The organism is Stenotrophomonas sp. YJH_SMC_4 (assembly GCF_059371575.1).
This window is the reverse complement of record NZ_JCAFUR010000003.1, coordinates 115343-333610: the sequence shown is the minus strand read 5'-3', so window position 1 is coordinate 333610 and position 218268 is coordinate 115343. Positions and strand designations below refer to the sequence as shown.

219 protein-coding genes, 2 tRNA genes, 1 other RNA gene and 1 pseudogene (2 of these 223 only partly in view) are annotated in these 218268 nt (G+C 65.6%); 144 read left to right on the top strand and 79 right to left on the bottom strand.

Annotated elements, in window-relative coordinates; translation table 11 throughout:
* The 29 genes from AC5P9F_RS07680 to AC5P9F_RS07540 form a co-directional block, all read left to right on the top strand.
* Positions 1-206, top strand: partial view of a Lar family restriction alleviation protein gene (locus tag AC5P9F_RS07680; protein ID WP_495231918.1) — the 3' portion only. It extends 151 nt beyond the left edge of the window; 206 of the gene's 357 nt are visible here — the last part of the coding sequence; the start codon falls outside the window, past its left edge; its stop codon occupies positions 204-206.
* A gap of 109 nt (positions 207-315) precedes the next feature.
* Positions 316-1014 (top strand): hypothetical protein, encoded by a 699-nt coding sequence (locus AC5P9F_RS07675; protein WP_495231917.1) that lies wholly within the window; start codon positions 316-318, stop codon positions 1012-1014.
* Positions 1015-1204: 190 nt separating this feature from the next.
* The gene (locus tag AC5P9F_RS07670; protein WP_032954460.1) at positions 1205-1402 is read left to right on the top strand and encodes a hypothetical protein; all 198 of its coding nucleotides are present in this window, start codon (positions 1205-1207) and stop codon (positions 1400-1402) included.
* Positions 1399-1863, top strand: a complete 465-nt coding sequence (locus AC5P9F_RS07665) for a lysozyme (RefSeq protein ID WP_414486324.1) — start codon at positions 1399-1401, stop codon at positions 1861-1863. The genes AC5P9F_RS07670 and AC5P9F_RS07665 overlap by 4 nt, the downstream gene beginning before the upstream one ends.
* Positions 1860-2336: a lysis system i-spanin subunit Rz gene (locus tag AC5P9F_RS07660; protein ID WP_495231916.1), complete on the top strand. Its 477-nt coding sequence runs from the start codon at positions 1860-1862 to the stop codon at positions 2334-2336. Before AC5P9F_RS07665 ends, AC5P9F_RS07660 begins: the two co-directional genes overlap by 4 nt.
* Complete coding sequence (locus tag AC5P9F_RS07655; RefSeq protein WP_495231915.1) at positions 2333-2677, top strand: DUF1064 domain-containing protein; 345 nt, start codon at positions 2333-2335, stop codon at positions 2675-2677. The genes AC5P9F_RS07660 and AC5P9F_RS07655 overlap by 4 nt, the downstream gene beginning before the upstream one ends.
* Before the next feature lie 162 nt (positions 2678-2839).
* Complete coding sequence (locus AC5P9F_RS07650; RefSeq protein ID WP_251103532.1) at positions 2840-3103, top strand: hypothetical protein; 264 nt, start codon at positions 2840-2842, stop codon at positions 3101-3103.
* A complete protein-coding gene (locus tag AC5P9F_RS07645) occupies positions 3103-3501 on the top strand; it encodes an HNH endonuclease signature motif containing protein (protein ID WP_495231914.1) in 399 nt (132 codons plus the stop codon). The genes AC5P9F_RS07650 and AC5P9F_RS07645 overlap by 1 nt, the downstream gene beginning before the upstream one ends.
* A 78-nt stretch (positions 3502-3579) precedes the next feature.
* Positions 3580-3960, top strand: a complete 381-nt coding sequence (locus AC5P9F_RS07640; protein WP_053497194.1) for a hypothetical protein — start codon at positions 3580-3582, stop codon at positions 3958-3960.
* Positions 3961-3963: 3 nt separating this feature from the next.
* A complete protein-coding gene (locus AC5P9F_RS07635; protein WP_495231913.1) occupies positions 3964-5634 on the top strand; it encodes a terminase large subunit in 1671 nt (556 codons plus the stop codon).
* A complete protein-coding gene (locus AC5P9F_RS07630; RefSeq protein ID WP_111176615.1) occupies positions 5634-6938 on the top strand; it encodes a phage portal protein in 1305 nt (434 codons plus the stop codon). The genes AC5P9F_RS07635 and AC5P9F_RS07630 overlap by 1 nt, the downstream gene beginning before the upstream one ends.
* Positions 6925-7662, top strand: coding sequence for a head maturation protease, ClpP-related (locus AC5P9F_RS07625; RefSeq protein WP_495231912.1), 738 nt, complete (start codon positions 6925-6927; stop codon positions 7660-7662). The genes AC5P9F_RS07630 and AC5P9F_RS07625 overlap by 14 nt, the downstream gene beginning before the upstream one ends.
* A gap of 68 nt (positions 7663-7730) precedes the next feature.
* Entirely contained in the window at positions 7731-8975 is a 1245-nt protein-coding gene (locus AC5P9F_RS07620) for a phage major capsid protein (RefSeq protein ID WP_099529557.1), read from the top strand.
* A gap of 57 nt (positions 8976-9032) precedes the next feature.
* Positions 9033-9437: a hypothetical protein gene (locus AC5P9F_RS07615; RefSeq protein ID WP_346469640.1), complete on the top strand. Its 405-nt coding sequence runs from the start codon at positions 9033-9035 to the stop codon at positions 9435-9437.
* Between the two features lie 3 nt (positions 9438-9440).
* Positions 9441-9863: a head-tail connector protein gene (locus AC5P9F_RS07610; protein WP_099529559.1), complete on the top strand. Its 423-nt coding sequence runs from the start codon at positions 9441-9443 to the stop codon at positions 9861-9863.
* Complete coding sequence (locus AC5P9F_RS07605) at positions 9860-10192, top strand: phage head closure protein (RefSeq protein ID WP_495231911.1); 333 nt, start codon at positions 9860-9862, stop codon at positions 10190-10192. Before AC5P9F_RS07610 ends, AC5P9F_RS07605 begins: the two co-directional genes overlap by 4 nt.
* Complete coding sequence (locus AC5P9F_RS07600; RefSeq protein ID WP_495231910.1) at positions 10185-10688, top strand: HK97-gp10 family putative phage morphogenesis protein; 504 nt, start codon at positions 10185-10187, stop codon at positions 10686-10688. Before AC5P9F_RS07605 ends, AC5P9F_RS07600 begins: the two co-directional genes overlap by 8 nt.
* On the top strand, positions 10685-11047 hold the full coding sequence (gene gp17 / locus AC5P9F_RS07595) for a tail completion protein gp17 (protein WP_049450661.1): 363 nt from the start codon (positions 10685-10687) through the stop codon (positions 11045-11047). Before AC5P9F_RS07600 ends, gp17 begins: the two co-directional genes overlap by 4 nt.
* A gap of 76 nt (positions 11048-11123) precedes the next feature.
* Entirely contained in the window at positions 11124-11597 is a 474-nt protein-coding gene (locus AC5P9F_RS07590) for a phage tail tube protein (RefSeq protein ID WP_099529562.1), read from the top strand.
* A gap of 125 nt (positions 11598-11722) precedes the next feature.
* Positions 11723-12097, top strand: coding sequence for a hypothetical protein (locus AC5P9F_RS07585; protein WP_024956477.1), 375 nt, complete (start codon positions 11723-11725; stop codon positions 12095-12097).
* A 295-nt stretch (positions 12098-12392) separates the two neighbouring features.
* Entirely contained in the window at positions 12393-14360 is a 1968-nt protein-coding gene (locus AC5P9F_RS07580) for a hypothetical protein (RefSeq protein WP_495231909.1), read from the top strand.
* Positions 14361-14382: 22 nt separating this feature from the next.
* Positions 14383-15126 carry a hypothetical protein gene (locus tag AC5P9F_RS07575; protein WP_111687196.1) on the top strand — a complete coding sequence of 248 codons (744 nt, stop codon included), beginning with the start codon at positions 14383-14385 and terminating at the stop codon, positions 15124-15126.
* Positions 15127-15225: 99 nt separating this feature from the next.
* Complete coding sequence (locus AC5P9F_RS07570; RefSeq protein WP_495231908.1) at positions 15226-19011, top strand: phage tail protein; 3786 nt, start codon at positions 15226-15228, stop codon at positions 19009-19011.
* Between the two features lie 6 nt (positions 19012-19017).
* Positions 19018-21909 carry a hypothetical protein gene (locus AC5P9F_RS07565; protein WP_495231907.1) on the top strand — a complete coding sequence of 964 codons (2892 nt, stop codon included), beginning with the start codon at positions 19018-19020 and terminating at the stop codon, positions 21907-21909.
* Between the two features lie 51 nt (positions 21910-21960).
* A complete protein-coding gene (locus tag AC5P9F_RS07560) occupies positions 21961-22257 on the top strand; it encodes a hypothetical protein (protein WP_005408972.1) in 297 nt (98 codons plus the stop codon).
* A complete protein-coding gene (locus tag AC5P9F_RS07555; protein ID WP_099529568.1) occupies positions 22257-22928 on the top strand; it encodes a hypothetical protein in 672 nt (223 codons plus the stop codon). Before AC5P9F_RS07560 ends, AC5P9F_RS07555 begins: the two co-directional genes overlap by 1 nt.
* A 182-nt stretch (positions 22929-23110) precedes the next feature.
* Complete coding sequence (locus AC5P9F_RS07550) at positions 23111-23482, top strand: hypothetical protein (RefSeq protein WP_231914713.1); 372 nt, start codon at positions 23111-23113, stop codon at positions 23480-23482.
* Between the two features lie 427 nt (positions 23483-23909).
* Complete coding sequence (locus AC5P9F_RS07545) at positions 23910-24128, top strand: hypothetical protein (RefSeq protein ID WP_138969640.1); 219 nt, start codon at positions 23910-23912, stop codon at positions 24126-24128.
* A 590-nt stretch (positions 24129-24718) separates the two neighbouring features.
* Complete coding sequence (locus tag AC5P9F_RS07540) at positions 24719-25018, top strand: hypothetical protein (RefSeq protein WP_099529570.1); 300 nt, start codon at positions 24719-24721, stop codon at positions 25016-25018.
* Between the two features lie 138 nt (positions 25019-25156).
* On the opposite strand, the gene AC5P9F_RS07535 is transcribed toward AC5P9F_RS07540, so the two are convergent.
* Positions 25157-25432 carry a hypothetical protein gene (locus AC5P9F_RS07535; RefSeq protein ID WP_495231906.1) on the bottom strand — a complete coding sequence of 92 codons (276 nt, stop codon included), beginning with the start codon at positions 25430-25432 and terminating at the stop codon, positions 25157-25159.
* Positions 25433-25946: 514 nt separating this feature from the next.
* On the opposite strand from AC5P9F_RS07535, the gene AC5P9F_RS07530 reads away from it, so the two are divergent.
* The 4 genes from AC5P9F_RS07530 to AC5P9F_RS07515 all read left to right on the top strand — a co-directional run bounded on the left by AC5P9F_RS07530 (position 25947) and on the right by AC5P9F_RS07515 (position 29551).
* Complete coding sequence (locus AC5P9F_RS07530) at positions 25947-26561, top strand: hypothetical protein (protein ID WP_495231905.1); 615 nt, start codon at positions 25947-25949, stop codon at positions 26559-26561.
* 638 nt (positions 26562-27199) lie between these two features.
* Positions 27200-27700, top strand: a complete 501-nt coding sequence (locus AC5P9F_RS07525) for a hypothetical protein (protein ID WP_495231904.1) — start codon at positions 27200-27202, stop codon at positions 27698-27700.
* Positions 27701-27995: 295 nt separating this feature from the next.
* A complete protein-coding gene (locus AC5P9F_RS07520) occupies positions 27996-28943 on the top strand; it encodes a hypothetical protein (RefSeq protein ID WP_495231903.1) in 948 nt (315 codons plus the stop codon).
* The gene (locus AC5P9F_RS07515; protein ID WP_495231902.1) at positions 28940-29551 is read left to right on the top strand and encodes a hypothetical protein; all 612 of its coding nucleotides are present in this window, start codon (positions 28940-28942) and stop codon (positions 29549-29551) included. Before AC5P9F_RS07520 ends, AC5P9F_RS07515 begins: the two co-directional genes overlap by 4 nt.
* 163 nt (positions 29552-29714) lie before the next feature.
* Here the strand turns inward: AC5P9F_RS07515 and AC5P9F_RS07510 are convergent, their stop codons facing one another.
* Positions 29715-30920 (bottom strand): tyrosine-type recombinase/integrase, encoded by a 1206-nt coding sequence (locus AC5P9F_RS07510; RefSeq protein ID WP_495231901.1) that lies wholly within the window; start codon positions 30918-30920, stop codon positions 29715-29717.
* A 165-nt stretch (positions 30921-31085) separates the two neighbouring features.
* Positions 31086-31439, bottom strand: a transfer-messenger RNA (tmRNA) gene (ssrA, locus tag AC5P9F_RS07505).
* Positions 31440-31658: 219 nt separating this feature from the next.
* Here ssrA and AC5P9F_RS07500 point away from each other — a divergent pair.
* Positions 31659-32231: a hypothetical protein gene (locus AC5P9F_RS07500; protein ID WP_099497836.1), complete on the top strand. Its 573-nt coding sequence runs from the start codon at positions 31659-31661 to the stop codon at positions 32229-32231.
* A gap of 89 nt (positions 32232-32320) precedes the next feature.
* On the opposite strand, the gene smpB is transcribed toward AC5P9F_RS07500, so the two are convergent.
* Complete coding sequence (smpB, locus tag AC5P9F_RS07495) at positions 32321-32824, bottom strand: SsrA-binding protein SmpB (RefSeq protein WP_049460537.1); 504 nt, start codon at positions 32822-32824, stop codon at positions 32321-32323.
* A 57-nt stretch (positions 32825-32881) separates the two neighbouring features.
* Here smpB and AC5P9F_RS07490 point away from each other — a divergent pair, with 57 nt between their 5' ends.
* Both AC5P9F_RS07490 and AC5P9F_RS07485 read left to right on the top strand, forming a co-directional pair.
* Positions 32882-33307, top strand: a complete 426-nt coding sequence (locus AC5P9F_RS07490) for a type II toxin-antitoxin system RatA family toxin (RefSeq protein ID WP_005409232.1) — start codon at positions 32882-32884, stop codon at positions 33305-33307.
* Positions 33308-33310: 3 nt separating this feature from the next.
* Positions 33311-33568, top strand: a complete 258-nt coding sequence (locus AC5P9F_RS07485) for an RnfH family protein (RefSeq protein WP_099497838.1) — start codon at positions 33311-33313, stop codon at positions 33566-33568.
* A 36-nt stretch (positions 33569-33604) separates the two neighbouring features.
* On the opposite strand, the gene AC5P9F_RS07480 is transcribed toward AC5P9F_RS07485, so the two are convergent.
* Entirely contained in the window at positions 33605-33997 is a 393-nt protein-coding gene (locus tag AC5P9F_RS07480) for an outer membrane protein assembly factor BamE (protein ID WP_005409234.1), read from the bottom strand.
* Positions 33998-34100: 103 nt separating this feature from the next.
* Between AC5P9F_RS07480 and fur the strand changes: the two genes are divergently transcribed.
* Positions 34101-34508: a ferric iron uptake transcriptional regulator gene (fur, locus tag AC5P9F_RS07475; protein ID WP_005409235.1), complete on the top strand. Its 408-nt coding sequence runs from the start codon at positions 34101-34103 to the stop codon at positions 34506-34508.
* 114 nt (positions 34509-34622) lie between these two features.
* Here fur and AC5P9F_RS07470 read toward each other — a convergent pair whose 3' ends face one another.
* Complete coding sequence (locus AC5P9F_RS07470; RefSeq protein WP_308680463.1) at positions 34623-35849, bottom strand: SGNH/GDSL hydrolase family protein; 1227 nt, start codon at positions 35847-35849, stop codon at positions 34623-34625.
* A gap of 97 nt (positions 35850-35946) precedes the next feature.
* Here AC5P9F_RS07470 and AC5P9F_RS07465 point away from each other — a divergent pair, with 97 nt between their 5' ends.
* Positions 35947-36864, top strand: a complete 918-nt coding sequence (locus AC5P9F_RS07465) for a LysR family transcriptional regulator (protein ID WP_005409237.1) — start codon at positions 35947-35949, stop codon at positions 36862-36864.
* A gap of 109 nt (positions 36865-36973) precedes the next feature.
* Here AC5P9F_RS07465 and recN read toward each other — a convergent pair whose 3' ends face one another.
* Positions 36974-38635 carry a DNA repair protein RecN gene (gene recN, locus AC5P9F_RS07460; protein ID WP_005409238.1) on the bottom strand — a complete coding sequence of 554 codons (1662 nt, stop codon included), beginning with the start codon at positions 38633-38635 and terminating at the stop codon, positions 36974-36976.
* Between the two features lie 115 nt (positions 38636-38750).
* On the opposite strand from recN, the gene hrcA reads away from it, so the two are divergent.
* From hrcA to dnaJ, 4 genes are all read left to right on the top strand, one after another.
* Positions 38751-39815 (top strand): heat-inducible transcriptional repressor HrcA, encoded by a 1065-nt coding sequence (gene hrcA, locus AC5P9F_RS07455; RefSeq protein WP_308680466.1) that lies wholly within the window; start codon positions 38751-38753, stop codon positions 39813-39815.
* Positions 39816-39878: 63 nt separating this feature from the next.
* Complete coding sequence (grpE, locus tag AC5P9F_RS07450) at positions 39879-40394, top strand: nucleotide exchange factor GrpE (RefSeq protein ID WP_049460534.1); 516 nt, start codon at positions 39879-39881, stop codon at positions 40392-40394.
* A gap of 182 nt (positions 40395-40576) precedes the next feature.
* Positions 40577-42499: a molecular chaperone DnaK gene (gene dnaK / locus AC5P9F_RS07445; protein WP_059034049.1), complete on the top strand. Its 1923-nt coding sequence runs from the start codon at positions 40577-40579 to the stop codon at positions 42497-42499.
* Positions 42500-42653: 154 nt separating this feature from the next.
* On the top strand, positions 42654-43778 hold the full coding sequence (gene dnaJ / locus AC5P9F_RS07440) for a molecular chaperone DnaJ (protein WP_005409242.1): 1125 nt from the start codon (positions 42654-42656) through the stop codon (positions 43776-43778).
* A 59-nt stretch (positions 43779-43837) separates the two neighbouring features.
* On the opposite strand, the gene AC5P9F_RS07435 is transcribed toward dnaJ, so the two are convergent.
* Positions 43838-44635, bottom strand: a complete 798-nt coding sequence (locus tag AC5P9F_RS07435) for an AraC family transcriptional regulator (protein ID WP_062606096.1) — start codon at positions 44633-44635, stop codon at positions 43838-43840.
* Positions 44636-44707: 72 nt separating this feature from the next.
* On the opposite strand from AC5P9F_RS07435, the gene AC5P9F_RS07430 reads away from it, so the two are divergent.
* The 3 genes from AC5P9F_RS07430 (at position 44708) to AC5P9F_RS07420 (ending at position 48508) form a co-directional block, all read left to right on the top strand.
* A complete protein-coding gene (locus AC5P9F_RS07430) occupies positions 44708-45907 on the top strand; it encodes an MFS transporter (protein WP_308680469.1) in 1200 nt (399 codons plus the stop codon).
* 571 nt (positions 45908-46478) lie between these two features.
* Entirely contained in the window at positions 46479-47387 is a 909-nt protein-coding gene (gene pdxY / locus AC5P9F_RS07425) for a pyridoxal kinase (RefSeq protein WP_164225695.1), read from the top strand.
* Positions 47384-48508, top strand: coding sequence for a prephenate dehydrogenase (locus AC5P9F_RS07420; protein WP_308680472.1), 1125 nt, complete (start codon positions 47384-47386; stop codon positions 48506-48508). The genes pdxY and AC5P9F_RS07420 overlap by 4 nt, the downstream gene beginning before the upstream one ends.
* Before the next feature lie 230 nt (positions 48509-48738).
* Here the strand turns inward: AC5P9F_RS07420 and AC5P9F_RS07415 are convergent, their stop codons facing one another.
* From AC5P9F_RS07415 to AC5P9F_RS07395, 5 genes are all read right to left on the bottom strand, one after another.
* Positions 48739-48933, bottom strand: a complete 195-nt coding sequence (locus tag AC5P9F_RS07415; RefSeq protein WP_033834407.1) for a hypothetical protein — start codon at positions 48931-48933, stop codon at positions 48739-48741.
* A 70-nt stretch (positions 48934-49003) separates the two neighbouring features.
* The gene (locus tag AC5P9F_RS07410; RefSeq protein WP_005413014.1) at positions 49004-50776 is read right to left on the bottom strand and encodes an ABC transporter transmembrane domain-containing protein; all 1773 of its coding nucleotides are present in this window, start codon (positions 50774-50776) and stop codon (positions 49004-49006) included.
* Positions 50769-51365 carry an IMPACT family protein gene (locus AC5P9F_RS07405; RefSeq protein ID WP_024958288.1) on the bottom strand — a complete coding sequence of 199 codons (597 nt, stop codon included), beginning with the start codon at positions 51363-51365 and terminating at the stop codon, positions 50769-50771. The genes AC5P9F_RS07410 and AC5P9F_RS07405 overlap by 8 nt, the downstream gene beginning before the upstream one ends.
* Positions 51366-51405: 40 nt before the next feature.
* Positions 51406-52437: a hypothetical protein gene (locus tag AC5P9F_RS07400; protein WP_308680479.1), complete on the bottom strand. Its 1032-nt coding sequence runs from the start codon at positions 52435-52437 to the stop codon at positions 51406-51408.
* Entirely contained in the window at positions 52434-52952 is a 519-nt protein-coding gene (locus tag AC5P9F_RS07395) for an RNA polymerase sigma factor (RefSeq protein WP_229295586.1), read from the bottom strand. The genes AC5P9F_RS07400 and AC5P9F_RS07395 overlap by 4 nt, the downstream gene beginning before the upstream one ends.
* Positions 52953-53244: 292 nt before the next feature.
* On the opposite strand from AC5P9F_RS07395, the gene AC5P9F_RS07390 reads away from it, so the two are divergent.
* Positions 53245-56043, top strand: a complete 2799-nt coding sequence (locus AC5P9F_RS07390; RefSeq protein ID WP_308680635.1) for a bifunctional diguanylate cyclase/phosphodiesterase — start codon at positions 53245-53247, stop codon at positions 56041-56043.
* Between the two features lie 19 nt (positions 56044-56062).
* Here AC5P9F_RS07390 and AC5P9F_RS07385 read toward each other — a convergent pair whose 3' ends face one another.
* The gene (locus tag AC5P9F_RS07385) at positions 56063-56656 is read right to left on the bottom strand and encodes an LOG family protein (protein ID WP_005409253.1); all 594 of its coding nucleotides are present in this window, start codon (positions 56654-56656) and stop codon (positions 56063-56065) included.
* 183 nt (positions 56657-56839) lie between these two features.
* Positions 56840-58336, bottom strand: coding sequence for an aminotransferase class III-fold pyridoxal phosphate-dependent enzyme (locus tag AC5P9F_RS07380; RefSeq protein WP_005409254.1), 1497 nt, complete (start codon positions 58334-58336; stop codon positions 56840-56842).
* A gap of 211 nt (positions 58337-58547) precedes the next feature.
* Between AC5P9F_RS07380 and queA the strand changes: the two genes are divergently transcribed.
* From queA to fabV, 6 genes are all read left to right on the top strand, one after another.
* The gene (gene queA / locus AC5P9F_RS07375; protein WP_012479927.1) at positions 58548-59615 is read left to right on the top strand and encodes a tRNA preQ1(34) S-adenosylmethionine ribosyltransferase-isomerase QueA; all 1068 of its coding nucleotides are present in this window, start codon (positions 58548-58550) and stop codon (positions 59613-59615) included.
* A gap of 177 nt (positions 59616-59792) precedes the next feature.
* Entirely contained in the window at positions 59793-60923 is a 1131-nt protein-coding gene (gene tgt / locus AC5P9F_RS07370) for a tRNA guanosine(34) transglycosylase Tgt (protein ID WP_005409256.1), read from the top strand.
* Positions 60924-61056: 133 nt separating this feature from the next.
* Positions 61057-61401 carry a preprotein translocase subunit YajC gene (gene yajC, locus AC5P9F_RS07365; protein ID WP_171968734.1) on the top strand — a complete coding sequence of 115 codons (345 nt, stop codon included), beginning with the start codon at positions 61057-61059 and terminating at the stop codon, positions 61399-61401.
* Positions 61402-61462: 61 nt separating this feature from the next.
* Positions 61463-63319 carry a protein translocase subunit SecD gene (gene secD, locus AC5P9F_RS07360; RefSeq protein WP_043035689.1) on the top strand — a complete coding sequence of 619 codons (1857 nt, stop codon included), beginning with the start codon at positions 61463-61465 and terminating at the stop codon, positions 63317-63319.
* A gap of 16 nt (positions 63320-63335) precedes the next feature.
* Entirely contained in the window at positions 63336-64316 is a 981-nt protein-coding gene (secF, locus tag AC5P9F_RS07355) for a protein translocase subunit SecF (protein WP_005409259.1), read from the top strand.
* 697 nt (positions 64317-65013) lie between these two features.
* Positions 65014-66273: an enoyl-ACP reductase FabV gene (gene fabV, locus AC5P9F_RS07350; protein WP_308680485.1), complete on the top strand. Its 1260-nt coding sequence runs from the start codon at positions 65014-65016 to the stop codon at positions 66271-66273.
* A 107-nt stretch (positions 66274-66380) separates the two neighbouring features.
* Here the strand turns inward: fabV and AC5P9F_RS07345 are convergent, their stop codons facing one another.
* The 3 genes from AC5P9F_RS07345 to AC5P9F_RS07335 all read right to left on the bottom strand — a co-directional run bounded on the left by AC5P9F_RS07345 (position 66381) and on the right by AC5P9F_RS07335 (position 70271).
* Entirely contained in the window at positions 66381-68450 is a 2070-nt protein-coding gene (locus tag AC5P9F_RS07345) for an EAL domain-containing response regulator (protein WP_005413024.1), read from the bottom strand.
* 91 nt (positions 68451-68541) lie between these two features.
* Positions 68542-69726 (bottom strand): BaiN/RdsA family NAD(P)/FAD-dependent oxidoreductase, encoded by a 1185-nt coding sequence (locus AC5P9F_RS07340; protein WP_111150549.1) that lies wholly within the window; start codon positions 69724-69726, stop codon positions 68542-68544.
* Positions 69723-70271: a YaeQ family protein gene (locus AC5P9F_RS07335; protein WP_308680487.1), complete on the bottom strand. Its 549-nt coding sequence runs from the start codon at positions 70269-70271 to the stop codon at positions 69723-69725. The genes AC5P9F_RS07340 and AC5P9F_RS07335 overlap by 4 nt, the downstream gene beginning before the upstream one ends.
* A 125-nt stretch (positions 70272-70396) precedes the next feature.
* On the opposite strand from AC5P9F_RS07335, the gene AC5P9F_RS07330 reads away from it, so the two are divergent.
* Positions 70397-71275: a pseudouridine synthase gene (locus AC5P9F_RS07330; RefSeq protein WP_308680489.1), complete on the top strand. Its 879-nt coding sequence runs from the start codon at positions 70397-70399 to the stop codon at positions 71273-71275.
* A gap of 6 nt (positions 71276-71281) precedes the next feature.
* Here the strand turns inward: AC5P9F_RS07330 and AC5P9F_RS07325 are convergent, their stop codons facing one another.
* Positions 71282-71770, bottom strand: coding sequence for a YaiI/YqxD family protein (locus tag AC5P9F_RS07325; protein ID WP_005409265.1), 489 nt, complete (start codon positions 71768-71770; stop codon positions 71282-71284).
* Positions 71771-72071: 301 nt separating this feature from the next.
* Between AC5P9F_RS07325 and AC5P9F_RS07320 the strand changes: the two genes are divergently transcribed.
* From AC5P9F_RS07320 to AC5P9F_RS07305, 4 genes are all read left to right on the top strand, one after another.
* Positions 72072-72281, top strand: a complete 210-nt coding sequence (locus AC5P9F_RS07320) for a cold-shock protein (protein ID WP_004153307.1) — start codon at positions 72072-72074, stop codon at positions 72279-72281.
* Positions 72282-72464: 183 nt separating this feature from the next.
* Positions 72465-73154 carry a glutathione S-transferase family protein gene (locus AC5P9F_RS07315; RefSeq protein WP_005409266.1) on the top strand — a complete coding sequence of 230 codons (690 nt, stop codon included), beginning with the start codon at positions 72465-72467 and terminating at the stop codon, positions 73152-73154.
* Positions 73155-73186: 32 nt separating this feature from the next.
* Complete coding sequence (locus AC5P9F_RS07310) at positions 73187-74752, top strand: protein adenylyltransferase SelO (protein WP_308680491.1); 1566 nt, start codon at positions 73187-73189, stop codon at positions 74750-74752.
* Between the two features lie 708 nt (positions 74753-75460).
* On the top strand, positions 75461-75997 hold the full coding sequence (locus AC5P9F_RS07305; RefSeq protein ID WP_005413028.1) for an adenine phosphoribosyltransferase: 537 nt from the start codon (positions 75461-75463) through the stop codon (positions 75995-75997).
* 175 nt (positions 75998-76172) lie between these two features.
* Here AC5P9F_RS07305 and dbpA read toward each other — a convergent pair whose 3' ends face one another.
* Together dbpA and AC5P9F_RS07295 are read right to left on the bottom strand one after the other, a co-directional pair.
* Positions 76173-77549 (bottom strand): ATP-dependent RNA helicase DbpA, encoded by a 1377-nt coding sequence (gene dbpA / locus AC5P9F_RS07300; RefSeq protein WP_049397767.1) that lies wholly within the window; start codon positions 77547-77549, stop codon positions 76173-76175.
* A gap of 152 nt (positions 77550-77701) precedes the next feature.
* On the bottom strand, positions 77702-78781 hold the full coding sequence (locus AC5P9F_RS07295; RefSeq protein WP_049397766.1) for a YeiH family protein: 1080 nt from the start codon (positions 78779-78781) through the stop codon (positions 77702-77704).
* Between the two features lie 102 nt (positions 78782-78883).
* Here AC5P9F_RS07295 and AC5P9F_RS07290 point away from each other — a divergent pair, with 102 nt between their 5' ends.
* Both AC5P9F_RS07290 and AC5P9F_RS07285 read left to right on the top strand, forming a co-directional pair.
* The gene (locus AC5P9F_RS07290; RefSeq protein WP_049452625.1) at positions 78884-79759 is read left to right on the top strand and encodes a LysR family transcriptional regulator; all 876 of its coding nucleotides are present in this window, start codon (positions 78884-78886) and stop codon (positions 79757-79759) included.
* Positions 79760-79909: 150 nt separating this feature from the next.
* Positions 79910-81793 (top strand): ATP-binding cassette domain-containing protein, encoded by a 1884-nt coding sequence (locus AC5P9F_RS07285; protein WP_495223285.1) that lies wholly within the window; start codon positions 79910-79912, stop codon positions 81791-81793.
* A 181-nt stretch (positions 81794-81974) separates the two neighbouring features.
* Here AC5P9F_RS07285 and AC5P9F_RS07280 read toward each other — a convergent pair whose 3' ends face one another.
* A complete protein-coding gene (locus tag AC5P9F_RS07280; RefSeq protein WP_005409273.1) occupies positions 81975-82436 on the bottom strand; it encodes a c-type cytochrome in 462 nt (153 codons plus the stop codon).
* 9 nt (positions 82437-82445) lie between these two features.
* Positions 82446-82835 (bottom strand): c-type cytochrome, encoded by a 390-nt coding sequence (locus AC5P9F_RS07275; protein ID WP_005413034.1) that lies wholly within the window; start codon positions 82833-82835, stop codon positions 82446-82448.
* Positions 82836-83040: 205 nt separating this feature from the next.
* On the opposite strand from AC5P9F_RS07275, the gene AC5P9F_RS07270 reads away from it, so the two are divergent.
* Genes AC5P9F_RS07270 through AC5P9F_RS07260 form a run of 3 tightly spaced genes read left to right on the top strand, consistent with a single transcriptional unit; the run spans position 83041 to position 90793 of the window.
* Positions 83041-84192 (top strand): efflux RND transporter periplasmic adaptor subunit, encoded by a 1152-nt coding sequence (locus AC5P9F_RS07270; protein WP_308680493.1) that lies wholly within the window; start codon positions 83041-83043, stop codon positions 84190-84192.
* The gene (locus AC5P9F_RS07265; RefSeq protein WP_427925916.1) at positions 84189-87710 is read left to right on the top strand and encodes an efflux RND transporter permease subunit; all 3522 of its coding nucleotides are present in this window, start codon (positions 84189-84191) and stop codon (positions 87708-87710) included. The genes AC5P9F_RS07270 and AC5P9F_RS07265 overlap by 4 nt, the downstream gene beginning before the upstream one ends.
* Complete coding sequence (locus AC5P9F_RS07260; RefSeq protein WP_005409277.1) at positions 87707-90793, top strand: efflux RND transporter permease subunit; 3087 nt, start codon at positions 87707-87709, stop codon at positions 90791-90793. The genes AC5P9F_RS07265 and AC5P9F_RS07260 overlap by 4 nt, the downstream gene beginning before the upstream one ends.
* Positions 90794-90933: 140 nt before the next feature.
* Here the strand turns inward: AC5P9F_RS07260 and AC5P9F_RS07255 are convergent, their stop codons facing one another.
* The 6 genes from AC5P9F_RS07255 to ykgO all read right to left on the bottom strand — a co-directional run bounded on the left by AC5P9F_RS07255 (position 90934) and on the right by ykgO (position 95431).
* On the bottom strand, positions 90934-92154 hold the full coding sequence (locus tag AC5P9F_RS07255; RefSeq protein ID WP_005409278.1) for a TraB/GumN family protein: 1221 nt from the start codon (positions 92152-92154) through the stop codon (positions 90934-90936).
* A gap of 4 nt (positions 92155-92158) precedes the next feature.
* Entirely contained in the window at positions 92159-92689 is a 531-nt protein-coding gene (locus AC5P9F_RS07250) for a GNAT family N-acetyltransferase (protein ID WP_005409279.1), read from the bottom strand.
* Positions 92690-92703: 14 nt separating this feature from the next.
* Complete coding sequence (locus AC5P9F_RS07245) at positions 92704-93591, bottom strand: carbon-nitrogen hydrolase (protein WP_308680495.1); 888 nt, start codon at positions 93589-93591, stop codon at positions 92704-92706.
* 161 nt (positions 93592-93752) lie between these two features.
* On the bottom strand, positions 93753-94790 hold the full coding sequence (locus tag AC5P9F_RS07240) for an agmatine deiminase family protein (protein ID WP_005413039.1): 1038 nt from the start codon (positions 94788-94790) through the stop codon (positions 93753-93755).
* Positions 94791-94829: 39 nt separating this feature from the next.
* A complete protein-coding gene (locus tag AC5P9F_RS07235) occupies positions 94830-95129 on the bottom strand; it encodes a hypothetical protein (RefSeq protein ID WP_227837998.1) in 300 nt (99 codons plus the stop codon).
* A gap of 176 nt (positions 95130-95305) precedes the next feature.
* Positions 95306-95431 carry a type B 50S ribosomal protein L36 gene (gene ykgO / locus AC5P9F_RS07230; protein ID WP_005409283.1) on the bottom strand — a complete coding sequence of 42 codons (126 nt, stop codon included), beginning with the start codon at positions 95429-95431 and terminating at the stop codon, positions 95306-95308.
* A gap of 197 nt (positions 95432-95628) precedes the next feature.
* Here ykgO and cmk point away from each other — a divergent pair, with 197 nt between their 5' ends.
* The 8 genes from cmk (at position 95629) to galU (ending at position 103914) form a co-directional block, all read left to right on the top strand.
* Positions 95629-96306, top strand: coding sequence for a (d)CMP kinase (cmk, locus tag AC5P9F_RS07225; RefSeq protein ID WP_005409284.1), 678 nt, complete (start codon positions 95629-95631; stop codon positions 96304-96306).
* 198 nt (positions 96307-96504) lie between these two features.
* Positions 96505-98190: a 30S ribosomal protein S1 gene (gene rpsA / locus AC5P9F_RS07220; RefSeq protein ID WP_005409285.1), complete on the top strand. Its 1686-nt coding sequence runs from the start codon at positions 96505-96507 to the stop codon at positions 98188-98190.
* A gap of 88 nt (positions 98191-98278) precedes the next feature.
* A complete protein-coding gene (locus tag AC5P9F_RS07215) occupies positions 98279-98584 on the top strand; it encodes an integration host factor subunit beta (protein WP_005409286.1) in 306 nt (101 codons plus the stop codon).
* A gap of 75 nt (positions 98585-98659) precedes the next feature.
* A complete protein-coding gene (locus AC5P9F_RS07210) occupies positions 98660-98944 on the top strand; it encodes a lipopolysaccharide assembly protein LapA domain-containing protein (protein WP_005409287.1) in 285 nt (94 codons plus the stop codon).
* 6 nt (positions 98945-98950) lie between these two features.
* Positions 98951-100129: a lipopolysaccharide assembly protein LapB gene (gene lapB / locus AC5P9F_RS07205; protein ID WP_005409288.1), complete on the top strand. Its 1179-nt coding sequence runs from the start codon at positions 98951-98953 to the stop codon at positions 100127-100129.
* 3 nt (positions 100130-100132) lie between these two features.
* Positions 100133-101122, top strand: a complete 990-nt coding sequence (locus tag AC5P9F_RS07200; protein ID WP_049397758.1) for an MraY family glycosyltransferase — start codon at positions 100133-100135, stop codon at positions 101120-101122.
* Between the two features lie 3 nt (positions 101123-101125).
* Positions 101126-103039 carry a polysaccharide biosynthesis protein gene (locus tag AC5P9F_RS07195; protein WP_005413043.1) on the top strand — a complete coding sequence of 638 codons (1914 nt, stop codon included), beginning with the start codon at positions 101126-101128 and terminating at the stop codon, positions 103037-103039.
* Positions 103036-103914 carry a UTP--glucose-1-phosphate uridylyltransferase GalU gene (galU, locus tag AC5P9F_RS07190; RefSeq protein WP_005409291.1) on the top strand — a complete coding sequence of 293 codons (879 nt, stop codon included), beginning with the start codon at positions 103036-103038 and terminating at the stop codon, positions 103912-103914. The genes AC5P9F_RS07195 and galU overlap by 4 nt, the downstream gene beginning before the upstream one ends.
* Before the next feature lie 638 nt (positions 103915-104552).
* Here galU and AC5P9F_RS07185 read toward each other — a convergent pair.
* The 3 genes from AC5P9F_RS07185 to AC5P9F_RS07175 all read right to left on the bottom strand — a co-directional run bounded on the left by AC5P9F_RS07185 (position 104553) and on the right by AC5P9F_RS07175 (position 108926).
* Positions 104553-105761, bottom strand: a complete 1209-nt coding sequence (locus AC5P9F_RS07185) for an acetyl-CoA C-acyltransferase (RefSeq protein WP_005409292.1) — start codon at positions 105759-105761, stop codon at positions 104553-104555.
* A gap of 99 nt (positions 105762-105860) precedes the next feature.
* The gene (locus tag AC5P9F_RS07180; protein WP_012479946.1) at positions 105861-108233 is read right to left on the bottom strand and encodes a 3-hydroxyacyl-CoA dehydrogenase/enoyl-CoA hydratase family protein; all 2373 of its coding nucleotides are present in this window, start codon (positions 108231-108233) and stop codon (positions 105861-105863) included.
* A gap of 39 nt (positions 108234-108272) precedes the next feature.
* Positions 108273-108926, bottom strand: a complete 654-nt coding sequence (locus AC5P9F_RS07175) for a TetR/AcrR family transcriptional regulator (protein ID WP_005409294.1) — start codon at positions 108924-108926, stop codon at positions 108273-108275.
* Between the two features lie 325 nt (positions 108927-109251).
* On the opposite strand from AC5P9F_RS07175, the gene ndk reads away from it, so the two are divergent.
* The 7 genes from ndk (at position 109252) to der (ending at position 115883) form a co-directional block, all read left to right on the top strand.
* A complete protein-coding gene (gene ndk, locus AC5P9F_RS07170; protein ID WP_005409295.1) occupies positions 109252-109677 on the top strand; it encodes a nucleoside-diphosphate kinase in 426 nt (141 codons plus the stop codon).
* 10 nt (positions 109678-109687) lie between these two features.
* Entirely contained in the window at positions 109688-110893 is a 1206-nt protein-coding gene (gene rlmN / locus AC5P9F_RS07165; protein WP_308680503.1) for a dual-specificity RNA methyltransferase RlmN, read from the top strand.
* Positions 110880-111665 carry a tetratricopeptide repeat protein gene (locus AC5P9F_RS07160; protein WP_005409297.1) on the top strand — a complete coding sequence of 262 codons (786 nt, stop codon included), beginning with the start codon at positions 110880-110882 and terminating at the stop codon, positions 111663-111665. Before rlmN ends, AC5P9F_RS07160 begins: the two co-directional genes overlap by 14 nt.
* An 18-nt stretch (positions 111666-111683) precedes the next feature.
* Positions 111684-112556: a RodZ domain-containing protein gene (locus tag AC5P9F_RS07155; RefSeq protein ID WP_005409298.1), complete on the top strand. Its 873-nt coding sequence runs from the start codon at positions 111684-111686 to the stop codon at positions 112554-112556.
* Positions 112557-112621: 65 nt separating this feature from the next.
* Entirely contained in the window at positions 112622-113260 is a 639-nt protein-coding gene (locus AC5P9F_RS07150; RefSeq protein WP_005409299.1) for a YfgM family protein, read from the top strand.
* The gene (bamB, locus tag AC5P9F_RS07145; RefSeq protein WP_005409300.1) at positions 113260-114468 is read left to right on the top strand and encodes an outer membrane protein assembly factor BamB; all 1209 of its coding nucleotides are present in this window, start codon (positions 113260-113262) and stop codon (positions 114466-114468) included. The genes AC5P9F_RS07150 and bamB overlap by 1 nt, the downstream gene beginning before the upstream one ends.
* 17 nt (positions 114469-114485) lie before the next feature.
* Positions 114486-115883: a ribosome biogenesis GTPase Der gene (der, locus tag AC5P9F_RS07140; protein WP_005413118.1), complete on the top strand. Its 1398-nt coding sequence runs from the start codon at positions 114486-114488 to the stop codon at positions 115881-115883.
* Positions 115884-116021: 138 nt separating this feature from the next.
* Here the strand turns inward: der and AC5P9F_RS07135 are convergent, their stop codons facing one another.
* From AC5P9F_RS07135 to AC5P9F_RS07125, 3 genes are all read right to left on the bottom strand, one after another.
* Positions 116022-116771 (bottom strand): lysine transporter LysE, encoded by a 750-nt coding sequence (locus AC5P9F_RS07135; RefSeq protein WP_087803559.1) that lies wholly within the window; start codon positions 116769-116771, stop codon positions 116022-116024.
* 94 nt (positions 116772-116865) lie between these two features.
* Positions 116866-117501: a LysE family translocator gene (locus AC5P9F_RS07130; RefSeq protein ID WP_087803561.1), complete on the bottom strand. Its 636-nt coding sequence runs from the start codon at positions 117499-117501 to the stop codon at positions 116866-116868.
* A 74-nt stretch (positions 117502-117575) separates the two neighbouring features.
* Positions 117576-118391: a helix-turn-helix domain-containing protein gene (locus AC5P9F_RS07125; RefSeq protein ID WP_150359704.1), complete on the bottom strand. Its 816-nt coding sequence runs from the start codon at positions 118389-118391 to the stop codon at positions 117576-117578.
* Between the two features lie 89 nt (positions 118392-118480).
* On the opposite strand from AC5P9F_RS07125, the gene moeB reads away from it, so the two are divergent.
* The 8 genes from moeB to AC5P9F_RS07085 all read left to right on the top strand — a co-directional run bounded on the left by moeB (position 118481) and on the right by AC5P9F_RS07085 (position 130138).
* Entirely contained in the window at positions 118481-119617 is a 1137-nt protein-coding gene (gene moeB, locus AC5P9F_RS07120; RefSeq protein WP_150359705.1) for a molybdopterin-synthase adenylyltransferase MoeB, read from the top strand.
* A gap of 249 nt (positions 119618-119866) precedes the next feature.
* Positions 119867-121699: a monovalent cation:proton antiporter-2 (CPA2) family protein gene (locus AC5P9F_RS07115; protein WP_099527238.1), complete on the top strand. Its 1833-nt coding sequence runs from the start codon at positions 119867-119869 to the stop codon at positions 121697-121699.
* A gap of 1009 nt (positions 121700-122708) precedes the next feature.
* Entirely contained in the window at positions 122709-123587 is an 879-nt protein-coding gene (folD, locus tag AC5P9F_RS07110) for a bifunctional methylenetetrahydrofolate dehydrogenase/methenyltetrahydrofolate cyclohydrolase FolD (protein WP_005413112.1), read from the top strand.
* A gap of 439 nt (positions 123588-124026) precedes the next feature.
* Positions 124027-125484 (top strand): IMP dehydrogenase, encoded by a 1458-nt coding sequence (gene guaB / locus AC5P9F_RS07105; RefSeq protein WP_005409308.1) that lies wholly within the window; start codon positions 124027-124029, stop codon positions 125482-125484.
* Positions 125485-125587: 103 nt separating this feature from the next.
* The gene (gene guaA, locus AC5P9F_RS07100) at positions 125588-127153 is read left to right on the top strand and encodes a glutamine-hydrolyzing GMP synthase (RefSeq protein WP_014646866.1); all 1566 of its coding nucleotides are present in this window, start codon (positions 125588-125590) and stop codon (positions 127151-127153) included.
* A gap of 494 nt (positions 127154-127647) precedes the next feature.
* Positions 127648-128280 (top strand): Fe(II)-2OG oxygenase family protein, encoded by a 633-nt coding sequence (locus tag AC5P9F_RS07095; protein ID WP_143569553.1) that lies wholly within the window; start codon positions 127648-127650, stop codon positions 128278-128280.
* A 10-nt stretch (positions 128281-128290) separates the two neighbouring features.
* Positions 128291-129232, top strand: a complete 942-nt coding sequence (locus tag AC5P9F_RS07090) for a hypothetical protein (protein ID WP_123958489.1) — start codon at positions 128291-128293, stop codon at positions 129230-129232.
* 87 nt (positions 129233-129319) lie between these two features.
* Positions 129320-130138: a hypothetical protein gene (locus AC5P9F_RS07085; protein WP_099484503.1), complete on the top strand. Its 819-nt coding sequence runs from the start codon at positions 129320-129322 to the stop codon at positions 130136-130138.
* 273 nt (positions 130139-130411) lie between these two features.
* Here the strand turns inward: AC5P9F_RS07085 and AC5P9F_RS07080 are convergent, their stop codons facing one another.
* Positions 130412-130768, bottom strand: coding sequence for a hypothetical protein (locus tag AC5P9F_RS07080; protein ID WP_099484516.1), 357 nt, complete (start codon positions 130766-130768; stop codon positions 130412-130414).
* Positions 130769-131321: 553 nt separating this feature from the next.
* Complete coding sequence (locus AC5P9F_RS07075; protein ID WP_099484504.1) at positions 131322-132239, bottom strand: LysR family transcriptional regulator; 918 nt, start codon at positions 132237-132239, stop codon at positions 131322-131324.
* A gap of 96 nt (positions 132240-132335) precedes the next feature.
* On the opposite strand from AC5P9F_RS07075, the gene AC5P9F_RS07070 reads away from it, so the two are divergent.
* From AC5P9F_RS07070 to AC5P9F_RS07055, 4 genes are all read left to right on the top strand, one after another.
* A complete protein-coding gene (locus AC5P9F_RS07070; RefSeq protein WP_164225672.1) occupies positions 132336-133175 on the top strand; it encodes a type 1 glutamine amidotransferase domain-containing protein in 840 nt (279 codons plus the stop codon).
* 98 nt (positions 133176-133273) lie between these two features.
* On the top strand, positions 133274-134005 hold the full coding sequence (locus AC5P9F_RS07065; RefSeq protein WP_099484506.1) for a hypothetical protein: 732 nt from the start codon (positions 133274-133276) through the stop codon (positions 134003-134005).
* Between the two features lie 80 nt (positions 134006-134085).
* Positions 134086-134565: a hypothetical protein gene (locus tag AC5P9F_RS07060; RefSeq protein WP_239502358.1), complete on the top strand. Its 480-nt coding sequence runs from the start codon at positions 134086-134088 to the stop codon at positions 134563-134565.
* An 83-nt stretch (positions 134566-134648) separates the two neighbouring features.
* A complete protein-coding gene (locus AC5P9F_RS07055) occupies positions 134649-135431 on the top strand; it encodes a 3-hydroxybutyrate dehydrogenase (RefSeq protein WP_164173356.1) in 783 nt (260 codons plus the stop codon).
* On the opposite strand, the gene AC5P9F_RS07050 is transcribed toward AC5P9F_RS07055, so the two are convergent.
* Positions 135428-136192: a COG4705 family protein gene (locus AC5P9F_RS07050; RefSeq protein WP_100438426.1), complete on the bottom strand. Its 765-nt coding sequence runs from the start codon at positions 136190-136192 to the stop codon at positions 135428-135430. The two genes, AC5P9F_RS07055 and AC5P9F_RS07050, sit on opposite strands and share 4 nt — an antisense overlap.
* Before the next feature lie 97 nt (positions 136193-136289).
* Positions 136290-136667 carry a DUF4180 domain-containing protein gene (locus AC5P9F_RS07045; protein ID WP_100438427.1) on the bottom strand — a complete coding sequence of 126 codons (378 nt, stop codon included), beginning with the start codon at positions 136665-136667 and terminating at the stop codon, positions 136290-136292.
* A 145-nt stretch (positions 136668-136812) separates the two neighbouring features.
* Here AC5P9F_RS07045 and AC5P9F_RS07040 point away from each other — a divergent pair, with 145 nt between their 5' ends.
* Positions 136813-138099 carry an alpha/beta hydrolase family protein gene (locus AC5P9F_RS07040; protein ID WP_164173358.1) on the top strand — a complete coding sequence of 429 codons (1287 nt, stop codon included), beginning with the start codon at positions 136813-136815 and terminating at the stop codon, positions 138097-138099.
* A 54-nt stretch (positions 138100-138153) separates the two neighbouring features.
* On the opposite strand, the gene AC5P9F_RS07035 is transcribed toward AC5P9F_RS07040, so the two are convergent.
* Genes AC5P9F_RS07035 through AC5P9F_RS07025 form a run of 3 tightly spaced genes read right to left on the bottom strand, consistent with a single transcriptional unit; the run spans position 138154 to position 139413 of the window.
* On the bottom strand, positions 138154-138612 hold the full coding sequence (locus AC5P9F_RS07035; protein WP_049452673.1) for an SRPBCC family protein: 459 nt from the start codon (positions 138610-138612) through the stop codon (positions 138154-138156).
* A gap of 2 nt (positions 138613-138614) precedes the next feature.
* The gene (locus AC5P9F_RS07030) at positions 138615-138947 is read right to left on the bottom strand and encodes an ArsR/SmtB family transcription factor (RefSeq protein WP_062606310.1); all 333 of its coding nucleotides are present in this window, start codon (positions 138945-138947) and stop codon (positions 138615-138617) included.
* Positions 138948-138957: 10 nt separating this feature from the next.
* Positions 138958-139413 (bottom strand): SRPBCC family protein, encoded by a 456-nt coding sequence (locus AC5P9F_RS07025; protein ID WP_024958133.1) that lies wholly within the window; start codon positions 139411-139413, stop codon positions 138958-138960.
* Positions 139414-139578: 165 nt separating this feature from the next.
* Here AC5P9F_RS07025 and AC5P9F_RS07020 point away from each other — a divergent pair, with 165 nt between their 5' ends.
* The 4 genes from AC5P9F_RS07020 (at position 139579) to AC5P9F_RS07005 (ending at position 143234) form a co-directional block, all read left to right on the top strand.
* Complete coding sequence (locus AC5P9F_RS07020) at positions 139579-140103, top strand: GNAT family N-acetyltransferase (RefSeq protein WP_164173361.1); 525 nt, start codon at positions 139579-139581, stop codon at positions 140101-140103.
* 94 nt (positions 140104-140197) lie between these two features.
* A complete protein-coding gene (locus tag AC5P9F_RS07015) occupies positions 140198-141967 on the top strand; it encodes an oleate hydratase (protein WP_495231900.1) in 1770 nt (589 codons plus the stop codon).
* An 86-nt stretch (positions 141968-142053) separates the two neighbouring features.
* Positions 142054-142641 carry a TetR/AcrR family transcriptional regulator gene (locus AC5P9F_RS07010; protein ID WP_049395871.1) on the top strand — a complete coding sequence of 196 codons (588 nt, stop codon included), beginning with the start codon at positions 142054-142056 and terminating at the stop codon, positions 142639-142641.
* A 92-nt stretch (positions 142642-142733) separates the two neighbouring features.
* Entirely contained in the window at positions 142734-143234 is a 501-nt protein-coding gene (locus AC5P9F_RS07005) for a hypothetical protein (RefSeq protein ID WP_005413048.1), read from the top strand.
* 11 nt (positions 143235-143245) lie between these two features.
* Here the strand turns inward: AC5P9F_RS07005 and AC5P9F_RS07000 are convergent, their stop codons facing one another.
* The 3 genes from AC5P9F_RS07000 to ftrA form a co-directional block, all read right to left on the bottom strand.
* A complete protein-coding gene (locus tag AC5P9F_RS07000; protein ID WP_224481844.1) occupies positions 143246-143797 on the bottom strand; it encodes a chemotaxis protein CheW in 552 nt (183 codons plus the stop codon).
* A gap of 23 nt (positions 143798-143820) precedes the next feature.
* Positions 143821-144255: a BLUF domain-containing protein gene (locus AC5P9F_RS06995; protein WP_329751044.1), complete on the bottom strand. Its 435-nt coding sequence runs from the start codon at positions 144253-144255 to the stop codon at positions 143821-143823.
* Between the two features lie 95 nt (positions 144256-144350).
* The gene (gene ftrA / locus AC5P9F_RS06990; RefSeq protein WP_164225675.1) at positions 144351-145352 is read right to left on the bottom strand and encodes a transcriptional regulator FtrA; all 1002 of its coding nucleotides are present in this window, start codon (positions 145350-145352) and stop codon (positions 144351-144353) included.
* A 404-nt stretch (positions 145353-145756) separates the two neighbouring features.
* Between ftrA and AC5P9F_RS06985 the strand changes: the two genes are divergently transcribed.
* From AC5P9F_RS06985 to AC5P9F_RS06945, 9 genes are all read left to right on the top strand, one after another.
* Complete coding sequence (locus AC5P9F_RS06985; RefSeq protein ID WP_164225402.1) at positions 145757-148333, top strand: TonB-dependent receptor plug domain-containing protein; 2577 nt, start codon at positions 145757-145759, stop codon at positions 148331-148333.
* 52 nt (positions 148334-148385) lie between these two features.
* The gene (gene msuE / locus AC5P9F_RS06980) at positions 148386-148967 is read left to right on the top strand and encodes an FMN reductase (protein ID WP_065184096.1); all 582 of its coding nucleotides are present in this window, start codon (positions 148386-148388) and stop codon (positions 148965-148967) included.
* 158 nt (positions 148968-149125) lie between these two features.
* Positions 149126-149488, top strand: coding sequence for a DUF3088 family protein (locus AC5P9F_RS06975; protein WP_005409341.1), 363 nt, complete (start codon positions 149126-149128; stop codon positions 149486-149488).
* 14 nt (positions 149489-149502) lie between these two features.
* On the top strand, positions 149503-150480 hold the full coding sequence (locus AC5P9F_RS06970) for an MsnO8 family LLM class oxidoreductase (RefSeq protein ID WP_065184097.1): 978 nt from the start codon (positions 149503-149505) through the stop codon (positions 150478-150480).
* 17 nt (positions 150481-150497) lie between these two features.
* Positions 150498-151841: an LLM class flavin-dependent oxidoreductase gene (locus tag AC5P9F_RS06965; protein WP_164225404.1), complete on the top strand. Its 1344-nt coding sequence runs from the start codon at positions 150498-150500 to the stop codon at positions 151839-151841.
* A 4-nt stretch (positions 151842-151845) separates the two neighbouring features.
* Positions 151846-153066: a M20 aminoacylase family protein gene (locus AC5P9F_RS06960; RefSeq protein WP_164225405.1), complete on the top strand. Its 1221-nt coding sequence runs from the start codon at positions 151846-151848 to the stop codon at positions 153064-153066.
* The gene (locus tag AC5P9F_RS06955; protein ID WP_043035039.1) at positions 153063-153614 is read left to right on the top strand and encodes a GNAT family N-acetyltransferase; all 552 of its coding nucleotides are present in this window, start codon (positions 153063-153065) and stop codon (positions 153612-153614) included. Before AC5P9F_RS06960 ends, AC5P9F_RS06955 begins: the two co-directional genes overlap by 4 nt.
* Complete coding sequence (locus AC5P9F_RS06950; RefSeq protein WP_080334809.1) at positions 153611-155356, top strand: amino acid ABC transporter permease/ATP-binding protein; 1746 nt, start codon at positions 153611-153613, stop codon at positions 155354-155356. The genes AC5P9F_RS06955 and AC5P9F_RS06950 overlap by 4 nt, the downstream gene beginning before the upstream one ends.
* A 15-nt stretch (positions 155357-155371) precedes the next feature.
* The gene (locus AC5P9F_RS06945) at positions 155372-156349 is read left to right on the top strand and encodes an ABC transporter substrate-binding protein (protein WP_024956912.1); all 978 of its coding nucleotides are present in this window, start codon (positions 155372-155374) and stop codon (positions 156347-156349) included.
* 58 nt (positions 156350-156407) lie between these two features.
* On the opposite strand, the gene AC5P9F_RS06940 is transcribed toward AC5P9F_RS06945, so the two are convergent.
* Positions 156408-159527, bottom strand: a complete 3120-nt coding sequence (locus AC5P9F_RS06940) for a discoidin domain-containing protein (RefSeq protein WP_099497617.1) — start codon at positions 159525-159527, stop codon at positions 156408-156410.
* Between the two features lie 513 nt (positions 159528-160040).
* Between AC5P9F_RS06940 and AC5P9F_RS06935 the strand changes: the two genes are divergently transcribed.
* Positions 160041-160538 (top strand): helix-turn-helix transcriptional regulator, encoded by a 498-nt coding sequence (locus AC5P9F_RS06935; protein WP_012479990.1) that lies wholly within the window; start codon positions 160041-160043, stop codon positions 160536-160538.
* Between the two features lie 27 nt (positions 160539-160565).
* On the opposite strand, the gene AC5P9F_RS06930 is transcribed toward AC5P9F_RS06935, so the two are convergent.
* Positions 160566-161642: an MBL fold metallo-hydrolase gene (locus tag AC5P9F_RS06930; protein WP_099524057.1), complete on the bottom strand. Its 1077-nt coding sequence runs from the start codon at positions 161640-161642 to the stop codon at positions 160566-160568.
* Positions 161643-161746: 104 nt separating this feature from the next.
* On the opposite strand from AC5P9F_RS06930, the gene AC5P9F_RS06925 reads away from it, so the two are divergent.
* Positions 161747-162358, top strand: coding sequence for a TetR/AcrR family transcriptional regulator (locus AC5P9F_RS06925; RefSeq protein ID WP_049430342.1), 612 nt, complete (start codon positions 161747-161749; stop codon positions 162356-162358).
* Here AC5P9F_RS06925 and AC5P9F_RS06920 read toward each other — a convergent pair.
* On the bottom strand, positions 162355-164301 hold the full coding sequence (locus AC5P9F_RS06920) for an EAL domain-containing protein (RefSeq protein ID WP_099524056.1): 1947 nt from the start codon (positions 164299-164301) through the stop codon (positions 162355-162357). The genes AC5P9F_RS06925 and AC5P9F_RS06920 overlap by 4 nt on opposite strands.
* Before the next feature lie 63 nt (positions 164302-164364).
* Complete coding sequence (locus AC5P9F_RS06915) at positions 164365-165348, bottom strand: LysR substrate-binding domain-containing protein (RefSeq protein WP_425524967.1); 984 nt, start codon at positions 165346-165348, stop codon at positions 164365-164367.
* Positions 165349-165432: 84 nt separating this feature from the next.
* Here AC5P9F_RS06915 and AC5P9F_RS06910 point away from each other — a divergent pair, with 84 nt between their 5' ends.
* The gene (locus AC5P9F_RS06910; RefSeq protein ID WP_329751035.1) at positions 165433-166899 is read left to right on the top strand and encodes an MFS transporter; all 1467 of its coding nucleotides are present in this window, start codon (positions 165433-165435) and stop codon (positions 166897-166899) included.
* Here the strand turns inward: AC5P9F_RS06910 and AC5P9F_RS06905 are convergent.
* Genes AC5P9F_RS06905 through AC5P9F_RS06895 form a run of 3 tightly spaced genes read right to left on the bottom strand, consistent with a single transcriptional unit; the run spans position 166893 to position 169046 of the window.
* The gene (locus AC5P9F_RS06905) at positions 166893-167609 is read right to left on the bottom strand and encodes an SDR family NAD(P)-dependent oxidoreductase (protein ID WP_164225407.1); all 717 of its coding nucleotides are present in this window, start codon (positions 167607-167609) and stop codon (positions 166893-166895) included. The genes AC5P9F_RS06910 and AC5P9F_RS06905 overlap by 7 nt on opposite strands.
* Positions 167610-167637: 28 nt before the next feature.
* Entirely contained in the window at positions 167638-168366 is a 729-nt protein-coding gene (locus AC5P9F_RS06900) for a GNAT family N-acetyltransferase (RefSeq protein ID WP_164225408.1), read from the bottom strand.
* A 14-nt stretch (positions 168367-168380) separates the two neighbouring features.
* Positions 168381-169046 (bottom strand): ArsR/SmtB family transcription factor, encoded by a 666-nt coding sequence (locus AC5P9F_RS06895; RefSeq protein ID WP_005409356.1) that lies wholly within the window; start codon positions 169044-169046, stop codon positions 168381-168383.
* A 55-nt stretch (positions 169047-169101) separates the two neighbouring features.
* Here AC5P9F_RS06895 and AC5P9F_RS06890 point away from each other — a divergent pair, with 55 nt between their 5' ends.
* Together AC5P9F_RS06890 and AC5P9F_RS06885 are read left to right on the top strand one after the other, a co-directional pair.
* On the top strand, positions 169102-169605 hold the full coding sequence (locus AC5P9F_RS06890) for a DUF2938 domain-containing protein (protein WP_065184103.1): 504 nt from the start codon (positions 169102-169104) through the stop codon (positions 169603-169605).
* Positions 169606-169646: 41 nt separating this feature from the next.
* Positions 169647-170450: an APH(3')-II family aminoglycoside O-phosphotransferase gene (locus AC5P9F_RS06885; protein ID WP_062606334.1), complete on the top strand. Its 804-nt coding sequence runs from the start codon at positions 169647-169649 to the stop codon at positions 170448-170450.
* Here AC5P9F_RS06885 and AC5P9F_RS06880 read toward each other — a convergent pair.
* Positions 170423-170848: a DoxX family protein gene (locus AC5P9F_RS06880; protein ID WP_060380028.1), complete on the bottom strand. Its 426-nt coding sequence runs from the start codon at positions 170846-170848 to the stop codon at positions 170423-170425. The two genes, AC5P9F_RS06885 and AC5P9F_RS06880, sit on opposite strands and share 28 nt — an antisense overlap.
* Positions 170849-170991: 143 nt before the next feature.
* On the opposite strand from AC5P9F_RS06880, the gene AC5P9F_RS06875 reads away from it, so the two are divergent.
* The 3 genes from AC5P9F_RS06875 to AC5P9F_RS06865 all read left to right on the top strand — a co-directional run bounded on the left by AC5P9F_RS06875 (position 170992) and on the right by AC5P9F_RS06865 (position 173753).
* Positions 170992-171582, top strand: coding sequence for a TetR/AcrR family transcriptional regulator (locus AC5P9F_RS06875; protein WP_060380029.1), 591 nt, complete (start codon positions 170992-170994; stop codon positions 171580-171582).
* A complete protein-coding gene (locus AC5P9F_RS06870) occupies positions 171579-172613 on the top strand; it encodes a DUF418 domain-containing protein (protein WP_005409361.1) in 1035 nt (344 codons plus the stop codon). Before AC5P9F_RS06875 ends, AC5P9F_RS06870 begins: the two co-directional genes overlap by 4 nt.
* A gap of 99 nt (positions 172614-172712) precedes the next feature.
* Entirely contained in the window at positions 172713-173753 is a 1041-nt protein-coding gene (locus AC5P9F_RS06865; protein WP_005413140.1) for an aminoglycoside phosphotransferase family protein, read from the top strand.
* Between the two features lie 153 nt (positions 173754-173906).
* Here the strand turns inward: AC5P9F_RS06865 and AC5P9F_RS06860 are convergent, their stop codons facing one another.
* The 7 genes from AC5P9F_RS06860 to amaB form a co-directional block, all read right to left on the bottom strand.
* On the bottom strand, positions 173907-174794 hold the full coding sequence (locus tag AC5P9F_RS06860; protein WP_032966688.1) for a DMT family transporter: 888 nt from the start codon (positions 174792-174794) through the stop codon (positions 173907-173909).
* Positions 174795-174826: 32 nt separating this feature from the next.
* A complete protein-coding gene (gene murB, locus AC5P9F_RS06855) occupies positions 174827-175888 on the bottom strand; it encodes a UDP-N-acetylmuramate dehydrogenase (RefSeq protein WP_049459957.1) in 1062 nt (353 codons plus the stop codon).
* An 8-nt stretch (positions 175889-175896) separates the two neighbouring features.
* The gene (locus AC5P9F_RS06850; protein ID WP_005409365.1) at positions 175897-176952 is read right to left on the bottom strand and encodes a quinone-dependent dihydroorotate dehydrogenase; all 1056 of its coding nucleotides are present in this window, start codon (positions 176950-176952) and stop codon (positions 175897-175899) included.
* Positions 176953-176960: 8 nt separating this feature from the next.
* Entirely contained in the window at positions 176961-177731 is a 771-nt protein-coding gene (locus AC5P9F_RS06845) for a class I SAM-dependent methyltransferase (protein WP_049459949.1), read from the bottom strand.
* 4 nt (positions 177732-177735) lie between these two features.
* Positions 177736-178020 (bottom strand): DUF4190 domain-containing protein, encoded by a 285-nt coding sequence (locus AC5P9F_RS06840; RefSeq protein WP_005413144.1) that lies wholly within the window; start codon positions 178018-178020, stop codon positions 177736-177738.
* Positions 178021-178239: 219 nt separating this feature from the next.
* Entirely contained in the window at positions 178240-179079 is an 840-nt protein-coding gene (locus AC5P9F_RS06835; protein ID WP_012480006.1) for an SDR family NAD(P)-dependent oxidoreductase, read from the bottom strand.
* Positions 179079-180611 (bottom strand): L-piperidine-6-carboxylate dehydrogenase, encoded by a 1533-nt coding sequence (gene amaB, locus AC5P9F_RS06830; protein WP_012480007.1) that lies wholly within the window; start codon positions 180609-180611, stop codon positions 179079-179081. Before amaB ends, AC5P9F_RS06835 begins: the two co-directional genes overlap by 1 nt.
* A gap of 183 nt (positions 180612-180794) precedes the next feature.
* Between amaB and AC5P9F_RS06825 the strand changes: the two genes are divergently transcribed.
* Positions 180795-180871, top strand: a tRNA-Arg gene (locus AC5P9F_RS06825).
* A 93-nt stretch (positions 180872-180964) separates the two neighbouring features.
* Here the strand turns inward: AC5P9F_RS06825 and AC5P9F_RS06820 are convergent.
* From AC5P9F_RS06820 to AC5P9F_RS06805, 4 genes are all read right to left on the bottom strand, one after another.
* A complete protein-coding gene (locus AC5P9F_RS06820) occupies positions 180965-181954 on the bottom strand; it encodes a tyrosine-type recombinase/integrase (RefSeq protein WP_099497627.1) in 990 nt (329 codons plus the stop codon).
* A 249-nt stretch (positions 181955-182203) separates the two neighbouring features.
* The gene (locus AC5P9F_RS06815; RefSeq protein ID WP_005409371.1) at positions 182204-182515 is read right to left on the bottom strand and encodes a hypothetical protein; all 312 of its coding nucleotides are present in this window, start codon (positions 182513-182515) and stop codon (positions 182204-182206) included.
* Entirely contained in the window at positions 182512-182739 is a 228-nt protein-coding gene (locus AC5P9F_RS06810; RefSeq protein WP_005409372.1) for a hypothetical protein, read from the bottom strand. The genes AC5P9F_RS06815 and AC5P9F_RS06810 overlap by 4 nt, the downstream gene beginning before the upstream one ends.
* 9 nt (positions 182740-182748) lie before the next feature.
* Positions 182749-183051, bottom strand: a complete 303-nt coding sequence (locus tag AC5P9F_RS06805) for a hypothetical protein (RefSeq protein ID WP_049449894.1) — start codon at positions 183049-183051, stop codon at positions 182749-182751.
* 64 nt (positions 183052-183115) lie between these two features.
* Between AC5P9F_RS06805 and AC5P9F_RS06800 the strand changes: the two genes are divergently transcribed.
* Positions 183116-183736: a hypothetical protein gene (locus tag AC5P9F_RS06800; protein WP_133050649.1), complete on the top strand. Its 621-nt coding sequence runs from the start codon at positions 183116-183118 to the stop codon at positions 183734-183736.
* Here AC5P9F_RS06800 and AC5P9F_RS06795 read toward each other — a convergent pair.
* From AC5P9F_RS06795 to AC5P9F_RS06770, 6 genes are read right to left on the bottom strand one after another with little or no spacing between them, the layout of a single operon-like run.
* Positions 183712-183978 carry a hypothetical protein gene (locus AC5P9F_RS06795; protein WP_005409375.1) on the bottom strand — a complete coding sequence of 89 codons (267 nt, stop codon included), beginning with the start codon at positions 183976-183978 and terminating at the stop codon, positions 183712-183714. The genes AC5P9F_RS06800 and AC5P9F_RS06795 overlap by 25 nt on opposite strands.
* A complete protein-coding gene (locus tag AC5P9F_RS06790; RefSeq protein ID WP_125899037.1) occupies positions 183975-184730 on the bottom strand; it encodes a hypothetical protein in 756 nt (251 codons plus the stop codon). The genes AC5P9F_RS06795 and AC5P9F_RS06790 overlap by 4 nt, the downstream gene beginning before the upstream one ends.
* Positions 184727-184984, bottom strand: coding sequence for a hypothetical protein (locus AC5P9F_RS06785; protein WP_005409377.1), 258 nt, complete (start codon positions 184982-184984; stop codon positions 184727-184729). The genes AC5P9F_RS06790 and AC5P9F_RS06785 overlap by 4 nt, the downstream gene beginning before the upstream one ends.
* On the bottom strand, positions 184981-185202 hold the full coding sequence (locus AC5P9F_RS06780) for a hypothetical protein (protein WP_005409378.1): 222 nt from the start codon (positions 185200-185202) through the stop codon (positions 184981-184983). Before AC5P9F_RS06780 ends, AC5P9F_RS06785 begins: the two co-directional genes overlap by 4 nt.
* Positions 185199-185489, bottom strand: coding sequence for a hypothetical protein (locus AC5P9F_RS06775; protein WP_005409379.1), 291 nt, complete (start codon positions 185487-185489; stop codon positions 185199-185201). Before AC5P9F_RS06775 ends, AC5P9F_RS06780 begins: the two co-directional genes overlap by 4 nt.
* Entirely contained in the window at positions 185489-185989 is a 501-nt protein-coding gene (locus AC5P9F_RS06770; protein ID WP_145983838.1) for a hypothetical protein, read from the bottom strand. Before AC5P9F_RS06770 ends, AC5P9F_RS06775 begins: the two co-directional genes overlap by 1 nt.
* Here AC5P9F_RS06770 and AC5P9F_RS06765 point away from each other — a divergent pair.
* The 10 genes from AC5P9F_RS06765 (at position 185982) to AC5P9F_RS06720 (ending at position 191278) form a co-directional block, all read left to right on the top strand.
* Complete coding sequence (locus AC5P9F_RS06765) at positions 185982-186407, top strand: hypothetical protein (protein ID WP_049449892.1); 426 nt, start codon at positions 185982-185984, stop codon at positions 186405-186407. The genes AC5P9F_RS06770 and AC5P9F_RS06765 overlap by 8 nt on opposite strands.
* A complete protein-coding gene (locus tag AC5P9F_RS06760; protein ID WP_099497630.1) occupies positions 186404-186811 on the top strand; it encodes a phage tail terminator-like protein in 408 nt (135 codons plus the stop codon). The genes AC5P9F_RS06765 and AC5P9F_RS06760 overlap by 4 nt, the downstream gene beginning before the upstream one ends.
* A gap of 42 nt (positions 186812-186853) precedes the next feature.
* Positions 186854-187219, top strand: a complete 366-nt coding sequence (locus AC5P9F_RS06755) for a hypothetical protein (RefSeq protein ID WP_005409384.1) — start codon at positions 186854-186856, stop codon at positions 187217-187219.
* A 53-nt stretch (positions 187220-187272) separates the two neighbouring features.
* Positions 187273-187485 carry a hypothetical protein gene (locus AC5P9F_RS06750; RefSeq protein WP_032965820.1) on the top strand — a complete coding sequence of 71 codons (213 nt, stop codon included), beginning with the start codon at positions 187273-187275 and terminating at the stop codon, positions 187483-187485.
* 60 nt (positions 187486-187545) lie between these two features.
* Positions 187546-187893, top strand: coding sequence for a hypothetical protein (locus AC5P9F_RS06745; protein WP_005409386.1), 348 nt, complete (start codon positions 187546-187548; stop codon positions 187891-187893).
* Between the two features lie 95 nt (positions 187894-187988).
* The gene (locus AC5P9F_RS06740; protein WP_005409387.1) at positions 187989-188459 is read left to right on the top strand and encodes a hypothetical protein; all 471 of its coding nucleotides are present in this window, start codon (positions 187989-187991) and stop codon (positions 188457-188459) included.
* Between the two features lie 67 nt (positions 188460-188526).
* Positions 188527-188859 (top strand): hypothetical protein, encoded by a 333-nt coding sequence (locus tag AC5P9F_RS06735; RefSeq protein ID WP_005409388.1) that lies wholly within the window; start codon positions 188527-188529, stop codon positions 188857-188859.
* 94 nt (positions 188860-188953) lie between these two features.
* Positions 188954-190570: a phage tail tip fiber protein gene (locus AC5P9F_RS06730; RefSeq protein ID WP_224119413.1), complete on the top strand. Its 1617-nt coding sequence runs from the start codon at positions 188954-188956 to the stop codon at positions 190568-190570.
* Between the two features lie 38 nt (positions 190571-190608).
* Positions 190609-190896: a hypothetical protein gene (locus AC5P9F_RS06725; RefSeq protein WP_099497670.1), complete on the top strand. Its 288-nt coding sequence runs from the start codon at positions 190609-190611 to the stop codon at positions 190894-190896.
* Between the two features lie 226 nt (positions 190897-191122).
* On the top strand, positions 191123-191278 hold the full coding sequence (locus tag AC5P9F_RS06720; protein WP_158230117.1) for a hypothetical protein: 156 nt from the start codon (positions 191123-191125) through the stop codon (positions 191276-191278).
* 777 nt (positions 191279-192055) lie between these two features.
* Here AC5P9F_RS06720 and AC5P9F_RS06715 read toward each other — a convergent pair.
* Together AC5P9F_RS06715 and AC5P9F_RS06710 are read right to left on the bottom strand one after the other, a co-directional pair.
* Positions 192056-192580 carry a DUF1993 domain-containing protein gene (locus tag AC5P9F_RS06715; protein ID WP_005409392.1) on the bottom strand — a complete coding sequence of 175 codons (525 nt, stop codon included), beginning with the start codon at positions 192578-192580 and terminating at the stop codon, positions 192056-192058.
* Between the two features lie 295 nt (positions 192581-192875).
* Positions 192876-194228: an aspartyl protease family protein gene (locus tag AC5P9F_RS06710; RefSeq protein WP_005409393.1), complete on the bottom strand. Its 1353-nt coding sequence runs from the start codon at positions 194226-194228 to the stop codon at positions 192876-192878.
* Between the two features lie 234 nt (positions 194229-194462).
* On the opposite strand from AC5P9F_RS06710, the gene AC5P9F_RS06705 reads away from it, so the two are divergent.
* The 3 genes from AC5P9F_RS06705 (at position 194463) to AC5P9F_RS06695 (ending at position 195668) form a co-directional block, all read left to right on the top strand.
* Entirely contained in the window at positions 194463-194825 is a 363-nt protein-coding gene (locus AC5P9F_RS06705) for a hypothetical protein (protein WP_005409394.1), read from the top strand.
* Positions 194822-195079, top strand: coding sequence for a hypothetical protein (locus tag AC5P9F_RS06700; protein ID WP_005409395.1), 258 nt, complete (start codon positions 194822-194824; stop codon positions 195077-195079). The genes AC5P9F_RS06705 and AC5P9F_RS06700 overlap by 4 nt, the downstream gene beginning before the upstream one ends.
* A gap of 397 nt (positions 195080-195476) precedes the next feature.
* Entirely contained in the window at positions 195477-195668 is a 192-nt protein-coding gene (locus AC5P9F_RS06695; protein ID WP_005409397.1) for a hypothetical protein, read from the top strand.
* A 317-nt stretch (positions 195669-195985) separates the two neighbouring features.
* On the opposite strand, the gene AC5P9F_RS06690 is transcribed toward AC5P9F_RS06695, so the two are convergent.
* Positions 195986-196441, bottom strand: a complete 456-nt coding sequence (locus AC5P9F_RS06690) for a hypothetical protein (RefSeq protein ID WP_005409398.1) — start codon at positions 196439-196441, stop codon at positions 195986-195988.
* Between the two features lie 232 nt (positions 196442-196673).
* On the opposite strand from AC5P9F_RS06690, the gene AC5P9F_RS06685 reads away from it, so the two are divergent.
* The 3 genes from AC5P9F_RS06685 to AC5P9F_RS06675 all read left to right on the top strand — a co-directional run bounded on the left by AC5P9F_RS06685 (position 196674) and on the right by AC5P9F_RS06675 (position 198123).
* A tRNA-Arg gene (locus AC5P9F_RS06685) sits at positions 196674-196749 on the top strand.
* A gap of 253 nt (positions 196750-197002) precedes the next feature.
* The gene (locus tag AC5P9F_RS06680; protein ID WP_005409399.1) at positions 197003-197485 is read left to right on the top strand and encodes a hypothetical protein; all 483 of its coding nucleotides are present in this window, start codon (positions 197003-197005) and stop codon (positions 197483-197485) included.
* Positions 197486-197658: 173 nt separating this feature from the next.
* The gene (locus tag AC5P9F_RS06675; protein WP_099497631.1) at positions 197659-198123 is read left to right on the top strand and encodes a GNAT family N-acetyltransferase; all 465 of its coding nucleotides are present in this window, start codon (positions 197659-197661) and stop codon (positions 198121-198123) included.
* 7 nt (positions 198124-198130) lie between these two features.
* Here AC5P9F_RS06675 and AC5P9F_RS06670 read toward each other — a convergent pair whose 3' ends face one another.
* The gene (locus tag AC5P9F_RS06670; protein WP_005409401.1) at positions 198131-198691 is read right to left on the bottom strand and encodes a GNAT family N-acetyltransferase; all 561 of its coding nucleotides are present in this window, start codon (positions 198689-198691) and stop codon (positions 198131-198133) included.
* Positions 198692-198837: 146 nt separating this feature from the next.
* Here AC5P9F_RS06670 and AC5P9F_RS06665 point away from each other — a divergent pair, with 146 nt between their 5' ends.
* Positions 198838-199731 (top strand): AraC family transcriptional regulator, encoded by an 894-nt coding sequence (locus tag AC5P9F_RS06665; RefSeq protein WP_005409402.1) that lies wholly within the window; start codon positions 198838-198840, stop codon positions 199729-199731.
* Here AC5P9F_RS06665 and AC5P9F_RS06660 read toward each other — a convergent pair.
* Positions 199679-200509 carry a universal stress protein gene (locus tag AC5P9F_RS06660; RefSeq protein WP_005409403.1) on the bottom strand — a complete coding sequence of 277 codons (831 nt, stop codon included), beginning with the start codon at positions 200507-200509 and terminating at the stop codon, positions 199679-199681. The two genes, AC5P9F_RS06665 and AC5P9F_RS06660, sit on opposite strands and share 53 nt — an antisense overlap.
* A 172-nt stretch (positions 200510-200681) precedes the next feature.
* Between AC5P9F_RS06660 and AC5P9F_RS06655 the strand changes: the two genes are divergently transcribed.
* A complete protein-coding gene (locus tag AC5P9F_RS06655; protein ID WP_005409404.1) occupies positions 200682-201248 on the top strand; it encodes a TetR/AcrR family transcriptional regulator in 567 nt (188 codons plus the stop codon).
* 31 nt (positions 201249-201279) lie between these two features.
* On the opposite strand, the gene AC5P9F_RS06650 is transcribed toward AC5P9F_RS06655, so the two are convergent.
* Together AC5P9F_RS06650 and AC5P9F_RS06645 are read right to left on the bottom strand one after the other, a co-directional pair.
* Positions 201280-201639 (bottom strand): response regulator, encoded by a 360-nt coding sequence (locus AC5P9F_RS06650; RefSeq protein ID WP_012480014.1) that lies wholly within the window; start codon positions 201637-201639, stop codon positions 201280-201282.
* Complete coding sequence (locus AC5P9F_RS06645) at positions 201629-202792, bottom strand: two-component system sensor histidine kinase NtrB (RefSeq protein WP_394253808.1); 1164 nt, start codon at positions 202790-202792, stop codon at positions 201629-201631. Before AC5P9F_RS06645 ends, AC5P9F_RS06650 begins: the two co-directional genes overlap by 11 nt.
* A gap of 151 nt (positions 202793-202943) precedes the next feature.
* Here AC5P9F_RS06645 and AC5P9F_RS06640 point away from each other — a divergent pair, with 151 nt between their 5' ends.
* From AC5P9F_RS06640 to AC5P9F_RS06620, 5 genes and pseudogenes are all read left to right on the top strand, one after another.
* On the top strand, positions 202944-206045 hold the full coding sequence (locus AC5P9F_RS06640) for a hybrid sensor histidine kinase/response regulator (RefSeq protein WP_012480016.1): 3102 nt from the start codon (positions 202944-202946) through the stop codon (positions 206043-206045).
* Positions 206042-206866 (top strand): CheR family methyltransferase, encoded by an 825-nt coding sequence (locus AC5P9F_RS06635; protein ID WP_005409408.1) that lies wholly within the window; start codon positions 206042-206044, stop codon positions 206864-206866. The genes AC5P9F_RS06640 and AC5P9F_RS06635 overlap by 4 nt, the downstream gene beginning before the upstream one ends.
* Positions 206866-207441: a chemotaxis protein CheB gene (locus AC5P9F_RS06630; protein ID WP_005409409.1), complete on the top strand. Its 576-nt coding sequence runs from the start codon at positions 206866-206868 to the stop codon at positions 207439-207441. Before AC5P9F_RS06635 ends, AC5P9F_RS06630 begins: the two co-directional genes overlap by 1 nt.
* Positions 207438-208571, top strand: coding sequence for a hybrid sensor histidine kinase/response regulator (locus AC5P9F_RS06625; RefSeq protein WP_043035068.1), 1134 nt, complete (start codon positions 207438-207440; stop codon positions 208569-208571). Before AC5P9F_RS06630 ends, AC5P9F_RS06625 begins: the two co-directional genes overlap by 4 nt.
* Positions 208572-208654: 83 nt before the next feature.
* Positions 208655-209077, top strand: a pseudogene (locus tag AC5P9F_RS06620) (BLUF domain-containing protein).
* Positions 209078-209092: 15 nt separating this feature from the next.
* On the opposite strand, the gene AC5P9F_RS06615 reads toward AC5P9F_RS06620, so the two are convergent.
* Positions 209093-209413 carry an ArsR/SmtB family transcription factor gene (locus tag AC5P9F_RS06615; RefSeq protein WP_043035069.1) on the bottom strand — a complete coding sequence of 107 codons (321 nt, stop codon included), beginning with the start codon at positions 209411-209413 and terminating at the stop codon, positions 209093-209095.
* An 86-nt stretch (positions 209414-209499) separates the two neighbouring features.
* On the opposite strand from AC5P9F_RS06615, the gene AC5P9F_RS06610 reads away from it, so the two are divergent.
* The 3 genes from AC5P9F_RS06610 (at position 209500) to AC5P9F_RS06600 (ending at position 211469) form a co-directional block, all read left to right on the top strand.
* Positions 209500-209937, top strand: coding sequence for a YeeE/YedE family protein (locus AC5P9F_RS06610; RefSeq protein WP_043035070.1), 438 nt, complete (start codon positions 209500-209502; stop codon positions 209935-209937).
* Entirely contained in the window at positions 209934-210347 is a 414-nt protein-coding gene (locus tag AC5P9F_RS06605; RefSeq protein ID WP_005409414.1) for a DUF6691 family protein, read from the top strand. The genes AC5P9F_RS06610 and AC5P9F_RS06605 overlap by 4 nt, the downstream gene beginning before the upstream one ends.
* A gap of 69 nt (positions 210348-210416) precedes the next feature.
* A complete protein-coding gene (locus tag AC5P9F_RS06600) occupies positions 210417-211469 on the top strand; it encodes a linear amide C-N hydrolase (protein ID WP_012480021.1) in 1053 nt (350 codons plus the stop codon).
* Here the strand turns inward: AC5P9F_RS06600 and AC5P9F_RS06595 are convergent.
* Positions 211466-212245, bottom strand: coding sequence for a DUF6491 family protein (locus AC5P9F_RS06595; RefSeq protein WP_043035071.1), 780 nt, complete (start codon positions 212243-212245; stop codon positions 211466-211468). The two genes, AC5P9F_RS06600 and AC5P9F_RS06595, sit on opposite strands and share 4 nt — an antisense overlap.
* A gap of 81 nt (positions 212246-212326) precedes the next feature.
* Here AC5P9F_RS06595 and AC5P9F_RS06590 point away from each other — a divergent pair, with 81 nt between their 5' ends.
* From AC5P9F_RS06590 to thrC, 5 genes are all read left to right on the top strand, one after another.
* On the top strand, positions 212327-213025 hold the full coding sequence (locus tag AC5P9F_RS06590; RefSeq protein WP_099497632.1) for a helix-turn-helix domain-containing protein: 699 nt from the start codon (positions 212327-212329) through the stop codon (positions 213023-213025).
* A gap of 119 nt (positions 213026-213144) precedes the next feature.
* Positions 213145-214095: a DMT family transporter gene (locus AC5P9F_RS06585; protein ID WP_099497633.1), complete on the top strand. Its 951-nt coding sequence runs from the start codon at positions 213145-213147 to the stop codon at positions 214093-214095.
* 357 nt (positions 214096-214452) lie between these two features.
* Entirely contained in the window at positions 214453-216957 is a 2505-nt protein-coding gene (thrA, locus tag AC5P9F_RS06580) for a bifunctional aspartate kinase/homoserine dehydrogenase I (RefSeq protein WP_099497634.1), read from the top strand.
* Positions 216954-217868, top strand: coding sequence for a homoserine kinase (locus tag AC5P9F_RS06575; protein WP_005409420.1), 915 nt, complete (start codon positions 216954-216956; stop codon positions 217866-217868). Before thrA ends, AC5P9F_RS06575 begins: the two co-directional genes overlap by 4 nt.
* A 29-nt stretch (positions 217869-217897) precedes the next feature.
* A protein-coding gene (gene thrC / locus AC5P9F_RS06570; protein ID WP_049461202.1) for a threonine synthase crosses the window boundary here: on the top strand, positions 217898-218268 show its beginning. It continues 916 nt past the right edge of the window; the window shows 371 of its 1287 coding nt (coding positions 1-371); its start codon is at positions 217898-217900; its stop codon lies off the right edge, out of view.

Here is a 218268-nt window from a genome sequence, read left to right as displayed (position 1 = left end):
GTGAGGCAGACATTGTTGCGGCATGGAATCAACGCGCCCAGGTCGGAGAGAAATGGCTGCCCATCGCGGACGCGCCACAGGACGGGACGCGGCTGATGCTGTGGGACTCGGTGAGCAAGCGGCCGGTGTTCGGGAGCTGGCGGGGTGACAACCCCAAGATCACGCACTTTGCGGCCGAGCCGGCCGGCCCGGAGGTGCCTTCTTGACGGGCCAGAACCGGACAGAGAAAGAGGCCCTCAAAAGGCCCGCACTGAATGACCACGATGCGCGATCGCGCGCTGCACGAGCAAACCACCAGGGGGAAGGCGCATGCAAATGAATAATGCCCGTGAACTGCTGTCCAGCCGGACTGGCCCAAAAACAATGAGCTTTGACGGGTCTGCCGGTGGCCCGTCCACCCAGGAGATCGTCGCAGCGTTGGCATACGTTCCTCACGGTTTGGGGCATGAGCTGCTGCAGGCACTGTGGTGGCCCGAGAGCGGCCAGCGTCGACGTGAGCAGTTGCGCCAGGCCGTCGTTGGCTTGGTCGCGCCGGAGTTCACCCGCCAGATGCACGATCTTGCCGATGCCCGCACGGAGTTCGGGATCGCCAAGGCCAGCATGGGCTGGGGCGGGGGCGCGGTTACGGATGTGCAGCGACGTGAACTGCGGCGTGCCGAGCAGGCGCTGGAAGATGCACGAGCGGCGGCGTGGCCGAACAACACGATGGAGCAACTTGGGGTGCTGGCCGGGGCGGTGATCGAAGAGATGGCCGGGGCGTGCGACTGTTCCCGCTGTGGTGGAAAGAAGGTTCTTCTGGACCCTTCGATTGCGGGGATAGTGAACTGCGACAGCTGCGGTGGGAGTGGCTTCGATCCGCTCAGCGGCCGAAAGCGTGCGGCCGCCATCGGTGCCGACTGGTCCGCCTACAGCCGGTTCTGGCGACCGGTCTATGAGTGGATGCTCTTCAACTTCCGTGCATCAGAGGCGCGCGCTGCCAGGCAGTTCAGCAAGGCACTCACGCAGGCCGCATAGCGATGACTTCCTAGGTCATCGAAAGGGGCGGCATTCTTGCCACCATCCAATCGCAAGCCCCGGCCCAGCCGGGGCTTTTTCTTTGCCCGCGATCCCATACCGGATCAACTCTCACGACCAACCGGCAACGGGGCGGGCGCCAATCAACCGGGAGGGGCATATGCCGAACCGGACGAGCTACGGGGCCACCATGAAGGACGAAATCATTGGCACTGCCGCTGGTGCTGTAGCGAAGGCTGCTCCACCGGTGACAGTAGCTGGCGCGGTCGCCGCAGGAGCGAACCTCGACCGCGTGGTGGTAGTTCTGACGATCATCTACCTGGTGGGCCAGATCAGCTATCTGGGCTGGCGCTGGGTGCGCGAGTGGCGGCAGAGGGCGCGAGCATGAAGGCCAAGATCATCGGCAGCAGCGCTGCCGCCGTCATTGCTTTGGCTGCGGCCGCGCTGGTAAAGCCTTGGGAGGGCTACTCGCCGACTCCCTATGTCGACATGGTCGGCGTCGCCACCTACTGCTATGGGGACACCAGCCGCCCGGAGAAGGCGGTCTATACCGAGCAGGAGTGCGCCGAGAAGTTGAACAGCAGGCTGGGGCAGTATCTGACTGGCATTCAGGCCTGCATCCGCATCCCTCTACGGCCGCACGAAGCTGCGGCGGTGCTGAGCTGGACCTACAACGTGGGTGTCGGCGCGGCCTGCCGCTCGACGCTGGTCGGGCGGATCAACGCTGGCCAGCCCGCCGCGAGTTGGTGCCCGGAGCTGGACCGCTGGGTCTACGCCGGCGGCAAGCGCGTGCAGGGCCTGGTGAACCGTCGAGCTGCCGAGCGGGCCATGTGCGAGGGCAGGTCGTGAACCGCGTCGCCATCGCGATCGCCGTTTTTGCCCTTTGGTCCGGTGCCATGTTCGGAGCTGGCTGGGGTTGGCGTGGCGATCGCGCAGAGAGTGCTGAAGCCCGGCAGCTGGCCAGCACCAGCTCCGCCCAAGTGCAGCAGATCAACCAGACCCGTGCCATCGAGCACGTCCAGGCCGAGACACTGGCCACCATCGGAGCGAAGCATGAAGAAGACCGCGCTGCGGCCGAGGCCGTCCCTGCTGCTGTTGTGGCTGACCTGCGCGCTGGTCGTCTCCAGTTGCGCGACGACCTCGCCACCTGCAATACCGCTCGCCTGTCCGAAGCCGTCGCCGGCGCCGTCGAACGTGACCAGGCGGCCCAACTACGAGCAGAGGTCGCGGGCGCTCTTGTTCAGATCGGACGAGACGCCGACGACCATGTCCGGGCCTGCCAGGCCGTGATCGCAGCTGACCGTCAGCCGGTGACGCCATGAACCGCCGGCTGCTGGCGCTGGGCCGGTTGAAGACTGGCGAGATGAACAAGACCGAGGCTGCATATGCCGAGCGGCTGCGCACGCAGCAGTCTGCCGGTGAGGTCCAGTGGTATCGGTTCGAGGGCCTGAAGCTGCGTCTGGCCGACAACACGTTCTACACCCCGGACTTTTCCGTCCTGGCTACCGATGGAGTCATGGAGTGCCATGAGGTGAAGGGGCACTGGCAGGACGATGCACGGGCCAAGATCAAGATCGCAGCGGCCATGTACCCGTTCCGCTTCATTGCGGTGAAGGTCAGGCCCAAGCGCGACGGCGGTGGCTGGGAAGTGGAGGAATTCTGATGTACGCGACAGTGACTGCGTCTGTCCGCCTGCGCTGGTGGCTGCGGTGGTATCTGGCTGCCGTGGTGTGGTTTGCCCGGGCCACGGGCATGGAACCGGACTGGGAGCGGGTTGAGTGGTGGATACGCCGCGGCCTGGTGCTGCGAACGACGAGGGTTGGTGATGGACGCTGCACGGATTGAAGAGGTGGCGCGCGCTGCGGCTGTTACGGCCCTGGCGGGGCTGATTGAGAGCAGCACCGACAGCCGTATCGACCGACTGGTCGGGATCATCGAGCAGCAGGGCAAGCAGATCGCCGAGCTGGCAATGCACGTTGGCCTGTTGGTGCAGGCCGTGGCGCAGCTGCTGGGCGAGGAGGCCGGCACGCCGGTGCATGACGAAGGTGCCGAGCCGGGGCGAGTCGACCTGGACGGGAAGCCTTACTGATGCCAACTCGGCCACCCCAGCACCGTGCGGCCGGCTGGCGCCCCTACAAGGAGACCACCGCCCAGGTCCGCAAGAGGCAGGCACGCCGCGCCCTGCCCACCAACTGCTCGCTGTGGCGCCGGCTCCGTGCGGTGGTGCTGGCTCGTGAGCCGCTGTGCAGATGCTGCGCTGGGCAGGGCAGGGTGCGGCCGGCCACCGAGGTCGACCACATCGACGGGGACGACAGCAACAACGCCGACAGCAACCTGCAGCCGCTGTGCCGGCAGTGCCACAGCGCCAAGACGGCACGGGAGAACGGCGGGTTCGGCAGGGATGCCCGCCCACATGGCGGAGCTGGACGAGTGGCGAGTTATCCACCGAAAGCTGAACGGAAAGGGAGGGGGGAGGGTCAAAGTTGAGGGCCTTCCTCGCCCGATACGCGCGCCCCCCTTTCTTCTCGCGTCCGCAGAATTTGAATTTCAGAAATGGGAGGTCCGATGGCTCGCCATCGACAGCCGAGGGAACTGGCCGAGCTGAAGGGCGCGACCAAGAAGGATCCGCAGCGCTACAAGAACGAAGCGCCCAAGACGAATTCGCCATTGGGCAAAGCGCCGGCACACCTTCCGACCGAGGTCGCAGTGGTGTGGAAAGAGCTGGAGAAGTGCGCCTTGCCGGGCGTCCTGACCAGCGCCGACCGTTTCATCATGGAGGTGGCGTCATCGCTACTTTCCGAGTTCCGTGCCAACCGCGGCGAGTTCGTTGCGGCCAAGTACTCCCACCTGATCGGCTGCCTGGCGCGCCTGGGCCTGACCCCGGCTGACCGTCAGAAGCTGGGGACCGAAAAGACCCCGGAGGGCAACCCATTCGACGAGTTCTGATCCATGACGCCGAGCGAATCAGCCAAGGCATACGCCAAGGGCGTCACGTCAGGAAAGATCCCGGCCGGCGAGTTCATCCGTCTGGCGTGTCAGCGGTTCCTGGATGACCTGAAGCGCAAGGGGGCCGACTGGCCTTACAAGTACGACGCCGAGAAGGCGGACCGCGCGGTGCGGTTCATGGAGAAGATGCCGCACACGAAAGGAAAGTGGGCGGCACAGAAGCGCCTGCTGGTGCTGGAGCCCTGGCAGCACTTCATCGAGTGCAATCTGTTCGGCTGGGTCCACAAGAAGACCGGTCACCGGCGCTTCCGCCGTGCATATGAGGAGATCCCGCGCAAGAACGGCAAGTCCTTGCGACTGGCTGCCCGTGGCCTGTACCTGTTCTGCGCTGACGGCGAGGCGGGCGCGGAGGTCTACTCGGGCGCAACCAGCGAGAAACAGGCGTATGAGGTGTTCCGCCCGGCATGGCAGATGGTTCAGAAGCTGCCGGCATTGCGGGCCCGCTTCGGTATCGAACAGGCGGGCAACCCGAAGAACCCGGGGCCGCTGTTCGTCATGGAGGACATGTCCAAGTTCGAGACGATGATCGGCAAGCCCGGCGATGGCTCGAGCCCGCACGCGGCACTGGTGGACGAGTACCACGAACACGACGACGACCACATGGTCGACGCCATGGAAACCGGCATGGGCGCGCGCGAGCAGCCCCTGCTGTCGATCATCACCACGGCAGGCACCAACCTCTGCGGCCCATGCTTCGAGATGCGAGGCGATGCCATCCGCATCCTGCGCGGCGAGGTGGCCGACGAGACGGTGTTCGCGGCGATTTACTGCATAGACGAGGGCGACCGCTGGGACGATCCGGCGAGCCTGCGCAAGGCCAACCCGAACTACGGCGTTTCCGTGTTCGAGCAGTTCCTGCTCGACCAGCTCGCCAAGGCAAAGCGGTCGGCCAGCAAGCAAAGCGCGTTCCGTACCAAGCACCTGAACGACTGGGTCGGCGCCAAGCTGGCATGGATGAACATGCTGGCCTGGCAGCGGCAGAAGCGACGGTTTGAGGTGTCCGACTTTGCGGGCTGTCCGTGCTGGGTCGGCGTCGATCTGGCATCCAAGCTGGACGTGGCTGCCGTGGTGCTGCTGTTCGAGAAGGGCGATAGCTACTACGTCATTCCCCGGTTCTACGTGCCGGAGTCGGCCGTGGAGGAAAACGAGAAGTACCAGCAGTTCCTGCTGGACGAGCTGATCGTGTCCACGCCGGGGAACATGACGGACTACGCGTTCATCGAAGAGGAGCTGAAAGAGCTTGCGGCACAGGGCGTCGACGTGCGGGACATTGCCTTTGACCCGGCCCAAGCGGCGTACCTGATGACGCGCCTCGAACAGGAAGGGCTGCCGACCGTGGAGATGGCGCAGTCCGTGCGCAATCTGTCCGAGCCCATGAAAGAAGTGGAGGCGCTCATCCTGTCGCGGCGCCTGTGGCACGACGGCAACGCGGCCATGACCTGGATGATGGGCAACGTAGTGGCGCGCGTGGATGCCAAGGAACACGTCTATCCCCGCAAGGAAAAGATGGAAAGCAAGATCGACGGCGCGGTGGCGCTAATCATGGCCATGGGCCGCGCCATGCAGGCGCGGGACACCGGCACAACCCAACAAGGCTTCGTGGTGATCGACTGATGTTCGGACTATTCGAGAAGAACCGGCGGGCCGATGCCCGCGACCGTATCGAGCCGACGATCAGCAACCTGGTCGACGGCGAGGTGATCCAGTCCTCCGACATGCGCATGTTCGAGGTGTTCGGGAACCCGACGACGGCCTCCGGAGCCGTGGTCAGCCCGGAATCGGCGATGCGGGTTTCGGCGGTGTTCGCTGCCGTTTCGCTGCTGGCCGGCGCGATCGCCCAGCTGCCGTTGCCTGTGTTCGAGCGGGTGGACGGCCATCGCAAACGGGCGGAGCACGACTACTGGTGGCTGCTGAACGAGCAGTTCTCCTCCGGCTGGTCGAGCGCCACCGGCTGGGAGTTCATCGTCGGCCAGATGCTGCTGCGCGGCGATGGCGTGGTGTACGTGACGCGCAACCGTGCCGGGGTGGCGACCGGGTTGATCCCCTGGCCACGCGACAGGGTGATGATCCTCAAGCAGGAGAAAACCAGCCCGCGGGAGCCGACACGCCTGCAGTACACGTTCCACGATGCGGACGGGTACTTCACCGTCGACCAGGACGACGTGCTCCATTTCCCCGGCTTCGGTTTCAACGGCGTGCACGGCATGTCGGTGATCCAGTGGGGCGCTCGGAACGGCATCGGCATTGCCATCCAAGGTGACGAGCACGCCGGCAAGTTCTTCAGCGAGGGCGGCAAGCCCGAAGTGGCCATCCGAACGCCCAACAAGATGACCAAGGAGCAGCAGGACGATTTCCGCGATGCCTGGGTCAAGAAGTACGGCGGGGTGCAGGGTAACCGTCGCATTCCGCTGGTTCTGACCGAGGGGCTGGAGGTTCACGAACTGACCATGTCAGCGGTCGACCAGCAGCTGCTGGAGTCGCGTCAGTGGCAGGTGATCGACGTAGCCCGCGCCTTCGGTGTGCCGCCCCACATGATCGGTGAAACCACCAAGTCGACAAGCTGGGGCAGTGGCATCGAGAGCATGGGCATCGGCTTCGTGAAGTACACGCTGGGCCCGCACCTGAAGCGGATCAAGGACGAGTTGAACCGCAAGCTGTTCCGCACGCCGCGCTACTTCGTTGAGCACAACGTGGACATGTTCATGGCCGGCGACTCGAAGACGCAGGCCGAGTACTTCAGCAAGGCGTTGGGTGGCCCTGGCACCCAAGGCTGGATGGTCGTCAACGAAGTCCGCCGCCTCAAGAACCTGCCTCCCATCGAGGGCGGCGACAAGCTCTACCAACCGAAAGACCCCGCGCCACCGGCGAAGCCGGACAGCGACGACCCTGAAAGGAACCCTGAAGATGCCGATTCCTAAGTTGCTGCAGCTGGCCAAGAACAACGCCGGCCAGTTCAAGCCCATCCGGGCGGAGACCGAAGGCAAGGAGGCCACGATCTACCTGCACGGCGTCATCGGCGGGTGGTGGGGCGACATTGACGAGACGATGTTTGCCCAGGCTATGGCCGGCATCGACGCGGACGTGATCCATCTGCGCATCGATTCGCCCGGCGGTGACGTGTTTGCGGCCCGATCGATGATGACGGCCATCGCACAGCACAAGGCGACCGTGATCGCCCACGTGGATGGACTGGCGGCCTCGGCTGCCACCGGCATCTGCATGGCCTGCCATGAGGTTGAGATCAGCCAGGGCGCCGGTTTCATGATCCACAACGCCTGGACGGTCGCTATCGGCAACAAGGCCGATATGACCAAGACCGGTGAGCTGCTGGCCAAGATCGATACCGGGCTGGCCGGGGACTACACCCGTCGCACTGGCAAGGATGAAGCGCAGATTGTCCAGTGGATGGACGAAGAGACCTGGTTCACGGCCGACGAAGCCAAGGAACACGGTTTCGCTGATCGCGTGGTGGAGGTCGTCGGCAAGAAGAAGGCATCCAACACCTGGGATCTGTCCGCCTACGACAACGCACCTGCCGCACTGGCCAACCGTACCCCCGAACCCGACGACGGCGCCGCCGCCGCCGCCCACAAGGCCAACCTGTCGCGCCGTCTGGCGCTGCTGGAACGCTCCGCTGCGTAAGCGACTCCCGCCCGCAGTTCATCCCGACCGCCGAAAGGCGGTTTTTTTTCGACACGAGGAAATCACCAATGCCCTTCAACATTCAGGCCGAGCGGGAGCGCCGCACCGCGCTGGCAAAGGAAACCCGCAACCTGCTCGACACCAGCACCGGTGACGGCAACAAGTGGACGCCTGAGAACCAGGCCAAGTACGACAACAACATCGCCGAGATCGAGCGCATCGACGCGGCGATCGAGCGTCATCAGAAGGTCATGGACCTGACGGCCGACGAGGCACTGCGCGAACAGGGCGTGCGTGAGCACGACACTGCCAACCGCGGCGGCCGTGACCTCTCCAACGAGGAGCGCCTGTTCGACCGTTGGGCGCGTGGCGGTGACAGCGCCCTGAGCGCAGAGGACTGGAAGCAGGTCAACGCGGCCATGTCGGGCAACCCGGCCGTCAACCCGGAGCAGGGCGGCTACACCGTTCCGACCACGCTGGCCGAGCAGATCCTGGATGCCCTGAAGGCATTCGGCGGCATGCGCCAGGTGGCTGATGTGTTCAGCACTGCCGGCGGTGAGCCGATGCAGTACCCGACCAGCGATGGCACCTCCGAAGAGGGCGAACTGGTCGCTGAAAACCAGTCGGCGAACGACCAGGATGTGGCCTTCGGCACTAAGGGCCTGCAGGTGTACAAGTACAGCTCCAAGGTGGTGACCGTGCCGTGGGAGCTGCTGCAGGACAGCACGGCCGATATCGCCGGCTTCATCGAGAAGCGCCTGCAGACCCGCCTGGGCCGCGTCACCAACCGCCACTACTCTGTCGGCACCGGCGTTGGCCAGCCGATGGGCGCCTTTACTGCCGCGACGGTGGGCAAGATCGGCGCTGTCTCGGCGCTGCCGATCGTCACCTACGACGACCTGGTCGACCTGGAGCACAGCGTCGATCCGGCGTATCGCCAGCTGGCCAAGTGGATGTTCCACGACGACATGCTGAAGCTGATCCGCAAGGTGAAGGACGACCAGGGCCGGCCGATCTTCGTGCCGGGTTACGAGCAGGGCAATCCGGGCGGTGCGCCGGATCGTCTGCTGAACCGCGATATCCAGATCAACCAGCACGCCCCGGCCCCGGCCGCAGGCGCAACCTCGATCGCGTTCGGCGACTTCAGCTACTACAAGATCCGCGACGTGATGGCCGTGACCCTGTTCCGCTTCGCCGACTCGGCCTATGTGAAGAGGGGCCAGGTGGGCTTCATGGCCTGGATGCGCTCCGGCGGCAACCTGGTCGACGTGGGCGGCGCGGTGAAGACCTTCAAGCACGGCGCCGCGGCTTAACCGCCTCGGCCCACGAACGCAGGGACGCCCCAGCGCGGGCGTCCCTCGGAGACGATCATGGCAAAGCAGAAGAACACCTCCGCGCAGGTGGCCAGCGGTCCGGCCGACGCGCAGGAAGCGCCCGCTGCGGTAGTGGACGCAGCGGCTGGCCAGGGCGAGCAGCCGGACGCCGAAAGCCCCGACGCTGGCGCGGCAGCAGCCGTCAGTGAGCCGGAGACGGACGAGGGCCACGACAGCCAGAGGCCCGAAACCGTGGAGGCGGACAACGACCTGCCGCCACCGGATGAAGAACCGGCTCCGCCGGAGGGTGAAACCGTGCCGGCGCTGGTGCTCAGTAACAACCACCTCGGGAAGGTTGGCCAGGTGATCCAGGTCAACGCGGCACACGTTGAGGCGCTGCGCCTTGGCGGGCTGATCGACCCCCACCCCAATGCCATCAAGTCGGCCACGCCGGAGGAATGACCCATGCTGCGCACGTTGACCCCGGCGGCAGAGGAACCCGTGTCGCTGAGCGAAGCGAAGGCGCACCTGGTAGTTATCCACGATGCCGACGACGCGCTGATCGGCGCCTTCATCACCGCCGCGCGTGAGTCGGTGGAGCGCACCACGGGGTATGCGTTGGCAGCAGCGACCTATGAGTGGACCCCGGTCGGCGAGGGCCGCTCTCCGCTGCCGATTGAGCCGGCCGCGCTCGACAGCGAGCCGGGCGCCTATCCGGTCAAGTTCACGACGACACCTGGCCCGCTTCCGGGGCCGCTGCGCGCAGCCATACTGCTGTTGCTGGGTGACCTGTACGCCAACCGCGAGGCGGTGGTGGCTGGCTCGCAGTTGGCCGAGAACCCGACCCTGGACCGGCTGATGTTTCCCTACCGGCGGGTGCTGCCATGAGGCGGGCCGGCAAATACCGGCATCGCATCGAGCTGCAGGACTACGGCCCGGTGCGTGATCCGCTCGGCGGGGACGTGAAGCAATGGCGTAGATGGTGGGCTGACGTGCCGGCAGAGGTGGTTCCGCTCTCGGGTCGAGAGTTCACTGCGGCCTCGGCCGAGCATGGACAGGTGACTGCACGCATCGAGATCCCTTACCTGCCCGGGGTAGTGCCGGCCATGCGTGTGGTGTTTGACGGGCAGATGTATGCGATTCGTGCGGTGCTGCCGGATGCGACAGCACGCGGGCATATCACGCTGATGGTCGATGCCGGGGTGTCCGATGGCTGAGCAGGTGAAGATCGACGGCCTGGACGGCCTCCTGCGTTCACTGCGGGAGGCACCCAAGACGATTCAAGGGCGAGCCGTGCAAGCCGGTATGCGCAAGGGTGGCAACGTCATCCGTGACGATGCTCGCCGCCGGGCCCCGAGAGCATCGGGGTTCATGGCCTCGCAGATCGTCACCCGCCGGGCCAACACCAAGAGCCGGCAGCGCGCAGGTGTAGGTCGAGACGGCGAGTACTTCACGGTAGGGGTTAAGACCGGTCGCCGCCGCAAGTACGCCAACACCAAGCGCAACCGGCGCCGCGGTCGCGTTGGGAAGGTCTATGAGGAGGCGGGCTGGGCCTATTACTGGCGCTTCAAGGAATTCGGCACCAGGAAGATGAGGGCCGAGCCGTTCCTCACGCCGGCAGGCGAGGCCAAGGGGCCGGAGGCGGCGCAGGTGATCATCAATGAAACCTGGGCGGCGCTCGACAAGCAGCTGAAGAAGGATGGCTGGCGATGATGGTTCCCCTGATCCAGTCCCTGCTGCAGGGTGATGCAGCGGTTCGGCATGTGCTGGGCGACCCGATCCGGTTGTGGCCGGGAACCGCGCCGCAGGATGCAGCACTGCCCTACGCGACGTGGGAGGTGGTCGGCGGATCGCCCACCGCGATGCTGTCCGATGCGCCGCCGGCCGACGGGTGGCGAGTCCGATTGACCGTGTGGGGCAAAGCCATGACGCAGGCCAACGGCGCGGCCGTCGCCATCCGCGACGCGATCGAGCGCGTGGGCAGCATCGAGTCTTACAACCCGACGCCTGACAGCGACGGCACGGACGCCTTTGGCATCTCCTTCGACGCCAGGCTCCTGCAACTGCGCTGATCCACAACGGCAAGCCACCGGCCCCGCAAGGGGCCTTTTTCATGCCCGGCGACGGGCGCAACACAAGGAAATCCCTATGGGACAGGTAATCAAGTCGAAGCACTCCCAACTGTTCGTCGCCATCGGCGCGGCCGAGGTCATCAAGGTGACCCGCCTGCGTTCGGTCGGCTTCCCCGATGGCCAGGCATCGGAGATCGATATCTCCGACTACGACGATGACTGGGACCAGTTCGTCGCTGGCCGCAAGCAGACCGGCAGCACCAGCATCGAGATCATCTACGACAGCGTCGACCACGAGAAGCTGGAGGAGCTGCACGAGACCGGTGCCGTCGTGAACTGGCTGGTGACCGCGCCGAAGTCGGAAACCGAAGGAGCGGCGAAGCCGGCCGCAGTCGCCGGCAAGATCACCCCGCCCACTGATGTGCTGTCCAAGCAGTTCGACGGCTTCGTGCAGAACTTCGCCGTGACCAGCCAGGACAACGACGTCTGGAAGGCGACGATCACCATCCGCGGCTCCGGCGCCGTCACCACGCACCGCCCGACGCCGTAAGGCTGCGGCAACGGCGCACACCCAGGCCCGCTTCGGCGGGCCATCTCTCTGACGGGGCGCGCGGATCCTCCGCGTGTTAGCCGTGCGCGGCCCGCGCGCCCTGTCGCCATTCGAGGAAACGGCCAATGAGCAAGACCAATGACACCCCCCAAACCCAGTCGCAGCAGCCCCTGAGCGTCCTGCAGTCGTTCACCAACCTGGGCATGTTCGCGTCCAAGGACGTGCACGCCGACACGATCACCCTGCCCAACGGAGCCAAGGCGCAGTTCCATGTCCGCGAGCTGCCGGATGCGGAGTTCCGCAAGCTGTGGGGTGAAGGCGACCGCGCCAAGCTGATCGCAGCGACCATCTGCGACGAGGACGGCAAGCCGGTAATGAACGTGGAGCAGGCCGCCCAGCTCAAACCGCTCGTTGCCGCTGAGCTGCAGCGCGTGGCCATGAAGCACTCCGGTTTCGGTGACGAAGCTGCCCAGGCACAGGCCGACGCGGGAAACGGCTAAGGCAGCGCGGCGAGGACTGGTTCTGGAAGGTCCTCGCCGGTCACCTGCACCGGACGGTGTCGGACCTGCGGGCCACTATGTCGCGCCGCGAGTTCCTGGAATGGTGGGAGTTCCACAAGCGGAACCCCATCGACCCTGTGAGCCTGTACATCAAGCCCGCTGCCTTCGCCGCGTATATAACCGCCTCGCACAGCCAGGGCGGGACAAAGCGCTCCTTTCAGCACTACCTCGACGCTCTCGTGCCACGGTCCGATGAGGACGAGGCGCAGGACTGGTTCGATGGACTGGGATGACCATGACCGACACTTTCGGGCGGTTCGCCGCCACGCCCATTGGCCCGTTACTCGCTGCGCGAGATGGCGGGCTTACCCTGGCCACCACCGGCGCCACCACGCTGGCCAGCCACGCGCGCTCCGACTTCGGCCTTGATGCCGGCACGGTGGGCGTGGAGTTTGCCGTGTGGGGCGATGACGCCGTTGCAGCCCTCGTAGGCTTCGCCACCGGCCCCGCAGCGCTGAACAAGGCGCTGGGTGCGGACCTCGCCAGCATCGGCTGGGATCTCGCGGCCGGGCGCCTGCTGCAGGCGGGCGGTGCGATCGCCACTGGCCTGCCGACAGCGACCCACGGCGACATTGTCGGGCTGCAGGTGGTGTTCTCGACCCCTCGCCAGCTGCGGCTCTACCTCAACGGCGCGCAGATCCTGGTGCGCGAGCTGCAGCTGTCCGGGCCGCTGTTCTTCGCCGCGTCGCTTGCCGCCACCAAGGCCGGTGGGCTGTGCCTTGCGGTCAACGCAGGGCAGTGGGGGCCGCGAAGCGACGCGGCTGCAGCCGGTTGGCGGCTTCCCAGCTCTACCGCCAGCACCACGCGCTTGGCCGACGTGGACTGGCTGTCTGCCCCCGGCGATAGCCCGGCGAACGTTCGCTACGAGGGATTGGTGGCCGAGGGCGTCAACCTGATCCAGGAGCTGGCGTTCTGGCCGTGGGGCGGTGACCCGGTGTCCCAGGCCGCGGCCGCCGAGTGCGTCGTGGTCGATGCGGAAGGTTTGCTGGACGGGATGGCGGGCACTGGTGCCTCTGGCAGCTCGGTGCAGATCCTGCTTGCGCCCGAAAACGGGATCCGGGCCGACGCGGTCCCGGCCTTCCGTTGCGCGATCGAGCAGATCGAGATCAACGACGACGGCACCAAGACGCTGCACCTGCGTGATGCGCACGACTACCTGGAAGAAACCATCAACCGGGGCGTGTTCCTGCCGAATGTGGCGTCACTGGCATGGAAGCCACAGCCGGTAGTAATCGGGGCAGTGGCCAGCATCCCGGCGATGGGCGCCAACTCGGATGCGACCTCAATGTTCGTGGCCGACAGTCGGGTCTACATCGATGCGGTGATGGACCGCGGCGACGTGATGGAGGCGGGAACCTACAGCCAAACGCCAGATGGGCAACAGCTGCTGATGAAGTCGCCGCCGGTAACGCCGGTGGTGGTGGACGCCTCTAGCATCGGCGCGGGCATGCTGCCGGCGCGATTGGAGCAGGCGGTGGGTGACGTGATGGCCCGGTTGGGGAAAGCGGCGTGGTCGGCCAGCGATTGTGCGGATATCGACCACGCCACGGGTTACATGGGCCTCGGCTACTACGCAGGAACAGCCATCACCGGCCGCGCTGCGCTGAATGCGCTTCTACCCAGCTACGGCGCCGGCTGCTACCAGGATCCATCCGGGGTGCTGCGCTTCGCCCGCGTGACCGCGCCCGAGACCTATGCCGGCGCGTTCGCCTTCGACCTGTCGGAGGATGATCTGGCGGCTGATCTGATCATGGTGCCCGATGATGCTCCGAACCTGACTCGACGCATGGCCTACCGACCCAACGGCCAAGCGCTGGGCGCGTCAGACCTGGTCACCGACGTTGTCGACGTGCCGCAGCCCCGACGCGACGAACTGACCGGCCTTTACCGGGGGCAGGTGTATGGCGCTGGTCCTCTGCACCCCCACTACCAGCGGGCAGAGGCTGCTGACCCGGTCATCTCGTTGTTCTGGCATGCGGCCGACGCGCAACAGGAGATTGGACGCGTCCTCGGCCTGTACCGGGTGCAGCGCCACTTCTACCAGCTGGCGGTGCGTGGTGATCAGGACCTGGCTCCGCTGCCGGGACAGATCGGCCGGATCACTTACGGACGTTACGGTCTTGACGACGGCAAGCCGGTGCTGGTGCGCCGTGTAGAGCGCAACCCTGCCACGGGGGACGTGGTGCTGACGGTGTGGGGATGATGACGTGTTGATTGGATATGGCATGCCGGCTGTCACGACGGTGACCCTCACCGGTGGCACGTGGCTCAGTGCGGACCAGGGCTCGGCGCTGTTCGACGGAAAGCCTGGCAGGGCGTCTCGGATCCGCCGCACCAGTTCGCTGGCGATCACGATAACCCTGGCCGAAGCTGTTGTGCCGGGGATCATCGCGATTCTCGGCCTCAACATTCCGCCGGGCGTCCAGGTGAGCGCCGCCGGCGCGAGTGCCACTACCGTGCGACTGCCAGACGGCAGTGTCTGCGCCTGGCTCTTCCCGAAGGCCAGCGCCTTGGTATCGACGGTGTCCGTCGAGATCAACACAACTGCCACGAACGTCGACGTGGGCGAAATTGCGATATTCCGGGCAGTCGAGGTGGGGATCAGCGACGGTTGGGCGGTGGCCACAATCGACACCAGCGTGCACACCCGCACCAAAGGCGGCCAGGTCAACACGGTTCCTGGACCTCTGTACCGACGGCTGACGTGCACCCTGTCGGGTCGGGCCACTGCTGCAGTGCGCGGCGGTGGACTTGGCGGGTCCGATTGGGAGACGGTGGCGGCAGCGATCGCGGGACGCAGGCGCTCCTGCGTTGTGCCGCAGTACCGGGACATGGTCAGCAAGGCGTTCGACCCGCTGCTGGCGGCGCGCTCGGCGCTCTACGGCTATCCGACACAGCTGCCGTCGGCGGAGAACATCAGCCGGCAGTACTTCACCGGATACATGGAGTTCGAGGAGGTTCCGGCCTGACCGATACGCGCATCCGGTCGTCGAGAAGCCAGACTCGCCAGCACCCCTAACATTGAGCCCAAGGCCCGCCACGTGCGGGCCTTTTCTTTGGATTACGCGATGAGCCTCTACACACTTACCGTTGATCTTCTGCTTAAGACCGGATCGTTTGAGCGCGACGGCGGCAAGGCTGCGCGCCAATTTGATCAGCGAATGCAGAGCATGCAGGCATCCGCGCGGCGCGCCGGTACGGCGATCGGCCTGGCAATCTCCGCTGGCGTGACGGCCGGTGGTGCCGCCATGGTTCAGTGGACGCGTCAGGTCGCCGATCTTGGCGTGGAGTACGACAGGCTTGGCAAGCTTTCGGGGACGACCTCGGAGCAGTTTCAGCGCATGGCGGCAGGCGCAAACACTGTTGGCATGAGCCAGGAGAAGCTGGCGGATATCTTCAAAGACGTTCAGGACAAGATAGGCGACTACGTCCAGACCGGGGGAGGGGCCCTTGCAGACTTCTTCGACAATATCGCCAAGCGGACCGGTGTCACCGCCGAACAAATGCGCAAGCTGTCGGGGCCTGATGCGTTAGGGCTCTACTTCAAGAGTCTTGAACGAGCGAACCTGTCGCAGACGGAATTGACCTTCTACATGGAGGCAATTGCCAGCGACGCATCGGCGCTTATCCCGCTGCTGCGCAACAACAGCGCTGGGTTCCAGCAGTGGGGCAATGCAGCGCAAGCGGCAGGGGCCATCATTGATGGAAAGACCAACAAGGCGACCGAACGCCTCCGCAAGGTCACACTTGAAGCCGATCTGGCGTTCAAGGGGCTAAAGGTAAGCGTGGCGGAGGAGATCATTCCGGCACTATCGGATTTCTCTGAACTCCTGAACGACCCTGATTTTCGGCAAGGGTTCGGTGTAATTGTCCAAGGCTTGGCCACAGTAACGACCAAGGCCGCCGAAGCTGCGTCGATGATTGGAAATCTCTCATCGCTAATAGCGCAAGGATTTAAGTCCGTTCCCGATAAAAGCTATGCCGGTCTGATCCAGGAGCGCATGCGGATCGAGGAGCAGATCGCCGGTGCAAAGGACGTTGCGGCCAGAGCCCGAGCGGGGAACGCATCATGGTGGGAAGGAGGGCTGTTCCAGAACACCAACAGCGAAGCTAACGCGAAGTCATGGGACAAGTACGTCCGTGACCGAGAGGCGGATCTTGAACGTGTGGACGCTGCCCTAAAGCGACGCCGCATGAAGGACCTGGCTGACAGCGTCGTTGTAATTGACAACGGGCAGCCACTGCCGGAATCCGCGCTCAAGCCGGATGCCGTGGGCTATCGGCCGACTGGGAACATTGGCAAGGCGGAGCGCGAAAGGACGGATCGTGTCGCCAAACAGCGGGCAGAGGAGATCGCCCGATACCATCGCCAGGCACAGGAGGCTGCTGGGGCTATCGAGGGCCCATTGGCTGAGGCGATGGGCAAGCATCTCGGTCACATGTCCGAGTACAACAGCCTGCTCGTCAAGGGGAACATCGCCCAAGCCGACGCCAATGTGCTGATGGCCCAGAGCGCGCTTGAGTATTCCAAGGTGGCGGCCGAAGTAGAGAAGGCCCTGGCCGGCCCCGAGACGCTCCTTGCGACCATGGATGCCGAGGTCGCCATGCTCGGCAAGGTTGGCCGCGCGCGCGAGCTGTCGCGGCGCGAGATGATGAACGAACGGGACATGCGGCAGGAGCTGCAGAAGGCGGTGGAGGCCGCTGGTAGCAAGGAGGCGCTGGCGCTGTCCAAGGGCGCGGCGAGCTACGCGCAGTACGAGCAGGCCATGCTGGACGCCGCCCGAGCATCGGCCGATCTGTCGTTGCGCGTGGAGGAGGCCGCTGCCAACGTTGAGGCATGGGCCGGCGTGGTCGTCAATGGCGTGGGCGATGCCGCCGACGCCATGGCCGACTTCGTTGCCAGCGGCATGCGCGACTTCGATAACCTGTGGGACGACCTGAAAGATACCGCCAAGCGCGGGCTGCGTGACCTGGCCCGCGAGTTCCTTCAGCAGAAGATCGTGATCCCGATCCAGACGCAGATCCTCAACGGGATGAACGGCCAGGGCAGTGGCCTGAGCCTTCAGAGCATCATGGGGCTGTTCGGTGGCAACGGCGCCGCCGGCGGCGGTCAGAACCTGGGGACCATTGCCGGGCTGCTGTCCAAGGGCCAGGGGCTGTTCAGTGCGGGCGCCGGCGCGGCGAGCAGCGGCGCCAGCGCTGGCAGTCTGTTGGGGTTCGGCAACAACATTGCCGCCCTCACCGGTGGCGGCGCCGCCGCAGCAGGCGGTTCTTCCGCTGCCGCCGGCGCCGGTGCAGCTGGCGCGTCCGCAGCAGCGGCGGTGCCAATCATCGGCTGGATCGTGGCCGGCATGATGAAGAACGCCGAGCTGTTCGATCAGGGCTGGGACATTGCCAACGGGGAGAGCTGGGCCGGCAAGATTGCCACCGCTGGCGCGGTGGGCTTCGCCGACAAGACGCTCCGCGGGCTGGGTTTCAACGACAAGGTCGCATCGATCCTGTCCGGGTCGAGCATCCACGCCAAGCTGTTCGGTCGCGGGGCGCCGAAGATCACCGGCCAGGGCCTGACCGGCTCGTATGGGTTCGGTGGCTTCGACGGCCAGACCTACGCCGATATCAAGCAGAAGGGGGGCTTGTTCCGGTCGGACAAAAAGTGGACGCAGTACGGCGCGGTGGATCCCGGTATCGATCGCACGTTCGACATGGCCGCGCGTCAGGTCCGCGGTGCGGCAACCGGCCTGGCCAAGCAGTTGGGCGTCGACCTGACCCAGCAGTTGGCCGGTGTGCGGGTGAGTCTGGGCAAGCTGCAGCTGTCGGCGGACTCCGCCGAGGCCAAGTCGCAGCTGGAGGCGTATCTCGGTGACATGACCAACCGGCTGTTCACCGAGGCGGTCAAGGCTGCCGGCTTCGGAGGCCAGCTGGATGGCTACTTCGAGGCGTCGGATGTGTTCAACGTGCTGAGCGCGTCGATCGCACTGGCGGTGGGCAATGCCGATGAGCTGGGCCGCGCCCTGAATGGGATGGAGGTCGACAAGGTCAACAAGGCGGTGGACTACTTCCAGGACCTGGCCAGCGTCGCCGGCACAGACCTGGCCACCCAGGTCGAGAAGGTGACCGGGCTGCTCGGCAACTACGCCAGCCTCATGGCCGACGTGAGCACTCAGCTGATGACGGCCAACCTGACGCAGTACCAGTCGCAGGCACTGTCGATCGAGCGCACGTATCGCCAGCAGGTGAAGTCGGCCAACGACTATGCCAAAGCGCTCGGCTTGTCCGGCGCTCGGGCTGAGGACCTGGCCAAGATCGAGGCGCTTCGTGCCACCAACATGGGCACGCTGCAGGCGCAGATCGACAAGGACAAGAAGGCCATGCAGTACGGCCTGTCGATCAGTGACCTTTCGCCGCTTACGGACCAGGAGAAGCTGGGCGAAGCGATGAAGGAGCTGGAGCGGGCGGTGTCCGGTGGCGACACCAGCGCCGCGCAGGCGGCCGCACAGGCAGCGCTGGGCTTTGGTCGGAATCTCTACGCCAGCGGGCAGGACTACAACAGCCTGTACGGCCGCGTGAGCGGCCTGATCGACGGCATGAAGGTCGGCGACCTCAACCAGACGGACGGCACGAGCATGGGGGCGCTGGCGGACGCGATCGAGGCGCTGCCGGACAACTTCAGCCGGGCCGTGTTCGACCTGGTCGTTAACAACGACGCCCAGACACAAACCACCGCCGCCGTGCAGCAGAGCAACGCTCTGCTGGCAGAGCAGAACCAGCTGCTCCGCCAACTCGTGTCCACCACTACCCAGGGCGTACGCAACGCCAGCAGCTCAGCGCTGCGCGAAGCACTCAACGCGAGGTAATCAGCAATGCAAGCAAGGAAACTCACGCTGGTGGAAATCGGCGTGGGCGGGCTGCCGTCCGCGTCTCCGGTGGCGCCGCGCTTTTCCACGTGGTTCCCGGTGCCCTTCAAGGCGCCGGACGTGCCGCCGGCGAACGGGGTCAATCCTACGCCGGTGGCCGACGGCGTCGTGCTCGAATGGGACGCCGTCGATCTGGAGGGCGTGATCTACATCATATCGCGCAGCGAGAGCCAAGACGGCCCTTGGACGGAGATCCACCGCACCACCGAGACGCGCTATGTCTATAGCGACGGCAGCGGCAAGACGTGGTGGTTCCAGATCACCCCGACCGTTCGCGGCAAGACAGGCACCGGAGCCGTGGTGAGCGCCGTACCGCCCACCACTTCGAAGGACCTGGCCGAACAGCAGGCCAAGCTGGCGGCGGAGATCAGTGCCCGCATCCAAGCGATCGCAGACGAGGCGGCTGCTCGCGCCGCCGGCCTGGCGCAGGTGGCACAGGACTTGGTCGCCGAGGCCCTGCTGCGGCAGCAGGGCGTGACCGAAGCCATGCAGGCGATCAGCGCCGAGGCCCAGGCCCGGATCGATGCACTGCTGAACGAGAAGATGGCGCGCGAGGCGGCGATCAGCCGCGAGGAGCAGCTGCGGCAAAGCGCCGATGAATCGTTGGCGCGCGCGGTGTCGGAGGTCGCGGCCGGCAGCGGGACGCAATTCGACAGCATCAAGCTCTGGCCGTTCAATCAGACCATTGAAGGGTGGACGGGCAACGGTGCGCCCACCCTCGTGGATGGCTGGCTGCGGCCCGCCAACCATGCCACCGCGCCATGGGTGCAGTCGCCGGTGGCCTTGGCCGTCGACGGCAGCGCCTATCGCTTCGTCAAGCTGCGCGTGAAGCGTGTGGGCAGCCCGGCGTGGGGCGGATCCCTACAGTGGATCACGACCACGGATCAGGCATGGAGCACGCAGAAGCGCGCCGTCATCCCGGAGCCGGCGTGGGACGCCAGCGGAGTGGCCACCGTGGACGTGCAGGACATTGCCTGGTGGCCAGCTACGGTCGACGCTATTCGCCTGCAGCTGGGCACCGAGCAATCGGTAGCCAACTACTTCCTGATCGACTACGTCGCTGTCGGACGCCCGCAGCCTGGGGCGTCCGTGGCGGTGGTTCAGGCCGAAACGGAGGCCCGGATCTCGGCCGATGCTGCCGAGGCCGCCCAGCGCAACACGCTGGCGGTGCAGATCCGAGGCGAATACACCGGCTCGGACCCGCTCCAGTTGACCTCTGGCCTGGCGTACGAGGAGCTGAAGGCCCGCGTTGCGGCAGATGCCGCGCAGGTGCGGCGCATCAGCACCATGGAGGCCAGGATGCCCGCGGGTGATGGGGCGCTTGCTACAGCTGCGTCGGTCACATCGCTCGAGGAAGCCACGGCGACCACAACCGGTGCGCTGGCGCAGTCGATCACGACCATCAATGCCTCGCTGCCGGCGATCATTGACCAGGGCAACAACAACGCTCAGGCGATATCGGATCTCAGCACCAAGGTTACCCAGCATGACGAGACGATCACGTCGCAGGCAGGGCTGATCACCGCTTTACGCAGCGATGTGACCGATTTGGCTGGAACAACTGCGGCTAACACCACCGCCTTGCAGCAGCTGACGACGCGCGTCACGACCGCCGAGGACAAGATAGAGACGACCTCGCAGCAGATCACCCAGCTGCAGACCGGCGTTGATGGGGTGAATGCCAAGGCAGATGCCAATGCCGCTGCAATCCAGGGGCTCACCGCGACGGTCACTCAACAGGGCCAGAAACTGGAGGCGACGGCTCAGGACTTGACCAGCCTGAAGACGCAGGTTGGCGACGTGAACGCCACCGCGTTCAACCAGCTGCAGACCACTGTGGTCCAGCAGGGGACCACGCTGGATGCGACTGCGCAGAACCTGGTGAGCCTGAAAACACAGGTGGGGGATGTATCGGCCAGCGGCTTCAATCAGCTGAAGACCCAGGTGACAGAGCAGGGGCAGGCGCAGGCGTCTCAGGCGCAGCAGATATCGGGCATACAGACTTCGCTTGGCGGAAAGGCTGACGCATCTGTCGTACAGACGATGGAAGCTCGGGTGAAGACGTTGGGAGGTGGCGGCAATCTTCTGCGCACTGCAACCATGACGGGATCACTGGATCCAGCGTGGTTCACGCGCTGGGCGACTGGAAGTTGGGAGCGCTCGAATCTGATCATTCAAGATGCTCGAGTTCCGCGAGGCATGAGGGCGATGGTTCATTACGCCAACGGTGGCCAGGCCGTCAGTAGCCAAGTTCTAACGGCTCAGCAGGTGCCGGCAGAACCCGGGAAGTCCTACATGGGCTCGGTCTACTGCAATTCGTATCTGAGCAGGTCGAACATCAGCGTCTTCTTCGTGGATGCCAACGGAAACCTGATTGGATCTGAGTTTGCCTCGTCTGCCAGCCGGAAGTACGGAGCTAACGGCTCGTTGAGTGACTATGAGCGATTGTTCGTCCTTACAGGTCCTGCACCCGCAAACGCTAGTACGGTCTGGCTCCAAATCGCCACGACCAAGGAATCCCCTGCAGGTCAAGACTGCGCAGGGTGGTACGTGCAGCCCATGCTGGAGCAATGCCCACCTGACGCGTCCTTGCCGTCCCTATGGTCTGCGGGTGGGGGTGAGGCATTGGCCCAGTGGGGAGTGGCTGTGCGCGCGGACAGGAAGGTCGGCGGTGTCCAGCTCACCGCAACGGGTGAGATATCTGCCTTCGACGTGTTGGCTGACATGTTCCGTGTGTCATCCCCAAGCGCCGGTATGCGCACTGAGTACAGCGACGGAAACTGGCGTGTTTACGACCAGAACGGGCGCCTGCGTATGCGATGGGGCGTTGTGCCTTGATCAACCAAGAAGGGCTGGGAACCCGGCCCTCCGCAACCGACAGGAGGCGGCATGCAGATTGTGATGGAAGTGAACGATGAGAACGGCAATCGGCTATGGGACCTCGCCAGCCGGTTGGGCCTGCTGTGCGGCGTGGCGTGGTCGGATGCAACGCCCGGCAATGGCTTTGCTGCCAATCTGCCGCCAGGGGAGTTCTTCTACATTCCCATCATTCCTTCTGACTCGCTGGGCTACGTTCCCGTGGTCGGCTACGCGAATGGTCGGGTGTACTGGGCACTGAACAAAAATGGCAGCGGTCAGTTCGTCGGCACTATCAAGCCGGTCAAGTTCTACTACGGAGTGCGATGATGGCAAAGGCAGCGGTGGAGATTCTGAGCGACGCTGGGACCATGCTGATTAGCGAGGACACCCCGTCGCTCGTACTGAAGCAGAAAATACGCATCGACGTGTCCCCGGTGATGTACCCCGGTAACAACCCGGGAGGCAACTGGAAGTATGCGGAGATGGTGATCAATGCCGAGGCTCCGATGGTGGCATTCATCGGTGACCCGTATCCGTTCTTCCCTCAGCTTCAGGAGATCGGTCCGAATCAGTTCCGGCTGACGCTGTGGACGAATACGCCCGCGCGCCTGCAAGGCTGGGCTTACGTGTTCGATCGCCCCGCCAACGAGGATGCGCAGTATCTGGCATTGTGGGATGCGAACGGCCGTCTGACGTATGCGCTGGGCGCAAAGCCCATGCGGATCATCGGTGTAGGCGGCGTCTTTCCCAATGGCGGTATGGAAGAGGACAGGTTCCCTGACTTCACCGGCAAGACGGTCGCCGGGGTGATCTGCGCGCCGGCGACCAGCACGTTCCAGAACAGCTTCACCGTGATGGGGATCGGCAACGGGCAGGGCGTTAGCGGGAAGCACGGCCTGTTCGGTAACGCCATCACCATTCCGAAGATCGGAACAGGCGGCTCGCCAAACCAGGCCGTGGTCGGGATCGTGATGGCGGTTGACGTGACGAACTACTGACCTGCCGCGATCACGTGGCTTGCACGTCAGGCGGCGCCAGATGAGGGCATGTGCTATTCCGCCCAGATCACCGCCGCCTCCCTCAGGACCGCCATGGCCATCATTGATATGACCGGCTATCGAGACACGGGAGCGGGTTTGGCGTAAGAAGGTGGGCTTTGCCAGATGGTGGACCGAGTATCGTGGAAGATACTCAAACCGACTATGAGCAAGAGGATCAACCGTTGAGCGCTTCCATGCTTCCGAGAATTGTCGGTTTCGATGTGCCGCAGCTGCATGAGCGCGTCGATTCCTCTACTGATGAGGCCATCATTGCGTTGTTGGATCTTGCGCCAGGAGCCCGCTGGACTGAACTCTTCGTGAGGAAGTGCGAGGCGCTGGCGTCTCAGCTCTCCTTGGCAGAAGTCCGGGTTGAAGGCTCCAGGATCTATTTTTACGGGTCAATCAGCGACTCAAGAGCGCTCGCCGATGCGGTCATGTCCATCGTTCACGTGCTGAATGATCAACTCATGCGAGAAGGGAACGACGCAGCCTCGCGGGAAGAAAACTCCTAGGAGCAAGAGAGGCGCGACCAGCATTGACCTGCAATATCCGCTGCGCCAGGGTGACCACGAAGACTGGATCGAGCCGCAAGTCTGCCCTCGAGGTCGTCCAACCATTCTGCGCGTGTTCCATGCGGATCCCTGACGTAGATGTCACATGCGATCCGGATGACGGGGTCAACCTCATGGCGAAAGCTAACAGCAGGTAGGGCACCAGAGTTGAATGCCAAACTCCAGTGGGTGAGCTCGCGTTCGACGTCAACGAAATCCTTGTTCCTCATGCGTTCCATGTTCTGCTCCTATCGGGACTGCACTGTATACCCTTCAGAACATCGGCCTGTTCATGACACTTGTTCATACTTGCGCCAATCCGGCACGGCTGCGTAACGAGCTGGGGAGCACTGTGGGTTGGCAGCAGATGGCTGCATCGGAGTAAGACATGAACAATTCTCCCCAGAACCAAAACGACCGTCCCAACTCGGATGGCGAGAAGAAGCAGTCAGGCCAGCAGGGTCAGGTGGACGGGAACGAGCTTGGCGGTGAAGACCTCGCCGGAAAGCAAGGTCAGCAACAGCAGCAGCCGGGAAGCAAGGAGCGTGAGCAGTCGACCCATGGACAGGAACAAAAGGGCAGTGCTGGTCGCGATAGCCGCCGTTGACTTCTAAGGAGTGGCCGCGCCCAGCGCGGCTCCTTCCGTATCAATAGGAACGTTGATATGTCGTCCCACGCTCAAGCTGTGAACTTGATGACGAAGATCATGTATCAATCGCGCCCGGCGACCATGACGACGATGGCTCAGTGCCGGACCTGTCAAGGGCAAAGCCCTGGTGGAATGGAGTGTGCGCGGTGTTTGACTGAAAAGTTGGGGAGAGTGATTGCGAATAGAGGCGCTGCTCTTTGCTGGCTTGAGTCGTTCCTGAAGGTTCAGCGAGACGAAGCACACGTGTTCATATGTGCAAAGAGAGTTGATGCGTCAGCCTTGTAGCAGTCGCATTCCGGCCTGACATTGCGCAAGCGTATGCTCGTTACATCTAGGAGCAACGCTATGAATTTCCCGATATGCATCTACGATCGAACGGGTACTGGGCTCCGGCTTCCTTCCGAGTGGTGGATTGATCTCCAGTCAGATCTCCCCGCTCTAGTGAACGGTAGTGAGCGCATAGATCTGCCACGTTCCTCGAAAGATGAGCGCCCTCGCCTGGATCCTCAAGTTCTCAGTGATCTATCCAGACGAATCCGGGGCTCTCAATGGCTAGATTAGATCCAGCTCAAGCGCCAGGCGTTCGTTGGCTTTTCTTCCGACTTCGCAATGGGCAGTCGATCAGCCCGGCTAGGCTAATGTCTGTCTGGTGCGAAGCTACGGAATCAACCGAGTGCGCAGTCCGCCGCGAAATCATTGACGGCGCTGGCTACGTATATGCTCTCTATGCACCAAATGGACTGCGCTCCCCCCGTCGTGTGGAGCTGCGCATGAGAGCACTTCTGGAAGAAGCTGGGTATGCCTTCACGATGGGGAGTTTGGCTGGAAGGCACCCAGCCGACGGCTGAGGGGCGCCGCTTCCAAGGCTGAAGGACCATCGTCTTGTGGATTCCCTGCAGCCCTCGAATGCTCCCTTGTGCCTATCCAGGCTGTTGAGGAGCGCTGCCTAAGCGACAAGCCGCCGTCTCCGAGAGTGTGGTCGCAGCTTATGAAGGGCTTGCTGGATCGCCTATTTGCTCCGTTAGAACTGTAAGGGCCTGCTCAAAGGCGGCGACGAAGAGCTCGCCGCCATCGTCTCGGTGCTTTGCCGCGATCTTTGGCAGCAACTGGAGCCACACATCGGACAGGTGCTCGCGCGCGGGATGGGTCGCGACGGCCATGCGCAGCCCATATTCCATTGCTTTCAGATAACCGCGATGGACTTCGATCGCGACTTCGCAGGAATGAAGGCGGTCCAGCAGTTCGGAGATGCCATCGTTCATTTAGGGGCCTCGGTATCGAACGGACCGTCGGGCTTTGGGTCGAATAGCGCAAGCAGACGCTCACGACGGCACTGCTCGAGCCAGTGATGCCAGATCTCCATTTCGTCCATCAAACCTGTGGCTGCGCAAGCTGGGCAGGTGAGGGTGGTTCCCTTCGAATCGGTTTGAAAGCCTGCGTCTTTAGTCATTGACGACCTGAGTCCACAGCTTTTGCAGGTTGAGCGCACCTGCTTTAGGTGGATGATCGCGCCATTGAGCGCAAGCTGGGGCAGGATCGAATGAATCCTGAAGGCGTTGGGAGGGTGCATAGCCGTGCCGTTGTGGGGCTGGACACGGGAGCAAAGGATTTTGCACCGGAGAAGAGCCACGAGAGAGGAGTTTCTACTACATGATGTGAGCTTCGCATCACACCAAGCTCAAGTGGACGATCGCGCTTGCTTCCCGGAGCCTCATGGCTGGTGGACTCGAAGCACTCAAGCTGCCATATTTCGCAGAACTTCCGGTTGCTTTCTAAATGAGCATCCTCAACGTTCTGATCAGCCGTGACCAGCTTGTCGTTGCAGTGGACACCCTTGCGGAGGATGCCTTGACCGGCGCCCACTCTGCCGGCGCCAAGATGCTCCTGATTCCGCAGCACAACGTACTGCTGGCTACCAGAGGCGGAGCCCAGTTTTTCCTGAAGATCTACGAGCTGGTCCTGCAGGCCAGCTTCCGCGCGGATTTCTCCATTGAGAAACTGTCCGCCGAGATGGGGTCTGTAATGGACCAGCTATGGCTGAACTACGAGAAGGCCGCGGCGGAGGCTGACCTGCCAATCGAACAACTGGGGACCGAGATCATCCTGGGTGGTTGGTCGCCGGGGAGTGGCAGGATGATGGCCACTGCCTATGCCAAGAGCGACAGTCGGCGCGCGACCATGGTCCAGCCGATTGGTGGCCAGTTCGCGTCACCAGGTGACCCACTCAAGGGCGTCGCGCCCAGCATGCTGCAGGTCGATCTGATGACGGCTGGGCGGCTCCAGGCCAGTTACCTCAACGAACAGATGGGTCGGGAAGTCGCTGGCGGCCGTCTGCTGATCGGCTTTCTCCAGCAGGGCCAGGCGGTCGTGAAGGACCTGGGTTCGATCTGAAGCTGCACGGGGCTGGCCAGCTGAGCCGCACATGGCAGGAAGGTAGCCCTGCCGACCGTGGCCGGGGCGTGTAGGCCGAAGCCAAGATCAGGTGGGACCTAGATCATCAGGCGTCAACCCAGCGAGCGCCAAGATCCTATCCCTTCTCATCTGCTCGCCCCAGAGGACCCATGCTTGGTCCACGGTCAAGGTTCCCGTCGTATTGCAGGCCGGGCAAGTTAGCTGCACGCCACCCTGAATATCTGAGAGCCCACAGCCGCGGGACATACGCGATTCGTCCCCGCATGCGCCGCACTTGGCCTGAAGAGTCTCGACTCGCTCGATCGTCCCATTTAGGCGCAACAAAGGGCGGATCTGAAGGATCCGGAAAGCAGTCGGGGATGTCATGTGTCGTGCCTGTGAGGGGCTAGACACGGGGGCGAAGGATTTCGCGCCTGAGAGGAGCCAGATGCGTCAACGATACAGCATGAATCGTTAAGAACATCGTGCTGGACCAATTCTCTTCGACAGACGCTCGGCCGGCAAGCAGCTCAACCCGGAGCGGATGAACTGCGCCACGCCAGTAGCCATCCCGAACGATTCAGACATGTGCCTGCGGCTTCGCAGGATCTGCGACGGCCAGCCGTATCCTTCCGGCCATGCAGTCTTCCCACGGCTTCCGCACCGCCCCGATCCCCTCTGGCTGGGTCCAGACTGGCGAGCGCTGGGCGCTCTGGTACAACTGCCGCGAGACGGCCAGCGTTACCCCTGATGACGGTCCTGGCGTGCGCCTGTGGATGGAAGGCCAGAAGATGTGGGACGTAAAGGAAGTGCGGGCCGCCAATGTCCGGCAGGCAAAGCGCTACGGGGAGCGCTGGTGCGCCGCCAGGCTGTATCCCGATCTTCCTTTGCGCGAGGCCGTTGCCCGGCTGACTGACACCACGCCGATGCAGCCGGCACCGCTACTGCCAGGCCTGCCGCCCACCCGCGAGCAGCAGCAACAGGCTCGGCGCCTAGCCGAGGCTGGGACTGTGGAATTGGCGAGGATCAAGGAAGCGCTGGAGCCGCGCCGACCGCCGAAGGAGACCAAGCCGATGGCGAGGGATCCCATGAAGGCTTGGGTGAGAGCTGGTCGAACGCAGCACCGTCGCAGCTACTGACGGACTAAAAGGACGTGGCGCGGGTCATTGAAGCGCCGAGCCCGCGCTAGACCCCAGCTTGTACAAGTCCAAAGTTACGGGCCATGAAATTTGCTTAGGAGCGTGGGCTGCCGCTATTGCAGCGAGTGGCCTGCAGAACCAAGACGCTGGGAGCCCTGCTGGCTAGCCGAGATCATCGACTTTGGACTGCTTCTCATCCGGTGCGACACGTCGTTAGTAATATTGCTAAATGCTCGATTGCCGCAAACGTCAGTCATCTATACAGTTCCTTGAGATTTCCCAACGGAACAGGGCGATGTTAAGGAACGACGAGAGATGGGTAATTTTCATGGAAGCTGGGGTCGACTTCATTCCGAAGAAGGCGCCAAATGTTTTCTCGATTGATGAGTTGAAAAATGTGCTCTCCGCAGTTGTCGGTACGCCCAATGCGGTGCATGTGTTCGATCAGAAGAAGGCGGACGAAGCTGTAACGTTGGACTTTGCGGATTACTTGATGGTCGGAAAGGAGCAGTACCTTCTTCTTCTTTTTTCATACACAAACAAGAACGGCGCAGATCCTGGATTCCGCCATATGACAACTGGCGTAAACCGGACCGAGCAGAAAAAGGCAGGAGAGGCAGTCGCGGCATCTGCACATCTCTTGATATCTACTAAGCCGAAGATTGCAGGCGGCAAGTCGTTTTGGCCTGCCTTGATCGAGGATGTGGCTGGGATTGGAAAGACCAAGATGCAGGCGGCGGTCACGGCGATGATCGCTGCGTCGCTCAGGTTCTCTTTCCAGGATGAAGAGGGCAAGGTCATTGCTGCCCACGCAAAATTCTTCTTGAAGGGGCTGGACGAAGAAGATGTGGTCAAGGATGTACAAGGCGGTAAGCTTTCGTATTTCGTTGCCATTCGAGAAAAGGTTGCCGAGCCGCAGTTCGATGAAGCTGCGCCCGTGGTTATCAGTCGTGAGGAAGTAAAGCTGAAGCCGGTCGGCGATGGGCTGTTGGATGACGTTAAGAAGCTCTTCAGTAGTGTTGCCAAGGCAAGCAAGAAGCACGGGTACGACAAGGTCCGTGTCCACTACGCTCGAAAGGATGGCAAGGGAAGGACATTGACCTTTGGGACGCATCGTGAAGACGCCGAGGACTTCTTGATCCGAAAGGTCGAGAAGATTTTGGTTCCTACAAAGGATCTAACCCAAGCTCACTCGAGCCCCTGCCAGGCGCTGGTTTCTGAGATGGCGAGGCTACTGAAATGATTGGCGCAGCCCTAAAGGTCTTAATCGCTCCGCTCGCCTATCTCCGCGCGCGGAGCTTGGCTAAGGGTTATTGGGACTACGGGCTGCCGCTTTTCGTGGCAGCAATAGGCTCCTGGGCCTATGTGCTCGCGCCTGCCGAAATTCCGGTTATTGGTGAAAAGGGATTAGTAGCCTCAGTCAATGAGTTGCTTCAAGTGCTTGTGGGTTTTTACATCGCAGCGCTCGCAGCGGTTGCTTCGCTAAACAGTGTGTCTCTTGATCAGCCGGTTGAGGGCGATCCTGTCACTGTTGATCAGGTCTCCGCTGAAGGGGTGACACAGGTTTCGCTTAACAGGCGCCGTCTTCTCAGCTTGATGTTCAGCTATTTGTCGTTTTCTTCCATTTCGCTCTACGCGATTGGAGTGTTCGTCAACATCGCTCATGAGAATGTCAAGCAGATCCTGCCTTCGTGGCTAGTTCCATCAGTCAAGGTAGGCTTTCTTGGATTCTACGTTTTTGTAGTGGCTCAGCTTGTTTGCATTACGCTGGTCACGCTCTACTACTTGGGGGATCGAATCCATCGAGCCACGCCAGTGGCCCTGCCTACAAAGCCGATAGATCAAGATTGAAACGTGACGTTTCATGATCTTCTCGGGAAAGCCTAGAACTGAGTGGTGGCATTGGTTTTCTCGGCGTCCTTAATATGCGCCTCCGATCGAGCCCAAGCCGAGAGGTGCGCACGATGCGTGGGTGAGGGCAGGGCTACAGCAGCTGCGGCGGGGCGTGTAGGCCTCATCCCGCCCGCAGCTTCACCACATTGCCATCGCGCAGCCGGTCTAGGTAGTTAGCCCATTCCTGCATCATCCTGACGCGCTCGTCTAAGTGTTTGGTGCGGTTGTACGCGCGGCCGTCGGGATCCTTCACCTTGTGGGAGAGCTGGTGTTCGATGATGTCTGGGCGGAACTTCAAAACTTCGTCGAGGATAGTGCGCGCCGTCGCACGGAACCCGTGGCCAGTCACCGTTCCCTGCTCATACCCCATGCGCCGGAAAGCGGCTGTAAGTGCGTTCTCCGACATCGGGCGGTCTTTGGATCGCGCGGAATGAAAGACGTAGCGGGTCCTTCCGGTGAGGGGCTTGATCTCTTCCAGAATCGCAACTGCCTGGCTGGACAATGGCACGATGTGAGGGCGGCGCCTCTTCATCCGACCTTCCGGAATCGTCCATATCCGATTCTCCAGATCAAACTCGGCCCATTCGGCTTGGCGCAGCTCCCCGGGTCGCAAGAACACCAAGGGAGCGAGCCGAAGTGCCATGCGCACGATCAGAGTTCCACTGTACCCATACATGGCTCGTAGCAGCGGTGCCACATCGGCTGGCTCTGTGACGGCGGCATAGTGATTTTCTGGCGCTGGTGCCAATGCTCCCCGGAGGTCGGCAACCGGGTTTCGCTCGGCCCGGCCAGTTGCGATGGCGTAGCGCATGATCTGGCCGCAGTTCTGCATGATTCGGTGCGCGGACTCGATCGCGCCGCGTTCCTCGATGCGCCGGGCCACCCGGAGGAAGTCCGGTGCGGTGAGGTCAGATACAGGCCGCGACCCGAGCCACGGGAATACGTCGTTCTTCATCCAAGCTTCGACCTTCTCCGCATAGTTCGGCACCCAAGGCCGTGTGGCCAGCCATTCATTGGCGATGGTCTCGAAGCTGTCCGAGCCGAGGGCGGAGTGGGCGAGGGCGGCAGCCTTCTTCTGCGCGCCCGGGTCGACGCCTCGGGCCAGCAGCCGGCGGGCTTCGTCGCGGGCCTCGCGCGCGCGCGCCAAGGAGACATCCGGGTACAGGCCGATCGACAGCAGTTTCTCCTTGCCGGCGATGCGGTACTTCCAGCGCCAGCTGCGCGCGCCGGTCGGGGTGAGATAGAGGTACAGGCCGCCACCGTCGGTGATCTTCCGCGGCTTGTCGCTGGGCTTGGCGCGCCTGATGGCTGCGTCGGTCAATGGCATTGGGGGTATCGCTTCAGTGGGTGCGGTCGGATACCCCTTGATATACCCCCACCGTCTCATGGATTGAAACGGATTGCCCCGGTCTGCTGCGGACAATAAAAAAGCCCGGAAACCCTTGTGATGCGGGGGTTTCCGGGCTTCTCCGGTCCTTTACGAACCGTTCGTTGGTGGAGGTGGGCGGAATTGAACCGCCGTCCGAAGGCACTCCATCCCCAGCACTACATGCTTAGCTCACCGTTGGATCTCGTCCCCGAACAGCACGGCGTGCAAAGCGCATCCGGGAACCAGCCTGTTGTGTTCTAGTGCCGGACTGACAGGCAGCCACCCAGCGCGATTCCATGATAGTGACTCTACACCGCGAGCATGGACACAAGCGGTTTCGAGGCTTAGGCCTTAAGCGGCCAGAGCGTAGTTGTCGTCGTTGGCAACTAGAGTTTTGCAGCTGGATTTACGAGGAAAGCTACCCCCTCGGCATGCGCCAGGCGACTTCACAACCCCCGTCGAAACCAATGCACCCCCGGTTTCTACAGTGCTGCAAGGTACAGGGCCGATCCCGCGTTGCCACGGTCAGGGCCTGCCCAACGGTTGCAATGCTACGGCAAAACAGCTGAACAGTCACCTTTGCAATCCACAACACGTTGTAGAGCCACCGTCATAGCGGATTGGTAACGTCATTGGCACGAATTTGCGACACACTGGCGACGACCATCCGAGCCAGGACAGACACGGAGACTGTGGGTGACCGATGCAAGCCAACAACGCAGCCTGCGACAGCTGATCGGCCCGGTCGGTGCCGACTATCAGCGGCGCGCGTTGCCGCCCGGCTGGGTCTGGGCCGTGCTGGCGGTGCTGCTGGCGGCCACCTGGGTGACGGAGTTGCCGGCCACGGCCGCAGCGGCACTGGTCGCCAGCGCGGTGGTGGTGCACTGGTCGCAGCGCGGGCGCATCCATTGGCTCGGCTGGCGCCTACCGGGCCTGGCCGTACTGGCGGCCCTGCTGTGGGGGCCGGAAGTGCTGTCGCAGTGGTTCGAGCACGGGCTGGCCGTGGTCCTGATGTCGCTGGCCAGTCTCAGTATTGGCGTGCACGTGTGGCAGTCGCGGCAGTTGGCGCGCCAGCTGCAGGGCGCCGCCGATGCGCTGGATGATGCCCAGTTGCTGTCGTTGCTGCCCGATGATGCCGCGCAGCTGGCCCAGCAGTGGCGGGAAGGCGATGACCGCTACGCGCCGGAACTGGCGGTGGTGATGCACCTGGCGGTGATGCACACGGCGCTGGCGCCGCGCATGCGCGGGCAGGGCATGCTGGCGGGGTGACCCGCCTTTTGTAGCGTCGAGCCATGCTCGACTGCTTTTCTTACCGAAGCCGAGCATGGCTCGGCTTTACAGGGTGATGCGCAGCGGCTTTACGCGTCGCGGTTGCCGCGACGCATGACGCGCTGCTTCTCGATCGCCCAGTCGCGGTCCTTGGCGGCATCGCGCTTGTCGTGGGTCTGCTTGCCCTTGGCCAGCGCGATCTCGAGCTTGATCTTGTTCTTGCTCCAGTACATCGCGGTGGGCACGATCGTGTAGCCATCGCGCTCGACCTTGCCGACCAGCTTGTCGATCTCGCTCCGGTGCAGCAGCAGCTTGCGCTCGCGCCGGTCGTTGGCCACCACGTGGGTGGAGGCCTGGATCAACGGGGTGATCTGGGCGCCGATCAGGAAGATCTCGCCGTGCTTCACGTAGGCGTAGGCATCGATGATGTTGCCGCGGCCAGCGCGGATCGACTTCACCTCCCAGCCCTGCAGTGCCAGGCCGGCCTCGAAGCGTTCTTCGATGTGGTACTCGTGGCGGGCACGCTTGTTCAACGCGATGGTCTTGTTGGCCGTCGCGCTCTTTGCTTTATCCTTGCCGCTGTTCTTGCTCATTTCCGTATTGTCTCCGATTCGGGCCCGCCCGGTCGATTGCCGAAACGTCCTGTATTCATGCCTACTATCCGCCGCAGCGCCCTGGTCGAACATTCGTCCGCGCGCATGTTCGACCTGGTCAACGATGTCCAGGCCTATCCGCGCCGCTTCCGCTGGTGCTCGGCTGCCCAGATCCTGGAGCAGGGCGAGGACCGGCTGGTGGCGCGCCTGGACCTGGGCCTGGGTTCGTTCAGTACCTGGTTCCAGACCGAAAACACCCTGCAGCGCCCGCACAGCATCGACATGCAGCTGCGCGATGGCCCGTTCAAGCAGTTGCACGGCCGCTGGGAATTCCATGCGCTGGCCGAGGACGCCTGCAAGGTCACCCTGACCCTGGAATTCGAGCCCAGCTCGCGCCTGCTGGGGCCGGCCCTGGCGATCGGCTTCCAGGGTCTGGCCGATCGGATGGTCAATGATTTCGTCCGCGTCGCCGACGAGGCCTGAGCGATGATCGAGGTCGAGGTGGTGCTGGCCTGGCCGCAGCAGGTGCTGTCGCGCCGGCTGCAGCTGGACGAGGGCGCGACCGTGGCCGATGCCATTGCCGCCGCCGCGCTGGAAGGCAGTGACCGATGCCCGGCCGTGGCCGTGCATGGCGTACTGGCGCGCCCGCAGCAGGTGTTGCTGGATGGTGACCGCATTGAGCTGCTACGCCCGTTGCTGGCCGACCCCAAGGACAACCGCCGGCGACGCGCGCTCGGCGGTTGATGCCCGCAACCCGCCCGTGGGGACGGGCAGGGGGCCTCAGCGGCCCTTCTTCTTCTTGTCCTTCGGCAGGTTGCGGCCGAACTGGCGCACGGTCTGCTGGGCCAGGGCCTTGTCGTTGCCCGGGAAGTAATCGCCTTCCCAACGGGTCACGGTGTCATTCTCGAAGAACACCACGAAGTTCTTCACTTCAGTACGTCCCAGGCGGTTCACCCGCTGGCTGGAGGTGTAGTCCCATCGCTGGGCGTGGAACGGATCGGGAATGGACGGGGTGCCCAGCAGCGCGGTGACCTGCTGCTTGCTCTGCCCGACCTGCAGCTTGGCCACGGCATCTTCCCGGATCAGGTTGCCCTGATAGATGGGTTGCTTGTAGATGATGCCGCACCCGGTGGTGGACAGGGCGACGGCGGCGACCAACAGGAGATTGCGCATCGGGACTGGCGGTTGGGGAAATCAAACCGATGATACACTCCCGGCGTGCCACCGCGACCCAATCCGAGGCAGCTGGCGCTAAATCGCCAATGAACGGAGACCTATGGAAACCCACGACCTGCGTAAAGTCGGCCTGAAGGTGACCCATCCGCGGATGCGGATCCTGGCACTGCTCGAGCAGCGCAATGCCCAGCACCACATGACCGCCGAAGACATCTACCGCCAGCTGCTGGAGCATGGCGACGAGATCGGCCTGGCGACGGTGTACCGGGTGCTGACCCAGTTCGAGGCCGCCGGCCTCGTGCTCAAGCACAATTTCGAGGGCGGCCAGGCGGTCTACGAGCTTGACCGTGGCGGCCACCACGACCACATGGTCGACGTGGACAGCGGCAAGATCATCGAGTTCGAGAGCCATGAGATCGAGGAGCTGCAGCGCAAGATCGCAGCCGACCACGGCTACGAACTGGAAGAGCACTCGCTGGTGCTGTACGTGCGCAAGAAGCGCAAGTAAGCCGATCCGGCCAGCCAGATGCGACGAAACCCCGGGCCTGCCCGGGGTTTTTCGTTGCTGGGTCGCGTGCTGGGGTCAGAGCCCTTTGCTGGCGCAAAGGGATCCGACCCCGGCCTACCCCTGACCTCCAAGCAGCACGTCCAGATCCACTGCCTCGGCCATCGCCCGGTTCCCCGCATCACCCGGATGCAGGTGATCGCCGGAGTCGTAGGCAGCGGCCATCCGTGACGGATCGGCCGGATCGCGCAGGGCCGCGTCCAGGTCGATCACCGCGTCGAACGGCCCGTCGGTGCGCAGCCAGGCATTGAGCTGGCGGCGCAGGGCGTCCTTGTCCGGGTGGTAGTAGTCGTCCAGCGGCGTGCCGGGCAGGGCGCCGGCGAACGGCATCAGGGTGGCGCCGAGGATGCGTAGACCCCGCCGATGGGCCTGTTCGGCCAGGGCGCGGTAGCCTGCCTGCAGCTCGGCAAGCGTGGGCCGCGTCTGCTTGCGCGCGAAGGCAGTGCCGGGCCAGCTGATGTCATTGATTCCAACCAGCACGATCACGCTGGACACGCCAGGCTGATCCAGTGCATCGCGTTGGAAGCGGGCGAGCGCGGATTCCCCCATGCCGTCGTGCAAGAGGCGGCCACCCGAGATGCCGGCATTGACCACCGCCGCCCCGTACGGGACCAAACGTGCGGCCAGATGGTCGGTCCAGCGCTGGTCCTGGTCGAGGCTGGCGGTGGCGCCGTCGGTGATCGAATCGCCGATCACCACCACGCTGCGTGCGCTGGTCGGCGCCTCGACCTCGATGCCGGCCAGGAACAGGCGGGCCGTGGTGCTGCTGGCCCCGCTCAGTGCCTGGGCCTGGCTCTGGTCGCCAGGCGCAATCCAACTGGTCTGCCTGCCCTCCCAATGGAACGTCTGTACCGGCATCGGCCCCGGCACGAAGACGCTGACCTGCAGCGCCTGCCGGTCAGCCGTGGCCAGTGGCAGCGGATCGCTCAGCCGTTCCTGCCCGGGGCCGATCAGTACCCCGGGCTGGCCTTCGAAACTGAGCGGCTGCGGGGTGTCCCCCGCCCGGGCGGCCACGCTCGCCGCCCCGATCCGCAGTGGTTGGGTGCCGTAGGCATTGCTCAGCCGCACCCGCAGCCGAGACCCGCCCAGGCTGATACGTGCCGTCTGGCGGAAGGTCTGGTCCTGCAGTGCGGCTGGGACCAGGGTCGGAAACAGGAATTCCGGGCCCCAGACCGGTTGCGGGCTGGCCTGCCAGCTGGCGACCCAGTGCGGCGCAGGGGCGGCGCTGGCGGCGCTGGACAGGCCGATCAATGCGGTTGTGACGAGCTGGCTGAAACGATTCATCGGGCAATCCCGGGTGGAGGGAAGGCCATGGTGATTCCGCACTCATCTGTGAACTAGACTGCGCATGGACAATCATCTGTGAACTGGATTCATTGCCATGGCGCGCTCCGACATCAACCGATCCGGCGAACTGGAAGTGTTCGTGCGGGTGATCGAGACCGGGGGCTTTTCCGCAGCCGCCCGAACGTTGGAGATGACCCCGTCGGCGGTCAGCAAGCTGGTGGCGAGGCTGGAACAACGGCTGGGGACGCGCCTGCTGCAGCGTTCCACCCGCCAGCTGCAGCTGACTCCCGAGGGCTGCGCGTTCTACGAGCGCGGCCTGCGCGTGCTGGCCGATCTGGACGAGGCCGAGCGCTGTGCCAGTGCTCACGCCGAGCCGCGTGGACGCCTGCGGGTCAATTCCAACGTGCCGTTCGGCCAGCATTTCCTGTTGCCGTTGCTGCCGGCGTTCCTGCAGCGCAATCCGCAGGTAGGCGTGGACCTGACCCTCAACGACGAGGTGATCGACCTGCTGGAGCAGCGCACCGACGTGGCGGTGCGGGCCGGTCCGCTGAAGAGCTCGAGCCTGGTGGCGCGGCGGCTGGGCGCGACGCGGATGATGATCGTGGCTGCACCGGCCTACGCGCAGCGGCACGGGCTGCCACGCACTGCCGAGGAGCTGCAGTCGCACAACCGGCTGGATATCGGCCATGCGCGCGCGATGCAGGGCTGGCCGTTGCTGCAGGACGGGCGCGAACGCATGCTGCTGCCCAGTGGCAACGCCCGCGCCAGCAACGGCGATGCGCTGCGCCAGCTGGTGCTGGGTGGGTTGGGCATGGCGCGGCTGGCAGCATTCCAGGTGCAGCAGGATATTGCCGCCGGGCGCCTGCTGCCGGTGCTGGAAGAGGCCAACCCCGGTGACCTGGAAGAGGTGCACGCGGTGTTCCTGGGGCAGGGCGGCTACCTGCCGCTGCGGGTGCGCGCGTTTCTTGATTTCCTGGTGGAGAACGTCGACCTGACGCAGCCACGGGGGTAGTGCCGGCCGCTGGCCGGCAACCTCACGATCTTCGCCCCCTCGCATCGGTTGCCGGCCAGCGCCCGGCACTACCGCGCGGAAGCCGGGCCTATGCCCGGCTCGGGCGGCGTTACACCTGCAGCAGCTTGCGCGCGGCGGCGCGCGCTTCCTTGCTCACTTCCACGCCGCCGAGCATGCGCGCCAGCTCTTCCTCGCGCGCCTTGCTGTCCAGCTTTTCCACGGCGCTCTGGGTCATGCCTTCCACCGGGGCCTTGCTGACCCGGTAATGGGCATGGCCCTTGGAGGCAACCTGCGGCAGGTGGGTCACGCACAGCACCTGGCGCTTCTCGCCGAGCGCGCGCAGCTTCTGGCCGACGATGTCGGCTACCGCGCCGCCGATGCCGGAGTCGACTTCGTCGAACACCATGGTCGGTACTGCATCCAGGTCCAGCGCGGCCACTTCGATGGCCAGCGAGATGCGTGACAGTTCGCCGCCGGAGGCCACCTTGCGCAGGGCGCGCGGCGGCTGGCCGGCATTGGCTGCGACCAGGAATTCCACGCGCTCGGCACCCTGCGGGTCGGGCTTGGCGGCGTCCTGCGGTTCCAGCTCGATCAGGAACTGGCCGCCGCCCATGCCCAGCTCGGCGATGATGCCGGTGGTGGTGGCCGACAGCTCGGCAGCAGCGCTGCGACGGCTGGCGGTCAGCACTTCGGCCTGTGCGCGCCAGGCGGCGGCGGCCTTGTCGATCTCGCCGGCCAGGCGCTGCAGGCGTTCGTCGGCGCCGCGCAGCTGTTCCACTTCGGCGTGCATGCGCTCGCGCTGTGCACCCAGCTCGTCCATCGGCACGCGGTGCTTGCGGGCCAGGTCGTGCAGACGGCCGAGGCGGCGCTCGTTCTCCTCGAACTGTTCCGGGTCGGCGTCGAGGTCGTCATGCACCCGATCCAGCAGCGACAGGGCTTCGTGCAGCTGGATCGAAGCGTTCTCGATCAGGCCATCCACCTCGCCCAGGCGCGGGTCGTGCTCGATCAGGCGCGACAGCTCATGGCGCACCTGCTGCAGCAGGTCCAGCGCGGAGCTGCCGTCGTCGCCGTTGAGCTGGTTGCTGGCGGCCTGGCAGGCGCTCAGCAGGGCGCTGGCATGGGCCTGGCGGCGGTGGCTGGCGCCGAGTGCGGCAATCGACTCCGGCTCCAGGTCTTCACGGTCCAGCTCGCGCAGCTGGTGCTCCAGGAAGCCGATCCGGTCACTGACGTCGCCCTGTTGCGACAGCGCCAGCGATTCATCGACCAATGCCTGCCAGGCCGCGGCGGCGCGTCGCACCTGGCGGCGTTCGTTCTCGTTGCGCGCATAGGCGTCGAGCAGGGCCAGCTGCGACGGGCGCGTCAGCAGGGCCTGCTGTTCGTGCTGTCCGTGGATCTCCACCAGCAGCGAGGCCAGGTCGCCCAGTTGCGCCAGGGTCACCGGGCGGCCGTTGATCCAGGCCCGCGAACCGCCATCGGCGCGGATGACCCGGCGCAGCTGGCACTGCTCCTCGTCGTCCAGCTCGTTGTCGGCCAGCCACTGGCGTGCAGCCTGCAGCTGCTCCAGCGCAAACTCGGCCGAAAGCTCGGCGCGCGCGGCGCCGTGGCGGACCACGCCGCTGTCGGCGCGCAGGCCGGACAGGAAGCCCAGCGCGTCGACCATCAGCGACTTGCCGGCGCCGGTCTCGCCTGAAACCACGGTCATGCCTGGCCCGAACTCCAGTTCGGTGGCGCGGACGACGGCGAAATCCTTGATCGAAAGATGTCTGAGCATGGGTAAGGGGGTATCAGCAGCCGCGCAACGCTAGCACGCGGGCGAGGGAGGTCCAATGACTTGCCAAGGTGATGCGCCGCCATTATCTAGTGTCCGTGTCTCACAGGTTGATTCCATGCACGGTTCTCCCGACCAGCTTGCCCCGCGTGCGCGCCATCTGCTGCGCACGCTGATCGCGCGTTACATCCAGGACGGTGAGCCGGTCGGCTCGCAGACGCTGGCGCGCGTGGCCGGGCTGGAGGTCAGTCCGGCGACCATACGCAACATCCTGGGTGACCTGGAAGACCTGGGGCTGCTGGCCTCGCCGCACACCTCCGCCGGGCGCGTCCCGACGGCACATGGCTACCGGGTCTTCGTCGACAGCCTGCTGCAGATGCAGCCGCCGGGCGAAGGCGAGCTGGCCCGGTTGCGCCAGGAACTGGCTGGCGGCGGCAGCACCCAGGCCCTGCTCGGCAGCGCCTCGGAGCTGTTGTCGGCGATGAGCCACTTCGTCGGCGTGGTCAGCGCGCCGCGACGCGAGCAGTTCGCCTTCCGCCAGATCGACTTCGTGGCGCTGGACGGGCGCCGGGTGCTGGCGATCCTGGTGTTTGCCGACAACGAGGTGCAGAACCGCGTCATCGAGACCCGGCAGGAGTTTGCGCCGGGTCAGCTGGAGCAGGTCGCGAACTATCTCAATGCCCATTTCGCCGGCCTGCCGATGGCCGAGATCCGCACCCGACTGCTGCTGGAACTGCGCGATGCCCGCTCCGAGCTGGAACAGCTGCTGGCGCACAGCATCGAGCTGGCCGAACAGGCCCTGCAGCCGGCTGCCGACGACATGCTGGTGGCCGGCCAGACCCGCCTGATGGGGGTGCAGGACCTGTCCGACCTGGAGCGCCTGCGCGAGCTGTTCGAGCTGTTCTCCAGCAAGCGGGAGATCCTGCAGCTGCTGGAGCGGACCATCCAGGCGCCCGGCGTGCGCATCTTCATCGGCGAGGAGACCGGGATGATGCCGCTGCAGGGCGTCTCGCTGGTCACTGCCCCTTACTCGGCCAATGGCCAGGTGCTGGGCGTGCTGGGGGTGATCGGCCCCAAGCGGATGGCCTACGACCGCGTGATCCCGCTGGTCCAGGCTACCGCCGATGTACTGGGCGCGGCGTTTTCGCCAGCCGGCCGCCCGCCGGGAACATCCGACGCTTGAAACGCAGCATCCCGCCCACACTAGGGTGGGTGGAGGCGGAGATTGACCGCCAGGGACCCAGACATGAACCACGAACAGCCAGATATCGAATCCCAGCAGAGTGCCGCCGATGCGGCCGCCACCGCCGGCGTCAACGACGAAGTCGAGCGCCTGCGCGCCGAAATCGAACAGGTCAAGGCCGATGCCCTGCGTGAGCGCGCCGACCTGGAGAACCAGCGCAAGCGCGTTGCCCGTGACATCGAACAGGCCCGCAAGTTCGCCAACGAGAAGCTGCTGGGCGATCTGCTCCCCGTGTTCGACAGCCTGGATGCCGGCCTGAAGGCCGCCGGCGACGAACCGCACCCGCTGCGCGAAGGCCTGGAGCTGACCTACAAGCAGCTGCTGAAGGTGGCCGCCGACAACGGACTGGTCCTGCTGGACCCGATCGGCCAGCCGTTCAACCCGGAACACCACCAGGCCATCAGCCAGGTGCCGACGCCGGGCGCCGCCCCGGGCAGCGTGGTGACCGTGTTCCAGAAGGGCTACCTGCTCAACGAGCGCCTGCTGCGGCCGGCGCTGGTGGTGGTGGCCGCCGATTGATGGACTAGGCCGGGCTTTGCCCGGTCCCGGTTGTGCCAGGCCATGCCTGGCAAGGTTTTCCAGGCGCTGAACACAGCGTTCGGGAGACGGCTTGAATGTTCCACGAGCCTCCCCCACATCGTATTCATCCACCGGCCGAACGGCCGGACTGACACCAACAAGCATCCTCAGGAGTCTCCCCCATGGGCAAGATCATTGGTATCGACCTCGGCACCACCAACTCGTGCGTGGCGATCATGGACGGCGGCAAGGCCCGCGTCATCGAGAATTCGGAAGGCGATCGCACCACCCCGTCGATCGTCGCCTACACCAAGGACGGCGAAGTCCTGGTCGGTGCCTCGGCCAAGCGCCAGGCCGTGACCAACCCGAAGAACACCTTCTACGCGGTGAAGCGCCTGATCGGCCGCAAGTTCACCGACGCCGAAGTGCAGAAGGACATCGCGCACGTCCCGTACAGCATCCTGGCCCATGACAATGGCGACGCCTGGGTGGCCACCAGCGACGGCAAGAAGATGGCCCCGCAGGAAATCTCGGCCAAGGTGCTGGAAAAGATGAAGAAGACCGCCGAGGACTTCCTCGGTGAGAAGGTCACCGAAGCGGTCATCACCGTGCCGGCCTACTTCAACGACAGCCAGCGCCAGGCAACCAAGGACGCCGGCCGCATCGCCGGCCTGGACGTCAAGCGCATCATCAACGAGCCGACCGCGGCCGCGCTGGCCTATGGCCTGGACAAGGGCGACAACAAGGATCGCAAGATCGTGGTGTACGACCTGGGCGGCGGCACCTTCGACGTCTCGGTGATCGAGATCGCCAACGTCGACGGTGAAAAGCAGTTCGAAGTGCTGGCCACCAACGGCGACACCTTCCTGGGTGGCGAAGACTTCGACAACCGCGTCATCGAGTACCTGGTTGAAGAGTTCAACAAGGACCAGGGCATCGACCTACGCAAGGATCCGCTGGCCCTGCAGCGCCTGAAGGACGCTGCCGAGCGCGCCAAGATCGAGCTGTCCAGCGCCCAGCAGACCGAAGTGAACCTGCCGTACGTCACCGCTGACGCGTCGGGTCCGAAGCACCTGAACATCAAGCTGACCCGCGCCAAGCTGGAAGCACTGGTGGACGACCTGATCAAGAAGTCGATCGAGCCGTGCCGCGTCGCCCTGAACGATGCCGGCCTGCGTTCGAGCGACATCAGCGAAGTGATCCTGGTCGGCGGCCAGACCCGCATGCCGAAGGTGCAGCAGGCGGTGACCGAGTTCTTCGGCAAGGAACCGCGCAAGGACGTCAACCCGGACGAAGCCGTGGCACTGGGTGCTGCGATCCAGGGCGGCGTGCTGGGCGGTGACGTCAAGGACGTGCTGCTGCTGGACGTGACCCCGCTGTCGCTGGGCATCGAGACCATGGGCGGCGTGTTCACCAAGATCATCGAGAAGAACACCACCATCCCGACCAAGGCCTCGCAGGTGTTCTCCACCGCCGAGGACAACCAGTCGGCCGTGACCGTGCACGTGCTGCAGGGTGAGCGCGAACAGGCCCGCTTCAACAAATCGCTGGCCAAGTTCGACCTGTCCGGCATCGAGCCGGCCCCGCGTGGCCTGCCGCAGGTGGAAGTGTCCTTCGACATCGACGCCAACGGCATCCTGCACGTGTCGGCCAAGGACAAGAAGACCAACAAGGAACAGAAGGTCGAGATCAAGGCTGGTTCGGGCCTGTCCGAGGAAGAGATCGCGCGCATGGTCGCCGACGCGGAAGCCAACCGCGAAGAAGACAAGAAGTTCCAGGAGCTGGTGCAGGCCCGCAACCAGGCCGACGCCCTGATCCACGGCACCCGCAGCGCCATCACCGAGCACGGCAGCAAGGTCGGCGGCGATGTCATCGGCAAGGTCGAGGCGGCCCTGGCCGACCTGGAAACCGCGATGAAGGGTGACGACAAGGCACAGATCGAGGCCAAGTCGAAGGTGCTGGAAGAAGCCGGCCAGTCGCTGTTCGCCGCTGCTTCGGCCGACCAGGGCGGTGCCCCGGGTGCCGACGCCGGCAATGCCGGCAAGGCGCAGGACGACGTGGTCGACGCCGAGTTCACCGAAGTCAAGGACGACAAGAAGTCCTGATCCGGACCGACACGGGACGCTGGCCACCAGCGTCCCGTTGTCGCATCAGGGTCCTGACCGCCCACCGGCGTGTCGGGGCGCCCGACGCAAGAGCGGACCTGGTTCCGCTCTTCCGCTTTGACGAATCCCGACTTTCCGGAACCAGATCCACGATATGAGCAAGCGCGATTATTACGAAGTGCTGGGCGTTGCCCGCACCGCCACCGACGACGAGCTGAAGAAGGCGTACCGTCGCTGCGCGATGAAGTTCCACCCGGACCGCAACCCGGGTGATGCGGCGGCCGAAGCCTCCTTCAAGGAGTGCAAGGAAGCCTACGAAGTACTGTCCGACGGCAACAAGCGCCGCATGTACGACAGCCATGGCCACGCGGCGTTCGAGCACGGCATGGGCGGCGGCGGGCCGGGCGGCCCGGACATGAACGATATCTTCGGCGATATCTTTGGCAACATCTTTGGCGGCGGTGGCGGTGGTCCGCGCCAGGCGCGTCGCGGCGCCGATATCGGCTACGTGATGGAGCTGGACCTGGAAGAAGCCGTGCGCGGCGTCGAGCGCCGCATCGAGATTCCAACCCTGGCCGAGTGCGGCGACTGCGATGGCAGTGGCTCGGAAGACGGCAAGGTCGAAACCTGCAATGTGTGCCATGGCCGCGGCCAGGTGCGCATCCAGCGCGGCATCTTCGCCATGCAGCAGGCCTGCCACAACTGCGGCGGCCGTGGCCAGATCATCGCCAAGCCCTGCAAGACCTGCCACGGCAACGGCCGTGTCGAGGAAGACAAGGTGCTGTCGGTGAAGGTGCCGGCCGGCGTCGATACCGGCGACCGCATCCGCCTGCAGGGCGAGGGCGAAGCCGGTCCGGCCGGTACGCCACCGGGCGACCTGTACGTGGAAGTGCGCGTGCGCGAGCATGCGATCTTCCAGCGCGATGGCGACGACTTGCACTGCGAAGTGCCGATCCGCATCTCGCAGGCGGCACTGGGTGACACCGTGCGCGTGGCGACCCTCGGCGGCGAAGCGGAGATCCGCATTCCGGCCGAGACCCAGACCGGCAAGCTGTTCCGCCTGCGCGGCAAGGGCGTGCGTTCGGTGCGCAGCCGCAGCGAGGGCGACCTGTACTGCCGCGTGGTGGTGGAGACTCCGGTCAACCTCACCCCTGAGCAGCGCAAGCTGCTGGAACAGTTCGAAGCCACCTTCGTCGGCGAGGAAGCACGCAAGCATTCGCCGAAGTCGGCCACCTTCATGGATGGCGTGAAGGGCTTCTGGGACCGGATGACGTCCTGAGTTTTCAACGCAAGTGTTGAACGGTAGCGCCGGGCCATGCCCGGCGTTTTCGTTTGCGATCAGCGGAAAAACGCCGCCGGCGTCTGCCCCAGCTGGCGCTTGAACATGCTGGTGAACGCGCTGGGGCTGTCGTAGCCCATCGCCAGCGCGACATCGATGACCTTGTCGCCGACCGCCAGCCGCTCCAATGCGGCCAGCAGTCGGGCCTGCTGTCGCCACTGCCCGAAGGTCATGCCCAGCTCGTGGGCGAAGTGGCGCTGGATGGTTTTCACGTCAACTTCCAGCGCCTGTGCCCAGTCCTGCAGCGTGGCGTCGTCGCCGGGGTGCTTCTGGATGTGCTGGCAGATCCGCTGCAGGCGCGGGTCGGTGGGCGAGGGCAGGTGCAGCGGCAGCACGTCCATGCGATGCAGTTCGTCCAGGAGCAGGCGCACCACGCGGCCATCGCGGCTGTCGTCCACGTGCGCGGACTCGATCAGGCTGGCCGCCAGCAGTAGTTCGCGCAGCAGCGGCGCCACCTGTACTGCGAACGCCCCATCCGGCAGTTGCGGTGCAAAGTCCGGTTCCACGTACAGGCTGCGCATGTGCACCTCGGCGATGCAGTCCACCGCATGCACCATGCCGGCCGGAACCCAGATCGCGCGGGTGGAGGGCACGACCCAGCGGCCACCGTCCGCGCGCACCACCATCAGGCCGGACATGGCGAAGACCAGTTGGTGACGGCGATGCCGGTGTGGCGCGATGTGGGTACCGGGCGGGTAGTGCCGGGCGCGGCTGGTCACCGGGCGGTGTACCGGCACTTCGTTCCACGGCGCGGTCTCGCGGATCGGGCAGGGAGTGTCCTTTTTGCGATATGCCATGACCCGAACGCGGCAGAAGGGAGTGGGGGCCCACCGTAGCATGCGTGGCTCGCCCCCAACCTGACTGTGTCCATGTCGACCTTGGCTTCTCCCGCAACGACCTCACGCCCGGTGGCTCCCGGCGTGCTGGCCGCCATCTCCACCTCGCATGTCGTCAACGACATGATGCAGTCGCTGATCCTGGCCATCTATCCGGTGATAAAGGGCGGCTTCAACCTCAGCTTCACCCAGATCGGCCTGATCACGCTGGCCTACCAGCTCACCGCGTCGATCTTCCAGCCCTTGATCGGCATGGCCACCGACCGTCGCCCGGCGCCGTACTCGCTGCCGATCGGCATGGCCTCGACCCTGTGCGGCATGCTGCTGCTCGGCTTCGCGCCGAACTATGCGGTGGTGCTGATGGCTGCGGCGATGGTCGGCATTGGTTCGGCCATTTTCCATCCGGAAGCATCGCGCATTGCGCGGCTGGCCTCGGGTGGCCGCCATGGCTTCGCGCAGTCGGTGTTCCAGGTGGGTGGCAATTTCGGTACCGCGCTCGGTCCACTGATTGCTGCAGCGGTGATCGTGCCGCATGGCCAGCATGCCGCGTCGTGGTTTGCCGGCGCCGCGCTGATCGGCATTGCACTGCTGACCTATGTCGGCCGCTGGTACGCGCTGCACCTGGGCACCCCGCGCCCGGCCAGCACCGCCTCGATGGCGCCGCGCCATCCCCCGCGCACCGTGGCCAAGGTGCTGGCGATCCTGCTGGTGCTGATCTTCAGCAAATACTTCTACATGGCCAGCATCGGCAGCTACTTCACCTTCTACCTGATCCACCATTTCGGCATTCCCGTGGCGCAGGCGCAGCTGCACCTGTTCGCGTTCCTGGTGGCGTCCGCCGCCGGCGGCTTCCTCGGCGGCCCGCTGGGCGATCGCATCGGCCGCAAGCCGATCATCTGGACCTCGATCCTGGGCGTTGCGCCGTTCGCCCTGATGCTGCCGCATGCCGATCTGTTCTGGACCACGGTGCTGGCGGTGCTGATCGGTTTCGTGTTGTCGTCGGCGTTCTCGGCGATTGTGGTGTACGCACAGGAAATGATGCCGCACCGCATCGGCATGGTGTCCGGCCTGTTCTTCGGCTTTGCGTTCGGCATGGGGGGACTGGGTGCTGCCGTGCTCGGCCTGCTGGCGGACAAGACCAGCATCGAGTACGTCTACCAGTTGACTGCGTTCCTGCCGCTGCTTGGCATCGTGGCGGCGTGGCTGCCGCCGTCGCGGCCTGCTGCTCACTGAGGGGTGCTTCTTTTTGCAGGGCTGCGCCCTGCACCCGCAGAGGCAACGGCAAAAGCCAAAGCGTGCTATCCGTGGATTGGCGGGGTGGGGTCGGTTGAGGGGGACACTGCAAGTACGTCCATGTAGCTCGGTCGCGCCGTTTTCCGCGATCTGTCGGAACAGCGTTCTGCTTTGGTGGGTGCCGACCGTTGGTCGGCACGGGGTCGGATATCGATATTTGACAGACGTGTCGATCAACGGACGACACCTACCAACAGCCGCAGTTGCCAGTAGAGCCACGCCATGCGTGGACGAATTCATTCGGTATCCGACAGATGTGCCGACCAACGGTCGGCACCCACCAGTAGCTGTCGGCCAACTGTCGAAGGTGGGGCGGTGTGGGTGCGCAGGACCGTTGGCGCCATGGATGGCGCCATCGAGCCCCCATGGATGGGTTTACGGCGTGTCCTGACCACCCACACCGCCCCGCCATCCCACGGATAGCCCGCTCTGGCTTTTGATGTTGACGTTGATTCTGCAGGTGCAGGGCTGCAAGCCCTGCCGAACCGCCCACCGGGCGTAGAATGCGGCCATGAGCGAATCCCTTGATAACCACCTGGTCCACGGCCGCCGCCAGCGGCCCGACGGCCCGTCGCCGATCGATGTCATCTCGGTCCAGTCGCAACTTGTCTACGGCCACGCCGGCAACAGCGCCGCCGTACCGCCGATGCGCGCACTCGGCGTGCGCGTGGCGGAGGTCCCGACCGTACTGCTGAGCAATGCGCCGTTCTACGACACCACGCGTGGCCGCGTGCTGCCCGCCGACTGGTTCGCCGACCTGCTGCTCGGCACCCGCGAACGGGGCCTGCCGCAGCGGGCGAAAATGCTGGTGTCCGGCTACTTCGGCAGCACCGCCAACGGTGCCGCTTTCGCCGACTGGCTGGATGACATCCTGCCGGCCTGCCCGCAGCTGCGTTACTGCCTGGATCCGGTGATTGGTGATACCCATACCGGCCCCTACGTGGAACCGGGCCTGGAAGCGATCTTCGCCGAGCGCCTGCTGCCGCATGCCTGGCTGGTGACCCCGAACGCCTTTGAACTCAATCGCCTCACCGGCATGCCGGCGCTCGCCGAGGCCGATGCCATCGCCGCCGCACGCACGCTGCTGGATCGTGGCCCGCACTGGGTGATCGCGCACAGCGTGGGCGGCACCCCGGGTGAACTGGTGACCCTGGCTGTCGGCCGCGAGGAGAGCTGGCGCTGGACCTCGCCCCTGCTGCCGGTGGACGTGGCTGGTACGGGTGATGTGCTGATGTCGCTGGTGGTGTCGTTCCTGCTGCGCGGCGAATCGATGCAGCAGGCGATCTCGCGTGCGATTGCCGGCACCCACGCGGCCCTGGAGGCGACCCTGGACAACGGCTTCGAAGAATTCGACGTGATCGCTGCAGCGCCTGCCGCGCTGGCCGAGGGGACGCGCTTCCGCGCCGAACGCGTGGCATGAGCGGCCTGCTCGAACGCACGCCGCGCACGGTCGGCATCGTCGGCAGTGCCGGCGCCTACGGGCGCTGGCTGACCCGCTTCTTCCAGCAGCACATGCAGCTGCGGGTAATCGGCCATGATCCGGCTGATCCGGGCTCGCATACGCCGGAACAGTTGCTCGCGCAGGCCGATGTGCTGGTGTTCTCGGCGCCGATCCGGCATACGCCGGCGTTGATCGCCGAGTACGTGCGGCAGTCGGCCGGCCGCGAGCAGGACCGGCTGTGGCTGGACGTGACCTCGGTGAAGGAGGCACCGGTGCAGGCGATGCTGGCCTCGCAGGCCGAGGTGGTCGGGCTGCACCCGATGACCGCGCCACCGAAAGCGCCGACCCTGAAGGGTCGGGTGATGGTGGTCTGCGAAGCGCGGCTGCGGCACTGGCAGCCATGGGTCGATTCGCTGTGCACGGCCCTGCAGGCTGAGTGCGTGCGGGCCACGCCACAGCATCACGACCAGATGATGGCGCTGGTACAGGCGATGGTGCATGCCACCCACCTGGCCCAGGCCGGCGTGCTGCGCCAGTACCAGCCGCAGCTGGGCGACCTGGCCGCGATGATGCCGTACCGGTCGGCATCGTTCGAACTGGATACGGCGATCATCTCGCGCATCCTGTCGCTGAACCCCGCGATCTACGAGGACATCCAGTTCGGCAACCCGTACGTGGCGCCGATGCTGGAGCGCTTGGTCGGCCAGCTGCAGACCCTGCAGGCCCAGGTCGGGCAGGGCGACGACACTGCACGCGATGCATTCCGTGAGGGGCTGCTGTCGGCCAACCGCAGTGCCTTCGGCGAGCAGGCACTGGCCGAGGGCAACTACACCTTTGAACGCGTGGGCTATCTGCTGGCTGACCTGACCGAGCGCAATGCGTTGTCGGTGCACCTGCCGGAAGACCGGCCGGGCTCACTGCGTGAACTGCTGAATGTGTTCGAGCAGCACCGCATCAGCCTGGCCTCGATCCATTCCTCGCGCACGCCTGGCGGCGAAGTGCATTTCCGGATCGGGTTCGTGGCCGGCAGCGATCCAGGCGCGATCAGTCGCGCGGCCGCCGAAGTGCACGCCAGCGGCATCGGGCGGGTGCTGGGCTGAGCACATTCATCCACAGGCGGTGTGGATGATTTCTGAGCAAAGGTGTGGATAACCTCGCTCAGCCCTTGGTAGTAAAGGCTGTCAAGATGCTTGGTCAAAAATTGATCACGCTTTTTGTAGGTTCGAGCCATGCTCGACCGCCTTTGGCAAAAAGCGTGTCGACCAAGGTCGACACGCACCAGAGCGGAGCGGTACGAAATCCGGTGGCGCCGGGCCATGCCCGGCGAACCTCAGATCGTCAGCCTCAGCTCACCGCCACTGGTGGTGAACTCGCGGCCGTCGCGTACCAGCGGCCGTCCATCATCCAGTTCGTAGCGTGGCGTGGCTTCGGAATGGTGCCCGCTGCCATTCGCCTCGGGCTTGAACTCGATGATGATGTGGCTTTCGCCGTTGCTGTCGATGGCGGGGAACTGACGGAACGACATCGTGCACCTCCTTCAGCGGATGCTGCTGTTGCGCGGCCAGCTTGGCCGCGCCGATGTTAGGCGGACGTCATCAATCGATGAACTGCAGGCGTGCAAGTTCAGCGTACAGTCCGCCTTCGGCCAGCAGCTGCGCGTGCGTGCCCTCGGCGACGATGCGGCCCTGGTCCATCACCACGATGCGGTCGGCCTTGAGCACGGTGGCCAGGCGGTGGGCAATGACCAGCGTGGTGCGGCCCGCCATCAGGCGTTCCAGCGCTTGCTGCACGCTGTGCTCGCTCTGCGCGTCCAACGCGCTGGTGGCTTCGTCCAGCAGCAGGATCGGCGCATCCTTCAGCAGTGCGCGGGCAATCGCCACACGCTGCTGCTGGCCACCGGACAGGCGGGCCCCGCGCTCGCCCAGCTCACTGTCATAGCCCTGCGGCAACGCGCGCAGGAATCCGTCCGCCTCGGCGGCGCGTGCGGCATCTTCCACCTCGCTGTCGCTGGCCTGCAGGCGGCCATAGCGGATGTTGTCGCGCGCGCTGGCGGCAAACAGCGTCGGCTGCTGCGGAACCAGCGCCAGCTGTCCGCGCAGTTCGGCCGGGTCGACCTGGCGCACGTCGATGCCATCCACGCAGATGCGGCCACTGGCCGGATCGTGGAAGCGCAGCAGCATCGACAGCACCGTGCTCTTGCCTGCGCCGGACGGGCCAACCAGGGCCACCGTCTCGCCCGGGCGCACGTGCAGGTTGAAATGGTCCAGCGCCGCCTGGTCAGGCCGCTGCGGGTAATGGAACACCACGTCGTCGAACCGGATCTCGCCACGCAGCGGCTGCGGCAGCACGTGCGGCTGCGCCGGCGCGCGGATCTCGATGTCTTCCTGCAGCAGTTCGCCGATGCGGCCCATGCCGCCGGCCGCGCGCTGCAGTTCGTTCCAGACTTCGGCCAGCGCACCGACCGAACCACCACCGATCAGCGCGTACAGCACGAACTGGCCAAGGGTGCCTGCGCTGAGGCGGCCGTCGATGACATCGTGCGCGCCCAGCCACAGCACGCCGACGATGGCGCCGAACACCAGCAGGATGGCGCTGGCGGTGACCAGCGACTGCGCACCGATGCGGCGGCGGGCGGCCTTGATGGCATCGCCCAGTGCATGGTCGAAGCGGCCGCGCTCGTAGGGTTCGCGTGCATGCGCCTGTACCGTCCTTACGGCGCCCAGGGTCTCGCTGGCCAGGCTGTTGGCATCGGCGATGCGGTCCTGGCTGCTGCGCGCGACGGTGCGCAGCTTGCGCGCACCGATGATGATCGGCAGTACCGCAAGCGGAATGCCCAGCAGCGACCACGCCGCCAGCCGCGGGCTGGTGACGAACAGCATCGCCAGGCTGCCGACCACCGTGACGCTGCTGCGCAATGCCACCGACATGGTCGAGCCGACCACGCTGCGCAGCAGCTCACTGTCGGCGGTCAGGCGCGAGACCAGCTCACCGCTGCGGCTGCGGTCATGGAAGCCGGCACCGAGCTGGATGAGGTGTGCGTAGAGGCGGCTGCGCAGGTCAGCCACGACCTTTTCGCCCAGCAGCGACACGAAGTAGAAGCGCGCGGCGGTGGCCAGGGCCAGCACCACGGCCACCAGCATCAGCAGGGCGAAGGCACGGTTGATCTGGCCGCCGCTGCTGAAGCCATGGTCGATCATCTGCTTGACCGCCGGCGGCAGGCTCAGCGTGGCCGCCGAAGACACCGCCAGGGCCATCAGCCAAGCGGTGAACAGGCCACTGTGGCGGCGCACGAACGGCCATAGCGTGCGCAGGCTGCCAAGGCGGCGCAGCGGCGGGGGCGAGGCGGGGGCGCCGTCCTTGTCAGTCATCCTGGTGGTCGTCTTCTATGCGGATACGGTCACGAGTGGCGTCGCGCAGGCGGATTTTCAATGCGTCGACCTGATCGGCCGGCAATTCGACCCGCAGGCACACCCCGTTCGCGTCGAACTGTTCATCGCGCTTCTCCGCGCCGAATGCCGGCAGGGCCGCATGCAGGGTGCCCAGGTCTTCGAAGCCGGCCTGCAGCTGCAGCCGTGCCATGGCGACCAGCGCCAGCCGCGGCGCGGTGCGCAGGCATTCTGCGGCGGCGCCACCGTACGCCCGGACCAGGCCGCCGGCGCCGAGCTTGATGCCACCGAACCAGCGCGTCACCACCACCATCACCCGATCGAAGCCCTGCCCGTCGATCGCGGCCAGGATCGGCCGCCCGGCGGTGCCTGCCGGCTCGCCATCATCGCTGGAGCGGTAGTCCTGGCCATGCCGGTAGGCCCAGCAGTTGTGGGTGGCGTCGGCCACGGCAACCTGTTGCAGGAACGCCAGCGCTGCGGGGGCGCCGTCGATCGGCGCGGCATGGGCGATGAAGCGGCTGTGTTTGACTTCCAGCGTGTGGCTGACGGGCTGGGCGAGGGTATCGAGCATTCCCGCCATTCTACGGTGTTGCCGGGTACCCCCGCCCGTTTCAGTCGTCCAGCAGCGGGCGCAGGTCGCGCGGCAGGCGCGCTTCCGGATATTGCTGGATGTAGCGCTCCAGGCTGGCGCGGGCGAGGTCGCGCTGGTCCTGATCACGGCGCTCGCGGATTTTCTGCAGCCACTGCCGGCGTGGCAGGCGCGCGTCGGCGTCCACCTCGGCCTGCACGGTATCCGCGCTCAGGCCCGCATCGCTGCCGCGGCGCATGATGCCCGGAGCCGAACGGCTGGGAGCCTCACGCTTCATCGAGGTGATCTCTACCCGATCCAGCGCCTCCGCCCGCTCGACCTCGGCGGCACTGGCTGCCGGTGCCGGTGCAGGTGCCGCGGCCGTGCGTGCTTTCAGTGCCCCGGACGCTGCCGGCGCGAATGCCGGTGCAGGTGCCGAGTAGGCGGCGGGTGCCGGTGGCGCAGGCGGCGCTGCTGCCGGCGCTGCCGGCGCTGCCGGTGCTGCCGTCGGCGCCGGCGGGAGGGCCGCAAAGGCGGTATCGGCGGCCGCATCCGCAGCCATCGATCGTGCAGCCTGGGCCGGCGCTTCAGCGGTTTCGGCCGGCGCCGGCTCGGGCGCGCGTGCGATGGACGGTGCCGGGGCAGCGGCAACAGGGGCGGCCTCGGGTGCTGCGGGCGCAGCGCTTGGTTGGGCGGCCGCCACAGCGCTGTCGGCGGCACTGCGGTCAGCGGCCTGATCGGCAGCCGCAACGTCTTCTGCCGCTGCCGGTGCCGCAGCAACAGCGGCCTCACCGGCCGGAACCGGCGGCGGTTCCGGACGCAGCTGCCAGGCGATGCCGATGGCAAACACCATCGAGGCGGCGATGCCGAACACCGCCGGCCAACGCGGGCGTGTGCGCTGCGTGCGCGGCGCCTCGGGAGAGGCGACCGCATCGGCGGCCGGCGCGTCCACGGCAGCGCGGGCCGCGGCCAGGATGGCAGCGTCCAGTGCGGCGGGCGGAGCCTGCTCGGCGCGACGGCCGAGCAGCCGGGCCAGCTCGCGTTCTTCCGGCGTCAGCGGTTCGTCTCGGTTCATGCGTTCAATCCCGCACGCAGCTTGTCCATCGCATAGCGCAGCCGCGATTTCACGGTTTCCCGGCCTACGCCGGTGATCTGGCCGATCTCCTCCAGGCTCAGTTCCTGATCCAGCCGCAGTTGCAGCACTTCGCGCTGCTCAGGCGGCAGTTGTTCCATCGCCAGCTGGATGCGGCGACGTTGTTCGAATTCGGAAAGCTCGCCTTCCGGGGTCTGCCCATCCTCGATCGCGGCCAGGCGCAGATCGGCATCGGCCGGGGCAGCCGGGCGGTGGCGGGCGGCGCGCCAATGGTCGTTCAGGCGGTTGTGGGCAATGCGGAACAGCCAGGTGCTGAAGGCCGCGTCCGGTTGCCACCCGGCACGGGCGCTGATCACCCGCTGCCAGACGTCCTGGAAGATCTCCTCGGCCAGCGCGGTGTCGCGCAGTTGCCGCAGCAGGAAGCCGAACAGGCGCTTGCGGTGGCGCCCATACAGGCTTTCGAACGCGCGCAGGTCGCCACCGGCCCAGGCCAGCATCAAGGCTTCATCGGTTGGCAGTGCGCTGGCTTCCACGGCGTACAGGGTAAGGCCTGCAGGCGGTGGCGCATAGCCGGTGGCAGGGGCGGGCAGGGCGAGGTTCATGGCATGGAAGCAGCTACGGACAGCACGAAAAACGTACGGGCGCACGATTCGGGGTTTACGGGCTTCCATTGCCCCCCGGGTGGCGCGCTATGCTCGGCGGCTCAGGGGAGGCGACGCACAGACGGCGCCAAGAGATTGTCATTTGTCCACGCATGCTGAATCGGCGGAAGAGCCACTACACGAGGCCGTGTTGAGCACGGCGCTGGTGCGCGCGTTGCATGCGCTTTTGCCGGAAACGGCCGTGGTCCGCGTTGGCTGGGACGACCCGCAGCTGGGGAGTGGCCGAGGGGGCTGGCCCTTGCTTGCGATTGACAGCGCTGCGTCCGTGGAGCCCGCCACCGGCGATGGCCAGCACGGCTGGGAGTATGACGGTGCGCGGCTGCTGCTGTCGGTTGCGGGCGCGGTGCCTTCACCCGCTTGGTGGGGGCTGGCCCGGCAGGCGATTGAGCTGGCGCTGCAGCGCGGCCGCCAGGCCGGCCAGATCAAGGCACTGGAAGAGGCCGAACGGCTGCAGCAGGCCCTGTTCCAGATTGCAGATCTGGCCGGTGCCGACCTGGAAATGCCCGAGATGCTGCGCCACGTGCATGGTGTGCTGGGCACGCTGATGTATGCCGAGAACTGCTACATCGTGGAATACGACGATGTGCGCGACCAGATACGCTTCCTGTACTTCGCCGATCAGGTCGATGACTTCGTCGCCGATCCCACGCAGAGCCATGACGCCAGCGAGATGCCGCGCAGCCTGACCGTGGCGCTGTTGCGCCATGGCAAGCCGCTCAGTGGTCCCTCGCGCAGGCTGCTGGCGCAGGTGATGGAACAGGAGCACGACCCGCAGCGTGGGCCCGAAAGCCTGGACTGGCTGGGCGTGCCGATGCTGCGCGACGGCCGCGTCTGCGGCGCCATCGTGGTTCAGAGCTATGAACAGGCGGCCCGCTATGGCGAGGCCGAGCGCGCATTGCTGGGCTTCGTTGCGCAGCACGTACAGACCGCGATGGACCGGCGCCAGGCGCAGGTGCGGCTGGAGCAGCAGGTGGCGCGGCGCACCCAGGAACTGCAGCGCGCCAACCGCAGCCTGCAGGATGAGGTGGCCGAGCGTCGCCGTGCCGAACAGTTGCAGACCGCGCTGTACAACATCGCCGAGATGGCGATGTCGGCCGACAGCCTGGACCAGTTCTATGGTCAGGTGCATGGGGTGGTCGGGCGCCTGCTCGACGCACGCAATTTCTACATCGCCCTGGTCAACCCGGCCGGCAACGGCCTGGACTTCGTGTATTCGGTGGACGAGCACAATGCCAGCCGCGCGCCACGGCCGTTCAGCCGGGGCCTGACCGAATACGTGGTGCGCAACCGGCGCCCGCTGCTGGCGTCACGCGCGCAGATCGATGCGCTGCTGGCCAGTGGTGAAGTGCGCGAGTCCGGCGCGCGCTCGCATTGCTGGCTGGGCGTGCCGTTGCTGCGCGACGATGAGGTGGTGGGTGCGATCGTGGTGCAGAGCTACAGCGAGAACAGCACGTTCAGCGTGCACGACCAGCGGCTGCTGACCTTCGTTGCGCAGAACATCGGAACCGGGCTTGCGCGCCAGCGCGACCAGCAGCGGCTGCGTTCGGCACATGCCGAGCTGGAAAAGCGCGTTGAGGAACGCACCCGCGAACTGGCCGAGGTCAACGAAAAGCTGCTTGGGCAGATCGGTGAGCGCCTGCGTGCCGAGCAGCGCCTGACCCACCAGGCCATGCACGATGCGCTGACCGGCCTGCCCAACCGCCTGCACCTGCTGGATCGCCTGCAGGATTCACTGGCGCTGGCCAAGCGTGAGGGCGGACCGGTGTTCGCCGTGCTGTTCCTCGATCTGGACCGCTTCAAGCTGGTCAACGACAGCATCGGCCATGCCGCCGGCGACCGCATGCTGGTGGAAGTGGCCAAGCGCATCGTGTCGATGGCAGGTACCGAAGATGTGGTGGCACGGCTCGGCGGTGATGAGTTTGCTGTGCTGCTGCAGTGCCCGCAGGGCCTGGCGCAGGCACTGGATTTCGGCCAGCGGCTGCTGCTGGCGTTGCAGGAATCGATGTGGATCGCCGGGCGCGAACTGTTTCCGTCCGGCAGCCTGGGCATTGCCCTGTGGAATCCGCGCTACCGCACCGGAGAAGAGCTGCTGCGCGATGCAGATGCGGCCATGTACCGGGCCAAGGCGCAGGGCCATGACCGCTGTGCGATCTTCGACGAGGACATGCGCGAAGAAGCCATGCGCAGCCTGGACCTGGAAGCCGATCTGCGCCGTGCGATCAACAACCGCGATTTCGTACCGTTCTACCAGCCGATCGTGCGCTTGTCCGACGGCGAAGTGGTCGGTCACGAGGCGCTGCTGCGCTGGCAGCATGAGCGCCGTGGCCTGCTGCTGCCCGGCGCGTTCCTGGAGCTGGGTGAAGAGAGCGGCCTGATCGAACAGGTGGACTGGCTGATCTACGAGCAGGTCATCGCGGGGCTGGCACGGGGAGGCGAAGGCTACGTCTCGGTGAACGTGTCGCCCCGGCATTTCCGCTCGGCAGAGTTCAGTGATCGCCTGTTCGGCCTGCTCGACAGCTGTGGTGCCGATCCGCGCCGGCTGCGCCTGGAAATCACCGAGGTGGCGTTGCTGGATGACGGCCCGCACACGCTGCGCATCCTGCAGGGCCTGCGCGAGCGCGGCATCCAGGTACAGCTGGACGATTTCGGTACCGGGTTCTCCGCGCTGTCCTACCTGCACCGTTTCCCGATCAGCACGCTGAAGATCGACCAGAGCTTCATCGCCGGCCTGCACGGCCCGGAAGTGCAGAGCACGCGCGCGCTGGTTGAGGGCGTGCTGTCGCTGGCGCGCACGCTGGGCATTGAGACCATCGGCGAAGGCATCGAGACCGACGCGCAGCGGCAGACCCTGCGTGAACTGGGCTGCGACTACGGCCAGGGCTACCTGCTTGGGCGGCCCGCGCCGTGGGCGCACGCGGCGGCCTGAGCCACCGCGTACAGCTGGATCATCGCAGGGCGGCGCGGCGCTTCTCGTCGATCCACTTCGAGGCCTGGGCCGGCTGGTAGTTCTTCATCCACTCCAGCATCTCTTCGATGTCCGAGCCGTACCACAGGTCCTGGCGCTGGTCCGGATGCAGGAAGCGTTCTTCCACCATGCGATCGATCATGCCGATCAGCGGGGCGTAGAAGCCGTCCACATCGAGGAATGCGCATGGCTTGTTGCCGATGCCCAGCTGGCGCCAGGTCAGCATCTCGAAGATCTCTTCCATGGTGCCGAAGCCGCCGGGCAGGGCGACGAAACCGTCGGCAAGATCGAACATGCGCGACTTGCGCTCATGCATCGAACCGACGATCTCCAGTTCGGTCAGGCCACGGTGGGCCACTTCCCAGTCGGCCAGCTGGCGCGGGATCACGCCGGTCACCTCGCCGCCAGCGGCGAGCACGGCATTGGCCACGGTTCCCATCAGGCCGACGTTGCCGCCGCCATACACCAGGCGCAGGCCGTCGCGGGCGATGCGGTCACCCAGGGCAATGGCGCGTTCGGTGTAGGCCGGCTTGCTGCCAGCGTTGGAACCACAGTACACACAGATCGATTTCATGGATCTTCCTGTCTCTTGGCCGGAAACGAAAACGCCCCGTCGCCAACCGCAGGGCGGTCGGGGACGGGGTGTCCTTGGATTATGAGCCCTTCTGTAGAGCCGAGCCATGCTCGGCTGCTCTTCGTTCAGATCGCGGCAAAGGCCGAGTCGAGCACGGCTCGACTCTACAGACGCCAAGCAGGCTTACGCGGCAGCGGCCTGCTCGCGGCGCGGGCCTTCACGCAGGGCGCGGCCGACCATGCCCACCAGCAGGTCCAGCTCCTCGCTGTCCATGCCGAAGTGCGGGGTGAAGCGCAGCGAGTTCTCGCCGCCGTGGATCACGTTGATGCCGTGCTGGCGCAGCCATTCCTCGGTCGAGTTGGCACCGTAGCACTTGAACTGCGGGGCCAGCTCGCAGGAGAACAGCAGACCGGTGCCCTGCACCTTGGTGATCAGCCCGCCCAGCTCGTTCTTCAGCTGTTCCAGCTTGCGCACGGCCTCGGCACCGCGTTCGGCGATGTTGGCGCGCACCTGCGGGGTCAGCTGGGCCAAGGTGGCGCAGGCCACGTCCAGCGCACGCGGGTTGCTGGTCATGGTATTGCCATAGATGCCCTTGCGGTACAGCTGCGCGGCATGCTCGGTCACCGCCAGCACCGACAGCGGGTACTGCGCGGCGTTGAGGGCCTTGGAATAGGTCTCCATGTCCGGCGGGTCGAGGCCTTCGAAGCCGGGGTAATCGACCACCGACAGCACGCCATGCGCGCGCAGGCCGGCCTGGATCGAGTCGAGCAGCAGCAGGCTGCCGTGGGCACGGGTCAGTTCGCGGGCCACGGCATAGAACGACGGCGGCACCGAACGACCCGGATCGCCTTCGCCCATCACCGGCTCCAGGAACACCGCCTCGATAAACCACTGGTTGCGTGCGGCGTCCTCGAACACCTTGCGCAGGCCGGCTTCGTCGTACGGCGCCACGGTGATCACCGAGTCCTCACCGCGGTAGCTGGCCAGGTGCTGCATGTAGCTCTTGCGGCTGGAATCGGAATACAGGGCAGGGCGGTCGGTACGGCCATGGAAGCTGCCCTTGACCACCACGCGCTTGATCGCAGCGCCAGCGTGGCGCGCACCCGGGTCGGTCTGCAGCTTGGCGTTGACATCGGCGATGCGGGCGGCCAGGCCGACCGCTTCGGAACCGGAATTCAGGCACATGAAACGGGCGAACGGGCAGCCGCCACGGCGGTGGCCGATCTCGGCGCGCAGGGCGGTGATGAAGCGCTGCTGCGACAGGCTGGGGGTCATGATGTTGGCCATCACCTGCGGGCGGGCCATCGCCTCCAGCACGGCGTCAGGGGTGTGCCCGAAGCCGAGCATGCCGTAGCCGCCGGCGTCGTACAGCACGGCGCCCTTCAGGGTGACCACCCATGGGCCGCGCGCAGCCAGTGCCACGTACGGGGTCACCGCGTCATCGGCATAGAAATTGACGAAACCGTCCTGCATCGCGTCGATCTGCGCCTGTTCGTCCTGCGCCAGCAGCGGCCCCAGGTCGGCCTGCACGCGCGCGAATTCCTCGGCAGCGGCGTCCACCGCGGCGATCAGCTGCGGGTGGTTGGCGGACAGGGCGGTCAGGGTGGCATCGTCCAGCCCGGTGGTGAGACGGGTGCCGGGCTGGCTGCGCAGGGGGGCGAGGCGTTCGATGAAGCTCATTGCAGATCTCCTGAAACAATGGGTCGCACGGGTCTTCAAAAGCAAAACGCGCGTCATCACGCGCGCTTGGGGGCAGGCTCGTGCAGCGGACTTCCGGCTCGATGCTAGCACTTGTTTTTTTGCGCGATAACCCCGCAGAAACCTGTTGCATAGCAGCATTTTCCGCGACGTTCGCCGCGAAGCACGCCGGCTCGCAGACGCTGGACGTACAATGCGCGCCATTGTCGACCTGTTGCCGCCCACTGCCTTGAAGAAGTCCGATTTCCATTACGACCTGCCGGCTGAACTGATCGCGCAGGCCCCGCTGGCCGAACGTTCCGCAAGCCGCCTGCTGCTGGTACCGCCGGCGCCCGATGCCTTCACCGACCTGCAGGTGCGCGACCTGCCGTCGCTGCTGCAGCCGGGCGACCTGCTGGTGTTCAACGACACCCGGGTGATCCCGGCGCGCCTGTTCGGGCAGAAGGCCAGCGGTGGCCGCGTGGAGATACTGATCGAGCGCCTGCTGGGCGGCCAGCAGGCACGTGCCCAGGTGGGCGCCAGCAAGTCACCGAAGGCCGGCAGCCGCATCGCGCTGGATGCCGGCGGTGAAGCAGAAGTGCTGGGCCGCGATGGCGAGTTCTACGTACTGCAGTTCCATGTGCCGGAATCGCTGGAACAGTGGCTGCTGCATGCCGGCCGCCTGCCGCTGCCGCCGTACATCCAGCGCGAGCCGGGCGTGGACGACCGCGAGCGCTATCAGACTGTGTTCGCGCGCGAAGTGGGGGCGGTGGCGGCGCCGACCGCCGGCCTGCATTTCGACGAACCGCTGCTGGCCGCGCTGAAGGACAAGGGCGTGGAGTTCGGGCACGTCACCCTGCACGTGGGTGCAGGCACCTTCCAGCCGGTGCGTGCCGATGACCTGAAGGACCACGTGATGCACCGCGAGTGGCTGAACGTGGGTGCCGAGCTGGTGCAGCAGGTGCGGCGCACGCGTGCCGCCGGCGGCCGCGTGATCGGCGTCGGCACCACCGTGGTGCGCGCGCTGGAAAGCGCGATGCGCGACGGCGAGCTGCTGCCGTTTGCCGGCGAAACGCAGATCTTCATCACCCCCGGCTACCGCATCCGCAGCGTCGACGCGATGGTGACCAACTTCCACCTGCCGGAAAGCACGCTGCTGATGATGATCTCCGCGTTCGCCGGCAAGGAGCGCGTGTTCGAGGCCTACCGGCACGCGATCGAGCAGCGCTACCGCTTCTTCAGCTACGGCGACGCGATGCTGCTGTTCCCGCAGGCGGGGTAGGGCGCTGACCTCTGCCTGCTTGTGGTGGGTGCGCACCGTTGGTGCGCACTTGCAGGTGCCTGGAGACCAGGAAAGCCACGCATGGCGTGGCTCTACTGCCGTGCCGTTCAGGCCTGAATGGGCGGTCGAGCCGGTTTTGGGAGACAATGAGCAACTATTTGCCCGAATGACCGCTCCATGTCCCGACTGCAGTTCCAGCTCCAGACCCGCGATGGCCGTGCCCGCCGTGGCCGCCTGACCTTCCCGCGTGGCACGGTGGAAACACCGGCCTTCATGCCGGTCGGGACCTATGGCTCGGTCAAGGGCATCCTGCCGGACCAGGTGCGTGCGCTGGGCGCCGAGATCATCCTCGGCAATACCTTCCACCTGTACCTGCGCCCGGGCCTGGACATCATCGCCGACCACGGCGGCCTGCACGGCTTCTGCCGCTGGGATGGCCCGATCCTGACCGACTCCGGTGGCTTCCAGGTGTTCTCGCTGGCCCACCGCCGCAAGATCACCGAGCAGGGCGTGACCTTTGCCTCGCCCACCGACGGCGCCCGTGTGTTCCTGGGCCCGGAAGAGAGCATGAAGATCCAGAAGGTGCTCGATTCGGACGTGGTGATGATCTTCGACGAGTGCACCCCGTACCCGGCCACCGAGGATGTGGCGCGCCGGTCGATGGAGCTGAGCCTGCGCTGGGCCCAGCGCAGCCGCAACGCGCATGACGAGCTGGGCAATGACGCGGCCCTGTTCGGCATCGTCCAGGGCGGCGTGCACACCGACCTGCGCAGCCGCTCGGCCGAGGCCCTGCAGGCGATCGGCTTCGACGGCTATGCCATCGGCGGCCTGGCTGTGGGCGAGCCGGAGCACGAGCGCAACGCCATGCTCGACCACCTGGACCCGGAGCTGCCAAGCGACCGTCCGCGCTACCTGATGGGCGTGGGCCGGCCGGAGGACCTGGTCGAGGGGGTCGCACGTGGCGTGGACATGTTCGACTGCGTGATGCCGACGCGCAACGCCCGCAACGGCCACTATTTCACCTCGTTCGGCACCGTTCGCATCCGAAATTCCCAGTACGCGCGGGACATGGACCCGATCGAGCCGGGCTGCGGCTGCGTGGCCTGCACCGGCGGTTACACGCGTTCCTACCTGCGCCACCTGGACCGCTGCAACGAGATGCTGGCGCCGATGCTCGGTACCCTGCACAACCTGTTCTATTACGAAAAGCTGATGGCCGACATCCGCGCGGCCATCGAGGCGGGAACCTTCCTGGCCTTCCGCGAGTCCTTCTACGCGGCACGCGGGGCGGTGGCCCCGCCCCTGTAACCCGAACGCCCCTGCCAAACGGCCCAAGGACGAACGCCCGGGGCCGTGGCATACTTCAAGGCTGACCCAGATCCGCGGTCGACACCTCGTGCCCGTGAAAGGGCCGAAGCGCCGCCCAACCAAAGGACCAACGATGAACCTGCTTGCTTTCCTGATTCCCGCCGCCCACGCCCAGGCCGCCGGCGGCCAACCGCAGGGCATGGGCCTGACCACGCTGCTGTTCCCGGTCATCCTGATCGCCATCATGTACTTCCTGATGATCCGCCCGCAGATGAAGCGGCAGAAGGAGCACAAGGCCATGCTGGAGAAGATCAAGCGTGGCGATGAAGTGCTGACCAACGGCGGCATCGCCGGCACCGTCACCGACATCGGCGACAACTTCATCACCATTGAAGTGGCTGACAACGTGCGCATCCGCGTGCAGAAGGGCGCTGTCGGCAACGTGCTGCCGGCCGGTACCCTGAAGTCGGCCCAGTAAGCCACTCCCTTTCCGATGCACAACCGCGGCGCCGGGGATGGCGCCGCGCGGGACCCAAGCAATGCTCGAATTTCCACGCTGGAAGTACGTCGTCATCCTGATCGTACTGGCGCTCAGCGCGCTGTACGCGCTGCCCAACATCTACCAGAAGGACCCGGCCCTCCAGATCACCGCCAACCGTGGCGGGCAGATCGACGATGCGCTGCGCGACCGTGTGCTGGCCGACCTGAAGACGGCCGGTGTCACCCCCGTCGGTGTCGAGAAGGAAGGGGAAAGCCTGATTGTCCGCCTGCCGGACCTGAAGGCGCAGTCCGCTGCCAGCGACGCCCTGCGCGACACCGTCGGCGAAAAGTACACCGTGGCCCTGAACCTGGCCTCGACCGTGCCGGACTGGCTGGCCAACCTCGGCGGTCGCCCGATGGTGCTGGGCCTGGACCTGCAGGGTGGTGTGCACTTCGTGCTGCAGGTCGACCAGAAGGCCGCCCTCGACAAGCGCCTGGACGCCTACACTGAAGACGTGCGCAGCACCCTGCGTGACGCGCGCATCGCGTACCAGTCGGTGGAGCGTCGCGCGGACAACAGCATCGTGGCCAACCTGAGCCCGTCCGCCGGTGATGACGCCGCACAGCGTGCCCGTGCGGCGCTGGTGAAGGCGCAGCCGACGCTCGGCTACGACGTCAGCGGCAACCGAATCACGGTGACCGTGCCGGAGACCGAGATCGCGCAGATCGCCAATGGCGCCATCGAGCAGAACATCAACACCCTGCGCAACCGCGTGAACCAGCTCGGCGTCGCCGAGCCGATCATCCAGCGCCAGGGTGCCGACCGCGTGGTCGTGCAGCTGCCCGGCGTGCAGGACACTGCCGAAGCCAAGCGCATGATCGGCGCCACCGCCACCCTGGAATACCGCGCGGTGGTCGAGGGCAATGCCCAGGACGCCATCGACTCCGGCCGCATCCCGCCGGAAGCGAAGGTCTATCAGCGCCGTGACGGCGGCGGTCCGATCCTGCTGAACAAGCGCGTGATCGTCACCGGCGACCAGATGGTCGGCGCGCAGGCGGTGACCGACTCCACCAGCGGTGCCCCGGCGGTCAGCGTGACGCTGAACAACGTCGGCGGCCAGCGCATGTTCGACTTCACCAGCGCCAACGTGAACAAGCCGATGGCGGTGGTGTATACCGAACGCGTGCCGACCGTGACTCTGGTTGACGGCCAGGAAGTGCGTGGCTTCAAGGTCAACGAGGAAGTGATCTCGGTGGCCAACATCAACGGCGTGTTCGGCAAGAACTTCCAGACCACCGGCCTGCAGAAGAAGGAAGCCGACGACCTGGCCAAGCTGCTGAAGTCCGGCTCGCTGGCCGCGCCGATGGACTTCGTCGAAGAGCGTGTGGTCGGCCCGAGCCTCGGCGCCGAGAACGTCAAGAACGGCATGCGCGCAGTGGTGTTCGCGTTCCTGTTCACCCTGGTGTTCTTCAGCGTCTACTACCGCATGTTCGGTGTGATCACCTCGATCGCGATGCTGTTCAACCTGCTGATCGTGGTGGCGGTGATGTCGCTGTTTGGCGCGACCATGACCCTGCCGGGCTTCGCCGGCCTGGCGTTGTCGGTCGGCCTGTCGGTGGACGCCAACGTGCTGATCAACGAGCGTATCCGTGAAGAGCTGCGTGCCGGCGTGCCGGGCAAGACCGCGATCGTGACCGGTTACGAGCGTGCCTCGGGCACCATCCTCGACGCCAACCTGACCGGCCTGATCGTCGGTGTGGCGCTGTTCGCATTCGGTACCGGTCCGCTGAAGGGCTTCGCACTGACCATGATCATCGGTATTTTCGCCTCCATGTTCACCGCGATCACCGTGTCGCGTGCGCTGGCGACGCTGATCTACGGCCGTCGCAAGAAGCTCCAGAACGTGGCCATCTGACGGGACGACACGCACAATGAAACTGTTTCCGCTGCACATCCTCCCGAACGACACCAAGATCGACTTCATGCGCTGGCGCCATGTCGCCATGGCAGTCACCATCGTGGTGTTCCTGGCCTCGGTCGCCATCATCGGCATCAAGGGCTTCAACTACGCGCTGGACTTCACCGGTGGCACCCTGATCGAAGCCCGCTTCGACAAGCCGGTGGACGTCGAGCAGGTCCGCAACAAGCTCGAGCAGAGTGGCTTCGAAGGCGCCCAGGTCCAGAGCGTCGGTGGCAACACCGACCTGCTGATCCGCCTGGCCCCGCACGGTGAGCATGCGCCGGGTACCGGTGACGCCGCCGCCGAGGACAAGGCCACCGCTGCCGCCGTGGTGAAGGCGCTGTCTTCTGCCGACAACCAGGCCACCGTGCTGCGCAACGAGTTCGTCGGCCCGCAGATCGGCAAGGATCTGGCGATGAATGGCCTGTACGCCACCATCTTCATGCTGGCCGGCTTCCTGATCTACATCGCAGTGCGCTTCGAGTGGAAGTTCGCGGTCACCGCCAGCATCGTGGCGATGTTCGACCTGATCGTGACGGTCGCTTACGTGTCCCTGCTGGGTCGTGAGTTCGACCTGACCGTGCTGGCCGGCCTGCTGTCGGTGATGGGCTTTGCGATCAACGACATCATCGTGGTCTTCGACCGCGTCCGCGAGAACTTCCGCAGCCTGCGCGTGGACTCGATGGAAGTGCTGAACCGTTCGATCAACCAGACGCTGTCGCGTACGGTGATCACCGCGGTGATGTTCTTCCTGTCGGCGCTGGCGCTGTACATGTACGGCGGCAGCTCGATGGAAGGCCTGGCCGAGACGCACATGATCGGTGCGGTGATCGTGGTGCTGTCCTCGATCCTGGTGGCGGTGCCGATGCTGACGATCGGTTTCCTGCGTGTCAGCAAGCAGGACCTGCTGCCGAAGGCGAAGGACGTCGAGGCCCTGGCCCGTCGCCCGTAAACGCCTGCTGCACGCAGCACACAGAGAACCCCGCGCAAGCGGGGTTTTTTGTGTGCAGGGCTTGCAGCCCTGCACCCGCGGTAGTGCCGGCCGCTGGCCGGCAACAGCAACAGCGTGCATTCCGTGGTTGGGCGGGGCGGTGTCGGAGTGCGGGGACGCCGCAAGTACGTCCGTGTAGGCTTGGCAGCCGCATCCATGCGGCTGACACCCCGCACTCCGACACCGCCCCACCTTTGACAGATTCCTGCGGCTGTCGGTAGGTGTCGACTTTGGTCGACACATCTGTCAGATATCGAATGAATTCAACCGTGTCGACCAAGGTCGACACCTACCAAGGCCGCACGCCGTTCCAACAGATCGCGGAAGTCTGTCGAAGGCGGGGTGGGTCCGGTTGAGGGGGCGTGAGCCGCATGGATGCGGCGACCGAGCTTACATGGACGTACTTGCAGCGTCCCCCTCAACCGGACCCACCCCGCCCACCCCCAGGAACCCAGCTTTTGACGTTGCTCTGGCTCTGGCCGTTGCTCAGGCCTCTGCGGGTGCAGGGTGCAACCCTGCAAAACAAACCCCACCCTACGCCAGCGTCGGTTGTGCATTCGGCCCCCGCGCACTACGATCCTGCGGTTCGCGCGCGCAGGCGCGCACCCGTATTCCTGCTGAGCGCCCCGTGCGCCGCATCTGCCAACCCGAGGTATCCATGGTCATCAAACCGCGCGTCCGCGGCTTCATCTGCGTCACCACCCACCCGACCGGCTGCGAGGCCGCGGTCAAGCAGCAGATCGACTACATCCGCGCGCGTCCGCCGATCCAGAACGGCCCCAAGCGCGTGCTGGTGATCGGCGCCTCCACCGGCTACGGCCTGGCTGCGCGCATCACCGCTGCCTTCGGCAGCGGCGCCGCGACCCTGGGCATTTTCTTCGAGCGCCCGGGTACCGAATCCAAGCCGGGCACCGCGGGCTGGTACAACTCGGCTGCGTTCCACAAGTACGCCGACGAAGCCGGCCTGTACGCCAAGAGCATCAACGGCGATGCCTTCTCCGATGAAGTGAAGGCGAAGACCATCGAAATGATCAAGGCCGATCTCGGCCAGGTCGACCAGGTCGTCTACAGCCTGGCGGCGCCGCGTCGCAAGCACCCCAAGACCGGTGAAGTCATCAGCTCCACGCTTAAGCCGATCGGCGAGCCGATCACCCTGCGCGGCCTGGATACCGACAAGGAAGTAATCACGGAAACCACCCTGCAGCCGGCTACCCCGGAAGAGATCGCTGGCACCGTCGCGGTGATGGGTGGCGAAGACTGGCAGATGTGGATCGACGCGCTGGCCGACGCCGGCGTGCTGGCCAACGGCTGCACCACCACGGCCTTCACCTACGTGGGCGAAGAGATCACCCAGGCGATCTACTGGAACGGCTCGATCGGCGCCGCCAAGAAGGACCTGGACACCAAGGTGCTGGGCCTGCGCGAGAAGCTGGCGAAAATCGGCGGCGACGCGCGCGTGTCGGTGCTGAAGGCCGTGGTCACCCAGGCCAGCTCGGCCATTCCGACCATGCCGCTCTACCTGTCGCTCCTGTTCAAGGTGATGAAGGAAAAGGGCACCCACGAAGGCTGCATCGAGCAGCTGGGCGTGCTGTACGACATCCTCTACGGCGGCAAGGCCGACGGCGTGGCGATCGATCGCCTGCGCCACGATCTGGTCGATGGCGATGGCCATACCGTCGCGCTGGTCGACGAGGAAGGCCGCCTGCGTGCCGACTACAAGGAAATGGCGGCAGACGTGCAGGGCAAGGTGGTCGCGCTGTGGCCGCAGGTCACCAATGAGAACCTGTACGAGATCAGCGACCTGGCCGGCTACAAGGCCGACTTCCTGCGCCTGTTCGGTTTTGGCGTGGAGGGTGTCGACTACGAGGCCGACGTCAATCCGGACGTGAAGATCGATAATCTGGTCGACATGACCTGATCAATGAAAAGGCCGGCGAAAGCCGGCCTTCTCTTTTGGTGGGGCCGGCCGCTGGCCGGCAACCCTGGGTACCAAAGGCTGCCGGCCAGCGGCCGGCACTACCCCGGTCACCCGAACTCAAACCCCATCTCCGGCAGCGCCGGGCCGACGAAGTCGCCCTGCACGTAGTCCACGCCGGCACTGAACAGCAGGGTCATCGAATTGGCGTCGCTGACGAACTCGGCGATGGTGCGGATGCCGGCCTCCTGCGCGCGTGCGGTGATCTGGCTGATGCGGTCGATGTTCTCGCGGGTGGCCGCCAGATCGCTGGTGAAACCGCGGTCCAGCTTGAGGAACTGCGGCTGGAAGTGGGCGAGCAGCTGGAACGAGTCCAATCCCGAACCGAACTGCTCCAGCCCGATGCGGCAGCCCAGTGGCGCCACTTCGGCAAGGAACTGCTGCGCACTGCGCAGGTGGGTGAACACCTTCGCTTCCGGCGCATGCAGCCACAGCCGTTCGCCGGGCACGCCCTGCGCCTGCAGCTCGCGCCGCAGGGTGGCGATCATCTCTGGGTCGTCGAACGATTCCGGCGTTACCTTCACCAGAACCTGGGTGGCATGGCCCTGGCGTGCGCGCTGACCCAGTACGGCGATGGCCTGCGAAACCACCCAGCGGTTGATCTCCGCCAGCAGGCCGTACTCCTCGGCGATGCCCAGGAACGCGGTCGGGCTCAGCAGTTCGCCGTTGTGCTCCAGGCGCAGGTAGGCCTCGTACAGCTCCAGCGGCTCGCCCTGCAGGTTCAGCACCGGCTGGTAGTGCAGCTGGAAGCCGTCGCCGGCCAGTGCTTCACGGATACGGGTGACCCAGCGCAGCACGCGTTCTTCCTCGACGCGGTCGGCCGCAGCCGGGTCGAAGATGCGGCAGGTATTGCCCAGTTCGGCGGCGGCATGCGTGCACTCGCTGGCGCGTGCGAGCACCTGGCCGATGCTGGCGATCTTCTCGCCCACCTGCACGCCACCGATGCTGACCGTCACCGTGGCCGAGCGCGCGCCGATGCTGAACACATGCGCTGCATACGCTTCGCGGATGCGCTCGGCCAGTGCCACGGTCTGCGCGTAGGGCCCGGCCTGCAGCACGGCGAAATTGTGTTCGCCGAAACGGGCCAGCTGCGCGTCCTCGCCAACGACCTCGGCCAGCAGGCCGGCAAGGGCGCCGATCAGCGCGTCGGCCGAGGCCAGGCCGATGTCCGGCAGCAGGCGCGCGTAGTGGTCCGGCTCGATCAGCAGCAGGCCGAACTGGCCTTCGCTGCGCCCGGCCTGTGCCACTGCGCTTTCCAGCTGCAGCATGAAGGTCGGGCGGTTGAGCAGGCCCGTGACCTGATCGCGCTGGCGCAGGTCCTCGACCTCGCGGGCCAGCTCCGGATCGAACTCCATGCGGCGGCGAAGCACCACCTGCAGGCAGGATTCGCCTTCGTAGGTGGCGGCGGTGAATTCCATGGTTGCCGCGAACGTACTGCCATCCTCGTGGCGGGCATCGAGCTGGTATTGCGGCGGCGGCGCCTCGCCACGGCTCAGGCCCTTCAGCAGCTGCTTGAAGCCTTCCACATGCTGCGCGGCGACCATGTCCAGCAGCGAGATGCCTTCAATGTCGTCGAACTGCTCGTAGCCGAACATTTCCAGGTAGGCATCGTTGGCACGGATGTGCATGCCTTCGTGCACGTAGGCGATGGGATCGCGCGAAGAGGCGATCAGCGCATCGCAGCGGCGCTCGGTCTCGCGCATCTGCGCTTCGATGCGGCGCAGGCCGCGACGGGCCTGCAGGTCCACCCATTGGTCGCGGACCACGGCCAACAGATGCTCGGAGCGCTGGCGCAGGGCGAGGGCACGGATGCCGTGGCTGCTGGCCTGCACCAGCTCGTCCTCGTCGATGCGATCGGCCAGCAGCACCAGCGGAATGTCCTTGCCGCTGGCGGCGATGTGCTGGGCCACCAGCGGCAGCGGGATGCCCTGCGAGGGGGACGCCAGCACCAGGTCGATGGCCTGGCTGGACAGCACCTGGGACAGCTCGGCCGCATCCTGTGGACGCCAAGGGCGCACCGCGATGCCGCTGTTGCGCAGCGTGCTGACGATGGCTTCGGCATTCTCGCCGCTGTCATCGACGATCAGCAGGCGGATGGTGATGTCGTTCGCGTTCTGCATGCACTGCTCCCCAATCTGCGAATCTAGATACACGATGCGCGGCGAACCGTCCATGCGCGCGCCCTTTGCACGCATCGAACGGCGATCTGGTTCACACCACGCCACCGGCCGCGTGGCCGCTGGCCCAGGCCCACTGGAAGTTGTAGCCGCCCAGCCAGCCGGTCACATCCAGCACCTCGCCGACGAAATGCAGGCCGGGTACGCGCTTGGATTCCATCGTCGAGGACGACACCTCGGCGGTATCCACGCCGCCCAGGGTGACTTCGGCGGTGCGATAGCCCTCGGTGCCACTGGCCACCAGCGGGAACGCGCCGATCAGCTGCGCGGCCTGGCGCAGCACCGGCTCGTCCAGCTGGCGCACGGGCCGGTCGGGCAGCCAGTGCTCGCACAGGCGCTGCGCCAGCCGCTTCGGCAGTACCTCGGCCAGCACCGTGCGCAGCTCGGCGGCCGGGCGCTCGCGCTTCATCTGGCGCAGCCACTCGCCGGCATCCTGGCCGGGCAGCAGGTCCAGCTCCAGCGCATCGCCGGGTTGCCAGAACGAGGAGATCTGCAGGATCGCCGGGCCGCTCACGCCGCGATGGGTCAGCAGCATGAAGTTCTGGAAGCTCTTGCCGTTGCAGCGCGCCTCGATCGGCAGGGCGACACCACTCAGGTCGGCCAGCCGTTCCTGGTGCTTGCCGCTGAGCGTCAGCGGCACCAGCCCGGCGCGGGTCGGCAGCACCTGATGGCCGAACTGGCGGGCAATCTCGTAGCCAAAGCCGGTGGCGCCCATGCTCGGAATCGACAGGCCGCCGGTGGCAACCACCAGCGAGGCGCAGTGGAACAGGCCCTGCGTGGTGTGCACGCGGAACCCGTCGCTGCCGTGCTCGATGCGCTGCACGCTGCATTCGGTGCGGATCTGGGCACCGGCCGCCTGGCATTCGTCCACCAGCATCTTCACGATCTGCTTGGACGAGATGTCGCAGAACAGCTGGCCCAGCTCCTTTTCGTGATAGGCGATGCCGTGCTTGCTGACCAGCTCGATGAAGTGCCAGGGCGTGTAGCGCGCCAGCGCCGATTTGCAGAAGTGCGGGTTGGCCGACAGGAAGTTGGCCGGGGTGGTGCCGGTGTTGGTGAAGTTGCAGCGGCCACCGCCGGACATCAGGATCTTCTTGCCGACCTTGTTGGCATGGTCGATCACCTGCACCTGGCGGCCGCGCTGGCCAGCCGTGATCGCGGTCATCAGCCCGGCCGCGCCGGCGCCGATGACCACCACGTCGCAACGGATCGTGCTCATGCCTTGGCGCGCTTGCGCCAGTTCGGGACCACGTCGAGCTGCATCTGATCGTTGAGCAGCTGCACTTCACCGTCCTGGATCAGCACGCTCCAGCGCATCGCGCGCTGGATCTGCTGGCCCCACAGTTCGACGAAGGCACCATCGAGGTCAACCACCGACAGGTTGTCGAAGCGCGCCAGGCCCTTGCCCTGCTTGCCCCACCAGATCTCCGAGGCGTTGCCGCCGTAATTGACCACCTGCACCTGTCGGCTGCGGTTGCTGGCCTTGCGGATGCGGGTTTCGTCGGGATGGCCCAGGTCGATCCATTGCAGGATGTCGCCGGTGTAGTCGTGTTCCCACAGGTCCGGCTCATCGTCGGTACTCAGGCCGCGGCCGAATTCCAGGCGGTCGCCGGCGTTCAGCGCGAAGGCGAGCAGGCGCACCATCAATCGTTCGTCGGTCTCGGACGGGTGCTGGGCCAGGGTCAGGTTGTGGGTCGCGTAGTAGCCGCGATCCATGTCGCTGATCTGCAGTTCGGCCTTGCGGATGGTGGCGGTAAGAGCCATGGGGGATCCGTGGACTAAAGACGTCAATGATAGAGGTTTGCTCCAAGGGTGTCCGTTGCCGGGCTGTCTGCGCAGTGTCAACGGTGGCACTCTTGGCGCTCTTTCCCGTGGCCGGAATGGACGCCATGACCCTGCCCAGCCACCTGCAGCTGCCCCCCGGCCACTGGCCCAGCCTGCTCGATGGCCTGTGCGCGCGTTTCCCGAGCATCGGTCGCGCGCAATGGCAGGACCGCTTCGCCCGAGGCCGTGTGCAGGATGCGCAGGGCAGGGCACTGGCGCCGGACATGCCCTGGCAGGTGGGGCTGGAAATCCAGTACTTCCGCGAGGTTGCCGACGAGCCGGTGATTCCCTTCGCCGAGACCATCCTGCATCTGGATGCGCACCTGCTGGTGGCCGACAAGCCGCACTTCCTACCGGTAACGCCGGCCGGTGGGTATGTGCGCGAAACCCTGCTGTCGCGCTTGGTCGCACGCACCGGCAACACCGAACTGGCGCCGTTGCACCGCCTGGACCGGCTGACCGCCGGCCTGGTGCTGTTCTCGACCCAGGCAGCCACGCGCGATGCCTATCAGCGGCTGTTCCGCGAGCGGCGCATCGAGAAGACCTATGAGGCGTTGGCACCGGCGCTGCCCGGGCTGGCGTTTCCGTTGCTGCGGGACAGTCGTCTGGTGCCGGGGGAGCCGTTCTTCCGCATGGCCGAAGTGCCGGGCGAGCCCAATGCGCGCAGCCTGATCGAGCCGATCGAGGCCGAAGGGCCGATCTGGCGCTACCGGCTGAAGCCGGAAACCGGTCGCAAGCACCAGCTGCGCGTGCATATGGCCGCGCTGGGCGCACCGATCGAGGGCGACGACCTTTACCCGCAGCTGCAGTCGCGGCTGGAGGGCAGCGCCGAGCCTGCACTGCAGCTGCTGGCACAGGTGCTGGCCTTCGATGATCCGCTGACCGGGGAACCGCGGCGGTTCAGCAGCCAGCGCCGCCTGTGCCTGCCCGCCCAGAGCGGGTAGGGCCGTTCAGCGAACCGGGCGCCGCGCCAGCCAGCGGTCCAGCTCGGCGGCGAACAGCTGCCGGTCGCGCTGGCCCAGTGGCGGCGGGCCGCCGGTCTGGACCCCGGCGCCGCGCAGTTCTTCCATGAAATTGCGCATCGACAGCCGCTCGGCCATGTTGTTCGGCGTGTACAGCTGGCCGCGCGGGTTCAGCGCCACGGCCTTCTTCTCCAGCACCAGCGCGGCCAGCGGGATGTCCTGGGTGACGACCAGGTCTCCGGCAGCGACCCGTTCGACGATGGCGCTGTCGGCCACGTCCAGGCCCTGGGGCACCTGGATCGAACGCAGCCAGCGTGAGGGCGGGGTGCGGATCCACTGGTTGGCAACCAGGGTCAGTTCGATCCCAACGCGTTCAGCGGCACGGAACAGGATGTCGCGAATGACGGTGGGGCAGGCGTCCGCGTCCACCCAGATGCGGGGGAGGGCGGGTTCAGCTTGGGTTTCAGCTTCAGTCATTTACCCAGTGTAGGGTAGGAAAATCCTGAATGGGGACTCGGGGTTAGCCTCGATCGGCTGCCAGCCCTTGTCACGTCTAGCGGGCGGGGCCAGCCGATGAACGTCCGGGCTATCGCTTTTTGCAGAAAACACGCGTATCGTTCGTCCCACTGTGTTTGCTAGGGTCACCGTGAATCGTGGCCTGGTGCAGTTGATCTCACGATCCGCTCATCGATCCGCTTTACCAACGCCTGCAACTCAGTCTCGGCCCCGATACCCGGTGGCTGCGATTTTTTCAACATGTGTTTCAGGAGTTAGTCAAATGTCTGATCGTCAGACCGGCACCGTCAAGTGGTTCAACGACGCCAAGGGCTTCGGCTTCATCACCCCGGAAAGCGGCCCGGACCTGTTTGTGCACTTCCGTGCCATCCAGGGCACCGGCTTCAAGACCCTGCAGGAAGGCCAGAAGGTTACCTTCATCGCCGTCCAGGGCCAGAAGGGTATGCAGGCTGACCAGGTGCAGGCGGTCTAATCCGTCTGCTACCGTTTGGTAGCCAGAACGCCGGAAGCGAAAGCTTCCGGCGTTTTTTATTGCCTGCTGCTTTGTAGAGTCGAGCGTGCTCGACTGTCTCTGGAAAGCAGTCGAGCACGCTCGACTCTACAAAGGGCATGCAGCTGGCGCGGTACGATGCAGGCCTCCCCAAGGATCATCCCCATGCGCATCGTCCACCACCTGGAAAACTCCCGTTCCCTGCGTGTGCTGTGGATGCTGGAGGAGCTGGGGCTGGACTACGAACTGCGCCGTTATCCCCGCGATCCGAAGACGCTGCTGGCACCGCCCGAACTGCGTAACGTGCATCCGCTGGGCAAGTCGCCGGTGCTGCAGGATGGCGAGCTGGTACTGGCCGAGTCCGGTGCCATCCTCGACTACCTCGCGGATCGCTATGACACCCAACGCCAGCTGTCGCCGTCACCGATGCCGGCTGATGGCGCCGAGCGCATCGCCTACCGCTACTGGCTGCACTACGCCGAAGGCTCGGCGATGCCGCCGCTGCTGCTGACCCTGGTGATGGGCCGCATCCGCAACGCGCCGATGCCGTTCTTCGCCCGCCCGATTGCGCGCAGCATCGCCGACAAGGCCGAGCGTGGCTTCATCGGCCCACAGCGGCGCCTGCACCTGGACTGGATGGAGCGCCGCCTGTCTGAAAGCCCATGGTTCGCCGGCGAACGCTTCAGTGCGGCCGACATCCAGATGAGCTTCCCGATCCAGGCGGCCGCCGCGCGCGGCGGTGGCCTCGACGACAAGCCGGCGCTGCGTGGCTTCCTCAAGCGTATCGGCGAGCGCCCGGCCTACCAGCGTGCCGAGGCCCACGGCGGTCATCTGCAGGCGCTCAGCGGCAATTGAGGCGGGCGGCGGTCGTCCCCATCTTCAGCACCATGGATACCGACAGCCCCCGTTTCGACAACCGCCTGCTGCACACCCTGCCGGGCGACCCCGAATCCGGCCCGCGCCGCCGCGAAGTGCTGGGCGCGGCCTGGTCGCCGGTGATGCCGACTCCAGTGACGGCGCCTACGCTGCTGGCTTGGGCGCCGGACGTCGCCGCGATGCTCGGCTTCGATACCGCTGAAGTCGAAAGCGAAGGCTTCGCGCAGGTGTTCGGCGGCAATGCGCTGTACGCCGGCATGCAGCCGTGGGCGGCCAATTACGGTGGCCATCAGTTCGGCCACTGGGCGGGCCAGCTCGGCGACGGCCGCGCGATCTCGCTGGGCGAACTGGTCGCACCGGATGGCCGTCATTGGGAACTGCAGCTGAAGGGTGCCGGTCCCACGCCGTATTCGCGCGGTGCTGATGGCCGCGCAGTGCTGCGCTCATCCATCCGTGAATTCCTGTGCAGCGAAGCGATGCATCACCTGGGCGTGCCGACCACGCGCGCGTTGTCGCTGGTCGGCACCGGCGAAGACGTGGTACGCGACATGTTCTACGACGGCCACCCGCGTGCCGAGCCCGGCGCCATCGTGTGCCGGGTATCGCCCTCGTTCCTGCGCTTTGGTTCATTCGAACTGCCAGCGTCACGCGGCGAAACTGCCTTGTTGCGGCAGCTGGTCGACGCGTGCATCGCCCGCGACTTTCCGGAGCTCGAAGGGCAGGGTGAGGCGCTGTACGGCGACTGGTTCGCGCAGATCGCGGTGCGCACTGCCGAGATGATCGCGCACTGGATGCGCGTCGGTTTCGTGCATGGCGTGATGAACACCGACAACCTGTCCGTGCTCGGCCTCACGCTCGACTACGGTCCTTATGGCTGGGTCGAGGACTTCGACCCGGACTGGACGCCGAACACCACCGACGCGCAGGGCCGCCGTTATCGTTTCGGTACCCAGCCGCAGGTGGCGTACTGGAACCTGAGCCGGTTGGCGCAGGCGCTGTCGCCGTTGTTTGCCGATGTGTCGCCGCTGCAGGCCGGTCTGGCGGCCTACCAGTCCACCTTCGTGGCCTGCACCCGACGCGATGCCGCAGCCAAGCTGGGCCTGGCCGCCGCCGACGATGACGACCTGGGGCTCTACCAGCGCTGGCAGCAGCTGATGCAGGACGGCGGCATGGACATGACCCTGGCCTGGCGTGCGCTGATGCGGGTTGATCCAGCGGCGCCAGACGTGGGCGTGCTGGATGCGGTGTACTACGACGAGTCGCGCCAGCAGGCGGTGCAGGCGCCGTTGCAGCAGTGGCTGCAGGACTACGCGGCGCGGTTGCAGGCCGATCCACTTTCGGCCAGTGAGCGCGCGGCGAAGATGGCCAAAGCCAATCCGCTGTATGTGCTGCGCAACTGGCTGGCCCAGGAGGCGATCGACCGCGCAGAGCAGGGTGACCTCGGTGGCGTTCACGCACTGCAGGACGTGCTGCGCGATCCATACACCGAGCGTGCGGGGCTGGAACACTTCGCCGGCAAGCGCCCGGCGTGGGCAGACAACCGCGCTGGCTGCTCTATGCTGTCCTGCAGTTCCTGAGGGTGGGTTTCGGCAGGGCTGCGCCCTGCACCTGCAGAGGCCACCGCGCAAGCAACGGCCAAAGCCAAAGCGGCTCTGGATTGCTGATGGTCTGGCGGGACGGTGTGGGGCTGCAGGACACGCCGTAAACCCGTCCATGGGGGCTCGATGGCGCCATCCATGGCGCCAACGGTCCTGCAGCCCCACACCGCCCCACCTCCGACAGATTCCCGCTGCTGTGGGTAGGTGTCGACCTTGGTCGACACGGTAGATCCACGCTATGCGTGGATGCTCTTCGTTCAATCTTCGAAATGTTCGATTTCGATAGAGATTCATCCACGCATGGCGTGGATCTACGACAGATCGCAGGAAACTGTCGAAGGCGGGGTGGGTCCGGTTGCGGGAGTGTCCGCGGCATGGGCCCGAGGCATGCCTCGGGCGGGTTGGGCAGGACGCCCAACCCCGGTCTTGCCGTGTGCGCAGGACAGCGCACACGAGCAAGCCGCGGCCAAGCCCCCACGGACGGGTTTACGGCGTCTCCCGCAACCGGACCCACCCCGTCATCCCACAGGAAACCCGCTGTTGCCCTTGCTGTTGCCGTTGAGGTTGAGGTTGCCGGCCAGCGGCCGGCACTACCGCAGGTGCCGGGCGCAGCCCGGCCGACACCCCCAACAGGCAGCCGGCGCCCGGAACAGGTACCCTATGCCGCCATCAGACAACCAACGTGACATGACCGACGCCCTCGTCGCTCCGCAGTGGGCCTCCCGCCTGCGCGACATCGCCGACTTCCCCAAGCCCGGCATCCTCTTCAAGGACATCATGCCGCTGCTCGCCCATGGCGAGGACTTCCGCGGTGCCATCACCGCGATGGCCGACCGTTGGCGCGACCAGAAGCTGGACGCGGTGATCGGTATCGAATCGCGTGGCTTCATCCTCGGCGCCGCGATGGCGCTGGAACTGGGCGTGGGCTTCGTGCCGGTGCGCAAGCCGGGCAAGCTGCCGGGCCAGGTGCTGCGCGAGGAATACACGCTGGAATACCGCAGTGACTGCATCGAAGTGCACGCCGACGCGCTGCCGGCCGGGGCCCGCGTGGCGATCATCGACGACGTGCTGGCCACCGGCGGCACGCTGGTCGCTGCGCTGTCGCTGGTGCGCCGCCTGGGCGTTGACGTGGTCGGTGCCGGCGTACTGGTCGAACTGGACGGCCTGGGTGGTCGCGCCCGCTGGGAATCGGATCTGCCGCTGCACACCGAACTGGTGTTCTGATCGAAGGGCAGGTGCCAACCAAGGTTGGCATCTACCAGAGCGAATGGCCGGGAACCGGTAGTTGCCAACCTTGGTTGGCAGCGCCTTTCGCGACTGACGCCGCGGAATGGGCCAACCAAGGTTGGCCACTACCAGGTCAGATCGTTGCCAACCGTGGTTGGCAACGCTGCTTCAATCACATCATCCGCACGCGGAAACGACGGCCCTTGATCTTGCCGGCTTCCAGCTTGGCCACGGCCTTGGTGGCCTGCTCACGCGCGATCGCCACGTAGGAGCGGGTCGGGAAGATCGCGATCTTGCCGATGAACTTGCTCGACAGGCCGGCATCACCGGTCAGTGCACCGAGAATGTCGCCTGGGCGCAGCTTGTCGGTCTTGCCACCGTCGATCCGCAGCGTGCGCATCGCGGCCTGCGGCAGTTCGGCCGGGCGCGAGGTTGCCAGCGGCGTCTTCTGCCAGTCCAGCGGCTGCCCCATCTGCGCTTCGATGGCTTCGGCACGGGTCTTCTCGCGACCGGCCACCAGGCTGATCGCCAGGCCGCTGGCACCGGCACGGCCGGTGCGGCCCACGCGGTGCTGGTAGCTCTCCACGTCGGTCGGCAGCTCGTAGTTGATCACCGCCGCCAGCTCTTCCACGTCCAGGCCGCGTGCGGCCACGTCGCTGGCCACCAGCACGTTGCAGCTGCGGTTGGCCAGCAGCAACAACACTTCCTCGCGGTCGCGCTGTTCCATGTCGCCATGCAGAGCCAGTGCGGAGAAGCCGAACTGCTGCAGCGAGTTGGCAACTTCGTCCACGTCCTTGCGGGTGTTGCAGAACACCACCGCCGATTCCGGGGTGTACTTCAGCAGCAGGCCGGCCAGCGCCTTCTGGCGGTGCGCCGGTTCCACCTCGCAGAACAGGTGGCGGATCGCCGGTGCCTGGTCGGCGCCTTCCACCGTTACTTCCACCGCGTCGCGCAGCAGGTCACGCGCCATGGCGCGGATGCTGTCGGGGAAGGTGGCCGAGAACAGCAGGCTCTGGCGGTCCTTGTGGGTGCGGCCGGCGATCTCGCGGATCGGCTCCTCGAAGCCCATGTCGAGCATGCGGTCGGCCTCGTCCAGCACCAGCGTGCGCACCGCGCCAAGATTCAGCGCGCGCTTGCGTGCCAGCTCCTGCACGCGGCCGGGCGTGCCGACCACCACGTGCGGGTCATGGCCTTCCAGCGAGGCCAGCTGCGGGCCCAGCGGCACGCCGCCGACCAGCAGCAACAGCTTCAGGTTCGGGATGCCGGTGGCCAGCTTGCGGATCTGCTTGCCGACCTGGTCGGCCAGTTCGCGGGTCGGGCACAGCACCAGCGCCTGCACGCGGATCAGGCTGGGGTCGATGGACTGCAGCAGGCCCAGGCCGAAGGCGGCGGTCTTGCCGCTGCCGGTGGGTGCCTGTGCGATTACATCGCGGCCATCCAGGATGGCCGGCAGGCTCTGCGCCTGCACGGGGGTGAGGGTGGTATAGCCGAGGGCATCCAGGCCGGGCTGCAGGGCCGGGCTCAGCGGCAGGGTCGAGAAGTCAGTCATGGCGCATTGTACCTGCCTGCACGGCCGGTCCCGCCTAATGGGGTGGGGACGGATCCCTTTCCGCAGGAAAGGGCTCTGACCCCGTCGGAGTCGTCATCCACGCACGGCGTGAATCTACTGGCAGGTGCCGACCCTGGTCGGCACGCTCCTGATCAGCCCAGCACCGCCAGCGCACCCTGGTGGATTGCCAGGCCGCCGAACAGCAGCCAGGCGAACAGGATCAGCGCCAGCAGCAGCGGCTTCAGGCCTGCCTGGCGCAGCGCCGAGACGTGGGTGGTCAGGCCCAGCGCCGCCATCGCCATCGCCAACAGCACCGTGTCCAGCTGCACCAGCCCGGCCTGCAGGCCGGCCGGCAGCAGATGCAGCGAGTTGAAACCGGCCACGGCCACGAAACCGAACGCGAACCACGGCACCACGATGCGCGCCTTGCTGCCATCGGCGCTGGCCTTGCCGCCACGGGCCAGCCACAGTGACAGCGCGATCAGGAACGGCGCCAGCAGCATCACTCGCACCATCTTGGTGATCACCGCCGTGTCAGCTGCCGCTTCGTTGACCGCACGGCCGGCCGCCACCACCTGTGCCACTTCGTGCACCGTCGCACCGGTGAACAGGCCGTACTGCCGCGCGTCCATTGCCAGCCAGCCGTGCGACTGCACCAGTGCATACAGCGCCGGGTACAGGAACATCGCCAGCGTGCCGAACACCACCACCGTCGAGACCGCGACGGTGACATGCGCAGCGCGGCCACGCACCACCGGCTCGGCGGCCATCACCGCTGCCGCACCGCAGATCGCACTGCCAGCGCCGATCAGCATGGCTGCCTCGCGCTCCATCTTGAACACGCGCACGCCCAGCCAGCAGGCCAGGCCGAAGGTGCTGGCAACCACCAGCACGTCCATCAGCACGCCAGTGACGCCGACATGGCCGATGTCCTGGAAGGTCAGGCGCAACCCGTACAGCACGATGCCGGCGCGCAGCAGCCAGTGCTTGGAAAAGCCGACACCGGCCGCGCTGCCCGGTGCCAGCCGCGGGTAGAAGGTGTTGCCGACCACGATGCCGGCGACGATCGCCACGGTCAGCGCGCTCAAGCCATGTGCCTGCAGCCACGGAAGCTCGGCCAGATACAGCGACGCCGCCGCGATCAGGCCCACCAGCAGCAGGCCGGGCAGGCGCGGCTGCCAGCGCTGGCGCAGGGCGGGCAGGGACCAGGGGGAGAGAGCGGGGGCATTCATGGCAGGGGCAGGGCTGGAGTGATGGGGCAAGCGTGCGCGTCTGTCGCTGACCTGTAAAACGAATAATATGGGTGAAACCTACCCATCAAGAAGGTAAGTGCCATGCGCCTGACCTTGCGCCAGCTGCAGGTTTTCGTCGCCATCGCCGACCATGGCAGCACCACCGCTGCCGGCCAGGCCATTGCGCTCTCGCAGTCGGCCAGCAGCGCCGCGCTGCAGGAGCTGGAGGCGCACTTCGGCACCCCGCTGTTCGACCGCATCGGCCGCCGCCTGGCGCTGAACGGGCATGGCCGCGCACTGCTGGAGCCGGCGCGCACCTTGCTGGTCAACGCCGCCGACCTGGAGCGTCAGCTGGCCGCCGGCGGCGACCCATCGCAGGGGGCACCGCTGCGGCTGGTGCTGGCCGCCAGTACCACCATCGGCAATTACCTGCTGCCGCCACGCATCGCCGAACTGCTGCGGCAGGCGCCGCAGGCCGAGGTCGACCTGCGCATCGACAACAGTGCCGGCGTGGTCGCTGCCGTGCAGCGCCTGGACGTGGACGCCGGTTTGATCGAAGGCCCGTGCCACGAACGCGGCCTGCAGGTGACTGCCTGGCAGCAGGACCCGCTGGTGATCGTGGCTGCCGCCGATGCCCCCGCCCGCTGGACGCTGGATGAACTTCGCGGCGCACGCTGGCTGCTGCGCGAGCCCGGCTCCGGCACCCGCGAAGCTGTCGAACAGGCGCTGCTGCCGCACCTGCGTGGCTTCGCCCAGACCCTGCAGCTGGGCAATACCGAAGCAATCAAGCAGGCCGCCATCGCCGGCCTCGGCCTGGCCTGTCTTTCGCGTCACGCGCTGGAAGAGCCATTGGCCCTGGGCCGCCTGCGCGTGCTCGAAACCCCGCTGCCGGCCCTGCAGCGCACGCTGTGGCTGGTACGGCATCCCGGCAAGCAGTGGCTGCCGGGGTTGCAGGCGTTGCTGGGGGACGTGGAATAAGCCATCAGATCCCCAGTCGATTCCAACCATCCCGCCATCCCACAGGAAACCAGCTTTTGACGTTGCCGTTGAAGTTGCCGGCCAGCGGCCGGCACTACCGCGGGTGCCGGGTGCAACCCGGCCGACGCCCCCAACCCGTACAATATCCGGATGCCTCTGATTACTCTGCAGAACGTCGACTTCAGCGTCGGCGGCCCGTTGTTGCTGGAAAAGGCCGAACTGTCGATCGAGCCGGGCGAACGCATCGCCCTGATCGGCCGCAACGGCGCCGGCAAATCCACCCTGCTCAAGCTGCTGTCCGGCGACCACAAGCCCGATGACGGCGAAGTCCGCGTGCAGCAGGGCGTGCGCGTCACCCGCCTGGAGCAGGAAGTGCCGCACGGCGCGGCCGGCTCGGTGTTCGACGTCGTCGCCGACGGCCTTGGCGAGCTGGGCCAGTGGCTGGCCGAATTCCACCACCTCAGCCATGCCGAAGTCTTCGATGGCGAAGCCCTCGGCAACGTGCAGGCCAAGATCGATGCCGCCAACGGCTGGGGCCTGGACCAGCGCGTCAGCGAAACCCTGACCAAGCTCGACCTGGATGGCGAGGCCGAGTTCGACCGCCTGTCCGGCGGCATGAAGCGCCGCGTGCTGCTCGCCCGCGCGCTGGTGTCCAGCCCGGACGTGCTGCTGCTGGACGAACCGACCAACCACCTGGACATCGAAGCCATCGACTGGCTCGAAGCGTTCCTGAAGGGCTGGAGCGGCAGCGTGGTGTTCGTCACCCATGACCGTCGCTTCCTGCGTGCCCTGGCCACCCGCATCGTCGAGATCGACCGCGGCCAGGTCACCAGCTGGCCAGGCGACTGGGCCAACTACGAGCGCCGCCGCGAGGAACGCCTCAATGCGCAGGCGCAGGAAAACGCCCGCTTCGACAAGCTGCTGGCGCAGGAAGAAGTCTGGATCCGGCAGGGCATCAAGGCCCGTCGCACCCGCGACGAAGGCCGCGTGCGCCGCCTGAAGGCGATGCGCGTGGAGCGTTCGCAGCGTCGCGACCTCAGCGGCAACGTCAAGATGGAAGCCGCACAGGGCGTCAGTTCCGGCAAGAAGGTCATCGATGTCAAGGACATTTCGTTCGCCTTCGGCGAGCGCACCATGGTCCGCGATTTCACCACCACCATCATGCGCGGCGACCGCATCGGTCTGATCGGTCCCAACGGCAGCGGCAAGACCACGCTGCTCAAGCTGCTGCTGGGCGAACTGCAGCCGGCCAAGGGCGAAGTCAACGCCGGCACCAACCTGCAGATCGCGTATTTCGACCAGTACCGCGCGGTGCTGCGCGAAGACTGGAGCGCGATCGAGAACGTCGCCGAAGGCCGCGATTTCCTCGAGTTCAACGGCAAGCGCAAGCATGTGCATGCCTATCTGCAGGACTTCATGTTCACCCCGGAACGCGCGCGTGCGCCGATTACCCGCCTGTCCGGTGGCGAGCGCAACCGCCTGCTGCTGGCCAAGCTGTTCGCGCAGCCGTCCAACCTGCTGGTGATGGACGAACCGACCAACGACCTGGACGTGGAAACCCTGGAGCTGCTGGAAGAGCTGCTGGGCGAGTACACCGGTACGCTGCTGCTGGTCAGCCACGACCGTGACTTCATCGACAACGTGGTGACCTCCACGCTGGTGATGGAAGGCGACGGCGTGATCGGCGAGTACGTCGGGGGCTACAGCGACTGGCAGCGTTATGCGGCCAGCATCGCAGCGCCTGCCGCGGCCCCTGCGGCCAAGCCGGCGGCCGCTGCGCCGGCCACCCCGGCTACCGCAGCTCCGGCCGCACCCAAGCGCAAGCTGGCCTACAAGGAAGCGCGCGAACTGGAGCAGCTGCCAAAGACCATCGAGAAGCTGGAAGGCGATGTCGAAGGCCTGACCTCGGCGATGAACGACCCGTCGTTCTACACCCGCAGCAGCGCCGAAGTGACCGCGCACACGCAGCAGCTGGCGAAGGTGCAGGCCGAGCTGGATGCCGCTTACGCGCGCTGGGAAGAGCTGGAAGGCTGAGTATCGGTCGGCGCCAGAAGTGCGCCGGTTGATCGAGTCGAGAATCAGTAGATCCACGCCATGCGTGGATGGTGGCATCAGTGCGGACCAAGGTCCGCACCCACCGAAGCCGGTTACACCTCCGTACGGACCAACGGTCCGCACCCACCAATCAACGATCCGCACCCACCGGGGCCTGCGGTCATTTGACCCCGTGCAGATCCCGCAGCTGGCTCGGCCGGCTGCCGAAATACGCCGCCAGATCGGCGATGTCCTGATCACTCAGGTCCTTCGCCTGTGGCGTCATCAACATGTGCTGGCGGTCACCGGCGCGGTAGGCCTGCAGCGCATGCGCCAGGTAGTCACCGTACTGCCCACCCAGCTTCGGATAGGTCGGATCGATCGGCGCATTGCCATCGGCCCCGTGGCAGTCGATGCAGCTCTGGTTGGTGGCCTTGCCCTTCACCTTGGCGCGGGCTTCACCGGCGGCCTCGCGACCTGCAGGCAGGCCAGCCGAAGAAGAAGAGCCGTGTTCGCCACTGGCATGGCCCGGGTCGGCGGCGGATTTCTCGCTGTTTTCCACCTGCGACTGTGAACAGGCCGCCAGCAGCAGGGCAACGGACAGGGCGATGGCGTGACGCAGCGGATGCGCGGCTTTCGACATGGGCGGGCCTTACTTGACGGTGGACAGGTAAACAGAGAGATCGGCGATCTCCTGTTCGCTGAAACTCATCGACTGCGCCTGCATCGTCGGATGCCGGCGCTTGCCCTGGCGGTACTCGGTCAGGGCCTGGGCCAGGTACTGCTGGGTCTGGCCGCCGATCTTCGGCACCCGGTAGCTGGGGTAGGCGTTCTTGTAGCCGGTGATGCCGTGGCACCCCTGGCAGGTGTAGGCCAGCACGCGGCCATTGTCGAAGTTGCCGGTGGGCGCGGCAGGCGCCGGCGCGGCGGCAGGAGCCGGGGCCGGAGCGGGTGTGGCAGGAGCAGGAGCGGGCTGTGCGGCGGCCCCAAGGGGCAGGAGGACGGCCAGAGCGAGACAAGCGGCGAGCGGCTGCGGGCGCATGGTGTCGTTTCCGGGGATTCGGGTCTGGTCGTTCCGGCGTGGGGTACGGAACGCCCCGAGTATAGCCTCAGGTTTCATCTAGCTGAAATGGGGTCGGGCCGACCAGCGGCGTGAAGACACCATGACCTTTGGGATATGGTGTTGCCGTGAAGTGGTGCATTACTTTGCTACCACACCTGTCCACGCATCCTCCAGGGACCTGACGATGTCGCACCCAACCTTCCCGTCCGGCCGTCGCAGCGGAATCTGCGCTGCCGCACTGCTGATCTCCACCTCCCTGTTGCTGGGCGGTTGCGCCGCAGGGCCCAATTCCGAAGCCAAGGCCGCCGAGACCAAGGAGGAGAAGAAGGTCGATGCGGTCCCGGTCGAAGTGGCCGTGGCCAGCCATCGCGCGGTCGCGGCCAGTTACACAGGCACCGCCGCGCTGGAACCACGCGCCGAGTCGCAGGTGGTGGCCAAGACCTCCGGTGTGGCGCTGGCGGTGCTGGTCGAGGAAGGCCAGCGGGTCACCGCCGGCCAGCCGCTGGTGCGCCTGGACCCGGACCGCGCACGCTTGGCCGTAGCCCAGAGCGAAGCGCAGATGCGCAAGCTGGAAAACAACTACCAGCGTGCACAGAAACTGGTTGGTCAGCAGATGGTCAGTGCTGCCGATGTCGACCAGCTGCGCTTTGATCTGGAAAACGTCCGTGCGCAGTACCGTCTGGCGACGCTGGAGCTGTCCTACACCACCGTGGTGGCGCCGATTTCCGGTGTGATCGCATCGCGCTCGATCAAGACCGGCAACTTCGTGCAGATCAACACGCCGATCTTCCGCATCGTCGACAACTCGCGCCTGGAAGCCACCCTCAACGTGCCCGAACGCGAGCTGGCCACGCTGCGTGCCGGCCAGCCGGTGACGTTGGCCGCCGATGCGCTGCCGGGCCAGAGCTTCACCGGCACCGTCGATCGCATCGCGCCCGTGGTGGATTCGGGCAGCGGCACGTTTCGCGTGGTCAGCGCCTTCGATGGCGCCGCGCACGCGCTGCAGCCCGGCATGTTCGGGCGCATCCGCATCGATTACGACCAGCGTGCCGATGCGCTCGTGGTGCCGCGCCTGGCGCTGCTCGACGACGGTGAGCCGGCGGTGTTCCGGGTGCGCGAAGGCAAGGTCGCACGCGTTCCGGTCAAGCTGGGTTACGCCGAGGGCCCGTGGGTGGAGATCCGTGATGGCCTGGCGGCCGGTGATCAGGTGGTCACCGCCGGCAAGGTCGCGCTGCGCGACGGTACCGCGGTGCAGGTGATCGCCGATCCGAAGGCAAGGGTGAAGACGGTCGCAGCGGCCGCCAAGCCGGCAGACAAGGCCGGGAGCAAGCAATGACCGCCCCGGGCCACGACCACGGTGCCTCGCCGGCGAGCGATGGCGCCGCCGCCGGCATGCGCGGCGGCCTGGTGGAATTCGCCACCCGCCGCCGCGTGACCATCGCCATGTGCACGGTCACCCTGCTGCTGTTCGGCCTGATCGCGCTGGGCAACCTCAAGGTCAACCTGTTGCCTGACCTGAGCTACCCGACGCTGACCGTGCGCACCGAGTACACCGGTTCGGCGCCGACCGAAATCGAAACCCTGATCACCCAGCCGGTCGAAGAGGCGGTCGGCGTGGTCAAGAACCTGCGCAAGCTGAAGTCGGTCTCGCGAACCGGCCAGAGCGACGTGGTGCTGGAGTTCGCCTGGGGCACCAACATGGACCAGGCCAGCCTGGAGGTGCGTGACAAGATGGAAGCGCTGAACCTGCCACTGGAGGCCAAGGCCCCGGTGCTGCTGCGCTTCAATCCGTCCACCGAGCCGATCATGCGCCTGGTGCTGTCAAACAAGGTGGCGCCGACCAGCGATGCCGATGCGGTCCGCGAGCTGACCGGCCTACGCCGCTATGCCGATGAAGACCTGAAGAAGAAGCTGGAGCCGGTTGCCGGCGTGGCAGCGGTCAAGGTCGGCGGCGGCCTGGAAGACGAGATCCAGGTCGACATCGACCAGCAGAAGCTGGCCCAGCTGAACCTGCCGATCGACACCGTCATCAAGCGCCTGAAGGACGAGAACATCAACATCTCCGGCGGTCGCCTGGAGGAGGGGTCGCAGCGCTTCCTGGTGCGCACCGTCAACCAGTTCGCCGACCTGGAGGAGATCCGCAACCTGCTGGTCACCACCCAGGGTTCGAATGGAAGTGCAGCCGACTCGGCATTGCAGCAGATGTTCAACATCGCCGCGTCGACCGGTTCGGCCGCGGCCATCGCAGCGGCCTCGGCGGCGCAGAGCGCATCGTCCGGTGCTGGCTCCAGCGTGGTCGCCAATGGCGTGCCGGTGCGCCTGAAGGACGTGGCCACCGTGCGCCAGGGTTACAAGGAACGCGAAGCGGTGATCCGCCTGGGCGGCAAGGAATCGGTTGAACTGGCCATCTACAAGGAAGGCGATGCCAACACCGTCTCCACCGCCGAAGCGCTGCGCAAGCGCCTGGAGCAGATCAAGGGCACGTTCCCGTCCGACGTCGAGATGACCACCACCGAGGACCAGTCGCGCTTCATCGAGCACGCCATCGCCGACGTCAAGAAGGATGCGGTGATCGGTGGCCTGCTGGCGATCCTGATCATCTTCCTGTTCCTGCGTGACGGCTGGAGCACGTTCGTGATCAGCCTGTCCTTGCCGGTCTCGATCATCGCCACGTTTTTCTTCATGGGCCAGCTCGGCCTCAGCTTGAACGTGATGTCGCTGGGCGGCCTGGCATTGGCCACCGGCCTGGTGGTGGACGACTCGATCGTGGTGCTGGAGAGCATTGCCAAGGCCCGCGAGCGTGGCCTGGGCGTCCTGCAGGCAGCGATCGTCGGTACCCGCGAAGTGAGCATGGCGGTGGTTGCCTCGACCCTGACCACCATCGCCGTGTTCCTGCCGCTGGTGTTCGTCGATGGCATCGCCGGCCAGCTCTTCCGCGACCAGGCATTGACCGTGGCGATCGCCATCGCGATCTCGCTGCTGGTATCGATGACGCTGATTCCGATGCTGAGCTCGCTGAAGGGCCGGCCGCCGCTGGCATTCCCGGAAGAGGCGCCGAACGAACCGTGGCAGCCGCAGAACCGCTGGCAGAAGCCGGTGGCGCTGGGCCGTCGTGGTGCCGTCGCAACCGCGCGCTGGAGCTTCTATGCGCTGGCCTGGCTGGTCGTACGTGCGTGGCGGGGCGTCGTGGCCGTGGTCGGCCCGGTGATGCGCAAGGCCAGCGACCTGGCAATGAAGCCCTACGCCGGTGCCGAGCGCGGCTATCTGCGCCTGTTGCCGAGCGCGCTGGCCCATCCGGGCAAGGTGCTCGGCGTGGCCACGATCATCTTCGTGGCGACCATGGCGCTGGTGCCGATGCTCGGTGCCGACCTGATCCCGCAGCTGGCGCAGGACCGTTTCGAGATGACGGTGAAGCTGCCGGCCGGCACACCGCTCAAGCAGACCGATGCGCTGGTGCGTGAGCTGCAGCTGGCCCACGGCAACGGCGAGGGCGTGGCCTCGCTGTACGGTGTCAGTGGCAGCGGCACCCGCCTGGATGCCAGCCCGACCGAGAGCGGCGAGAACATCGGCAAGCTGACCGTAGTGATGGAAGGCGGTGGCAATGCACGCACTGAAGCCGAGATCACCGAGCGCCTGCGCGACAGCATGGGCCAGCATCCGGGGGCACAGGTCGACTTCGCGCGGCCGGCGTTGTTCAGCTTCTCCACGCCGCTGGAAATCGAGCTGCGCGGGCAGGACATGGCGACGTTGGAAGTGGCTGGCCAGCGCCTGGCGGCGATGCTGCGTGGCAATGCGCACTACGCCGACGTGAAGTCCACGGTGGAAGAGGGCTTCCCGGAAATCCAGATCCGCTTCGACCAGGAACGTGCCGGTGCGCTGGGCCTGACCACCCGCCAGATCGCCGACGTGGTGGTGAAGAAGGTGCGCGGCGACGTGGCCACCCGCTACAGCTTCCGCGACCGCAAGATCGACGTGCTGGTGCGTGCCCAGGAAGGCGACCGCGCCAGCGTGGAGAGCATCCGCCGGTTGATCGTCAATCCGGGCAGCACCCGGCCGGTCACGCTGGATGCGGTGGCCGACGTGGTTGCCACCACTGGCCCCAGCGAGATCCATCGCGCCGACCAGACCCGCGTTGCGGTGGTCTCGGCCAACCTGCGCGACATCGACCTCGGCGCTGCCATGCGTGAAGTGCAGCAGATGGTGGCCGAACAGCCGCTGGGCGCGGGTGTCGGCCTGCACATCGGTGGCCAGGGCGAGGAACTGGCGCAGGCGGCGAAGTCGCTGATCTTCGCCTTCGGCCTGGCGATCTTCCTGGTCTACCTGGTGATGGCCTCGCAGTTCGAATCGCTGCTGCATCCGTTCGTGATCCTGTTCACCATCCCGCTGGCGCTGGTCGGCGCGATCCTGGCACTGATGCTGACCGGCAAGCCCATCTCGGTGGTGGTGTTCATCGGCCTGATCCTGCTGGTCGGCCTGGTCACCAAGAACGCGATCATCCTGATCGACAAGGTCAACCAGCTGCGCGAGGCCGGCGTGGCCAAGCACGAGGCCCTGGTGGAAGGTGCACGTTCGCGCCTGCGGCCGATCATCATGACCACGCTGTGCACGCTGTTCGGCTTCCTGCCGCTGGCGGTGGCGATGGGCGAGGGCGCCGAAGTACGCGCGCCGATGGCGATCACCGTGATCGGTGGCCTGCTGGTGTCGACCCTGCTGACCCTGCTGGTGATCCCGGTGGTCTACGACCTGATGGACCGCCGTGGTGACGCCTACTACCGCGAGCGTGGCCGCAAGCACGCCGGCGAGATCGAGCCGGGCGCAGCAGGCAGCGCGGCGGGTGCGGAGGAGCCGGCATGAGTGTTGCCGAGTTCTCCATCCGCCGGCCGGTCACCACCATCATGTGCTTCGTGTCACTGGTGGTGATCGGCCTGATCGCCTCGTTCCGGTTGCCGCTGGAAGCGTTGCCGGACATTTCCGCGCCCTTCCTGTTCGTGCAGATTCCGTACACCGGTTCAACCCCGGAGGAAGTGGAGCGGACCATCATCCGCCCGGTGGAGGAATCGCTGGCGACGATGACCGGCATCAAGCGCATGCGCTCGTCGGCCACCTCCGAGGCGGCGCTGATCTTCATCGAGTTCAGCGACTGGGACCGCGACATCGCCATCGCCGCCTCCGATGCACGCGAACGCATCGACGCGATCCGCAGCGATCTGCCCGACGACCTGCAGCGCTACAACGTGTTCAAGTGGTCCAGCAGCGACCAGCCGGTGCTGAAGGTGCGCCTGGCCAGCACCACCGACCTGACCACCGCTTACGACATGCTCGACCGCGAGTTCAAGCGGCGCATCGAGCGTATCCCAGGCGTGGCCCGCGTCGACATTACCGGCGCGCCGCCGAACGAGGTGGAGATCGCCATTGATCCGAACCGGCTCAACGCGCATGGGCTGAGCATCAACGAGCTTAGTGACCGCCTGCGCACGCTGAACTTCTCGATCTCGGCCGGGCAGATCGACGACAACGGCCAGCGCGTGCGCGTGCAGCCGGTGGGCGAGATCACCGACCTGCAGGAAATGCGCGACCTGGTGATCAACGCCAAGGGCCTGCGCCTGGGCGACATCGCCGACGTGCGCCTGAAGCCGGCGCGGATGAACTACGGGCGCCGCCTGGACGGCAACCCGGCGGTCGGGCTGGATATCTTCAAGGAGCGCAGTGCCAACCTGGTGGAGGTGTCGCGCGCGGCGCTGGCCGAGGTTGAAGCGATCCGTGCCGAAGCGTCGATGCGCGACGTGCAGATCAAGGTGATCGACAACCAGGGCAAGGCGGTGACCTCCTCGCTGCTGGAACTGGCCGAGGCCGGTGCGGTCGGCCTGATCCTGTCGATCACGGTGCTGTTCTTCTTCCTGCGCCATTGGCCGTCCACGCTGATGGTGACCCTGGCCATTCCGATCTGCTTCACCATCACCCTGGGTTTCATGTACTTCGTCGGGGTGACGCTGAACATCCTGACCATGATGGGCCTGCTGTTGGCGGTGGGCATGCTGGTCGACAACGCCGTGGTGGTGGTGGAGAGCATCTACCAGGAGCGCGAGCGCATGCCGGGACAGCCGCGCCTGGCCTCGATCATCGGCACCCGCAACGTGGCCATCGCGCTCAGCGCTGGCACCTTGTGCCACTGCATCGTGTTCGTGCCGAACCTGTTTGGCGAGACCAACAACATCAGCATCTTCATGGCGCAGATCGCGATCACCATCTCGGTCTCGCTGCTGGCCTCGTGGCTGGTCGCGGTCAGCCTGATCCCGATGCTGTCCGCGCGCATGGCCACGCCCAAGCTGGTGCACTCGCAGACCGGCCTGATCGCGCGGCTGCAACGCCGCTACGCCAGGCTGCTGGACTGGTCGCTGCACCATCGCGGCTGGAGCCTGCTCGGCATCGTGCTGGTGGTGCTGGTCAGCCTGGTGCCGATGAAGCTGACCAAGGTCGACATGTTCGGTGGGGATGGCGGCAAGGACATCTTCATCGGCTACATGTGGAAGGGCGCCTACACCTATCGGCAGATGTCCGAGGAAGTGGCGCGCGTGGAGAACTGGATCGACGCCAACCGCGAGCGCCTGCACGTCAAGCAGGTGTACTCCTGGTACAGCGAGCAGGAAGGCAGCTCGACCGTGGTCACCCTGGACGAGAAGTACGCCAAGGACATCAAGGCGCTGCAGGAAGAGCTGCGCAAGGGCCTGCCGAAGTCGGCCCGCACCGACTACTTCGTTGGCAACCAGGGCGGTGATGGCGGCGGTGGCGGCAACCAGGGCGTGCAGGTGCAGCTGGTGGGCGACTCCAGTTCGATGCTGCAGGAGATCGGCCAGGAAGTGGTGCCGCTGCTGGCCCAGCGTGCCGAGCTGCGCGACGTGCGCATCGACAATGGCGAGAAGGGCGGCGAGCTGAAGGTGCGCGTCGACCGCGAGCGCGCCGCGGCGTTCGGCTTCAATGCCGAGCAGGTCGCCAGCTTCGTCGGCCTGGCCCTGCGCGGTGCGCCGATGCGCGAGTTCCGCCGCGGCGACAATGAAGTACCGGTATGGGTGCGCTTCGCTGGCGCCGAGCAGAGCAGCCCGGAAGACCTGGCCGGCTTCAGCGTGCGCACCGGCGACGGTCGCAGCGTGCCACTGCTGAGCCTGGTCACCGTTGACGTCGGTTCATCGGCGACCCAGATCGGTCGTACCAACCGCCAGACCACGCTGACCATCAAGGCCAACCTGGCCGAGAAGGTCACCGCGCCCGATGGCCGCAAGGCGATGGAGTCCGTGCTCAAGCCGATGAATTTCCCGGCCGGCTATGGCTTCACCTTCGATGGCGGCGACTACGGCAACGACGACGAAGCGATGCAGCAGATGGTGTTCAACCTGCTGATCGCGCTGGTGATGATCTACGTGGTGATGGCGGCGGTGTTCGAGTCGCTGCTGTTCCCGGCGGCGATCATGAGCGGCGTGCTGTTCTCGATCTTCGGTGTGTTCTGGCTGTTCTGGATCACCGGCACCTCGTTCGGGATCATGTCCTTCATCGGCATCCTGGTGCTGATGGGCGTGGTGGTGAACAACGGCATCGTGATGATCGAGCACATCAACAACCTGCGGCGCGGCGGCATGGGACGCACGCAGGCGCTGGTGGAGGGTTCACGCGAGCGATTGCGCCCGATCATGATGACGATGGGCACGGCGATCCTGGCGATGGTGCCGATCTCGCTGACCAACACGCAGATGTTCGGCAACGGCCCGGAGTACGCGCCGATGGCGCGCGCGATTGCCGGCGGCCTGGCGTTCTCCACGGTGGTCAGCCTGCTGTTCCTGCCGACCATCTATGCGGTGCTGGATGACCTGCGCAATGCCGTGACGCGGTTGATCCGCCGCGCGCGTGGAGTGGAAATGGTAGAGCCGGGCGCTGCCCGGCTGTAATGCACATCAATGTGTTGTGGTGTGGGGGAGGCCGGTCGTAGTGGGGCGGCCTCCCCCTTTTTTTGCCGGGCATGGCGTGCCAACCAAGGTTGGCACCTTCCAGAGCGCAGTCGAGCTTGGCTCGACGCTACACGGAACAATCAACCCGCCACCTTGCCCCACACCTTGAAGGTGGTCAGCCACAGGCCGAGCATGCTGCCGATGTTGGTCAGCATGAACGTCAGCACCACGCGCGTGACCCGATTGCGGTACCAGCCCTTCAGGCTCTGCGCGTCGTCGCGCAGCTTGAGGAAGTCTTCGTACGCCGGCTTGCGCAGGCGCGCTTCCACCAGCGCCGAGAATGCGCCGGTCGGGATGCTCAGGCGGAACGGCTTGAACGGGGCCACCGCGATCGCGGTGAGGATGCTCAGCGGGTGACCGCCTGCCAGCAGGCAGCCCAAGCCCGCCAGGCCGCCGGTATACATCGCCCAGGTCGCCAGCAGTTCGGTCCCCACGCCCAGACCACCGCGGTAGAAGCCCACGCCGATGCCGGTCGCCACGATGGCCAGGATGCCCAGCGTGAACCACGGAATGTTGCGCTTCTTCGGCACCGCCTCCAGCTCGGCGCGCAGCGGTGCCGGTGCCTCGGTGTCGGTTTCCAGGTAACGCGCCAGGCCTGCCAGATGACCCGCACCGACAACCGCCAGCACTTCACGCTGCTGCGGGTTGTGTTCCTCGCGCAGGCGCGTGGCCATGTAGCGGTCGCGCTCGCCGATGATGGTCTCGTACAGTGCCGGGCTCTCGCTGGCAAACTCGCCGAAGCTCGATTCCAGCATGTCGCCCTGCTTGAGCTTCTCGATCTCGTTCTCGCCCACTTCCTCGGACGAGAACAGGCCGGCGCCGAGACCGGCAACCAGCTTCAGCTTGCCGAAGAAGCCCAGCCGCTGCGAGGCGCGGCGGAAGGTCAGGCCGACCTCGCGGTCGATCAGGTGCACCGGCAGGTCGCGTTCGCGCGCCAGTTCCACCGCGCGCTTCAGTTCCGCGCCCGGCTCGATGTCGAGCTGTTCGGCCAGGCGGCGCTGGTAGGCGGACAGGGCCAGGTTGGCAGCGAACAGGGCGACGCGGCCCTTGCGGATCACCTCGACCAGGTCGAGCTTGGCCAGCGTGTCCGGGTCGCTCAGCGCCTGCAGGCGCTGCGGGTCCAGTTCAACGGCCACCGCGTCGAAGCGACCGCTGTCGATGGCTTTCTCCACCGCCTCGACGCTGGCGCGTGAGACATGGGCGGTGCCCAGCAGGGTGTAGCGCACGCCGTCGCGTTCAACAACGCGTACCGGCTGGCCGGCGAACAGGTCGTCGCCGGTCTCGGGAAGGGTTTCGGTCATGGGTTCATTCATTGGAAGGTGCAGTGTCGGCGCCATCGCCGAGCGCGCGCTGCATCTGCACGGTATCCAGCCAGCGGCCATGCTTGCGGCCGAGGCCACGGAACACGCCGACCAGCTCGAAGCCGAAGCGTTCGTGCAGCTTGATTGAAGCGGTATTGGTCGGTTCGCCGATCACCGCCACCATCTGCCGGTAGCCACGCGCCACGCAGGCGTCGATCAACGCCTGCAGCAGGCCGGTGCCAACGCCCTTGCCCTGGAACGCGGCATCGACGTAGACAGAGTTTTCCACGGTCCACTGGTAGGCAACGCGGGTGCGGTAGGTGTTGGCGTAGGCATAGCCGGCCACCTGGCCGTCAATCTCGGCGACCAGGTAGGGGAAGCCGCGGTCGATGATGTCGCGCATGCGGCGCAGCATCTCGGAAGCGTCCGGGATGTCGTACTCGTAAGTGTTGACGAAGTCGGTCACTTCCACCGCGTAGATCGCGGTGATCGCGGCGATGTCGGCCGGGCCGGCATCACGGATGAGGACGGCCATGCGCGGGCTCCGGCTCAGTCGATGTAGCGCTTGAGCAGGTCGCCGTAGGCATCGATGCGGCGGTCGCGCAGGAACGGCCAGATGCGGCGCACATGCTCGCTGCGCTGCAGGTCGACATCGCACAGCAGAACCGTGGCATCGGTGCCGGCTTCGGCCAGGAATTCGCCCTGCGGGCCCAGCACGTGGCTGTTGCCCCAGAACTGGATGCCGGAGGCGCCCAGCGGCGAGGCCTCGTGGCCGACGCGGTTGCAGCTCAGCACCGGCAGGCCGTTGGCCACGGCGTGGCCGCGGTGGCTCAGCACCCAGGCGTCGCGCTGGCGGGTCTTCTCGTCCTGCACGTCGTCCGGGTCCCAGCCGATCGCGGTCGGGTAGAGCAGCAGTTCGGCACCGGCCAGCGCCATCAGGCGCGCCGCTTCCGGGTACCACTGGTCCCAGCACACCAGCACGCCAAGGCGACCCACCGAGGTATCGATCGGCTTGAAGCCGATGTCGCCCGGGGTGAAGTAGAACTTCTCGTAGAAGCCCGGATCGTCCGGGATGTGCATCTTGCGGTACTTGCCCAGCAGCGTACCGTCCTTCTCGAACACAACGGCGGTGTTGTGGTACAGGCCGGCGGCGCGGCGTTCGAACAGCGAGCCGACCAGCACCACGCCATGCTTCTTCGCCAGTGCGCCCAGGCGCTCGGTGCTGGGGCCCGGAATCGGCTCGGCCAGGTCGAATTCGTCCACCGATTCGTGCTGGCAGAAGTACGGACCGTTATGCAGTTCCTGCAGCAGCACCAGCTTGGCACCCTGCGTAGCCGCCTCGGCCACGCGTGCTTCGATCACCGCCAGGTTGGCGGCGGCATCACCGTGGTTGCGCTCCTGGATCAGGGCGACGGTAAGGGGGCTGCGCGAGTTCATGCGGGGCGTTCCTGCGGGGGAAAACCAGCATGTTAGCGCGGATGGACGGCGACGGCGTGTCGCGCGCTGAATGGGGGCGATCGGTAGTGCCGGCCGCGGGCCGGCAATCCCGTGGATCCATCAGGCAGTGCGGGGTTGCCGGCCCGCAGCCGGCACTACCGTCATGCCTTCAACAGCCCTTCCGGCAGCTGCATGGTGATGCAGTGCAGGCTGCCGTTCTGCCAGATCAGCGAGCGGCAGGGCACCTGCACGATCTCGCGGCCCGGGTGCGCCTGCGCCAGCACGTCGCGGGCCAGGTCATCGGCCGGATCGCCATAGGCCGGCATCAGCACTGCACCATTGACGATCAGGTAGTTGGCGTACGACGCAGCCAGGCGGCGGCCTTCGTCGATCACCGGCTGTGCCCACGGCAGCGGGAACAGGCGGTACGGCTGCCCATCCTTGGTGCGCAGTGCGGCCAGCTCGTTGCCCATCGCCTGCAGTTCGGCGTAGTGCGAGTCGCTCTCGTCGTCACAGGCCTGGTAGACGATGCTGTCGGCCGAGGCGAAGCGGGCGAGGGTGTCGATGTGCGCGTCGGTGTCGTCGCCTTCCAGGTAGCCGTGGTCCAGCCACAGCACGCGGTCCTGCTGCAGCCAGTCGGCCAGGTCGGCACTCAGGCTGGCGCGGTCGCGGTCCGGATGGCGCTCGTGCAGACACTTCCAGGTGGTCAGCAGGGTGCCTTCGCCATCGGTCTCGATGCCGCCGCCTTCCAGCGCGAACGGGATGCTGCGCACCGGCGCGTCGTTGAACACGCCGGCCTGGTCCAGCACGCCCACCAGCTGGTCATCCAGGGTGGCGTCGAACTTGCCGCCCCAGCCGGTGAAGCGGAAATCCAACAGCTGGAAACCGCCGTCGGCACGGCGCAGGGTGATCGGGCCGGAGTCGCGCAGCCAGGTATCGTCGTAGGCGGCCGTGGTGAAGTGGACCTTGTCCATGTCGATGCGGTTGGAGCGCAGCCGCATTTCGGCATAGGTCTCCACATCGTCGTCGGCCACGCAGATCAGCACCGGCTGGAAGCGGGTGATGGCCGCGACCAGGGCGATGTAGGTCTCTTCCACCTGGCCCAGGCGGTCGGCCCAGTCGGTGTCGGCGGTGGGCCAGGCAATCAGGACGCCGCTCTGGGCTTCCCACTCGGCAGGAAAACGAAGGGTCTGGTTCATGGTCTCGCTACACAGGCCCGCCCACGGCGGGTAAAGGGATCAACGGATCGGTGGTTTCGGGCCGATTTCGTTCGGGTCCGCCTGGTTGGCCACCACGTCGATCACCTTCTGCTTCTCGAAGTAGACGGTGAACTGCGGGTACACCCAGCGGTTGATGGTCGGCCATTGCCGCTTCTGCCCGCCACGCGGCTGCAGCTGTTCGCTCGGCGCGCCGAACTGCGCCTGTACCTGCTGCATGCTCTGGCCGCGCACGGGCAGGGCACCGGCCGGCTTCTCGCGGGCGCGGTCGACAAGCAGGGTATCGGCCAGCGCCGGCGTGGCGGCGGCCAGGGTGGCCATCACGGCCAGGGCGGACAGGTAACGCTTCATCTCGATCTACTCCCCAGTGGTCAAGAAAGGCGATTACAGCAAAATCAGCAGGAAAAAGCCGCATAAACAAAAAACCGCCCGAAGGCGGTTTCTTGCATCGGGTCGGCCCCGCGCAGGGCCAGCCGCAGCCGTGAAGGCTGTTGGGCTTAGCGCTGACGCGCCTTGAAACGCGGGTTCGACTTGCAGATGACGAAGATCTTGCCGCGACGACGGACGACCTTGCAGTCGCGGTGACGGGCCTTCGCCGACTTCAGGGAGGACAGGACTTTCATGGCATACCTCGGCGTAAACAGTAGTTGTTCGGGTGGAGCGCGGCCGCGATATGCGAAAGACAATCGGCAGTTGACGCTCGTTCAAGCCCGCCATTCTACCGGGCTTTTCCTCGTGGTTTCAAGTGGTTGCACAAAAGATCCCGCTGGGGGTGTCTGGCAGGGGCTAGAATGGCCCCTTCACACGCTCTGGGAACCCCATGAATCCACTCGCTCCCGTCCTGACCATCGACGGCCCTTCCGGGGCCGGCAAGGGTACCATCAGCCGCATCATCGCGCGCCGGATGGGCTGGCATTACCTGGATTCGGGGGCGCTATACCGCGCGGTGGGCGTGGCCGCGAGCTGGGCCGACATCGACACCTCCGACGCCTCGGCGCTGGTGCGCTGCACCTTCGACACCCATGTTCAGTTTGTTGAACAGGGCGAGTCGATGCGGGTCATGGTCAACGGCACCGATGCCACCGACGAGCTGCGCCTGGAGACCACTGGCGCTCTGGCTTCTGCCATCGCCGCCATTCCCGAGGTGCGCGCCGCGCTGAAGGAGCGCCAGCGCGCATTCAGGGAGCTGCCCGGCCTGGTCGCCGATGGCCGCGACATGGGGACGGTGATCTTCAAGGACGCCCCCTACAAGGTCTTCCTGACCGCCAGTGCCGAGGAGCGCGCCGAGCGCCGGCATAAGCAGTTGAAAGACAAGGGGGTTTCTGTTAACTTTGATGACCTCCTGCGCGAGATCATGGCCCGCGACGCCCGTGATGCCCAGCGTACCGTGGCGCCCCTGAAGCCGGCAGACGATGCTGTCCTCATCGACACCACAGGCATCGGCATCGATGATGTCGTTGCCCGAGTGATGGATCTGCTTCCGGTTCCGGCTGCCTGATCCGTTCGAGCGGGAGCACTGCCAGCTGCATCGGTGGTGGTCGCGCAAAGCAGTGCTGTACCAGCTCCGTCGCGCAATGATGCGTGGCGGTTTTCCTACTACACACGACCTGCGTTTCCGGGGTCGACCAACAGGCGGGCGGTCGCCATTCCCCTGAAGGGGACGCCACCGACCCATGTGTCCAACAGAGTAAATCTAATGACCGAATCATTTGCCGAACTGTTTGAAGCCAGCCAGGCCAATCTGGCCAAGCTGAAGCCGGGCGCCATCGTCAGCGGTACCGTTGTTGAAGTCCGCGGCGACGTCGTGGTGATCAACGCTGGCCTGAAGTCCGAAGGCATCGTGCCGATCGAACAGTTCCGTAACGACGCTGGCGAAATCGACGTCGCCGAAGGCGACATCGTCAAGGTCGCCCTCGACTCGATCGAGAACGGCTTCGGCGAAACCGTCCTGTCGCGCGAGAAGGCCAAGCGCGCGATGGTGTGGGACGAGCTGGAAGAAGCGTTGGAAAAGAACGAAACCATCACCGGCCGCATCAGCGGCAAGGTCAAGGGTGGTTTCACCGTGGACATCAAGGATGTCCGCGCCTTCCTGCCGGGTTCCCTGGTCGATGTGCGCCCGGTGCGCGATCCGGCCTACCTGGAAGGCAAGGAACTCGAGTTCAAGCTCATCAAGCTGGACCGCAAGCGTAACAACGTCGTGGTCTCGCGCCGCGCTGTCGTCGAAAGCGAGCACTCGGAAGAGCGCGAGCAGCTGATGGACAAGCTGCAGGAAGGCGCGATCCTGAAGGGTGTCGTCAAGAACCTGACCGATTACGGCGCGTTCGTGGACCTGGGCGGCATCGACGGCCTGCTGCACATCACCGACATGGCGTGGAAGCGCGTGCGTCACCCGTCGGAAGTCGTGAACGTCGGCGACGAGCTGGACGTCCGCGTGCTGAAGTTCGACCGCGAGCGCAACCGCGTTTCGCTGGGCCTGAAGCAGCTGGGCGAGGATCCGTGGGACAACATCGGCCGTCGTTACCCGGCCAACAGCCGCGTCTTCGGCAAGGTCTCCAACGTCACCGATTACGGTGCGTTCGTTGAGATCGAGCCGGGCGTCGAAGGCCTGGTGCACGTCTCCGAGATGGATTGGACCAACAAGAACGTCAACCCGTCCAAGGTTGTGCAGGTTGGTGACGAAGTCGAAGTGATGGTGCTGGACGTCGATGAAGAGCGTCGCCGTATCTCGCTGGGCATGAAGCAGGTTGCCGCCAATCCGTGGGAAACCTTCGCTGCCACCCACAAGAAGGGTGACAAGGTGTCGGGCCAGATCAAGTCGATCACCGACTTCGGCATCTTCATCGGCCTGGACGGCGGCATCGACGGCCTGGTCCACCTGTCCGACATCAGCTGGAACACCACCGGCGAAGACGTCGTTCGCAACTTCAAGAAGGGCGATACCCTGGACGCCGTCGTCCTGGCTGTCGATCCGGAGCGCGAGCGCATCTCCCTGGGCGTGAAGCAGCTGGAGCAGGATCCGTTCGGCCAGTACATGGCTGCCAATCCGAAGGGCTCCAAGGTCGAAGGCGTGGTGAAGGAAGTCGACGCCAAGGGCGCGATCATCGAGCTGGCTGACGGCATCGAGGGTTACGTTTCGGCTCGCGACATCGCCAACGAGCGCGTTGACGACGCCACCCAGCACCTGAAGGTCGGCGACAAGATCGAAGCCAAGTTCGTGGGCATGGACCGCAAGGGCCGCACCCTGCAGCTGTCGATCAAGGCCAAGGACGACGCGGAAATGCGCGAAGTGCTGGAGGAATACCAGTCCTCTTCGGCTTCCAGCGGCACCACCCAGCTGGGCGCGCTGCTGCGTGCACAGCTGAACGGCAACAAGTCCGAGTAATCGGCCTTACGCTGTTTGTTGTTTCCTGGACGGCCCGGGCTTCTGCCCGGGCCGTTTCAGGCTGAGATGCCCCTGATGTGAGCCGGTGATGACCAAATCCGAACTGATCGAAATCCTTGCGCGCCGCCAGGCGCACCTGAAGGCCGATGATGTCGATCTGGCGGTGAAGTCGTTGCTGGAAATGATGGGCGGATCGCTGTCCGCCGGGGATCGCATCGAAATCCGTGGTTTTGGCAGCTTCTCGCTGCACTATCGTCCGCCGCGCCTGGGTCGCAACCCGAAGACCGGCGAATCGGTTGCCCTGCCGGGCAAGCACGTCCCCCATTTCAAGCCGGGCAAGGAACTGCGCGAGCGGGTCAGCAGTGTGCTGCCGCTGGACGCCGATCCGGCCTGAGCCCCGTCGCGCCACCGCGTGCGAATCCAGCCGCGGGTCGGATAAGCTACGGACTCCTGCCACTGGAGCTGTCGCATGAAGGTCTTTCGTCTGCTGGTCCTGCTGGCGGTCCTGATCCTTGGGCTGATCATTGGTGCGGTCAACATGACCGCGATGTCGATCAACCTGCTTTTCACTCAATTGCACACCTCGGTGGGCGTGGCGCTGATCGCTGCACTGCTGGTGGGTGTCGTGGTCGGTGCCGGCCTGGTACTGGTGAGCGTGGTCATTCCGCTCTACAGCCAGCTGCGCCGTGCCAACAAGTCCGTGGCGGCAACGCCGGCCGCGGGTGTTTCCCCCCAATCTTTTGATGGACGCTGATCGAAGATGGATTTCGTCACCGAGTGGCTTTGGTTTTTCCTGTTCGTTCCGCTGGCCGCACTGGCCGGGTGGGTGATCGGCCGGCGCGGTGGCCAGCGCCACGGTGACAACCAGGTCAGCCGCCTGTCCAGCACCTACTTCCGTGGCCTGAACTACCTGCTCAACGAGCAGCCGGACAAGGCCATCGAACTGTTCCTGCACATCGCCGAGCTGGACAAGGAAACCTTCGAGACCCAGGTCGCGCTGGGCCACCTGTTCCGCCGCCGCGGTGAAGTCGACCGCGCCATCCGCCTGCACCAGGGGCTGGTCAACCGCCACGACCTGAGCGACGCGCAGCGCGTGCAGGCCCTGCTGGCGCTGGGCGAGGACTATATGAAGTCCGGCCTGCTGGACCGTGCAGAGACCGTGTTCACCGAACTGGCGCAGCTGGACCAGCGCGCCCCGCAGGCGCTCAAGCACCTGATCGGCATCTACCAGGCTGAGCGTGACTGGGAAAAGGCGATCGACAACGCCACCCGCTTCGAAGACGTCACCGGCGAGCCGATGGGCAAGCTGATCGGGCAGTTCGAGTGCGAACTGGCCGAACGTTTCCGCGGCGCCGGCAAGCTGGAAGAGGCGAGGGCAGCGATTGCCCGGGCCTACCAGGCCGATGCGATGTCGGTGCGTGCCGGCATCATTGAGGGTCGCCTGGAAACCGATGCCGGCAATCCGGAAGCGGCCGTGCGCGCCTTCGAGCGCGCCGCGCGCAACGATCCGGAGTACCTGCCGGAGCTGCTGCCGGCGCTGATGCAGAACTATCGCAAGGTGGGCGATCTGGCAGGCGCACGTGCGTTCCTGTCGGAAATGACCGAGCACTACCGTGGCATCGCCCCGGTGCTGGCCCTGACCCGGCTGATGGAAGAGCAGGAGGGCGTGGCTCCGGCCCGAGCCTACCTTGGCCGCCAGCTCAAGGATCGTCCGTCGGTGCGTGGCGAATCGGCGCTGATCGACCTGACCCTGGCCGAGGGCGCCGATTCCACAGCGACCCTGCATGACCTCAAGCACATCACCGACCAGCTGCTGGTGCGCAATCCCGCTTATCGCTGCACCCGTTGCGGGTTCGGTGCACGTACCCACCATTGGCAGTGCCCGAGCTGCAAGGAATGGGGCACGGTCAAGCCACTGCTGAACTACGCGGTGCTCTGATCCATGCCGTGGCTCGTGATGGGCGCGCTGCTGGGGCTGGCCCTGCTGAGTGCGGGGTTGACCTGGGCGGCACGGGGTTATGCCCTGCGCCAGCAACTGCTGGACCAGCCCGGCGAGCGTCGCAGCCATAGCGTGGCAACGCCGCGCGGTGGTGGCATCGCCATCGTCATCAGCCTGCTGGTCACCGCCGGTGCAGCGATGTGGGTCTGGCCTGAATCGACACCGAGCCTGCTGGTGGCCAGCCTGGGCCTGGTGCTGGTGGCGGGCATCGGCTGGTGGGACGACCACCGGCCGTTGCCGGCCATGCGCCGCCTGCTGGTGCACTTCATTGCCGCCGCGCTGCTGGCCGCCCTGGTCAAGGTGCATGGTGGAAGCTGGTTGCTGGCCGGGCTGGTGCTGGTATTCACCGCCTCGTTGATCAACATCTGGAACTTCATGGATGGCATCAACGGTATTGCCGCCAGCCAGGCCATTGTTGTTGCGCTGGGCCTGGCGCCGGTGCTGCCCTGGCCGTATTCGCTGGCCGCGGTGGCGCTGGGCCTGGCCTGCCTGGGCTTCCTGCCGTTCAATTTCCCGCGGGCCCGGATCTTCATGGGTGATGTCGGAAGTGGCGCGCTGGGCTATGCAGTCGCCGTCGTCCTGGCAATCGCTGCGGTGCGTACCGATATCAACTGGATCCTGCTGCTGGTGCCGGCTTCGGCGTTCCTCGTGGACGCGGGCTTCACACTGGCGGCGCGCATCATCTCCGGACAACGCTGGATGGAACCCCATACCCAGCACGTCTACCAGCGGGCGGTGCAGGCAGGAGCCAGCCACGCCCAGGTGACAGGGATGTACTTTGCTTTGGGCCTGTTCAGTATTACAGTGCTTAATGTCTGCTCCAATTTGCAGCCGAGGTGGGAGGCTGTCCTGGCGGTCGCGTGGTTTCTCGCGCTGAGCGTCCTCTGGATCCTCCTGCGCAATGGATTGCGTCACCGACAAGGAAATACCTGACTTATGGCTTCACCCTGGCGGGACAGAATCCTCGGCCTGATGCCGCGTTCGGCCATCGTCTGCCACGACCTGTTCATGGTCTGGGCATGCTGGCAGCTGCTCCACGCCGGGCGGTACTCGATCCTCCCCAACGCGCCTTCGCTTCCGCTCTGGAATGTCGACACCACCCTGGTGCTGCTGCTGCAGGGCCTGGTGTTCTGGCGCGTGGGCCTGTATCGCGGGCTGTGGCGTTTCGCCAGCGTCAGCGACCTGCTGAACATCTTCAAGGCCAGCTTCATCGGCCTGGTCGGCATCGTGCTGGTGCTGATGTGGAAGCGTTTCGACGGCGTGCCGATGTCGGTGCTGGTGATCTATCCGTTCGCGCTGTCGGCGCTGCTGGGCGCCCCGCGCCTGCTGTACCGGGCCTGGAAGGATTACCAGGCACTGCAGTCGGATTCGAGCGCGCGCCGCGTGCTGATCCTCGGTGCGGGGCAAGCCGCCGAGACGCTGGTCCGCGATCTGCGCCGCTCCGGCAACTTCGAACCGGTCGGCCTGCTGGACGACGCACCGCACCTGCGCGGCGCCAAGCTGCAGGGCCTGCCGATCCTGGGCAGCCTCGATGATGCCCCGGCGGTGGTCCGCGAGACTGCGGCCAAGTTGCTGGTGATCGCCATGCCCTCGCTGGATGCCGCAGGCATGCAGCGGGTGGTCGCCATCTGCGAAAGCACCGGCGTGCCGTTCCGCACCGTGCCCAAGCTGAGCGACATCCTGCAGGGGCAGTCGCTGCCCGGCCAACTGAAGGAAGTGGCGATCGAGGATCTGCTCGGCCGCAAGCCGATCACCCCGGACTGGAACCTGATCCGTGGCTGGTTGGGCGGTCGCACCGTGATGGTGACCGGTGCCGGTGGCTCGATCGGCTCGGAGCTGTGCCGCCAGTGCGCGCGCCACGGTGCCGGCCGCATCATCCTGCTGGAGATCAGCGAACTGCTGCTGCTGACCATCGAGGGTGAGCTGCGTCGCAGCTTCCCCGATATCGAGATCGAAGCGGTGCTGGGCGACTGTGGCGATCCTGCGGTGATCCGCCATGCGCTGTCGCTGCATCCGGTCGACACCGCGTTCCATGCCGCAGCGTACAAGCATGTACCGGTGCTGGAACGGCAGCTGCGCGAAGCTGTGCGCAACAACATCCTGGCGACCGAGAACGTGGCCCGCGCCTGCCTGGAAGCGCGCGTCGAGCATTTCGTGTTCATCTCCACCGACAAGGCGGTCGATCCGGTCAACGCGCTGGGTGCCAGCAAGCGCTATGCCGAGATGATCTGCCAGAGCCTGGACCAGAAGTCCACGCACACCCGTTTCGTTACCGTGCGCTTCGGCAACGTGCTGGCCTCGGCCGGCAGCGTGGTGCCGCTGTTCCGCGAGCAGATCCTGCGCGGTGGTCCGGTCACGGTCACCGATCCGGAAGTCACCCGCTACTTCATGACCATCCCCGAGGCCTGCCAGTTGATCCTGCAGGCCGCGGCCTCGGCCTCGCACGGTGCGATCTACACGCTCGACATGGGCGAGCCGGTGCCGATCCGGCTGCTGGCCGAGCAGATGATCCGTCTGGCGGGCAAGCAGCCGTACAAGGATGTGCAGATCATCTATACCGGCCTGCGTCCGGGCGAGAAGCTGCACGAGACGCTGTTCTATTCGGATGAGGACTACCGCGCAACCGCGCATCCGAAGGTCCTCGAGGCCGGCGTGCGCATGTTCTCGCGCGATCTGGTGCTGGGCAACGTCCCGCGCCTGCGCGAGGCGGTGTGCAGCTACGACACCGAAACCATCAAGGAAGTCCTGTTCGCGACGATGCCCGAGTTCTCGCCAATCGAACAGGATGCTTACATTTCATCCGCTAAAGTCGTGCCCTTTCCCGCACGCGAGGCCAACAGGCACCAATGAGCAAGCGAATTCGCAAAGCAGTTTTCCCCGTAGCGGGTTTGGGGACGCGTTTTTTGCCAGCAACCAAGACCGTGCCGAAGGAGATGCTGCCGATCATTGACCGGCCGCTGATCCAGTACGCAGTGGATGAAGCAATCGAGGCCGGCTGTGACACGCTGGTGTTCATCACCAACCGCTACAAGCACGCGGTCGCCGACTACTTCGACAAGGCCTACGAGCTGGAGCAGAAGCTCGAGCGCGCCGGCAAGCAGGAGCAGCTGGAGCTGATCCGTCACGTGCTGCCCAATGGCGTGCGCGCGATCTTCGTGACCCAGGCCGAGGCGCTGGGCCTGGGCCATGCGGTGCTGTGTGCCAAGGCCGTGATCGGTGACGAGCCGTTCGCGGTACTGCTGCCGGACGACCTGATCTGGAACCGCGGCGACAGCGCGCTGAAGCAGATGGCCGATCTCAACGAAGCCAGTGGCGCCAGCGTCATTGCCGTTGAAGATGTGCCGCACGACAAGACCGCCAGTTACGGCATCGTCGCGACCGAGGCCTTCGATGGCCGCAAGGGCCGTATTTCGCAGATCGTGGAGAAGCCGAAGCCGGAGGACGCGCCGAGCGACCTGGCCGTGGTCGGCCGCTACGTGCTGAGTCCGAAGATCTTCGAGCTGCTGGAGCAGACCGGCAGCGGTGCCGGCGGCGAGATCCAGCTGACCGATGCGATCGCGCAGCTGCTGAAGACCGAAGAGGTGGATGCCTACCGTTTCGAGGGCACTCGTTTCGACTGCGGTACGCACCTGGGGCTGGTGGAAGCGACGATCCGCTTCGCGCTGGACAACCCGAAGCTGGCAGGGCCGGCGCGGGAGAAGCTGACGGCGATGTTGGCGGAATAAGGTTTATCAAGCGCTCCGTTCGCGGCGCCTTGATTGATACGTGGTGGGCGGTACGGGTGGGCCTTTGCAGGACACGCCGTAAACCCATCCATGGGGGCTCGATGGCGCCATCCATGGCGCCAACGGTCCTGCAAAGGCCCACCCGTCCCGCCTGCCAAGTTTCCTGCGGGCGCGGACGGGAAGGGCGGAATCAAGGGCGGGAGCACAAGCAAAAAAAGGCAGCCTATGGCTGCCTTTTTTGATTGTTGGGGTCAGATCCCTTTGCGCAGCAAAGGGCTCTGACCCCAGCTTTTGACCTTGCTTTTGCTAAACCCTCCGCCGCGCGGAATGTTGGGTGGCGCGGGTGGGTGAGGCTGACCGGGACTGTCAGCGGCATGGGCCAGGCGCATGCGCCTGGCGGGTTGGGCAGGGCGCCCAACCCCGGCCTTGCTGCGTGCGCAGGATTGCGCACGCTAGCAAGCCGCTGCCAAGCCCCCATGGGTGAGGGCGCTTTGCTTGCGAAGCACTGCTTCGCAAGCGCCCGAACGCACAGCCGCCAGCGGCTGGGCCGGTCTGGGGGTTCACGGCGTGTCCCGGGCAGCCTCACCCCACCCGGGCCCCACAGCCAACCGACACTCCAGCCGGCAACGCCTTGATCCTTACAGCGCCTCGAAAATACCCGCCGCGCCCATGCCGGTGCCGATGCACATCGTCACCATGCCGTACTTCTGCTGGCGACGACGCAGGCCGTGCAGCAGGGTGGCGGTACGGATCGCGCCGGTCGCACCCAGCGGGTGGCCCAGGGCAATCGCGCCACCCAGCGGGTTGACCTTGCTCGGGTCCAGGCCGCAATCGCGGATCACCGCCAGCGACTGCGCGGCGAACGCTTCGTTCAGTTCAATCCAATCCAGCTGGTCCTGGGTCAGGCCGGCCTGCTTCAGTGCCTTCGGGATCGCGGCGATCGGGCCGATGCCCATCACTTCCGGGCGCACGCCGGCCACCGAGAAGCTGACGAAACGGGCCAGCGGGGTCAGGCCGTAGTCCTTGATCGCCTGTTCCGAGGCCAGCAGCACGGCACCGGCGCCGTCGCTCATCTGCGACGAGTTACCGGCGGTGACGGTGCCGCCGAACTGGCCGTTGCGGAACACCGGGCGCAGCTTGGCCAGGCCTTCAGCCGAGGAATCCGGGCGCGGGCCTTCGTCGGTGTCGGCGATCTTGTTGCGGGTGATGATGCGCTGGCCATCGGCCAGGTCCGGCAGGTGCGAGACGATCTCGTACGGGCTGATCTCGTCCTTGAACTCGCCGTTCTGGATCGCGGCCATGGCCTTCTGGTGCGAGGCGAGGGCGAAGGCGTCCTGGTCTTCGCGCGAGACCTTCCACTCTTCGGCCACCTTCTCGGCAGTGATGCCCATGCCGTAGGCGATGGCCACGTGGTCGTTGTCGAACACGCTCGGCGCCATGGCGATCTTGTTGCCCATCATCGGCACCATCGACATCGACTCGGTGCCACCGGCCAGCATCAGGTCGGCGTTGCCCAGGCGGATCGCGTCGGCGGCCTGCGCCACGGCCTGCAGGCCGGAGGAGCAGAAGCGGTTCACGGTCTGTGCGGCGATGGTGTTGGGCAGGCCGGCCAGCAGCACGCCGATGCGCGCCACGTTCATGCCCTGCTCGGCTTCCGGCATGGCGCAGCCGATGATCGCGTCATCGATGCGGTTGACGTCCACGCCCGGGGCCTGGGCGACGACGCTGCGCAGCACGTGCGCAAGCATGTCGTCGGGGCGGGTGTTGCGGAACATGCCCTTGGGCGCCTTGCCGACCGGGGTGCGGGTGGCGGCGACGATGTAGGCGTCCTGGATTTGCTTGGTCATTGCAGTGATCTCTCGAATTTTTTAGCCGGGGTGCCGACCAACGGTCGGCACCCACCAGAGGCAGAGGAATGCCAACCAGGGGTCGGCACCCGCCATCAATCAGTTACGCAGCGGCTTGCCGGTCTTCAGCATGTGCGCGATGCGGGCCTGGGTCTTTTCCTGCTGGGCCAGTTCGACGAAGTGCTTGCGCTCCAGGGTCAGCAGCCACTCTTCGTCCACCAGGGTGCCGCGGTCGACCTTGCCGCCGCACAGCACGGTGGCGATGCGCTCGGCGATCTCGTAGTCGTACGGGCTGATGAAACGGCCTTCCAGCATGTTGACCAGCATCATCTTGAAGGTGGCGATGCCCACGTCACCGGCCACCTGGATGCGGCGTGCCGGCAGCGGCGGACGGTAGCCCGCTTCGGCCAGTGCACGGGCTTCGGCCTTGGCGATGTGCAGGGCCTCGTAGCTGTTGAACACCACCTTGTCGGTACTGCGCAGCAGGCCCAGTTCCTTGGCGTTGACCGCCGAGTTGGACACCTTGGCCATCGCCACGGTCTCGAAGGTCTTCTTCAGTTCGGCGAACACGTCACCGCCCGGGCCTGCGGCCTGCGAGGCACGCACGGCCAGTTCCTTCAGGCCGCCACCGGCCGGCAGCAGGCCGACACCGGCCTCGACCAGGCCGATGTAGCTTTCCAGGAAGGCCACGGTCTTGGCGCTGTGCATCTGGAACTCGCAGCCGCCACCCAGGGCCAGGCCACGCACCGCAGCCACCACCGGCACCAGCGAGTACTTGATGCGCTGGCTGGTGCGCTGGAAGTTGGCGACCATCTCCTCGAACTGGTCGACCTTGCCGGCCTGCAGCAGGCCGAGTGCACCGGCCAGGTCGGCACCGGCGGAGAAGGGTTCCTTCTGCTGCCAGATCACCAGGCCCTGGAAGTCCTTCTCGGCGCGGCTCACGCATTCCTGCAGGCCGTCCAGCACCTGGTCGGACACGGTGTTCATCTTGGTCTTGAAGCTGACCACGGCGATGCCATCACCGTCGTGCCACATGCGCAGACCGTCGTTCTCGAACACGGTCTCGCCCGGCGCGAACTTCTCGCCCAGCAGCGGATCCGGGAAGCGCTGGCGCTGGTACACCGGCAGCGACGAGCGCGGCAGCTTGGCGTTGCGCGACGGGCTGTAGCTGCCCTCGGCGGCGTGCACGCCGTCGCGGCCGTCGAAGACCCAATCCGGCAGCGGGGCATTGCTCATGCTCTTGCCGGCGACGATGTCATCGGCGATCCACTGCGCGACCTGCTTCCAGCCGGCGGCCTGCCAGGTTTCGAACGGGCCCAGCGACCAGCCGTAGCCCCAGCGGATGGCCAGGTCGACATCGCGCGCGGTCTCGGCGATGTCGGCCAGGTGGTAGGCGCTGTAGTGGAACAGGTCGCGGAAGGTCGCCCACAGGAACTGCGCCTGCGGGTGCTGGCTCTCGCGCAGCTTGGCGAACTTCTCGGCCGGGTTCTTGATCTTCAGGATCTCGACCACGTCCGGTGCGGCAGTGCGGTCGGCCGGGCGGTAGTCCTGCTTCTCCAGGTCCAGCACGACGATGTCCTTGCCGACCTTGCGGAAGATGCCGGCGCCGGTCTTCTGGCCCAACGCGCCCTTGGAAATCAGCGCGTCCAGCCACTTCGGCGACTTGAAGAATTCATGCCACGGGTCATTCGGCAGGGTGTCGCCCATGGTCTTGATGACGTGGGCCATGGTGTCCAGGCCGACCACGTCGGAGGTGCGGTAGGTGGCCGACTTCGGGCGACCGACCAGCGGGCCGGTCAGGCCGTCCACTTCATCGAAGCCCAGGCCGAACTGCTGGGTGTGGTGGATGGTGGACAGGATCGAGAACACGCCGATGCGGTTGCCGATGAAGTTCGGGGTGTCCTTGGCGTACACCACGCCCTTGCCCAGGGTGGTGACCAGGAATGCTTCCAGGCCTTCCAGCACGGCGGCATCGGTGGTGGTGGCCGGGATCAGCTCGGCCAGGTGCATGTAGCGCGGCGGGTTGAAGAAGTGCACGCCGCAGAAGCGGTGGCGCAGCTGCTCGGGCAGCACGTCGGCCAGCTTGTTGATGCCCAGGCCCGAGGTGTTGGAGGCCAGCACCGCGTGGTCGGCCACGAACGGGGCGATCTTCTTGTACAGGTCCTGCTTCCAGTCCATGCGCTCGGCGATGGCCTCGATGATCAGGTCGCAGTCCTTCAGCTGCTCCAGGCCGGACTCGTAGTTGGCCGGGGTGATGGCTTCGGCCAGCGACTTGCTGGCCAGCGGCGCCGGGCTCAGCTTGCCCAGGTTGGCGATCGCCTTCAGCACGATGCCGTCGGCCGGACCTTCCTTGGCAGGCAGGTCGAACAGCACGGTGTCGACGCCAGCGTTGGTGAGGTGGGCGGCGATCTGGGCACCCATGACGCCGGCACCCAGCACGGCGGCGCGGCGGACTAGCAGGGAATTGGACATGGTGTAGGGCCTTTGTTGGTCAGCAGTTACTGGGTGGAATCAAAGGGAAGCGGGCAGGGCGCTGGCGCGTGCGGCGGCGCGGAACCCGGCTTCGGCGAAATGGATCAGTTCGTGGGCGGCATGGGCACGATGCGCCGCTTCGGTGACACCGGCGGGACGCTTGATCAGCCCGAAGTCGGCCATCGCATAGGTCAGCGAGCCGGCCAGGAAGTCGAGGCGCCAGTACAGCTCCTCCTTGCTCAGGTCCGGCACGCACTCGCCGATGGCCTTGCCGAACGCACGCAGCACGTGGCCGTAGTGGTCGGACAGGAACTTGCGCAGGTTGTCGTTCTTCTCGGCGTAGGCGCGGGCGATCACGCGCACGAAGGCGCCGCCGTTCTGGCGGTCCTGGGCCAGCGCCAGGGCCGGCTCGACGAAGGCAGCCAGCACCGGGCGCAGTTCACCCGGGTGCTCGGCGCGGGCGCGCTCGAGCTGCGACAGGCGGGCACCGGTCATCTCGTCCATGCGGCGGCGGAACACCTCGTTGACCAGGTTTTCCTTGGAGCCGAAGTGGTAGTTGACCGCGGCGATGTTGACGTCGGCCTGGCTGGTCACCTGGCGCAGCGAGGTGCCGGCGAAGCCGTGCTGGGCGAACAGCTCCTCGGCCGCGCCGAGAATCCGGTCCTTGGTCGAGAAGTGGGCGGGCTTGGCCATCGGTGGGCGGACCTTAATCAAACGATTGTTTGATACTAGGACCAGACGGTACCGTATGGCATTTTGCAGTGCAGCATAATCGGCCGGTCCGGTCAGATTTCGCTCAGGTCGGTGAATGGGCGCAAAGGGTAGTGCCGGCCGCTGGCCGGCAACCTCGGGCAGCCAGTGGGGCACCAGCCTGCCGGCCAGCGGCCGGCACTACCACCCTGCCGCTTTATCTTTTACAATTCGCCTACGTTTATCAGGCTAAGCCCGCGTCCCGACGCGGGTTTTTTTCATGTTACCCTTCGGGCCATCAGCGGCCCGATTCCATTGGAGACATCCCATGGCGCTGGAGCGCACCCTTTCGATCATCAAGCCGGACGCCGTTGCCAAGAACGTCATCGGCGAAATCTACGCCCGCTTCGAGAAGGCCGGCCTGAAGGTCGTGGCCGCCAAGTACAAGCAGCTGTCGCGTCGTGAAGCCGAAGGCTTCTACGCCGTGCACCGCGAGCGTCCGTTCTTCAACGCGCTGGTCGAGTTCATGATCTCCGGCCCGGTGATGATCCAGGCCCTGGAAGGCGAGAACGCCGTCCTGGCCCACCGCGACCTGCTGGGCGCCACCAACCCGAAGGAAGCCGCGCCGGGCACCATCCGCGCCGACTTCGCCGAATCCATCGATGCCAACGCCGCCCACGGCTCGGACTCGGTCGAGAATGCCGCGATTGAGATCGCCTACTTCTTCGCCGCCACCGAAGTCGTTTCGCGCTGAGAGTAATGCCGTGAACGAGGTCGTACAGTCCCCCGCCATCCAGCCGCTGCCGAAGTCGGCACCCACGGCTGGCAAGCAGAACCTGCTCGACCTCGATCGCGCGGGCCTGGAGAAGTTCTTCGTCGAGGTTCTCGGCGAAAAGAAGTTCCGTGCCCATCAGGTGATGAAGTGGATCCACCATCGCTACGTCACCGACTTCGATGAAATGACCGACCTCGGCAAGGTCCTGCGCGCCAAGCTGCAGGCCCATGCCGAGGTGCTGGTTCCCAACATCGTGTTCGACAAGCCCTCCGCCGACGGCACCCACAAGTGGCTGCTGGCGATGGGCGTGGATGGCAAGAACGCCATCGAGACCGTGTACATCCCGGACAAGACCCGCGGCACGCTGTGCGTGTCTTCGCAGGTCGGTTGCGGCCTGAACTGCACGTTCTGCTCCACTGCTACCCAGGGCTTCAACCGCAATCTGACCACCGCCGAGATCATCGGCCAGGTGTGGGTTGCCGCGCGCCACCTGGGCAACGTGCCGCACCAGATGCGCCGCCTCACCAACGTGGTGATGATGGGCATGGGCGAGCCGCTGATGAATTTCGACAACGTCGTGCGCGCCATGAGCGTGATGCGTGACGACCTGGGCTACGGCCTGGCCAACAAGCGCGTGACCCTGTCGACCTCCGGCCTGGTGCCGCAGATCGACCGCCTGTCTGCCGAAAGCGACGTGTCGCTGGCGGTGTCGCTGCACGCGCCGAACGACGCGCTGCGCGAGACCCTGGTGCCGCTCAACAAGAAGTACCCGATCGCCGAGCTGATGGCCTCGTGCGCACGCTACCTGCGCGCCAACAAGCGCCGCGAATCGGTCACTTTCGAATACACCCTGATGAAGGGCATCAACGACAAGCCCGAGCATGCCCGCGAGCTGGCACGCCTCATGCGCCAGTTCGACAACGCGGTGCAGGCCAGGGATTCGGGCAAGGTCAACCTGATCCCCTTCAACCCGTTCCCGGGTACCCGCTACGAGCGTTCGGAAGAGGCGCACATCCGCGCCTTCCAGAAGATCCTGCTCGACAGCAACGTGCTGACCATGGTCCGCCGTACCCGTGGCGACGACATCGACGCCGCCTGTGGCCAGCTCAAGGGCCAGGTGATGGACCGCACCCGCCGCCAGGCGGAGTTCAACAAGACGCTGCAGGCGGGGAAGGGGAGCGATGCCGCGGCCTGACCGCCTCTGGCTGGTTCTGCTCGCAGGCACGCTGGCCCTCGCGGTCGGCGGCTGCAAATCCCATCCCAAGGCCAAGCTTGGCCCGAGCGAGGCGCCGGTCTACTCCGTCCGTGATCCGGAAGGGGTGCGGCAGCAGGTGCGCTGGCAGGAGTTGCTGACCCTGGCCGGCCGCGACATCCAGGGCGGCAATCTCGATGCTGCCGAGCGAAAGGCGCGCGAAGCCCAGAAGCTGGTGCCGACGGCCCCCGACGGCCTGGTCCTGCTTGCGGGCATCGACGAGCGTCGCGGTCGCAGCCAGCAGGCCGGCGAGAACTTCCGCAAGGCTGCCGAGCTGGCGCCGCAACGTGGCGACGTGCTCAACAACTATGGTGCCTGGCTGTGCCAGCAGGGCCAGGCGGCCGAATCGCTGGTGTGGTTCGATCGTGCCCAGCGGGCGCCGGGCAATCCCGCCGTCGCCGAAGCGCAGTCCAATGCCGGCAGCTGTGCGCTGGATGCAGGCCAGTTCGAGCGTGCCGAGCGCGACCTGCGCGCGGCGCTGTCGGCGCTGCCGGGAAACCCGGTCGCGCTGGAGGCCATGGCCCAGCTCAGCTTCCGCCAGGGCCGCTACATGGAGGCCCGGGCCTTCGCCGAACGTAGGATTGCGGCTGCACCCGCAACGCGTTCCGTGTTACAACTTGCGTCTCAAATCGAAGCGCGGCTGGGTGATCGGGCGGCATCTGACCGCTATCTTCAGCGCATTCGACAGGAATTTCCGCAGGAAGCGGGCTCCTAACTCCAGGGTTGATGCATTGTGATTGATGACCAGACTGTGAGCGCTCTCGAGACTGCGGCCGGCTGCGGCACCCGCCTGCGCCAGGCCCGTGAAGCGGCCGGACTGACCCTTGAGGATGTCGGCTCGCGCCTGCGCATGCCGGTCCAGGTGGTCAGGTCGCTGGAGGAAGAGCAGTGGCAGAAGCTGGGCGCGCCGGTCTTCGTGCGCGGCCAGTTGCGCAGCTACGCGCGCCTGCTCGACGTCGATGTGAGCCAGCTGCTGGAGCAGGCCCAGGTGGGTCCGGTCGTGCCGCCCACCCTGGTCAGCCATACCCATACCCCGCGTGCGCGCCGCATTGCCGAGAATCTCGGCCGGCGCGTGCTGTACGTCGGCATCACCGCCGTGCTGGCCGTGCCGGTGTGGTTCGCCACCCGCGGCCATTTCGATGGCAGCGCCACGCCGTCGCCGAACACGGCCTCGCTGGACGCGATCCCGGCCGCTGTGCCGGTGGCCCCGTCCGCTGCGGGTGTCGAGCCGGCAGCCCCGGCTGAAGTCGCGAGTGCCCCGGCCAGCAAGCCGGCCGCAACCCCGTATGTCGCTTCGCTGTCCCCGGTGCCGCGTTCGGCACCCGCTGCGCCCGCAGCCGCCAATACGCTGGAGATGCAGTTCAGCGGCGACAGCTGGGTCGATATCGGTGGTCCGGACGGCGCCACGGTCGAAAAGGCGCTGATCAAGTCCGGCGAGAGCCGCAGCTTCACGCCGGGCCAGGTGACCCGGGTGACCCTGGGCAACGCCTCGGCGGTCCAGGTTCAGCAGAACGGCGCTATCGTCGATCTGACCCCCTACCAGCGAGCCAACGTGGCACGCTTTCAGGTATCCTCTGAAGGCTCCGTAGTCCCGGTTTCGCACTGAGGCGCGGTTTCACCACCTTCGATTAAACCCAATGGTCCCTCCCGATGGGCGGGGCGAGAGTACGCATGGCGATCGACGATCTGCTCGACGAGCACGAACAAAGTGAACGCGTCCGCAGCTGGCTGCGGAAGAATGGCGCCAGCATCCTCGGTGGCGTAGCCATCGCGATCGGTGCCATTGCCGGCTGGCAGTGGTACCAGAAGGATCAGGGCGGCAAGCTGGCCTCGGCCAACGTGGAATACCAGAAGGCTCTGGTCGGTCTTCAGCAGAACAAGCTCGACGACGCTGCCAAGGCAGTGAAGGCGCTCGAAGCGGGCCCGTCCAGCATCTATGGCGACCTCGCGGCGCTGCAGCTGGCCAAGGCCCAGGTCGACGCCGGCAAGAACGAAGAAGCGCTGGCCACCCTGCGCGCCGTGAAGGTCGAAAGCGACCTGCAGCGCGTGGTCGACCAGCGTGTGGCCCGCCTGCTGGTGGCCACCGGCAAGAGCGACGAGGCGATCAAGCTGCTGGGCAGCGCCACCGACAGCAGCAGCCTGGAAATCCATGGCGATGCGCTGATGGCGCAGGGCAAGCGCGATGACGCCCGCGCACAGTACGAGAAGGCGCTGAAGTCGCTGGACGTGGCAGCGCCGCAGCGGCGCCTGCTGGAAACCAAGGTTATGGATGCCGGCGGCACGGTCGCCGCCCCTGCGGAGTCGGTTTGATGAGTCAGAAGGTCATGATCACCCGCGTCGCCACCGTGCTCCTGATGGGCATGGCCCTGACCGGCTGCAGCACCATGAAGGGCTGGTTCGCCGGCAAGGACGCGGCAGCGAAGAAGGCCCAGGAGCCGGCTGAGCTGGTCAAGTTCGAGCCGAGCGTCAAGGTCAACAAGGCCTGGTCGGTCAACCTCGGCAAGGGCGAGCGCCGCATCGGCGTGCGCCAGGGCCCGGCCGTTGCCAATGGCCACGTGTTCGCTGCGGCGATCACCGGCGGCGTGCACGCCATCGACCTGCAGACCGGCAAGAAGGTCTGGACCTGGGAGCCGCAGAAGGAAAAGAAGAAGCCGAAGCTGCGCCTGTCCGGCGGCCCGGGTGTCGGTGAGAACCTGGTCGTGATCGGCACGCTCGATGGCCAGGTCATCGCCCTGGACATCAATGACGGCAGCGAGAAGTGGCGCGCCCGTGTTCCGGGTGAGGTCATTGCCGCGCCGGCCGTGGCCCAGGGCCTGGTGTTCGTGCGCAGCAACGACGGCCGCGTCACCGCGTTCGATGCCGGCAACGGCACCCAGAAGTGGTTCAACCCGAGCGAACTGCCCGCGCTGACCGTGCGCGGCAACGCGCCGGTGGTCACCGGTCCGGGCGTGTTGTTCATCGGCAAGGACGAAGGCGCGGTTGCCGCGCTGGCCATGCAGGATGGACGTACCCTGTGGGAACAGAACCTTGGCAACGGCGAAGGCCGTACCGAGCTGGACCGCATGGCCGATGTCGACGGTGCTCCGGTGCTGGAGGGCAACACCCTCTTCGTGAGCAGCTTCAAGAACCAGACCATGGCCATCGAAGGCCCGACCGGTCGCCCGCTGTGGGCGCGCGACCATGGCGGTGCAGGTGGCGTGGCGGTGTCGTCGGGCAATGTGTTCGTCACCGACAACAAGGGTGGCGTGTTCGGCCTGGACAAGGCGACCGGCGCTGCCATGTGGTCGCAGACCGAGCTGGCGCGTCGTTCGCTGACCGGCCCGGCGCTGCACGGTGATTACGTGGTCGTCGGCGACTACAAGGGATACGTGCACTGGTTGAAGACCTCCGATGGTGCGATGGCGGCACGGGCGAAGAGCGGCGGTGACGCCCTGCTGGCCCAGCCGGTCGTCGTCGACGGGGTGCTGCTGGTGCAGAACGTGGATGGCAAGCTGACCGCCTTCCGGTTGGCAAATTAAAAATTGGAGTAATCGCGATGCTGCCTTTGGTCGCCCTGGTTGGACGGCCGAATGTCGGCAAGTCGACTATTTTCAATGCGCTTACGCGCACCCGCGACGCGCTGGTCCATGACCAGCCCGGCGTCACCCGTGACCGCAACTACGGCGTCTGCCGCCTCGACGAGGACAACCATTTCCTCGTCGTGGATACCGGCGGTATTGCCGGGGAAGACGAAGGCCTGGCGGGTGCCACCACGCGCCAGGCCCGGGCTGCGGCGGCCGAAGCCGATCTGATCCTGTTCGTCGTCGACGCCCGCGAGGGCACCTCGGCGCTGGACGACGAGATCCTGGCCTGGCTGCGCAAGCTGTCGCGCCCGACGCTGCTGCTGATCAACAAGATCGACGGCACCGACGAGGACAGCGTGCGTTCGGAATTCGCCCGTTACGGCTTCGGCGAGATGCTGACCGTCTCGGCCGCGCATCGCCAGGGCCTGGACGACCTGCTGGACGAAGTGATCCAGCGCCTGCCGGAAGAAGGCAGCGGCGAAGAGCTGGACAACGATCCGAACCGTATCCGCATCGCCTTCGTCGGACGTCCGAACGTGGGCAAGTCGACCCTGGTCAACCGCATCCTCGGCGAGGAGCGCATGATCGCCTCCGACGTGCCGGGCACCACCCGCGACTCGATCGCGGTGGACCTGGAGCGCGACGGACGTGAGTACCGGCTGATCGACACCGCCGGCCTGCGCCGCCGTTCGCGCGTGGACGAGGTCGTCGAGAAGTTCTCGGTGGTCAAGACCATGCAGTCGATCGAGCAGTGTCAGGTCGCCGTGCTGATGCTGGACGCCACCGAAGGCGTGACCGACCAGGACGCCACCGTGCTCGGTGCCGTGCTCGACGCCGGCCGCGCGCTGGTGATCGCCATCAACAAGTGGGATGGCCTGACCGAGTACCAGCGCGAACAGGCTGAAACCATGCTGTCGCTGAAGCTGGGCTTCGTGCCGTGGGCCGAGTCCGTGCGCATCTCGGCCAAGCATGGCTCGGGCCTGCGCGAGCTGTTCCGTGCGGTGCACCGCGCGCACGAATCGGCGAACAAGACCTTCACCACCAGCGAAGTGAACAAGGCGCTGGAAGTGGCCTACGAGACCAACCCGCCGCCGACCATCCGCGGCCATGTCTCCAAGCTGCGCTACGTGCACCCGGCCGGTTCCAACCCGCCGACCTTCATCGTGCACGGCACCCGCCTGAAGGAGCTGCAGGAGTCGTACAAGCGCTACCTGGAGAACTTCTTCCGCAAGCGCTTCAAGCTGATCGGTACGCCGGTGAGCTTCATCTTCCGCGAGGGCACCAACCCGTACGAGGGCAAGAAGAACGTCCTCACCGAGCGGCAGGTCAAGGCCAAGCGGCGCTTGATGAAGCACGTCAAGGGCAAGTGATTCACGGGAAGGCGGCCGCAGGGCCGCCTTTCTTGTGTGTGGTCGTGCCGGCCGCTGGCCGGCAACCTCGTGAACACGCCAGGCATCATCGGGTTGCCGGCCAGCGGCCGGCACTACCCCTACGTCTACAGTCCTCGATCATGGCGAACTGTTGCGACGAGCGCGGCAATGCGGCAACGCGCATGGGGCGCTGCGGGGCGCGGCCATCATCGGTTCGGGCAGCTGCGCCTGCCCCGAGAGGCTTGCCCAGACCAGGGTGGTACCCAGTACCCCTGCCAGGTACGCCACCGACACCGCGCCGATCACCAGACCCGCCGCATGCTCCAGCCACGGAAGCAATCGGCAACACCCCTGTGCCCAGCGCGGATGGCTGCCGAGCCACGCCATCAGCAGGCCGAGCGACAGCGCGACGCCGCCCAGGCAGGCCACGTAAGCGGCCTTTGTACCCATGTCGGCAACGAGGCCGCTGACCAGGGCGGCAACCGCGAACTGCAGCGTCCAGTTGTTGATGCTGGCGAGCGCCAACAGGCATCCAGCCTCGGCGTGCGGCCAACGGGAGCGGGCCTTCAGGCCCCGGGGCATCTGCAGGGAAAGCGGAGAGAGGGAGGTCAGCCCGGCGTCGCGCAGGCACATGCCCGCCAGGCGCAGCAGCAGCAGGCAGCCCGCGCACTCCATCGCCAGCGTCCACAGGCCGCGGTTTCCCAGCATGCCCGCCGCAACGAAGGCCGTGGCGCAGATGGTGCCCGTACCGATGGCGATACCGAACGATGCGGCCATGGCGGCGTGCCCGCCCGCGCCCATCGCGGTGCGCAGGATCTTCGCGTGATTCGACGCAGGCAGGAGCATGGCGAAGCCGTACAGCACCGCGACGATGAAGAACTGCTGCACGAAAACCTGCCACCAAACTACAGAAAGTGCCGAGTGTGGGCTGCGGCGGACGCGCCGTATTGAACGCTATTGCGACAGGCGCGAATTACCGGCATCAGCCCAGCCACAGCGACACGGCGATCCACAGCGCCAGCGCAATCATCAGGAGTCCTGCGGCCCGTTCCAGCCAGGGCAGGGCACGCGCGAATCGACCCAGCACCCACGGGTGGCCAACCAGCGCGGCAACCAGCAGATCCCATAGCAGGACGATGCCGAACATCCACGCGCCATAGAAGAACTTCGTTGCGGCGCTGGCCTGCGGACCGTTGAGCATTGCCGCCAGCGTTGCGTAGAACAGCGCATTCTTCGGGTTCAGCAGCGCAGACAGGGCGCCCAGCCCGGCCGCCCTCCACCATCCGTGGGCACCACCCGCTCGCGATCCGTCGGCAGCTTCAGGTGCCTGCAACGTCGTCGAACCCGCATGGCGCAGAAACAGCGTGCCGAGGTACAGCAGGAACCCGCAGCCCGCCAACTGCACCGCAATGAACCCTGCGCTGCCTGCGCGCAGCATGGCCGTTCCGGTGAAAGCGGCCACGATGAAGACGCCATTGCCGAGGGCGATGCCTGCGCAGGCACCACTGGCAGTGCGCCATCCCGAGGTGATCGCGGTGCGTGCAACGAGGAAGAAGTCGGGGCCGGGTGAGAGCAGGGCGAGAAAATGTACGGTGGCGATGACCAGGAACTGTTCCATCGGGTCCGGCGGCGGCTGGCTGGGGCGCCAGTCTGGGGATGCGCCGGGCGACGGTATTGAACGTTATTGCAGGCTCAGCGCCGGTACTGGCCCGGGGTCGCACCGGCGTGGGCCTTGAAGACCCGCTGGAAATGGCTCTGGTCGGCAAAACCCAGCGCATGCGCGACCACGGCCAGTGCCTGCCCTTCGCACAGCCGCCGGCGGGCCTCCTGGATGCGCTGGTCGATCTGCCAGGCGTGCGGGGTCAGGCCCGTGGCGCGTCGGAAGGCGCGGATCAGCTGGTAGCGGCTCATGCCTGCCAGCGATGCCAGCTCCTGCAGGGCCGGGGTGTGTTCGAGCCGCTGGCGCAGAACGTCCATCACCGGCTGCAAGCGCTGCTGTAACGCGGCATCTTCAAGCGGGCCGGCGACGGCAACACCATCGTGTTCATCCAGATCGCCGACGAACGCGATCAGGGCCGCTTCCTTGACGCTGACTGGATCGCCGGAGAACAGCGTCTCGTTGAGCTGGCAGTACTGCTGGTAGCGCGGGCGATGGTTGGAAATCCGGATCGGTTCCTGCTGCCAGTCGGGTTCGGGCAGGTCGTCATACTCGGCGCGGACCTCGGCCATCCAGCGCGGGTCCAGATGCAGCATCTGGTAGCTCCAGACCTGGCCGGGCAGGGGGTTGCAGGCGTGCACGCGGCCTGCGGGCACGCCGACCAGACTGCCGGGCTTCAGCAGGCGCGGCCCTTTCGCGGCGCCGGTGAACAGGCTGCTGCCGGCGTCGACGGCGCCGATCGAGAAGGTGTCATGGCTGTGCGGGCGATGGCAGGCGCGGCTGTCGCACGCCCGTCGGCTTTCGACGAAGGGCATGCGCGGGTCACGCCAGAATTCGGTGGCAGAGCGCATGCAGCGGTTCCGGGATGCAGGGGGCAACGCCCGCATGGTGCCATGTTCGGGGCAGGGCGCGCCGAGGGTGTCTGCGCGATAATGCCGCCATGAGCATCCAAGAGCTTTCCCCCGCGCAGGCACGCGAGCGCCTGGCCCATGGCGCGGTGCTGATCGATGTGCGCGAGGCGCACGAGCGGGCCGGCGGGATGGCCGAGGGCGCGCGCGGCGTGGCCAAGGGCGAGCTGCAGGCCGACCCGGCCGCACACCTGCCGCGGCACGACCAGGAGATCCTGCTGATCTGCCAGAGCGGCAAGCGCTCGGCCGATGCCGCGCAGTTCCTGCTGCAGGCCGGCTACACACACGTCGCTTCCGTGACGGGCGGCACCGTGGCCTGGCGCGAGCAGTCGCTGCCGCTGGTGCAGCCGCTGTCCAGCGCCGCCGACCGTGACTTCTACGACCGTTATTCGCGGCACCTGCTGCTGCCGCAGGTGGGCGAGGCCGGCCAGCGCCGGCTGCAGCAGTCGCGCGTGCTGGTGCTGGGCGCGGGCGGGCTGGGCGCGCCGGCGGGCTTCTACCTGGCCGCCGCCGGGGTAGGGCACCTGCGCTTCGCCGACCACGACCGGGTGGAGCGCAGCAACCTGCACCGGCAGATCGTGCATACCGAAGCCAGCGTGGGCCAGCTCAAGGTCGATTCGGCGCGTGAGCGGCTGCTGGCGCTGAACCCGTCGATCGAGGTCGAGGCCGTGCCGGAGCGGGTCACCTCCGAGAACGTGGATGCGTTGCTTGAGGGCGTGGACGTGGTGCTGGACGGCTCGGACAACTTCCCGTTGCGCTACCTGCTCAACGACGCCTGCATCAAGCACGCCACGCCGCTGGTGTATGCCGCCATCGAGCGCTTCGACGGCCAGGTAAGCGTGTTTGACGCCGGCCGCCAGCGCGGCGTGGCGCCGTGCTACCGCTGCCTGTTCCCCGAGCCGCCGCCGCCGGAGTTCGCGCCGAACTGCTCCGAGGCCGGTGTGCTGGGCGTGCTGCCCGGGCTGGCTGGTGTGCTGCAGGCCACCGAAGTGCTGAAGCTGCTGCTGGGCATCGGCGAGCCGCTGGTCGGCCGCCTACTGCGCTTCGACGCGCTGGGCATGCGCTTCCGCGAGACCGGCATCCGGCCGGACCCGCACTGCCCGGTGTGCGCGCCGGGCGTGCCATTCCCGGGGTATATCGATTACGCCGCGTTCTGCCGGGGTGGGTGAGGCTGGCCGGGGAATGCCTTGGTAGATGCCGACCTTGGTCGGCGTTTTTGTGCCAACCAAGGTTGGCACCTACCGAAGCGGGTGCATGGTGGCACCCACCGACGCGGATGCATGGTTTCGGGATGATGATTGGGGTCACTCCCTGCATCGTTCCACCTCCAAGACAATCCGGCGCAACATGCGTGCTATTGCCGTCATCGGCATTGCTCTATTGTTGAACCCGATTCTGGATCTTGGGGAACACACCGCATGGCGGTAGAAGCAGCGACCAGCGAGCTGGTCAAGGTCGTCGCCCTGTTGGGCGCGGCGGTGGTGATGGTGCCTTTGTTCCGCCGGGCCGGCCTGGGCTCGGTGCTGGGCTACTTCGCCGCTGGCCTGGCGATCGGACCGTTCGGGCTGGGCTGGTTCTCAGACCCGCAGGCGATCCTGCATACCGCCGAGCTCGGCGTGGTGATGTTCCTGTTCGTGATCGGCCTGGAAATGCGGCCCTCGCACCTGTGGAGCCTGCGCAAGGAGATCTTTGGGCTGGGCACGCTGCAGATCGTCACCTGTGCGCTGGTGCTGACCAGCATCGCCAAGCTGTTCGGCCTGCCGTGGCAGGTGGCCTTCATCGGCGCCACCGGCTTCGTGCTGACCTCCACCGCAGTGGTGATGCAGCTGCTGGCCGAGCGCGGTGACATCGCGCTGCCATCGGGGCAGAAGATCGTTTCGATCCTGCTGTTCGAAGACCTGCTGATCGTGCCGCTGCTGGCGCTGGTGGCGTGGATGGGCCCGAGCGCCGGCAGTGCCGACGGCGAGGGTTCGCGTTGGCTGTCGGTGGCGATCGGCGTCGGCGCCATCGTTGGCCTGGTGCTGGTCGGCCGCTTCCTGCTCAACCCACTGTTCCGCGTGCTGGCCGAGTCGAAGGCGCGCGAGGTGATGACCGCCGCCGCGCTGCTGGTGGTGCTGGGTGCGGCACTGCTGATGCAGCTGTCCGGCCTGTCGATGGCGATGGGCGCGTTCCTCGCGGGCGTGCTGCTGAGCGAGTCGACCTTCCGTCACCAGATCGAAGCGGATATCGAACCGTTCCGCGGCATCCTGCTGGGCCTGTTCTTCCTCAGCGTCGGCATGGCGCTGGACCTGGGCGTGGTGGCCGGCAACTGGCAGCTGATCCTCGGCCTGGTGCTGGCGCTGATGGCAGCCAAGGCGCTGTGCATCTACGTAGTCGCGCGCATCATGGGCAGCGACCATGCGCAGGCGCTGGATCGTGGCGTGCTGATGGCGCAGGGCGGCGAGTTCGCGTTCGTGCTGTTCTCTGCCGCCGCATCGGCCGGCGTGATCAACCTGGAGATCAATGCCAACTTCACCGCCGTGGTGGTGCTGTCGATGGCGCTGACCCCGCTGGTAGTGCTGCTCTACAAGCGCATCGCGCCGAAGCCGACGGTGAACATGGACGGCGTGGACGAGGCCGAGGGTCTGTCCGGCAGCGTGCTGCTGATCGGCTTCGGCCGCTTCGGCCAGGTCGCCAGCCAGTCGCTGCTGGCGCGCGACGTGGACGTGACCATCATCGACAACGATGTGGAGATGATCCAGAGCGCGGCGCGCTTCGGTTTCAAGATCTACTACGGCGACGGTACGCGACTGGACGTGCTGCATGCCTCGGGCGCGGCCACCGCACGTGCGATTGCGGTGTGCGTGGACAAGGCCGAGGCCGCCGACCGCATCGTCGAACTGGTGGCACACGAGTTCCCGCAGGCCAAGCTGATGGTGCGCTCGTTCGACCGCGAACATTCGCTGCGGCTGATCCATGCCGGTGTCGATTTCCAGATCCGCGAGACGTTTGAGTCGGCGGTGCTGTTCGGCCAGGCCGCGCTGGTGGAACTGGGTGCGGACGAGGACGATGCGATCGAAATTGCCGAGCAGATCCGTCGCCGCGATGCCGAGCGTTTCGAACTGGAGATTGCCGGCGGTGGTCTGAATGCCGGCGCCAAGATGGTGTTCGGCAATTCCGGCCAGGGCGTGCCGACGCCGACGCCGTTCACCGCGCCGAAGCGGGCGAGCAAGACGTTGAACCCGCAGGACGTGCCGGAAGAGGAAGAGTAAAGCCCGGTCGTGCCGGCCGCTGGCCGGCAGATACGGAAACGTTCCGACGTCATGGGGTTGCCGGCCAGCGGCCGGCACTACCGTGTGGGGAATTGCCGAAGCCGGTGGTTGGTAGTGCCGGCCGCTGGCCGGCAGATGCGCAAACGTTCCGACGTCATGAGGTTGCCGGCCAGCGGCCGGCACTACCCGTGTGGGGAATTGCCGAAGCCTGAGGTTGGTAGTGCCGGCCGCTGGCCGGCAGATGCGCAAACGTTCCGACGTCGTGGGGTTGCCAGCCAGCGGCCGGCACTACCGTGCGGGGAATTGCCGGAGCCGGAGGTTGGTAGTGCCGGCCGCTGGCCGGCAGATACGGAAACGTTCCGACGTCATGGGGTTGCCGGCCAGCGGCCGGCACTACCCGGGTGGGGAATTGCCGGAGCCGGTGGTTGGTAGTGCCGGCCGCTGGCCGGCAGATACGGAAACGTTCCGACGTCATCGGGTTGCCGGCCAGCGGCTGGCACTACCCGTGTGGGGAATTGCCGAAGCCTGAGGTTGGTAGTGCCGGCCGCTGGCCGGCAGATGCGCAAACGTTCCGACGTCGTGGGGTTGCCGGCCAGCGGCCGGCACTACCGTGCGGGGAATTGCCGAAGCCGGTGGTTGGTAGTGCCAGCCGCTGGCCGGCAGATACGGAAACGTTCCGACGTCGTGGGGTTGCCGGCCAGCGGCCGGCACTACCGTGTGGGGAATTGCCGAAGCCGGTGGTTGGTAGTGCCGGCCGCTGGCCGGCAAATACGGAAACGTTCCGACGTCGTGGGGTTGCCGGCCAGCGGCCGGCACTACCGCGCGGGGAATTGCCGAAGCCGGTGGTTGGTAGTGCCGGCCGCTGGCCGGCAGATACGGAAACGTTCCGACGTCATGGAGTTGCCGGCCAGCGGCCGGCACTACCGGTGCGCGGAGTCGGCGCACGGCGGTGGGCGAGGGGGCCTGAATCAGGGACAATAGCGTCCCCGCCGCCCCACGCCCGCTCCCGATGACCGATTCCGCCTCCCAGCATCCTGCCCGCATCCTCGATGGCCGCCGCATCGCCGAGGACCTGCTCGACAGCCTGAAGGTGCGCGTCGACGCTCGCGTGGCCGCCGGTGGCAGCCGCCCGGGCCTGGCCGTGGTGCTGGTGGGTGGCGACCCGGCTTCGACCGTGTACGTGCGCAACAAGCGCCGTGCCGCCGAGAAGGTCGGCATCGAAGCGCATGACTACGATCTGCCGGCCGGCACCACCGAAGCGGAGCTGCTCGACCTGATCGACCAGCTCAACGCCGATCCGAAGATCAACGGCATCCTGATCCAGCTGCCGCTGCCGGGCATCCCCGACGCGCGCCGGCTGATCCAGCGCATCGACCCGCGCAAGGACGTGGACGGTTTCCACCCGGAAAACGTCGGCCACCTGGCCCTGCGCGAGTTCGGCCTGCGCCCGTGCACCCCGCGCGGCATCACCACGCTGCTGGGCCACACCGACCAGCCGGTGCGCGGCCGCAATGCCACCATCGTGGGCGTGAGCAACCATGTCGGCCGCCCGATGGGCCTGGAGCTGCTGATCGCCGGCTGCACCGTGACCAGCTGCCACAAGTTCACCCCCAAGGACGTGCTGGAACAGGCCGTGCGCAACGCCGACATCCTGGTGGTGGCGGTGGGCCGCCCGGGCATCGTGCCGGGCGAGTGGGTGAAGCCGGGCGCGGTGGTGATCGACGTCGGCATCAACCGGTTGGATGACGGCCGGTTGGTGGGCGATGTTGGGTTTGAGGCCGCTGCCCAGCGGGCCAGCTGGATCACCCCGGTACCGGGTGGCGTCGGCCCGATGACCGTGGCCACGCTGATGCAGAACACCCTCGAAGCCGCGGAAGCGCTGAGCTGACCTGCGATTGGGGAGATCTGCTGTTGGTGGGTGCCGACCGTTGGTCGGCACAATGCCGGGGCAGGGTGATGCCCCGCTCCTGGTAGGTGCCAACTTTGGTTGGCACACATCCATCGGGGCCATCGGCCCATCTGGGGTGCCGGTGCCGGACGGATCGTGCCAACCAAGGTTGGCACCTACTCAAGGCAATCCAAGGTGGCTTGGGCCCCCGGCATGACCCGCTCCTGGTGGGTGCCAACCTTGGTTGGCACAAACAGGCAGAGGCCTTGGCCCCATCTGGGGTCATGGTGCCGGATGGATCGTGCCAACCAAGGTTGGCACCCACCCAAGCCGCCCTGAACCAATCGCCGCCCGCGCGACACTGCGTCGCATCTACCCCCTGCCACAGGGCGCGAAAAAGGGGTAAAATGTCGCGCTTCCCCACATCTCGGGTATGCCGATGCTGCGCATCCAGGCTGAAGCACTCACTTACGACGACGTCTCGCTCGTCCCCGCCCACTCGACCATCCTGCCCAAGGACGTCAACCTCGAAACGCGGTTGACTCGCGACCTGAAGCTCAAGCTTCCGATCCTGTCCGCCGCGATGGATACCGTCACCGAAGCCCGCCTGGCCATCGCCATGGCACAGCTCGGCGGCATGGGCATCATCCACAAGAATCTCAGCCTGGAACAGCAGGCCGCGGAAGTGGCCAAGGTCAAGAAGTTCGAGGCCGGTGTCATCCGCGACCCGATCACCGTCGGCCCGGAAACCACCATCCGCGACGTGCTGGCCCTGACCCAGGCGCACAACATCTCCGGCGTGCCGGTGGTGGGCAGCGACGGCCTGCTGGCCGGCATCGTGACCCACCGCGACATGCGCTTCGAGACCGAGCTGGACGATCCGGTCCGCCACATCATGACCAAGAAGGATCGCCTGATCACGGTCAAGGAAGGCGCCGCGTCTGATGAAGTGCTGCAGCTGCTGCACCGCAACCGCATCGAAAAGGTGCTGGTGGTCAATGATTCGTTCGAACTGCGTGGCCTGATCACCGTCAAGGACATCCAGAAAAACACCGACTTCCCGAACGCTGCCAAGGACCTGTCGACCCGCCTGCTGGTCGGCGCTGCCGTCGGCGTGGGTGGCGATACCGATCGCCGCGTGGAAGCGCTGGTCGCCGCCGGCGTGGACGTGATCGTGGTCGATACCGCGCACGGCCACTCGCAGGGCGTGCTGGACCGCGTCAGCTGGGTCAAGAAGAACTTCCCGAACGTGCAGGTCATCGGTGGCAACATCTGCACCGGCGAAGCCGCACTGGCGCTGCTGGACAGCGGTGCGGACGCCGTCAAGGTCGGCATCGGTCCGGGCTCGATCTGCACCACCCGCGTCGTCGCCGGCGTCGGCGTGCCGCAGGTCACCGCCATTGATCTGGTGGCCGAAGCGCTGCAGGACCGCATCCCGCTGATCGCCGACGGTGGCATCCGCTACTCGGGCGACATCGGCAAGGCGCTGGCCGCCGGTGCCTCGACCATCATGGTCGGTGGCCTGCTGGCCGGTACCGAGGAATCGCCGGGCGAGACCGAGCTGTACCAGGGCCGTTCGTACAAGAGCTACCGCGGCATGGGTTCGCTGGCTGCCATGGAGAAGGGGTCGAAGGACCGCTACTTCCAGGACGCCGCCACCGCCGACAAGCTGGTGCCGGAAGGCATCGAAGGCCGCGTGCCGTACCGCGGCCCGGTGGGCGGCATCATCCACCAGCTGATGGGCGGCCTGCGCGCCACCATGGGCTACGTGGGCTGCGCCACCATCGAAGACATGCGCAGCAAGCCCAAGTTCGTGAAGATCAGCGGCGCAGGCCAGCGTGAGAGCCACGTCCACGACGTGACCATCACCAAAGAGCCGCCGAACTACCGCGCCTGACGCGGGCCGAGCAAAGAGGAACGGAGAAGCACTTCCCGTTCCTCTTTCTCCATCTGCCGCCGTAAATCTGATTTCGTTTTCCCTACTGCATTGCCGGGGCGCCATGACCAACATCCATAACGACAAGATCCTCATCCTCGATTTCGGCGCGCAGTACACGCAGCTGATCGCCCGCCGCATCCGCGAGCTGGGCGTCTACTGCGAAATCTGGGCGTGGGACCACAACCCGGCCGAGATCGCGGCGTTCGGCGCCAAGGGCATCATCCTGTCCGGTGGCCCGGAATCGACCACGCTGCCGGGCGCCCCGGCCGCGCCGCAGGAAGTGTTCGACAGCGGCCTGCCGATCTTCGGCATCTGCTACGGCATGCAGACCCTGGCCGCGCAGCTGGGCGGTGCCACCGAAGCCGCGGATCAGCGCGAATTCGGCCACGCCGAAGTGAATGTGATCAACCCGGATGCGCTGTTCAAGGGCCTGAGCGACCACGGCGGCGAGCCGAAGCTGAATGTCTGGATGAGCCACGGCGACCACGTCTCCGTTGCACCGCCGGGCTTCACCATCACCGCCACCACCGACCGCATTCCGGTGGCCGCCATGGCCAACGAAGAAAAGCGCTGGTACGGCGTGCAGTTCCACCCGGAAGTGACCCACACCCTGCAGGGCCAGGCGCTGCTGCGCCGCTTCGTGGTGGACGTGTGCGGCTGCCAGACCCTGTGGACCGCCGCCAACATCATCGACGACCAGATCGCCCGCGTGCGCGAACAGGTGGGCGATGACGAAGTGATCCTGGGCCTGTCCGGCGGCGTCGATTCGTCCGTGGTGGCCGCGCTGCTGCACAAGGCCATCGGCGAGAAGCTGACCTGCGTGTTCGTGGATACCGGCCTGCTGCGCTGGCAGGAAGGCGACCAGGTGATGGCGATGTTCGCCGAGCACATGGGCGTAAAGGTCGTACGCGTGAATGCCGCCGATCGTTACTTCGCCGCGCTGGAAGGCGTGAGCGACCCGGAAGCCAAGCGCAAGATCATCGGCAACCTGTTCGTTGAGATCTTCGACGAAGAGTCGAACAAGCTGAGCAACGCCAAGTGGCTGGCGCAGGGCACCATCTACCCGGACGTGATCGAGTCGGCTGGCAGCAAGACCGGCAAGGCGCACGTGATCAAGAGCCACCACAACGTGGGCGGCCTGCCGGAGCACATGAAGCTGGGCCTGGTGGAGCCGCTGCGCGAGCTGTTCAAGGACGAAGTGCGCCGCCTCGGCGTTGAGCTGGGCCTGCCGCGCACCATGGTCTACCGCCATCCGTTCCCGGGCCCGGGCCTGGGCGTGCGTATCCTGGGCGAAGTGAAGCGCGAATACGCCGAGCTGCTGGCCAAGGCCGATGCCATCTTCATTGATGAGCTGCGCAAGGCCGACCTGTACGACAAGACCAGCCAGGCGTTTGCCGTGTTCCTGCCGGTGAAGTCGGTGGGCGTGGTGGGCGACGCGCGTGCTTATGAGTGGGTGATTGCGCTGCGTGCGGTGGAGACGATTGACTTCATGACGGCGCACTGGGCACATCTGCCGTATGAGTTCCTGGGGACGGTGAGCAACCGGATCATCAATGAGTTGCGGGGAGTGTCGAGGGTTGTTTATGACATCTCGGGGAAGCCGCCGGCGACCATTGAGTGGGAATGAGTTGAAAGAACGAGGGCGCCGAGAGGCGCCCTTTTTTGTTCGCCGCGAGCGCTGATGAGGTGCTTTGCGCCATTCATTGCCATTTGCATCCCAAGCGGCTTCCCGGCACTCGGGGTCAATTCGAGGCAGCTTGTCCAAGATCTTCTGTGGTCGTAAGATCAAAACGATCAACACCTAATTTCTCAGGCATACACAACGGATTGCTATGCAAATGCGAGAGGCGGAAAAGCTTCGGAAAAGTTGGGGGAATAAGCCCTGCAATCACCCTCGAGTTGAGCAGGAGTATCACTTGGGGTCAAATACGGGTGAGTTCGTATGCACAACCTGTGGAGAATCCAAGGAAAGGCGTGATTGGAATATTAGGGCAGAAGAAAAAGGGTGAACGCTCGTTGACATCCGAGATTCAAGTGAGGCAGCCACTGTGGCTGTTCGCATCGGGCCAATTCATATTCTATGGATGAGCCGTTGAGTTCTCAGAATTCTGGAGTCTTAGAATGAGTTCATGGCAACGACAGCTTCAAGATGTCGGATTTGCGAAGACCAAAATTTCTAAGAACTTCGAATTAACTGAAGTCGAGCAGACTTTAGGAAATATTGACCAAATTTATGGCGTTGAGCCAATTCAAGAGCTCGTGCCAAGGGTTGGTGTGGGTATGGGGCCCAGCTATAGCCATAATTTCGGATTAGGGGTATTTCCATTTCATACCGATATGGCTCACTGGAGCATCCCTCCGCGCTACTTTGCGCTTATTTGTATCGTGGGATCCCGTGACGTGAAGACAAATATAGTGCACAGAGATAGTCTGATTGACCCGCAGGAACGGGACTTCTTTAAGAAGGCAATTTTGCGATCTCGGAGGCCGCTTGATGGTCGTCAGGTTCCACTAAGAATGGTGGATGGTGACATATTTCGTTGGGATACACTATTCCTTCAGCCCGTAAATTCGATAGCAGTCCGTGCTGTGCGAATGATTAACGATCGTATTCGGGATGTGAGTATTAGTAGCGTTGCCCTAGATGAGCCTGGCCAAGTACTGGTGGTGGACAATTGGCGAACCCTGCACGGCAGGTCGGAAGTGTCGTCGAGTTCTCGTGGAAGAGTGCTGAAAAGGGTCTACTTGGAGTGAGGGAGGATAGATGGCAGTTAGGGTCGATCACGAGTGGTCAAAGAGCTCCTACTTAGCCAAGTCTGACTTGTATTCGGAGGCTATGCAGGCTAATTCTACCGATTGGCAGTATGGGCTTTGGTCAACTTTCCTCATGGAAATGTTGATAAGAGCATCAATTTCGCATGTGTCGCCGGCGCTTGTGGCAGACGGTTCCGACTGGAATAATATTCTTTATGCACTTGGGCATGCTCCGAAGAAGGCTAAATTCGTTCCTCGAACCGCCCCTATTACAGAATTAATTGGGCGCGCCGAAGAATTGGTCCCTGCGTTTACGCGCGAGCATGTCAACTTTTGCTTGGCACATTTCTCAAAGAGAAACTCGGAGCTTCATTCTGGAAACCTGAACTTTGAAAGCTCTAGCTCGTCGTCCTGGCGGCCGCACTTCTTTGCTGTCTGCGATGTGCTCTTGAGTCATTGTGGGTCTTCTTTAGAAAATCTTTTCGGAGATGCTGAGGCAAAAGAGGCGAGGGAAGATATATCAGCACTTAATGATGGCGCCGCGAAGAGCGTCCTTGGTGCTATCAATGCCCATAAGGTTGTTTGGGATTCGAAGTCAGACGAGGACAGGAAGACGGCTCTGGACCAGGCTGCGGCTGCGTCTTTGCGCCACTATGGTCATCGAGTTAATTGTCCTTCCTGTACCGCCACTGCGCTCGTGCAGGGGCGCGCAATGGGCGTAGCCAAAACATCAACTGCGGAAGATGGTGTTGTTGAACGTCAAGCAATGCGGCCAGAGGAGTTCTTCTGCGTTGCATGCGGCTTGAAGATTTCAGGATACTCAAAGCTTCTTGCTTGTGGATTGGGTGATAGTTATGTTTCGACTAGTCATTATGATGCGATAGAGTACTTTGGCATTGATGTTGATAGGCTGGCGCGAAATATGTGGGAAGATGACAATAATGAGTACTGATCATCAAGGTACTAGCGTCGGTGTTCTTGATCCAGTCAGGCGTCGACTTCTGACTCTTGAGCGGCGTAGCCAAGCAGGCGCGAAGCAATGAGCCGAAAATTTGATCTCGATGCGCGTGCGGAGAGGATGCAGCGGAAGGAAGAGCCGTTTCGGCTCCACGGGAAGCTGCGATCAGTCCACTTTCTGCGAGGCGTTATGTCACGCGCAAGCATGAGCCTTCCGGCGTTCTACTATTTTCTTGGCACCGCGCAGGCTGCTGAAGATATGGATGCTTCGGGCGACTTGCCCTTTCGCGTATCGCAGTCGTACCTAGAGTTCTCAACGCTGAACTCGCTGTCCCTGAACTGCCGGAAAGTCTTTGATCATGCCGCCAAGCCAGACCTTACTGGAGGTAATTTCGGCCGCTTGTCCGACGGAGTGCTTGAAGAGCATGCGCACTACTGGTCCGAGCGAGGAAGCAATACTTTCGAAGATGCTCATCGCGCCCTCGTCTTTTTAAGGGAATTCTTTCGTGAATACGCGCGGACAGATACTGACCTACTCAAGGCTCCCGGTCGACTCCACAAGCGGATCGGCCTTCTAAAGCAACATGCCGATCGCACGGCAGCGCATCTTTCTTTACAGGAGTACGAGCTCGAACTTCTCGATATGATGCATGTTGTAGCTGCGCTTGTGATCGTGGGGGAGGTGATTCGAAGCTTCGATGCGCCCTCAATGGGTAGCGATTACTTCAACGATATCGACGCGGCATCCCTGGCGGCAGCGTCGCGTACTTTTCCATCTATGCGCGATTTTCGCCTGCTCGGACATGTGAAGGTAGACCAGCAGGCGCGCGCCTACTGGAGGATGTACCAATACGAGAGTATCCCGCGCTTCTTCGATCAGCTCGAGTTCGCGTTGGGGTAGGGCTGGCCAAATGCCGGAGGATGGCCTTATGACATCGCCGCGTAGAAGACTGCGGCTCATTCGGTCTCGTTTGCATGCATCGTCCTTTCCGGAGGATGACCGAACTGGCTTGCTGGGTCTCGCCGCTCTCGACCGTGATTGGTCATGGATGGAGGAATTTGCTCCGATGCTCTTCAGCCGGGTGGAGCTGCCATGTTCGCTCCTGGCAGGAGGCGCGTGTTAATCAATGTGACGCCCAATCAAATCTGCTGTACGTTGCTCCGGTCAGGCAGGTCACTCCGGCCTAACCTCCCGACAAGCCCACTCAGCCAATCCCCGGCAAGCCAGAAATAGCCCATCAACCACCCCCTCATCCAGATGCCGCTCTGGTTCCGCTGCCACCCGGCAGCGGTCTGCCGAGTGCAGCACCTCCAGCACCGTTAGCAGCCCGACCAACGCGCGTTCGGTCCTCGCCAGGCTCACGCGGCGCCCGGGAGAGACGTCGTTCTCCGGCCAGGGCAGTCCATCAGCGCCCTCGCAGCCACGCATGCGCTTGAGGATGCCGAGCAGGGAATTCAGGTCGTGCAGGGGAGTGTCGTCGTTGATGGGCTCAACAACGGTGTACGAGGAAAAGGTATCGGATTCGTTCATGGCGTCGGCTTCCGTGGCTGTGCTTAACAGCGCCACCGTGAAGAGGTGGCGGACGATGCGTGGCTGCAAACCGGGATGAAATAGCACCATAGACCGGTGGGCCCGAGGGCCCCCACGCACCGCCCGCCAGAAAGGCCGACGGATTGCCCGCCGGCACCGGTTAAGGACGGTGCCGACGGGCAAGCGCAAACTACAGGTGCATCTCTCATCACGGGTTTGCAGACCCGCTGCCACCCTTTTTCGGTGGCGCGCCATGGTGTTTACGCGGCCGCTTCGAATGCCAATAGAAATTCGCGAAGGAATCGCTGAATCCGAGAGCGAAGAACTATTGTTGCACTCTCCATGCGTGCAGCACGCGACACCGCCGGACGCATTTGCGCAGCTGCTCTGCTGATGGCGAATCAAGCTGGCGCAATCGCCCACGCCACAAGCGAATAGCGCGACGGTCTTCTTTGCAACAGTTCTTAGTCAGCCTTGGCAGGCAGTGGCACCCGACAGAGCGCACACCCCGAAAATCGGTTCAAACCCGACACCGCCAAGGAGCCTTCCTGCTTCAACCAGCGCGATCCTCAGTCGCATTCCCCACCAGCAACTCAATCATTGCCCGCGCCGCGGCCGACTGCCGCCGATGCGGCGCATAGATCACCGAGAACGGCCGCGACCGCCCCCGCAGCTGCGGCAGCACTTCTACCAGCTGCCCGCGCTGCAACCGCTCGCGCACGATGAATTCGTAGCTCTGGCAGATGCCGATGCCCTGTTCGGCCAGCGACACCACGCCCAGCACATCGTCGGAGGTCTCGATGGACGAACGCGGCAGCCACTCCACGTCGCGCCCGCCGTCGCGGAAGATCCACGGCGCCAGCCGCCCGGTACGCGGCATGACGAAGGGCAGGCACAGGTGCTGCTGCAGGTCGTCCAGCGTCTGCGGCGTACCCCGGTGCTGCAGGTACTCCGGCGAAGCCACCAACAGCAGTGGCGCATCCTCCAGCTTCCGCCCCACCAGCCCGCTGTCCGGCAGCTGGCCCAGGCGGATGGCGAGGTCGAAGCCTTCGGCCACCAGGTCCACGTTGCGGTTGGTGATGTTCAGTTCCACCTGCACCTGCGGGTACTGCTGCGCAAAGCGCGCCAGCACGGGCGGCAGCCGGTAGTGACCATAGGTGGTGGGCACGCTCAGGCGCACGCGGCCGGCCAGCGCACCGTCCTGGGCCAGTACGTCGCGCTCGGCGTCGTCCAGCAGGCCGAAGGCGGTGCGTACCTGTTCCAGATAGAGCCGCCCGGCGTCGGTCAGACCCACGCGGCGGGTGGTCCGCTGCAGCAGCTGCCGGCCCAGCCGCGCTTCCAGGCGGGTGACCGCGCGGCTCAGCACCGAGGGCGTGGTGGACAGCGCCACCGCGCCGGCGGTGAACGAGCCGTGCTCGACCACCGCCAGGAACACCTCCACATCGCCCAGGTAGTCGAACTTGCGGCTCATTTGGCTCTCCGGGGAACAGATGTTTTGCGATGGAGCCAATTTATCGCCGCTGGGGCGATGAATAAAGTGGCGGCCATTCCCCGATAGGAGCTCCCCATGAACCTGATGACCCGGCTGGCCGCAGCGCTGGCCCTGACCCTGGCCGCCAGCGGCGCGCATGCCGCCAACGTGCTGGTGGTGTTGTCCGACGAAAACCACCTGGACCTGAAGGACGGCAAGGTGCTGTCCACCGGCTTCTATCTCAACGAGTTGATGCAGCCGGTCAAGCTGCTGCTGCACGCGGGCCACGAGGTGACCTTCGCCACGCCGCAGGGGCGGGCGCCGACGGTGGATGCGTCCTCGGTGACGCCGGCGTACTTCGGCAACGATGCCGCGCAGTTGAAGCTGCATAAAGATCTGCTGGAGAAGCTGGCGTTGACCTCGCCGACGGCCTCGCCGGTGGTCAGCCTGGCGCGCATCGAGCAGCAGGGGTATGCGCGTTTCGATGCGGTCTACATTCCCGGTGGCCACGCACCGATGCAGGACCTGCTGAAGAGCCCGGCGCTGGGTCGGCTGCTGGCCGACTTCCACCAGCGCAACAAGACCACCGCCCTGGTCTGCCACGGGCCGATCGCGCTGCTGTCCACGCTGCCGGATGCTGCGGGCTTCGTGGCAAAGCTGGAAGCCGGTGCGATGCCGGCCACGCCGAAGTGGATCTACAGGGGCTACCAGATGACGGTGATCAGCAACCAGGAAGAAGAGCAGGCCAAGCCGATGCTGGGCGGCGGTGAGATGAAGTTCTACCCGCAGACCGCGTTGCAGCGGGCGGGTGCGCTGTTCAGCAGCAATGCCACGCCGTGGACCGGGCATGTGGTGGTGGACCGCGAGCTGATTACCGGGCAGAACCCGGCTTCGGCGCTGGAGGTGGGGCAGCGGTTGGTGGAGCGGTTGAAGTAAGGCGGGGTCTGCATCGCATGCCGTGTCGTGGCAACATGGTGGGCTGGCCTCGTCCTTCTGGGCGGGGCCGGTTTTCCAGGCAGGCCCTCGAACACGACATGCGAACGTCTTTTTTCATTCTCTCCGCCCTGTGCCTTGGCCTACTGTCCGGCTGTGCCAGTGGCCCGGAGGAGCACGCTTCCAGCCGCGAGATCACCAGTGCGTTCGTCGCCGACGACGGCCAGCTGTACCTGTTGCCGCGCTATGACGAGCCGATGCGCTTCAATGCCGCGCCATTCCGCGAGTACCGCGCGCTGATGGACAGCCCGCTGCGCGAGGCGGTGGCCTGCGCGCAGATGTACTTCCATGAAGACTGGCGCGACCCGGCCAACAAGGCCAAGGTGCACGGCAGCTATGCGCTGCTGCTGCGGCCGCAGCAGGTGACGGCAGAGCTGGCCGGACAGTTCAAGCTGGAGCGGATTGAGGTGCTCCCGCGTGAGGCCAAGGCCGTGGAGGAGCGGGCGCGCTACTACCTGCCGATGGACCGGACCCGTTACGCGCTGGCGTTTGACCGCGCCTGCAATCTTTCAAGGAAGGGCGGCAGCTATTACAGCGCGCTGTTCGAGGGCGACGGCGAGCGGGTGAAGTTGCCGGATGCTGCGGCGCTGGCAGAGAAGGGGAAGCTGGCACAGCCGATCAACGCGCGGGCGCAGCGGATCCTGCCAGAGAGGGAGGACAAGCCGGGTGTGGGTTCGGCGGCGAGCAAGGTGCTGGGCGCCGCGTTGGTACCGGTAGCGGTGCCGGTGTTTGTGTTGAGCCTGCCGTTCCTGGGGCCGGACCATTGGAAGTGAAAAGGCGTTGAGGCGAGAGCCATCCACGCGTGACGTGGATCTACTTGGGTATCGCCTGAAAGTTCATCCTGGAGATCTGTGTGCCCAGCACGCTGGAAACTGTTTTGAAGACCGTAGGTTTCATTGTCCTCGCGGCACTTCCGTTGGTGATCCTCTGGTTCACCCTTCGGCGAATGTCAGCAACTGCTTGCTCGTCTGTGAAATCGGGGCTGCATTTGCATGCCCCGCGCCGGATTTCCGGCAGGTCCATGACCTTGGTGATGGTGGATGGCAAAGAGGATCGGGAGCACTACTTCTTCGATGCGGCGTCCTTTTACCTGCAGCGTGGGCCGGTGCCTACGGCGGTTCCGCTTTCGCAGATCACCTCAGTCACACGAACGTCCGACAGGATCTACGGGCGCTATGTCTGGCAGGTGTGCTTCAGCAAAGCATCGGGCAGGAAGTGCGTGACGTTCACCAACAACCTGACGCTGTTCAACCGCGATTTCCTGCTGTTCCTGGAGGCGGTGCGGCAGGCCAACCCGCTGGCGACCGTTGATCGGGCGGGCATCCGCTTCTAATGGTGGGCCGACATCGGGCGCTAGTTAAAGGGGGTTGGCCCGTGTAGGTACACTGGCGGCCTACGCCCAATGGAAGCTCGCCCATGTTCAGTGGAAAGGTTGCAGTAGTCACCGGCTCCACCAGCGGTATCGGTCTTGGCATTGCCACCGCGCTGGCCCGGCAAGGCGCCGACATCGTACTGAATGGCTTCGGCGATGCGGCGGAGATCGAACGCATCCGTTCCAAGCTGGAAACCGAGTTCGGCGTGCGGGTGGTGCACGATGCTGCCAACCTGTCCCGTGGCGAGGCAGTGCGCGGGATGATTGAGCATGCCGTCGCGACGATGGGCCGCATCGACATCCTCGTAAATAACGCAGGCATCCAGCACACCGCCTCGATCGAGGAGTTTCCTGTCGAGAAGTGGGATGCGATCCTGGCGTTGAATCTCTCGGCCGTGTTCCATGCCACGGCGGCGGCCTTGCCCCATATGAAGCAGCAGGGCGCCGGTCGCATCATCAACATCGCATCCGTGCACGGCCTGGTGGGCTCGGTGAACAAGTCGGCCTATGTGGCGGCCAAGCACGGCGTGGTGGGGTTTACCAAGGTGACCGCGCTGGAGAATGCGGGCAGCGGCATTACCGCCAATGCCATCTGCCCGGGCTGGGTGCGGACGGCGCTGGTCGAGCAGCAGATCACTGCGCTGGCCGAGCGCGATGGCACGGATCAGGAGACCGCCGCGCGTGCGCTGCTGGCTGAGAAGCAGCCCTCGTTGCAGTTTGTAACGCCCGAGCAGCTGGGCGAGATGGTGGTGTTCCTGGCCTCGGATGCCGCTGCACAGATCACCGGCACGGCGCTGCCGGTGGATGGGGGCTGGACGGCGCGCTAGCTGGCTGGCTGTGCTTTACGCTGCAGCATGGGCAATGCCACCAGCGTGGCGAGAATGGTGAACAGCACCAGCGACGAGCCTACCGTGCCGAAGCCCAGGCCGCCCTTTTCCAGCGGCTTGGTGAGCAGGTCGCCGAAAGTGGCGCCAAACGGGCGGGTGAGTACGAAGGCGATCCAGAACAGGATGACCCGGTTGATGCCCTTGATGCGGCTGGCCAGTGCGGTAAGCGCGATGAGGCTGCCGATCAGCAGTGCGCCACCGGTGAAGCCGAGCCCGGAGTCGTCGGCGAGGAAGTCGCCCAGCGCGGTGCCGAGCGTGTTGGAGAACAGCACGGCGGTCCAGTAGAAGCCTTCGGCGCGGCGCGATGCGATGTTGCTGACCGAGATCGACTTTTCCGACATGCGCCAGGCCAGCAGCACCAGCGCCAGGCAGCCGGCCAGCAGACTGGCGCCGGTGGCGTAGCCCAGGCCGAGCGTGCGGTCGATCAGGTCGGACATGGTGGTGCCGGCCGTGCTGGTCGCCAGCACCACCGACCAGAACAGCACCGGGTGGCAGCGTCGCGCCGATAACTGCATGCCCAGCAGGCCGGCGAAGATCGCCAGCAGGATGGCCGAGCTGGCCACGTAGCCGAGGTTGAGCGTCATCGACAGCAGGTCGCCGGCGGTCTCGCCGAGGGTGGTGGCGGCGATCTTCATCACCCAGAAGCCGAGGGTGACCGCCGCCACTTTGCTGTGCAGGGAATCTGCGTCTGAAGCACGCATCGAACGTCGCCAGGGATGCCTGTGGGCGATGCTGTGGCGGCGGGCGTCAGAGCGCGGTCGGAACCGGGTTCGGTGAGGGTGAGCGTGGGGGCGGCGTTCAGCCGATGCTGGCGGGGGCCGGCAGGCGTGCCAGCAGGGCGTCCCAGTCGGCCACGAAGCAGCCGTTGTGCCCACGGTTGCACTCGGTGATCCACGCGTCCAGCGATTCGCTCTGTGCGCGGTAGCCGCTGACATCGCCCAGGACGGCGAAGTGCAGACGGTAGTTCACCAGCATCTGCAGCCATTGCCCGGCCATGCCGGAGCGCAGCTCGAAGAAGTCCGCCGATAGGCGCTGCACCGGCACGGCGATCCACTCGGCCTGGTGCCCAAGGGCATCGCCGACCAGGTCGCGCAGGGCGTTGCCATCCAGCAGCGGGCCTGTATCGGCGCTGCGCAGGACGCGGGTGCTGCCGATCTGTTCTACATGTGTGTGCATCGTGCGCTCTGAAGTTCGTATCGTCCGCCCAGTATGGTCATGGGAGAGGCCGACAGTAAGCAGATGCAGCATGAATCTGGCGAACGAACGCGCTAGGCTGCGCCGGGCGCCCGCACGAGGCGGGTTCACGATACCGGGAAAGGGCATGGCAGGGTGGAAAGGACGTTCGTTGTTGATGGCGGTGCTGGTGTGTTCGGGCCTGCCGGTTGCAGCCGCCGAGCTGTGCACGGCCAGCGCCTATGGTGACGGGCAGGGCAACCTCGTGGTGCTGGGCGCACCCGCTGCAGCACCGGCCACGGGCCAGCGCTATCTGATGCTGGACGGGCGACGCGGTGCCACCGGCGATCCCAACGCACCGGTAAGCTGCAGCGGCGAGGTGGTCAGCTTCAGGACCCCCGCCGGAACCACGCAGCGCTGGCAGCGCCTGGCGAGCCGCGATACCGATGCAACGTTCATCAGCGCGGGAACCAAGCTGGTCGGGCAGTTGATCGAGCCGGCAGGGCCGGCAGACCCGACGCGGCCGCTGGTGGTGTTGGTGCACGGCTCGGAACGCACGATGGCGGTGGCGGCGATCTACCAGCGCATGCTGGTGGCCCAGGGCATTTCGGTGTTCGCCTACCAGAAGCGTGGGACCGGCGATTCGGAAGGCGAGTACACCCAGAACTTCGAGCTGCTGGCTGACGATGCAGCGGCGGCGCTTGCCAAGGCACGTGAGCTGGCGGCGGGGCGTTTCGGTCGGGCCGGCTACTTCGGTGGTAGCCAGGGCGGGTGGATCGCGCCGCTGGCGGCGACGCGCTCGCAGGCGGATTTCGTGGCGATCGGTTTCGGCCTGGTGGTGTCGCCGATCGAGGAGGACCGCGAGCAGCTGTTCGACGAGGCACGCCGCATGCAGCTGGATGCAACGGCGATGAAGCAGGTCGGCCAGCTTTCAGACGCGACCGCGCAGTTGATGCGCACGCATTTCAAAGAAGGGCTCGAGGCGCTGGCGAAGGTGCGTACGGAGATCGGTGCCGCACCGTGGGCAAAGAACATCAGCGGCGAATACAGCGGCGACATGCTGCGCATGAGTGACGCCGACCTGCGCCGGATCGGCCGCGCGCGATTCGACAACCTGGAGCTGATCTGGGACTACGACGCCGAGGCCGCGCTGCGCCGCCTGAAGGTGCCGTTGCTGTGGGTGCTGGCCGAGCAGGACCGCGCCGCGCCGATTGCCGCCACGCGTTCGATCCTGTCGCGCCTGCGCGCGTCGGGGCAACCGATCGACACCTACCTGTTCCCGGATACCGACCACGGCATGGTCGAGTTCCGCACCGATGCCGAGGGCAACCGGGTGTCGACGCGGATCACCGACGGCTACCTGCGCCTGCTGGCCGATTGGATCAAGCAGGATGTGCATGGCAGTTATGGACGTTCGCGCAGATTGAGCGATTGACCGGATGGGGAGCGCCAGCGGCGGATGGCGCTCCGCCGCCGATTGCGGCACGACTCAGTTCGGCTTCGCAAATACGTCCAATCCCTTGCCGGTTTCCAGCAGCGACTTCAGGCTCGACAGCACGATCGGCCAGCCCTGGCGGATGCCGGTATCCATGCCGCTGCCCGGTTCCAGCTCCTCATGGGTAACCGTCAGCCGCACCATGTCCTGATAGGGCACGATGTCGAAGGTGACGCGGCTGTAAGCATCCGGGTTGTCGGCCTGCGAGGCGGCGGCCCAGGTGATGACCAGGCGCGAGGGCGGGGTGCTTTCCACCACTTCACCGACCAGCTCGACCGAGCGCGTTTCGTTGGCACGCACGTGCTGCCAGCGCGAGCCGGGCTTCCAGTCCGAGACGTTCTCGTGGCCCCAGTAGCGGCGGGCGATCTCGGGGCGGGTGATGGCCTCGAACACCTTCTGTGGCGTGGACGCGATGTAGATCACGTGGATGAAGCGGGTTGACTCTGCAGACATCGTCATTCTCCTTCCAGTTCGCGTTTCAGGTCATGCAGCAGGCTCAGGCGCTGCTGCTCGAACTTGCGTACCCAGCGCTCGTAGACTTCATGCAGCGGTACCGGGTTGATGAAGTGCAGCTTCTCGCGGCCACGGCGCACAGTGCTGATCAGGTTGGCGTCTTCCAGAAGACCCAGGTGCTGAGTGACCGATTGCCGGGCCATGTCCAGGTGCTCGCACAGCTGGCCCAAGGTCTGGCCGTTGTGTTCGCAGAGCAGATCCAGCAGCGTCCGGCGCGTGGGATCGGCCAGTGCCTTGAACACCTTGTCTGCGTCGCGCACGTGGTCTACCGCCATGGGGATGTCTTCAATTCCAGTTGTCGATCCTGACGTCGTGGGGGTTGGGCTGGCCCTTGCCGGTCTCCAGCAGGGCCTTCAGGCTCATCAGGAACACCGCCCACTTGGTGCTGCAGTGGGAGGTGAACTCGACGCGCTCCTTCCAGCCTTCATGGGTGAACAGGACGATGCAGTAATCGCCTTCCTGCTTCAGCACGAAGCGCGCGTGGGTGCCGATCCATTCGGCGGGACCGGCGATGAACCGCCAGAGCACGAGCTCGCCTGGAATGAGCTGTTCCAGCTTCATTTCCATCGCGCCGATCTCCTGGCCGTTGTTCGTGAAACGCGCCTTGACCGTGCCGCCGACCTCACGGTCGCCCCGGGTGTCTTCGGCCCACCAGGCGGCGACGCCTTCGGGCGTGGCCAGGGCCTGGTACACCTGGCTTGCGGGGGCCTTGATGCCGACCCTGTGTGCGATATCCACCATTGCAGGTTCCTCGCGATGGGCCGGCAGGCGCCGCCCTTGGGATGGACTATATGCAGGTAAATGCCTGCATGTCAAATCCGGCCCAGGGACTTCCGACCCTGGTAGTGCTGGCCGCTGGCCGGCATCCTCGTGACAGCTGATTGACGCGTTGACAGGAGTACGTGCATGACTGAAACAGGAAAGGACACCTTGACCATCCGCCGCGCCAGTGCGGCAGATGCCGCTGCGGTGCTGGCGCTGTTCGACGAGGTGATCGAATGGTTCGTGTCGATCGGCAATCTGCAGCAATGGGGCAGCGAGCCATGGTCCACGGTGCCACGCCGGATCACCCAGGTGACCGATGCGTGCGCGCTGCCTGGCGCATGGGTGGCCCAGAACGAGCAGGGTGAGGTGCGTGCGTTCCTGGCGCTGGGCGAGTCGATGCCCTATGTGCCGGCGCCCGATGGGCCGGAGCTGTACGTGCGGGTATTGGTGGCCTCGCGTGATGCGCGCGTGCGCGGCATTGGGCGTCGCCTGATGGCGTTTGCCGATGAACAGGCGCGCGCTGCCGGCCTCGACCATCTGCGCGTGGACTGCTATGGCGGAGGCAGCGGTGATCTGGTGCGCTTCTACGAGTCCTGCGGCTACACGCGAATTGCGCCGTTCAACGTGGACGGCTGGCCAGGCATGCTGCTGGGCCGCCAGCTCTGACGCCGCTGCGTCATTCGGTCGCAGCATGCATGCAGGAATCGGTACATCGGTTCGGCGCTAGAGTGGGGTCACCCCCTCCAGGAAGGAGCAGCGCATGTACTACAGCAGTGGCAACTACGAAGCCTTCGCGCGCCCGCGCAAGCCAGCCGGTGTCGATGGCAAGCGCGCCTGGTTTGTGGGGTCGGGGCTGGCCTCGCTGGCCGGCGCCGCGTTCCTGGTGCGCGATGGGCGCATGGCCGGTGAACGCATCACCATTCTTGAACAGCAGCAGATTCCTGGCGGTGCGCTGGATGGCCTGAAGGTGCCGGAAAAGGGTTTCGTGATCCGTGGTGGCCGCGAGATGGAAGATCATTTCGAGTGCCTGTGGGACCTGTTCCGCTCGATACCGCCGCTGGAGATCGAAGATGCCAGCGTGCTGGACGAGTTCTACTGGTTGAACAAGGACGACCCGAACTATTCGCTGCAGCGCGCCACCATCAATCGCGGCGAGGATGCACACACCGATGGCCTGTTCACGCTGACCGAGCAGGCACAGAGGGACATCATCGCGCTGTTCCTGGCCACCCGTCAGGAGATGGAGAACAAGCGCATCAACGAAGTACTGGGCCGTGATTTCCTGGACAGCAACTTCTGGCTGTACTGGCGAACCATGTTCGCGTTCGAAGAGTGGCATTCGGCGCTGGAGATGAAGCTGTACCTGCATCGCTTCATCCACCATATCGGCGGCCTGCCGGATTTCTCGGCGCTGAAGTTCACGAAGTACAACCAGTACGAATCGCTGGTGCTGCCGCTGGTGAAGTGGTTGCAGGACCAGGGCGTGGTGTTCCAGTACGGTACCGAGGTGACCGACGTCGACTTTGATCTGCAGCCCGACCGCAAGCAGGCCACGCGCATCCATTGGATGCATGACGGTGTAGCCGGTGGCGTGGATCTCGGCGCGGATGATCTGCTGTTCATGACCATCGGTTCGCTGACCGAGAACTCGGATAATGGCGACCACCACACTGCGGCACGCCTGAACGAAGGCCCGGCGCCTGCCTGGGACCTGTGGCGCCGCATTGCCGCGAAGGATGACGCGTTCGGGCGTCCGGATGTGTTCGGCGCGCACATTCCAGAAACCAAGTGGGAATCGGCAACGGTGACCACGCTGGATGCGCGCATTCCGGCCTACATCCAGAAGATCGCCAAGCGCGATCCCTTCAGCGGCAAAGTGGTGACCGGCGGCATCGTCAGCGTGCGCGACTCGCGCTGGCTGATGAGCTGGACGGTGAATCGCCAGCCACATTTCAAGAACCAGCCCAAGGACCAGATCGTGGTCTGGGTGTATTCGTTGTTCGTGGATACGCCCGGCGACTACGTGAAGAAGCCGATGCAGGACTGCACCGGCGAGGAGATCACCCGCGAGTGGCTGTACCACCTGGGCGTGCCGGTGGAGGAGATCGACGAGCTGGCGGCGACGGGCGCGAAGACGGTGCCGGTGATGATGCCGTATATCACCGCGTTCTTCATGCCGCGCCAGGCCGGTGATCGCCCGGACGTGGTGCCGGACGGTGCGGTGAACTTCGCTTTCATCGGCCAGTTCGCCGAATCGAAGCAGCGCGACTGCATCTTCACCACCGAGTACTCGGTGCGCACGCCGATGGAGGCGGTGTACACCTTGCTGGGGATCGAGCGTGGCGTGCCGGAGGTGTTCAATTCCACGTATGACGTGCGCTCGCTGCTGGCCGCGACCGGGCGCCTGCGTGATGGCAAGGAACTGGACATTCCCGGGCCAGCGTTCCTGCGCAACCTGCTGATGAACAAGCTGGACAAGACCCAGATCGGTGGTCTGCTGCGCGAGTTCAAGCTGGTGCAGGAGGACTGAGCGGGGCGTGGGTAGCGCCGGGCCATGCCCGGCGAGCCCGGCAGCGGGTAGTTGACAGCGTTTCAACCTACTAGTAGGTTGGCGACATGAAAGAGTCGCTCTCGCCCAAGGCCCAGGAGATCCTGACCCATGCCCGTTCGCTGCTGGAGGCCGGTGGCTACAACGGTTTCAGCTACGCCGACGTGTCCGCGCGGGTGAACATCAGCAAGGCCAGCATCCATCACCACTTCCCCAGCAAGGCCGACCTGGTGCGCACGGTGGTTGAACTGTACCGGGCCGAGGCGCGCGAAGGCCTGGCGCTGCTGGACCGGCAGCTGGACGACCCGCTGCAGGAGCTCAACGCCTATGTGGAGTACTGGTCCAGCTGCATTGCAGGGGGGACGTCGTCGTTCTGCATCTGCGCGATGCTGGCAGCGGAGGCGCCGATGATCCCTGCGGAGATTGCCGATGAAGTGCGCGGGCATTTCGAGGATCTGAGCGGGTGGCTGACGGTGACGCTGGAGAAGGGCGCGGCGCTGGGCCAGTTGCGCCTGCAGGGTTCCCCTGCGGACGAGGCCAGGGCGTTCATGTCCTCGGTGCACGGCGCGATGCTGGCCGCGCGCGGTTTTGGTGACGCGGCGACCTTCGCGGCACTGGCACAGTTGGCGATCGCGCGGGTGAGTGCGGCGCTCTGAGAGATGTGTGGTGGGCCTGCGGCGACGCGGGCCTTCTTTTTGAGTCCAATGCCTACCTACTAGTAGGTTCATTCTATCCCTGGAGATGTCCCATGTCCCACCCTCTGTCCACGCTTGGCGTGATCCATACCGCTGTCAGCCTGATCCCGGTGTTGAGTGGCCTGTATGCCTTCATTCGCCATCGCGCAATCGATCCCGCCACGCGCGCGGGCAAGCTGTACCTGGTGGGGCTGGTGCTGTCGGTGGCCACCTCGTTCACCGTGTCCAGCACGGGCGGGATCAACCCCGGCCACGCATTCGGGGTGATCGTGCTGCTGGTGGCATTCGGCGGCGTGCTGGCCGCGCGGCTGCGCTGGCTGGGGCGCGCAGCACCTTATGCATCGACGTTTGCGCTGTCTTTCAGCTTCCTGCTGTCGTTGGTGCCCGGCGTCAACGAAACGCTGACCCGCGTGCCGGCAGCGCATCCGATTGCTGCCGCGCCGATGGCCCCGGTGGTGCTGCACACGCTGCTGGTCTGCCTGGTGGTGTTCGTGATCGGCGTGGCCGCGCAGTGCTGGAGGCTGCGAAACCGTGCCTTGGCAGGACGATCCTGAGACGCCGCCGGTCACTCCGGCGCGGCAAGTGCGCCCAGCAGTGCCACCGGTTCGATCAGTGCAGCCGAGCGCGCCGGGTCAAGTTGAATGTGACGGCTGCAGAAGCCGAACGATCGGCCTGCGGCACGCTCGGGGACGCGTGCGCTCGCGTCCGGTGTCTCAATCTCCAGCACCTCATCCACGGCCAGCGCCAGCGTTGCGGTACCGGCATTGATCAACAGCATGGCCGGGCTGCCACCGTCGAATGCCGCTTGGCCGCTCATGCGGCGCAGGTCGACCACGGGTAATGGCTGCCCACGGACTTCCAGGGTCGGCCTGCCGTTGCGGTCTGCAGGGCCGAATGCCTCCAGGCCGCGAATTTCGACGGCAGCCTGGATGTCAATCGCGAACAGGGCGGTGCCTGCACGCACGATCACGATCTCGAACAGGTCGGCGGGCGATGCGCGTTTTTCCATTGCAGGTGGGGCGGGTACTGGCATGCGATGGGCGTGGCGAAGACAGCGGGAAGGAGGATCCTGATGATGACGCCCGAACGTAGCGCACGGCCGCGTCGGCAGGCGCACGCAAGGCGTCGGTTCAGTCTGTATCAGGCGGGGGCGCGTGGCGGCTCGACGGTGCCGATGCGTGGGAAATGCGGACGCAGCAGGCCAACGAGCTGATCCATGCCTGGAACGGAATGGCCAAATTCGTCCCATCGCGCATTGACCAGCCCGGACACGACGATCTGCCCGGTCTCGATGCGGGTCATCGCCCAGTAGGGTACGGCGCGTGCGCCGATTACCATGTCCAGTACCGGGGTGACGGCGGCGTGCGAACGACTGTCCTGGATGCGGCGCCTGACCGCCTCCAGGCCGTCGGGCGGGCCTTCGATGTACTGGAAAAACCGCTGCCCGTCGACGAGCAGCGCTCCGGTAACGTCCACCCGGCGATTGAACGCGGCAGAGCCCGAGACGATCTGGCGGAGGGTTTCATCGGAAAGCCCAGCCGACATGTGGCTGGAGTAAGCAAATGCGTGGAGCATGGAAGGGGCTTCGTGTGACGCCCATCACTATACGTGGGTCTCCACCGTCCGCCGTGAGCCTTTTCTCACGTGGCGCTGGAGAGCGCTGAGCTGGATCAGCAGCCCACCAGCCGATCCGCGCCAACACCGCCGCGATGCTGGCTGCGGTACTCGGTAGGGCTCGCATCGACCTGGCCCCGGAAGTGCCGACGGAACGATTCCTGCGAACCGAATCCAGCCTGCTCGGCAATCCACTGCAGCGGCCGATCGGTGGTTTCCAGCAGCTCGCGGGCGTAGGCGACGCGCTCGCGGATCAGCCAGTCGATGGGCGACAGGCCGGTGGCCTCCAGGAACTGCCGCTGCAGGGTGCGTTGGCTGAGTGCGGCCTGCTCGGCGAGGCTGCCCAGCGAGTGCGGCTCGCGCAGGTTGCGGCGCATCCATTCCATCAGCTTTGCCAGGCGCGTGGGCTCGCCATGGGGAATGGCGCGGCTGACACGCTGGCTGCGTTCGGCATCACGCCACGGCGCCAGTACCAGCCGTTCGGCCACCAGATTGGCCACGCGCGCACCGTAATCCTTGCGCACCATATGCAGCATCATGTCCATGCCGGTGGCCGAGCCGGCCGAAGTGATGATGCTGCCGGTATCCACGTACAGCGCATCCTCCCGCACATCGATGTGTGGGAACTCGCGTGCCAGCGCTTCGGTGAGGCGCCAGTGGGTGGTGGCCTGGCGGCCATCGAGCAGCCCGGCCCACGCCAGCACGAAGGCACCGGAGCAGATCGAAGCGATGCGCGCGCCACGGCCGTGGGCACGGATGAGTGCATCAAGCAGCGCCTGTGGCGGGCGCTCGCTGGGCTCGCGCCAACCGGGAATGACGATGATGTCGGCGTCATCAACTGTGCTGAGGTCGTAGGGAAGCTGCACCTGCGTTCCGCCAAGCATGCGCAGCGCACCAGGTTCACCCGCGCACAGCTGGGTGCGATACCAGGCCACGCCGAGTTCCGGCCGCACCGGCGCGAACAGGCCAACCGCACAGCCGAACTCGAACAGCCCTTGGCCGTGGCAGGCAACGATGGCGACGAGCGGTGCGCTGGGATCGGCGGGTGGGCTGGGCATGGCTTGATGCTACGGGTGGTGATGTGCGCCGCAGAATGCTGCGCGGGCATGAGGTGATGCCTGTGGAGCATGTGTACGGGGGGGGCATTCGTCTGGCTTGGGCACCCGACGGGGTAGAGTCGACTGTTAGTCGACTATCGCGCGCAGCGCGGGCTTCCAGGCGGTATCGCCAACAGCAGTCGACTAACAGTCGACTCTACCCCGTCGTTTGTCGCCCATCACCCACCACCTGCCACCCGCCGCTCGCCGTCCCATGGGCGTGGTGCGCAGGGCTGCCTAACGTCATTACCAGCAGTCATGTGGGTGGCCGGATGTTACGGCTGGGTGACGCGATCGCGCCTGTCGCGGTGGGCGGACAGGCCCTTGAATGGAAGCGTGTTTCCGGCCCACCCCCACGAGCCCCCATGCCTGCCGCCCACGCCCCTGTCCTGAGCACTCTCGCTGTTCTGATCACAGCCATCCTCGCCGCTTCGCCCAGCCATGCGGCTGAAGCCGATGCGGATCCTGCTGCCGCCGCTGCGACGGCCAACGTGGCCGCGTCCACGCTGGATGCCGTGGTGGTGACCGGCTCGCGCACCAGTACGCGTACGGTGAAGAACAGTTCCACGCCGATCGACGTGATCTCCGCCGAAGACCTCACCGCCACCGGCCAGGCCAACCTGCTGGAAGCACTGCAGCGCGCACTGCCGTCGCTCAGCCAGATTGGTGGCTACCAGAGCGACCAGGAGAGCCTGATTCGTGGCTACCAGCTGCGCAACCTGTCGCCCGGCTACACGCTGGTGCTGGTGAACGGCAAGCGCCGCAATGCCAGTGCCTATGTAAGCGGTGCCAATGGGGGCGGCTTCCCAGGCCATGCGTGGGCGGACCTGGCGTTGATTCCGGTGTCGGCCATCGACCACGTGGAAGTGCTGCGTGATGGTGCGTCGGCCATCTATGGCTCCGATGCGATTACCGGTGTGGTCAACGTGATCCTGAAGTCGCAGGCGCACGGTGGCGAGTTCGCCGTGGAAAGCGGGCAGAGTATTGATGGCGATGGCTCGCGAACCAGCGTGCGTGCCAACGTTGGCCTGCCGTGGGGTGCCGATGGCTTCGTCAACCTCTCCGGCGAGACCACCCGCCAGCATCATGCGATCCGCACCCGCCGCTACATCGATGGCTATCTGAGCTACCCGGCGGTGGATGGTAGCGGCAATCTGGTGGCGCTGCGGCCGAATAATCGATTGCCGGCCGGCGCATCGCCGAACCCGGCCGAAGCCAGCCGCAATGCCGAGGCCAACACCATCCTCAGCTCCCCGTCGTATGCGCTGAAGGCGTTCGCGGTGAACGTGGGCCATGGCCTGGGCGAGAGCGCGCAGTTCTACGCCAATGCCACCGCCAGCGATCGCACCGCGCAGGCGATCCAGAACTTCCGCCTGCCGGCGACCATCTTCACCACCTACAAGGCTCCAGGCGTGCTGAACGTGTTTCCCGATGGCTTCCTGCCGGTGCTGGAAACAAAGGAGAAGCAATACACCGGCACCGCGGGCGTGAAAGGCCAGATCGCAGGCTGGGACTACGACGCCAGCCTGACCGGCAACCGCAGCACGGTGCGTACCTATACGCGCAACTCGGTGAACTACTCGCTGCCGTACCCCCGTTCGCCCACTGACTTCTATGACGGCAAGCTGGACTACCAGCAGGGCATCGCCAACCTGGACCTGCGCCGTGGCTTCGAGGTGGCGGCGTTTGCGTCGCCGCTGGAGGTGAGCGCGGGCGCCGAGTACCAGCACGAACGATACGAGCGTGGGGCAGGGCAGTGGGAGTCATACACCGGCTTTGGTGCTGCGGCCTTCGTCGGCTATTCCACTGCGGACGCGGTGAAGGCGACCCGCAACAGCAAGGCGGTGTACGTGGGTGCGGCCAGCAACATCACCTCGCGCTGGTATCTGGATGCGGCGGCGCGCTGGGAAGACCATTCCGACTTCGGCAGTGTCTCCACCGGCCGCCTGACCACGCGCTTCGACTTCACCGACGCGTTGGGTGTACGTGCGACGGTCAGCAATGGTTTCCATGCGCCCAGCCTGGGCGCGCAGTTCTACCAGGCCACTGGCAGCTGCCCGTGCGGTACCACGCTGGTGGCGCAGGTGTCTTCGCCGGCAGCGGTTGCGCTGGGTGCTACGCCGCTGAAGCCCGAGAAGGCCACCAACTACAGCCTGGGCGTGACCTGGGACCCGAGCCCGGCGTTCCACTTGGCCGTGGATGCCTACCAGATCGACATCCGCGGCCAGCTCGGCCAGTCCAGCCAGATCGGCTACAACGCGCAGGATCCTGCACGCGTCACCGACAACAGCGGCACGGTGCTGAGCGCGGCGCAGAAGAACACCATCGATGCGCTGCTCGGGTCGGCCGGCATCAGCATCCTGCCGGGTGATGCGTTCTACGCCAGCTACTTCACCAACGTGGGCAATACCCGTACGCGCGGCGTCGAGCTGACCGTGGAAGCGAACCAGGAAACGGCCTGGGGCAAGCTGCGCTGGAGCTACGCGGCCAACGTGGGGCGCACCACCATCCAGAAGATCAGCGACATTCCGGCGGCGCTGCAGGGGCTGCCGAACATCAACCTGTTGACCAAGAGCAGCGAGTACGCGCTGCGCTTCCGTACGCCCAGCTACACGCAGGTGGCGGGGTTGGGCTGGCAGAACGGGCGCTGGCGCTCGAACGTCGACTTCACCTACTACGGCCCGATCAAGCGCCTGAACAACGGCGTGGAGTACAAGCAGCCGCCGGTGCTGGTGACCAATCTCTCCGGTGCCGTGGAACTGGGCGCAGGCTGGAGTGCGGCGCTGGGCATCAACAACGTGTTCGACAAGCGCACGCGCAAGGTGCCGGAGTACGCGCGCAGTGCCACCGATGTGGCGAGCATCGAGACGACCTGGGACAACGGCGATGTGCTGGGCAACGTCGGCGCGTACTGGTACGGGCGGGTCAGTTACCGGTTTTGAGGTTCACGCCAAAGGCGGCCGGACGTAGTTCGGCATCATCGAGGAGCATTTCATGTCTTCTGCATTGAAGGTGGTGGCAGTGGTGGGGTCACCGACCAGCTCGGCGACGTCGCGCACGTTGCTGCTGGTGCGGCACTTGTTGGCGTCGTTGCAGCAGCGGGTGCATGCCAGCGTGGAGCTGGTGGAGCTGGCGCCGATCGCGCGTTCGCTGGGGCAGTCGCTGTCGCGCGATGAAGCGGAGCCAGCCGTAGAGCAGGCACTGCAGGCAATCGAGGCGGCCGGTCTGCTGGTGGTGGCGACGCCGGTGTATCGCGGTTCCTATCCCGGGCTGTTCAAGCACCTGGTCGATTTCATCGGGCTGGAAGCGCTGGTGGATACGCCGGTGCTGCTGGCGGCGACCGGTGGCAGCGAGCGCCATGCGTTGGTGATCGACCACCAGTTGCGGCCGTTGTTCAGTTTCCTGCAGGCGCACACGCTGCCGATCGGGGTGTATGCCACGCCTGCCGACTTCGATGGCGAGCACATCAACAGTGCAGCCTTGCAGGCGCGCATCGCACTGGCGGCCGAGCGCGCGGCAGGGCATCTGGCTCCGCAGGCGCTGGCGGTACCGGCGCCGCTGCGAAGGATCGCCTGACGGCATAACCGGCGGCGCTTTGCTTATGGCCAAGGCGCATCTGCATGGCCGGATCTGACCGCCGATTGTCGCCTGGCATCGCCGTGCCGACCGCCGTCATCTCTAGCATCGATATCGAAGCGGCATCGCATTGCCGCCCCCCCGATGAGGACGACCCCGTGAGTCTGGACGCAACCGACAAGCCCATCCTGTTCCTGCTCGACCGTGAGTTCGAGGACGGACAGATTCCCGGCCAGCGCTTCTTCTGCCGGCACAGCCTGTTGCTGGAAGGTGCGCTGTCGAGCATCGACGGCCTGGACGCGCAGCTGGACGTGCGCCGCATCGGTTTCGCACGGCCGCGCCGGGAGGTGATCGCCGAAATCGGCGAGCAGGACCAGTCGCTGCCGAAGCTGGTGCTGCCGCAGGGCGTGCGCAGTGACCTCGCGAGTGGCGTGCACCAGGACCGCCAGTACATCTCCGGTGCCGAACCGATCCTGGCCGCGCTGAACGGGTTGCTCGGCATCCCCGTGGCCCATCCCTGAGCGAGGACGCGACCATGAGCTATCAGATCAGCGTGTTGGACAAGAGCCCGGTGGCCGAAGGCGCCTCGCCGGAGCAGGCGCTGCGCAACAGCCTGCAGCTGGCGCAGCGCGCCGAACAGCTGGGCTATCACCGCTACTGGTTTGCCGAGCACCACGCCGCGCCGACGTTGGCCAGCCCCGCACCGGAAGTTCTGGCGGCCTGGGTGCTGGCGCAGACCCGGCGCATCCGCATCGGCAGTGGTGGGGTCATGCTGCGCCACTACGCGCCGTACAAGGTGGCGGAGAACTTCAACCTGCTGGCGGCGCTGGCGCCAGGTCGTGTTGACCTGGGCGTGGGCAAGGCGCCCGGCGGCCTGCCGGCCTCTACCGCTGCATTGGCAGCGGGGCGCCCGGCGTTCGCCGACTTCGACCAGCAACTGCGCGATCTTGAGGGCTATCTGTCCGGCGCCGACGCCGATGTGCTGGCGCGGCCGATTCCGCAGCGGGCGCCGGAGCGCTTTCTGCTCGGTGCCAGCCCGCAGAGTGCACGGCAGGCGGCCGAGCTGGGCTGGCGTTTCGTCTACGCCGCGCACTTCGACGGCGACCCTAAGCACATCGAGGCCGCGTTCGACGCCTACCGCAACGTCTCCTCGCAGCCACCGCTGCTGGCTACGGTGGCCTTCGCCGCGCCGACTGCCGAAGCCGCAGCGCGTCATATCGGTGCGCTACGCGTCTACAAGCTGCACCTTGGTCCCGGGCAGACGGTGAACCTGCCCAGCCCCGAAGCGGCTGCCGAGTACGCACGCCAAGTGGGCGTGGCCGACTTCCGCATCGAGGAAACACGCCCGAGCGTGTTGTCTGGCGATGCGCAGCACGTGCGCGGCGAACTGGACGCGCTGCATCGGCGCTTCGGCGTGGGTGAATTCATCCTCGATGCGCCGGTGGCCGACCTCGACGCACGCCTGACATCCCTTGAACTGCTGTCGCCCGCGCCGCGCGCGGCGGTGGCCTGACCTGCAGGAGCGATTCCATGAGCACCACTCCGCGCCACATTCCGTTCGGCATCATGTTGCAGGGCCCCGGCAGCCATATGCATGCCTGGAAGCATCCGTCCAACCCGGCCGATGCCAGCGTCAACCTGCAGTTCTACATCGACATTGCGCGGACCGCCGAGGACAACGGCATCGCGTTCGGCTTCGTGGCCGACGGCCTGTACATCAACGAAAAGTCGATTCCGCACTTCCTCAACCGCTTCGAGCCGATCTCGCTGCTGTCGGCACTGGCCACGGCGACGAAGAAGATCGGCCTGGCCGGTACGCTGTCCACCTCCTACAGCGACCCGTTCACGGTGGCCCGCCAGTTCGCCTCGCTGGATCTGCTCAGCGGCGGCCGTGCTGGCTGGAACGTGGTGACCTCACCGTTGGAAGGTTCGGGTCGCAACTATGGCCGGCCGCACCCGGAGCATGCGCTGCGCTACCAGATCGCCGACGAGTACCTGGAGGTGGTGCAGGGGCTGTGGGATTCGTGGGATGACGATGCCTTCGTGCGCGAGCGCGACAGCGGCACGTTCTTTGCGCCGGAGAAGTTCCGCCGGCTCGACCACAAAGGCCGCTTCTTCCAGGTGGAAGGCCCGCTCAACATCCAGCGTTCGCCACAGGGCCAGCCGGTGATCTTCCAAGCGGGTTCGTCTGACGACGGCATTGCGTTGGCTGGCAAGTACGCCGACGCGGTGTTCACCCATTCGCCGTCGCTGGAAGAGACCCGCGCGTTCACCCAGAAGGTGAAGAACTCGGCGATCGCGCACGGCCGCAGCGGCAATGACGTGAAGATCTTCCCGGGCATCGGTCCCATCGTCGGCCGCACTGCCGAGGAGGCCGAAGCCAAGTACCAGGCGATTGCCGCGCTGGCCACGCTGGAAGATGCGCTGGCCTACCTCGGCCGCTTCTTCGATCACCACGATTTCAGCCAGTACGACCCGGATGCACCGTTCCCGGAGCTGGGCGACATCGGCAGCAATTCGTTCCGTTCCACCACCGACCGCATCAAGCAGGATGCGCGTGAGAAGGGCCTGAGCCTGCGCCAGGTGGCGTTGGAAGCGGTGAGCCCGCGACCAAACTTCATCGGCACGCCGGAGCAGGTGGCCGATGAGCTGATCCGTTGGTTCGACGCCGGTGCCAGCGACGGCTTCATTCTTGGTTTCGCCGCACAGCGCGAGGGCCTCGAGGATTTCGTGACCCAGGTGCTGCCGATCCTGCAGGCCCGCGGCTACCACCAGCGTGAGCTGCAGGGGCAGACCCTGCGTGAGCATCTGGGGCTGCCGTACAAGGCCAGCCGGTATGCGGCCGATGCCGAACCGGCGCGGAAGGCGGGGTAGGGCGATGAGCGGAGAGAATTCGGTCTCGCCCGGCCATGCCCGGCGAGACCCCGCGTACATCGGCGTGCTGCCCGAAATCGCGGCACGCGCCGAGGCGGCCATCGCGATCCGCCATGACCTGCACCGGCATCCGGAGCTGGCCTTCGAGGAGCACCGCACCAGCGCCCGTGTGGCCGAGCTGCTGCAACAGTGGGGCTATGAGGTCACCACCGGGCTCGGTGGCACCGGTGTTGTCGGCACGCTGCAACGCGGGCAGGGCGGCCGTCGTCTCGGCCTGCGCGCCGACATCGATGCACTGCCGATCCACGAAGACTCGGGGCTGGCCTACGCCAGCCAGAACGAAGGGCTGATGCATGCCTGTGGCCACGATGGGCATACCGCCATCCTGCTGTCCGCCGCGCATTACCTGGCCCATCACGGCAATATCGACGGCACCCTGCAGCTGGTGTTCCAGCCGGCCGAGGAGACGGGTTCGGGCGCATCGAAGATGATTGCCGACGGCCTGTTCGAGCGCTTCCCGGTGGACGCGATCTATGGCCTGCACAACTGGCCGGGCGTGCCGGTGGGCCACTTCGGCTTTGTCGATGGCCCGGCGATGGCGTCGGTGGACTGGGCACGGCTGAAGGTGATCGGAAAGGGTGGCCACGGTGCCGAGCCGCAGGGCAGCGTGGATCCGATCCTGGTCGCCGCGCACATCATCACTGCGCTGCAGAGCGTGGTGTCGCGCAATGTCGATCCGCGGCAGATGGGCGTGGTCACCGTCGGCTCGATCCACGGCGGCCAGGCCGCCAATGTGATCCCGGACGTGGTCGAGCTGAAACTGACCGTGCGCGCTTACCTGCCGGAGGTACGCGACACCCTGCGGCGCCGGGTCACCGGGATTGCCGAGCAGACCGCTGCCGCGTTCGGTGCGCGCGCCGAGATCGAGTTCCCGCGCGGTTTCCCCAGCGTGATCAACCACCCGCAGCAGACTGCCTACATCCGCGAGGTGGCGCTGCAGGGCTTCGGCAGTGAACATGTAGTGCCCGAATTCGCGCCGCGCACCGCCAGCGAGGATTTCGCCTTCCTGCTGCAGGCGCGGCCGGGCAGTTTCGTGTTCGTCGGCAACGGCGACAGCGCGCCGCTGCACAGCCCGCGCTACGTGTTCAACGACGCCGCAATCGCACCCGCCGCCAGCCTGTGGGCACGGCTGGCCGAAGACTATCTGGTGAAGGACGTGGCATGAGCAGCAACGAACGCTTCTTCTACACCTCGGTGGATGATCCGCTGGCACGGCCTCTGTTCGATGGCCTGGAACAGGAGTACGACAGCCGCTACGCCGACGTGCGCCGACGCATCGGCGGCAGCGCCCGCGAGGAGCTGCAGCGCTACCCGGCGCAGGCCTTTGCGGCCCCGGTCGGTGCCTTCGTGCTGCTGCTGCGCGACGGGGTGGCGATCTCCGGCGGCGCGTTCATGCCGCACCGCGATCCGGATACCGCCGAGTTCAAGCGGATCTGGACGTTGCCCGGGCTGCGTCGCCAGGGCATCGCGCGGCGCGTGCTGCAGGAGCTGGAAGACCAGGCGGCGCGGCAAGGATACCGGCGGGTGTTCCTGACCACCGGCTTCCGCCAGCCTGAAGCGGTTGGCCTGTACCTCAGCCATGGTTACACCGCGCTGTTCGATCTGGATGCGGATCCCGAAACCATTGCGCACCTGCCGTTCGAAAAGCACCTGCGGGCAGCGACGCCCGTCATCGTGCCTGCGCAGACCCAGCTGCAAGGAGCCCACGCGTGAGCACGCCTTCGACCGCGCTGGATGGCATTGCAACCCGGCCCGCGCCAGCGCCCGCGTTGAAGATCGTGCCGGCCCGGCATCCGCTGCAGGTGTTCGGCACAGTACTGGCACTGGCGCTGATCCTGATCGGGCTGCAGTCCGTACTGGGTAATCCGCGCTGGGGCTGGGGCACCTTCGCTGAGTGGTTCTTCGCACGCCCGGTGCTCGAGGGCCTGGGCCGCACGCTGCTGCTGACCGCGCTCGGTACCGGTCTCGGTTTCGCACTGGGCACCTTGCTTGCGCTGGCCCGCGTCTCTGGTTCGCCGCTGCTGTCGGCGGTGTCGTGGGGCTACGTGTGGTTGTTCCGCTCGATCCCGCTGCTGGTGCTGTTGCTGCTGCTGAACAACCTGGGCTACCTGTACAGCACCATCGAGCTGGGCGTGCCGTTCACCGGCATCAGCCTGTTCTCGTACCCGACCACGCAGCTGATCGGTGTGTTCACCGCCGCGGTGCTGGGCCTGACCCTGAACCAGGCCGCGTTCTCGGCCGAGGTGATCCGCGGTGGCATCCTCTCGGTCGACCACGGCCAGTACGAGGCCGCGGCCGCACTCGGCCTGCCGCGCGGTCGCCAGGTGCGCCGCATCATCCTGCCGCAGGCGATGCGTTCGATCCTGCCGGCCGCGTTCAACGATGTGATTGGCCTGGCCAAGAGCACCTCGGTGGTCTACGTGCTGGCGCTGCCTGAGCTGTTCTACACCGTGCAGGTGATCTACCGCCGCAACCTGGAAGTGGTGCCGCTGCTGATGGTGGCCACGGTCTGGTACCTGGTGATCCTGACCGTGTTGTCGCTGCTGCAGCGGCGCGTGGAACAGCGCTTCGCGCGCGGCCAACTGCAGCGCGAGCGTTCGGTGTCGCGAGTGTCATCGCCCCCGCGTGTGCAGAGCGATGCCGCGCCGCGCGTGGCCAACCGCCCGCGCATCGCCACCCAGGTTGAAGCGGGCGAGGGCGCTGCGGTGTCGCTGCATGGTGTGGGCAAGGTGTTCGGCGAGCAGCCGGTGCTGGAAGACGTGAACCTGGACCTGCGCGCTGGAAGCGTGACGGTTCTGATCGGCCCGTCCGGCGCCGGCAAATCCACGCTGCTGCGGCTGATCAACCACTTGGAGCGTGCCGACAGCGGCTATGTGACCGTGGGCGGCCAGCTGATCGGCTACCGCCGCGAGGGTGACACCTTGTACGAACTGCCCGAGCGTGAGATCCGCCGCCGTCGTGCGGAAGTGGGCATGGTGTTCCAGGGCTTCAACCTGTTCCCGCACCTGACCGCGCTGGAGAACATCATCGAAGCGCCGATCGCAGTACGCGGTGTGCCGCGCGCGCAGGCCGAGCAGCAGGCGCGCACGCTGCTGGAGCGGGTCGGCCTGGCCGACAAGGCCGATGCGTTCCCGCGCCAGCTGTCCGGTGGCCAGCAGCAGCGCATCGCGATCGCCCGCGCGCTGGCGCTGCAGCCGAAGGTGCTGCTGTTCGACGAACCCACGTCGGCGCTGGATCCGGAACTGGTGGCCGAGGTGCTGAGCGTGATCGAAGAACTGGCCCGTTCGGGTACCACGCTGGTGATCGTCACCCATGAGCTGAGCTTCGCCCGCCGCGTGGCCGACCACGTGGTGATGATGGACCAGGGCCGGGTGATCGAGCAGGGCACGCCCGAGGCCCTGTTCGAGCGCCCGCGCCAGCAACGCACCGCCGATTTCCTGGCCAAGACCCTGTAACCCTCAAGGAATGCCATGAGCCCTGCAGCACCCCGTCGCCCCTCACGCAGCACCTTGTTGATCGCAGGCGTGCTGGTCATCGGCATCGCCGGCATCGTCTACTCGCGCGTGCGCCAGGCCCCGGATGCCGGCGCCGTGGCCGCGACCAGCCTGGCCGGCGCGAACACCGCCATCCTGAAGGGCACGCTCGACCCGAAGGCGCAGGCCTTGATTCCGGCTGGCTACCGCTTCGTCACGCCGGGCGCATTCACCGTGGCGACCCACCCGGGGCAGCTGCCGCTGGCCGATTACGGCGCCGACAGCAAGGACGTGGTCGGTATCGAGCCCGACATCGCACGGCTGATCGCCGATGCGTTGGGCCTGAAGCTGGTGATCGTGCCGGTGGCGTGGGCCGACTGGCCGCTGGGGCTGGAATCGGGCAAGTACGATGCGGTGCTGTCGAACGTGACGGTCACCGAGGAGCGAAAGAAGAAGTTCGATTTCTCCAGCTACCGTTACGACCTGCTGGGCATCTACACGCGCACTGATGGGCCGATCCAGAAGATCGAAAAGCCGGCCGACGTTGCCGGGCTGAAGGTGGTGGTCGGTGCCAGCACCAACCAGGACCAGATCCTGCGGCAGTGGGACCAGCAGAACATCGCTGCCGGCTTGAAGCCGGTGGAGTACCAGTACTTCGATGACGCGGTGGTCGGCCGGTTGGCGGTGATCACCGGGCGGGCCGATGTCTCGTTCGAGCCCAATGCCACCGGCGCGTACTCGGCACGCGACGGCAAGGTGCGGCGCGTGGGCCTGTTCCCCGGCGGATGGCCGAACGCTGCGGCGATCTCGGTGACCACCCGCAAGGGCAGCGGCCTGGCTGATGCGGTGACGCAGGCGCTGAACACGCAGATTGCCAGTGGTACCTATGCGCAGGCGCTGAAGCGATGGAACGTGGCCGAGGAAGCCGTGCCGCAGTCGCAGACCAATCCGCCGGGGTTGCCAACGTTGCAATGACACCGGGCGTGGCCCGGGTGACCCCCCGCTTTGTAGAGCCAAGCCTTGCTCGGCTGCTTTACCAGCGCGCCTCCAGCGTTTTGAACGGTTTCGCCAGCCGCACACCCTCGGCATCGAAGTCGGAAACGCTATGCCCATCCACACGCACCGTCTTCGGCATGGTGCGCGCCGGCCACCAGACTTTCACTGCCGTCCCGCTGCGCAACCCCTTGCCCAGCGTGACCGTCAGCGTGCCGTCGCGCTGCCGCGCCTGCATCTGCAACGTGCCATACGCGGTCGGCAGCCGCTCCACCGCCAACCCATCGCCCGCCACCCACGACAGCGGCGTGCCCGGCAGCAATGACAATGCATCATCGTCTTCGCGCATCAGCATGCCGAACAGCGTGCGGCCATACTCGGCACCAATCCAGGTATGCGGCATGTCGCCCAGGTAGCGGGGGAAACGCAGCCGCGAGTGCACGACCTCGGCCAGTACCTGCCACTCAAGCGGGCGCCGATCATGCAGCAGTCCCTGCAGCAGCTCATCGGCAACCTGCGGTTGGCCCAGGTGCACATAGCTCAGCACGTTGCGGATCTCATACGGCGTATAGGCGTACAGCGCTTCGGGCTGGCTGCGCTTGCGCACATCCTCCAGATAACGCGCGAAGGTGGTCCGCAGTGCCTCGGCGGGCAGCACGCTCTGCGCACCGGTGGGGTCCAGTGCGATCGATACGCCGGTTGGATCGCCATCGCCCAGGTCGGCCGAGGAGGGGATGAAGTCGATGCCCTTCCACGCCATCGTCGCCTGGATAGAGGCGTGCAGCGCGCCGTAGAGCAGCTTGTATTGCTCGCGCGCCCAGACAGCAGTCTCGTGGTCGCCCAGTGCCTCGGCCAGCCACGCGCCGTCGTGCCAGCCCTTCAGTCCCCAGTAGTCATCCCAGTAGCTGTGGGTGGGCGAGGGGTAGCCCTCGTGGCTGATCGACGGCGCAATGATGCCCGCGAAGCGTTCCGGTGCCGGCTGGTCGGCCTTGTAGCCGGGCACCAGCGTGCGCTCGCGCAGTTCCTGCAGAAAGCGCAGCGCCGCTTTCACTTTCGGCAGATAGGCGCGCACTGTTTCTGGCCCGCCATCGAGGCGCGCGACATCGGCCACCAGCGTCACGTACTGGCCCTGGCTGTCGTACTCGATGTCCGAACCAAAGCCGGTGTTGACACTGCCATCGTCGTTGAGGATCGGCGAGACCAGGCCGTTGGCATGCACGCCGTGTTCGCTGTACCAGGCCAGGTAGTCGCGCGCGACGCGTGCTTCGCCCATGCGCAGCAGCACCGCCGAGGTGGCCATGCCGTCGCGGATGAAGGAGCGGTTGTAGTTGCGGGGCCCGGGCTGCATGGCCGGGCCGGTCTGGTTGATCAGCATGTAGGCGGCCTGCGCGCGCAGCATGTCGACCAGTGAGGGATCGGGCAGGCGCAGCCCGACCTGGCCCAGCCGTGCCTGCCAGTCCGCAGAGGCCTGCGTGGCCAGGGAATCGAACGCCGTATTGGCATCGCGGGGCAGCGTGGCCAGATCAAGCGCAGGCGCCTCGGGCAGTGCGCCCTTGCTATCGGCGGCGGCAGTACCCAGCGGGAACGCGACCACGATGGCATCGCTGGCGCCCGGTGCCAGTGATACACGGTAGTTGAGCGCGGCGGCGGCAAGACCCTGGTCATCACGCGCCTGTTGCGTGGAGGGCAGCTGGCCGGCAGCCAGGGTCGCGGTGATTTCCGTTGCGCCTTCCCTGCCAAACGGCGCCGCGCCGGACGCAGCCACCGGCGTGAGCGACTGCAGCAGCGTGCGTCCATTGATGCGCACGGCCTGTCCATCGATCGCCACATCGCGGATGGGTGACAGCCCGCCGTTCTGCCACGGTGGATTCATCTGCATCGGGCGCACGACCAGGCTGAGCGTGCCGTCGATCCTGGTGCCGCCGGTGTTGTGCAGGCGATGACGCAGGAAGGTCACCGGCTGGCCATTGCGCTCGATGGCGAACGCTTCACTGCGCAGCTCCAGGCCAGGTTGCGGTGACCAGGTAGCGGAGGGCATCGGCTTCCAGCCGTCCCGCAATGCATGCTGCACGTTCTGCCCGGCCGCACCCGCAGTGCTCCCATCGGCGCTGCGCCAGATCGGCTGCACCAACGGCGCGCCCTTGAAGGCTTCCAGGTTTCCGTACTCGTCGAAGATCGATTTCTGTCGTCCTGCGTGCACGCCGACGGCCGTCCAATAGGTCTGCTGCATCTGCAGTGAGGCTGGGAACAACGGGCGCTCCGCGCCGCTGGCGGCGATCTGATACTGCTTCATCGGTGTCATCACGGCTTTTGGGCCGAGCAGGCGCAGGCGTGCCACCTTTGGTGCAGATCCATCCACGCTCAGGCGGAATGCACGCACGGCCTGTGCGGCATTGGCGGCCAGCCAGCTCTGGCGGTGGCTGGCCGCCTGCGCATCGTGCGCGAGGTCCTGCCACCGGCCCTGTGCATCCTGAACCTGCAATCGGGCAGGGCCGCGGCTGCCATCAGCCCAGTCGACCACCAGACCAGCCGTCGATTGAGCCTGCGGCAGCGTGATCTCTAACGCATGGGATCCATTTGTCCCGGCCGGAATCGGGACGGTGCCGCCGCCTTGCCAGAGCGCTGCTGCCTGCGTTGCATCGATACCGCTGATGCGTGCGCTGAGCGTGCTGTCCAGCGGCTCCATCTCGAAGATCGACACGCCCCAGTCGGAAGTGCGCTGCGGACTGGCCAGCCGCAGATAGCGCGCCTGCCGCGGCGCGAAGTACAGCGTTTCCACATCGCCCAGTGAATCGGCCATCGTGTACGCGGTCTGCCACTGCGTGCCATCCAGTGAGGTCTGTAGCGAATAGCCTTCCGGATTGGAGACATCCCAGGTGAGGCGCGCGCCGGACAGCAGGGTGGGCGCGCCCAGGTCGATCTGGAACCAGTGGCCGGGGCTGAAGGCGCCGCCGGTCACGGTCTTCGGGTCGCCGTCGATCAGGTGGCCGATCGCCATCGCCGGTACCTGTTGCGATGAACTGCTGGCCTGCCATTGGCTGCGCGGGGTGAGGGTCTGTGCCTGTGCGCTGGAGACCAGGGCGGCCAACAGCAGGGCCGCGGCAAGGCGCAACGGGAAAAGCGGGGTGGAGACCTTGGAGCGTTCGGCGCGCAACGTCATTACTGGCAGCCTCGCAGGATCGACCGGAATCGGGCGAGCGCTACGCTAGCAAGGGATGTAATCGGTTACATGACGCACTGCAGCGCCGCTGGACGCTGGCCCCGCCATCACGGGAGGGCTGACGGATGTGGCTCTGGACGTGTAGCGCGGATTGGCTAGGGTCACATCGCAAGTCTTTTAGTTTGGTTGTCATTTGACAACTTACGTGAGCCGTGTGCAGACTATGGAGAACAAGGAATGTCTCGAGCGCGTCATCCAGACAAGGACATCGAAGCGGCGTTGCAGTTCGCGGAGGACCGCGGGTGGAGGCTCCGTATGGCGGGCGGCCATGCGTGGGGCCGGATGTATTGCCCTTACAACGACACCGATTGCCGATGCGGGGAGTTCTGCATCGTGAGCGTCTGGAGCACGCCGCGAAGCGGCAGCCATCATGCAAGGGCCTTGCTGCGTGTGGTCGAGAACTGCAGTCGTGAGCAATGAGATCAGGCTTCGTCAGTAGCGAAGGGGTCAATCATGGAATTCAACTTCACCCTGAAGTACCGCTTGCCGGACACAGGCAATGAAATCGGCGTCCTCGAGCAGCGCCTGGCCGAAGGCGGCTGTGACGACGCGCTTGTGGGCCTTGGGCTGCCGGGACGGCTGGCCCTGGCGTTCTGCCGCGAAGCAGACAGCGCAGGGGCTGCCCTGCGTTCGGCGCTGGACGATGTGCAGCGGGCCGTGCCCGGTGCCGAACTGGTTGAAGTGAGCCCCGATCTGGTGGGGCTCACTGACGTCGCAGACCTGCTCGGAATGTCGCGCCAGAACATGCGGAAGCTCATGCTGGCCAACCCGCAGTCGTTTCCGTCCCCCGTGCATGACGGCTCGACCTCGATCTGGCATCTGGTCGACATTCTCGGTTGGCTGCGAGCGCGCGGCAGCGGGAAAGTCACGACGGAAATGACCGAGCTCGCCGCCGCTGCGCTGCAGATCAATCTGGCCCGGGAAGGGCGCAGGCTTCACCCGAAGACGTAGCAGCGGCCAGAATCGGAGCCCATCGCATTACAGCTCCACCGTCTCCCACCATCGCGTACCCGCCTGCGGCGCCTGCATGTCCAGTGCTTCGCCCATCATCGGCGTGGCCACCGGCACATTCTTTGCGGCCGCCAATGCCGTGATGCGCTCGAACGGCTGCTGCCATTCGTGCAGGGCCAGGTCGAAGGTGCCGTTGTGGATCGGCAGCAGCCACTTGCCGCGCAGGTCCAGGTGCGCCTGCAGCGTCTGTTCCGGCTGCATGTGCACGAACGCCCAACGCGGGTCGTAGGCACCAGTCTCGATCATCGTCAGGTCGAACGGGCCGTACTTTTCGCCGATGGCCTTGAAGCCGTCGAAGTAGCCGGTGTCGCCGCTGAAGAAGATGCGGAAGTCGCCGTCCTGGATCACCCATGACGCCCACAGGCTACGATCACTGTCGCCCAGTCCGCGGCCGGAGAAATGCTGGCCGGGGGTGGCGGTCAGGCGCAGGCCATTGGCCTCGGTCGATTGCCACCAGTCCAGCTGTTCGACCTTGCTGGCGTCCACGCCCCAGGCGATCAGCTGGTCGCCGACGCCGAGCGGTGCAATGAAGCGCGCGGTCTTGCCGGCCAGCTGCATCACCGCTGCGTGGTCGAGGTGGTCGTAGTGGTTGTGCGAGAGGATCACGCCGGCGATCGGCGGCAGTTCATCGATGCTGATCGGTGGTGCATGGAAGCGGGCCGGGCCCATCCACTGCACCGGCGAGGCGCGTTCGGAGAACACCGGGTCGGTCAGCCAGTACTGGCCGCGCAGCTTCAGCAGGATCGTGGAGTGCCCCAGCCGGAACAGGCTGCGATCCGGTGCAGCATCCAGGGTGGCGCGGTCCAGCGGCTGCACCGGAATCGGGTGCGCGGGCACGGTGCCCTTGGGTTTGTTGAAGAGGAACGTCCACCAGATCTCCAGGCCGTCGCGCAGGCCCATCGCTGGACGGGGCAGGGCATTGCGGAACTTGCCATCACGGTACTGCGGCGACTCGGGGAAGTCGGGAAGGGACCAGGACTTGCAGAAGGTGTAGGCGGTCACGGCGAGGATTCCAAGCAGGAGGACAAGGAGCAGGCGCTTCATGGGTGACGTCCGCTGAGTACACTGCACAGTGTAGTTTCGGGTTTTCCAAAAGTACACTGCCGAGTGTAAAATGGAAGCTTCCGTTCAGTTATCCGGTTCCCGCCATGCCTCGTGCCCCGCAACGCCTGACCGACCGCAAACGCGAAGCCATCGTGCGCGCGGCGGTGGAGGAGTTCCGTGCCGCGGGCTACGAGGCGACCAGCATGGACCGCATTGCCGAGGCGGCCGGGGTCTCCAAGCGCACCGTCTACAACCACTTCCCGAGCAAGGAAGCGCTGTTCTCGATGATCCTGGAGGAGCTGTGGGAGCGCAGCGTGGCCAGCGACACATTGCCGTACCGCGCCGACCAGCCGCTGCAGGCGCAGTTGCTGCAGTTGCTGGGGCAGAAGCTGGAATTGCTCAGTGATGCCAACTTCATCGATCTGGCGCGGGTGGCGATGGCCGAGATCATCCACTCACCGGAGCGTGCGCAGGCCATCGTCTGCCGCATGGGTGAAAAGGAAAGCGGCGAGAGTGCGTGGATCCGCGCGGCCATCGCTGATGGCCGCTTGCGTGAGGTTGATCCGGAGTTCGCTGGCCACCAACTGCACGGGCTGGTGAAGAGCTTTGCGTTCTGGCCCCAAGTTACGATGGGGCAGGCGCCGTTGAACGCACAGGAGCGTGCACGCGTGGCCGAATCGGCGGTGGCGATGTTCCTGGGTTTCTACGCGGTCTAGCTGGCGGCGAAGCGGAGGAATTCGTCGGCCGGCAGCGCCGCCGAGTACAGATAGCCTTGGCCGACATCCACGCCCAGGGCCCGCAGCTTCTGCTCCTGCGCCAGGGTTTCGGTACCTTCGGCCACCACGATCGCGCCGCAGCGGTGCGCAACCTCGACGATGAAGCGCACGATCGACTGCGACTTGGCGTCGGACAGTGTGGCGATCAGCGCCTGTTCGATCTTGACCTCGGCGATGGCCAGCTGCGAGAGCAGGATCAGGGTTGAATAGCCAGCGCCGAAATCATCCAGCGACAGGGTGACCTCCGCCGCCAGCAGCTGTGCGATGTTGGCATCTACCACGTCGCGCTCGACGATCTCGGTCCATTCGACGATCTCCAGGCGCAACATCACGCCAGGCACATCGTGCAGCTGCAGCAGTTCCTGCAGGCGCAGGCCGAAGTCGGGCAGGCGCAGTGACTCGGCCGAAACGTTCACTGCGATCTTCAGTTGCCAGCCATCGCGTCGGCACTGCTGCAGGAAGTGGATGGCCGACTGCAGCGTGGCCCATTCCAGTTCAGCCAATCGCCCCTGCCGGCGCAGCAGGGAGATCACCCGCATCGGCGCGATCAGCCGGCCCTCGCCGTCGCGCATGCGCAGCAGTGCTTCGGCGCCGACCAGTTGACGATCCTGCAGGCGATGCTTGGGCTGGTAGCACAGCGGTGCGTCGCCCTGCTGCAGCCAACGTTCGAGAGCGACTTCGATCAGGGCGTCGATCTCGCTGTCGCGCTGGATCGGGTCGTCGAAGAACACGACGCCGGATTCGATCGCACTCAGTGCAACGGTGATCGCACGGAACGGAAGATGTCCTTCGTCGGCATCTACGGGGGGCTTCAATTCGACTACTGCACAGCGGAACAGCGGCCGGAAACCGGGCCAATCGCGGCCGACCTGCTCGGCCAGGTTGCTGGCCAGCTCGGTGATCTGGGGCTGCGTGCGCAGTTCGGACAAGGTCAGGTCGCGCACCAGGATCGCCAGCGCGGCATCGCCGAACTGGTAGATCTCCAGTTGCGTGGCCGGCAGCGAGGGCAGCAGCCGATGTACTTCTTCGGTGCTGTCGCGCTGCCAGATACCGTTGTCCTGCAGCGGACCATAGCGCAGGCGCAGATCGCGCAGGTTGCCCATCTCGGCCACGATCAGGCAGGCCTTGCCGATGCCGTCGTTGTCGCGCCAGTAGTGCTGCAGGCGTTCGCCGAGCGCACGCATGTTGGGCAGGCCACTGATCGGATCGATGCGCAGCCAGGCCTGTTCGCGCTGGCGTTGTGCATCGATCTGCGCATCGTTGTAGACCAGTGCGAACACCGCGCCGAGCATCAGCAGTGAGAGTGGCAGTGCCAGCAGGCGCTGGATTGCCAACTCCTCCACGGGTAGCTGATGGGCGCCGATGATTGCTACCCCCAGTGCCAGGCCCAACGCAGTGACGACGATACGAACGCCCCAGGCCTGCAGGATCAGACGCAGCGAGAGTTCATTGAGCATGCGCGGGTGCAGGCGCCTGCGCAGCCAGACGCCGGCCAGCATCTGCAGCGTGGCCTCGAGGCCGGCAGGCAGGAAATACTGGGTGCCGGCGAACTGGTAGCGGGCCAGCAGGCTGGCGCCCAGGCAGGCCAGGCCACCGCGCCAGCCGCCGAGCAGGCCGCTGACCAGCAGGATGTCGAAACCCAGGTGGAGCTTGACCACGCCCTGGCTGTAGCGGGCCACGAACCAGGAATTGAACAGGTAGATCAGGCCCAGCGCCACGCCCACGTACAGACGGCGGCCTTCAATGGCGTGGCCGGCGCGGCGGGTGGCGATCAGCAGCACGCCGATCATGCCGATCACCGCCGTGGCCTGCAGCAGGTACAGCGGCAGGCTGGGCAGGGCGCTGTCCAGGACCTGGGCCGAAACCCGTGAAAGCGCATCCATAGCAGGTTCCCGCCTGTGACCGACGGCCAGTGACGAGCAGCGTAGTCGCAGCAGCGCGCAGGTTCAATTGCGCTGGCTGCGTTCGGGCAGGAGGTGTTCTGCCATGAAATCCACGAACGCGCGTACACGCGGCTGCTGATGGCGATGGCTTGGCCAGAGGGCCCAGAAGGTGCTTCGCTCAGTGCTCCATGGGTCCAGAACGCTGACGAGCGAACCGCGGTCCAGCGCATCACGCGTGGTGAAGTCGGGCAGGCACGCAATGCCATGGCCATCGATGGCCATGTGCAGGATCGTCTCAAGATGATTGGCGGTCATTGCGGCAGTCAGCCGGGTTTCAGCGCCTCCCTCACGTGCGGGCAGTGGCCAGCGTTCGATCAGGCCGGTGCCGGGAAAGCGATGGAGGAGGCATGCGTGGCCGCTCAGCTCGTCCGGGTGCTGCGGCGTGCCGCGCTGGGCGAAGTACGCAGGGGCGCCCACGCACAGCAGGCGGGTACTGCCGAGGTTGCGGCCGTGCAGCCGGGAGTCGGCGGGGCTGCCTGTGCGGACGACGGCATCGAAGCCTTCCTCGATGACATCGACCAGGCGGTCGCTGAAGTGCAGGTCGAGTTCGATGGCGGGGAAGCGCTGCGCAAACGCCGAAAGCACCGGCAGCATCAGACCGCTGGCGAGTGGAAGACTGACCTTCAGGCGACCGCTGGGCGCGGCCTGGGCATCGGTCAGTTCGCGTTCTGCCGCAGCGACCTCGATCATGATGCGGCGGCAGCGTTCAAGGAACTGCTCGCCTTCGGCAGTCAGGCTGACGCTGCGGGTATTGCGATTCAGCAGGCGGGCGCCCAGGCGCTCTTCCAGCCGGGCGATGGTCTTGCTTGCGGCCGAAGGGGTGATGCCACGCTGTCGTGCTGCGGCCGCGAAGCTGCGTGCTTCGGCGACCAGAACGAAGAGGCTGAGACCGGCAAAGCTGTCCATGACGTGGCCATTGATGACGTTTGTGTCATTAAAGTATGGAGCGAATGACGGATTCTTACGCAATAGCGTCGTCGATAGCATCAATGCGGTGGCGCTTGGCCACGCTCGAGTTTCATCGACATGTCTGTTGCCTCTGCTGAGACGGCCGGATCATCACGCTTTGGCGTGGTGCTGGCAGGGTGTCTGACGGCGCTCACCATTCCCTTGAGCATTGCCAGCCCCGCCGTGGGCATTCCTGCCATCCGGGACGCGCTGGGCGGTTCCCCTGCGGCGTTGTCCTGGATCATCAACGCCTATCTGTTGACCTACGGCTGCACCACGCTGGTGGCCGGTGGACTGGCCGATCTGCATGGCAGGCGCCGGATCTGGATTCTGGGCGGCGCGTTGTTTGCGCTCGTCACCGGCCTGATTCCCTTGATGCCCGATGTGGCGTGGATCAATGTCCTGAGACTGCTCCAGGGGATGGCGGCGTCGGCAGCGTTTGCCGGCGCGATGGCGTCGCTGGCGCAGGTGTTCGACGGCCAGGCGCGGGCAAGGGTTTTCAGCCTGATCGGCACCACCTTTGGTGCAGGGGCCGCAGGCGGTCCGCTGCTGGCGGGCGGGTTGATCGATGCGCTGGGCTGGGAATGGGTGTTCTTCCTGCCTGCGTTGCTGGCCGCCTTGACCGTACCGCTGGTCGCCCTGTCATCCGCCGAATCGAGAAACGCCGGTTCGCCGCGCCTGGATTGGCTGGGGGCCATCACCTTCATGCTGGCGCTGGGCTCACTCACCTACGCCATGATCGTGTTGCCGGAACGTGGCTTGCTGCATCCGCAGACGCTGGTACTGCTGGCGCTCCCGGTGGTGTTGCTGGGCCTGTTCATTGCCGTGGAGCGCTCCCATCGAACACCTCTGCTGGATCTCGGCCTGTTCCGCAACCGGCGCTTTGTTGGCGTGCAGATTCTCGCCGCTGCACCCGCGTTCTCCTACGTCGTCCTTCTGGTCGTGCTGCCGGCGGGCTTCATCGGTGTTGAAGGACTGCGACCCACCGAGGCTGGACTGGCGATGGCAGCACTGTCTGCACCCTTGCTGGTTGTTCCGCTGGTTGCCGGTTACCTGCTGCGCTGGATTCCGGCGCGGACGCTGTGCTGTGCGGGCCTGCTGATCGGTGCGCTTGGGCTGGCATGGCTGGCGCAGGTGTTCCAGTTCCCGTCGGTGCGCTGGATGCCGATGCTGGTCATCGGAATCGGCATCGGCCTTCCCTGGGGGATCATGGATGGCCTGGCGGTCAGCGTGGTCGGCAAGGAGCAGGCCGGCATGGCCGCTGGCATCTTCAATGCGATGCGACTGGCAGGCGATTCCATTGCCCTCGCGCTTGTCGGCATCATGCTCTCGGCCCGGATTGGCGGGAACATGATGCTGGAGGCCGGCGTCGTGGCCCGTGCCGCCGTGCACAGGCTGTCCATGGGCGACCTTGGCGGAGCGGTGGAGGCATTGCCCGGCCTTTCGAGAACGGCGCTTGCCCAGGCATACGTGGAGGCCGTCCGTGGCCAGCTGTTTGTCCTGGCGATGGCGACCGTGCTGACCGCCATCGTGCTTGGGTACCTGTTGCGCGAAGAGGTCGAGCCTGGCCTGAGCAGGGGCAGTCAGTAGCGCGGGTCGGCGATGGCCGGCAGCACCAGTTCGCGCACGAAGCCGGACGGTGACAACTGCAGCAGCGCGCGCACCATCGCAACGACGTCGTGCACCGGCACCAGCTCGCCGTCGCCGCGCGCTGCGGCCTCTGCCACCGGCACCGACAGCGCATCGTCGGTGTTGAGGTAGCCCAGCTGCAGGCTGGTCACCGCCAGGCGGCGATCGCGGAAACCCTCGCGCAGTGCATCGGCGATGCCGTTGAGTGCGAACTTGGATGCACCGAACGCCACTTCCGGGCGGCCGCTGCGCGGCAGTGCCGAGGTCGACCCGGTCAGCACCAGCTGCGGGCGTGGCGCGCCCAGCACCCGCGGCAGCAGGCGCTGCAGCAGCACCAGGGTCGCGGTGATGTTGACGTCGACCAGCTGGGTGAGTGCGGCATCGCTCTCGTCGAGGAAGGCGTACTCGTCGCTGAAGGCGGTCTCTTCCCAGATGCCCAGGTTGTGGATCAGCACATCCAGATCGGCCGGTGCCTGCGCTGCGATGTGATTGGCAGCCAGGGTGGGTTGGGACAGATCGGCCTCGATCCACTGCAGGATGACACCCTCGGGGCATTCAAGGTCGCGCGGACGGCTGCGCGAAACGCCGATGACGGTGTCGCCCGCACTGCACAGGCCTTCCACGAACGCCCGACCCAGGCCCCTGCTGGCGCCGATGACCATCAATTTCATGTTGCTTCCTTGTTGTACTGCGGCGGCCTCAGTCGGCAGCCAGAATGGTGTCCCAGTCGGCGAACGCGCGCAGGCCGCTGCGCTCGGCGGTAATGATCGAGGCGGTGTTGTCGAGCTGGCAACGGTACTGAGGCTGCAGCCCGGCCGCCTGCGCGGACATGGCCATGGCGTGTGCCAGCTGGCGCGCGTGCCCGCGACCGCGGGCCTCGGGCAGGGTCAGCACGCCCATGTCGGCCAGGGCTGGATTCAGGCTCCACGGGTACATGCTTCCCGCGGCAACCAGCCGCTCGCCATCGAAGGCACCGAACACCTGCCAGTGGTCCAGCTCGACCCAGGCGGCATCGAGATCCTCTTCGCTGGCGTTGGCCTGGAACACCTCGAACGCGGCTGCGTCGGCCGGGTCGAGACGGCGGATAAGTGGTGGTGCAGGGCGCGCGGCCAGGGCCGCAAGTTCTGCGGCAGGGAAGTAGAAGACACGATCCGCACCATGCGTGCGCTGGCCGAGCTGCTGCAGGCGCTGTTGCAGCTGTGCCAGCGTCCAGTGCAGTTGCGCGTGCAGGTGCAGGCGAGCCGCCAGGGCAGGGCGCAACAGTGCGCGAGCGGGGCCCACGACCGGCTGCAGCAGCATGCCGTCCTCGCCCTCGTCGAAATCATCGCTGCACGCCAACTGCAGCTGTGGATCGTCCCGCAGCGTGCGCTGCCCGGAGAACACGCCGCGCCAGGTCGCATCGATCAACGGGGCAAACACATCATCCATGACCGGTGTCTCGCTCAGTGCCGGGGCAGGTCCACCTGCAGGCCGGCGGCCTTCCATTCGGGGTAACCGGCGGCGAGCCGCTGCGCGGTCAGTCCGGCCTCGCGCAGCATCGCCACCGCATCGTTGGACAGCACGCAGTAGGGGCCGCGGCAGTACGCGACAATGTGGACGGCACGCGGCAGTTCGTCCATCCGTGCACGCAGTTCCGTAACGGGAATGTTCAGCGCGCCGGGCAGGTGGCCCAGATCGAATTCCTCGCGCGGCCGCACATCCAGCAGCACCACGCTGCTGCGTTGTTCCAGCAGCTGCTCCACGGTCAGTCCTTCCAGCGCATCGCGGCGCTGCAGGCTGTCGTGGATCACGCCGTGCATTTCGCTGCGCTGGTGGTCGGCATAGTCGCGCAGTGCGGCCAGCAGGTTGCCCAGCGGGCCATCACCGCTGCGATAGAGGATGCGCTTGCCGTCACGGCGGGTCTGTACCAGGCCGGCACGGCGCAGCTGCTGCAGATGCTGGGAGGTATTGGCCACAGACAGGCCGGTCAGTTCGGCCAGGCGTTCCACGGCGCGCTCGCCCTGGGCGATGTGCTCCAGCAGGGCCAGGCGATGGGCATGGCCGAGCGTGCGGGCGATCTCGGCCAAGGCCTCAAGCGGTGAGGGTGGTGGCTCTGTTGCAGCGTTCATGCGCGGCACGCTAGCATCGCTCTATCATTCAAGCAAATAATTGAAGGTTTGCGATATGTCTGGCCAGGCAACATTCGTGATGGATGCGGTGGTAGTCGGCGTGGGAGCGACCGCAGTAATGGACCTGTGGGCGGTGGTGCAGCGGCGGCTGTTCGGCATTCCCTCGTTGGATTTTGCGATGGTGGGCCGTTGGCTGGGGCACCTGCCGCGCGGGCGCTTCCGCCACGACGGCATCGGCCGCGCGGCAGCGGTCAGTGGCGAGCGCGCGCTGGGCTGGACCGCGCATTACGTGATCGGGGTGGTTTTCGCGGCGTTGTTGCTGGCCGTGGCAGGGAGCGATTGGGTGCAGGCACCCACCCTGTGGCCGGCGCTGGCCTTCGGCATTCTCAGTGTTGCCGCGCCGTTCTTCATCCTGCAGCCGGGCATGGGTGCCGGCATTGCCGCTTCGAAGACCCCGGCGCCGGGCAAGGCACGCCTGCGCAGCCTGGTGGCGCACAGCGTGTTCGGCGTGGGCATGTACCTTTCCGCGCTGCTGTTGGCCGCGGTTCGTGCAGGGTGAGCGAAAATCGGTGGGGTCACCGGCAACAGGAACACCCCGGCATGGAAGCACCTGATCCCTTCGCTGATGGCATGCCGCTACCGTGGGCATGGCAGGAAACGTTGGCCGATGCGCGCATCGAGCGGCAGTCGATCGGCGTGTCGCGCGCGGATGTAGCCCGTGTGCAACGGCCGGGGCAGGCCGATGCCTTCGTGAAGTCGGAAGTGATCGACGCCTTCAGTGAGCTCGGTGATGAGATCGCGCGCCTGCGCTGGCTGCAGGAACAGGGACAACCGGTACCAACGGTAATTGCCACCGCCGAAGAAGCGGGCCGGCGCTGGTTGCTGATGAGCGCGCTGCCCGGCCGCGACCTGGCTTCGTCGCCGGAACTCGCGCCGCAGCAGCTGGTGGAACTGCTGGCCGACGCGCTGCGCGGGCTGCATGCGTTGCCGCTGGCAGCCTGTCCGTTTGACCAGCGACTGCACTTGCGACTGCAAGCCGCGCAGGCACGGGTCGAGGCGGGGTTGGTGGATGCAGATGACTTCGATGACGAACGCCTGGGCCAGAGTCCGCAGCAGGTCTTCGCTGAACTGTGCAGCACCCGGCCCGATCATGAAGACCTGGTGGTCAGCCATGGCGATGCCTGCCTGCCGAACCTGATGGTGGTCGAGGGGCGTTTCAGCGGTTTCATCGACTGTGGGCGACTGGGTGTTGCCGACCGCTACCAGGACCTGGCGCTGGCCGCGCGCAGCCTGGTCCACAACTTCGGCGACACGCGTTGGGTGGCGCCGTTGTTCCAGCGCTACGGCATGGTTGCCGACGAACGACGGCTGGCGTTCTACCGGTTGCTTGACGAATTCTTCTGAGCCCGCGCCTGGCTGGCGATGGCCGCGCAGATCAGGCCACCCACCACGCTCAGATGTTCCAGCGCGAAGAACAGGGCCAGCTGCTGTTCCGCGCCGTGCTTGGTCCAGAAGGTATGCACGACGACGATTGTCAGCAGCATGAACACTGCCAGCGCGCCGCTGCCCAGCCAGAGCAGGCGATCAAGCAGCAGGCACAGTGCGCCGCCCAGCAGCACCACGGCGCTGGCGAGGTTGAACAGCACAGGCGGTTGCAGCCCGGCGGCCTGCATTTCGGCCACGCTGTTGTCCCACGCCAGCAGCTTGGCCAGGCCCGAGGACAGGAACACCACGGCCAGCAGCAGCCGGGCGAGGAACCACAGCACGCGGCTGTCGAGCAGGGTGGCGATCATCCGTGGCATGCAGGAACTCCGGGTTGAGCGTTGGGCGGGCCGGGCAGCATCGGGCCTCAACAGCGGTTGAGGTCAAGGCTGGCTGAACGAAGCCCGATGGTGGTCGGGTTGTTGCCTTTTAATTGGACGAACGTTCGTTCACTATTCGCGCCATGAGCCGAGCCGACCGCAACGAGCAACGCATCGCGCAGATCCTGCAGGCCGCCCTGCAGTGCTTCCTCGCGAAGGGATTCCACCAGACCAGCATGCGTGACATCGCGCAGGCGGCCGGTGTCAGCCTGGGCAATCTCTACAACCACTTCCCGGGCAAGGAAGCGATCATCCTTGCCGTGGCGGTGGCTGAGAGCGAAGAGCTGGCACCGTTGCTGCAGCGACTGGCCGCGTCCGAAGGCGAGCGCGCACAGGTGCTGGCTTTCCTTCGGGACTTCCACGCACTGTGCCGGCAGCCGGAATGGGCGACGCTCGCCGTCGAAGTGCTGGCCGAGAGCGCACGCAATCCGGCCGTAGCCGAGGCATTTGCGGCCAATCGCAGGCAGTTGCAGGCGGCCCTGGCCGAAGCGCTGCAGCAGGTGGCACAGCGCGAACGCCGGCGTCCCGTGTTGGCCCCCGCATTGCAGGCGCAGGTGCTGCTGGATGCCATTGAAAGCGATGCACTGCGTCGGGGGCTGGGCGAAGCCGGTGAAGGCGATGAGGCATCGCTGGATCTTGGCCTGCTCGCGCTGCTGCTCGGGGCGCGCGCATGAGTGCCGTTGACCGGCGATTGCACGGCCTTGATCTGGCGCGCTACCTGGCCTTGGCCGGCATGGTGCTGGTCAACTTCCGCCTGGCGATGGCCGTGCCGGCAGAGGGCGCCGGATGGTTGGCAGGCTTCTTCCACTTTCTGGAAGGCAAGGCTTCGGCGACGTTCGTTACGCTGGCTGGCTTGGGCCTGGTGTTGGCCACGCAGCGGCAAGGGTGGTGGCCCGCCAGCGTGCAGACCATGAGGCGCGCGCTGTTCCTGCTGGCGCTGGGCCTGCTCAACCTGAGCCTGTTCCCGGCCGACATCCTGCACTACTACGCGGTGTATTTCGCGCTGGCCGTGGTGTGGCTGCGTGCCTCGCCGCGCGTGCTGCTGACCAGCATCGTGGCCATTGCCGCCTGTTCGTTCTGGGCGCTGCTGCACTTGAACTACAGCGAAGGCTGGAACTGGCAGACGCTGGAATATGCCGGCCTGTGGCAATGGCCGGGCGCGGCCCGCAACCTGCTGTTCAATGGCTTCCACCCGTTGATGCCGTGGCTGTGCTTCTTCCTGCTGGGGATGCTTCTGGCACGGCTTCAGTTGTCGCAGCCGCGGGTACAGCATGCATTGCTGGTGCTGGGGCTGCTGCTGATCGGGGCTGGACATGGCGTGCAGCAGCTTGCGCAGGGAACGTCCTGGCAGGTGTGGCTGGGAACGCAGCCGATGCCGCCGGGACCGGCTTATGTGCTTACGGGCGCGGGTGCGGCCTGCAGTGTCATCGCCGCCTGCCTGTGGCTGGCGCGTGTGCGACCGGGTGACTGGTTGGAGCCGTTCACCGCGGCCGGACGCATGACCCTGACCCTGTATGTGGGCCACATCCTGCTGGGCATGGGCACGCTGGAAAGCCTGGGCCTGCTCGATGGCAGCGCGTCGCTCGCATCGGTGCTGCTGTGGGCGCTGCTGTTCCTGATGCTGGCGACGGGCGCGGCCTGGCTATGGTCGTGGCAGTTCGCACGCGGCCCGCTGGAGACGGTGATGCGGCGCATCGCAGGCTAGTTCCCTGGTGGTGCTGAAGCGATGTTGTGACGGACATGTCTGTGCCGCGGCGAACGCATCTGCGATAGTGGTGGCAGGTAACACTTTCTGCTTGCATCCATGTCATTCGCTTCGGCGCAGCATCTCGGCGAAGTCCTGCAACAATCCTATGGCATCACCCCCACCGCCGTGGTGCCACGCCCGGTGGGCGCCGACGCCAATGCCAGCGTGTATCGCGTCGATGCGCGGCACGGGCAGTGGTGGTTGAAATGCCGTACCTACCAGGTCGCCCCAGCGGTGTGGGACAGCCTGCATTGGATGCGCGGCACGCTGGGTATCGATGAGATCGTCGCGCCGTGGCCGGCGTTGACCGGTGGTGCGTCTGTGCAGCGCTGGGGATTGCAGTTCACCCTGTTCCCGTATGTGGAAGGCCAGTCCGGGTTCGAGGCGGCGTTGAGCCGCACGCAGTGGAAACGGCTGGGGGAGGTGCTGCGGCGCCTGCATGGCGCGCAGTTGCCGGCGGAACTGCAGCAGGCACTGCCGATCGTACGGCTGGAAACCGCGGCGCTGGAGACCGTCGGGCAATGGTTGGCCGGCGAGGGCCTGGCGGCCGCGAAGGACGGGCTGGGCCGCGCATTCGTTTCGGTATGGGACCAGCAGCATGCGCGCATCGCGGCGCTGCATGCGCAGGCACGGGAGCTGCTAGCGGCGTTGCAGGACGCGCCGGTAGACCTGCATCTGTGCCACACCGATCTGCATGCCGGCAACCTGCTGATGGGCAATGACGGGGGCCTGCACCTGATCGATTGGGATGGTCTGTCACTGGCCCCGCGCGAGCGTGACCTGATGTTCATCGGTGCCGCTGTTGGCGGGCGCTGGGGTCGCGAGAATCCACTGGGGTTCGAGGAGGGCTACGGCAGCGACCGCGGTGATCCGCGCTGGATCGCCTGGTACCGGCACTGGCGCATTCTGCAGGACCTGATCGAGTTCCAGCAGGTGCTGCTGGGCAGTGACGGGGAGGACCGATCGCCGCAGTTGCGCCGGCAGTCACTGCACTACCTGGGGGAGCAGTTCGCACCGGGCAATGTGTTCGATGCGGCGGAGCGGGTATATCGCGCGCTGGATCAGGTTCCAGGCCGTTGCCAGGATCGCCCCGGGTAGAGTCGACTGTTAGTCGACTATCGCGCGCAGCGCGGTTTCTGCCCGCTCCGAACGAAAAGCAGTCGACTAACAGTCGACTCTACCCATGGCCTGTCCATGCACGACCCTGGGCTTGCCTGTGCAGGCCCCATGGCTTGTCCATGCAGATGGTTTTCATTCGGCGGGCTTGGCCGCTGCCGAGGCCGCCGCGCTTGCGGCGCGGCGCGACAACACCGCTTCGCGGTGGGCGATGTAGGCGTTGGCGGCGAGGATGATGCCGGCACCGATGAGCGTCCAGCGATCCACGCTTTCGTTGAACAGCAGCCAGCCGAGCAGCGTTACCAGCGGCAGCTGCAGGAAGCTGATCGGGGTCAGCGCCGAGACTTCACCGAGGCGCAACGCCCGCGTCCACAGCAGCTGACCGACGGTGCCCAGCACGCCGGTGGCCAGCAGCCACAGCCACGCCATGCCGGAGGGCCAGACCCAGACGAACAGTGCCGGGACCAGCGACAGCGGCACCCAGAACACGTAGGTGTAGAGCACCACGGTGTCAGCGCTGTCGACACGGGTCAGCTGCTTGATCTGGATCGCCACCAATGAGCTGAGCACGGCGGCTGCCACCGCTACCAGGCTGCCCGCGGTGAAGCCGGCGGTACCGGGGCGCACGATCACCAGCACACCGATGAATCCAACCACCACCGCGGCCCAGCGCCGTATACGCACGGTCTCGCCCAGCCACAGCACGGCGGCGATGGTGACGAACAACGGCGTGGAGTACGAGAGGGAAACCGCCTGCGCCAGTGGCAGATGGCCCAGTGCCCAGAACGCGCACAGCATCGAACCCAAGCCAATCGCACTGCGCACGAAATAACGCGGCAGCTGCTGCGTTTTCAGTGGTGCATGGCCGGGGCGCAGCAGCATCGGCAGCAACGCGAGCAGGCCAAAGGCATTGCGAAAGAACGCCACTTCCTGGGTTGGTACGTACCGGGTGGCGTAGCGGATGGCGACGGCCATCAGGCCGAATGCCATCGTGCTGCCGAGCATCAGCAGCGCCGCCCGCATCGGGGTGGCGCTGGGGGAGAGGGCGGGGGTGTTCACCACTGTGCGCCGAGCAGGCGGGGCTCCGGTTCGATCGGCACGCCGAACTTCTCCAGCACCGAGGCGGAGATGCGTCGCGCCAGCGCCAGCAGTTCAGCACCGCTGGCATTGCCATGGTTGACCAGTACCAGCGCGTGGCTGGGGGCCACGCCGGCATCGCCTTCGCGGAAGCCCTTCCAGCCGCAGGACTCGATCATCCATGCCGCCGAGACCTTGCGCTTGTCGTCCTGCTCGGCCGGGAACACGGGCAGGTCGGGGAAGTGCTGCAGCAGCACATCGACCTGTTCCAGCGGCAGCACCGGGTTCTTGAAGAAACTGCCGGCGTTGCCCAGCACATCCGGGTCGGGCAGCTTGCGGCGGCGGATCGCGATCACCGCGTTGGCCACGTCCACCGCGCTCGGCAGCTCCACGCCCTGTGCCTGCAGTTCCTCGCGAATGCCGGCATAGTCCATGCGCAGGTCATGCAGCAGCGGCAGCTTCAGTTCGATGGCGGTGATCAGGTAGCGGTCCATCTGCTGCTTGAACACGCTGTCGCGGTAGGTGAAGCGACACTGCTCGTTGTCCAGCCGTACCCAGCTTTGTTCCTGGCAGTCCCAGGCCTCGACCGCCTGGATGAACTCGCCGACCTGCGCACCGTAGGCGCCGATGTTCTGGATCGGCGCGGCACCGGCGGTGCCGGGAATCAGGGCCAGGTTCTCCAGCCCGGACAAGCCTTCCTGCAGCGACCACATCACCAGGCCATGCCAGGGCACGCCGGCCCCGGCGCGGATCACCGCATGGTCGGCGCGGTGTTCCAGGAAGCTGATATCACGGTTGCCGAACACCAGCACGGTGCCCGGCAGGTCTTCGGCGATCAGTACGTTGCTGCCGGCACCCAGTACCAACAGGGGACCGCTGGCCACTTCGGGCAATGCCAGCACTTCCGGCAGCAGTGCGGCATCGTGCAGTTCCAGCAGCTGCGCGGCGCTGGCCTGCACGTGGAAGGTGTTCAGCGCCTGCAGCGGCGCATTGCGGGTGAGCGTCCAGCGCAGCGGGGCGTTGCCGTCGACGGTATCCATGGGCGCGCTCACAGTGGGGCCACCGCGCCGCGGCTCGGCGCTTCGCGGCGGCGACGGATCGCCTCCACGCATTCAGAGACCAACGCCGGGCCACGGAAGATCAAGCCGCTGTAGCACTGCACCAGCGCCGCGCCTGCGGCCATCTTGGCCACCGCATCGGCACCGGACAGGATGCCTCCGACACCCACCAGCGGTACCGATTCGGGCAGGCGCGAGCGCAGGCGGCGCAGCACCAGGGTGGACTGCTCCAGCACCGGCGCACCGGACAGGCCGCCGGCCTCGTTGGCCAGCGGGTCGCCGGCCACCTTGCTGTGGTCGATGGTGGTGTTCGTGGCGATCACGCCGTCCACCTGCAGTTCGCCCAGCACGCGCGCGGCGGCATCGATGTCGCGGTCACTCAGGTCCGGTGCAACCTTGACCAGCATCGGCACGCGGCGGCCGTGGCGCGCCGCGAGATCTTCCTGGCGGTCGCGCAACTGGCTGACCAGCTGGCGCAGCGCGGTCTCTTCCTGCAATTCACGCAGGCCGGCGGTGTTGGGCGAGGAGATGTTGACGGTGATGTAGTCCGCCAGCGGATACACCTTGTCCAGGCAGGCGATGTAATCGTCCACCGCCTGTTCGTTCGGGGTGTCCTTGTTCTTGCCGATGTTGATGCCGAGCAGGCCGCGGCGGTTGCGCGCGCGCTCGACATTGCGCACCAGCGCGTCCACGCCCGCATTGTTGAAGCCCATGCGGTTGATGATCGCGTTGTGTTCCGGCAGGCGGAACAGGCGCGGCTGCGGGTTGCCGGCCTGCGGGCGCGGGGTGATGGTGCCGATCTCGACGAAGCCGAAGCCGAGCGCGAACAGCGCATCGATGTGCTCGCCATTCTTGTCCAGGCCGGCGGCCAGGCCGACCGGATTGGGGAAGGTCAGCCCGAACACCGTGCTGGGCATCGGCGCGATGCGTGCGGCCAGCAGCGGCGTGGTGCCGGTGCGGTAGGCCAGGTCCAGTGCGGACAGGCCGAGGCCGTGGGCGCGCTCGGCGTCGAGCGAGAACAGGAAGGGGCGGGCAAGCGAATACATGCGTCGGTTCAGTCCAGCGTGCCGAGGAAGGCTCGGGTTCGATATTCAAAAGCGACCTGGCCGTCGACCGCGTGGGCGGCGAACAGGTCCTGCAGAGCGTCGATCATCGGCGCGTGGCGAGGATGACCGGATTGGGGTGCGTAGGAGGAGGACAGCAGGCGCCCGCGCAGGGCGTCGAAGTCCAGATGCTGTACGTTCGGCAACTCCACCATGCCGCGCAGGCCGCTGCCGAACCAGGCCTGCATGGTGGCATCGTCCTGGTAGCGCTCGGCCACCGCGGTGTAATCGGTGCCGTAGTCCAGCAGCAGCTGTTCGTAGCCGACCAGGAATGGACTGGCATCGAGCAGGCGCGAATTCCAGTAGATCAGTGCCAGGCCACCGGGGCAGAGGATGCGCTGCCACTCGGCGCGCACCGCCACGGTGTCGAACCAGTGGAACGCCTGCGCGACGCTGACCAGATCGATGCTGGCATCGTCCAGGCCGGTGGCCTCGGCGCGGCCATCGACGGCGGAAAAGCCCGGATACTGCGGCGCCAGCCACTCTTCGGCGGCGGCGCGCATGGCGGCGTTCGGCTCGACCGCCACCAGCGGATGACCGCTGGCCAGAAACTGACGGCTGGAAATGCCGGTGCCAGCACCGATGTCGGCGACACGGGCCTGGTGACTGACATCCATCGGGCCGTGCAGCCATTCCAGCAGCGCGGGCGGGTAATCGGGCCGGTAGCGGACGTAGTCGGCGACGCGGCTGCTGAAGCGTTCAGTGCTGTCGGAGGTGGTCATGGCGTCAGTTCGACACCGCGGCCAGCCACGCCAGGCCACCGAAGAACAGGATGAAGACCAGGATGGCGGCAAGTACCGCGCCGACCATCACCCAGCCCAGCACCAGGCCGGTAACGGCCAGGCCATCACCTTCCAGTTCGTGCGGGCGGCGGCGGATCTCGGCGCGGGCCATGTGGCCGGTGATGATGGCCACGATGCTGGCCACGAAGGGCAGGACGGTCCAGCTGGCGATGCCCATGACCAGGCTGACCACGGCCAGGGCGCTTGTCTGTCGGGGTGCCACGCTCATCGGGGTCCTCCTTGGCAGTGTGCACATGATAGTGCCTCTGCCCGGGCAATCCCATGCCCGGCGGATGCGATGGCAGGCGTGGACCCTGGTGGGCGAACGAGGTGCAAGCCCTGGTAGGCGTCGACCTCGGTCGACGAAAGGCATTTCAGCAGGGTAGGCGTCGACCTTGGTCGGCGAAAGGCATGCCAACCAAGGTTGGCAGCGACCGGAGTGCCGGTATCAGCCCATCAACACCTGGCCGCCATCCACGTTGAGCACGCTGCCTGTGACCCAGCGCGCCAGCGGCGAGCACAGGAACAGGGCGGCGTCGGCAATTTCGCGCGGATGGCCGAAGCGGCCGAACGGGATCTTCGCCAGGGTGCCGTGGTACAGCGCCGGATCTTCGGTGCGGCGGCGATCCCACAGGCCGTCATCGAACTCGATCGAGCCCGGCGCGATCGCATTGACCCGGATCCGGTCCCTGGCCAGCGCCAATGCCTGCGACGTGGTGTAGTGCGACAGCGCGGCCTTTGCGGCGGCGTAGGGCGCGCCACCGGGGCGCGGCTGCTGTGCGGCGATCGAGGACAGGTTGAGGATGCAGGCATCGCTGGATGCGCGCAGCCACGGCAGTGCCAGGCGCGAGGCCCGTACCGCCGCCATCAGGTCGATCTGCAGGCTGGCGGCCCAGCCATCCTCGTCGTCGGCCATGCCGTAGCCGGTAGCGTTGTTGATCAGTACATCGATGCCGCCGAGTGCATCGGCAGCGGCCTGCAGCCAGGCCTGGATCTGGCCGGCGTCGGCCAGATCGGCGGAGACGGTATGCAGCGGGGTGCCCTGTGCCTGCGCATCGGCACGCAGGGCATCCAGGCCGGCCTGGCCACGTGCGCAGACCGAGACCTGCGCACCGGCGCCGGCAAATGCCAGCGCCATTTCACGACCGATGCCCTTGCTGCCGCCGGCGATCAGCACGCGGCGACCGGTGAAGTCGAGGGTCGGAGCCCCATTGGGGATCCGGCCCTGGGCAGGGGTCAGATCCCCGGAGGGGCTCTGACCCGCAGCCATGGCAGAAACGTCTGCCATCACAGATCGAACTTGATGCCCTGGGCCAGCGGCAGCGAGTCCGAATAGTTGATGGTGTTGGTCTGGCGGCGCATGTAGACCTTCCACGCATCCGAACCGGACTCGCGGCCACCGCCGGTGTCCTTCTCGCCACCGAAGGCGCCGCCGATCTCCGCACCGGACGTGCCGATGTTGATGTTGGCGATGCCGCAGTCGCTGCCAGCGGCCGACAGGAACTTCTCGGCAGTCTTCAGGTTCTGGGTGAAGATCGAGGACGACAGGCCCTGCGGCACGCCATTCTGCATGTCGATGGCTTCATCGAGGGTGTCGTACGGCATCACGTACAGGATCGGCGCGAAGGTCTCGTGCTGGACCACGGCATCGCTGTTCTTCAGGCCGGAGACAATCGCCGGCAGCACGAAGTTGCCGGCGCGGTCGATGCGGGTGCCGCCGGTTTCGATGGTGCCGCCGGCAGCCTTGGCCTGGGCGATGGCATCGAGGAACTGCTGCACGGCGCCGTCGCTGTTCAGTGGGCCCATCAGGTTGGCCGCATCGGTCGGGTCGCCGATCTTGCCTTCGACCTGCTTGTAGGCCTTGACCAGGGTGGCCAGCACGTCGGCGTAGATCGAGCGGTGCACGATCAGGCGGCGGGTGGTGGTGCAGCGCTGGCCGGCGGTGCCGACGGCGCCGAACACGATGCCCGGCACGGCCAGCTTCAGGTCGGCGGTTTCGTCCAGGATGATGGCGTTGTTGCCACCCAGTTCCAGCAGGCAGCGGCCGAGGCGACGCGCGACCTTCTCGTTGACGGTGCGGCCGACCTGGGTCGAGCCGGTGAAGCTGATCAGCGGCACGCGACGGTCATCGACCATCTTTTCCGACAGCGCGGTGCCCGCATCGTTGATCAGGAAGAAGATGTCCGGGAAACCGGCTTCGCGCAGGGCGTCGTTGCAGATCTTCAGCGAGGCGATGGCGGTCAGCGGCGTCTTGTTGGACGGCTTCCAGATGCACACGTCGCCACAGATGGCGGCCAGGAACGAGTTCCAGCTCCACACCGCGACCGGGAAGTTGAAGGCGGAGATGATGCCGACCAGGCCCAGCGGGTGGTACTGCTCGTACATGCGGTGGCCGGGGCGCTCGGAATGCATGGTGTAGCCGTACAGCATGCGGCTCTGGCCCACGGCGAAATCCGCGATGTCGATCATCTCCTGCACTTCGCCGTCGCCTTCCGGCTTGCTCTTGCCCATTTCCAGCGCCACCAGCGAACCCAGGGCGTCCTTGTGCTTGCGCAGTGCTTCGCCGCACAGGCGCACGGCTTCGCCGCGACGCGGGGCTGGCGTGGTACGCCAGATCTTGAAGGCTTCCTGGGCGCGGGCGACGACGGTCTCGTACTCGGCCTCGGTGGTCGCGCGGACCTGCGCGATCGGCTCGCCGGTGGTCGGGTTGACCGGGGTGATCAGCTCACCGCTGGTCGCGCTCGACCACTCCCCGTTGCCCAGGTACGTGCCAGCGTTGATCGCGTCCAGGCCAAGGGACTTGAGCAGCTCGGAAGACATGCGGACTCCTGTGTTTCGTTACGTTGTTTGGTGCCATCGCGGGCAGGTGGGGGGCGCGATGAACTGAATCGCCGATGGTAGCAGAGCGGCCTGTCCGGCCATGGTGCAACGCGCCAGCGCCGCCGTGTGGAGCACGAATGCTTGGAGGGTAGGGTGTGTTGCCTGTAAACTTCCCGGCTGCATGGCCCCGTAGCTCAGCTGGATAGAGCGTCCCCCTCCTAAGGGGAAGGTCGCCCGTTCGAATCGGGCCGGGGTCACCAGAATCAATAACTTAGGAAGACTCAGTGGCGAGCATTTCCCACTGTTCCCTGCATATCCACAGGATTTGGTCCCAGTGGTCCCAACGCCGCGGATCAGTATTTGAGCTTCGCTACGGCGCCATCGTCGCCCTCAGGAGTTAGGTGAGCGTAGAACTTCTCGGTCGTGGCGTAATCAGCGTGTCCGGCCAGAATCTGCACCCGTCGCAATGGCACTCCGGCCATGACCATGTGGGCGCAGAAGGTGTGCCGTAGTCGGTGGAGGCTGCCGCCGATCCCAGCCCGCTTGGCATTGGACGCGAACCAGTCGGATACGGTGTCTTTGTGCACGGCCACCAGCGGATCGGGTAGGCGGCGCAGCGCCCAGCGCGCATACCGGTTAAGCGGCACCTCGCGCCACTTGCCTGACTTCGTGCGCCCCTGGCCATCTTCGTCTGGCTCGCTCTCGACCCTGAGTCTGCTCCCTGCCACCGAATCCTTGCCCAGTCCAACCAGCTCACCACGGCGCAGACCCGTGTGGGCAATGAAAAGCCACAGAGGCGCCCGACCGGGGTTCGCACGGTACAGCTTGCGCATCGCGGCCCGGTCGTAGAACCGCACCGCTACGCTGCGGACGCCGCGCGGTGCCTGGGTTTCCTCCAGCGGGTTGAAGTCCAGTTCCTTCCACTTCACGCCACGCCGGAACGCGGCCTGCAGCCTACGCACTTCCTTGCCCACGGTCTCTGGTGCCACCTTGTCCTTGGTCAGGCGATCTGTCTTGTATGACTCCATTTCCATCGGGCGCAGGGTGTCGATCGGTCGATGGCCGAAGCGAGCAATGAACAGTCGGACCTCGCTCTTTGCCTTCCCGTGCGTGGTCGGGTGTTCCGCCTTGTACCAGTCCAGGTACGCCTCCAAGAAATCCTTGACAGTGGGCAGCCGGGGGAGGATGCGCACACCATGGGTCAGTTCCGCTTCTTTCGCTGCTCGTACGCCCTCAGCCTCGCGTGGGCTGACGCGACCAATGGCGACACGGCTTCGCTTGCCGCCTTCCCGCCAGTTGAGGTACGCGGCGCCATCGTGCCAGAAGATTGTGACCTTGACCATTGCTTGGAGCCGTAGATTGCAGAGTAGAGGACAGCCTTCTCGTATAGCTTCTTGCCCATGAAATTTCGTGGTTCGATGCCGTAGTCGGCGATGTTCGAATCGAACTGGCTTCGTGAAACCCCGCAGTAGTGCGCGGCCTCGTCCACGGTCAGCCAGTCCTTTCCGACGATGTCTAGCTTTTCAGCAGCTCCCATCGGGTCCTCCTTCAGTTCGTGGCCAGCGCAGCGCGCAGCTGCTCGGTGGCGGTGCTCATGCAAACAGGTCCAGTTGGGCCGGCAGTGCCGGTAGTGGCGCGATAGAGGCGGCTCCGGATCCACCCATCCCGAGTTGCTGCATTCGCACCAGAAGTCGCGCGGCATAGTTCTCGCTGTTCCTGATGAACCGTGAGTGCTGGGCGGACCTGTATCGGTCACCGGCGTGGCTACGCAGTAGCAATGCGTCCCGCTCTTTGCGCAGCTCCCGGATGTGGTGGAGCGTTTGGGAGTACGCACCCGGCAGGCGCCGGCGGTCGTACTCGTCCTCATCGGGGTCAGGCACGTGCGTTGTGTCCTGGGCGATCATCGGAACATCTCCAGTTGCTGCGGCACGGTCGGACGACGAATGGCGTAGGGGCTGGGATCTCGCTCGTTGAGCAGGTCCTGGGCGACATGGAAGTGGTAGCCGCGGCCGTTCATGTCGGTGATGAAAACCATCGGGAAGTAGCAGACCGCGATGGCTCCGGAGCAGAGCAGGTAGTAGCCGCGACCACACGGCGCGCGGCCGGCCTCGGTGCTGCTGTCCAGCATGTCGCGCGTCTAGCCGGCAGCAATGCGGACGGCTACCGCGTTCGATGCGATCTCCCATGCTTCGTCTCGGTCCATGATCCGCGAGGACACCATGCCCATGGTTCGCAGCGCGGCGTCCATGTCGCCGGCAGCGAGCGCCTGAAGTGCGTGGCCGCGGGCCTCCCACAGACGAGCGTCCTGGGGGGCGATCGAGTCGAGCTCGACCCCGGACATGCTGGCCAGCTGCCGGCCGACCTCGCGGTGGTCGATTGCCTCAGCCATGAGCGCACCTCCGCCAGCACCAGCGCAAGCGGTGAGCAGCTGGTCAGCCATTCTCATTCTCCTGCGCATGGCAGCCGCGTGGCAGAATTCGCTCCGACATCAAGGAGGTGTGGCCATGGGTATTTGTCCGCTGGCAGCAGATTGGGGCAACGTTGCGGATTGGATTGCGGCCGGAGTAGCTGCTGCTGGAGCTGTCGCGGTTTGGCTCGTTACGAAAGCTGCGAATCGAACGGCGAGCGCATCGCACGAACTCGCTCGGCAGATGAAGGAGCGTGACGATGAGGTCCGACGTCGTGATCAGGCGGTTTTGATCGCGCTCATTTACGCAGAGGTGCTTTCTGCAGCGATATCCTATGCAGATCTTCTCGAACATCTTGTCACGGGGAATTCGCTCGAATGGGCAGTAGAAAGCGAAGTTAACTTGGACAAGTTGGAGCGTTTGGCTGCCGGTCCAGGTCTGGTAAGGTCGAAAAAAGAGATTGGGCGACTCAATCTCCTTCCAACGGAAATTTGTGAGCAGCTGGCGATGGGGCTTGCCCTTACTGACCTGTGTGCTGAGAACGTGCGCTTGCTTCGACAAGCTAACGATCGAGACGGACAGGAGGAGCAGTTCGAGGTTCTTTGCAATAGCGTGCAAGGTGCTGCCAAAGCATTCGCTGCGGCGAGTGCACGCATGAAGCTGCTGATGGTCTCGAATGAGCGAGTTGAAGCTCATGTCGACACTCCCCACGCCTGATGGTCGATCTTCTTCACTCGGCCGAACAACTGGCGGCGGGAGTTCAACAGCTGCAGCGCGATGTGCCGGCGGTGGTCGGTGAGCTGGAACGTCCGCGTCTCGATGTGCAGCTTTCCGGCCAGGTCGCGGCGGAACAGGCGGTAGGTGAGGACGTGGCCGCCCAGCACCTTGTCGATGGACCGGCCCCGAGCGAAGCCCTCGGTGCGCTTCGGTAGCCTGCGGTCGCAGCGGTGGTGGGTCATGGCAGAATGCCCTCCAACATCAGGGAGGGTCTATGGCGATTGAGTTTTGTCCGTTGGCGGACGACGTAGGAAACTTGGCCGATTGGGCTGCGGTTTTTGTCGGTGCGATAGCAGCGATTGCCACTACAGTGGTGGCAGTGCTCGCATACAAAACGTCGGATCGAGCTACGGACATTGCCGAGAAGGCGAAGGACATTGCTGAGAAGGCGAAGGACATTGCTCAGCAGCAGCACCAAGAGGCAGCTGATCTGCGAGACGCCCAGGCTCGTATTCTCGGCAAGAGGCTGCGCCATGAAGTGACCCATCTGGCGCTGCGTGTCGGAGGTCTTCTCAGACAGCTCGACTCCGCCGTGAGCTTCGTTGGGCTGCCACATATTGAGAATGGCGACAAGCTGGTTGGTATGCTGGATGAAGCGTCGATGCCACTCTTGCCCGGCGGCCGTGCGGTAGAGGATCGAATTCACAACCTCCCAGATGCTTTGGGTGCTGATCTTGCGACGTTGATTGGCGCTGACCAGACATTGGAAGAGCGAGTTAGGAACATGCGAGCTCGACTGCATGCCGTTGGCCCGGATTCGCCGTGGGCGTATGGAGGAGAGACTACGGACTTCCTGATCCTCAAGAATCACCTTGATTGGATACGGGGGCTTGCCACGAACGTCGCTTTGCAGTTCATATCCTTCGAACTTGAGGGCCGAACCGAGTAGGAGCCGTAAGTTGATTGAAGACGGATTGGTCACCTGATAGGTCACGCGTGTACCCCCATCGCCTGCAGGTCGATTTCGTCAACCTTGTCGCGCAGGTAGCGGCGCGCGCGCCGCAGGTGGCCGGCGATCACAACTCGATCGTCATGGGCGAAGAAGGTCAGCACGTGCATATGCAGTGCACGGCGGTGGTCGCGGCGGTACAGGCGCCACGTGATTGCGCTGCCGCCGAAGGTTGGGAACCGGCCCCAGGCGAAGCCCAGCGTCTCCTTGGGCGCGCGGCGTTCGATGTGGCGGCTCATGCCTGTGCTGCCTTTTTGCCACCGCGGCGATAGTGTCCACCCTCAACCACCTGGCGGCGGCCGATCGTGCTCTTGTCGATGCCGCTGTTGCCCAGGATCTGGACCTTACCGCCGCCGGCCTCGAAGCGCGCCATGTCGCCGGCCAGCTTCTGCCGGGCCTGGTCCTTTTCGCGATCGGTCGCGCCACTGAAGACGGGCTTCACGTGGATGCTGGTCATGCTGCTGCTCCTTCGTAGACCCAGCGACGCACGGTCCCAAACGCGACGCGCAGCGCGGCGCTGATCTGGTTGACGGTGTTGCCGCTGGCCCGGAGCTGCCGGGCGCGGCGCTTAGTGGTGGCCGGCCAGTACAGGGCGTGAGGCTGGCGTGGTACCGGCATCCCCTGGCAGCGGGCCATGTCCTGGACCGCGCGGGGCGAGCGCCCGAGGGCGGCCGCAACGGTCATCGCGTCGCGGCCCTCCATCTGGCGCAGGGCCCGCAGTTCGCTGGTGCGCCAGAACTCCATCACGCTGCCAGCGGGTACTGGTCGGCCGCATCCTGCAGGCCGTGGATCATGGCCCGGCACATGTCCGGGAACTGCGCCTGGTCGTACAGCTTCGCCGCGCCGGTGGCGTTGATCGGCTTGAACCCCAGCAGGGCCAGACCGTCGGCGCTGATCGAGAGCGGGGCGACCCTATCGCTGCGGCAGCAGGTGCGCGGGCGGTACAACCCAGCCAACGACACGCCGCTGCTTCGGTTCGGGTTCGACATGCGCAACCGTGGCGTGGAGAGCTGGCTGCAGTCGAATTCCTCGCGCCTGATCAGCGGCGTGGTGGAGGACGCCACAGCCACCAGGCGATGAATGGTCAGGTACGCCGGTTCGGAGAGCCGTTCCAAACCCCCAGCGGTGCGTTGATGCGGTTCCCCGGCGACACGTCGCTCGGTGCCGGTCCGGAGGAAACCATCGGCTGCCGCTGCATGAAGCAATACCGGGTTGACATGGCGGCGGAGGTGAAGCGTGGCCAATAAGTTCGGGAGCCAGGTCCGCGCTTTCACGGAGAAGGCCAAGGCCATGCAGGGCGTGATCTTCCGCGAGTCGGCCACGAAGCTGATGGAGGAAGCCGGCACGCCAGAGGGACAGGGCGGGAAGATGCCGGTCGTCACGGGCACCCTGCGCAACTCCGTTGCGGCCTCGGTCGAGGGTATGCCTACGGATGGGGCACAGCCGCCGGAGGTGGTATTCGCCACCATTGAGCTGGGGCAGACCGTGTGGGCTGGCTGGACAGCGAAGTACGCCATGCGCATGGAGCACGGCTTTCAGGGCGAGGACAGCCTGGGCAGAACTTATGCCCAGACCGGTAAGGGCTTCGCGCGCGCGGCGGCACAGCGCTGGGATTTCATCGTGGCCGAGGTCACCGCCGACGTGAAAGGACGGATGGGATGAGCGATACCGCGATCTATGACGCATTCGCCACGCTGGCGGGGCAGTTCGCTGCGGCGCAGGGCCTGGCCTGCTCCTACCCGGGGCAGGGATTCACGCCGCCCACCGGCAAAGGTGCCCGCTGGCTGGAGCTGCAGTGGTTCCCGAATCGGACCGAGAACTACGGCATCGAGGACGATGGCCCGTTCCTGATGCAGGGGTTCGGCCAGCTGTCGGCCTGCTACCGGCCCGGGCAGGGGATCATGGTCGGTACCGCGATGACGGACCAGATCATCGCTGCCTTCGCCAAGGGCACGACCTTCGCCGGCATGCGGGTGGAGAGGAAGCCCTGGACGTCCAGCATCATTCAGGATCCGGAGCGGGTGATGCATCCGGTGACCATACCTTGGCGGGGCGTCACTGATTGAAACCCTGCTAACATCGTCCATGACAGTCATGGGAAGCGAATAATGGACGATATTGCTGCGCTCAAAAGCGAGCTGTCTGGTATCAATTTGGACGACGTCTCCGAGGACGATTCCGCGTATCTCTCTCAATGTCTTGACACAGTTCGACACGACATTGGGTTACTCCAGAAAGGCGAACTGGACGCAGGCGCGAAAGGACGTGTGCTGGCTGCTCTGGATGCTCTGAAGATTGCAATAGATGCGTCGAAGAGGAAGCGGGCTTTCAAGCGTGCGGAAGACGAGGCTAAGTTGAAATTGGCCGAAGCCCAGCGCAACCACGATCAGGCAGAGAAGGAAGCTAGGAAGGCTGTGCTTCACTTGCATGGGCTGCTCACCGCTCTCTCGCAAGGCTCCGATCTTAGAATTTGACGGTTCGATCAGTTCAATTGGAGCACATGCGACCTACGCCACCCAATCTCCATTTGGTCAGCAGCAACGAGATCCCGAACGAGGGTGAGCTGCAGGCCATGCGCGATGCCATCACCCGCATGAAGCGGAACCGGCAGCTGCTGGACGAGTTCTGCGCTGAGCAGGCGAGATTCGTCCGGGCCGAGTACTTGGCTTACGTGGAGGCGGGATTCACCCGGCCGCAGGCCATGCAACTGGTGTCTGCAAAACTGTCACCGAAAAAGTAACGCTTGCGTTAGATCTGGGCGTCCCCATGTCTACTTGACTTTAAAAAATAGGAGACGTCCATGCCGTACCAACTCAGTTTCGCTCCTGCGTCCAGCAATGATAATGATTGTGGCCCGACCTATGGGTTCATCCTTAACGCCGACAGCCTCCCTGGGGCTCTTTCCAAATGGATTGGGGCGCAAGGAACGATGATCGATGGTCAAGGGAGGCTGGTTCCAATACAGCTCGGCGCCGGGTCCAAAGAATCATCGCTTCGGATCTTGCCAGCAGATGGCAGCGACAAGCGAGAGCATGTGATTGTCAGTGTCAGTGGCGATCTGGGGGTTGGAACGTCGGTTGCGCTGGCTTGGCCGTCTAACCCTTACAACCCGCTGGCCTACAAGATCAGCTACTACGGCGAAATTTGATTGCCACAAGAAGCCCGCTGCCCAGCGGGCTTTTTCTTTTCAACGACCCCGCCCCGTGGCGGGTTTTTTTACGCCCATCGCGAGGAGATACGGCTATGGCCGCTGAAGCAAAGACCAACGCAGGTTCCAAGCTCTTCATCTGCGTCACCCCCAAGAATGCCGACCTGACCGAAACCGAGTTCGCGGCCCTGACCTTCGTCCAGGTGAAGAAGGTCGGCAGCATCGGCGAGCGCGGCATCAACACCAACATCGTGCAGTACGACACGCTGGACACGTTGGTTGCCCTGAAGGGCAAGGGCATCACCAACGCCGGCGACCCGCAGGTGAAGGTGGCCGAGGATCTGACCGACCCGGGGCAGGTGGCCCTGCGCGCCGCGGGCGCCCCCAACGTCCCGGACGCCTATGCGTTCAAGGTGGAACGCGCCGACGGCTCCATCGAGTATCTGCGGGGTCTGGTGACCGGTCCCAACGTGCCCGGTGGCCGCAATGAGGATTTCATCCTCAACACCTTCACCCTGGCGCTGAATCAGGCGCCGATCACGGTGGCCGCACCGGGCGGCCCTTAACCCTGCGAGATTGCATGTTCCTACGAATGAACCACAGAATTGACGGCCAATCTGAAAGGAGTCGCTCATGAGGCTTGATCGCAAGGGCAACCACGCTCTTGAACTGACCGTATCCAGCGTGGATCCGGATTACGACAATCAACGGCGACTCATGGTCTGCCTAGGTCGCGTGTCGGGAGTGAAGCCGATTGAGGTCCAGTACACGCACAAGCGCCAGTCAAAGAAGGAGACGTGGGTTTGGGTCACCTGTACCTGGGAAAGCCAAGAACTTGCGTCACTTGGCGAAGCGATGGCGTTCGTTCGAAGTGTGACTATTGGCGACTTAACCGACCTGCAGATCAAGCCTGACTCTGTGGCGCGTTTGAAGCGAATTGCGGGAATTGACTGGAAATCGATCTAGAACGATGCGCTGTTCATAAGTTAGCTGATATTCCCTGACTTACCCAATAAGGAGCCCGCCATGTGCGGGCTCTTTCTTTTTCGGAGACCCGACCATGACCGAACTGTCCAACATCGTGGCGGCCGAGCGCCGTCTGGAACTCCTCCACCCGGCAACCCAGGAGCCGGTGGGCCTGGTGCTGGTTCTGCTGCCCGACAGCCATCTGCAGGTGAAGGCCGCAGCCCGCAAGTCGATCAACGACCGCATCAGCCACCGCGGCAAGGTGAGTGCTGAGCAGCTCGAAGCCAGCCGCATCGGCATGCTGGCTGCCTCGGTGGGTGGCTGGGAGTGGCAGGGTGAGCTGACCTTCCACGGTAGCAAGCCCGAGTTCAACCCGCAGACGCTGCAGCAGCTGCTGAAGGAACTGCCTTGGGTGACGTCGCTGACGGCCGCGTCGATGGTGTTCGGTATCCAGTTGGCCTGGGCGTTCCCGCCCGGGGCAACCGACACCGAACGCACCGAGATCTGGCGCAGCCCGGGACCGAGTCTGGAAAGCGCGACGAAGCTGGGCGATTTCGCCTATCCCCAGAACCGGCACCGGCTCGATGGCTTGGCCGCCGGCGCGAAGTTCTACTTCTGGGGCCGGCTGGTGGATCGCAGCGGCAACATTGGGCCGTGGTATCCGGCCGGTGCAGGCGTGGTGGGCGAGTCGAGCACCGACGTGGCCGAGTACGACGCGTATTTCTCCGGCCTCATCAACAAGAGCGCGCTGAGGCAGGAACTGCTGTCGGAAATCGAGAGCATCAGCAGCATCGTCCCGTTGATCTGGGACGCAGATGCCACGTATGAGGCGGGCCAGACGGTGGTGCGCAACGGCAAGATCTGGTTGTGGACCGACGCCCCCCCCGGCAATGAGGAACCGCCGGGCACGAAGTGGAAGAGTGTGGGCGATGCTGTGGCCGAGGCCGGTGCGTTGGTTGGGCGAATCGACCAGCTGGAGCTGGACGTTACGGAGATCGACGGCAAGGTCACCGCGGTGGGGAACCGTGTGGACGGCTTGGTCGCGCAGTACAGCGCCGAGCATGCGGGCGATGAGGACTGGAACGCAGGTGATGAGGACTCGTTTGCAGGCACGGTCACCACGCTGACGGTCATTGCCAGTGGCGACTATGCGCTGAGCCGGCACGTGGATACCACCGAGGCGGCGGTGGGCGAAACCCGGGCGATGGTGCAGGCCACCTCGCAGGCTCTGGTCGACTTGGACGGGCAGATCAGCGCCTCGTACAGCCTGAAGCTGCAGATCGCCGCCAACGGGCAGTACTACGCGGCCGGCATGGGCATCGGCATCGAGAACCAGCCGGACGGCAGCTACCAGAGCCAGGTGCTGTTCACCGCCGATCGCTTTGCGTTCGTCAACCTGGTCAACGGGCAGCTGACCTCACCGTTCGTGATCCAGGGCGGCCAGACCTTCATCAACCAGGCGCTGATCGGAACGGCGTGGATCAACACGGCCAACATCGCGGATGCGGCGATCACCAACGCAATGATTGGTGGCGTCATCCAGTCAGACAACTATGTTCCAGGGCAAACCGGTTGGCGAATCAGCAAGGACGGTGGTTTCGAACTGAACGGGAACACGCCAGATGGCTACAAGTTGCGCGTAGTCAATCAAGGCGTCTACGTCTATCACCCGAACGGAGTTCCAGCTGTTGAAGTGGGGGTCTTGCTGTGACCCTAGTCGGGCTCCGCATACGACGAGCTGATGGCTACGTGGAGACCACGGTCACCACCAAGCTGTCCAAGATGATCGGGTCGTACAGATTCCCGCTCTACAACCCGGTGAACTCCAACAACAAATGGGTGGCGCCGCCTGAGGCGAATGGCGGGCTCGTCGTCAATGATTTCTCCGGCGGCGAGCCCTTCTACTACTTCACCTGCGAGGGGCAGCGATCGGTGTACGGAATGCTGGTCCCCTCCGTTACCGTGACAGGCAACAGCATCAACTGGTCCTGGGGTCCTGACGTGGTGAACTATCACGTCAGGATGGAGATGTTCTAGAGCCAGTCGATCACCAACACCGTGGGCGGCATCACCCTTCACTACGGGATCTACAGCTGATGGCCGTCGGACTTCGTGTGCGGAACCAAGGGACCGGGCAGATCCAGTCGTTGAGGTCGGCCAGTTCTTCCCTGGCACCAAGATTGGCATCGCCATCCCGTCTCCCAGGTTCTATTACGCATCGGTATCCCAGGACCGGTGTACTGGCTACGCCGATGCATTCCACATGACCAGCGACAATAGAATTTTCATGTCAAAGCATGAGACGTTCTCGCAAAATCTCATCACCAACACCTTCCCGGTCGGCGGCGTGACTATGGGCCCTCAGAGGGCCACGATCTTCATCGTGGACCTGACAGAGGTGCCGCTGGGGTTCGGCTGACACAGTGACGTTTTTGGCTGTGGGAACTAGGTCATGTCGCGGACTTGCAAGCCCCGCTAGGATGGTCCGGCGAGCAAGAGGCTCGCGATTAAAGAAATGGAGATGTCCGTGAAAGCATGTCTTTTGGGAATTTCGTTGCTTCTGGCAGCCGGTAGCGCAGCGTCCGCTCCTGCCAGCCAGTCCGATCTGTCTGGTGTGGCAAACGCAGCAGTTCAGATGAACCCGACGCTGGCTGTGCCGCCTGGCGTTACCTTGAGCGAGGTCGTCCGCATCTACAGACCTAACCTTGGCTCACACGTGAGCGTGAACTGGGACTACGGTCTCTACTTGCGGGATGGGTGGCACATTGAGGGAACTTTGGGATTCATCTCCTTGACTCCCTTTGAGAACAGCTTGCCGATCCGCGAATGTGTCTCGCATACTCCCTGGGACACCTTCAGTAGCACCGACGTGAACTGTGAGGGGCAGCCGATGCTCCCATACTCGCATCTACGGGGCTACATCTCGCAAGCCCAGTTGCCAGGTACTGTTCCCCTGTACCGCTGCCGCCATCTCTGGGAGGGGAAGTCGCGGCATTTTGATACCCTTCGCGCGGATTGCGACGGGGCGCCTGGCGCTATCCTTGACGGTCCTTTGGGTTACGTCTTCATGTGATCCCCTGCTGCCCAGCCATGGCTGGGCAGTTCAAGGTACGGGCAATCGCAGATTCTCGCCGTTTTCCGCGGCGACGTGTTGACAGTGCGACTGACGCGGGAGGCCTCCATCACCGGCGGCTAGCTAGCCGTCCTTTCGTATCCACGCGAACATGTGGGGCACATAGTCTGCCTTCCCCAGAGGGATGCCGTTATGGCGTAGGATGCAGTACGCGGTTATCAGGTGGAAGTAGAACTGAGGTGTTGCCCAGTTCGTTGCGTACTCATCGCCCTTCATTTCGAATGCAAGGCCACCAGTCAGTTCGATCACGACATGACGCGAGGCGCCGGCATCGATCTCTTCCGCTTCGCTGGTGGTCAAGTACTCCAGCGTTTGGTCTATGAGCGCACGTGCTTCGTCCATGTCGCTCGGCGGCTGGAGTGTCGGCAGGGGCTTGCCACCGAGACGGCTGATCACTTCACGGGCTTGGGTGCATACGAACTGAATCTGCTTGGCAAGGGAGTGCATATCTGGCGCCAATCGCGCTAACAGCAAGTTGCCCGGATCATATCCGAGGGTCTTGGCGTGGGCCTCGGCCTTTTCCAGTTGACCTCGGAGGGCGCGGAGCATCTGTGCTGAGCCACAAACGTTCAGTTGATGAATGGACATCGGGCTACCTTGTTCGCTGGAAACCTAGGCGGAATCGCTGGACCTTAGCAATTCGACGATCTTCTTGGCTCGGATGCATCGGGTTCACTGGACAGAACGGGCATAGAACATACATTTTTGGCTGACTTGAGGGGTGGCCAGACATCCCTGTATGGGTCTAGCGTTTTTGGTTCGGCGCGGCGCTTGGGGCCGCAGGCCGCTCAACCGGGGCGCGTGAGGAGCGGCTCGCCGACAAAGAGTCGAGCCAGGCTCGACCCTGCGATTTTGGCAAATTGACGATTTCGTCCAGCGCCGATCAGTCGCCGGTGGGCGGCGCGGTAACTGGCTTCGGTGGCAACAGCGGCGGTGCTTCGGGAACGGCAACTGGGCAACCGTAGGTGCCAGCAACATCCATGTACAGGCTGTAACGCTGGGTTGAAGCAAAACCCAAGCGCCACTCGGGATTGAACAACGGCCTAGGCCCAGGTGAAAGGCCTATGTCCATCGGGAGATTCAGAACTTCGTCGCCAATCATCACCGGCGTGGTTGCTTCCACGTACTGGATATCTTCGCTGCCTTCGGTGGTGATCACGTTCTTGCGCCGTATAGCAGCTGCCGGTGGGCGGGCGGGCAGCGTTCCGCGCGCCTGGAAGCCACCGTTGAATCCGGTATCCACCTTGACCAGCACATTCTGCTTGCCGGCACGGATCGGATAGCGGACGTCATACGCATCGCCCCACAGCGAGGATAGTGTCGCCATCCGTCGCGCGCATGGCACCGGGCTGGCAGCGGCCTGGATCACAAGGGCGTTTTGGTTGATACGCACCCGTCCAAGCGCGCGCAACACGTCCAGGCCGATGCGCGGTAGATCGTCCTTGCCCAGCACTGCAAAGGAGATATCGCGCACCAGAACACTTCCGATGTCCAGAGTCACCGGCGACGCCAGCGCATACACCGCCCCAGCCTTTCCATCGGCAACCATGAAACCTTCGGTGAGTTCCAGCCCGAGTTCGGCTGCCAGCGTGCGCCCGATGCGCGAATGCGCTGCGCCACTGTCCACGTGTACGCGCAGCTCGCGCTCACCGGCCTTAGTGCGCATCTTCAGGCTGAGTGTCGGCAGTTCGTTTTGCAATTGGATGGGAACATGGATATCGCTTGGAGGTGTTTGTGCCGCCAAGGCAGTGCGTGGCCAAGCTGTGAAGCGCTCGAAATGCGGCTCGCTGATGCCCGCTAGGTGGATGTCGCCCGCTTGCTGTTTGAGCATTGGGCGGATATCGCGGTCCAGCAGCGTTCGAACTTGGATCATCTGCGTCGCCCATCCGGCAATATCGCCCCGGATGAGCAAGTTGCCTGCCAAGGAGGCTGCACATAGGTACTCGATGCCTTTTACCTGTTCGCGGGGCTCGTTGGCCACCGCCTGAAGACATTGCTCGGCGGCCTTGCTGGAGCGGTCGATTTCGCCGCGGACACGGTAGAAGCCTGTCTGGCCAAGCAGCCCCTTAGCGCCCTGCGTCTTGCCCATCGCCTGCAGCGCGCCCAGTTCAGCACGGCGTACGCTGCGGGTATAGCCGTAGGGATCGCTCAGTTCACCCTCGGGTGTGTCGGCTGTCGCAGCTGAAGCCACTGCCGTAACGAATAATGCACTCACGCCCCACCAGCGTCGATTCATTGAGGTTGCTCCCTTCTACCCGGTTGGAACCTAGCATGGCGGCCATCACGACTTCCATCGCCGCCGCTCGACCCCTGAACGACGGTATATGGGTTGCCTCGTGGATCAGCAGGGACATGGTCCGGGCGGGCCGTTCCGCTGGTGCAGCAGCTACGCAGCGCCGCGCCGGTTCAGATCCAGTGGACACTGGGCAGTGCTCCAGCCATAGTCTCGGCTTGCCAATGGACGCGCCCCATGAGCATCCTCAATGTTCTGATCAGCCGTGACCAGCTTGTCATTGCAGTAGATACGCTTGCGGAGGATGCGCTTACCGGCGCCCACTCTGCTGGTGCCAAGATGCTCCTGATACCGCAGCACAACGTGCTGCTGGCGGCGAGAGGTGCGGCCCAGTTTTTCCTGAAGACCTACGAGCTGGTCCTGCAGGCCAGCTTCCGTGCGGATTTCTCCATTGAGAAGCTGTCCGCCGAGATGGGATCTGTAATGGACCAGCTATGGCTGAACTACGAGAAGGCCGCGGCGGAGGCTGACCTGCCAATCGAACAGCTGGGGGGACCGAGATCATCCTGGGCGGTTGGTCGTCGGGAAGTGGCAGGATGATGGCCACTGCCTATACCAAGAGCGACAGTCGGCGCGCGACCACGGTCCAGCCGATCGGTGGCCAGTTCGCGTCACCAGGTGACCCACTCAAGGGCATCGCGCCCAGCATGCTGCAGGACGATCTGATGACAGCAGGGCGGCTGCAGGCCCACTACCTCAATGAGCAGATTGGTCGGCAAGTGGCCGGCGGCCGTCTGCTGATCGGCTTCTTGCAGCAGGGCCAAGCTGTGGTGAAGGACCTAGGACCGATCTGACGCTTGAGGCTAGGTAGCTGGACGAATCGGCTGCACATGGCCAGACAGTAGCGCCAGTGGCGTGACGGAAGCGGCAGGAATATGCTCTGGTTCAAAAACCGGAGGGCGTATGGGCATCATCGACTCGACTCACTATCGATTGACCTGCAAGGCCTGCGGAACCGTCGACACCCCATCGGCGCATCAAAAGGGTTCTGGTTACTCCGGGGGGAGCTGGAGTGGCCCGGACTCCAAAGTCTTCTCCCTGCGGACCGAACCATCGTACGGCGAGGACGTCATTAAGTCCGCGTCATGCCCCTGCGGTGGCGAGGTAGAAGTGGTCATCACCCGGACTGGTCCCTGACCGGATCCTGTCCCCGTCGCAGGCTTTGCGACGGCCGGCCGTATCCTCCCGGCCATGCGCTCTTCCCACGGCTTCCGCACCACCCCGATCCCCTCTGGCTGGGTCCAGACCGGTGAGCGCTGGGCGCTCTGGTACAACGGCCGCGAGACGGCCAGCGTCACGCCGGATGGCGGTTCTGGGGTCCGGCTATGGATGGAAGGCCAGAAAATGTGGCAGGTGAAGAAAGTGCGCGCCGCCAACGTCTGACAGGCAAAGCGCTACGCCGAGCGCTGGTGTGCCGCCAGGCTGTATCCCGACCTGCCTCTGCGCCAGGCCGTTGCCCGGCTGACCGATAGCAGGCCCATCATGCCGACGGAACCGCTACGGGCATTACCTTCGACCCGCGAGCAACAGCAGCAGGCCCAGCGATTGGACGAGGCGGCAGCGGCTGCGTCCGCCCGAGTGATGGCGGCACTCCAGCCGGTCCGCCCGCAGGCGGAGGCCAATCCCAGGGCGACGGATCCGAGAAAGGGGCGACGGAGTCCGCGCTGGGATCATTACCCAAAGGTGTGAGGGATGTGAGCCTATGGGGCCCGCACTTGGAAATTCATCTCTCTCGCGTAATCAAGTCCCTTGCCCTGGAGGGTGTAGGCGGGTCTAAAGGTCTCTTCGCTGATCTGCCAATGCACCCACCCCTGTTCGTCCAGTTGCTCTAAGGCCTGCTGGACGTCTGAAACGGGGTACTTGTTCTGCATGACCTGGCTTAGCTGCTCGACCGTCAGGTGCCTGTGGTCATGGAATCGCAAGCCCTGAACGCAGTTGCGTTGAATCCCATTCGGCTTGAACTTACGCTCAGTTGCGCGCTTCAAAAGCTTGGCAACTGCGCCTGGCTGCCGAGGGGCGGGTTGTTTCTCTGATGTTAGCTTTCGCCACAGTGCGGACGCTGCCCATCCAGCCGACAACCCGATAACGAAAACCCACAGGAAGTCCCATGGATGCTGCTCGATAACGGGCCAGTGGCCCCTCAATTCGTCGATCATTCATCCCCCTGATGACGCCAGAATCTGAGCGCTTGTCGCTCCGCAATCCTTGGCGTACCCCCAATTCTATAGGCATTTTATGCCCATGGAAATTGCAATTTGCGGAGCGATTTGCATGGTTAAGTTGCTGTATTTAAAGGGGTAGTGCTGGAGCATCCCAAGCTACTGTTTGGAGTGGCTGCAGCCGTCAGGCCCGCCCCGTTTGGCACAGCTTTGGCACAAATTGCCCTTTGACCGTTGGTACGTATAGGTAGATCGCCCCCCTCCTAAGGGGAAGTTCGCCCGTTCGAATCGGGCCGGGGTCACCAGAATCAGTCACTTGCGACGATTGGTGATCGAGTGGCGCTCCTTGTTCCACGGCACCTTCCAGTGCTTTGGTCGCAGTGGTCACAATGGCCAGTCAACAGGCGGCGCTCGCCACGAAGCCGTCTTCCCCTTCAGGCATCGGGTGCGCAGAAGGGCCCAGACTGTCGAGCCTGTCATATTTGCCCGTATACCTGCGGGGTAGACTCGGTTGGCACGCATGAGGCGTGCACTACGCCAATACCGAGGACGATAGTCATGTTGAAGGGATTGAAACCTCTCACCGCTGCTGCCGTGTGCCTGCTCGGCCTGTCCGCCTTTGCCCAGAGCGCTGCTGCGGCACAATGGGTAGACAGCGGCCGCACCGCGTACGTAAAGACCAGTTTCTTCGGCAGTTTCGCCTACCACACCTGCGACTCCAGCGGTGCGCAGATCCAGGGGTACCCGGGTAGCTGCGGCAGCGATGCCGGCAGTGGCTGGACGTCCAACTACACGGCTTCCAGTGACCTTGCCAACAGTCAGCTCATGGCCTGCAACCACAATCCGTTCCAGCTCGGCTCGGCCTGCTACGGCCTGGCGTATGCGATCAATGGCCAAGCGTACGCTGGCGGGCTGCCTGCCGCCTGCAATCTTGGCGCGCGCGCGGTGGTCACCGCGTCCAGCATGGAAACCGTCGAGATCCAATACGAAGAGCTCGACGTGGACACCATCGAGTCGGCACGCGAGTACGTCTGCCGGTAAAGCGCCGACAGGTCGCCGCCGTCGAGTGCGGCGGCTTCCTGCAGGGGACATCCGTCTTACGCACTGTTACCGCAGCCCAGTTCGCGCAAGCACGTCCGCTGCAAGCGCCTGATCATCAGCCTCCAACCCAGGCAGCGGCCGCGGCAGGTTGACGGGACCACACAGGCTTCCATATGCCCGCACAGTTGCAACCGGTTCAACCTCGGCATTATCCGCGTATCGCTGGCTGGCTCGATTCGGTTGCAGCGACGCAACGCTGGGCTGGCCCGGGCGTTGCGTTTCCTCTGCTGCCTGAGGCATTCGCACAGGCTCTTGAACTGGCCGAGCGCCCGGGTTGGGTGCTGTTGGACGGGGAGGGTGCGTGCATGGGGTTCGGCCAGTACTGGTTGACCGCGCCCGGCACTGCCCACCTGGGCCGCATCATTGTCTCGCCGCAGGCGCGTGGGCGCGGCCTGGGCCGGGTGCTGATGCAGTTGTTGTGTGCCGAGGCCCTGCGGTCGCCGGATGTGCAGCGCCTGAGCCTGCGTGTCTATCGTGACAACGTCGCGGCGGTCGCGCTCTACCGCGATTTCGGCTTCCAGCCGGTGGAAGATGCCTCGACGCCGGAACTGTTCTTCATGCAGCGCAGCGACGGCTGAGCCGTGATCATGTGGGTAGTGGTACGGTCTGCTGTGCCTGCCATTCCCTGGCGGTGATGCGGCTGATGTGTTCGGTGCGGTAGTCGGCGAGAAAGCGGTTGAACTGGTTGACCTCGGTGTGGTGATGGCGGAAACCGCATTTGGCCTGCGCGCTCATCGATTGCAGGTTGTCGTCGAAGTAGCCGCACCACAACGCGTCCAGCTGCAGATCCAGGAAGGCATGCCGCATCACCTCACGTACAGCTTCGGGTACCAGGCCACGACCCCAGTACGGTACGCCGATCCAGTAGGCGATCTCTCCCTCGCGCTCGCCCAAGCTGAAGTTGCTGTCTGCACCGATCAGGATGCCGACGCATCCGATGGCACGCCCGTTCTCGCGGCTCTGCAGGGCGTAGACCTCCGGTCGGTTGAACACGGTGCGGATGATGTCGGCACTCTCCTCTACGCTGGCATGCGGTGGCCAACCGGCAATGGGCCCCACACGCGGGTCGCGGGCGTACTCGTACAGATCGGCGGCGTCACTGTCGCGCCAGGGGCGCAGGATCAAGCGTTGGGTGGCCAGTTGCATGGCGGGTCCGTCGGTGGAGAGAGAGTGCACAGGCTAGGTTTCGACGGGCGGGGAGCACAGGGCGGGACCTTGATGGTTTCGGTACTTTTCACAACTTCTTCGTTCGGGCGGATATGCTCTGCCGCGATATCCCAGTGGATCGGCCCATGGATCGCATTCCCCAGCTTCTGGAACAGGACGAATCCATGCGCCTGGAAGTCAGTACGCTGGCTGAAGGCTTGGGTGTTCCGCTGTCGTTCGGGCACGCCTATCTGACGGTGCTGGTGTGCGTGTCCGGGCGTGCGCGGTTCGCACTGAACTTCCGCGAAGTGGCGGTGCAGCGGCACGACGTACTGGTGCTGGCGGAGGATACGCTGGCGCTGCTGCGGCAGCGTTCGCGCGGCTTCCTTGCGGTGGCCTGCCTGGTGCCGAAAGCGCTGGCCTCGGAGGTGGCCTATGTGCTGCCCAATGCACTGTTCAAGTTCCTGCACGAGCACCCTCATTGTGTACCGTCACCGCTGGAGGTGCCGCTGCTGCAGGGTTGGCTGCAGCAGTTGATGGATGCCCAGCACAACGGTGGCCGCCATCGGCACGTGATGCTGCGCAACCTGCTGCAGACCTTTTTCCTGAAGTTCGCCACACTGCTCCCGGCATACTACGAGGCGGCGCCGCAGGTCGGCCGACGCGAGCGCCTGGCCTGGAGCTTCTGGGAACTGGTCGGCCAGCGCAGCACGCGCCAACGCGACGTGCAGTCCTACGCCGAGGCGCTGTGCATTACCCCGTTCTATCTCTCGCAGGTGACCCGGGAATGCTTCGGCGAAACGCCGAAGGCGTTGATCGACCGCCAGGTGGTGCTGGAGATCAAGGCGCTGCTGAGCTACAGCGAACTGCCGATCGGACGCATCGCCGAACGCCTGTGTTTCGAGGACGCGTCCTACCTGTGCCGCTATTTCCGGCGGCACACCGGCCAATCGCTGACCGGCTACCGCCGGGCGGGGCAGGGCGGTATCAGTGCGATACGAACAAGGGCGCCGGTACTTCGGCGAGCAGATCCTCGGTGACCCCGCCGAGCACGCGCTCGACCACGCGACTGCGGCTGTAGGGCCCCAGCACCAGCAGATCGGCTTCGGCATCAAGTACATGCTGGCGAATGGTGGCAGCTACGCCCCCTTGGCTGGAGCTGATCGCCTGGATCTCCACTTCAACGCCGTGCCGCGCCAGATGCTGGGCCATTTCAGCGCCGGGTGCCGCTTCAGCCTTGGGCGTGTCGACCATCAGCAGGTGCACGGCCTGCGCCCGGGCCAGAAGAGGCAGGGCATCTGCCACCGCACGACGTGCCTGCTTGCTGGCATTCCAGGCCACCACGATACGCCGGCCGACCTGCTCGCCCTTCCAGTGCGGCGGCACCAGCAGCATCGGTACCCCGGTCTGGCGAAGCGTGCCCAGTGGATGCCAGCCGGAGGGCGCGCCTGGTGTGTGCGGATAGCCGGCGATGATCAGGTCGCAGTACAGCGACTGCAGCGCCAGGTCGGCGCCACCCAGGTAGTCCGAGACGATGCGCAGTTCGGTGCTGATCTGCAGCGGCTCGGACACGGCACGCAGGTTCTGCATCAGCTGTGCGGTGCAGGCGGCATCCGCGCGGGCCTCGTGGTCCAGCGCGGCGGCGATGCCGGCACCGCGCGCGAAGCCGTTGGCGATGTCGGTGGGATGCAGGGCCGTGGAGACTGCGACCAGATGCGCCTGCTGGGCCTGCGCCAGGTCGGCGGCGATGTTGAGAACGCGGTGCCCGGTGTCGCTGGCGTCGAACAGCACGGCGATATCGCGTAGTGGGTGCAGCATGGCGTTGTCTCCCTCGATGCCTGTGACGCGTTCCCTGCCGTGCACCGACCCGGGTGCACCGGACGCACCCCCGTTGTAGCGCATTCGTGATTCGTGTGAATCATATTTGATTCAATTTATTAATTGATGATTCATGCTAGCGTGAGGGCCAGCCCACACCCCATCGCTTTTCATGCGACCTGCCGCAGCACGTACACGACGCGACCTGCCCCATGCGCTGGCGGCCACCCTGGTCAGCCATCCACGCTGCACCCTCAGCGAACTCGCGCGCGGGGCGGGCATCAGCCGCGCGACCCTGTACCGGTTTGCGCCTACCCGGGAGGCGATCGACGAGGCCCTGTTCGCGGCCGGTTTCGAGCGCGTGGAAGCGGCGGCGGCCTGGTTCGACCAGGGCGGTGATGCACGCCACGTGCTGGAGCAGGTCACCGCCACGCTGCTGGCGGACTGGGAGCTGGTGACGCTGCTGTTCGCACGGATGATGGAAGAACAGCAGCGCCTGGGCGACCTGCACCTGCTGCCGGAGCGCTGGGCGCCGATCGGCGAGCGCTTCGAGGCCTTCTTCCTGCGGGGTCAGGCGGCCGGAGAGTTCAACGTCGGTTTCACCGCGGTGTGGCTCGCGGACTTCTACTGGAGCTGTTTCTACGGCATCACCTGGTCACTGGCACGCGGTCGGCTGGCGCCGGCAGCGGCAGCCTCTACGCTGCTGGCGTCGTTCCAGCGGGGGGCGATGATGGGTTGACCGCAGGGGTTTCCTGCGGGGGCGCCGTGGCTTACGCCTGCCTGAGCAACTGCACCAGCTGGCGCAGGCGATAGGGCTTGGGCAGGAACTCCACCTGCTCGGGCAGCGGCGGCAGCTGCGAACGGGCATAGCCGGACGAGAGGATCATCCGTGCCTGCGGCTGTTCGCGTGCCACATGCTCGCTCAGCTCGATGCCGGACATGCCGTTGGGCATGCTGACGTCGCTGAACACCACGTCGAAACGTGCTTCGCCCTTGAGCAGTTCCGCCGCCTCGTGGCCATCGGCGGTCGTGGCCACATCGATGCCGAGTTCGCGCAGGGCCAGGCCGATCATTTCACGCAGATCGGTCTGGTCTTCCACCATCAGTACGCGGATCGGGTCATCGGTCATCGGCAGGGTCCTCCATTGCGGGTAGCAGCAGGCTGACCGTGGTGCCGACACCGGGCGTGGTGGACACGTCGACGAAGCCGCCGCTCTGGGTAGTGAATCCGAACACCTGGCTCAGGCCCAGGCCGCTGCCTTTGCCGATGTCCTTGGTGGTGAAGAAGGGCTCGGTGGCCCGTTCGGCGATGTCGGCCGCCATCCCGTGGCCTTCATCGCAGACGCTGAGGGTGACATAGCCACGTTGCAGCGTGGAGTCCGCGTCCGGGTCGAGGCGATGCTCCAGCGCGGTGCCGATCAGGATGCGACCGCCTTCAAGGGTAGCATCGGCGGCATTGGCGACCAGATTGGCCAGCGCCGTCTGCAGCTGCGCCGCATCGGTGTTGACCGCAGGCAGGCCGGGTGCCAGCTGGGCATCCAGCATCACCGTGGACGGGCAGGCGCGTTGCAGGTCCGGCAGCCACTGCTGTATCAACACGTTGATATCCAGTGGTTCGCGGATCAGGGTCTGGCCAGTGCTGAACGCCAGCAGCTGGCGGGTCAGCAGCGCACCACGATCGGTCGCGCTCTGCGCAGCATCGAGCAGCTCGGCGGCGCGCGCATCGTCACCGCCAACGCGCAGGGACAGCAGGTCAAGTGCGTTGCCGATGGTGGTCAGCAGGTTGTTGAACTCATGCGACAGGCCGCGGCTGAGTCGGCCGACGGCCTCGAACTGTTGGGTATTGCGCAGCGCTCGTTGGGCATCACGCAGCAGGCGCTGTGCCTGCCACTGCTCGGTGATGTCGCGGGTGATCTTGACGTAGCCGAGCAGCTCACCCGCTTCAATCACCGGCTCGATGACAACACTGGCACGGAACGACGAGCCATCGCGGCGTACCCGCCAGCCCTCATTGGCAACGTGGCCATGCTGCGCTGCATGGCGGAGCAGGCGTTGCGGTTCTCCTGCCTCGCGGTCGGCGGCCAGGTAGAAGCGACCAAAGTGGGTGCCCACCACTTCATCGGCTGAATAGCCCTTGATGCGCTCCGCACCCGGGTTCCAGCTGCAGACGATGCCATCCGGATCAAGCAGGTACAGCGCATGGTCGCGCACGCTGTCGATCAGCAGTCGCAGTTGGCGGGAAGGGTCCGTCAGCACGGACGTCGTAGAGGCGGCAGCGTCCACGTAAAAATAAGTGTTACCCCTGTGAGGGACGTGAAGCTAGGCATTCAAGTGTGAAGGAGGCGTGGAGGCGGGACACGTGCCATTTGTCCTGTGCGGCTGAATACGACACGGAGTACCATCACCCACCCTTTTTGTTCTGGAACCGACCTGCATGCGTCCTGGTGCGACTACGCGTGACCGCTGGATCTGGATGACGTCCGCCGTGCTGCTGGCTGCGACCATCGCATTGGAGCTGGTGGTACCGCTCGGTTATGCGGTATGGCTGGCGTATTTCCTGGCCGTGGGCGTCACGGTGTTCCAGCGCAGTGCGCGCGCGCCGTTCATCGTGGCTGTGCTCGCCTGCGTCCTGCTGGTCATCGGTTTCAACATCGCCCCGGCCAGCTCGAACTCGGCGTTCTCGCTGGTCAACCGAAGCATCGGTGGTTGTGCGTTCCTGATGATCGCGCTGATCGTCTCCCGCGCGATCCAGGCACGCCGGGACGCAATGCGGGCGTTGTGGCTGCAGGAGGCCGAGAACGCGGTAGCGATGAGCCTGCGCGGCGACCTCGGCCCGGAGCAGATTGCCGAGGCGGCAGCCACCAGCCTGGGCGCGCAACTGGAGGCCGACGTCGGCGCCGTGTACCGGCTGGAAGGCGGACGACTGCAGCTGACCGGCGGCCTGGCGTTGCCGTCCGGCATGCCGGCGTCGCTGGCATTGCAGGAGGGCGTGGCCGGGCAGGTGGCGCGGGATGAGTGCATCCGTCACCTGGAGGGCAGCGACGACGCCGTACTTGAACTGCAGACCAGCCTGGGGCGGTTGCCGGTGCGCGAGCGCATCTTGGCGCCGATCAGCAGTGACGGCACCGTGGTAGGCATCGTCGAGCTGGGACGCGCCCGGGCGGGTGCGCAGCGCGACCTGGATCGCGAGCTGCTGGAGCGCTGCGCCGAGACCATCGGCATGGCGCTGCGTGCATCGCTGCTGCGCGCACAACTGGTGGTGCTGCTGGAGGAATCGCAGCGCCAGGGCGAGGAGCTGCAGGCCCAGCAGGAAGAGCTGCGCGTGGCCAATGAGGAACTGGAAGAGCAGAGCCGCAGCCTGCTGCAGTCGCAGAGCCATCTGGAAGAACAGCAGGCCGAGCTGGAACAGAGCAACGTCCAGCTGGAAGAGCGGACCCACGAGCTGGAGGCGCAGAAGCAGGCACTGCTGGTCGCGCAGAGCCAGCTGGTGCGCAACAGCAACGAACTGGCCGCGACATCGCGCTACAAGTCCGAGTTCCTGGCCAACATGTCGCACGAACTGCGCACGCCGCTGAACAGCTCGCTGATCCTGGCCAAGCTGCTGGCCGACAACAAGGACGGCACGCTCACCGAAGAACAGGTGAAGTATGCGCGTGCGATCCTGTCGTCCAACAACGATCTGCTGGCGCTGATCAACGACATCCTGGACCTGTCGCGCATCGAGGCCGGCCACGTCGAGCTGGCTGATGAAGTGGTGGTGACCGACAGCGTGCTGCAGCGCCTGCGCGAGACTTTCGAGCCGATGGCGCGGCAGAAGGGCCTGGCCCTGCAGATCGAGGCCGATGCGCTGGCGCCGAGCCAGCTGGTGGTCGACAGCCAGCGCCTGCAGCAGATCCTGAAGAACCTGCTGGCCAATGCGGTGAAGTTCACCGAGCATGGAAAGGTCAGCCTGCACGTGCGCGCGGCCGGCCAGGGGCGCATCCGTTTCGAGGTCTGCGACAGCGGTATCGGCATTGCCCGCGAGCAGCTGCAGGTCATCTTCGAAGCCTTCCGCCAGGCCGATGGCAGCACCCGTCGCCGCTACGGTGGCACCGGCCTGGGGCTGTCGATCTCGCGCGATCTGGCCGAGCGCATGGGCGGCAGCATCCAGGTCGACAGCGAACCGGGCCGTGGCAGCTGCTTCATTCTGGAACTGCCGTTGCAGGGCGCGCCCGCGTCGAGCGCCGCGGACATCGCCGCAGCCCCCGTGGCCTCGCCGGTCGCGGCCGCTGTGCCGGCGATGCAGGTGCCAGCAAGGGCTCCGGTGGCGCCGACGACGACGGTGCCCAGCGTGGCCGACGACCGCGGTCGTCGCCAGCACCCGGGCCGCCTGATCCTGGCCGTCGAGGACGACGCTACGTTCGCCGAAGCGCTGGTGGCCCTGGCCCATGAACTGGATTTCGACTGCGTGGTGGCCGGGACGGCCGAAGAGGCGCTGGCCCTGGCCGGCGAACTGCGACCGAACGGCATCCTGCTCGATATCGGCCTGCCGGACGTGTCCGGCCTGAGCGTGCTGGAGCGCCTGAAGCGCAACCCCGATACCCGCCATATCCCTGTGCACGTGGTCTCGGCAACGGACCGCAGCCAGGTGGCGCGCGAGCTCGGCGCGATCGGGTTCGCGATCAAGCCGACCACGCGCGAGCGCCTGGTGAGCGCCATCGAGCAGCTGGAACAGACCAGCCAGCGCGACGTGCGGCGCCTGCTGATCGTCGAGGACGACAGCGAGCTGCGCCACAACCTGGAACTGCTGCTGGGCCGTGATCAGCTGCAGATCGTCGCCGTGGGAACGCTTGCTGGCGCGCTGGAGCAGCTCAGCACGGTCACCTTTGATTGCATGGTGATGGACCTGTCACTGCCTGACGGCAGCGGCTACGACCTGCTCGAACACATGGCCGGCAACGATGACGTCGGCTTCCCGCCGGTGATCGTCTATACCGGCCGCGCGCTCGGTCGCGAGGAAGAACAGCGCCTGCGCCGCTATTCCAAGAGCATCATCATCAAGGGCGCGCGTTCGCCCGAGCGCCTGCTGGATGAAGTCACCCTGTTCCTGCACAGCGTGGAAGCCAGCCTGCCCACCGACCAGCAGCGCCTGCTGCGCGAGGCGCGCCGTCGCGACACCGTGCTCGATGGACGCACCGTACTGCTGGCCGAGGACGACGTGCGCAACATCTTTGCGCTGTCCAGCGTGCTCGAGCCGCTGGGTGTGACGCTGGAGATCGCGCGCAATGGGCAGGAGGCAGTGGACCGCCTGGCCGAGCGCGAAGTCGACCTGGTGCTGATGGACATCATGATGCCGGAGAAGGATGGCCTGGCCGCGATGCGCGAGATCCGCGCGCAGCGTCACCTGCAGGACCTGCCGATCATCGCGCTGACTGCCAAGGCCATGCCGGACGACCGTGAGCGTTGCCTGCAGGCGGGCGCCAACGATTACATCGCCAAGCCCATCGACGTCGACAAGCTGGTCTCGCTGTGCCGGGTCTGGTGCTCGCGGCAATGAACGAACAGGCGCTGTTCGACCTCGAACTGAAGGTCCTGCTGGAGGCGCTGTACCAGCGCTACCACTACGATTTCCGCAGCTATGCGGTGTCGTCGCTGCGCCGACGCATGCGCCAGGCGATGCAGCGCTATGAGTGCGAGCGGCTGGTCGACCTGCAGTACCGGCTGCTGCACGAGCCGGACCTGTTCGCCCAGGCCATGCAGTTCTTCACTGTGCAGGTCTCGGAGATGTTCCGTGACCCTGCGTATTTCCGTGAGCTGCGCGAGCAGGTGGTGCCAGTGCTGCGTACCTATCCCTCGGTGAAGCTGTGGGTGGCCGGCTGCAGCACGGGCGAGGAAGTGTGGTCGCTGGCGATCCTGCTGCATGAGGAAGGCCTGCTCGAGCGCAGCATCGTCTATGCCACCGACATCAATCCGGCCGCGCTGGCCACCGCCGAGGCGGGCGCCTATGGCATCGACCGGATGGCCCAGTTCAGCCGCAACTACCTGGCCGCCGGTGGCACCGCGTCGCTGTCGGACTACTACGCCACCGCCTACGATGGTGCGGTGTTCGACCGCCAACTGCGCCGCAACGTGGTGTTCGCCGACCACAGCCTGGCCACCGATACCGTGTTCTCCGAAGTGCACCTGGTGTCGTGCCGCAACGTGCTGATCTATTTCAACCGCGACCTGCAGGATCGTGCCGTCGGCCTGTTCCGCGAAGCGCTGGTGCACCGGGGCTTCCTTGGCCTGGGCAGCAAGGAGTCGCTGCAGTTCGGGTGCCACCACGATGCCTTCGAGGTCTGTTCGCGAGAGCACCGCCTGTACCGGAAGGTGGCCTGATGACGCTGCCGGTGCGTCCGGCCGTGCTGGTGATCGGCGCGTCCGCCGGTGGCGTGGCGGCCCTGCAGGCGGTGCTCGGTGCACTGCCGGCGAAGCTGCCGGTACCGGTACTGGCCGTGCTGCACCTGCCGCGTGACCGTACCAGCCGCATCGCCGAGGTGCTGGCGCCGTACTGCGCGTTGCCGGTGCGCGAAGCCGAAGACAAGCAGCCGTTGCAGCCGGGCACGGTGACGTTCGCGCCGCCGGATTACCACCTGCTGGTGGAGGACGAGGGGGCGGTGGCGTTGTCGGTGGATGCACCGGTGCTGTTTTCCCGTCCGGCCATCGATCCGCTGTTCGACTCCGCTGCGGCGGTGTTCGGCGCGCAGGTATTGGCCCTGCTGCTGACCGGTGCCAGCAGTGATGGCAGCGAGGGCGTTGCCGCCGTGCGCCGTGCCGGTGGCCATGCCTGGCTGCAATGTCCCGAGGAAGCCGAGGCGTCGATGATGCCCGCTTCCGCCCTGCAGTACGCCGGCGCCGATGCCGTGCTGCCCCTTGAACTGATGTGTCGCCGCCTGAAGGAGTTGTTTGCATGAACCTGTTGCCACCGGAACCTGCGCAGTCGCGGACCCCGGTCAACCTGCTGATCGTCGATGACGTGCCGCAGAACCTGGTAGCCATGCAGGCCCTGCTGCAGCGCGAAGGGGTCAACCTGCTGCTGGCCGGCTCGGGCGCGCAGGCGTTGGAGCTGCTGCTCGAGCACGAGGTGGCATTGGCCCTGCTTGACGTGCACATGCCGGAGATCGATGGCTTCACCCTGGCCGAACTGATGCGCGGTTCGCATCGCAGCCGCGACGTGCCGATCATCTTCCTGACCGCCTCTCCGGATGATCCCCTGCGCGTGTTCAAGGGCTACGAAAGCGGTGCGGTCGATTTCCTGCACAAGCCGGTGGCGCCGCAGGTGATCCTGAGCAAGGTCAACGTCTTCATCGAGCTGTACCAGCAGCGGCAGCTGCTGAAGGCGCGCAACGAGGCACTGGAGCGCGCGCTGAAGCTCAACGAGACGATGGCTGCCGTTTTGACCCACGACCTGCGCACGCCGTTGTCGGCGATCCTGCTGTGTGCCGACAAGCTGGCGCTGGAGCTTCCGGAAGACAACGCAGGCGCGCAGCAGACCCTGCAGTACCTGGAAGCCAGCACCCTGCGGATGGCGCGGATGGTCGAGCAGCTGCTGGATTTTTCGCGGATCCGCAGCGGTGGCCTGAGGCTGGAGGCAAGTGCCTGCGATCTGGCCGACGTGACGCGCGCGGTAGTCGCCGAGGCGGGCAGCGCGCATGGGGCGGACCGGATCCACCTGGACCTGCAGGGAGACACGCGGCTGCAGGGCGATCTGGATCGCCTTGGCCAGGTCGCCGCCAACCTGGTCGGCAATGCGCTGACCCATGGCAGCGAGGCGAGGGTGGAGGTGGATGGGCGCGACCCGCGCGGCGTACTGCTGCGGGTCAGCAACGCCGGCCGGATCGATGACGCGCTGTTGCCGCGACTGTTCGAACCGTTCAAGGCCAGCTTCCACCAGAGCAAGGGCCTGGGCCTGGGCCTGTACATCGTCGATCAGTTCGTCCGCGCGCACGGCGGGCGCATTGCGGCCCGCAACGAAGCGGGCCAGGTGGTGTTCGAGGCAATGCTGCCACGACGCTGCGACGGCACGGTCTTGGCGGCAACCTGAACGCTTCGGCCAGCGTTTCGGCGGACTGAGGCGGACTGGTCCGCAACTGCCAGCGTGGGCGCCTATTCTGTCAGGGAAGCGCCATGCCATTGCGCGCCATCGCCTACGTCAGCCGGGCGCTGCCGGACCTGTCCGCCGAGTGCCTGCATCGGCTGGTGGAGGACGCGGCACGATTCAACAAGCTGGCAGGGTGACCGGCGTGCTGCTGCGTGATGGCGAGCGTTTCCTGCAGTACATCGAGGGGCCACCGGATGGCATCGATCTAAGAGTGCATCCTGCAGGCAGGAAGCCACATCGACATCACCGGACTGGGACGCGGCCGCCTGGGCCAGCGCCAGTTTCCCTATTGGCCGATGCGTTCGCTGCCGGTCGACGCGTCAATGCTGCGCCAGCTTTCCTGCAGTGACCGGTCCGGATTCTCCCGGCGCCTGCAGGGCGATCGTTTGGCACCGACGCCAGTGGACCTGCTCGGTCAGGTGGTGCAGCCGGCGCTGCACGCAGGCTGATGGTCTGCGCCGGATTCAGCGCGAAGCAGCACCGCAGTACGCCGCATGCAGCGCCTGCAGCACGCCCAGTGCGGGCCCTTCAAGAACCCGGTAGTGGATCGCCTGCGCTTCGCGCCGGGTCGCCACGATATCCAGTCCGCGCAGCACCGCCAGATGCTGTGACAACGCCGATGCGCTCAGGCCGGTCAGTGCCTGCAGTTCCGGTACCGACGCTTCACCTTCCACCAGGCGGCACAGCACCCGCAGCCGGGCCGGGTGGGCCAGGCTTTTGAGCAGCGTGGCTGCCTGCGACGCGTGTTCGGCCATCGCGGCGCTGTCGAGCTGGGTCCGGGCCATGGTTGACCATTTTGTTTAGAATGATCTAATTTAGAATAATCTAAACAAATGGGCAATCCCATGTACGGCAGCGAAGAGGGCAGGGCATGAACCTGCCATGGAGTGCGGCGGCAGGTGGTGCGTTGATCGGCGCCGCCGCGGTGCTGTTGCTCGCCACCATCGGACGCGTGGCGGGCATCAGCGGCATCACCGCAGGCAGCCTGCGCGCAGGCAAGGGCGAGCGTGCCTGGCGCTGGGCCTTCCTGGCCGGCCTGACCGCATCGGCGGGGCTGGTGCTGTGGTGGCAATCGGTGCCCGAGGCATCGCCGCGTGCGCTGCTGCGTGATGCGCTGCCGGCATGGCAGTTGATGGGAGCCGGCCTGCTGGTCGGCTTCGGTACGCGGCTGGGCAACGGCTGCACCAGCGGTCACGGTGTGTGCGGCATGGCCCGCGCTTCGAAGCGATCGCTGGCGGCCGTGCTGGTGTTCATGGCCTGCGCGATGCTGACCACCTTCCTGGTCCGTCATGGCGGAGGCCCAACATGAGCCGCGCAGTCTGGGCCGCCGGCGCGGCGGGCGCATTGTTTGGCATGGGGTTGGCACTTTCGGGAATGACCGACGCGCGTCGTGTCCTCGGCTTCCTCGACATCACCGGTGACTTCGATCCCACGCTGCTGTGGGTGCTGGGCTCGGCGCTGCTGGTCAGCGCGATCGGGCAGCGGTGGGTGTTGCGGCGACAGCAGCCGCTGTACGCAGACCGCTTCCGGCTGCCTGTTACCCGGCGTGTGGATGCTCGCCTGCTGCTGGGTGCCGCGCTGTTCGGGATCGGCTGGGGCTGGGCGGGCTATTGCCCAGGCCCGGCCATCGCCGGGGTGGCCGTGGCGTCGCGCGAAGCCCTGTGGTTCGTGCCTTCGATGCTTGCAGGATTCTGGCTGCACGACCGCTTCGTCCGTTGAGGCTTTCACCCCTGTCTCACCCTGCCTGGGGTCCTATCTTCGGATCACGGGGAAAAGGAGTGCAACGACATGGCACGGATGAAGTGGATGGGAAGGGGAATGCTGGCGGTCGCGCTGGCCGCAGCCGTGGCACCGGCACTGGCCTGCACGCGCGCGGTGTACCTGGGTGACAACGGCGATGTGATCACCGCGCGCTCGATGGACTGGAAGGTCGATGTGGCGACCAACCTCTACATACTGCCGCGCGGCATTGCGCGCACCGGCCAGGCCGGCCCGAAGTCGCTGGCGTGGACCGCGCGCTACGGCTCGGTGGTGGCCACCGGCTACGACGTGTCGACCACCGATGGCATGAACGAAAAGGGCCTGGTGGCCAACCTGCTGTGGCTGGTCGAATCGGAGTATCCGCAGCAGCGTGGCAACAAGCCGGGCCTGGCGATTTCGCTGTGGGCGCAGTATGTGCTGGACAACTTCGCTACCGTGGAAGAGGCGGTCGCCGCGTTGAAGCGCGAGCCGTACTCGATCGTCACCGACAAGGTGCCCGGTGAAGATCGGCAGGCGACGCTGCACCTTTCGCTGTCCGATGCCAGCGGCGACAGTGCCATCGTCGAGTACATCGGCGGCCGCCAGGTGATCCACCATGACCGGCGCTACCAGGTGATGACCAATTCGCCGATCTTCGAGCAGCAGCTGGCGCTCAACAGCTACTGGCAGCAGATCGGCGGCACGGTGATGCTGCCGGGCACCAACCGCTCTGCTGACCGTTTCGCGCGCGCCTCGTTCTACATCAACGCCATTCCCAAGGCCGAGGATCCGGTGGAGGCCCTGGCCAGCGTGTTCAGCGTGATCCGCAACGCGTCGGTGCCGTATGGCATCACCACGCCGGGTGAGCCGAACATCTCATCCACGCGCTGGCGCACCGTGGCCGACCACAAGCGGCGGCTGTACTTCTTCGAATCGGCATTGACCCCGAACACCTTCTGGGTCGATCTGAACAAGGTCGATTTCGCCGGCAAGGTACTCAAGCTCGACCTCGGCAAGGACCAGCGCAATACCTTCGCCGGTGATGCACTGGGCCAGTTCGTGCCCAGCGCACCGTTCGCCTTCCTCGGCGTCGACGGTTAGTTCGACGCCTGGCTGGAGGCCGGGTAGACCGCCTGGATCGTGCAGCTGCCGCGCGTGTACTGCGGCAGCGGGGCGATGCTTTCACCGCGCAGATCGTCTGTCTCGAATTCGGCAGTCATGATCCGATCGCCGGGATTGCCACAGATCAGGCCGTTCTGCAGGCCCGAGTGGAAGCTCAGCTGCGGCGTGCGGTCGAGCTGGCGGCAGTGGCTGCCGAGTTCTACCCGGTAGTAGCGATGGCCGCCATTGCGGCGCGGGTTGGTCTCCACCAGCATGCCCTGCGGGTCGGATGACCAGGCACGCACGTTGCGCGTGGCAAAGCAGTAGGACGGTGAGCCGCCGAAGCTGCGACGCACCTCCTTGCGTTCGCGGATGGTCACGGCAGGCAGGGTAGCGGTGCGCAGGCGCTCGCTGTCGCGGGCGACGCTGGCATAGTCGCGATTCTGCAGCGGGGTGACTGCGCTGATGGTGCATTGGCGGCCGTCGACCACGACGCGTTCGCTGGGGCGGCCGCAGGCCCAGCCGGCGGGGGCTTCCAGTTTCAGCGAGGTGGCACTGCGGACGCCGGGACAATCTTCGTTGAAGTCGATCCGAAAGGGCTGGCCGGAGGCGGCGCGCAGTGCGATCGAGCGCGGTGATGCCTGCTCCACTTCCTGTACGCCGACAGCGTTCATGCAGTGCGGAGCCGGTGGCGTACGCGCCTGTGCGGAGACCGAAGCTGCGAGCGCCAGGCCGAGGCCGGTGGCGAGCGCCAGGGACACCTGCTGATGGGTCATGTCCTGCACTCCCTGCGTTGGATGACGGATCGACTATAGCAACGGTTTGCACGGCCGTTGTTACACGCGCACACTGCCCGCATGGGCGCCATCTTCCATCTGCGGCACTACGGCCAGGCCACCGGCCTGGACCGCCATGACTACGCGCAGTGGGTGCTGCCAGTGCAGGGTGAACTGCAGTTCGAAATGGAAGGCCGCGGAGGTCGGCTGGACGTGCTGCAGGGGGCATTCGTGGCCGCCGGTGAGGCGCATGACCAGATGGCTGATGGTCCCAATGGTTTCGTGATCGTTGACTGTCCTCCGGGCGTACTTGATGACGGCACGCAGGAGCATCTGTGCCGGCAGCGCTGGCTGCATCTGCCGCTGGCATTGCGCCGACGCCTGGCTGAAGTGCAGGCAGGGCAGCCGATGCCGGCGCTGCTGCCGCAGTTGCTGCAGGTATTTGCGCCTGCTGGCAGTGGCGCGCGCATGCAGGGTCTGTGTGCGGCGGTCCAGGCCGACCTCGGGCAGGCGTGGCCGGTGGCGCGCATGGCGGCGTTCGTCGGGGTCAGCGAGAGCCGTTTGCATGCGCTGTTACGGCAGGAGTTCGGGCTCAGCCCGCAGGCCTGGCTCAGCGCAAGCCGGTTGCGTTGGGCCAAGCACCAGCTGCGCACCAGCGTGGCGCCGATCAGCGATATCGCGCTGGCCGCGGGCTATTCCGAGCAGAGCGCACTGACCCGTGCGCTGCGCCGCGAGTGCGGCCAGACTCCCGCAGCGTGGCGCCGGGGCGCCGGACTGTAGGGTCGAGCCACGCTCGGCTTTGCGCACGCGCGGCCGGTCAGGGCAATAGCCTCGGTCAAGAGCGCCCGCTGGCCAGCGCTTACACTGCGCGGCCTGTTCTCTCCCCCCGAAGAACCCGAATGCGCAACAACCCGATGGCCCTGGGCATCGCCAATGGCGTTGCCGCTGGCGCGCTGTGGGGCGTGGTCTTCCTCGCGCCCGCCGTGCTGCAGTCGTTCAACGCCCTGCAATTGTCGGCCGGCCGCTATCTGGTCTACGGCCTGATCGCCATAGTACTGCTGCTCCCGCGCTGGAAGCGGCTGGCACCGCGGCTGGGTCGCGCCGAATGGATCGGGCTGCTGTGGCTGAGCCTGGCCGGGAACCTGGTGTACTTCCTGCTGCTGGCCACGGCGGTGCAGTGGGCTGGCGGTGCGGCGGCCTCGCTGATTGTCGGCCTGATTCCGGTGGTGGTCACCCTGGTCGGCGTGCGCGAACAGGGTGCAGTGCCTTTGAAGCAGCTGCTGCCGGCACTGGGCCTGTGCGTGCTGGGCGTGGCCCTGGTTGGTTGGGAAGCACTGATGTCCGAGCACCTGGCAACCCCGTGGCGGCAGCGCCTGATCGGCCTGCTGTGCGCGTTCGGCGCGCTGTTCTCGTGGGCGTTGTACTCGATCGGCAACAGCCGCTGGCTGGCGCGTCGACCGGACTTGTCGAGCCACGACTGGTCGCTGCTGGCCGGCGTCACCACCGGCGGCCTGGCCCTGCTGCTGGTGCCGATGGCCTTCATCGGCCACACCAGCGGGCACACGGCCGCGCAGTGGAGTGGCTTCTGGGCAATCAGCGCCGGTGTGGCGGTGGTGGCCTCGATCCTCGGCAATGCGTTCTGGAACCGCGCCAGCCGCCTGCTGCCGCTGACCCTGACCGGCCAGATGATCGTGTTCGAGACGCTGTTCGCGCTGGTGTATGCCTTCGCCTGGCAGCAGCGCTGGCCTTCGCTGCTGGAAGCGCTGGCGATCGTGTTCCTGATGGCCGGCGTGATGCTGTGCGCGCATGCCCATCGTACTCCACGGGCGATCGCCGAACATGCTGGCTGAATGCATGCGTCAAGCGTGCTGATGCCGCCTTGGTCTCAGATGCAACCAAATGCCGGCACGTTGAGCGATGATCGCGGCACTGGTTTTTTGCATCGCAGCACTTGACAGCAGGCCGGCGCACAGTGTTTTCTGTGCGTCATGGTTCCTGATGCCGCCCACGCCAGCCTGATCGCTCCCGCCACTGCGGGCCGTTCGACTGCGCCGGTCGCCACCACCACCATTACCACCACCACCGTCACCACTGCCCTGGTGCGGCCCGTCGTCTTCGTGTAACTCCCGAAAACCACGGCCCCGCACCATACAGGTGGCGGGGAAACTCGACACCTGCATGCGACGGGGCCTCCTGCCGAGGTCTGCATGTCTTCCCACGCCCCCGCTCATCCCGTTGCCCCGGCCGATCTGGCTGCACCGTCCATCGTCGTGCACAAGTTCGGCGGCACCTCGGTGGCCGATGCCGAACGCTACCGCCATGTTGCGGGCCTGCTGCTGGCCCGTCCCGAATCGCTGCAGGTCACTGTCGTTTCGGCAATGAAGGGCGTCACTGACGCGCTGATCGAACTGGCCCAGCTGGCGGCCAAGGGCGACGAAGGCTGGCGCGAGGCCTGGCATGCGCTGCGCGCGCGTCACCGTGGCGCCGCCGTGGCCCTGCTGGGCGAGCAGGTGGGCGAGACCGTCGAATGGATCGACGCCCGCTTCGATCAACTGGCCGAAGTGCTGGCGGCGCTGGCGGTGATCGGCGAGCTGCCGCGCGAAGTACTCGACCGCGTGCAGGGCCTGGGCGAAGTATTCTCCGCGCAGCTGCTTGGCACCCACCTGCAGGCGCTGGGCGAAGACTGCGCGGTGCTGGATGCGCGCGATGTGCTGGTGGTCGGCCATGGCGAACTGGGTGTGGATGTCGACTGGGAAGCCAGTGCCGACCGCTTGGCCAAGTGGCGCCTGCAGCATCCCCAGCCGCGGGTGGTTGCCACGGGTTTCGTCGCCCGTGACCGCCATGACCGCATCACCACGCTCGGCCGCAATGGCAGCGACTATTCCGGCGCGATCTTCGCCGCGTTGTTCAATGCCGATGAACTGCACATCTGGACCGACGTCGACGGCGTGCTGTCGGCCGACCCGCGACTGGTGCCCGAAGCGGTGCAGCTGGAATCACTGAGCTACGACGAGGCCTGCGAGCTGGCTTATTTCGGCGCCAAGGTGGTGCACCCGCAGACGATGTCGCCAGCGATCCGCCTCGGCCTGCCGATCTTCATCCGCAATACGTTCCAGCCGGCGCATCCGGGGACGCGCATCAGCGCCGAGCGCTCGCCGCGCGGGCCGGTGAAGGGCCTGACCCTGAGCCCCGGCTTGGCCCTGTTGAACCTGGAGGGCACCGGCCTGATCGGCGTACCCGGTACCGCCGAGCGCGTGTTCGCGGCGCTGCGCCAGGCGCAGGTGTCGGTGGTGATGATCTCGCAGGGGTCGTCGGAGCATTCGATCTGCTGCGTGGTGCGCGCCGCCGAAGCGGCGCGTGGCCGTGAGGCACTGCTGCACGCGTTCGCGCATGAACTGTCGGTAGGGCAGGTGCAGCGCGTGCAGGTCAGTGAGGGCGTCAGCGTGCTGGCGGCAGTGGGTGACGGCATGGCCGGCCAGCCCGGTGTGGCGGCGCGCCTGTTCGAGGCACTGGGACGCGCGCAGGTGAACATCCTGGCGATCGCGCAGGGCTCGTCGGAGCGCAATATTTCTGTGGCGGTGGACAGTGCCGATGCCACCCGCGCATTGCGGGCCGCACATGCGGGCTTCTGGCTGTCGCCGCAGACGTTCGCGGTCGGTGTGATCGGGCCGGGCAACGTCGGCGCGGCACTGCTGGACCAGCTGCTGGCGGCCCGCCCGCAGCTGCTGGCCAAGGCCAATGTGGATCTTCGCCTGCGCGCGCTGGCCTCGCGTTCGCGCATGCGGCTGGAAGTGGATGGCCTGCACGCCGATTGGCGGGAGGCATTGCAGGACGCGGGCGAGCCCAGCGACCTGGATCGCTTCACCGAACACCTGCTGGCCGCGCACCTGCCGCATGCGGTGGTGATCGACTGCAGTGGCAGCGCCGACGTGGCCGAGCGCTATGAGGGCTGGCTGGCCGCCGGCATCCACGTGGTGACCCCGAACAAGCAGGCCGGTGCTGGCCCGCTGCCGCGCTACCAGCGCATCCGTGCTGCTGCGGCGGCCAGTGGTGCGCGCTTCCGCTACGAAGCCACGGTGGGCGCGGGCCTGCCGGTGATCACCACGCTGCGTGATCTGGTCGATACGGGCGACGAGGTGCTGGCGATCGAAGGCATCTTCTCCGGCACGCTGGCGTGGCTGTTCAACCGCTTCGACGGCAGTCAGCCGTTCTCGCAGCTGGTCGCGCAGGCGCGGTCGATGGGCTACACCGAGCCGGACCCGCGCGATGATCTTTCGGGCGTGGACGTGGCGCGCAAGCTGGTGATCCTCGCCCGCGAGGCCGGCCACGCGCTCAGCCTGGAACAGGTACAGGTGGAAAGCCTGGTGCCGGCGCTGCTGCGCGACGGCAGCGTGGATGACTTCATGGCGCGGCTGGGCGAGTCCGATGCCAGCCTGTTGCAGCGGTTGCAGGACGCGCGGGCGCGTGGCGCGGTGCTGCGCTACGTGGCACAGCTGGGCGCTGACGGTGCCTCGGTGGGCCTGCAGGAACTGCCCGCCGACCACGCCTTCGCCAACCTTCGGTTGACCGACAACGTGGTGCAGTTCCGTACCCGTCGCTACTGCGACAACCCGTTGGTGGTGCAGGGTCCGGGCGCCGGCCCGGAAGTCACCGCCGCCGGTGTGTTTGCCGACCTGCTGCGGGTCGCGGCCGGTGAAGGAGCGCGCCTGTGATCGCACGTGCGTTCGCGCCGGCCTCGGTGGCCAACGTGGCGGTGGGCTTCGACATTCTTGGTCATGCCATCGCCGGTGTTGGCGATACCGTGACCGTGCGCCGCATCGATGAACCGCTGGTGCGCATCGAGGCGATCCGTGGCAGTGCGGTCGAGCTGCCGCTGGAGGCAGCCGGGAACACCGCCGGCGCTGCGCTGACGTCACTGCGCGAAGGCCTGGGCCTGGATTTCGGATTCGCGGTGGAGATCGACAAGGGCATTCCGTTCGGTTCCGGCATGGGCGGTTCGGCAGCGTCATGCGTTGCGGCGTTGGTTGCCGGCAACGCGCTGCTGGATGCACCGCTGTCGCGTGAGGCGCTGTATCCGTTTGCGCTCGATGGCGAGGCAGTGGCCAGCGGTGGCCGCCACGGCGACAACGTGGGGCCGCTGCTGCTGGGTGGTCTTGCGCTGTGTACGGCCGACCGCCTGCTGCCAATTCCTGTGCCGGCGGCCTGGCACAGCCTGCTGGTGCATCCGCACGCGGTGCTGGAAACACGCCGTGCGCGCCAGGTGCTGCAGGGCAGCTACGCGCTGGGTGAATTCGTGGCACAGAGTGCGAACCTCGCGCTGGTACTCAGTGGTTGCCATCGTAGTGATGCGGCGCTGGTGCGGGCTGGATTGCGCGATGTGCTGGTCGAACCACGGCGGGCCGGCCTGATTGCAGGTTTCGAAGCAGCCCGCGATGCGGCGCTGTCGGCCCATGCAATGGGTGCGGGCATCTCCGGTGCCGGACCCAGCGTGTTCGCCTGGTTCGAGGACGCCGACCAGGCCCGCGCCGCTGCCGCACCGGTGCAGGCGGCATTTGCCGCCGCCGGTTTCGACAGCGATGCCTGGGTGTCGCCGCTGGATGCAGCGGGAGCCCGTTTGTGCTGAATCCTTCCCCTTTACTGGATACCGAACCCATGCAATTTGTTTCGACCCGGGGTCAGTCCCCGGCCGTTGGCCTCAGTGCGGCGATCGCTGCAGGATTGGCGCCCGATGGAGGGCTGTATGTTCCGCAGGTGCTGCCGGCGCCACGTGAGCTGCGGGCCGGCGCAACGCTGGCCGATACCGCCGCCGATCTGCTGGCACCGTTCTTCGCAGGTGATGCTCTGGAGGCGGCGCTGCCATCGATCTGCCGCGAGGCGTTCGACTTTCCGGTGCCGCTGCGTGCACTGGGCGGCGGTGACCATGTGCTGGAGCTGTTCCATGGGCCGACGGCGGCGTTCAAGGATATCGGTGCGCGCTTCCTGGCCGGAACACTGTCGCGGCTGCAGGCCGGCAAGGACCGCGA

Excerpts from the sequence above, each read along its gene's own strand:
- guaA (WP_014646866.1), top strand. The coding sequence starts at position 125,588 with ATGACCAACATCCATAACGACAAGATCCTCATCCTCGATTTCGGCGCG.
- AC5P9F_RS07580 (WP_495231909.1), top strand. The coding sequence starts at position 12,393 with ATGACCGACACTTTCGGGCGGTTCGCCGCCACGCCCATTGGCCCGTTA.
- AC5P9F_RS07635 (WP_495231913.1), top strand. The coding sequence starts at position 3,964 with ATGACGCCGAGCGAATCAGCCAAGGCATACGCCAAGGGCGTCACGTCA.
- AC5P9F_RS07200 (WP_049397758.1), top strand. The coding sequence starts at position 100,133 with ATGCCGTGGCTCGTGATGGGCGCGCTGCTGGGGCTGGCCCTGCTGAGT.
- AC5P9F_RS07510 (WP_495231901.1), bottom strand. The coding sequence starts at position 30,920 with ATGCCATTGACCGACGCAGCCATCAGGCGCGCCAAGCCCAGCGACAAG.
- AC5P9F_RS06845 (WP_049459949.1), bottom strand. The coding sequence starts at position 177,731 with ATGACCACCTCCGACAGCACTGAACGCTTCAGCAGCCGCGTCGCCGAC.
- gp17 (WP_049450661.1), top strand. The coding sequence starts at position 10,685 with ATGATGGTTCCCCTGATCCAGTCCCTGCTGCAGGGTGATGCAGCGGTT.
- AC5P9F_RS07515 (WP_495231902.1), top strand. The coding sequence starts at position 28,940 with ATGATTGGCGCAGCCCTAAAGGTCTTAATCGCTCCGCTCGCCTATCTC.
- AC5P9F_RS07385 (WP_005409253.1), bottom strand. The coding sequence starts at position 56,656 with ATGAAATCGATCTGTGTGTACTGTGGTTCCAACGCTGGCAGCAAGCCG.
- AC5P9F_RS06885 (WP_062606334.1), top strand. The coding sequence starts at position 169,647 with ATGGAAGCACCTGATCCCTTCGCTGATGGCATGCCGCTACCGTGGGCA.
- AC5P9F_RS07285 (WP_495223285.1), top strand. The coding sequence starts at position 79,910 with ATGCCTCTGATTACTCTGCAGAACGTCGACTTCAGCGTCGGCGGCCCG.
- AC5P9F_RS06630 (WP_005409409.1), top strand. The coding sequence starts at position 206,866 with ATGACGCTGCCGGTGCGTCCGGCCGTGCTGGTGATCGGCGCGTCCGCC.
- AC5P9F_RS07315 (WP_005409266.1), top strand. The coding sequence starts at position 72,465 with ATGCGCATCGTCCACCACCTGGAAAACTCCCGTTCCCTGCGTGTGCTG.
- AC5P9F_RS07540 (WP_099529570.1), top strand. The coding sequence starts at position 24,719 with ATGGCTAGATTAGATCCAGCTCAAGCGCCAGGCGTTCGTTGGCTTTTC.
- tgt (WP_005409256.1), top strand. The coding sequence starts at position 59,793 with ATGTCCCGACTGCAGTTCCAGCTCCAGACCCGCGATGGCCGTGCCCGC.
- AC5P9F_RS06840 (WP_005413144.1), bottom strand. The coding sequence starts at position 178,020 with ATGAGCGTGGCACCCCGACAGACAAGCGCCCTGGCCGTGGTCAGCCTG.
- AC5P9F_RS06745 (WP_005409386.1), top strand. The coding sequence starts at position 187,546 with ATGCCGTACCAACTCAGTTTCGCTCCTGCGTCCAGCAATGATAATGAT.
- AC5P9F_RS06735 (WP_005409388.1), top strand. The coding sequence starts at position 188,527 with ATGAGGCTTGATCGCAAGGGCAACCACGCTCTTGAACTGACCGTATCC.
- lapB (WP_005409288.1), top strand. The coding sequence starts at position 98,951 with ATGGATTTCGTCACCGAGTGGCTTTGGTTTTTCCTGTTCGTTCCGCTG.
- AC5P9F_RS07575 (WP_111687196.1), top strand. The coding sequence starts at position 14,383 with ATGCCGGCTGTCACGACGGTGACCCTCACCGGTGGCACGTGGCTCAGT.
- AC5P9F_RS06690 (WP_005409398.1), bottom strand. The coding sequence starts at position 196,441 with ATGATCGACGAATTGAGGGGCCACTGGCCCGTTATCGAGCAGCATCCA.
- AC5P9F_RS07615 (WP_346469640.1), top strand. The coding sequence starts at position 9,033 with ATGGCAAAGCAGAAGAACACCTCCGCGCAGGTGGCCAGCGGTCCGGCC.
- AC5P9F_RS07125 (WP_150359704.1), bottom strand. The coding sequence starts at position 118,391 with ATGCGCTCTGCCACCGAATTCTGGCGTGACCCGCGCATGCCCTTCGTC.
- AC5P9F_RS07310 (WP_308680491.1), top strand. The coding sequence starts at position 73,187 with ATGGATACCGACAGCCCCCGTTTCGACAACCGCCTGCTGCACACCCTG.
- AC5P9F_RS06820 (WP_099497627.1), bottom strand. The coding sequence starts at position 181,954 with ATGGTCAAGGTCACAATCTTCTGGCACGATGGCGCCGCGTACCTCAAC.
- AC5P9F_RS06675 (WP_099497631.1), top strand. The coding sequence starts at position 197,659 with ATGCCCGCACAGTTGCAACCGGTTCAACCTCGGCATTATCCGCGTATC.
- AC5P9F_RS07405 (WP_024958288.1), bottom strand. The coding sequence starts at position 51,365 with ATGCTCGATACCCTCGCCCAGCCCGTCAGCCACACGCTGGAAGTCAAA.
- AC5P9F_RS06860 (WP_032966688.1), bottom strand. The coding sequence starts at position 174,794 with ATGCGGGCGGCGCTGCTGATGCTCGGCAGCACGATGGCATTCGGCCTG.
- AC5P9F_RS07130 (WP_087803561.1), bottom strand. The coding sequence starts at position 117,501 with ATGGAACAGTTCCTGGTCATCGCCACCGTACATTTTCTCGCCCTGCTC.
- AC5P9F_RS07185 (WP_005409292.1), bottom strand. The coding sequence starts at position 105,761 with ATGACCAAGCAAATCCAGGACGCCTACATCGTCGCCGCCACCCGCACC.
- galU (WP_005409291.1), top strand. The coding sequence starts at position 103,036 with ATGAGCAAGCGAATTCGCAAAGCAGTTTTCCCCGTAGCGGGTTTGGGG.
- AC5P9F_RS07280 (WP_005409273.1), bottom strand. The coding sequence starts at position 82,436 with ATGTCGAAAGCCGCGCATCCGCTGCGTCACGCCATCGCCCTGTCCGTT.
- AC5P9F_RS07025 (WP_024958133.1), bottom strand. The coding sequence starts at position 139,413 with ATGGTGGATATCGCACACAGGGTCGGCATCAAGGCCCCCGCAAGCCAG.
- AC5P9F_RS07645 (WP_495231914.1), top strand. The coding sequence starts at position 3,103 with ATGCCAACTCGGCCACCCCAGCACCGTGCGGCCGGCTGGCGCCCCTAC.
- AC5P9F_RS07090 (WP_123958489.1), top strand. The coding sequence starts at position 128,291 with ATGGCAGTTAGGGTCGATCACGAGTGGTCAAAGAGCTCCTACTTAGCC.
- AC5P9F_RS07535 (WP_495231906.1), bottom strand. The coding sequence starts at position 25,432 with ATGAACGATGGCATCTCCGAACTGCTGGACCGCCTTCATTCCTGCGAA.
- AC5P9F_RS06865 (WP_005413140.1), top strand. The coding sequence starts at position 172,713 with ATGTCATTCGCTTCGGCGCAGCATCTCGGCGAAGTCCTGCAACAATCC.
- AC5P9F_RS06610 (WP_043035070.1), top strand. The coding sequence starts at position 209,500 with ATGAACCTGCCATGGAGTGCGGCGGCAGGTGGTGCGTTGATCGGCGCC.
- AC5P9F_RS07320 (WP_004153307.1), top strand. The coding sequence starts at position 72,072 with ATGTCTGATCGTCAGACCGGCACCGTCAAGTGGTTCAACGACGCCAAG.
- pdxY (WP_164225695.1), top strand. The coding sequence starts at position 46,479 with ATGAGCGAATCCCTTGATAACCACCTGGTCCACGGCCGCCGCCAGCGG.
- AC5P9F_RS07065 (WP_099484506.1), top strand. The coding sequence starts at position 133,274 with ATGCGAACGTCTTTTTTCATTCTCTCCGCCCTGTGCCTTGGCCTACTG.
- AC5P9F_RS07420 (WP_308680472.1), top strand. The coding sequence starts at position 47,384 with ATGAGCGGCCTGCTCGAACGCACGCCGCGCACGGTCGGCATCGTCGGC.
- AC5P9F_RS06895 (WP_005409356.1), bottom strand. The coding sequence starts at position 169,046 with ATGAACGCTGCAACAGAGCCACCACCCTCACCGCTTGAGGCCTTGGCC.
- AC5P9F_RS06945 (WP_024956912.1), top strand. The coding sequence starts at position 155,372 with ATGAGCCCTGCAGCACCCCGTCGCCCCTCACGCAGCACCTTGTTGATC.
- msuE (WP_065184096.1), top strand. The coding sequence starts at position 148,386 with ATGTCTTCTGCATTGAAGGTGGTGGCAGTGGTGGGGTCACCGACCAGC.
- AC5P9F_RS07235 (WP_227837998.1), bottom strand. The coding sequence starts at position 95,129 with ATGGCCACCCTGGCCGCCGCCACGCCGGCGCTGGCCGATACCCTGCTT.
- AC5P9F_RS07330 (WP_308680489.1), top strand. The coding sequence starts at position 70,397 with ATGACCCTGCCCAGCCACCTGCAGCTGCCCCCCGGCCACTGGCCCAGC.
- cmk (WP_005409284.1), top strand. The coding sequence starts at position 95,629 with ATGAATCCACTCGCTCCCGTCCTGACCATCGACGGCCCTTCCGGGGCC.
- AC5P9F_RS07055 (WP_164173356.1), top strand. The coding sequence starts at position 134,649 with ATGTTCAGTGGAAAGGTTGCAGTAGTCACCGGCTCCACCAGCGGTATC.
- AC5P9F_RS07270 (WP_308680493.1), top strand. The coding sequence starts at position 83,041 with ATGTCGCACCCAACCTTCCCGTCCGGCCGTCGCAGCGGAATCTGCGCT.
- AC5P9F_RS07240 (WP_005413039.1), bottom strand. The coding sequence starts at position 94,790 with ATGAACCAGACCCTTCGTTTTCCTGCCGAGTGGGAAGCCCAGAGCGGC.
- AC5P9F_RS07095 (WP_143569553.1), top strand. The coding sequence starts at position 127,648 with ATGAGTTCATGGCAACGACAGCTTCAAGATGTCGGATTTGCGAAGACC.
- AC5P9F_RS06940 (WP_099497617.1), bottom strand. The coding sequence starts at position 159,527 with ATGACGTTGCGCGCCGAACGCTCCAAGGTCTCCACCCCGCTTTTCCCG.
- hrcA (WP_308680466.1), top strand. The coding sequence starts at position 38,751 with ATGCACGGTTCTCCCGACCAGCTTGCCCCGCGTGCGCGCCATCTGCTG.
- AC5P9F_RS07415 (WP_033834407.1), bottom strand. The coding sequence starts at position 48,933 with ATGTCGTTCCGTCAGTTCCCCGCCATCGACAGCAACGGCGAAAGCCAC.
- AC5P9F_RS06655 (WP_005409404.1), top strand. The coding sequence starts at position 200,682 with ATGCGACCTGCCGCAGCACGTACACGACGCGACCTGCCCCATGCGCTG.
- AC5P9F_RS06915 (WP_425524967.1), bottom strand. The coding sequence starts at position 165,348 with ATGCTATCGACGACGCTATTGCGTAAGAATCCGTCATTCGCTCCATAC.
- AC5P9F_RS06755 (WP_005409384.1), top strand. The coding sequence starts at position 186,854 with ATGGACGATATTGCTGCGCTCAAAAGCGAGCTGTCTGGTATCAATTTG.
- grpE (WP_049460534.1), top strand. The coding sequence starts at position 39,879 with ATGAACCACGAACAGCCAGATATCGAATCCCAGCAGAGTGCCGCCGAT.
- AC5P9F_RS06605 (WP_005409414.1), top strand. The coding sequence starts at position 209,934 with ATGAGCCGCGCAGTCTGGGCCGCCGGCGCGGCGGGCGCATTGTTTGGC.
- AC5P9F_RS06995 (WP_329751044.1), bottom strand. The coding sequence starts at position 144,255 with ATGCTCCACGCATTTGCTTACTCCAGCCACATGTCGGCTGGGCTTTCC.
- AC5P9F_RS07520 (WP_495231903.1), top strand. The coding sequence starts at position 27,996 with ATGTTAAGGAACGACGAGAGATGGGTAATTTTCATGGAAGCTGGGGTC.
- AC5P9F_RS06785 (WP_005409377.1), bottom strand. The coding sequence starts at position 184,984 with ATGAGCCGCCACATCGAACGCCGCGCGCCCAAGGAGACGCTGGGCTTC.
- AC5P9F_RS07630 (WP_111176615.1), top strand. The coding sequence starts at position 5,634 with ATGTTCGGACTATTCGAGAAGAACCGGCGGGCCGATGCCCGCGACCGT.
- AC5P9F_RS06880 (WP_060380028.1), bottom strand. The coding sequence starts at position 170,848 with ATGCCACGGATGATCGCCACCCTGCTCGACAGCCGCGTGCTGTGGTTC.
- secD (WP_043035689.1), top strand. The coding sequence starts at position 61,463 with ATGCTCGAATTTCCACGCTGGAAGTACGTCGTCATCCTGATCGTACTG.
- AC5P9F_RS06660 (WP_005409403.1), bottom strand. The coding sequence starts at position 200,509 with ATGCTGCACCCACTACGCGATATCGCCGTGCTGTTCGACGCCAGCGAC.
- AC5P9F_RS06700 (WP_005409395.1), top strand. The coding sequence starts at position 194,822 with ATGATGGCCACTGCCTATACCAAGAGCGACAGTCGGCGCGCGACCACG.
- AC5P9F_RS06930 (WP_099524057.1), bottom strand. The coding sequence starts at position 161,642 with ATGAAGCGCCTGCTCCTTGTCCTCCTGCTTGGAATCCTCGCCGTGACC.
- AC5P9F_RS06970 (WP_065184097.1), top strand. The coding sequence starts at position 149,503 with ATGAGCTATCAGATCAGCGTGTTGGACAAGAGCCCGGTGGCCGAAGGC.
- AC5P9F_RS07160 (WP_005409297.1), top strand. The coding sequence starts at position 110,880 with ATGCCGCGGCCTGACCGCCTCTGGCTGGTTCTGCTCGCAGGCACGCTG.
- AC5P9F_RS06815 (WP_005409371.1), bottom strand. The coding sequence starts at position 182,515 with ATGATCGCCCAGGACACAACGCACGTGCCTGACCCCGATGAGGACGAG.
- moeB (WP_150359705.1), top strand. The coding sequence starts at position 118,481 with ATGAGCATCCAAGAGCTTTCCCCCGCGCAGGCACGCGAGCGCCTGGCC.
- AC5P9F_RS06795 (WP_005409375.1), bottom strand. The coding sequence starts at position 183,978 with ATGACCCACCACCGCTGCGACCGCAGGCTACCGAAGCGCACCGAGGGC.
- AC5P9F_RS07410 (WP_005413014.1), bottom strand. The coding sequence starts at position 50,776 with ATGACTGACAAGGACGGCGCCCCCGCCTCGCCCCCGCCGCTGCGCCGC.
- AC5P9F_RS07570 (WP_495231908.1), top strand. The coding sequence starts at position 15,226 with ATGAGCCTCTACACACTTACCGTTGATCTTCTGCTTAAGACCGGATCG.
- AC5P9F_RS07650 (WP_251103532.1), top strand. The coding sequence starts at position 2,840 with ATGGACGCTGCACGGATTGAAGAGGTGGCGCGCGCTGCGGCTGTTACG.
- AC5P9F_RS07045 (WP_100438427.1), bottom strand. The coding sequence starts at position 136,667 with ATGCACACACATGTAGAACAGATCGGCAGCACCCGCGTCCTGCGCAGC.
- AC5P9F_RS06635 (WP_005409408.1), top strand. The coding sequence starts at position 206,042 with ATGAACGAACAGGCGCTGTTCGACCTCGAACTGAAGGTCCTGCTGGAG.
- ykgO (WP_005409283.1), bottom strand. The coding sequence starts at position 95,431 with ATGAAAGTCCTGTCCTCCCTGAAGTCGGCGAAGGCCCGTCACCGCGAC.
- AC5P9F_RS06590 (WP_099497632.1), top strand. The coding sequence starts at position 212,327 with ATGGGCGCCATCTTCCATCTGCGGCACTACGGCCAGGCCACCGGCCTG.
- AC5P9F_RS06920 (WP_099524056.1), bottom strand. The coding sequence starts at position 164,301 with ATGGATGCGCTTTCACGGGTTTCGGCCCAGGTCCTGGACAGCGCCCTG.
- AC5P9F_RS07380 (WP_005409254.1), bottom strand. The coding sequence starts at position 58,336 with ATGAGCTTCATCGAACGCCTCGCCCCCCTGCGCAGCCAGCCCGGCACC.
- AC5P9F_RS07345 (WP_005413024.1), bottom strand. The coding sequence starts at position 68,450 with ATGCAGAACGCGAACGACATCACCATCCGCCTGCTGATCGTCGATGAC.
- AC5P9F_RS07255 (WP_005409278.1), bottom strand. The coding sequence starts at position 92,154 with ATGACCGAAACCCTTCCCGAGACCGGCGACGACCTGTTCGCCGGCCAG.
- secF (WP_005409259.1), top strand. The coding sequence starts at position 63,336 with ATGAAACTGTTTCCGCTGCACATCCTCCCGAACGACACCAAGATCGAC.
- AC5P9F_RS07010 (WP_049395871.1), top strand. The coding sequence starts at position 142,054 with ATGAAAGAGTCGCTCTCGCCCAAGGCCCAGGAGATCCTGACCCATGCC.
- AC5P9F_RS07290 (WP_049452625.1), top strand. The coding sequence starts at position 78,884 with ATGCGCCTGACCTTGCGCCAGCTGCAGGTTTTCGTCGCCATCGCCGAC.
- AC5P9F_RS07030 (WP_062606310.1), bottom strand. The coding sequence starts at position 138,947 with ATGGCGGTAGACCACGTGCGCGACGCAGACAAGGTGTTCAAGGCACTG.
- AC5P9F_RS07180 (WP_012479946.1), bottom strand. The coding sequence starts at position 108,233 with ATGTCCAATTCCCTGCTAGTCCGCCGCGCCGCCGTGCTGGGTGCCGGC.
- AC5P9F_RS07665 (WP_414486324.1), top strand. The coding sequence starts at position 1,399 with ATGAAGGCCAAGATCATCGGCAGCAGCGCTGCCGCCGTCATTGCTTTG.
- AC5P9F_RS07265 (WP_427925916.1), top strand. The coding sequence starts at position 84,189 with ATGACCGCCCCGGGCCACGACCACGGTGCCTCGCCGGCGAGCGATGGC.
- AC5P9F_RS07655 (WP_495231915.1), top strand. The coding sequence starts at position 2,333 with ATGAACCGCCGGCTGCTGGCGCTGGGCCGGTTGAAGACTGGCGAGATG.
- AC5P9F_RS07480 (WP_005409234.1), bottom strand. The coding sequence starts at position 33,997 with ATGCGCAATCTCCTGTTGGTCGCCGCCGTCGCCCTGTCCACCACCGGG.
- AC5P9F_RS07485 (WP_099497838.1), top strand. The coding sequence starts at position 33,311 with ATGATCGAGGTCGAGGTGGTGCTGGCCTGGCCGCAGCAGGTGCTGTCG.
- AC5P9F_RS07555 (WP_099529568.1), top strand. The coding sequence starts at position 22,257 with ATGGCAAAGGCAGCGGTGGAGATTCTGAGCGACGCTGGGACCATGCTG.
- AC5P9F_RS07020 (WP_164173361.1), top strand. The coding sequence starts at position 139,579 with ATGACTGAAACAGGAAAGGACACCTTGACCATCCGCCGCGCCAGTGCG.
- AC5P9F_RS07620 (WP_099529557.1), top strand. The coding sequence starts at position 7,731 with ATGCCCTTCAACATTCAGGCCGAGCGGGAGCGCCGCACCGCGCTGGCA.
- AC5P9F_RS06710 (WP_005409393.1), bottom strand. The coding sequence starts at position 194,228 with ATGAATCGACGCTGGTGGGGCGTGAGTGCATTATTCGTTACGGCAGTG.
- AC5P9F_RS06935 (WP_012479990.1), top strand. The coding sequence starts at position 160,041 with ATGGAATTCAACTTCACCCTGAAGTACCGCTTGCCGGACACAGGCAAT.
- AC5P9F_RS07150 (WP_005409299.1), top strand. The coding sequence starts at position 112,622 with ATGGCGATCGACGATCTGCTCGACGAGCACGAACAAAGTGAACGCGTC.
- AC5P9F_RS07260 (WP_005409277.1), top strand. The coding sequence starts at position 87,707 with ATGAGTGTTGCCGAGTTCTCCATCCGCCGGCCGGTCACCACCATCATG.
- AC5P9F_RS06585 (WP_099497633.1), top strand. The coding sequence starts at position 213,145 with ATGCGCAACAACCCGATGGCCCTGGGCATCGCCAATGGCGTTGCCGCT.
- AC5P9F_RS07340 (WP_111150549.1), bottom strand. The coding sequence starts at position 69,726 with ATGAGCACGATCCGTTGCGACGTGGTGGTCATCGGCGCCGGCGCGGCC.
- fabV (WP_308680485.1), top strand. The coding sequence starts at position 65,014 with ATGGTCATCAAACCGCGCGTCCGCGGCTTCATCTGCGTCACCACCCAC.
- thrA (WP_099497634.1), top strand. The coding sequence starts at position 214,453 with ATGTCTTCCCACGCCCCCGCTCATCCCGTTGCCCCGGCCGATCTGGCT.
- AC5P9F_RS07600 (WP_495231910.1), top strand. The coding sequence starts at position 10,185 with ATGGCTGAGCAGGTGAAGATCGACGGCCTGGACGGCCTCCTGCGTTCA.
- AC5P9F_RS07175 (WP_005409294.1), bottom strand. The coding sequence starts at position 108,926 with ATGGCCAAGCCCGCCCACTTCTCGACCAAGGACCGGATTCTCGGCGCG.
- AC5P9F_RS06760 (WP_099497630.1), top strand. The coding sequence starts at position 186,404 with ATGAGCGATACCGCGATCTATGACGCATTCGCCACGCTGGCGGGGCAG.
- AC5P9F_RS06665 (WP_005409402.1), top strand. The coding sequence starts at position 198,838 with ATGGATCGCATTCCCCAGCTTCTGGAACAGGACGAATCCATGCGCCTG.
- AC5P9F_RS07545 (WP_138969640.1), top strand. The coding sequence starts at position 23,910 with ATGAACAATTCTCCCCAGAACCAAAACGACCGTCCCAACTCGGATGGC.
- AC5P9F_RS07115 (WP_099527238.1), top strand. The coding sequence starts at position 119,867 with ATGGCGGTAGAAGCAGCGACCAGCGAGCTGGTCAAGGTCGTCGCCCTG.
- AC5P9F_RS07195 (WP_005413043.1), top strand. The coding sequence starts at position 101,126 with ATGGCTTCACCCTGGCGGGACAGAATCCTCGGCCTGATGCCGCGTTCG.
- fur (WP_005409235.1), top strand. The coding sequence starts at position 34,101 with ATGGAAACCCACGACCTGCGTAAAGTCGGCCTGAAGGTGACCCATCCG.
- AC5P9F_RS07305 (WP_005413028.1), top strand. The coding sequence starts at position 75,461 with ATGACCGACGCCCTCGTCGCTCCGCAGTGGGCCTCCCGCCTGCGCGAC.
- AC5P9F_RS07670 (WP_032954460.1), top strand. The coding sequence starts at position 1,205 with ATGAAGGACGAAATCATTGGCACTGCCGCTGGTGCTGTAGCGAAGGCT.
- AC5P9F_RS06695 (WP_005409397.1), top strand. The coding sequence starts at position 195,477 with ATGCGCTCTTCCCACGGCTTCCGCACCACCCCGATCCCCTCTGGCTGG.
- rpsA (WP_005409285.1), top strand. The coding sequence starts at position 96,505 with ATGACCGAATCATTTGCCGAACTGTTTGAAGCCAGCCAGGCCAATCTG.
- AC5P9F_RS06960 (WP_164225405.1), top strand. The coding sequence starts at position 151,846 with ATGAGCGGAGAGAATTCGGTCTCGCCCGGCCATGCCCGGCGAGACCCC.
- AC5P9F_RS07610 (WP_099529559.1), top strand. The coding sequence starts at position 9,441 with ATGCTGCGCACGTTGACCCCGGCGGCAGAGGAACCCGTGTCGCTGAGC.
- amaB (WP_012480007.1), bottom strand. The coding sequence starts at position 180,611 with ATGTCTTCCGAGCTGCTCAAGTCCCTTGGCCTGGACGCGATCAACGCT.
- AC5P9F_RS07400 (WP_308680479.1), bottom strand. The coding sequence starts at position 52,437 with ATGAACCGAGACGAACCGCTGACGCCGGAAGAACGCGAGCTGGCCCGG.
- AC5P9F_RS07015 (WP_495231900.1), top strand. The coding sequence starts at position 140,198 with ATGTACTACAGCAGTGGCAACTACGAAGCCTTCGCGCGCCCGCGCAAG.
- AC5P9F_RS07250 (WP_005409279.1), bottom strand. The coding sequence starts at position 92,689 with ATGGCCGTCCTCATCCGTGATGCCGGCCCGGCCGACATCGCCGCGATC.
- AC5P9F_RS07075 (WP_099484504.1), bottom strand. The coding sequence starts at position 132,239 with ATGAGCCGCAAGTTCGACTACCTGGGCGATGTGGAGGTGTTCCTGGCG.
- AC5P9F_RS06595 (WP_043035071.1), bottom strand. The coding sequence starts at position 212,245 with ATGACCCATCAGCAGGTGTCCCTGGCGCTCGCCACCGGCCTCGGCCTG.
- AC5P9F_RS07435 (WP_062606096.1), bottom strand. The coding sequence starts at position 44,635 with ATGGCATATCGCAAAAAGGACACTCCCTGCCCGATCCGCGAGACCGCG.
- AC5P9F_RS06890 (WP_065184103.1), top strand. The coding sequence starts at position 169,102 with ATGTCTGGCCAGGCAACATTCGTGATGGATGCGGTGGTAGTCGGCGTG.
- bamB (WP_005409300.1), top strand. The coding sequence starts at position 113,260 with ATGAGTCAGAAGGTCATGATCACCCGCGTCGCCACCGTGCTCCTGATG.
- AC5P9F_RS06800 (WP_133050649.1), top strand. The coding sequence starts at position 183,116 with ATGGGTATTTGTCCGCTGGCAGCAGATTGGGGCAACGTTGCGGATTGG.
- AC5P9F_RS07490 (WP_005409232.1), top strand. The coding sequence starts at position 32,882 with ATGCCTACTATCCGCCGCAGCGCCCTGGTCGAACATTCGTCCGCGCGC.
- AC5P9F_RS06705 (WP_005409394.1), top strand. The coding sequence starts at position 194,463 with ATGAGCATCCTCAATGTTCTGATCAGCCGTGACCAGCTTGTCATTGCA.
- AC5P9F_RS07530 (WP_495231905.1), top strand. The coding sequence starts at position 25,947 with ATGAGCATCCTCAACGTTCTGATCAGCCGTGACCAGCTTGTCGTTGCA.
- AC5P9F_RS07335 (WP_308680487.1), bottom strand. The coding sequence starts at position 70,271 with ATGGCTCTTACCGCCACCATCCGCAAGGCCGAACTGCAGATCAGCGAC.
- AC5P9F_RS07215 (WP_005409286.1), top strand. The coding sequence starts at position 98,279 with ATGACCAAATCCGAACTGATCGAAATCCTTGCGCGCCGCCAGGCGCAC.
- AC5P9F_RS07525 (WP_495231904.1), top strand. The coding sequence starts at position 27,200 with ATGCAGTCTTCCCACGGCTTCCGCACCGCCCCGATCCCCTCTGGCTGG.
- AC5P9F_RS07565 (WP_495231907.1), top strand. The coding sequence starts at position 19,018 with ATGCAAGCAAGGAAACTCACGCTGGTGGAAATCGGCGTGGGCGGGCTG.
- AC5P9F_RS06640 (WP_012480016.1), top strand. The coding sequence starts at position 202,944 with ATGCGTCCTGGTGCGACTACGCGTGACCGCTGGATCTGGATGACGTCC.
- der (WP_005413118.1), top strand. The coding sequence starts at position 114,486 with ATGCTGCCTTTGGTCGCCCTGGTTGGACGGCCGAATGTCGGCAAGTCG.
- AC5P9F_RS06905 (WP_164225407.1), bottom strand. The coding sequence starts at position 167,609 with ATGAAATTGATGGTCATCGGCGCCAGCAGGGGCCTGGGTCGGGCGTTC.
- AC5P9F_RS06870 (WP_005409361.1), top strand. The coding sequence starts at position 171,579 with ATGAGTGCCGTTGACCGGCGATTGCACGGCCTTGATCTGGCGCGCTAC.
- AC5P9F_RS06925 (WP_049430342.1), top strand. The coding sequence starts at position 161,747 with ATGCCTCGTGCCCCGCAACGCCTGACCGACCGCAAACGCGAAGCCATC.
- yajC (WP_171968734.1), top strand. The coding sequence starts at position 61,057 with ATGAACCTGCTTGCTTTCCTGATTCCCGCCGCCCACGCCCAGGCCGCC.
- dbpA (WP_049397767.1), bottom strand. The coding sequence starts at position 77,549 with ATGACTGACTTCTCGACCCTGCCGCTGAGCCCGGCCCTGCAGCCCGGC.
- AC5P9F_RS07275 (WP_005413034.1), bottom strand. The coding sequence starts at position 82,835 with ATGCGCCCGCAGCCGCTCGCCGCTTGTCTCGCTCTGGCCGTCCTCCTG.
- AC5P9F_RS06955 (WP_043035039.1), top strand. The coding sequence starts at position 153,063 with ATGAGCAGCAACGAACGCTTCTTCTACACCTCGGTGGATGATCCGCTG.
- AC5P9F_RS06715 (WP_005409392.1), bottom strand. The coding sequence starts at position 192,580 with ATGTCCATTCATCAACTGAACGTTTGTGGCTCAGCACAGATGCTCCGC.
- AC5P9F_RS07070 (WP_164225672.1), top strand. The coding sequence starts at position 132,336 with ATGAACCTGATGACCCGGCTGGCCGCAGCGCTGGCCCTGACCCTGGCC.
- AC5P9F_RS07325 (WP_005409265.1), bottom strand. The coding sequence starts at position 71,770 with ATGACTGAAGCTGAAACCCAAGCTGAACCCGCCCTCCCCCGCATCTGG.
- AC5P9F_RS06680 (WP_005409399.1), top strand. The coding sequence starts at position 197,003 with ATGTTGAAGGGATTGAAACCTCTCACCGCTGCTGCCGTGTGCCTGCTC.
- AC5P9F_RS07470 (WP_308680463.1), bottom strand. The coding sequence starts at position 35,849 with ATGAATCGTTTCAGCCAGCTCGTCACAACCGCATTGATCGGCCTGTCC.
- AC5P9F_RS07465 (WP_005409237.1), top strand. The coding sequence starts at position 35,947 with ATGGCGCGCTCCGACATCAACCGATCCGGCGAACTGGAAGTGTTCGTG.
- AC5P9F_RS06625 (WP_043035068.1), top strand. The coding sequence starts at position 207,438 with ATGAACCTGTTGCCACCGGAACCTGCGCAGTCGCGGACCCCGGTCAAC.
- AC5P9F_RS07035 (WP_049452673.1), bottom strand. The coding sequence starts at position 138,612 with ATGTCTGCAGAGTCAACCCGCTTCATCCACGTGATCTACATCGCGTCC.
- AC5P9F_RS07245 (WP_308680495.1), bottom strand. The coding sequence starts at position 93,591 with ATGAACTCGCGCAGCCCCCTTACCGTCGCCCTGATCCAGGAGCGCAAC.
- AC5P9F_RS07210 (WP_005409287.1), top strand. The coding sequence starts at position 98,660 with ATGAAGGTCTTTCGTCTGCTGGTCCTGCTGGCGGTCCTGATCCTTGGG.
- folD (WP_005413112.1), top strand. The coding sequence starts at position 122,709 with ATGACCGATTCCGCCTCCCAGCATCCTGCCCGCATCCTCGATGGCCGC.
- AC5P9F_RS06740 (WP_005409387.1), top strand. The coding sequence starts at position 187,989 with ATGGCCGCTGAAGCAAAGACCAACGCAGGTTCCAAGCTCTTCATCTGC.
- ndk (WP_005409295.1), top strand. The coding sequence starts at position 109,252 with ATGGCGCTGGAGCGCACCCTTTCGATCATCAAGCCGGACGCCGTTGCC.
- AC5P9F_RS07605 (WP_495231911.1), top strand. The coding sequence starts at position 9,860 with ATGAGGCGGGCCGGCAAATACCGGCATCGCATCGAGCTGCAGGACTAC.
- AC5P9F_RS07395 (WP_229295586.1), bottom strand. The coding sequence starts at position 52,952 with ATGCTGGCCTGGGCCGGTGGCGACCTGCGCGCGTTCGAAAGCCTGTAT.
- AC5P9F_RS07295 (WP_049397766.1), bottom strand. The coding sequence starts at position 78,781 with ATGAATGCCCCCGCTCTCTCCCCCTGGTCCCTGCCCGCCCTGCGCCAG.
- dnaK (WP_059034049.1), top strand. The coding sequence starts at position 40,577 with ATGGGCAAGATCATTGGTATCGACCTCGGCACCACCAACTCGTGCGTG.
- ftrA (WP_164225675.1), bottom strand. The coding sequence starts at position 145,352 with ATGCCCAGCCCACCCGCCGATCCCAGCGCACCGCTCGTCGCCATCGTT.
- AC5P9F_RS07050 (WP_100438426.1), bottom strand. The coding sequence starts at position 136,192 with ATGCGTGCTTCAGACGCAGATTCCCTGCACAGCAAAGTGGCGGCGGTC.
- AC5P9F_RS06775 (WP_005409379.1), bottom strand. The coding sequence starts at position 185,489 with ATGGAGTTCTGGCGCACCAGCGAACTGCGGGCCCTGCGCCAGATGGAG.
- AC5P9F_RS06780 (WP_005409378.1), bottom strand. The coding sequence starts at position 185,202 with ATGACCAGCATCCACGTGAAGCCCGTCTTCAGTGGCGCGACCGATCGC.
- AC5P9F_RS06730 (WP_224119413.1), top strand. The coding sequence starts at position 188,954 with ATGACCGAACTGTCCAACATCGTGGCGGCCGAGCGCCGTCTGGAACTC.
- AC5P9F_RS07430 (WP_308680469.1), top strand. The coding sequence starts at position 44,708 with ATGTCGACCTTGGCTTCTCCCGCAACGACCTCACGCCCGGTGGCTCCC.
- dnaJ (WP_005409242.1), top strand. The coding sequence starts at position 42,654 with ATGAGCAAGCGCGATTATTACGAAGTGCTGGGCGTTGCCCGCACCGCC.
- AC5P9F_RS06810 (WP_005409372.1), bottom strand. The coding sequence starts at position 182,739 with ATGCTGGACAGCAGCACCGAGGCCGGCCGCGCGCCGTGTGGTCGCGGC.
- AC5P9F_RS06650 (WP_012480014.1), bottom strand. The coding sequence starts at position 201,639 with ATGACCGATGACCCGATCCGCGTACTGATGGTGGAAGACCAGACCGAT.
- guaB (WP_005409308.1), top strand. The coding sequence starts at position 124,027 with ATGCTGCGCATCCAGGCTGAAGCACTCACTTACGACGACGTCTCGCTC.
- AC5P9F_RS06965 (WP_164225404.1), top strand. The coding sequence starts at position 150,498 with ATGAGCACCACTCCGCGCCACATTCCGTTCGGCATCATGTTGCAGGGC.
- AC5P9F_RS06615 (WP_043035069.1), bottom strand. The coding sequence starts at position 209,413 with ATGGCCCGGACCCAGCTCGACAGCGCCGCGATGGCCGAACACGCGTCG.
- murB (WP_049459957.1), bottom strand. The coding sequence starts at position 175,888 with ATGGATACCGTCGACGGCAACGCCCCGCTGCGCTGGACGCTCACCCGC.
- AC5P9F_RS06720 (WP_158230117.1), top strand. The coding sequence starts at position 191,123 with ATGACCAGCGACAATAGAATTTTCATGTCAAAGCATGAGACGTTCTCG.
- queA (WP_012479927.1), top strand. The coding sequence starts at position 58,548 with ATGCGCGCCATTGTCGACCTGTTGCCGCCCACTGCCTTGAAGAAGTCC.
- AC5P9F_RS07625 (WP_495231912.1), top strand. The coding sequence starts at position 6,925 with ATGCCGATTCCTAAGTTGCTGCAGCTGGCCAAGAACAACGCCGGCCAG.
- AC5P9F_RS06600 (WP_012480021.1), top strand. The coding sequence starts at position 210,417 with ATGGCACGGATGAAGTGGATGGGAAGGGGAATGCTGGCGGTCGCGCTG.
- AC5P9F_RS07675 (WP_495231917.1), top strand. The coding sequence starts at position 316 with ATGAATAATGCCCGTGAACTGCTGTCCAGCCGGACTGGCCCAAAAACA.
- recN (WP_005409238.1), bottom strand. The coding sequence starts at position 38,635 with ATGCTCAGACATCTTTCGATCAAGGATTTCGCCGTCGTCCGCGCCACC.
- AC5P9F_RS07560 (WP_005408972.1), top strand. The coding sequence starts at position 21,961 with ATGCAGATTGTGATGGAAGTGAACGATGAGAACGGCAATCGGCTATGG.
- AC5P9F_RS07085 (WP_099484503.1), top strand. The coding sequence starts at position 129,320 with ATGAGCCGAAAATTTGATCTCGATGCGCGTGCGGAGAGGATGCAGCGG.
- AC5P9F_RS07080 (WP_099484516.1), bottom strand. The coding sequence starts at position 130,768 with ATGAACGAATCCGATACCTTTTCCTCGTACACCGTTGTTGAGCCCATC.
- smpB (WP_049460537.1), bottom strand. The coding sequence starts at position 32,824 with ATGAGCAAGAACAGCGGCAAGGATAAAGCAAAGAGCGCGACGGCCAAC.
- AC5P9F_RS07640 (WP_053497194.1), top strand. The coding sequence starts at position 3,580 with ATGGCTCGCCATCGACAGCCGAGGGAACTGGCCGAGCTGAAGGGCGCG.
- AC5P9F_RS06805 (WP_049449894.1), bottom strand. The coding sequence starts at position 183,051 with ATGGCTGACCAGCTGCTCACCGCTTGCGCTGGTGCTGGCGGAGGTGCG.
- AC5P9F_RS06875 (WP_060380029.1), top strand. The coding sequence starts at position 170,992 with ATGAGCCGAGCCGACCGCAACGAGCAACGCATCGCGCAGATCCTGCAG.
- AC5P9F_RS07590 (WP_099529562.1), top strand. The coding sequence starts at position 11,124 with ATGGGACAGGTAATCAAGTCGAAGCACTCCCAACTGTTCGTCGCCATC.
- AC5P9F_RS06850 (WP_005409365.1), bottom strand. The coding sequence starts at position 176,952 with ATGTATTCGCTTGCCCGCCCCTTCCTGTTCTCGCTCGACGCCGAGCGC.
- AC5P9F_RS06900 (WP_164225408.1), bottom strand. The coding sequence starts at position 168,366 with ATGGATGATGTGTTTGCCCCGTTGATCGATGCGACCTGGCGCGGCGTG.
- AC5P9F_RS06835 (WP_012480006.1), bottom strand. The coding sequence starts at position 179,079 with ATGGCAGACGTTTCTGCCATGGCTGCGGGTCAGAGCCCCTCCGGGGAT.
- AC5P9F_RS06670 (WP_005409401.1), bottom strand. The coding sequence starts at position 198,691 with ATGCAACTGGCCACCCAACGCTTGATCCTGCGCCCCTGGCGCGACAGT.
- AC5P9F_RS06985 (WP_164225402.1), top strand. The coding sequence starts at position 145,757 with ATGCCTGCCGCCCACGCCCCTGTCCTGAGCACTCTCGCTGTTCTGATC.
- AC5P9F_RS07040 (WP_164173358.1), top strand. The coding sequence starts at position 136,813 with ATGGCAGGGTGGAAAGGACGTTCGTTGTTGATGGCGGTGCTGGTGTGT.
- AC5P9F_RS07005 (WP_005413048.1), top strand. The coding sequence starts at position 142,734 with ATGTCCCACCCTCTGTCCACGCTTGGCGTGATCCATACCGCTGTCAGC.
- AC5P9F_RS07585 (WP_024956477.1), top strand. The coding sequence starts at position 11,723 with ATGAGCAAGACCAATGACACCCCCCAAACCCAGTCGCAGCAGCCCCTG.